Consider the following 230,686-nt stretch of genomic DNA (forward strand, 5'->3'; position numbering starts at 1 on the left):
GAAGCTAAGTTAATCATACGTTCTCGATGTAAGGTTTTTACTTCATCAATTGATTTTGCCGACTTAACTTGGTGAATATATCTAGATGATGATTCATCAACAATAAATTCTCCATATTTGTTTCTTTTGTGGAATGAATATAGATATAGATATCTTGCTTGGAAAGCAACTGCATAAATCAAGATCATTGCTAAAGCTAAGATGTAAGGCAATCAAGCCAAACCATTATATCCGAAGTCAATATCATAAGAAGCAATATCTCCCATAGCAGGTTTTGTATAAATAAAGTCTGTTGCGTTAACAAACCCACATTGTACAATGTTAATTACATATCTAAATGGGTGAAGATATAATAAATAGTTTAATCATTTAACATTTAAGATAACTTCAAACGGGAATCCTAAACCTAAAAAGTACATGGTTGTGAAATAAACCATCAATCCAGTCATTTGTGAGATTTTTTCATTTTTAATATAAATATAAATCACTGAAGCTACAACATATGAAGTAATTCAGCAAAGTACTAATCCACTTCAAACCATTCCTTGATTAGCATTTGGTAATAAGGCTCTTTGGTCTTGAAAGAAAATCATTGCAACTGCAAACATAATTGTACAAATTAAAGCAGTTGAGAAAATGTTGAAAACTAAACTAGTTAAAGTTTGAATTCATTGGGGAGCTGGTGAAAGCGTTAGTCTTTCAGTAAACCCTTCTTCTCTAAAGTTAGAAAAAGTTTTAACTTGAATATGACAGGCGTTACGAACTAATCCAACACAAACTCCAGACATCATTAGAAATGGATCACTTGATTTAAAAGCTAATCAACAAACCATTGTATATAAAGAAACTCCTAAACCTAAAAATAGGTTCATAACGTTTTGACTTCAAAAGGCGAATTGTAATTTAAATAAACCACAAAAGATATTTCAGTCGTTCTTTCATCCTTTATCAAACATTACTTATCGCCTCCTTTCGGAAGCTTTTTATTTTCTTTTTTTAATAATCTAGCTTTGTTCTCAGCCTGCATAATTTCTTCAATATCATAATTACTATTTGAGTTAATGTAATTAATAATTGCTTGAAGTTCTTCTGGTGTTTTTGCTTTTTTAATATTATTGATGTAGCGTAAGTGCATTTGCACTCCGTTATAGTTTTTATATTTTCTTAATCCATAGTTATAACGGTGGTTAATAACTAATAAAGTTAAGATTCCAAATAATAAACATCAACCTAAAGTAATTACAGTTGGTAATCATCAACCATTACCACCATATCCAAAACCATGCATTCCTAATCAAGAATCAGGTTTAACTCCACCACCAGCAGCAACAACATCCATCCCAATTGTCGGAAAGGCCATAGTATTTGCAGTTCCAACTCAAGCAGCTTGCATAATTGCTAAAGGATAACGGTGAGGTGCTATGTATAAGAAGATATTTAATCCTTTATAGTTCCCAACAACGTTTCAAGGAATTCCTAATCCTAATAAATACATCGGTCCAAAGTATGAAAATAATGAAATTACTAAAACTCAGTCTTTCTTCTTAATGAATGTTGATAAGAATAACGCCATCACATTTGATAAGAAAACATTTAAAACAAATCCAACAAAGAAAGGTCCTCATTGAACATAAGTTAAGATTTGACGTTGAGATTTAAAAATCATAGCAAAACCAAACAAGATTAAAGCTACTAAAATATTAATAAATCAGTTAAAAGTTAAAATTGAAACAATCACTAACGTTTTAGAAACTGGTGTATCTGCTAGCCTATTAAAGAATTTCTTTTGTTTTCAATCACCAATGGTTAAGTTTAAGTTATATTGAGAGTTACGAATAATACTAATCCCAATTGCTGAAGCTAAGATGAAGGGGTCGGTTGCAAACCCACCCTTTGCAGGTTTAAAAGCAATTCAACAAATCATAGTAATAGTTGTTAAAATAAATCCTAAAACTAAGTTAACTGGATCTGTAAAGTAGTTAATTGATTGAATCTTTCAAAGCTTAGCTAAGATTGTATAGCGACGCTTTACCTTATTCATTATTTTGACTCCTTCATTGATTTAGTAGTCATTGTATCTTCTAAAACAGTTTCTGGAGTTGCTTTACTAGTTCAACCAAAGTTAGTAGAGATTTTCTTGTTAAATAACGGAAAATCACTTTCTTTAACTGAGTTTTTATCTTTTAAAACAAGGTTATTATTTTTTTGTAAAACAGCAATTAAGTTTTTAGAATTGTTGGCATCTTCAATTTGAGCTCCAACGTTTTTTTTCAATTCTGCTCGTTCTTTTGGAGAAAGATTTCTCATTAAACGATTTGTAGCCAAACTGAAACTTCATTTGTTATTTGCTTCAGCCTTACGTTTTTCAAGACGAATAATTTTTAATTCTTCTTTAATATAACGTTCTTTTAATTCTTCTAAACGTTTCTTTTCTGCTTTTGGTAATTCGATTTCAACTTCATTACCATTAATGATAATTTTGTTGTTTTTTAAGCTATCTTTTAACTTAGTTGTTAAGAAGTTTAAAATACGTTCAAAAGCTACTTGAAGTTGTTCAAGGTGTTTAATTGGTGGAACAACTTTCTTTTCTTTTTTAATTAATTTAATGATTCTTTTGATTTCTTTAACAACTTTGTTGATAGCTTCTTTCATTGCATCAATCGCTTTTTTAGAAATATCAGAAGAAGCTAATTCATTAAATTGAGTTCCTAATTCATTTACATAGAAGATTCCGTTTTTAACATTTAAATCAAATTCAGCATCAATTTCACTTAAATTATTTGCAAAATATGAATCATAGACATTTTGTAAATCGTCTAATAATGATTTGTATCGGCGTAATAAAGGTCGAAAGAATGGATCAGTTTTCTTACGTTTTTCTTTATTAATTTCTTCATTTGATGCCATTTTATTAAATTCAAAAATTGAACCATATTCTTTTTTGATTTGTTTAACAGTTAAATCATCAGTAATGGTTCCTTTATGAAGATAAATAACTCTTGAAGCAATAACACTCATGATATATTCATCAGGATAAATTAAAACAATAGTATTATCATCTTTTAAATATTCTTTTAGTAAATCAATAATTTTTGATTTACGTTCATAATCTAATGCTGATGATAAATCATCAATGACTAATAATTCTGGTTTATGAATCATTGCTAAGAAAATAGCAAACAATTGTAAGTTAACAATTGAAAGTTTTGATAACGCTTTATTTCAAATATCATCAATACCAAAAACGTTGCGCAAACGAGCAACTCATTCTTGATCTTGAACATTATAAATATTGATTCATAGACTTGTAACATCACTGACTTTGAATCCGTTTGGTCAAGCTTGTTCTCTTGCTTGATATCCAATCGCATTAAAAATATTTTCTTCTTTGAAATAATAATCAATAATTCCAGAAGTTTGTTTAATAACGTTGGCAATTAGTCTCCCTAAAGTTGATTTACCAGAACCATTGGCTCCAAGTAAGGCGATACATTCACCTTTTCTGATTTGTAAATCAACTTTTCTAACTGCTCATGTTTGACGATTGAAGGTTTTAGAAACGTTGTCTAATTCAACAATAATATTAGGGTCTAGCTTATGAATTTTTTGTTCGACTTCTTGGTTTTCTTCGTCGATCATTGCTTCGATTTGATCCATTTTTTTCTCCTTAGTTTCCAACTATAAAATGTGATATTTCCCTTATAAATAAAAGTTCTTTTTACATACAACTTAATATTAAACTATTTCTTTTTCTTTGCATTATCTTCAACAGCCTTTTTAACAAAATCTAATGAAGTTTCAATATAATTTTCTTTATATTCAATTAAAGCTTTAGTATGGTGATAGCCATCATAAATTCTTAAATGATTTTGAACACTATGTTCAATGTTATTTTTTTCAGTTCACATTCTAAAGCTATCTAAATAATCAGTAACTTTATCATAACGATTGTGAATGTATAAAATTGGAAAACGCATATTATCTGCTTGAATTAATTTTGTGAAATCTAATCCACTTAAATCAACACCATACTCATTTTTATAAATCATTAACATTTGGCTTAAAACTTCATTGGCATATCCTTCAAAAAAGGAAGCTGAGTTATCAGCAATCATTCGTTCAAGAAGTTTTGGTACAGACATATAAGCTGAATCAGAAACTCCTCAAATAATGTTTGCTTGTTTAATTAATTCTGGTTCAGTTAACATAAAGTAGTTTAAGGTAAATCCACCCATACTAGTTCCAACTAAACCAATGTGATCAATTGTGTATGATTCCATTAATCATTTAATTGCAGCAATTAAATCTCATTTTTCTTTATATCCTCAAGTCACAACATCAATTCCACTTTGACCATGGTTTCTAAAGTCAAAAGTTAAAATGTTATAACCTAAAGCACGATAATGTCAGGTTAAATATAAAACATCAAAACGATTTGAGTTATACCCATGACAACCAACAATTCATTTGTTGGTTGGTTTATCGTTTAATCAAACACTTGCAGCAATTTTATTTTGATCAAGTGATGGGAAAGTAACATTTAAAGAAGGAGACTTATAGTCAACATCCATCTTTTTATTTGAGTTTCTAGTCACAGGAGAAAAGTCAAACATTTTAATTAAATTTAAACGAACGCTATCTCCATCTTTGTTAACATAAATCGGAGTTGAGAAGTGAGTATTTCACATGTTAACCATGATTTTTGCTAACGTACCAGGTTTTTGTTCTTGTTCTTTTACTTTTGGTTTTTTCATGAAAAGATGGGCCTTTCTAAATATATAAGTGTGCTTTTATCTTTATTATAACAATCAAAAAACTAATTAAAGTTCTTGTGCTTAAGAAAGATAAGAAAAAAGGAAATAAGATAAGCTCTCATTTCCTATTTGATTTCTAATTCAAAAACATTGTCTTCGATTTTAGTTAAATAACCTTCTTTTGCAAAGATTACTCCACTCATAAAGTTTAATGTTTTTGAACGATCGTCTTTAGGCATTTTAGTTAAGACAATAATAATTTTTTTATAATCCATTAATCCTTTGGCAGCTTGTTTGATATCTTCAAAACTTGTTGGAGTATATCTTGGAGTAATGGGAAGCTCTTTATCATCATCACCGATTGCCATTGTTATGTCAGCTGAAGAATCATTTAGAAGAAAAGTTCCGTCATCAACTTCTAAATTATTTTTACTTCTTTGGTTTTTGTTTTTGAAGATAGCCATCATTATTTATGTTTAACGAATGACGGAATATCGTTATCTTCATTATTGAAGGTGAAGTTAGTCATAGTTGCTTCTAAAACTTCTTCTTCAGTCAAATCACCAAAGCTAATGTCTTCTTCAGCTTCATCTTCTTCATCAAGATCATAATCTGATTCAACCATTTCAACTTCTTCGTCCATATCAGTTGCACTAGTTTGTTGTGGTTCATTGACAGTTTGTTGTGAAAAATCAAGTTCTTCATTTTCATTACTTTCAAGGTTTTCATCAAAACCTGTAGCAATAATTGTTACAACAATGTTATCTTTTAATTCATCGTTTGTAGCCATACCAAAGACAATGTTTAAATCTTCTCCAGCAGCTTCTTCAATTACATTAACTGCTGCATAAACATCATTTAAAGTAATTTTGCTTCCACCAGTTACATTAACAATTGCATCTTTTGCACCACGAATTGAAGTGTCTAATAATGAAGAGTTGATAGCTTTTTTAGCAGCTTCAACAGCTCCACCATCACCAGATCCAACTCCAATTCCAAATAAAGCTTTACCTTTATTTTTCATCACATTTTTAACGTCTGCAAAATCTAAATTGATTTGTGATGGAATTGCAATTAAATCAGTAATTGTTTGAACTCCTTGTCTTAAGATATTGTCAGCTTCTCTAAATGATTCTTTGGCTGGAATATTTCCAGTTAATTCTAATAAACGGTCATTTGAAACAATAATCATTGAATCCACATTTTTTTGTAATTCTTCAATTCCTTCGTTTGCAAAGTTAACACGTTTTTTACCTTCAAATCTAAATGGTTTAGTAACAATCCCGATTGTTAAAGCACCAAGTTCTCTAGCTATTTTAGCAATAACAGGTGCAGCACCAGTTCCAGTACCCCCACCCATTCCAGCAGCAATAAAGACTAATTCAGCTCCTTGTAAAGCTTCTTTAATTTCATCTTCTGCTTCAATTGCAGCTTTTTTACCAATTTCAGGATCTGCTCCTGCTCCTAATCCTTTGCAAGTAGCCTCTCCTAAAATTAATTTTTTATCAATTCCAGATGCATTTAAAACTTGCATATCTGTATTAGCAACGATAAATTCAACGTTTTTCATGTCATTTTCTAACATGCGGTTAACAGCATTGTTTCCTCCGCCACCAACTCCAATGACCTTAATCATTGCTCCATTGTTTACTCATTCTTTTGCCATTGTATATCAACTCCTTATTTATCTAACTCTCTGACAAAAACATTGTTTGTACTTCTAAAGTATGAAACTGTTTTTGCTGATTGTTCATTTTGATTTTCCATCATGACTAACATGTCTGGTTGGTTCATGATTTGTTTTTCTTTATCAACCATTTCAGAACGTAATTTCATTCCTGATTGATGTTTAATGTTATTAGCATAACCAATGATGTTTTTCATTTCTTGGTTATAAACTCCTAACACTTCTTCTTTTTTATTGTTTTTTAACATTTTCATGTTTTTATGTTTGAAATAGTTAGCAACGTTTTTAATATCACTAATCATTCCACATTGATATTGCATTGCAATATCATTAGTATTTAATCCCATTTGTAAAGAGACTGAAGTTTGAACATCTTTTAAAACTTCGTCTAATTTTGTAATTAACATTTTTAAAATTTGGTTTGCAGTAAATGTAGAGATGACTGCGTTTTTATTCTTGTTTCTCAATAAACAAGTGTTTTTATTGCCAAATCCTAATTTATTAAGATCTAGGTGGTTTTCAATAATATTTTTAATTTGTGATAAATCTTGTTTTGTGTTTAAATTTAATTCTTCAGTAATTCTTGAGTAAAGGTCATTTAACCCAACAGTAACATTTACTCTTCTTACGTTTCCAAAACCATCATAATATTTAACTCAAATATCATTTCATCCTCATTCATAAACGATTGAGGGTTTTAAATATAATGATTGAGTTAAAGCAGTGGGTAAATTAACCTTATTTAATCCAGAGATTTTAGCTACATCAATATTTAAATCATCAAAAACTTGTTTTAAGGGGTCAAATTTTTGTTTATTGATTTTTTGTCATTCTGATGAAAAACTAATTTCATTAGAAGTTAGTTTTTTAGCAGTAATTGGTGATTTGGTTCATTTACCATTGACCTTAACTGCACCACAGGTACAATCAATCGCCATTTCTTTATTTTCTTTACTGATGATTTCTTTTTGTTTATTTACGAATTTTGTTCATGTTTCTCTTACAAAGTCACTTGTAATGTAATATTCACCATATTCGTTAGCTTTGATTTCAACATCTAAAATGCGGTTTTCAAAACTAATAAATTCATTTGGGATAAGTAAACTTACTTTTTCTAAATGTTTTTGATATTGTGGGTAAATACTTTTGAACTTATTTGTAGCGTTTTGTAAAAAATCTTCTAAGTTTTTTAATTCTTCTTGTTTAAAAGATGAATCATAGTCAGCAAACTGTGAAAAGATTTTTTTACTATCAATAAATAATACTCGGTTAGCACCAACAAGTTGAATATCAACAACAGAATAGTTAACCATTCCATCACTTTTAATTTCAATAATTTGATCAATTTCTTGATAATTCTTGTTCATAACCATTACCCCTTTCTATAGGTTTTCTTTTATTTTTTTTCGATTACTCAAAGTTTTGAACTATGAGCTCTTCTATTTTGTTCAAGCTCATCTTTTGATGGCTTGATCGGTTTTTTGGAGATAAGTTTAAATTTTGTTCCGTCATCATCAACTTCAACGGGTAAGTTTTTTAAAACTTGTTGTTGTGGTGAAGTTGTTGCTTCTTTAACAATCTTTGAAACAATTTTTTCTTCTTGTGACTGGAAGGTTATAATACATATTCTTCCATGTGGTTTAATCACATCTAGTGCTTGTCTTAAAGACTTCTCTAAAGCATCCATTTCTCCATTCACATAAACTCTCAAAGCTTGGAATGTTTTCTTAGCTGGGTGTTTTGGAAGCTTTAATACTTTTTGTGGTAAAGCTTTTTTAATCACATCAACTAGTTGAAGGGTTGATTTAATTGGTCTTGATTTGACAATTTCTCTAGCAATTTGTTTAGAAAATTTTTCATCACCATATTGATAAATAATATTGGCAAGTTCTTTTTCATCATAAGTATTAACAACTTTCTCGGCTGTTAAATCTTGTGATTGATCCATTCTCATGTCCAGAGGACCATCGAATCGATAGCTGAACCCGCGATTATCTTCATCAAATTGGGGTGAAGAAACTCCTAAGTCATATAAGATTCCATCAACTTCAAAGATACCTTCAATTGCTAATAAAGCTTTTAAGTTATCAAAATTACCTTTAATAATTTTGAAGTTTGGTTTAATCTCACTTAAGCGTTTCTGGCTTTTTTCTATTGCTTCATCATCGCGATCGATACTGATTAAAAGACCTTTATCAGATAATCTTTTTAAGATTTCTGATGAATGGCCTCCGCGACCTAAAGTACAGTCAACATAGATTCCGTCAGGATTGATATTTAAATTATCAATGCTTTCTTGTAACAAAACTGATATATGTTCCATTATTTGTTACCTCCCAATTGGGAAGCAACTTCTTCAAATTTTGGTTCATTTTCAGCTTCATAATTATCGAATTTATCACGATCTCAAATTTCTAAGTGATCGATAACTCCAATAATGTAGACTTCTTTTGAAATTCCTGCATTCTTTAGTTGTTCAGCTGATAGTCTAATTCTTCCAGCATTATCAATCTCAACTTCTTCAGTGTTTGCAAAAATCTCACGAGTTACCATTCTGGCACCCGGATTAGTTTGTGAAAACTGTTGAATTTGATTTGTATATGCTGAAAAGGCTTCAGGGGTTCTAACTTCTAGACAACCCTCAAACCCTTTAGATACATAAACAACATTGCTAAGTTTGTTTCTTATTTTTGATGGAATAGTTAATCGAGACTTGTCATCGATTAAATGTGCATATTTTCCAATTAGTAGTTCCATGACAAATGCCCCCACTTTCTCCCACTCCCCAACATTATAACCACAAAAAGCACACTTTTCTATTTTTTGTCAACAAAATTTTTTTGTATTTTTTTGAAACAATCATTTTTTGAAACAATAGGAGAATAAAAAAAGAACGCTTCAGTTAGCGTTCTTTGATTATTGTAATTTGTAAAACTAAAAACTAGTTTTCAGTTTTAACTGCTTCTTTACCTTTGTAGAAACCACAATCTCTACATACGCGGTGTGGTTTAATCATTGCTCCGCAGTTTTCGCAAGAGATGATTGCACTACTTTTTAAAGCCATGTGACTTCTTCTTTTATTTTTAACAGATTTACTTGTTTTTCTGAATGGTACAGCCATAATTACACCTCCACTTTTCTCTAATAACTTTTAAAGTTAATTCTTGTTCTTATCGTCTTTGAACTTAAATTCTTTTAATTTGTCTCATCTAGGATCTGGTTGGTTATTCTTGTTAGCTTCATATTCTTCTTCTGACATCAAACTTCAACCAGAACCAGCCTTTGAGATTATATCATGATTATGTGTTAAGTTCATAGGAATATTTGCGTTAATTTGTTCAATAACTAAGGTATCGAAATCAACGTTTTCTCCATCAATAATGTTTACATCATCATTGTTTTTATTAACAAAACTATAAGCATCATCTCAAGGGATTTCTTCTTCATGAACGATTAGTTCACCATCACGAGCATCAATGGCATCTAAACTATAATTAATAGTTCCATGCACAATGATTTCATCTTCATTTTTATCATAAAATACTTCAGCATCATAACTAACAGTATTATATTTTTTAATTAATGGGGAATGAATTTCAAACCCATCAAATTTTGTTAATTCATTAGAAACTTCAAACGGTTCTTTTCCATGTTTACGGATTTCTTGTTTTAACATTCTTATCTCACTTTTACTTTCATTTCTTTAGCATTATTTAAGATCTTGTCTCATTGTCCATTAATTGTAGCATCATTTAACTGATTAGTTAAATTGTTGAAAGTAATAGAAATTGATAAAGCAATTTTATTTTCTTTTTTCATTTCTTCTGATTGATAAATATCAATTAATTTGTAATCAGTAATGTAATCAACACCATCTAATAATTCTTTAATTAATTCTTGATAAGCTAAATCAGTTGAAGTTTCTAAAGAAATATCTCTTGATGAAGCTTGGTATTTTGAAACTTCTTTAATTGTTAAAGTTTCATTAATCACACTAAATAAAGTTCCTAAATCGATTTCTCCAACAAAAGTTTTTCCTAATTTGTTTTTTTCTTCATATCTTGGATTTAAACAATAGATAAATCCAATTGTTTTAGCACCAATTTTAATTTTGGCATTTTGATATGGGTGAATTTCAGCAATTACTTTGTTTGTCGGGATTAGTTCATAACTAACTTTTGTTTGATCAACATTATATAAATCAAAGATATCTTCTAAGATTCCTTTTAAATAAAAGAAGTTAGCTTCTTGTCTATCTCTAAAGTCACTATTAAATTCTCCACTTAAAGCTCATGCTAAGTGAGTTTGACGTCCATCAGTTGTATAAACATCAGCAATTTCAAATAATTTTAAGTTTTTATTTCCTTTAGCTGAGTTTGATTGAATAATATCAATCATTGATTTTCCTAAACTCATTCGATAAACTTCATGAAGGTTTGATAATGGTGACATTAATTTAACTGGTTTTTTTAAGTTAAATAAGTTTCAATGTTTATTATCTTCTTCATTTACTAATGAATAAGTTTTAATATTCATCAATCCAGCCCCAATTAAATAGTTAGTAACTTTCTTTTGTAAGTCGGCATTTAAATCTTGTTCATGCTTCATTGCTTTAATTACAAGTGGTTTTGGAATGATTCTGTCATATCCATAAATTCTTGCAACTTCTTCTGCAACTTCTTTTTCACCAGTAATATCAATTCTGTTTGGATCACAAATGAAAGTCATATCATCACTACGACCTTTAATTTCAAATCCTTGTAAGTCTTCAAATAAGTCTTTGATTTCATCAATGTTAAATTCAGTTCCTAAAGTGTAATTTAGATATGAAACAGAAGTTTCAATTTCATTATGAACAATTACAGGCCCTAAAAGATATTCAAGTTTATGAGCACTACTAATTAAAGCATAGTCATCAAAGATATCCTTTAAAGTTTCATTAGCATCTTCAAATTTATTAGCATATAAAGGTTTGATATATCTTTGTAAAGCAACGTTTGAAGTATTTAAACGTTTTTGTTGGGTTCTCATAATAACTGGATTGAAGTTAAAATAAATTGCTAAAACTTGTTTTGTTTTATCAGTTACTCGATATTTATTTTCAACTTCTAAACCAATTACATCAATAATTGATTGACCATCTTTTAAAGCGACTAGTTCTTGATCATCAATTGTTGATGTTCCTAAACTAATATCTTTTGATTTTAATTTATCATAATCAATTAAAATAACTGGTTGAGCAATTTCAATTGCCATTACGTTTGCTAAGTCATATAAATAGTTTCCAGTTGATTTACAATTATTAAATTTTAATCATAAATCAGTTTCAACATTTAACTTATCTTCATAATTATCAATCATAAAGATTGAATATCCAGCAGTATTAACAGCTCCATCTAAACTTGGAGCAATTTTTAAATTAATATCTTCAATATTCTTTTTATCTTTAACTTTATTATCTAAACGATAAAAATCAGTTTGTGAATGGAAGTAGTTTCCTAATTCTTTTAATAATTGAACACTACTTAAAGCATCAGATCTATTTAAAGTTAAATCCATATCTCAAATATAATCATCAAAACCAATAGCATCAACACCTTTACCAATTAAAGCATCAAGGTTGTTGTATGATTCGATAATATAAATTCCGTTTTGTTCTTCTTCAGTTAAAACTGATGGTGAAACTCCAATTTCAGATAATGAACAAATCATTCCTTCAGATTTATATCCCAAAAGTTCTCTTTCATCCATTGTAATTCCAGCAGCAATTGTTGATCCAATTGGAGCCACAATTACATAAATACCTTCCTTTACATTTGGAGCACCACAAACAATTTGAACAAATTTCTTTTCTCCAAGTTGAACTTTATTAACAGTTAAATGAGAATCAGGAATTTTTTCAGATTCAACAACTTTTCCAATAACTAAACCTTTGTTTAATTTTGAATAATCTTTAGTTTCTTCAACTTCAAAACCTAATGAGTTTAAAGCAACAGAAATTTCATCGTTTGAAATTCCTGATAAATCCATGAATTTTTGAAGTCAGTTTCTAGTTAAAATCATTTCTTTCCCTCTTCCTATTTTCCATAGAACTTAAATTGTTCTAAGAATTGTACGTTGTTTTCATAAAAATCACGAATGTTTGCAATCCCAAATTTTAACATTGCAATTCTTTCAATCCCAATTCCGAAAGCTAATCCAGAAATAGATTTAGGATCGAATCCATTTTCTTCAAATACTTGATCGTTAATTAATCCAGCACCTAAAACTTCGATTCAACCGCTTTGTTTACATAAGTCACAACCTTCACCATCACATTTAAAGCAAGAAATATCTGCTTCAACACTTGGTTCAGTGAATGGGAAGTAACTTGGACGGAAACGAACTCTTGCTTTTTCATCAAATAATCTTTGACACATATATGTCAATAATCATTTAAGGTTGGCAAAAGTAATGTTATCTCCAACCGCAAACCCATCAATTTGCATAAATTGGTGTGAGTGAGTAGCATCATCGTCATCTCTTCGATAAACATTACCATAAGAAATACATGCTAAGTTATGACCATTATTTTTACTTAATTCAGTTAGTAAATGTGAAGTCATATTAGTTGAGTGTGTTCTTAAAACAGTATCTTCATCAATATAAAAAGTATCTTGCATATCACGAGCAGGGTGTCCTTTAGGCAAGTTTAATTTTTGGAAGTTGAATTCATCAGAATCAACTTCAGTTCCAGAAATCATTTGGAATCCTAATTCTTCAAAGATATTCGCAATTTCATCAATTACCAAGTTTAATGGGTGTAAAGTTCCAAATCCTAAACGTTCACCTGGTAAAGAAACATCAACTTGTTCTTTTTTTAGTTTTTCATTTAAGATTTCTTGTTGGAATTGTTCGTTTAATTCGTTGATTTGTGAATTAATTTCGCTACGAGCATCATTTGTTAATTGACCAATTTCTTTTTTTTCTTCTGGAGTTGCTTGTTTCATTCCTTTTAGGATTTCAACAAGTGGTGAGTTTTTACCAGCAAATTGGCGACGAACTTCTTCTAATTCGTTAGGTGTTTTAACTTTTTTGATTTCTTTGTTAAAACCATCCAAAATATGTTGGATTTTATCTTTCATAATATTCCCCTCTCGTGAATCTAGTCATTTATATATTTTACTATTTATTCTCAAAAATCAAAAGAAACTAAATCATGAAAACAAAAAAAGAAAGTCATTTTAGACTTTCTTATCTTATTCATGTTTATGTTTTAAATTTTTAACAAGATTAGTTTGTTCAATAATCTTTCCATCATAAGCATTTGCTAAAATACCATAAACTTGATCGTTTGGAATTGCTTTTGAGATTAACTTAATTGATTCTTTCATTTTTTTCATAATTGTTAAAACAAAATACTCATAGCGATAAGCTTCTCAATATAAAGGTTCTCAATCAACTAATTGTTTATGTAAAGGAAAATTACCAACTGTAGCAACAATTCAAGGAATAAATCCTTCATTGATATAATCTTTAAAGTTTTTATAAAAGTTATTTAAAAACTCAACATAGATGTTTTTGATTTTTTCTTCATTTTTGATTTCTAAAAGATAACGTTGTAAAGCATTTCTAGTATTTAAAGAAAGTTCACGAAGTTGATCAACCTTATCATCAATCATCAGAATTTCATTATGGTTTAATTGAAAATCCATATTTAAAGAAATTTGTGATTGAATGGTAGTTTTAGAAATTAAATTATCAAACCCTTCAAAGAATCAGCGAATGTGGAAGTTTTCTTCTGTTCCTGTATTCACCTTTGCAGTTTTATCTTTTTCGAACTCTTCTTCTCACTCTGTGAAAATACTCATTTATTAAATCTTCTTTCTATCCAAATGATGTCACTTGTGTTAGTGGCGTTTTGTTTACTTGATAATCAGCAATTGCTCAACCAATTACTAAGATTGAACCAATTACTAAGAAAGTAATGACTGGTGCTTTTCATGAGAAAGCCATGAAAATATAAATTTGTCATTGTGAAGCTACCAGTTCTAAGACTCCTCACCAAATCAATAATGACAATAAATAAGCAATTACAAATGAGATTAATGCTCCTGTAATATAACTTCCCATAACAATTCAGTTAATTTCACGTTTTGTATAACCTAATGAACGTAAAGTTAAGATAACTTGTGCTTGTTCTTCAACAACAATGTTCATAACCACAATTAAGATGATTAATAACAGAATTGCTTCAAGAATCATGAATAAAGTTAAGATGTTATTAACTCTACTTGTAGCATCGTTTACTCCAACTCTTAAAATGTTGTAAGGTGTTACTCCTGAATTCATTGAGATTGAAGCAACGTTAGGGTTTGTTAATAAACGTACGTTTGTATCAACATTTAAGTTAAATAATTTTTGAATATCAATCATTCCGTTAAAGATTGAACCAAAAACAGATGAATTTGGTGCGATTGATAAAGCAACGTTGTTTCCAACAAATTTTAATGAGTTGATTGAACCTGCTAAATCATTTAAATTAATATCACCTTCTAACATTGGAGATTGTGAAGTTAAGTTATTGAAGATTGGTTGACCATTATCAATTGTTTTATTAACTTCATCACTAAAGAATTTTTGACGATATTGATCATAATCAACATCAATTGGTCATCCACCTAAGAATTGGAAAGTAATGTTTTTATTAATTCCAATAACTTTAAGTTTTAAACGTTGTCTTTGTAAAGTATTAGTTGATGATTCTAAGATATCTCCAACTTCTAATTTTCTAGCTTTTGCTAAACCATAAGGAACGATTGCGTTAATAGTTTCAGGATCATCAAGTTCATTTCCTAATTCTCTGAAAGTATTTTCACTAACTCCGTTTAAATCATAAGCATGGAAGTAATCTCCATATTTAGTTGTTTGTGAATCAACTAATCTTACATAAGAACTAGCATCATCATTAGAATCTAATCCTAAAATTGGTAATTGATATTGTAAGAAATCTTTTTCTTGATTATAGAATAATTCATTAATTGTTAAAGTAGGGTTTTGATTAATATCAGGATTATTAACTCCTAACATCATTGCAGACATAATTAATGAAATTGTATCTTGAGAAAGTTTAGATAATGAAAGTCCACCGCTTTGAACACCACTATCATCTTTATCACCTTTTTTAGCTGCATCACCCATTAAAGCACTAGTATCAACTAATGGATTATTAGCAATTCCTCAATATTTAGAATTGTTTGGATCAAAGTCTTTAACAATTTTGTCATTTGCTTTTACATACTCAACAGCTTTATCGATATCTGTTGTTCTATATTTTGCAGTTTTATCTCATGAATTATTTTTAGTAATTGCTGGTTTAAAGTTTTTAGCTAAATAATCATGTACTTTTCCGTCAACATAGTTTTCAAATAATTCCATGGTAATGATTTTTGTAATATCACTCATGAATAAGTTATTTTTCAATCCATTAACATCACGATCTTGCATTCCAAAAACAGTATTTACAAAATTAGCTTCAATTTCAGCTTTAGCTTTATCTTTTGTTACCTTATCTTTTCCAAATAATGCATCATGAATTGGTAAACGACTGTTATGTTCTTTTGTATAAGCTTCTAGATCGTTTAATGTAAATTTATGATTATCTTTAACTTGTTGAACAGTTTGAGTATCTAAACCGTTTTCACCATTAATCATGAATGATAAAACTCAGTTAATGTAGTAGTCATCATAAATAACTTTTCCAAGTTGACGCATTTGAGCATTATTTACTGGTGTGCTTGATCATTTATCATAATAGCCATTTTTAATCATTACAGTATCTAAAGCTTTTTCTCTTGTAGCTTTATTACTAAATGAATTTGTAATTCCACCAATAATATAACTTACTCTGAATCTTGAATCAGATGTTTTTTTATCTTCATTTAAAACATCGCTCATTGATTGATCCCCACTTGAATAAGGGATATATTGGAAATCTTGTTCATGATATTTATCAATGTTTTTAAAGTCATATTTTGTTTCATCATAGTTGATATTTAAATCTTGTGGATTTGATCAATAGAAGTTATGGTCAACTTTACTATTAATAATTGAGAATCCTTGATCAACTGTTGAATACATAATTGCTTGAGCACCAAACATTAATGAGAATGTTAAAGAAGCAAAGGCAAATAAAACTTGAACAGTTATGAATTTACCCATACTTGTTCTTACAAATGATCTTTGTAAACGGTAGTTGAATCAAATATCTTTTTTATCCAATCAACGAATAAAGTGTGATGGTTTAAGAGTTTTTGAAACTTTATAACCATTTGAAAGTAATGATAATGTTGGTTCGTTTAAGTATTTTAAAGTTAATAAGTATGAAATTAATAAGAATAATAATGGAACAACAATAAAGATTACAACCATAAATGCTGCTCCAGCATAGATGTGAGCAAAACTAAACATTAAACCATTTACATAGTTTCCTGCTTGATATAGTTGTACTGGAATTGACACTAAATATCCTAAAGCAATACCAACAAAAATAGTTACTAAAGTTTTAACAGCAAAGATTCATGATAATTCTGAGTTTTTATATCCGAATGCTTTGAAAACCCCAAGTTGTTTTCTTGTTTCATTTAATTCTTTTTTAATACTGAAGTTAATAAAGATGAAAGCAAGAATTAAAACAACAACTCCTAAAACAACATAAATAATTACTTGAATCTTAATGTTGTTTAATGATTGATTGGTTTTTGAAGTTTTGAAAGTTGGGAAAATAGTTCTTGATAAATCATAAACACCAGTATTTTTGCTTTCACTAATTGTGAAGGCTTTTTCAATTGGAGTATTTGTTAATTCTTTAATACGGTAAGTTGTTGCATATGCTTTATTATTTTGCGTTGCATATCCTCAACGAGCATTTCTAATTGCATTAAAGAATGAATCATCAACATAACCAATTGCATAACCTGAAATTTCTTCTAGGTAAGGAATATATTTTTTACCTGGAACTAAGTCATCGTATTTTTGACCAGAACCAACAATTTTTGCTTTGATTCCGTTAGCAAAATAAGCGTCACTTGGTGCAGTATCAGGACTTAAAATAACGTTTGCTTCAGGAGTAGAAGGAATTTCAATAACATCACCAATATTAAGGTTGTTATGTTTCATATAGCCACTTGCTAAAACAATAGTTGGCATTTTTCCTTTTTCAATATCTTTAATAGTGAATGCTTCAGGACGATTACCAGATTCAATTTGGATTTGGTTTGCTTCGTTAGTTAACCCTGCATTCTTTAACTCTAAAGAAAAAGTTGGGAATAACGATTCAGTCGTTGTTTTTGAGAAATAATAATTTTGCTCTGTTGATAAAGCAAATTTTAAAGAATTTTGGTTTTGTTGGTTTACAGCATCAGGATTTGAAATATTATGTAAAACTTGATAGTTAATATATGTTTGGAAATTATATCCATATAAAGGGTCAGCTAAAATTTTATACATTTCTGGTGAATAGATTTGATAGCTTAAAATTGTAACTTCTTTATTAGCTGTTTTTCCATCAAAAGTATTTAGAGAATCATCCATTAATTTTGATAAAGAACTTGGGTCTTTAATTGAAAGAATATTAAAAGGCATTTGGTTATACGAAAAGAAGTTATACGCTTTTGTTATTGCTTTAACTTGAGCTTCTCCCTCAGTATACCCTTGATTTTTATATAACTCTTTATCAGTAACAATCATTTGTGTTAAGTTGTTTTTAATTAAAGATTTATTAGCACTAATTCCTTTTTGATCAGCATCAGTGATTTTAATAGTCATTCCACTTGGTGTTAAAGCACCAGCTGCAAATGCTTGCATAGCTGAAACTGAAGTATTAGCAACTTGGGCATGTCATTCTTTTGTGTTGGTATTACTTGGCTTATTAGCATTAATTGAAGCCATTGCTAATTCAGAAAAAATAGATTCAACCGGTTGTTGTCCAATTAATTGACTTGGGCGCCCTAGAATCTCTTTGTATTGTCCTGTTTTTGGATCTGTTGTTGTGAAAGGTTTATTTTCATACATATATTCATAAACAAAATCATCTGTATATAAATCGTTTGTACTAATTCTTTTATTATTTGCCTTGATATAAGTATCAAATTTATTATTATCCTTTGAAAAGTGTGAAAGTTTAGCACTAATCTGTAAAGGAGTTGCTAACATCCCAATTACAACTGCACACATCATTAGAATAAATAAGACTGTTCCAATGGTTTGGATTCAGTTCTTAACGAATGTTTTCATGTAGTTTTTAAAAATAACGCTCATTTTCGCACAATCCCCCACGTTTAAAAGTCTATATAACACATTAATTGTAAATGAAACACACTAATAAGTCACTTTAAAAACCAAATTTCTTGATATTTTTGGACAAAAAAAGAAGCAAGGAGACTTGCTTCTTACTAACCTGGCATCTCGCTACTTTCGCGCCTAAGCACTATCATCGCCGTAGCAGAGCTTAACTTCCGTGTTCGGCATGGGAACGGGTGTGACCTCTGCGCTATTAACGCCAGATTATATGTTGTTTTAAAGATTACTCTCTGAAAACTGAATACTTGATTTCGAATTTATTCTTCACGTTGATTTGTAAATTGTTTTGTCCATTTGATTTGCGTCTAATTTCTTTCGATCTATTAGTAATGGTTAGCTTAATACCTCACGGTACTTACACATCCATCCTATCAACCATGTGGTCTACATGGGATCTTAACCTGATAAATCAGGTGGGAAAATTCATCTCGAAGGGGGCTTCTCGCTTAGATGCCTTCAGCGATTATCCTGTCCACACTTAGCTACCCAGCTGTGCCGTTGGCACGACAACTGGAGCACCAGGGGTGTGTTCAACTCGGTCCTCTCGTACTAGAGTCAACTCTTCTCAATTTTCCGACGCCCACAACAGATAGGGACCAAACTGTCTCACGACGTTCTGAACCCAGCTCGCGTACCGCTTTAATGGGCGAACAGCCCAACCCTTGGAACCGACTTCAGCTCCAGGATGCGATGAGCCGACATCGAGGTGCCAAACCTCCCCGTCGATGTGAACTCTTGGGGGAGATCAGCCTGTTATCCCCGGGGTAACTTTTATCCGTTGAGCGACGGCCCTTCCACTCGGGACCGCCGGATCACTAAGTCCTGCTTTCGCATCTGTTCGACTTGTAAGTCTCGCAGTTAAGCATCCTTCTACCTTTGCGCTCTATGCATGATTTCCAACCATGCTGAGGATACCTTTGAGCGCCTCCGTTACATTTTAGGAGGCGACCGCCCCAGTCAAACTACCCACCAGACACTGTCCTTAACCCGGATAACGGGTCGAAGTTAGAAAGTCAATGCAACGAGGGTCGTATTCCAAGGGCGACTCCACACACTCTAGCGAGTGTGCTTCAAAGTCTCCGACCTATCCTCTACACGTTGCACCAAATTTCAATATCAAGTTATAGTAAAGCTCCACGGGGTCTTTCCGTCTAGTTGCGGGTAACCAGCATCTTCACTGGTACTAAAATTTCACCGAGTCTGTAGTTGAGACAGCGAAGGGATCATTACGCCTTTCGTGCGGGTCAGAATTTACCTGACAAGGAATTTCGCTACCTTAGGACCGTTATAGTTACGGCCGCCGTTCACCGGGGCTTCAATTCAATGCTTTGGCTCAAAGCCTGACATCTCCTTTTAACCTTCCGGCACTGGGCAGGCGTCACCCCCTATACTTCGTCTTATGACTTAGCAGAGAGCTGTGTTTTTGTTAAACAGTTGCCCCTCCCTCTTCACTGCGGCTCAGCGTAAGCTGAGCACCCCTTCTTGCGAACTTACGGGGTGATTTTGCAGAGTTCCTTAACTACAGTTTTCTCGCTTGCCTTAGGATTTTCTCCTTAACCACGTGTGTTCGTTCTAGGTACAGGTGATTAATTATTAAGTTAGAAGCTTTTCTTGGAAGCATAGAGTCATGTACTTCACTACTAGGCGAACCGTTCGCTCCCCATCACGCTTCAATGTTGAATATGTTGCGGATTTGCCTACAACACCACCTTTGCGCTTGGCCCAGGACAACCAACGCCTGGGATACACTATCTTTCTCCGTCACTCCATCACTAATTAACCAGTACAGGAATATCAACCTGTTGTCCATCGAATACGCCTCTCGGCCTCTCCTTAGGTCCTGACTAACCCTGGGTGGACGAACCTTGCCCAGGAAACCTTGGTTAAACGGCATGAAGGATTCTCACCTTCAAACGTTACTCATGCCGGCATAATCACTTCCAAACACTCCACCAGTCCTCACGGTCTGACTTCATTGCGTTTGGAACGCTCCCCTACCACTGTATATAAATATACAATCCGCAGTTTCGGTGTAATACTTAAGCCCCGGTACATTTTCGGCGCAAAATCACTCGACTAGTGAGCTGTTACGCACTCTTTAAATGATGGCTGCTTCTGAGCCAACATCCTAGCTGTCTGTGCAATTTCACATCCTTACACACTTAGTATTAACTTAGGGACCTTAACTGGCGATCTGGGCTGTTTCCCTCACGAGCATGGACCTTATCACCCATGTTCTGACTGCCGAGTATAACTTATGGCATTCGGAGTTTAATTTTAATCAGTACCGCTAGGTGCGGCCATCATAAATTCAGTGCTCTACCTCCACAAGTCTAACCTCGACGCTATCCTTAAAGATATATCGGGGAGAACTAGCTATCTCCGAGTTCGATTGGAATTTCACCTCTAGCCACAACTCATCCGCGGTCTTTTCAACGAACGTCGGTTCGGTCCTCCATTGGGTTTTACCCCAACTTCAACCTGGTCATGGCTAGATCACTCGGTTTCGTGTCTACAACTACATACTGAACGCCCTATTAAGGCTCGCTTTCACTACGGCTCCACTTTTAATCAGCTTAACCTTGCATGCAATTGTAACTCGCCGGCTCTTTCTACAAAAAGCACGATATCACCCATTAACGGGCTCTATCTTCTTGTAAGCATACGGTTTCAGGAACTATTTCACTCCCCTCTCGGGGTACTTTTCACCTTTCCCTCACGGTACTGGTTCACTATCGGTAAAATGGGAGTATTTAGGCTTATCGAGTGGTCTCGACAGATTCCGACAAAATTTCACGTGTTTCGTCGTACTCAGGATACTTCTTCGAGATTAACATATTTCGTGTACGGGGATATCACCCTCTGTGTCATAGTTTCCCAACTATTTCCACTATATGTTAATTTTGTAACTCTAAGAGAAGTCCTACAACCCCGGTCCGAAGACCGGTTTGGCCTGTTCCCCGTTCGCTCGCCGCTACTAGGAGAATCACTATTTGTTTTCTTTTCCTCTTGGTACTAAGATGTTTCAGTTCCCAAGGTTCCCGACGTTAAGCTATGTATTCACTTAACGACGACGAGAGATTAGTCTCGCCAGGTTTCCCTATTCGGACATCATCGGATCAAAGCTCACTTCCAGCTCCCCGATGCTTTTCGCAGGTAGTCGCGTCCTTCTTCGGCTCCATTTTCCAAGGCATTCACCGTATGCCCTTACTTTTATTAGAAGAAATCTAATGGCAATTTACAAATTTTAGTTTTTAATTTCTGATCTCATTGTCAATAATTAATAACTATTTTTATTAGAAAATTGTTTTAAATTATTTAAGTTTCAAATTAATGAAACTTAAAATTCAATTGCTATCAAAACTAAATAAATTAGTTTTGAATAACTGTAGTATTCAATTCAAAAAGAATTAAATACTTTGTTTTAGTTTGTATATCGAAAATAATAAATTAAATTCAATATACGTTTCTCATCAAATATTCAGTTTTCAAAGAACAATCTTTCAGCAGATTATTTTAATTTAATAAAATGATCGCTGAAAACTAAATAGAACGAATAGTCAAAGTTGTTTATCTCAACTTCAATAATATTAATCTCCATAGAAAGGAGGTGATCCATCCGCACGTTCCCGTACGGATACCTTGTTACGACTTCACCCCAATCGCCAGTCCTACCTTGGTAGGCGCCCTCCAAATGGTTAGGCAACCTACTTCTGGTATTACCAACTCTCGTGGTGTGACGGGCGGTGTGTACAAGACCCGAGAACGTATTCACCGCGGCATAGCTGATCCGCGATTACTAGTGATTCCGGCTTCATGAAGGCGAGTTGCAGCCTTCAATCCGAACTGAGACCGACTTTATGAGATTTGCTCCTCCTCACGGGATTGCAGCTCTTTGTATCGGCCATTGTAGCACGTGTGTAGCCCAGGACATAAGGGGCATGATGATTTGACGTCATCCCCACCTTCCTCTAGCTTACACTAGCAGTCTCATTAGAGTCCTCAACTTAATGTTAGTAACTAATGACAAGGGTTGCGTTCGTTGCGGGACTTAACCCAACACCTCACGGCACGAACTGACGACAACCATGCACCACCTGTCTCAATGTTAGCCTCCGGCATATCTCTATGCCATTGCACTGGATGTCAAGCCCTGGTAAGGTTCTTCGTGTTGCTTCGAATTAAACCACATGCTCCACCACTTGTGCGGGTCCCCGTCAATTCCTTTGAGTTTCACACTTGCGTGCATACTACTCAGGCGGAGTACTTAATGCGTTAGCTGCAGCACCGAACTTAAGTCCGACACTTAGTACTCAACGTTTACGGCGTGGACTACTAGGGTATCTAATCCTATTTGCTCCCCACGCTTTCGTGCCTCAGCGTCAATAATAACCTGGTGAGCCGCTTTCGCCACTGGTGTTCTTCCATATATCTACGCATTTCACCGCTACACATGGAATTCCACTCACCTCTGTTACATTCTAGTTGCATAGTTTTCAAGGCAAACCGGAGTTGAGCTCCGGTCTTTAACCTCAAACTTACACAACCGCCTACGCACCCTGTACGCCCAATAAATCCGGATAACGCTTGTCACCTATGTATTACCGCGGCTGCTGGCACATAGTTAGCCGTGACTTTCTGGTAAAGTACCGTCAAAACAAAAGCATTTCCTCTTCTGTCTATTCTTCCTTTACAACAGAGCTTTACAATCCGAAGACCTTCATCACTCACGCGGCATTGCTTCATCAGACTTTCGTCCATTGTGAAAAATTCCCTACTGCTGCCTCCCGTAGGAGTCTGGGCCGTATCTCAGTCCCAATGTGGCCGTTCAACCTCTCAGTTCGGCTACGTATCATTGTCTAGGTGGGCCATTACCCCGCCTACTAACTAATACGCCGCATCCTCATCTTTTAACGAACCAAACGGTTCTTTCCTCTTCTTCTCATGCGATAATGAAGATCTTATGCGGTATTATCCTTCGTTTCCAAAGGTTATTCCCCATTAAAAGGTAGATTAGATACGTGTTACTCACCCGTTCGCCACTGGAGTGCAAGCACTCCCGTTCGACTTGCATGTATTAGGCATGCCGCCAGCGTTTATCCTGAGCCAGGATCAAACTCTCATTTGAAACATTAGTTTATTAAAAACTAATAAAAATGATTTGATTCTGACTATTCTTTTTTATCTCAATTTAATTGTACGAGTTATTTTACAATAACTTCGAATCGTCTATTTCAACGATTCATTTAACAAGTAATTGGTTGTTCTATTTAGTTTTCAAAGATCATTTCCGATTGCTAGAAATTTCCCTCTTATTTCATAATTATTATTATAATTTTAAGTTTTAAAAAGTACGTTTCTCTCAACGACTTCTAGATAATAACCTTTTCAAAACAAGAAAGCAAGAGAAAATTTAAAAATGTTTAAACTTTTTTAAATTATTTTCTTAACCCTTTGTTTTAGCCTTTTTAAGACTAATTATCACTAGGAATAAATTGATTATAAACATGAGATTTTTTAAATTCAAGATGTAATTTTAAAAAGTTATTAAGTTTTATAAAGAAGAAAAAAACCTCAAGTTAAGAAGACCTTAACTTGAGGTTAATTTTAATTATTTAGTTAAAGGGTTTTTGTAGTTAATAACAATTCCTTTTAATCTTGTACATGATAATAAGGTTTCATGAATTCCTTGAACTCCAAACCCAGAATCTTTAATTCCCATGAATGGGAATGAGTCAGGACCACGTTGGGTTTTTCCATTAATGTTAGCAGTTCCAGTTTCTAATTGTTTAGCAACAGTGATTGCTAAATCAATATCTTGTGAAAAGACAGCTGCTTGTAAACCATAAACTGATTCATTAGCAATCTTAATTAATTCATTAATATCATCATTTCTGATAATTGGTAAAACTGGTCCAAATGGTTCTTCTCAAGCTAAATCAGATTTTAATGACACATGATCCATTAAAGTTGGCGCCATTAAATTGTTATCTCTCTTATTTCCGATGACCACAGTAGCACCATCTTTAATTGCTCCATCAATTAAAGATTGAACAAAGTCAGCAGCTTTTGGTGAAATCACTGGTGTAATATCTGCATTATCCATTGGTTTTCCCACTGTTAATTTTTCAATTCTTTCTTTTAATAAAGGAACTAGTTTATCAGCAATCGCATTAGTTGTTAAAACTCTTTTAATTGCAGTACATCTTTGTCCTGAATAAGAAAAAGCACCACTAATAATTTGATCAGAATAAAAATCAAGGTTTTTATCATCTAAAACAAGAACAGGATCTTTTCCTCCTAATTCTAAAATGACATCTTTTGTTGAAGCAATTTCTAAAATATGATGTCCAACATCAACACTTCCAGTGAAGGAAATAAAGTCTAATTCTTTGTTTTGGGTAATAATATCTCCAATTACAGAACCTCTTCCAGTTACAACATTAAAAATACCAGCAGGTAAACCAGCTTCAACTGCTAGTTTTCCTAACATACTTCCAGTCATACTTCCAGCAGTTGCTGGTTTAAATACAACAGTGTTTCCCATTACTAAGTCTGGTGCTATTTTTGACATTGCTAAGTTAATGGGGTAGTTAAATGGTGAAATAGCTAACCCAACTCCTTTTGGTAAACGTTCATAAATAGCATATTTATTTTGCACATCATAACCAGCACCAGTAAAGGCCATTGGTTCTAGTCTTTTAGCTTCTTCTAAAGTGTAAGTAATATATTCAACAGTTCTGTCAACTTCTGTTAAAGCATCCTTATAGTTTTTAGCAACTTCTATTGTCATAATTTTTGCTATTTCTTCACGGTTTTTAGCAATTAACTCATTTCATTTAGTTAAATAATTAATTCTTTGAATTAAAGTTAAGTCTCTTCATGCTGGAAAAGCAGCTCTAGCTGCTAAAAAAGCATTATCAATATCTTGTTCATCTAAAGCAGCAACAGTCCCACCTGTTTGTAAGGTTGTTGGGTCTAAAATATTTAAACGTTCTTTTCCTTCAATAAACTTGTTATTTATAACAGCATCAAATTTATACATTATAATTTCCTTCTTTCGTTTCTATTATTTATATTCTAATCCAAAAGCGCACTTACTAAAAGAGAGTTTGTAACTTATTTGAAAATAAAAAAGTACTGCTTATTTAGCAGTACTAATTTCATACATTACAATTGAACCAGCCACAGCTGCATTTAATGATTCAACGTTTTCTTCCATTGGAATTAAAACGTTAATATCAATTAATTCTGAAATTTCTGGTGAAATCCCAACAGATTCATTTCCAATAATCACAGCATATTTTTCATCATCTTTAAACTTAACTTTATTTAAGAATTTGGATTCTTCATGCATTTGGGTTCCAATAATAATATATCCTTGGTTTTTTAATTCTGAAATTGATTGAACAAGATATTCTTTAACTAAGTTAATTTGAAAGAAGTTTCCTTGAGTTGAACGAATAACTTTATCGTTATAGTAACTTACTGAATTTGGGTTACTAATGACAGTTTTAAAGTTAAATGAAGCAGCACTACGGATTAAAGTTCCAACGTTTCCAGGATCTTGAACACGGTCTAATAAAAGAATGTTGTTATCATAATCGATGTGTTGTGGAGTGATCTCACAAACGGCAAACACATTTTGACTATTAACAGTTGAAGCAATCTTTTTGGCCACATTATCTTTAATTAAAAAGATATTGTGATAACTTGAGATTGGTAAAGCCATTGCTAAATCATCATAAGCATCTTCAGTCATATAAATTGCATCAACAATTCCTTTTTTCATAGCTTCTGCTACTAAGTGAATTCCTTCAACAACAAACTTACGTTCTTTTTTACGATAACTAACATCGCTTAAAAGTTTAATAATTTCTTTAATTTTAGGATTAGTTACAGAACTAATCTCTTTTAATTTATCTTTCAATTCAATCTATCTCCTTATTTTTTATTAATTTTACCTAATTCTTCATTGATTTTATCAAAGACAGAACTTCTTAAATTACGTTCTGCTTTATCTAAAGTATCAGAATGTTTAATTAAACTTTTTGATACTTTAGAAATATCTTCTAATTGGGTGTCTAGTTTTTTCTTTAAAGCTGGTAGTTTAGAAACACTAAAGTCTTCTAAAGCTTCAAGTTTACGTTTACATTCATTAACAATTTGTTCAGTATCTTGGTTTAATGATTTTGCTAAAATATTTTCTTTTTCAGCTTCAATTTCAATCATTTTTCTCAAAATTTGCGCCACAAAGATAAAACTTTGGGGATCTGAAATATAAATACCATCTTTTCCATCAGCTTTCACAAAGGGCACATCATGGAATTTTTCATCAAATGAAGTTGCTACTAAGATTCCATATTTAGATTTCTTTTTCGCAGCATCAGTTTCTAATTTATTAATTCAAGTATCTTTTCATTCAGCATTTTTAACTTCATAAACAATTCTTCCAAGTTCATGATTGTTATTATCTTTAACAATTTGTAGATAATCAGCTTTTTCTCCATCACGATCTGTGATTTTTTCAATACTGTCATTAAATCCAAAGGCTTTTCTCAATTCGCCTTCAACTTCATGCTCAAAGTTTTCACCCTTTGTTTTTGAATGAATTAAACGATTTGCATTAATTGCTTGTTGCAACTCGTTGATTTGTTTATTATATTCTGCTTCTTGTTTTTGTAAAGCAAGGTTCTTTTTATCTTCAAAACTTAATTTTTCTTGTTCAAGTTTATTATTTAAATCAGCAATTTGTTGTTCTAGTTTTGCTTTTTGATTTTGATTATTAATTTCGTTAGTTTGGTTTAATTCTTTTTCTTTATTTTCTAAGTTAATTTTAGCCTTTTCTTGTTCTGATTTAAGTTCTAATTTTAACTTTTGAATGTCCATATTATTTAAAGCAAGTTTTTCTTGATATTGTTTATCAATTTCTGAAGCTTTAATTTTAACTTTATTATCAAGTTCAGCTTCTAAGCTTTTAATTTGGTTTAATAGTTCTTGATTCTTATCAAGTTCTACTTGTTTTTCTTTTACAAATTTTTGTTGTTCTTCTAAAATTGTAGCTTTTCTAATTTGTTCTTGTTTAGAAATTTCATCTTTTCTAATTTCAGCTTCTTTTGTTTTTAAAAGATCATCAACTCTAAGGTTTAAATATTTAGATAAAGCTTCTTGGTTGTGACCCATCAACTCTTCTAAAGTAAAGGTTTTGTGACAGTGTGGACACTGAAACTCAATTGTTCGTTCTTCTCTATTCATAAATAATAACTTCCCTCTTCTATAACTTATTTTATTACATTCATTAAAAAAATCCGGGGTATCCCGGAAATTATTAATTTTCTACAATAACATTTAAAGTGATTGATTTCTAGGAATTTTGCATAATCAATAATTAAATTCTTTTATAATTTTTCCTGAGGAATCTTTTCCTCTTTTTATTCATATTCTAAAACCATAATCATCATTTGACTTGTAACTAGGCCCACCAGTTTTATCAATTGCTTCGCTTATTGTATCATCCATTGAATAAACTCCATCTTTTTCTAAATTTGTTCAAGCAAGAACAGCATTACTAACAAAATAATCTTTGAATATTTTGTTTTGCTCTTCAGATAAGTTATTTATAATATTTTCTAATATTTTGTTAGATAACCTAAACACTGTGCTAGCATCTGAAATTGTTGACATTTTTGTATCTAACGGAAGATTTAAATTTGTGTTTTTATTTATATTCTTTGATATAAGATTATTTATTTCTGTATTCTCTGAAGAGATTGTTTGCTTTGAACAACTGGAAATAGGAGAAGTTAAAGCTGGTATAAAAGCGATGGCAAAAAAAATTGCTAATTTTTTTTTCATAAAAACAAACCCTCATGTTCTATTTAATTAAATATATTATATAAAATATGTTGAGAACATATGAGTTTAATTGCAATAATTCTAAAAAATTATTTTAATCGCACTCACATCCTCCTTCTCTCCTCTAGAAAAAATTAAATCGTTAATTTTTAAGGTGGTGTTACCATTTGCATCGATGAACTCTAGGGAATAGTTGCCTGGTAAAAATAGTCCTGATAGTTCTAGAAAATTCAGAGATTGGAAAGCAATTTTACTTTCAAAAGTTAGTATGTTCTCTTCTAACATACTATCAAAATCTTCTTTATTGAAAATCAAAGATTTCCCACTTCCTAAATAGTTAATAATATTTGTTCTAGTATAAAGTAAATATTTCGTAACATTTATATCAGAGGTCTTAAAATCTGAGTTTTTTAGACCTGGCAATTTAGATTCTTCAATAACTTCTTTTGGATTTTGCCAAATAAATGTATCATTATTACCAGTTAATATTAATTGTTTTGAATTTTTCATTTTATTAGGAGTTTTATTTTCTAAGTTAAAATACAATGATTTTAATTTGACATTAATATTTTTATATTTCCATAAACCACGTCCGGATTCTGTTTGATCAGATATATTTCCGTCGATGTCATAAACAGGTTTAGAAGTAAGCTCAAATCAATATGGCAATAAAAATCTTGCATCATCTTGTTTATTGTTACCAATTGAATTAGTTCCGAATATATACGGACTAAGCATTGTTCTAATTTTTTTATAATTTGAGTACTGTGTAGAATCGATTTTATTAGGATGAGCTTGTTCTCATGATTTTTCTAATCCATCAATATATTCTGAAATAGTTTTACCTTCGAATTCCTGCTTATAAAGAGCCATTTTGTTTAATTCTTTTGTTTGTTCGTTTGTATACCCAGCACCTTTGAAATTCATAGAATAGTTGTATGAAGCATTTAATACATCTTTTAGTAATTCAGTAAGGCTGGAAGGTTTTATAGAATTATCTAAAACGTATTGAATACTTAGATTTTTTTCAAATCATTCAAATCTATAGAAAGTGTTTGCATATAACAATTGATAGGGTAAGCTATATAAATTAGGTCTCTCGCGGCTACCTAATTCATCGCGATTATCACGATCGTTAACGATAGGTCAATTGTCTCTGTTTTCATACTTATCTTTCCCATATGTAACGCTAGACCCTTTTCAAGAACCTGTCTGTTTTCCTTTTTTTACATCATAAAAAATTTCAGGAAAATCAATTTTTATATATTCAACATTATTAGCACTGATAGTTTCTTTAGAAACAGCTTCTTCATCACTAAATTCAAGTAATTTTGATATTTCGAAAGATGAATGATTTGAATCGGAAATTCTTTTTGCTTCCTCGAGCGCAAATATTCTATCGCTCATTCAATAATTAATTACATCAATTTTTTTAGAATTAGATATGTTAATTGGATTTATTCAAAGAGGGAATAGTACATCCTGCGGTTCTAAACTTATGTAAGAACTTATACCTTTTTCCGAATTAACAGCTTTTAAAGAGCTAATCAAAAATGATTTAGGTGTTTTTATTTTAATTTTAGACAACATTGTTTTATTTAATTCTTTACCAATTTTAATAATTAAATTATTTGCATCTCTTGGTTTTCATTCGCTTAATAAAGTCGTCCCGATAGTTAATTCTCTAGAAAGATTTAAATTGTCTTCTCCAAATGTTTTTGAAGTAAAAGTTTGAATGATTTGACCAAAAGTTTCTATGTCTATATCAGTTTTAATTTCGAATTCTGAAACTAAATAAAGTTTATTAGGATTGTATTCAAAATCTTCTGTAGTTGTATAAAATTTATCATATTTACTAACAATAGCTAATTCTCCATCCATGTTACTTAGCGATTGTTTACTATTATAACTATATTGAGGATTCTCGATTAATTCTGCTTTTATTTTTTTAACATCATCAAGATCAATAATTCTTAAGTTTTCTGTGTATGGAGAATATGTGATAAGTTCCTTATTTGCATCAATATTTTTGAATATTGATTTGATTGGATAGATGTAAAGTTCTCTTTCCATGCCTGGTATCTTGTTATTTTCAATTTCATTGCCTATTTGGAAGAAATCAAAATCATCAAATTGCTGGTTATTCATCATACTCCTCCTCAAAGTGTTCATTTCTAACTTCACCTATTTTCCTTGATATTGAAAAACTGTATTCTACTTTTTTGTTCATTTTATTAATCTCACTTTCATAATGTTCGATTCTATTACTGTTTTCTTGCAATTCATTGTTTAATTTTTTTACAACTTCTCTTAAATCGTCTAATTCTTTTTGTGTATTTTTATCAACATACTTTGGTAACTCTGAATTAAACTGAGAATATGTCTTTTCTATGTAATTATTTCTTTCCAACTCAATATTTTCTTTTCTTAAATTAAGAAATTGCTTTTTTTGCTCTAAAGATTTTAGATTTTTAGAGATTATTTTGTTTTCGTTTTTCATGTACACTATTTCATTTTGCGTTCTCATAGCGACATCATAAGACTTTAATAAATTTGTCATTTTTTCTCCTTTTATATAAAAAATAATTTAAATTTTATTCTGCATAAAAAAACAATAATGTTTGTCTATCTGGATCAAGGTTTCATTTTGTAGATTCTAGTGCAAAATTAAATGTATTATCTGATCTATTTATAGTTAGTGTTGACATTAGAACATACCCTGCATTGTAAGTTTCTAGGATTGGAATTCTGTATCAAGCTAAATTTTCCGGGCCATAAGATAAATTAAATATATTAACGTATAAAATTATTTCGGCCATTAATTGTCCAGAAATACCAATAACTTTATCAGGAGATAATCATGAAGGCAGTTTAAATAAAACATTTGTGTTATCTTTTTTTTCACCAGAAATCTTAATTGCTTTAATTTTCAATTTCTCTAACATATTGTTTTGGTTTTCAATAGCACTATTTTGAGTTTGATTGATAGTTTTTTGATTCTCTACAATTTCTTCAACATATTTGACATCTGCTTTTTTATCAATGTCTGCTTTCATTTTTGGAATATCAGCAACTCTATTATTAATTTCGTTTGCAATTTTATTAGAAATTGTTTCATCATTATTAATAATATTTTTAGCAATTTGAGCCAAATCTAATTTTGATTCAATATATCCTAATGTTTCTTTTTTTCAATTTTCATCGTCAATTTTATTTTTAGCAATTTCATCGTCAATTAATTTTAAAACATTACGATTAGTCAAATCTAAAGATTCAACTAATGTTTTAACGTATTCTTTGTTTATTAATTCATTTGGATCAATAGTTTTAGATCATTCTTCAAAAACTTCATTTCAAGATTTAACTTTATATAATTTTTTTATATTTGTATGACTTAATCACGCCATGGCTGATGGTGGAAAAATATCAGTAATAGATCCATTATTGTTTTTAAAATAATTAGTTAGTGAATAATCCTTAGAATTGTTGGTAATAATTAAATCAACGTTTGAATTAATAGGAAGTCTTCCGAATAATATGGCTTCAAAAGTATCGAAGATTGCCAACATGATGTATCTTCTATTGATTTCAGAAGTCATTTCAAACGGAATTAAGTCAAAGTACCCATCAAAATGTAAATTAATTAAACTTTGGATTCTAATAGTTGCTGTTTCTCATAGTTCCTCAACACTATCGAATTGTTTCTCAAATTTTTTCGGTAGATTTGCTAATCGTTTCTTTCCAAAATTATTATTAGCAATAAAATCCTCTAATTTAAATCAAGGATAGTTGTAATTAGTTCTCATCATTTTTAATAACCTCTGTTCTGTTTTCTTTTAAATCTAAAATAATGTTCGGCTCATTTAAAACATCATTTCCAAGATTTTTATTTAGTTTAATAACCATTTGTTTGATATTTGTTTTAAATTGATTGATTGTATTATCGATATCAAACATCGAAACGTTTGTTTCTTCCTTACTGTCAGATTTATTTTTAATACCTGACAAATTAAAAATGTTTTTCATTTGTCAGTCATAATAATCCATAAAATTTTTAATTTGATTATTTGGCTGGTATAAAGCGTTTGTCGCTCTATAGTTTGGGTCTAAAGAACTAATACGATCGATTTTTAAATCAGTAAATTCTCTTAAACCGTGGTCTTCTGTTTCTTGGTTTGAATCCATGTCTGAAAAAATAGCTTCTTTTTTAACCATAGAATTTAATAATTGATCAGTTAAAATTTTTTGTACAAATTCTAAATGTCTGGCTAGATTTCTTTGATGAGAAAATTCATCTTCATCTAAATCATTGGTTCGTCACAAAACGAACGGAAGAGTTTCATAATTATCGTTTAAGCCAAATTTATCAATAAAGCGTTTTCTTTGCTCCTCATTCATTTTTTCTTCATTATTGTTATTTAACTTAATCAAGTTAAAAGTCAATTTTTCTTCATTAATAAACTCGATATACATCTCAGTTTCTTTTCCATCTTCTCAATAATTAAATAAATGGGTCTTTAAATAAATAATTTCGTTAGTTAAATAATTAAATTGAATTTCTTTAACTTCAGAAGATAAAAATTTAGTTTTGTTATTAATTGATAACAACAAAATTCCATATTTTTCATTGTTTACTAAAGATTGTTTTGAAACTTTATAAATAACCGATTTATTATTTTTTGCTTCTAGAACTTGATTAAAAGTTGAGTTATCCGTTGTTAGATTCTTTCAATCAAATTTATTCAAATTTGTTTTTATCAAAGCATTTAATAAGTCAAAACTTTCTTTAGTTTCAACTAGTTCATCAAATTCTTCATAAACCACAAATTTTTGATATCTGTTTGTTTCTTTCATGTTTTTTCCTCTCACTTTAATATGATTGTTGAAATTCTAACATTTCATCTTTCATCATTGGTTTCATATCACACTCCATTTATGCAAATAAAAAAGTAGCTTTTTAAGCTACTTCATCATTTAATTCTTTTTCTTCAATTTGTTGAGCAAAAGCACTAGCCCCTTTAGCATTTTTAGTAGTTGAACGAAAGATTTTTTTACTCTTTTCAAAATCTACTTTGGCTTTGTCAATTAATTGTTTTAATTCTTTGCTTTTTGCTTTGATTTCTTCTGGCGAATCATTTGTTTCAGATAATCCTAGCATGCGATCAATTAAAGAATTTCTATACTGTTTATATTTTTTTGATGCATCAATTGCAGGAACAGCTCATTTGAAAATTAATGCTGATAAGAATAACGCTGCAAAAGCAATGCTTAAAACAATCAAAACAATATATCCAGTTTTAAGATTTCTAATTGCTGGAATTGCTGTAAGAATAAAACTTAATGCAGTTCCTACTCCCATACCAGTTAAATATGGGATTGCTTTAGAAAAATATGTATAAAATTTACTATTTTTTAACATTGATAACCTCCTTGCTAGAATTATATTTTTATTCTTTGCTTTCTGGATTTATATCACAATCCATATAGCTAGTTTTGAAGGCTTTTTTGTTTTGTTTTTTAATTTTATGAATATCTATTTCTCGATTAATTAATCAAATGATTAAAATTACGACTGGTAAAATTTTAATAATTAAATTTACTATTTTACCAACTTTACCTGGAAGCTTTTTAGGAACAAAGTGTGCCACACTTCCTCCAGCTGCAGGAACAATAAAAGCCATTAAATGATCTGCTCATGAATATTGATTAGATGGAGCTAACCCAAGTTTCATTCATTCTAAAAATGATGGTAAAGATTCAGAAAATCACGGGACGAATCCCAATGTCATAGTTAAAACCGTTATTATCAAACCAGAAAGTTCGTTAATAGCTTTATTTTCTTTTAGCCTTATTTTGCCAATGGGATCTAAGAATTGTTGCTCATATCTTTCTAAATCATTTTTATAAACTTGTCTTGTTTTACTAAAAGGAATGAAACAATGTCATGTAGGCTTTGGTTTGGGAATCTTTTCTTTTTCTAAATCCATTATAAAATTCTCCCTTTTTCAAGCATTTCATTATATGTTGAAACATTTTGAAAACGATTATTATAATAGAAATATCCCTTAGAACCATTTCCAGATTTGCCTGAACCTGTTTTTTCCTTATCAATAGCTGTTGTTGTAAACATTAGTGAAGCACCAAAACCTAATATCTCATTTTTTGTATATTCCTTGACATCTGAAGCAGCATTTCTATAAAATTCGACACTTTTTACAGAAGTTGATAAACCTTTTAATTTTTTAATATGCATAAAAGTATTGTAAACGTTATTAATAAATTCTTTTACTATTGTTGGCATGAAGTTAGTTGCTGCATTAAAATAACTTGTTTTTGCATGATTTTGCATTTCCATATTATCACTATAATATTTATCAATTATTTTTCTATCAGTTGTTGCTTTAACTCAAGAATTAAATTGTTTTTCATCTCATTTATAAATTTGAGGTAAATATTTAGTATTTTGAAAATAAATAGCAACTACATAATCATCCATTACTTTTTTGAATTTATAAGCCATGATTCATTTAGAATCAACATCTATTAATAAATTATCTACATTTTCAGAAGCGGTTCTTAGAGTTGTCGCGAAATCAATGCCATTGATTTTGTTAATTTTATCTACAAGTGCTTTATTAGAATTATTACTATTTTTGGCTACTTGTTTTTCAATTAATTTAACAGTTTCATCTTTTAGACCAGAAACAATTTTTTTGATTTCTTTTTTAAGCCAATATGTAGGATTAATTACTTCAAAAAATTTATTTATATTTCTACCAAGTCTTGAGATCTTATTAAGCAATCGTTCTTGAATATACGCGGCTTGTTTCATTCCATATAAAGCTCAAACAACTTTTTCAGATTCATGTGGGCTTTTTAATGGAATATTTTTAAGTAATTTTGCAAATTTATCCTTATCTAGAAGAACCTTAGGTGTTCTCTCAAAAACATTAAGATTCTTTTCAGTACCTTTCACCAAATTATCTGCAATTTTATAATACTTACCTTCGACATGTGGAAATAATTCTGGTGAAACTTTTTTCAATAAAGCATTAAACTCTAACAAATCATTTACACCATTGGCTGTATATTTTGCACCATTTGCAATATTTCGGCTTGCTTGATTAATTCCTTTTGATGTTGAAGCATCTGATAAATATTTCATTAAAGTTGAATAAGATTCTTTTTTAGTTCCAAAGTTATATGTTTGTTTAGTTAATGAAGAAATAACATTTTTATTCTCCATTAAACGTGCAAGCTGGTCTAAAGATTTGATTTCTTTTTCAGCGATATTCATTTCTTTTAATAGACCGTTAACTTTAGCAGTTTTTAAAACTTTAGCTAATTTAGTTCCTTGTCCAATAGCTTTTCCAATACCTAAAAAAGGTAGAGCATTTAATAATGTACCACCTACGGTTACATTTCCTTCAATTGCATCAGCTATTTGCATTACACCAAACTCTATTGAAGCAGAAGTTAAAACTGCTACTGTAGTTACAGCTACTTGTGATGCTCCTAGAGCGATCATACCGGCCGAAGCCCAAGCTTGTCCTACAGCAGCTAATGCTCCTGCTAAAACAGAAATCCCAATTCATTTTAAAATTGTTAATCAAGTTGATGTTTTCTTCTTCTGAACTTGTATGTGTGTTAAATTAGTTAGTTTTAAGTTTGCATTACTTATTCTTTTTAATTCAATGTCAGTTGTTCCAACCATGTTTATTCTCCAGTCAAGTATTTTGTATTTTGTAAAAATCGGATGATAGATACTTGCTTTTAATTATATGAATATTAAAAAATATTATTTTTTAAATCACATTCCATTATTTATTGTTTGAATTGTGGGTCATTCCTACTTTCCCTTACATTAATCCCTAATTCTTTAGGGTATCTTGGAAATCTTACAATGGTATTAGTTGAACGCGAATTGAAGTCAAAATTATTTACTATTATTTCAGGATTACTTTCTAGTAATTTGTATGCCTCTCCTCTAGTTACTATATTTTTACCAAATTGGATGGTTATACTATCTGTATATCAAAACTCTCCTTCATCAAATAAGTCACAATGAACAACTGCTTTATGATATCCTGCTAACCATTCTATTGATTTAAGAACTAACAGCCTCGGCTTATTTTCAAGACAAATTGAGCAAAGAAAATCATGTGTCCCATAGGTTATTCATTTTCCGCAATATTTGCATTTATTCTTTTTAGATACTTTATTTTTCATTTAAAAAATCTCTTTCTACGAATAAAATTTGATTTATTCGCGGAACATTTTAGCATGTAAATAAAAAACTGTTTTTTGAAATCACAGTCCATAGCCAAAAAAATAAGGAACACGATAATAAATCGTGTTCCTTATTTTTATAATTAATAAACTTATTTTACAATCTTAGATTTTAGACAGTAATCAGAGATTTGCTAATTATTATTTTTACCTCATTTAAACTTTTATTTAATTTATCTAAATCAGAATATGAATTTGTTTTTTCATAATCAGAATGCCATTTTTTATTCCCCACAACTATAGAGAGACCATACACTCCGGTTTTACTCACCCTAATATGATCTATGTTACTTTGAATTGAGTCATCTCCATTAATCAATGAAGGAGAGCCTTGAATTCAAGTCAACTCATAAGTATTCTCGATTATTTCTTTTGTCTTGCCAGAATTATCAAAAGAAAAAAAGTCTTTCACATTATTTCATATGTATTCTTTATCAAAAAGATTTTTCATCTTATCATTTAAATTAAAATTAGCCATTAATTCACAATCATTGCTAAAATGCGAATTTCAATCATCAATTAAAACTTTATTATTAGATTCTTCTTGCTTTGCTACACTTTTTGAACAAGAAATTGTTGTCGTAGAAGCGACTGATGAAATCAAAACAGACATTATGGGTAAAATAATCTTTTTCATGTAATTTTCTCCAAACCTAAAAAATAATTCTTTACTACTATTTTATATAAAAATTTATTTTTTAATTATTATAATAAAATTTTTACTAATCCAATATTCTCTTGTTGTGGATTAAATAAATTAATATCATTTAATTCTATTTTTTTATTATTTTCATCAACTAAATGTATATCGTATTTTCCAGAGCCATACAAGGCAGTTAAAGTAATATCTTTTATCGAATTGTTATATTCACCTAAAGAAAACGAATATTTTTCTTTGATATTTTGATTTTTTTCAAAAAAGGCTTTATTTTTAATAATTTCTTCCGATGTGCCATAAACTTTTGTTCAATCAAATTTTGAATAAACCAAAAATTTCCCTACGTTTTCATCAGATGTCTTAAGATCACCATTACTTAAACTAGGTAATTTTGTTTCTGAAATTATATCGTTCATATTTTGTCATACAAAAGAATCGTTATTTGAATTTAATATTTTCTTTTCAGAAAGTGAAGGAAGCAAAGGCTTAAAATCTTTACTAAAATAATTAGATTTACATGAAACAATTATTTCGTCGTATTTCCAAATTCCGTCTCCTTTTTTTGATTCATTTATAATGTTGTTATCTTTATCCTTAAATTTAGGTTTGGAAATAATTTCAAAATAATAAGGCAATAGAAATTTATCATCAGAATTTTTATTACCACCAATTGAAAAGGTTCCATAAGTTTCAGAACTTAACATCGTTCTAATCTTTTTATAGTTATCATATTGTTTAGTTTGTACAAATTCCGGATTAGATTTTTCTCATGCGCTTTCTAATCCATCAATGTATTCTCTAATAGTTTTACCTTCAAATTCTTGCTTATATAAAGCCATGTAGTTAAGTTCTTTTGTTTCGTTGTTTTTGTAGCCTGCGCCTTTGAAATTATTGTTGTAATTAAAAGTGGCAGTCATGACATCTAGCAATAATTCATATAAAGATGAAGTATCTATACTGTTATTCGTGGTATATGAAATTCTCATATTTTTAGTAATTTTTACATCATAGCTATGGCCTATAATCCCACCATACAATGTTTCAGGATTAAATTTAAAATTTATCATTTTATTTAAAAGAGTGGGAATATATTTTGCAGCCTTCATCTCTGTTGTTATCCCTGCATCCTTATTTGATTCAAGAGCCATAGGACGTAAAACGAACGGAAATTGCTCATTATTTTTATATTCTATTTGATGCGAAATATGTTTGGTTCTAAATTCATCAGGTCCAAGTGCATCACCTTTTAAATAAAATCTATTTATAACAGTTATATCGTCAAATGTTATTATCAAAGACTCAATATCATTTTCTTCTTTTTTAGTTTTTATAGGGTTTTTGCTGGAATCATCAAATTTTAACAATTTTCCTATCTCATCCGAATTATCATATTTTCTTGATATTTTCATAACATCTGATATTGGCAAAATTCTATTTGAACATCAATAATTTAAAACTCTTAGTTTACCATTCCTTTGCAAATCAATAGGATTTAACCATAAAGGATAAAGAGATTCGAAAGAATTAATGCTTGCATTCCCATATTCTCCTAACGAGTTTGCTCCGAAACTATTCAAAGATTCAAGCAGAAAAGCGTTTGGCGTTGTCAAATCAATTTGTTTAACTTTAAAGCTTGAATATTGCTTTCCTACTTTAACTACCAAAGAATTAGCATCTTTAGGTTTTCATTCTTCTAAAGATGTTGTCGTAATTAATGGGTTAGAAAAAAGGTTGGTTAATTCAAAATTTGTTCTATCTATGTTATATGATTGTAGTAATTGACCAAAAGTTATGATGTCTTTATCTGTTTTAATTTCAAATTCACTTACAAGATAAAGTTTGTTAGGATCATAATTAATTTTTTCATCTAAAGAATAAGTTTTATCACATTTACTTACAATAACTAGTTCATTATCTAAAGAGGCAATAGATTGTTTAGAGTTATACCCAAATTGCGTACTTTCTATTAATTCTGCTGTAATTTTTTGACAATCATCTAACTCAATAATTTTGAGATTTACAACATTTGGAGAATAAGATAAGAGTTCTTTATTTTTATCATTTTCTTTGAATATTGATTTAAGTGGATAAATATATAACTCTCTTTCCATTCCTGGAATCTTTTGATTCTCAACATTATTATCAATTTGTAGAAAATCAAAATCTAAATTTTCCATATTATTTGACCCCTGTTTTCTTGGCACTTTTTTCTTGATCATCTTTATCTACAAAATTAAATCATGAATCCACCACTTTAGATGACGCTTCTTTAAAAACTTCTTCATCGCTTTCTAATAAATTAAATTTATTATTCTGTTTAGTTTCATAATCTATGTAAAAAATTGTAAGAGCACTATCTTTGGGATGCGCAGACATATCCAACCCATTTAAACTAAAAATCATTAAATCACCAGCTGGTGGACATGAAATTTTTACATCTTTAAAGAAAGATTTCTCTCCGAAACTAAAAGCAGAAATTGTTCATCATCAGGTACCATAATCGCTTCTTTTAAAATGTCTATTGAAAGCAGACAAAAGTAAGGTTTCGCTTGAGCATGCTAAACTACCAGTAAACCCAAGAACTTGGTCGATTCTAATTCCATAATTTTTTATTGGAAAGTTTACTGAATTTGAATTTGAATAATCTGAATATACATAAGCTGTTTTAATTTTTAACTCATCCATTTTTCTGTCTAAAATTGTAAGTTTTTCGTTAAAAGAAGTAGAATTTGATGATTGTTTATTTGAAAATATTTCAAAATCATTTTTATTTAACTTATTGTTCATTTCAGATTTAATCTTTGGAATATCAGAAACCTGGTTATTAATATCTTCAGCAAGTTTTTTTGAAATTGCAGTATCGTTATCAATAATATTTTTTGCAATTTTTTGTAAATCTAATTTTTCGTCTATATAAGTAAGAGTCTCTGTTCTTCAACTGATATTTTTGTCAGCTTGGTTATTAAACTCATCTTGAATAAGCTTCAAAACGTTGCGATTAGTCAAATCAAGCGAATCTATCAAGGTTTTGATATCTTTTAAATTAATTAACTTTTTATCGTCAATGTTTTTAGATCAAATATCAAATGCCTCATCTCAACTTTTAAATTTTTGAATTTGTCTTAGATTAGTTAAGTTTAAATACTTAATAGCTTCAGGGGGAAACATGTCTGAAACACTTCCAAAATTTTTCTTATAAGAATTTGAAATTGAATAATCTTTAGAATTATTAGAAAAGACAAGTTCTACGTTTGAATAAATTGGAAGTCTTCCATTAACAATAGATTCAAAGGTGTGGAAAAGGGCTAAAGTAATTCATTGTTGATATTGATCATTTAACATATCAAATGGAATCAATTCAAAGAAATTATTAAAGTAATGATTAATGTTTTCTTGAATTCGGATTGTGATAATTTCTCACATCTCTTCAACCGAATCAAAAAGTTCCTCTCATTTTTTTGGAACTTGGATTAATTTCTTTCTGTCAAAATTATTAAAAGTCAAATAATCCTCTAGTTTAAATCATGGTGTTGAATAGTTTGTTCTCATTTTTTTCTCCTTTAAAAATAATATTTCTCAAAAATTCTAGCATTCAGAAATTTAAAATGATTTGATATCACACTCCATAGAGACAATAAAAAAGCATCCACTCAAGGATGCTTAGCGATATAAATATTTAAGCTAATTTTCTCTCTAAATCATGTTTCTTTTGAACATGATGGAAATATCAATCATTTGTGTGATTACTTCATCAATTATATAAGTTACCAACTCCATAAGGTGATAAAACAATAGCAATTCCAGCAGGAATTCAAATGTATCACGGACTAGTTCATGGAGAAACTACATATGGAAATGGGGCGATTGAATTATCCTCTCAGTTTCAATCGCTTGGTGCATTTTCTGGTCTTTGGTTTAAATAATCTGATTTTGGTCCATAGTTATACAACATTGCTGCTCGGATGACCATGACTAAGATATATGTTCCAGTAAAAATAATTGTTAATCAACCATATTTTTTTGCATAAGCTTTACAACTAACGTTTTGTTCTTTGTCAACATAACAGAAGTAAAAGACAACCATTAAAATGGGTGTTATAAAGTGTTCTAAACTTGATTTTAAGATTTTATATCAAATGTCAAAACCAATAATCCCGTCAGGATTAGAAATTAAACTCACAGTATAAACGAAGAAAACAATTGAAGTCATACTTACTAAAAAAGTACGGTTGTTTTTCCCAAGAATTCATTTTGGCATTTTTTTAACAAATAAAGCAATAAAGCTAAGAATTCCAAAAGTTGCTACTAATAAAGTTGTTCAAACTGAAATATATATAAATTGATTAATGATTGATAAGTCGAAATAAGATGTGAATCAGCCTTGTCCTTTAGCATGATTATCTGGTTGAATAGTACTCATAAATAAATCTAATAAAACACAAAAGATTGAGACTAAACCAAATCATGAATAAAAGAAAATCTGTCATTTTCTCTTCATAATAATTGTTAATATTATTTCCTCTCTTATCAACTTTATTGTATAAAAAAACACACTTTAATGTGTGTTTTTTTGAAAAGAATTGTAATTTTATTTAGTTTTTTCAGCAGTTTTGTCAATTTTCTTTGCTTTATAGTCCACAGCTCAACGAATATTACAGTTACTAATTCAGTTTAATAAGTTTCCAAAAATATAAGGGGCTAAAACAATTCCAATACATGCAGGAATTCATAAGGCTGGTGATTTTGTTCAAGGATCAACTTGTTCATATGGGAAAATCGCAATCACATTATCTTTTCAAGTTCAGTTAGCAGCTTCTTCAGCTGTTAAACCTTCTGGTTTTTGGTTTAAATATCCAGAAGTTGGTCCGTATTTATAAAGCATTGCTGCTCTAATTACGATAAAGATAATATAAACACTGGTAAAGATAATTGAATATCATCCTCATTTTTCAGCATAACTTTTACAACTAATTGGAGTTTCATCAACATAAGTTAAATAGAAAACCAACATTAAGATTGGTGTTGCAAAGTGTTCTAAACTTGATTTTAAGATTTTATATCAAACATCCATTCCAACAATCCCTTTAGGATCTGCAATGAAAGCTACTAGATAAATACAAAAAACCATTGTTGTCATACTGGTAACAAAAGTACGATTAACTTTGTTTGAAACTCAATTTGGCATTTTTTTCACAAATAAAGCAATGAAGTTTAAAATCCCAAAAACAGCTACTAAAATTGCAGTTCAAACAGAAATATAAATTAATTGACTCACAACAGATAAATCAAAATAAGAAGTGAAATATCCTTGACCTTGTGGGGTATTAACTGGGTTTGTAGTTGATAGGAAAGTATCTAGTAAGATACAGAAAATTGGTACAATTGAAAATCATAAATAAAAGAAAATTTTTCATTTTCTATTCATTTAATAAGACTCCTTTGTAATTTTATTATAAAAGAAAAAAGACACTTTTTAGTGTCTTTATTTAAAATTATTATAATTTAAAGATTTAAATCTATTTAACTCCAGGTTTTCCTAAAAGTTTAAACATGTTGTGTTTGTAGATTTCAACTCCTGGTTGATCGAATGGATTAACTCCTAAAATGTATGCACTCATTGCAACCGCTCTTTCGAATCAGTATACTAAGTATCCAAACATTACATCATCCATACTATCAAAGTTTAAAACGATGTTTGGCATTTTACCATCGTGTCAGTGAGCATCTAAAACTCCTTTTTCAGCAGTTTGGTTAACTTCATGGAAAGTTTTACCTTTTAAGTAGTTTAATCCATCTAAGTTATCTGCGTCCATTGGAATTTCTAAATCCATTGTTGGTTTTTTAATATCAACAACAGTTTCAAACATCACTCCACGAGTTCCTTGTTGAACTCATTGTCCTAATGAGTGTAAATCTGTTGTATAAATCATTGATGAAGGTAATAATGATTTACCATCTTTTCCTTCTGATTCACCAAATAATTGTTTTCATCATTCTCCAACCATTTGCATTTGCATTTCATAACTTACAAAAGCTTCAGTTTTATAACCTTGTCTATATAGTAAGTTTCTTGCAACTGCATATTGGTAAGCTGGATTAGTTAAATCGTCAGCTTGTAAATCTTTCATGGCTTGTTGAGCACCTTTGAAAATGTTATCAGTGTTAACTCCAGCAACCATTAATGGGAAAATTCCAACCGGTGTAAGAACTGAAAAACGTCCTCCGATATCATCTGGAATTGTGAAAGTAGCATATCCTTTATTGTCAGCTAATTGTTTCAAAGCCCCTTTTGAACGGTCAGTAACAGCAACAATTAAGTCTTTTGCTTTTTCTTCTCCAACTTTTTTCACTAATTCTTGTTCGAACACACGGAAAGCAATTCCAGGTTCTGTTGTTGTTCCTGATTTAGAAACAACACAAATTCCGTAGTTTTTATCTTTTAAGAAATCAACTAATTGTGCTGTATATGTTGATGAAATAGTATTTCCAGCATAAATTAATTTAACTCCGTTTGTTGGGTGTAAACCACGAATCATGTCATCAGCAGCACGAGTTCCTAAATAAGAACCCCCAATCCCAATCACAACAAGATAATCAATTTTATCTTTTAATTCATTAGCTGTTTGTTGCATTTGTGCATATTCTTTTTTGTCATAAGATTCAGGTCAGTCTAATCAACCTAAAAAATCTGAACCAGCACCAGTTTTGTCAAAGATCATTTTGTGAATTCTTTTAACTTCTTCGTTTGGGAATTCTTTATCTAAAGCATTTAAACCAGTGTTTGATAAGTCAACTTTAATCATTTTAATAGTCCTCTTTTCTATTAATGATTTTATTATTAATTTCACATAAAGAAAACCAATTTTTCAAAATTGGTCTTAATAATATTAAAGACAAAGAAAAAAGTATCTCATAAAAGAAGATACTTAAGACAAAGACAATTTTTATAAATAATAAAATCAACGTTAATAAAATTAACGATTAATGTTTATTGAGGGGGTTTTTATTTATCAGTTGGTTTTAAATCAAGAAATAATAAATCAGTTTCAAGCATTGATTCATCTTTTTTAGCGACAAAGATTTCATCATCAGTGATGATTAAATCTAATCTCGCATCAAATTGTGAAGCATCAATTTTCTTTTCACTAAGTTGGTTCATTCTTGCTAATCCAACCTTATAACCAGAATAATCTCAACCATAAAAGTAACGATCATAATAGCCTTGACCAAAACCAATTCGGTTGAGGTTTTTATCAAAACATATTAAAGGGACAAAATAAGCTTGTAATGAATTTGGATCATTTAACTTCTTTGTTTTGCTAATTACTGGTTCATAGATTTTTAATCCATCATTGAGTTCTAAATCACTTTTTAAATTAGTGATTTTATAAAAATCCATTGTTTTATTTAAACTAACTTTTGGTAGATAAACTTCAACGTTGTTTTTTAAACATCAATTAATGATATTTCTGGTTTCAACCTCTTTACCTTTTGACATGTAAAGAGCGATTTTATCGAGATTGAAGTGTTGAATAAACTTCAAAACTTTTTGATCGATTCTATGTTGAGCACTGATGCGGTAGTCATCAGTGGTTCTAGCTCTTAAAGCAAGAAACTTCTCACGAAGTGTGGTTTTATTGCTTGGCATACTAAAATCAATCCATCTCTTTCTTTCTACAAAAAAATTATATCATTATAAGATTGTTTTATTATGAGAATATAAAGAAATCTTAACTATTTTTCAATATTTTCAGAATTAATGAACTCAATTACTCCATTTGCACCTAATTGAGCGCATTTTCAACGGTTTTTTTGCTTATGAACGTTTGAAAAAATGACTAAATCTTGAAGTTTTTCTTCATTGATATTTCCAGTTTGAATCATATCTTCATAAGTTGTTAATAAATCCATGGCTTCAGTGTAGTTTTTTCCTTTTAATAAGTTAATTAAAAGATCAAAACTACTAGTTGCAATCACACAAGCACTACCTTCAAATTTAATCTCATCAATCACATTATCATGACTTAAAATTTGGATGGTTAATTCATCAGCACAACTATCTGATTTCAAACGTTTTTGATATCCTTTTTGATTAGGATTAAAACCTTTGTTTTCTGGTTTTGTATAATGATCCATTAATAATTGACGGTCATGTTTCATATCTCTTGTCATTTTTTAAACATCCTTTCTTTTAATTATTATTTAAATAAATGATCTAAAAAATGATCACTATTTTTTAAAGCTTCAACTAAAGTATCAATTTCTTTAGTTGTATTATAAACAGCTAAACTAGCACGAATGGTTATTTTAGTTTTAATAACTTCATCAGTTAAACGAGCACAATGAGCACCACTTCTGACATCAATATCATAATCATTTGCTAAATAAGTTGCGATATCTTGTGGATTTAAACCTTTTGCATTAAATAAAATAATTGGTGAATCATTTTCTAAGTTATAGAAATCAAATTCTTTTTCTAATTCGTTAGTTAAAATGGCTCTTTTAGCATATTCTTTTAACCCAGTTTCATATTCATGAATTTTATCAATTCCTAAATCATTGATAAATTCAATTGCTTTAGCAAAAGCATAAATTCCAGATATGTTTGGGGTTCCTGCTTCTAATCTTGCTGGAATTGGTTCAGGTTCATAACTTAATTCTTTTAAATTAATAGAAGCACTCATTCCCCCACCATATTTAAAGGGAGTTAATTGTTCTAGATATTCTTCTTTTCCATATAAAACTCCGACTCCGAATGGTCCATACATTTTATGAGCTGAAAATGATAAGAAATCAACATCTCAGTTTTTGACATCAGTTTTAATATGACCAATGCTTTGTGCTGCATCAACAGCTACAATCACTTTCGGATTTTTCTTTCTAATTGCTTTAATAATAGCTTGTGAGTCATTTCAAGCACCAATGGTGTTTGAAACAGTTGAAAAAGTCACAACTTTGGTTTTTTTATTAATCATTTTCATAAGTTTATCAACATCAATTGATAAGTCATTATTTAAAGGGATTTCTTTAATAATTGCCTTTTTCTTTTTAGCAACAATAACTCATGGTAAAAGTTCAGAAGAGTGTTCAAGATTAGTGATTAAAATTTCATCATTTTCAGAAATTAAATCTTCAATCCCAAATGCAACCTGATTTAAACTTTCAGTAGCTCCACTAGTAAAGATAACTTCTTTTTCATTATCAGCATTAATAAATTCTTTAACTAGTTTTCTTGTTTTTAATAAAACTTCATTAGCTTCAAAAGCAGATTCATAATCAACAGAATGAGGATTTGCGGCAATATAAGTTAAATAATCACTTTCAGCTTTAATAACAGTTTCTGGTTTTAAGGTGGTAGCTCCATTATCAAAATAAATGGTTTTCTTGTTTTTATTTAAATAGGGAAACTGTTCTCTTATGTTTTTAATTTTAGGCATTATTTTAAAACCCTTCCTTTTAATAGTTATTATTATAAACCACATCTGGTGAAATTAGGGTTTGTTTCTTTTAGGAATGTTTCCATAATAAAGGCTATTTAAGGTATAATTTAAACACAATGAAATACACTTTTTTATTAAGAGAATAGAAATTGTTTTATTAAAAAAGTTTTAAAACAAATAATGAAAAATGAAATAAATTAAGGGAGATGTCTATAATGAAAAAACTGCTAAGTGTTTTAGCTGCTTTTACTTTGTCTGTGACACCAATCACTAGTGTTGTAGCTTGTGGGTCAAGTTCAAAAAAAGAAAAAGAAGATGAAATTGGTACTAATACCATTTTAAAAGGTGGATCTTTAGGTCAATTTACTTCTGAAGATTTCATCAAACGTGCACATGATGAAGATTTATTTGGTTCAAAGAATCAAGCTATTGAAAACTTTATGAAATATTTTGCGTTCCAAATGTTCAGCCAATTAATGGATAAATCATCAGATATTTATAAAACTATTAAAGATCAAGAAGGAAAAGGCTATGTAAATGACTTCTTCTTAAAAACAGTAGAAGATCAATGGAAGATTTCATATGGTAATGCAGAAACTGAATGAAACAGACAAGTTGAAACCGCTAAAAAAACTGGGAAAAAATGAGAAGAAGATTTTAGAAAAAATCTAGAAAAAGAATATAACCGTAAATTTAATAGTTACACCGATGCAAAAGATATTGTTATTAATAGCGTAATGATGAAAGCTACTGAAGGGGTTAATGTTGCAGATGCATTAAAAAATTCTATCAACAATATTCCAAACTCTAAGCCAACAAACTCTTTCCAAACAATTATTAGCAATTTTGGAACAGTTATTCTAAGTCAAAAAATAACAATTAATAATCAAACAATTAATCTTCCTGAAGCCTATGTTCCTGGAAATAATATCGAACCTATTGACCAATATAAAAATTTATTAAAAGCCTTGGATGGAATTTATGATTGAAACAATAATACTTTTTCAGCACTTTCAATTCCTATCATCAACTTAATCAATGCAACTGGAGGATTACATCCAACAGACGTTAAAGACAATAATATTGAGATAGATAACATCACTTGAGTAACAAGAGACAATTTTAAAGTTGAAGTTTTAGATAAAGCTGAAGAATTTGGAACTCAACTTGCTATGCGTATTGATTCAAATTTCGCAACCAACTACAACAATGGTAAAAAGACAAATTCTATTAGTTCAATCGGATTGAATGGTAAAAACATAAACTTTGCAAAATACACTTTAATGGATAGTTATGTATCAATGGCATCTGAAACAGCTCCTGCTCAATCAAATAACACAAGAGGCTTACTTTCAAATTCACAAAGATATTTTGCTAATAACTTTTTTGAAACTCAAAAACCTGTTGGTATTTCTGAAGTAGTTATCGCTCCTTTAACTGGAAATGGAAATCTTGCAAATAATATTAATAATGCTGGATATGTTGGAGCAGAAGGAAGTACTAATAATTTAGATACCGATTCTCTATATTCATTCATGTCAATGTTTGTTAATAAAGAGCAATGAGCTTCATTAAATGGAGCAACAACTAGTGGAGTTGATAATACCAAAATCCCACTTGAAAACACTTCAAACTATTCATGAGATTTACTAATGAATCAACAAGGTAATTTAAAAAACTTTACAACCGCATCACCTAATGGTGGATATGATTGAACTGAAAAATTTATTTCTTCTACTTCACTCAAACAACATGAAAAACTATTAACTATCAATTCAAGTTCTAGTGACTTTTCAGATGTGTTGAAATATTCAGTATATGACTTCATTGCAAATGGAGCTAATGAACAAGAATATAAAGCAAATCCTAATCCTGTTGCTAAAACAGTTGATGATGGCACAGTTGCAACTGATGCTAATAATAAATCAGGATCAGCTGTTTCAAATTTCATCAACTCTATAAATAGACGTGTCGGGTCAGATGCTACTAATGGAAAAAACGTTTATCAAGTATTGAATGCTAAACAAGGAATAATTGGATTCGTTGATACTGATGGTATTCATATTTTAAGAATCGAAGGATATGAAAAACTGAATTCTAGCGATTTATTAAAAGATCAAACTTCTATTACTGCAAATTGAGATGGTAAAAAAGCTGATGAGTTAAAAACAGATATCAATAATTATCAAGGAATCCAAGCCTTGAATGATAATATGTCTAAAAAAGAAAACGCTGGTAACTTAAACGCTTTAAAAGAAGCTACTTATGATTACAATGGAAAAAGAACCGACTCATTTGTTAACTACAATGATTTAAATACTTCTTTTGGAAATGAATATCTACGTTTCTTAGTAAATAGTTCAATTGTCTCTTCTATTGCAGGAACCAACACTACTCCTAAAGAAAAATATAATATCAATAGTGAAATTGAAAACTATATTAGCTCTAAAACACCTACTTCACTAAACCCTACCAATGATTGAATTGCTGTTTGAAACTACTTCAAAGAAGTTTTAGGTAAAACAAGCGATCAATTATTCACAATGTTATTTGGTGGACCTGAAGTCAACAAACTTTTGGGTATTGATAATTATTCTGATAAAACAGCTAACGCTATTAAAGCAAAATATAGAAATTATATCTTAGAAGGAATTAGTACTTTTAATCCTTGAAACACGTCAAATAATAACTTTTCTACTAGTTGAACAAATTGAGTAAAAACTAATAGTAGTGTTAGTTTAAATGACCCGAATAATAAATGAAAACCTTTAGCCACACTTGGAAACCAAACTTCAATCACTATTGCAACAAGCGATAAGTGATGAAAAGAAAAAGAAGCTGAAGTTAACAAACCAGATTCAAATAATGATAATACTCAAAATGGAGGACAACAATAATGAAAAAATTTCTTTCAATATTAGCTGCAGTTGGTTTAACTGCGACAACAGCCTCTAGTGTAGTAGCTTGTGGTTCTAGTTCTAAAAGTGATGAAAAACATAAAATGTATGACAAAATTAATTTCGCCGATAAAGATCAAGTTATCTTAAAATATGGTAATTCGGAATTAAGAGCTGAAGACTTACCGTTGTTAACCGATAGTACAAAACAAAAAGAAATTATTTTAGATTGAATTAATACCGGTTCAACTACTCGTTATACAAATGATGTTTTAAACAAAACAAAAGTTTCAAAACTTCAATTAGCTGACGGAAATATCACTAATAAATTAAATAATGGTAAATATGTAGGTTCAACAGATGACAAATCATTAGACCCGACAAATATCGACTCAACTAATAACTACTTTAATCAAGAAGTTAATGGTGTTGGAAATAACATAACTATTGAAAAACTTTATACTGATTACGTAGCTTCAATTAGTGGGACTAAAACTCCTTTAGATAATTCAAGCCCTTATGCTGATAAAATAAATCCTGATTCATTTAAGACAATTGAAGGTGAAAGAGAAGACGGTATGAGTAACCTTTCTATTTGATATAGTTCAAAAGAAGGCGATAAAACCGGTTATAAAAGATGAGCTGTAGCAAATGATTTCAAAAATAATCTTCATATCACAAAAGGCGATCCGGCTTATTTAAATTTATTTAGCAACGTAAACATCCCTACTGCTGATGAACTTACTGGTGGGAAAACAGAGTTCTTTGTTGTTAGAGGTGCTACAAATGACATTAAATCTAATGCAGATTTATTTAGCGAAGGTAAATTACCAAATGATGTCTTAAATGAAGGTGAAGCTTTAACTGGAAAAGAAGCTTTAAGCTTACGTTTCCAAAATTACATTGCAACAAGTCAACAAAATACTGAAAAAATTATGGCTATTCAATATCTAAAGGGAGATATGTATCGAGTTCGTTCAAATGGAGGAACTGATAAAGAATTAATTTCTCGTTTGGGAGACAATGCATTAGAAAAAGAAGGTGGAAAATCACTATTCTTCAATAAAGATTCATTGTTTGCAAAAGATATTCAATCATGAACATCAAATAACTATCAATCAAATTATAAAATGGTTTGATCATTTGCAGTTCCTAAAGAAAAAATTCCAGCTGTAAATACTTTATTAAATGGATATTGAATTAATTCAAATGGTGGTCAAAAAGATGGTAGTTATCTTTTAAATATAAATAATATTTCTGATGTTAATACTATTGCAGGAATTTTCGAAAACTTAGTTAAAACTGCAGGAGATAACCAAAGTGTTTCTGGAGTTGATTCAATCTTCAATAGAAGTGGTTATCAAGGAATCGTTAAAAAAGATGGAGAAACCAATGTAAAGTCAGTTTTAGGTGGTTCATTAAACATTGATGAACGTGCTAAAGCAGGCTTGGCCTCAGTTGATGGTCCCTCAGTCTTAATCAATAAAGATTCTATTAATACCACAGGAGCAAAAGACTTTACTTTTGAAAATAAAGATCTTGATGCAACAAAATATGCTGATGTAATTATTTCAGTTCCCCTATTTTTACAAGATTTATTCGCAACTGATACATACACACAAAATTCTCAAAATCCAGCACTAGTTGATGCAGGTGCTAATAATATTAGTAACTTAGCTTTAGATAAATGAGTTGAGTTAAAACCTCAAAATAAAGAAGCTGGTTGAACTGAAACGTCTGCTATAACAAGCGCTGGAGGATTTAAAAAAGTTGAATTCAATACTTTAGTAGCTGAACCAACTGAACCAACTATTACAACAGTAAATGGAGTTAATTATGTTTTTGTTCCAAAGGACAAAGGTGATACACCTCATGCATCAATCAATTTAACTTTAGACAACAAAACAGTTAACTTCACATGAGCAAAAGTTGATAACAAAAACTACTTAGGTGCTAATGGTATCTTTAGTGGAACTGAAGCAAGCTCTTTAAATGGACGAGATGTAAATTATAAACTTCACTTAGGTAGTGATAATAGTAATCCTGATGTTTTAGAAAATGAATGAAAAACAAACAGATCTCAAAACGTTAAAGAAATTACTCAATTGTCAGACGATAAAAAACAATTATTATTAGATTATTTATTATTCTTAACAGTTGATAATGATTCACAAGCTGTTGAAAACGCTAAAAATGGAATTTATCAACGTTACATCAATCCAAACGATATCTGATATCAACCAATTTATGACGCAATCATTAAATATATTAAGGTAAATAACGAAGATGAAAGCTCAGACTAGTCAAGACTGTATCTTTTGTAAAATCGTTAATAAAGAAATATCAGCACCTATCGTTTATGAAAATGAATATGTTCTAGCATTCTTAGATTTACAACCAAATAGTAATGGACATACTTTAGTAATTCCTAAAAAACACTTTAAAGATTTATCTGACACTGATGATAAATACCTTGAAGAAGTTGCTAAAGCTAAGAAAATCGTTGCAAATCATATTTTAGAAAGTGATTTAAAGCCAAAAGGAATTAATTATGTTTCTAATCAAGGCGAAGAAGCTTATCAAGCAGTCTTCCACTATCATGAACACATAATTCCTAAATATAAAAAATCAGAGGGTTATGTTTTAAGTAAAAACGTAATTGAATCAGGTCTAATCCCACAAGATGAAATCCTAGATATGATTAAAATTAAATAATAAAAATGGTATTGAGAGCTTAATCTCAATACCATTTTTTACATTTTTTTAGTCCAACTGTCTTAAATGGCGCTCTTATTGACAACTGAAATGTTATCTAGGGTAAGATAAGATTATGGTGATATTAGGGGGTAGTTATGAAAACTATATTGGCACTTGCAGCTGGAGCTTCAATTTTAGCAACACCAGCGGCGAATACAGCAACCATAGCGTTGTCGAACACAAATCAAAATCAAAGGAAAATAGAAAAAACAAAGGAAAAAGATATTAAATTCGGAAATTATCAATCTATTTATGATCCAAGAAGTAGGATTAATGATGGAACTAACTTTCATAGGGCCTGGGGAATGTATATAGATAAAAAGAAAGATGTTTATCCAAATACACCTTCCGAAAATGGGTTTGAAAATAAAATATGGAGTCAAAAAACTGCAAAGAATTCAAATTGATATGAAAATAATATTCTAGACTACCAAGGATGAGCTGGAAACAACAAAGAATATTGACTGAAACAAAACGAAAAGGTAACTTTAACAATGCAGTTGAAATATAATACATGAAATAGTAAATATGGATGAACTTTTGCCGGTGGAAAGCAATCACCCTATGTAGACAAAGAATTTATTTTTAATTTAGCAGGAAAAGATTACATTCATGATTTAGTATATTATACCGACGCAAGTCATTCTTCTAATGAAAGAGTTAAATTTGCAGTTAAAGAAGAGTGAACATATGATAAAAGCGTTGGATGGCATGTTACTTTTAACCTTAGTTATCAATCAATGATTCAATGAAAAAGTGGTTCGAATATTAGTCATGCAGCTATAATAGCAGGAAGAAACACATCATGAGAACTAAATGAGAAAGAAGATGTTGCCACAAAACTAGATACAGTAGTAACGCCTATTTCATTTACCACTGATAAGTATGGTCAATATACTATAAGTATCAACAATTTCTTATATGATATAGAAGAAAAGAAAAAACATTTAAATCCAAAATCAATAAACGTAGCGGTTGCTTTTAATATTATATTATTCAATAACCCGAATAATAATTATCAGGATGACTATCAAATATTCCAGAATTGAAATAATGGTGACATAATTAGAAAAATCAATGACATATTGAATGGGAAAGATGATGGAAAAAATACAAACATACTAATAAAATATACTAGTACAGGAATGTCTTTCACTTATGCTAACGATACACATTCATCTAGTTATTCTGGAGTTTACAGATATGCAAAAGAAGACAAAAAAGAATGATATGGTATTCTTAGAACAACGATACTAGGACGCAAATAATAAAAATGGTATTGAGATTAAGTTCTCAATACCATTTTTTAATTATTATTTTTCTTTAGTTTCTTTTGGTTTTTTGTAATGATTGTAGAAGAATTTTCCACCTTCAGATGGGATTCTTTGGGTTCATTCTCCAACCTCAACTTTGTTTAGATCATCATTAACTCTAAATAATCTTGCGTCTAACATGTCAAATGATGAAACAATAATTGCTTCAATAATGACTGGTTCAACTGGTGATCCATATTCATTTTTACCATGGCTTGCTAAAACCATGTGTTCTAATAATGTAACATCTTGATTAACACTTCCATCAGGATTATCTAAAATTCCTAATTCTTTTGCAGCTTGGTAAATAAAAGCATTCCCAATTGAAATATGTCCTAGTAATTTACCTTGTAAACTGTAATCTGTAGCTGTTTCATCATTCATTTCGATAACTTTACCGATGTCATGTAAAATCGCTCCACAGATGACTAATTCTCAGTCAATATCAGCAAAAGCATAGTTAGGCTTAATGCTAATACAGTTTCTAACTAATGTATAACTATGTCAGAATAAGCCATGTTGAACATTATGATGGATTGACATTGCTGCTGGATAATTTTTAAATTTTTCTTCATTTTCTTTTAATAATTTTAAAGTAATTTCACGATAAGTATCATTTTTAAAAGCAGAAATTAATTCAATTAGTTTTGGATATTCTTTATCAACATTTAATGGTGCTGAAATAAAGAAATCATCAAAGGTTAAGTTAAATTCAGCTAACCCTTCTGCATCTAAAATTTTATAATCACCAACTTTTAATTGTAATTGGTTACGATATTCATTAACATTTCCGCCTTTAACTAACATAATTTCATTTGGTTTGATGTTTTCAATATCGTTTTCATCAACTTGTCATTTACGTCCTTCAACGCGACCAGATTGGTCAACTAAGTTAATAATCATGTAATTTTGTCCGTTGCTCCCAGTTGATAAAATTACTTTTTCAATACGACCAATGATATTAATATCACGATCATTTGCTTCAAGATTTTTGATTGGTTTAATCATTTATTATCTTCACCCATTCTATTCATTTCTTATTTTACTTGGATTTTAGTTTCATTCCAAAAGAAAACCCTTATTAAATAAAATAAGGGTAATTTCTTATTGATGATTTGCTTTAAAGGCTTTTAATTCTTCAACTTTATCTAGTTTTTCTCATGGTAAATCTTTTTTACCAAAGTGACCATAAGTTGCAGTTTCTTTAAAAATTGGTTTTCTTAAATCTAAAGTTTTAATCATTCCATTCACTGAAAAATCAAAGTATTTTTCAATTGCTTCAAGAATAATTTCGTTATCAACTTTACCAGTTCCAAATGTTTCAACGCAAATTGAAACAGGTTTTGGAACCCCAATTGCATAACTAACTTGAATTTCTAAACGATCAGCATAATCTGCTGCAACTAAGTTTTTAGCAGCATATCTACTCATGTAAGCAGCTGATCTATCGACTTTAGAAGAGTCTTTCCCACTGAAAGCTCCTCCTCCATGTCTTGAAGTTCCTCCATAAGTATCAACAATAATCTTACGACCAGTTAATCCGGTGTCTCCTTCTGGACCACCAATCACAAATCTTCCGGTTGGATTGATTAATACTTTAAAGTCTTCATTTAAGTTAAAGTCTTTTGCGACTTTTTTCATAATTTTTTCATGAATGTAATTTTTAAATTCATCCATATTAACATCTGGATCATGTTGAATTGACATTAAAATAGTATCAATTCTTGGTTCCTGAGGGTTTGTGTAATCGATAGTAACTTGTGACTTCATATCGGGACGAGCGTGTTTAAATTCTCCTGATTTACGTAATTCACTAGCTGTTCTTACTAAATCATGAGCAATTGAAATTGGTAAAGGAATCATGGTTGGTGATTCATTTGTAGCATAACCAAACATAATTCCTTGGTCTCCAGCTCCAGTTTCACCATCTGATAAATCAACTCCAGCTGCAATATCAGCTGATTGATTTTCAACCTTAACAAGGATTTCGCAAGTATCTGCATCAATCCCATAATCGCGATTAGTATACCCAATTTCTCTTAAAACATCACGAGCAATATTTTCATATACTTCTGGTTTTAAGTCTAATTTTGAGTTAACTTGTCCTCCGATTAAAATGAAGTTTGTTGTTGTAAAGACTTCAACCGCTACTTTAGCGTTTTCGTCTCTTTCTAAAATATAGTCTAAAATACTATCTGAAATTTGATCACAAATTTTATCAGGATGACCTTCTGAAACAGACTCACTTGTAAATAAGTTTTTGTTCATTGTAATCTTCCCTTTGTTTATTTTTTTAAATCACACACAACTATAATCAAAGTTTTTGTTTTTTTAAGTTGTGTTTAAGGTTCTCGGCGATCATATTTGTGATTATTCCCAAAAAGTTTAAAGTGAAAATATCAAATAACTTCACCACATCAACTTTTAATAAATAAAGTTTGTAATCTCTGACTTTTCATAAGTTAGAAATTAACCACAATAATGATATTAATAGCATACCAAACAGTACTCAGATTTTCCACATCATCCTTGGTTGTTTTTCAAAAAAGTAAAACAGAAATACAATCACTACTAAAATGAAAACTGCATTAATAATTAAGATATTAATAAAGGTAGCATTTAACTTTCTATTAGTCTTTTTAAACTCGTTTGATTCTTCAATGTTTGCTCTTAAAGTAAAGAACATACTATAGATATAGAAAAACGGGTTAAAAGTTAAGATATCAATTAACCCTAACCAAACATCACTCATTTGGTTTGTTTCTAAATAATATTTCTTTCAAGCTAAAGAAAAAGCAGAAATGATAATCGTAATTAATCAAACTAAGTATAAATAACGGTATCTAAAAGCAATTCCAATATCAAAAGCATATGTAATCACAGATAAGGCCCCAACTGCAATTACTTCAAGAATAACCATTACAACTAATAAATCTAGTCATAAGTTTAAACGTTTATTAATTTTATAATCTTTATCTAATGATTGAGTAGTTTTGACAAATTCATCATCATAATCAGTCATTCAAGTCATATATAAACGGTTTTTAAAAGTATAAATTATTAAAGGAATTGATATAAAGAAAATAACTCCAAAAATTGACATCATAGCCATAGCTATTTTGTCACGAATATCACTATTTTCTAAGAAGCAATACTTGGTTTCTTTATAAGAATAAATAGAAATAAAGATAAAAGGCGAAAAGAGAACTGAAGCAATAATTGCTCCAACTCTAACTAAATAAAATCAAACTTTATTAGCTTTTTTATAAAAGTAAATATCGGTTAATAATAAACTATTAAAAGTATCTTTTGATCTTTGAACTTTTGCTTTAACTATTTTTAAACCATAATATCCGAAGATGTTTAAAGTTAATAAAGAAGTTCATTTTAAAAATTCATAGTTATGTAATAGCCTATCTTTTGGTGAGAATCCCAAGATTAATCAAACTGAAGATCAAAACCCTGCTATAAAAGCTACAACAGAAGAAATAATAATAAATTCATGAAATGGGTTAAGCGCCATTTCATAATCATGTCAATTATAGTGATTACCTAAGGTAATAATTAAATCGACATAAGCAATAAATGAGATTGCAAAAAAGATAATTCCAATTATAAAAAAGGCCTTCCCAAAATTCTTGTCCTCAAAGATGATGTGGACATAATTAACACGGTTAGAAGGTCTTGTTTGTTTTTGTTTTTTAGTTTGTTTTTTTGACATCCCTATCAACTCACTCTGTTATATCTTTAAATACCTTTTCATTATTTTGTAAAGCAAGGTTGTGCTTTAACTCAGGATAAAAAGTTATTTCCTTGTTACTTGCTATTTTATCAAAAAATTCGTTAATCTTTTGTTTTTGCTCAAAGGCATCTTTTGATGGTTGAATCATTAAAACAGGTTTAACAATTTTAAGTTCAGAAGTTAAGCTTTTTTTCAGAATGTGTTTCATTTGAAAATATTCTTTAGTAGTAACGTAAGCTGAGGTTTGAAATTCTTGATCTAATCGTAAGAATTCTTTTTTATCATTTGTATAGTCGTGAGCATCAAGAGGAATTGTAATTAAGTTATATGGAGAAAATAAACATCCTCTAGTTAAGGCTAAATTCATTCCAGTTGAGTTTTTTCATGGTTTAAAATTCATCATTGAATCAAGAATAATTCCATCAACTAAGTTTCCCTTTTTACGCATAAAAGTTAAAACTAAATTAGCTCCAAATCCAGCACCATAAAGATAAATTTCTTTATTTGGATACATTTCTTTTAAACAAGCAACAATTTCATTCATATCACTTAAAGTGGCAACTGCACTACGGTAACGAACCTCTGGTTTAATATTATTTCCATAATAGCGTTGGTCGAAAGTAACAAAGCTTGTTTGCTTTTGATTAGTTCTTAAATATTCACTTAAGTTTTCAAATTGTTTTCCAGTTAAAGAAAAGTCATGAATTCCAATCATAATCTTTTTAGCATCTGGTTTAACTTCACCATATCATTTAAGTTGATATCCATCGCCAGTAACAAAATGTTTCTTCTTAATTAATTCAGGTTTTTGTTCTTGTAAAGGAGTGAATTTTAAAGAGTTAAAAGATCTAATCTTTAATAAAATTGAGATTAATAAATAAGTTAGTAAAATACCTAGAATAACGATAACAACAATTAAAACGATGTTTCAAACAGTATTTACAACCATTAATTTTCTCCTTCAATTAGAGTAGTTTTAACAAATACTCTTTCAATGTTTTTTGTTTTGTTTGTTTTATCATCAAGTTCAATAATGACTCCACAAACTTGTTTTTCTTTTGAATCTCCAGGTTCAAAACGTGAAGGTAATCCAGTTTTTTCTTTATAAATTACTGCTTTTGGGTCTGCACCAATGATTGTATTAGTAGCTCCACACATTCCTAAATCACTAATATAAGCACTACCTTTTGGAAGAATTCTTTCATCAGCTGTTTGGACATGAGTATGAGTTCCAACTAAAGCATTAATTTTTCCATCATAATTTCAAGCAAAGGCTAATTTTTCAGCTGTTGCTTCAGCATGAAAATCAATTAATAAATAATCATAATCTAAATCTTGTTTTAAAAATTCATCCATTGCTTCATATGGTGAATCGGCTTTATCCATAAAACTTGTTCCAATTAAATTCACAATACAGAATTTCTTATTATTTTTTTTAACAATTACATACCCTTTTCCAGGTAAATAACTATACATGTTCATTGGTCTTAAAAGAGTTGGATTATCATCAATATAATCTAAAACTTCTTTGTTTTTAAAGATGTGATTTCCAGAAGTAATCACATCAACACCTCAACTTTTGATTTCATCAAAGCTATTTTTAGAAATAGATTTACCGTGAGTTGCATTTTCACCATTAACCACAACAAAATCAATATCATTATTTAAAACGATATTTTTAAGTTCTTGATGAACAATTTGTCTTCCTGGTTTGGCGTAAATATCACCAAGCATTAGTACTTTCACTATAAAATCTCCTCTATTTCTTTTATGATTTGTTTAACTTCTTCATTATTTGAAGCTTTATACTTTTCAACAATGTTTTGTAATTGTTCTTGTTTAGCTAAAACATGAAAACTAGTTTCATATTTTTCTAAGATATCAGTAGCTTTATGAATTGCATCATAAATTGCTGCTCTAGAAACATTATAATCGTCTGAAATTTCATTTAAAGATAAATCCTCATTAATATAAAGGTTTAAATATTCACGTTGTTTATCTGTTAATAAGCCACCATAAGTTTGTAATAACATTGAAACTTCTAATTTTTTATCAATTGGATTACTCATTTTCTGTATTATCCTCTTCCATAAATCCAGAAGTTAAACCATAAATATAATCATCAGCATTGAATTCAACTAAGTCATCAACTTGTTCTCCGATTCCAACTAGTTTAACTGGAATGTTTAGTTGGTCTTTAATTGATAAAGCAATTCCACCTTTTGAGGTTCCATCCATCTTAGTTAAGATAATACCAGAGATATTTGTAACTCCATCAAATTCCTGTGCTTGAATAACTCCGTTTTGACCAGTTGTAGCATCAATTACTAATAAGGTTTCATGAGGAGCTTTTTTATCAAAACGTTGCACAATAGAATTCATTTTTTCTAATTCTTTCATTAAGTTTTGTTTGTTTTGTAATCTTCCAGCTGTATCAATAATTAATAAGTCATAGTTTTCATCTTGTGCTTTTTTGATTGCATCAAAAACTACAGATGAAGGATCAGTTGTTTTACCTTTATATAAATCAACGTTTTCTAAACGATCAGCAATTCAATGTTCAAGTTGTTCAATTGCTCCAGCTCTGAAAGTATCAGCAGCGGCAATTAAAACTTTTTTACCTTGTGAAGCATAGAAGTTTGCCAACTTAGCAACACTTGTGGTTTTTCCAGAACCATTAACTCCAATAACCATAAAAATGTTTAAACGGCCATCTTGATAATCTAATGAGTAATCATCTTTTCTGCTATGATAAATATCATAGATTTCTTGCGTTAAAGCTTCTTTAACATCATCAAAACTAGCATTACTTTTTAGTTTCTTTTGTAAGTTACGTGAAATCTCTAAAACTAATTTCATTCCCATATCAGTTTTAATTAATGCTTCTTCTAATTCTTCATAGAATTCATCATTTGGTTGTTTATATTTTTTAGAAAGTTTTTTAATATCTTTTGAGAATGTTAAAGAAGATTTTAAAAGGGCTTTATTAGCTTTTTGCTGTTTTTCTCTTTCTTTATGAAGCTTTTTAACACGCTTTTCTTCTTGTTTAGAAAGTTTCTTTAATTCTTTTTCGCTTAATTTAGCTTCTTTTTTAACTGGTTTAGGAGCATCTTTAAAGTCTTTATCAACTTCTTTTTCTAGCTCATAAACATCAGTTTTAATTTCTTTTTTAACAACGTGTTCTGTTTTGTCTTCTTTTTTATTAACTTCATGTTGAATTTCGTTAACTGTTTTTTCAGTTTGATGTTCATCTTTTTTAACTTGTTTAGCAGAAGCAGAAATTACTTTTTCTTCATCTTTATGTTTTTTATTTTCTTCTCTTTTTTTCTTAAAATTATTTCAAAATCCCATAACTTTATTTCCTTTAACTATAATTGTTCTTTCTTATATTTTAACAATAATTAATCCCTATTTAAAAAAACAAAAACAACAAGCAAAAGTGCTTGTTGTAAATTATTTAATTTGAAATTATTTAACTGTGGTTTTAGTTTTAATTTCTACTTCAACTCCACCGTTTTTCTTAACGTCTTTTTTAGCTTCGTTGAATTCTTTTTTAGCTTCTTTTTCGTCTGCTTTGTCTTCTTTTTTAGCAGCTTTATCAGCAGCGTTTACGTCTTTTTTGATGTCTTTTTTAACTTCTTTTACATCTTTTTTAACTTCGTGTTCTGCTTCTCTGTCAGCTTTGTCTTCAGCACGGTCAACTTTTTTAGCTGCATTAGCTAACTCTCTTTGTTGATCTTTCACTTGGTTTTCAGCTTTCTTTTCAGCTCTTTTTTCTTTTCAGTTTGTTCAAAATCCCATGATAGGTACCTCGATCTATATAATTTATTTATTTATATTTTATCAATTTTTATAGTTAAAAGATAAAAAATCAACAATTAAATAACTTCAATTGTTGATTTTCTGATTTATTAATTACAATGATGATTAATTAGCTGTTTCATCATCGTCATCATCATCTTTTCCTTCATCAAATAATGAAGTATTATCGCCAAAACTTGCAGGAACTGATTCATTGAATTTTCCTGTTCTGATGAAATCAAGAATTTCTTGAATGCTAATGATGTGGTCTGCAGCACGTTCTAGTTTTTTCAACTGACGTAATGATGTATATAAAAGAATTGCCATTTCATCACTATCAGCATGACGAATTTCAGAAATAATTTCTCCACGAGTTTTAACAAACTCATCGTTTACTTCTTTTTCAAAAGCATCAACTTTATTATTTAAGTCTGTATCGTAATGATCGATTAAAGTTGAAATCATATCTAACATTTTTAAAATAATGCTAAAGTTACTTTGAATTGCCTTGGTATATTTAACATCAGGTTTGTAGTCAACTAAGAAATAACAAATGTTTTTTGCATAGTCTGCAATTCTTTCAATTTCTCTAGCAATTAAAACTGAACCAATTGCTAGTCTTAAGTCACCAGCAACCATGTTTTGCTTAGCAATTTTTCACAAAGCAGTTTTAGTTAAATTGTTTTGCATATCATTAATCTTATGGTCATCTGAAATTACTTTTTCTGCTAATTGATAGTCATTGTTTTTAACAGCTTCATTTGTTTCTTCGTATTGTTTTTTGGTAGCGTTGATCATATTTTGTAAGTCACGTTTGATAACTAAGATATCATGATCTAAAATTTTATTTACTGACATTTTAATAAACCTCCTTATCCACTAAATCTTCCAGAAATGTAGTCCTCTGTTCTTTGATCTTTTGGATTGGTGAACATTTTCTTAGTTTTAGAAAACTCAACTAATTCTCCTTTTAAGAAGAATCCAGTATAGTTACTAATTCTTGTAGCTTGAGCCATTGAGTGAGTAACCATAATAATGGTGTAGTCTTTTTTCAAACTTAAAACTAATTCTTCTACTTTTAAAGTAGCAATTGGGTCAAGTGCACTTGTTGGTTCATCCATTAAAAGAATTTTTGGGTGCATTGCGATTGCTCTAGCGATACATAGACGTTGTTGTTGACCACCACTTAATCCTAAAGCAGGACCATTTAGGTTATCTTTAACTTCTTCTCATAAAGCAGATTTTTCTAAAGCATCTTGAACAAGTTGTTTTAGAACATTTTTATCTTTTACACCTTGTGATTTCGGACCATAAGCGACATTTTCAAAAATTGAAGTTGGGAATGGGTTTGCCTTTTGGAAAACCATTCCAACATCAGTTCTTAATTCAGTAACATCATATCCAGGAGCATAAATATTTTTATCAAATACTTCAATTTCTCCTTGGCTTACACTTCCATCAACTAAATCATTCATTCTATTGATTGCTCTTAGTAAAGTAGATTTCCCACATCCAGAAGGACCAATGAAAGTTGTTATAGTGTTTTCTTTGATGTCCATGTTGATATCAAATAACGCTTGTTTCTTACCTTTATTATAAAAGAAATTGAAATCTTTTATTTTAACTACAGTGTCTTTCTTGGTATTTCCAGGGGTTTTTTCTTTGTTTTCCACATCCCCATTAGCAATTTCAGTAGCAATCTTAGTTAATTCGTTTGCTTTTTCATCTTTTTTCTTGTGAAAATCAGCAAAGAATTTCTTAGTTTTGCATTCTTTTTTCTTTTTGTCTTTGCTAGGACGTTTCTTTTTAGGAACTCTAGCTATCTTTTCTTTTTTTTCTTTATTAGTCTTCATAACTTCGACGTTCCTCTCTTTCTTCTATGATTTTAATAATCTTTTTACGTTTTTTATTTTCGTAGTGAACTTCTTTTAAATGTTTGTATGAAAGTTTATGTCTGATAATTTTACAATTGTTTTTAAATTTGTTTCATCCATCTTTGAATCATTTAGCATAGTCAAAGTGAATTAGATTTGATCATCAGTTCTTTAATTTTATATATCATTTCAATGAACCAGTTTCTTTTTTGTTTGTCATTTTTCCACTTAATCAGTTTAAGAAGAAAACAAGAATCATAGTTACAAGTGAGAATAAGAAAGCAATTGAAGTTGCTTCTCCTCCTCCACCTTCTGAGGCTAACATATAAATTTCAGTAGTTAAGGTTGCACCAGATGCTAAGAATCCTTCACTAGGCATTCTTAAAGCAGTTCCTAATGTTAAGTAAACTGGAGCAGTTTCACCAATAATTTTAGCCATTCCTAAAATTACTCCAGTTACTAATCCATTCATGGCGTTTGGAATAGTAATTTTAAATAAAACTTTAACTTTACTTAATCCTAATCCATAACCAGCTTCTTTAATATTATTTGGCACTAATGATAAGGCATCTTCAAAGTTTGAAGTTAACATTGGAATTACAACAATCGCCATTGTTAATGATGAAGCAAAGATTGACATTGGTAACTTGAACATAATAATAAAGACGCTTAATCCAAAAATCCCAAACACAATTGATGGAGTTGAAGCTAATAAGTTAATCATGAATCTAATTAATTTAGTAAAGAATGATTTTTTATTAGCATATTCAGTTAAGTAGATTGCAGTCCCTAAAGCTAAAGGAATAGCAAAGATTAAAGTTGAAATAATTAATAAGATTGTTGTGAATAAGGCTGCAAAGATTCCAGCTTGTCCTTTAACAGTTACAAAGGCTTCAATGTGTTTTAACCCCATTAATCCTTTGATAATTACAACTCCAAAAATTCAAGCAGCAAAAGCTAAAACAATAATTGTTGAAGTTCACATAAAGAATAAAGCAATTCCAGATTTAACTGATTTAGAAGTTTTGTTTGCAGCTGAAGCTTTAACAATAGTTTTTAATTCATAGTCATTGAAAGCTTTATTTTCGTTGTTAACATCAACATCAATTTGAGCTGATCTATGAGGATTAACTTTAACTTTTTTCTTGTTATGGAAGTATTTTCTAATGTTGTCTGTATTAGAAACCAATAAAACAACTAAGTTAATAATGATAACTAAGATAAATAAGATTAATCCAATTGCGAATAAAGCAGATTCATGCAATGAACCAGCATTTTCTAAGATTTCTAATCCGATTGTTCCAGCTAAAGTTTTAACTGATGAAAAGATAAATCCGTTGAATCCATCATGAGTATTTAATCCAGCAGCTGAGTTACCAGCAATTAGGATTACAGCCATTGTTTCACCAATCACACGAGCCATACCCATGATTACAGCAGAGACAATTTTTGGTGTACTACTTCTTCTAACAATTCCAAAAGTTGTTTCTTCTTTTGAAATCCCTAAACCTAATGATGCATAACGATAAGCATCAGGAACATTTTGTAAAGCATTATAAGTTAATGACAACATAGTTGGTAAAGCCATAAATGATAAAGTAAATGACGCAGTCATTAAGTTACCATTAGTCATAGCTCCCATTGCCATAAACATCGGACCAATTTGATCAATTGCAAATAGTCCTCAAACAACTGATGGAATACCAGCCATTAATTTAATAACACCCATTACAAATTTCTGGGTTTTTTTACCCATATATTCTGAAATAAATAACGCAGAAAATAAGGTTAATGGTACAGCAAATAATAAAGCTATAACCATCATTAATAAGGTTGAAGCAATAATTCCCCCAATTCCATAATAAGAACCAGTAGTGTTGTCAGCACTTCAAGAATTATCAGGTCCAGGTTGTCATCTATCTACAAAGATAAATTTAAAGAATCCTTCTTTGTTAAAAATCTTTCCAGATTTCACAGCTACGAAAACTAAAATAATTAATAATAACGCAACTACAATTAAAGTTAAAAGATAAACAATCCCTTTAACTCCTATCTCTGAAGGCGTACGCTTCGGACGAGAAGAATTAGTTTTAAAATCAGGTTCGTTTTTATCAGGTTTTACTTCTTTTGACTTTTTATGGAATAAACCTTTAGAAGTCGAATGAACTTTATTCACTTTCTAATCCTCCTTTTTAAGAATTAATTGTTATTTGTTTTATGCTTTTGGAGTTCACTTAACTCCATCAAGTTCGAATGTTGGAGTTAATCCTTCAATTCGATATTGTTTTAGTTGATCGTTTTCAACATGTGTAACTTCATTAGCAACTTGTGCTTCGGCCATTCAAGCTATGAAGTTAGCAATTTTTTCCATATATTTTTCACTTAAATTAGCTTTGAATAAACCAATGTAAGGTCTGTTTAATGGATATTCTTTAAAATCTGTCATTTCTTCAGGAACAAATTTATCGCCTTTTAAATTTTTAATTGTTACAGTGTGTAATTCATTTCCACTATCTTTAATTGCATCAAGATAGTTTAATGAAAGATATCCAAATGATGATGCTCTTGTCATTTCTTGATACATCATTCCGTTTGAGTTTAAAACACTTGAATATTTAGTTGATGATTTGTCTTCATATAAACCCATTTGTTTTTCAAAAGAGTTACGAGTTCCTGAACCGGGTTCACGAGAGAATGATTGGAATTCATTTCTCTTTTTATCTTTTTCAAGTTCATCAATTGCATTTTGTTGTGCTTGAGTTTTAGTTTGTCCACTTTGTTGAACTAATTTTTCAGCAACTTGGCTTCAACTATTAAATTTGTTGTTTGGTCTTGAATAAATAAATTTGACCAATTCTTGAGATTTTTCATCGGCTATACCTTTTTCATTAACAGTAATAGTGAACATATCTCCAAAAGTATCTTTAAATATTTTAGGTGCATTATAGGTTAGGATAATTGAGTCTGTTGCTATTTTGATTGTGTGTAATTTGTCGCCAAATTCTCTAGTTTCATTTAGATAATTTGTGATTTCTTGACCATTTGTTAAGTTTGGTGATGGTTTTTTAACTTCATCTGGTTTGATGTAATCAATTGAACCATCATTTGGAATTTCTTTTGAGATAAATCCCATTTTATAAGCGTTTGAATTAACGTTTTTAACTCCACCTTGTGAACCTGATGAAGAGTAGATAAAACTTTCTTTTGACTCTTTACGATACTGATTTGTTAATCGTTGCATCACAGGGTCAACAGAAGTCGAACCACCAATACTAATGGCATTCTTAGGTGTAATTGCTGTTCAAATTCACAATCCGCAGATTGCAGCAATTATACAACTAAGGACTATAGCTGCTTTTTTACTCATTTAATCTCCTATTTCTAACCTTTAAATTAGACAATATTGCCTTATTTTATTTTTAGATAATACAAAGTAATTATATAGACTATTATCTCAAAAGCAAAAGAAAAAATGTCCCTTAGAATTTAAAAAAGGACATTTATTTTTATTATTAATAATTAATCTTCTTCTGCCATTTTCTTTGCATCGACTAATTTAATTTTAACGATTTTTGTAACTCCAGTTTGTTCCATAGTTACACCATATAAAACATCACAGTTTTCCATAGTTCCTTCACGGTGAGTAACAATGATGAATTGAGTATCGTTGGTAAAGTCTTTTATATATTTTGCAAAACGTTCAACATTAGCAGGATCTAATGGAGCTTCTGCTTCATCTAAGATTACTAATGGTAATGGTTTTACTTTTAAAATTGAGAATAAAACACTTAAAGCAACAAGTGATTTTTCTCCCCCGCTTAATAAGTTAATATTATTAATTTTCTTACCTGGTGGGTGCACTTTAATGTCAATTCCAGTTTCTAACATATTATCTGGATCTGTATAAATTAATTCAGCAGTTCCTCCACCAAACAATTTAGCAAATGAATTAGGTAATGCTTCATTTACTTGATCAACAACACCTTTAAATTGTTTAATCATTTGTTCATCCATTTCAGCAATCACACTTTGTAATTTATCTGCTGCGTCTTGAACTTCACTACGAGTTTTTTCATAGTGATCGTAGTTTTCTTTTTCAGTTGCATAATCTTGAATAGCATCAAGATTAATGTTTCCTAAAGCTTCGATTTCTTGTTTTAAAGTAGCAATTCTTTCACGAATATCATTAATGTTTTCTTCGTTAATTTCAATTACTTCAAAATCTGGTGAAAGAACTGTTTCAATAGTTAATTGGTATTTTTCATTTAAACGTTCTTCCATTTGACGAATACGACTTTTTAATTCCATATCTTCATAATTCAAAGCAGAATTTTTTTCTTTTAAGTCATCAAGCTCTTTACGTTTAGCACCATTTATTTGACTTAATTCAGATTGACGAGAAGCGTATTTAGCACGGTCTGCATTCATTTCGTTAATGCGTGTTTGAATAGTTTCAAGTTTATTTTCTAAACCATTCATCTCACGAGAAATCTTGATTGATTCAAGTTCATTATCACCACGAGTTCCACCTTCTAAATCTTGGTTAGTTAAAAGACGATAAGCATCATTTAATTCAATCATTTGTTTAGTTAAGTTTCTTTCTTCACTAATTGAAGTTGCAACTTGACTATTCAATGAATCAACTAAACCTTTTTGTTTTTCACGACCAATTCGATAGTCATTTAAATCTTTAGTTAAGTTATCTTCTTTTTGTTCTAATTCATCAATCATATTTTGAACATTTGAAGTATCATTTTTTTCAATTGCAGAAAATAAGTTTTGATTTTGAGACTTACCAGCTTGAACAGCTCCTCTTGGTAAAATCTTTTCTCCATTTAAAGTTACAATTGGAAAACGATAATCAATTTTACGAGCCATGGTTGAAGCATTATCGTAGTTGTCACAAATGATAACTGAACCAAGCGCATAATCAACAGCTACTTGATAATCACTATTAGTTTCAGCAATTTCGTTTCCAAAACCAACAAATCCGTCACATTGTTCAATAATATTTCTATTAACTCCAGAAATTGTATTTGGAGAAAGTGCATTTAAAGGCAAGAAACTTACTCTTCCAATTGGATTATTATTTAAGAATTTAATTGCAGATTTAACAGCGTCATTTGTTTTTGTTACAACTGCATTTAATAACCCTCCACCAGCTGCAATTGAGATTGCTACTTGGTATTCTGGTTCAACGTGGATTAAGTTAATTAGTTTATCAATAATTCCTGGAATTTGTGTACTTTGAGCAACAACTGCATCAGCAGCGCTACGAGAATTACGACTGTTTTTTTGAATATTTTCTAACTTAATTTCAGCTCTCATGATTTGATCTTTAATAGTTTGAATTTGATCATGAGTTTGTTCGAATTTTTCATCATAATAATCATATTGTTCTTTAGCTTTATTAAGTTCTTGTTTAGAAGTTTCACTTTTAGCTCTTTCAGCTTCAAGTTTAATTTTTTGTTCTTGATATTCTTTTTTAATTTTTGTAGCTTTAGCATTATCAGCATCAAGATTACGATCTTTTTCAGCTTCTAATTTTTCAGCAGCAGCTTTGTTGTCTCTTAACTGATTAATACGTTTTCTTAATTGTTCTGCTTGAGTTGATAGGTCTTGAAATTCTTTTTCAAAATCAGCTGTGTTTTTGGCAATTGCTTGAAATTCACTATCAGAACTATTAACAGCGTTTGCTAATTCTTTAATTCTTCTATTAAATTCAGTAACATCAGCTGAGATTTCATCTAAACGTTGTTGATAAACAATTAAATCGTTATGAATAACTGTTGTTTCAATCTTAGATAGCTCTTTTGATTTTTCTTGATAAGTTAAAGCTTTTTCAGCTTGTTTTTTCAATTTTGGAATACGAATTTCAATTTGATGAACAATATCATTAACTCGATCAAGATTTTCTTGAGTCTTAATTAATTTAGTTAAGGCTTCTTGTTTTCTTTTTTTGTACTTAGCAACACCAGCAGCTTCATTGAATAATTCACGTCTAGCTTCTGGTTTTGCTTCTGCAAAGTTACTAATTGTTCCTTGAGAAATAATTGCTAATGATGATTTTGTTAAACCAGTTTCTAAAGCAATATCTTGAATTTCTTTTAGTTTTGCTTTTTCACCATTAATAAAAAATTCACTTTCTCTTTTTTTCTTATCAAAAGTTCTAGTGATTTCAACAATGTCATCATCAATTGTTGAGAAATTATTTCTAGCATTACTAAAAGTTAAAGTAACTTTAGCTTTTGTTAATGGTTGTTTGTTTGCACTCCCAGAAAAAACAATGTCATCCATTGATTTTCCACGAAGTGATTTATTACTTTGTTCTCCCAAAGCTCATCTAATTGCATCAGTGATATTTGATTTTCCAGATCCATTTGGACCAACAACCCCAATCATTTCACTTGTAAAATCTAACCTTGTTGGTTCTGCAAAAGATTTAAACCCATGGGCATATAGAGATTTTAAAAATAACATTTTAACTTAATGTCTCCTTTAATATAGTTTCATTTTAATACTTACTAACATTATAACAAACCCTTAGGGGTTCATTGGTATTGAAGCAAATAAAAACGGCTTATTTAAGCCGTTATTTTAATTATTTAACCCTTAATTTGTTTAAACAATTTTTAGCTGCTTCTTGTTCTGCATGTTGTTTTGAATAACCTTTACCTTCACCAAAAGTTTGGTTATCTAATTTGACATCGACAATATATTCGATGTTGTTGTTTTCAACTGATTTTTGAGATTTAACAACATATTGTAAATCGTTTCTATTTTCAGCTTGTAACAATTCTTGAAGTTCAGATTTATAGTCTCTGATTGAATCAAGATATTCTGGTTCAGAAATATATTTGATTAAAGTTTCTTTTAATCATTTTTTAATTACTTCATCAGGATTATTATCTTCATTATCTAAATAAATAGCTGCAGTAGTTGATTCAAACACATCAGCTAAGATTGATGGTTTTTCTCTACCTCCACTAGCTTCTTCACCGTTTCCTAAACGAATAAAACGGTTTAACCCAATTTGTTTTGTTACAGAAGCTAGTGTTTCTTCTCTAACAGCATTTGAACGTTCCTTAGTTAATTTACCTTCATCAATTTTTGGAAGATTCTTATAAAAGTATAATGACATATGTTTTTGTAAAATTGCATCTCCTAAAAATTCTAAACGTTGATAAGTATAAGGCTTTTTCTTTTCGTTTGCATATGAGTTATGAGTTAAGGCCTGATCGAATAAATTATGATTATTTACTTTAATTTTGAAATTGCTTTCAAAATATTTTGTAAAATCATCATTTGCTTTAGATTGATTATTTTTCGTTGCCATCAATAATATATCCTTTCATACCAATTGTTAATTTATCTAGAACTTGATTTTGAACAGCATCATATGTCATTCTCAAAGTTGCTCCAAATGATTGTAAATCACTAGAACCATGAGATTTAAAGACAATCCCATTAATCCCAATTAAAATAGCTCCAGCGTGATTTTTATAATTAAATTTTTTACCAATTGCTTTAAATGTTGGAATCATTTGTAAAACAGCTAATTTTCTTCATCAGTGTTTTTTAACTTGTGATTTTAATTCATGACCAACACTTCTAGCAACACCCTCAGCTGTTTTTAAAGCGATATTTCCAGTAAATCCGTCAGTTACCATAATATCAACAACTCCATTTAGAATTTCTCTTGGTTCGATGTTTCCATAGAAATTAATTGTTTTATCAGCTTCTAATAATTTATATGCTGATTTTTGTAATTCTTTTCCTTTTGAAGCTTCTTCTCCAATGTTCATTAATCCAACCATTGGTTTTTCAACCCCATTAACAGCAGTTGCATAAACACTTGCCATTTGACTAAATTGTAATAGTTCTTCAGCAGTGTTGTCTAAATTAGCTCCAGCATCAAGTAGTTGTAAAACTTTACCATCAACAGTTGATGGAATTGTTGGCATAAATGCTGAACGTTTAACTCCAGGAATATTTCCAATAATAGTTTGTGCACCAGCAATAAAAGCAGCACTAGAACCAGCAGTTAACATCGCATCAACTTTTTTATCTCTAACCATTTCTAAAGTACGGACAATTGAAGCATCTTTTTTACGTCTAATATCTAAAATTGATCCGTGAGAATCGATAACTTCGGTTGTTTTGAATATAGAAAAGCTATCTTTATTAACTTTTTTATATTTAGGTAAATGTTTATCAATTGCTTGATTAATTTCTTTTTCATCACCAACAAAAATTAATTCTAAATCTTGATGGGTTTCTAAGAATTTTAATCCAGCTTCAATAGCAACATCAGCGCCATTATCAGAACCCATTACATCGAATGCTATTTTAATCATAAAATCACTCTTTTCTAGTCTAATTATAACAATAAAAAAAGAATCGAAAGGTTTGTCCTTTCGATTCTTAGGGTTAGTATTATTCAATTCCGATAATGAATGAGTAAACTTTTTGTCCACCGTCAACAATTTCGTATTCAACACTGAAATTATCATCTAGGAATTTTTTAAGTTCGTCAATATCAGATTCTTTTGCATCTTCACCTGTAAAGATTGTTAAGATTTCAACATCCTTATTAATATGTTTTGCTAAATCCTTTGAGAAAACATCTTTAACTGAGTCTTCTGCTGCAACAATTTTATTATCAACAATAGCCATTTGTTGACCATTTTTAATAGTTACACCATCAGATAATGAATCTTTTGCTGCTTGAGCAATACTAAATGAAACAACATTTTTTAAAGCTTTAGTTACGTTTTTAGTGTTTGTAGCAACAGTTCCATCAGGATCAATTGATAAAGCAGCAGTTACTCCTTGCGGAATAGTTTTAGTTGGAATAACAACAATTTTTGATTGTTTTTCTTCTTCTGCTGCTTGATTAGCAGTCAAGATAACATTTGAGTTATTAGGCATTACATAAACTGTTTTAGCATCCACTTGAGCGATTGCTTCAATAAAATCAGTTGTTGAAGGATTCATTTTTCCTCCACCATCAATTGCAATATCAACACCAAGTTCTTTTTCAAAGTAATCTTTTTGCTCAGGAGATTGCACAACAGCGATGGTTGCTAAAGGGAGGGCTAATTTACGTTCTTGTTTAACATCAGAAGATTCTTTTCATCCTTTAACTTGACGATCAGCTTGTAAATTCATGTTTTCAATTTTTAAAGTTCTAAAATCTCCAAATTCTTGTAAGTAAGTTAAAACTTCTCCAGGATTTAAAGCATGAGTATGAACTTTTAAAATATCATCATCAATAACAACAACCATTGATTTATTATTGAATTTTTCCAGTTGGTCACGAATAGTTGAAACCTTTAAATTATTAATAAAAGGTTTAGCTAAATCAACAATAGCTTCAGTACAATAACCAAATTCAGGTTCTCCACCTAAATCCATTTCAAGGTTTCCACCATTATTTTCTTCAAGTTTAAGCTTTTGTTGAACTGGTCTTCCCTTTTGAACGTATTGATTCATACCTTCAAGGAATTTAACTAATCCATATCCTCCACTATCAACAACACCAACATCTTTTAATTGTTTTAATAAGTTCGGAGTGTTATCAAGTGATTTGTTAGCTTCTTTTACAACTTGAGTTCAGAATTTTTTAATATCTGTGTTGTCTGGAATTTTATTTGCACCTTCTGCAGTTTCGCGAATAACAGTTAAAATTGTTCCTTCAACTGGATTCATAACAGCAGTATAAGCAACATTTGAAGCTTCAGTGAATCCTTTTTTTCATTCTTGAACTGATAAGTCTTTTGCATCAGCCATTCCTTTTGAGAACCCTTTAACGATTTGAGAAAAAATTACTCCAGAGTTTCCTCTAGCTCCCATGATTAATCCTCTTGCAAATGCTGAAAGTTCTTCACCAATTGATTTAAAGTTTTCATTTTCAATGGCTTTATAACCATTTGTAGCAGTTAAGTTCATGTTAGTACCAGTATCTCCATCGGGAACTGGGAAAACATTTAACTTATCAATGTGTGGGTAATAATTATGTAAATTATTAACACCACTTAAGATCATTAATTTCAAATACTGCACTTTATTCATTTTTTCCACCCTGCTCAATTCTAATCATTTCTAAGTTCTTAAAAAATGATTGCTTTTATATATAATGAATTTCTCTTGGTAATTTTGTTAAACATCTTCAAACTTCTTTATTAACGTTTAAAATATCTCTTAGTTTAAAGTTTTTAAACCTTTAAACCCTAAAGACATTTTATTTATTAGTTAAAGTTTTGAAAGTCTAATAAAAAATAATTATTGATATTTTATCAGTAATCAAGACTTCGATTAGGCATTATGCCCCATCTTTTCTAATTCATTTTAACATATTTATAAACCAGAATGACTTATATAACCCTTAATAGTTGTTAAAAAGTTTCATTTTGAGAGTTTTTTCTAAAGATTATATCTATTGTGTCATTTATAACTATTATAAATAAAGTTTTATAACAAAGAATATTTTTGTTTATTTAGTTGCATATTTTTGTTATTTTCTTTAAAATAAGTTAGTATTTTGAAATGTTTATAGGTTTAAATTCTTTTAAAATATTTTAAAAAATGAGAGGTGAAATAAAATGGCAAGAAAAGACGATTTAACAGGTAAAGGTGCACTTTCTGGTAACAATAGATCTCACGCATTAAATGCTACTAAAAGAAAATGAAACGTAAACCTACAAAAAGTTAAAGTTGTGGATGAAAAAGGTAACGTTAAAACAATTAAAGTATCTGCTCGTACATTAAGAACACTTAAAAAAGCTGAAAAATTAGCTTAATAATAATGAAAATGACAAGAATTACTTCTTGTCATTTTTTTCTGTTTTATTTTCAAGCTTTTTAGTTTGTTCTTTTTTTAAAATGCTTTTAGCATCAATTACCATATCAACACGATCTTGTTTTAAAGCAATGATAATTTCTTCATTTGGTGTTTGATTTAGAATTTGATAAGTGTCTTTTTTAGCATCATAATCCTGAATAAATTCACTTATGTTTTTTAAAGCTAAGAAATCAGTTGTTTCTTTTGTTCTTAGTTGTGGTTGATTAACCATTTTGTTATATTCTTGAATTAAGTCATAAGTATTAGTTAACTCAGGATTATTTTTATAAATTAAATATAATAGATAAACTCCAAAACCACGAACAACTTTTCTTTCATATTCAACTTCATGATTCAATCTTGTGGTTTCAGATTTATCATTCATGATTATTTTTTTATTCTTTTGTTTTTGTTTATTTTCTAAATATTCAATTTCTTTTGGAGTATAAATAATATCTATATCGTAGTTTTCTTCTCGATTATTTAAATCAGAAGAAATTTCTTTTTTATAACGATTTTCTTTAACTTCTTTTTTTAAAGCTCTAGTTTTGTTTTCACTAAATCATTTTTTCATTGTTAAAAAAGCTGGGATATCTAAAATAATTAAGTTACCGACTTTGTTAATAATACCCATTTCTTTTGTATTCATAGATAAGCAAAATCAAACTAAATCAAAAATAGCAATAATAGAAATTATTCCGATATAGCCATAACTACTTTCACCAGTGGCTCAAGCAACTACCCCACCAATAACAGGGAAAAGAATAATTCAAATGATTTGAAAAATAAATGTAAGTACGCGCAAGTTTCCTCACTCCTTAGGTTTGATTATATATAATTTTCTTCACAATATGACTAGTTCATATATAATATTGAAGTATGCCCTCTTGGCGGAATAGGCAGACGCATCAGACTCAAAATCTGACGAGGAAACTCGTACCGGTTCGACCCCGGTAGAGGGCACCATTAATTAGATACACTTAAAAACGGGATTAACCCCGTTTTTTTATTTAAACTCATATATAATATTTGTGAAACAATGGTGATTATATGAATAAAAAATGAACCATCGAACGTAATAAAAATGGCTCACTTAAAGTCATAGAACAAACTGATGGACCTTACGAAACCAGAGAAGAAGCTGTTATTAAAGCTAAAGAATTAGCAAAAGACAGTAAAACTATCTTAAAAGTTTATAACGATGATGATACATTGTATGAAACTTCAAACTACACTAGTATTCTTTCTCCAACTGAATGAAGTCTAAAGTTGAAATCAGATTTTAAAATTGCTAAAGCAGAATATTTAATTTCTAAAAAACGTGAAAAAGATCTAAAAACAGCTATTAAAAAAGCACATGTTGTTAGAGATATTGATAAAGAACGTAAATTAAAAATTCGCTTAAACGAAACCATTTTGAAAAAGCGTCGAAATGAAATCAATTATCGTGAAGCTAGACAAAGGCTTCAAGAAGGTATGCGTACTCTACGCAGAGCCAAAAGAAAACAAGAAAAAAACAATATCGAAGTTATTTAAGAACTTTCTGATATTGTTTTTTTATTTTGTCATAACGACTATTAAAGGTTTTTCATTTTTTATTTTAGGATTTTTATAAGAAATGAAAGCATTTGAAATGCATCTTGTTGAAAAAACATCTAAATTGCCATCATATTCATATTTCAAATCACTTAATTGAATGTGATTATTATTTTCTAAACTAAAGAATGAAATATAAGTCATATCTTGATGATTATCAAAAATGATTTCATTTTCTCCTGGTTCAAATCTTTTTAATAATGAATCATCATTAAAGATTTCAACATTGTGATATTTATTTAAAATATCTAAAACTGAGAAATCCATATCATAACGTTTAGTTGGTTTTGAAACAAACTTAATACTTTCGGGTTTAATGATTTCATTAACATATTCAATTGCAGCAATTCCATCAAGTTCATCTTTATCAGATTTTAATTGAATGAATTTTTTTGCTTTTGATTTAATTAAATCCAATTCGCCATCTAAAACGTGATCAAAATCAGATATCGCCAAATCTATTTTAATGTTCTTATCAATTAAATCTAAACATCCTCTTTCAACTCCAACAATATAGAATTTGTCGCTGTTATAGTATGAATAATTTAAATCTGTTTTAGTAGTAACAATTAAAGCTATTTTATTTTTCATTAGTAAAGTCACTTACGATTTCTTTTTTAATATTAGCAGGAGCATTATAGAAATAACTTCCAGCTACAAACATATTAGCTCCTGCTAATTTGCAAACAGCTCCAGTTTGAGCATTAATTCCCCCATCAACTTCAATAATATATTCAAGATTATTATCTTTTTTATATCCATCTAAGAATTTAATTTTATCAACACATTCAGGCATAAAACTTTGACCACCAAATCCAGGTCTCACAGTCATGACTAATACTCCATCAACATGTGGTAAATAAGGAATTAGATCAACAACTTTTGTTTCTGGTGAAATTGCTAACATACAAGCCACTTCATTAATTTCACAATAAGTGATGAAATCCATAATACGTCTTTTCTTTTTTAAAGATTCAATATGCATAGTCATGGATTTTGGTTTGCATTCTAAATAAGGCTTAAAGTATTCGTCCATGCTTCCTTCAATATCAACCATAAAATGAATATCAACGTTTAATTTAGGAAAAGCTTTTTTGATGTCAGCTAATACTTTTGGACCAAAAGTTAAGTTCGGTACAAAGTGATTATCCATAACATCATAATGAATTCAATTGGTTCCAGCATTAATTGTGTCATCTAGTTCTTTTCTTAAATCAATAAAGTTTGCTCCCAAAATACTTGGCGCTAAAATGTATTTTTCCATGGCGTTTCTTCTTCCTTTTTAACTTCTTCAATCATTTTTACATAATCATCATATAAAAATTGGGGAATGTTTTTCTCTTTAACTTCTTCTTTTATTTTGCATTGTTTCTCATTTAAATGAACACAATCATTAAATTTGCATTCACCTTGGTATTTTTCAAAAGCTCTAAAAGCATAGCGGATTTGATCTAAACTAATCCCCTTCAAAGTGAAAGAAGAAAATCCAGGAGAATCAGCTAAATAAATATTGTCATTGATAACATAAAGAGTAACTTTTGTTGTTGTGTGCTTGCCACGGTTTAATGCTTGAGAAATCTCATTTGTTTTTTGTTGGTCTTCAAAAGAAAGGAAATTATTTAAAGTTGATGTTTTACCAGCACCAGTCTGTCCTGTGAATAAAGAGATTTTATTAACCATTATTTTTTCTAAACTATCTAAAATTTCTTTATTCGGTTTTTTGTTATCAATAACAAAAACTTGATAGTCCATTTTCTTATAGTCATCAATAATTTGTCATACACTATCATTCTTATCTGTTACTAAATCTGGTTTTGTAAATAATAAAATTGGTTCAATTTTATTTAACTCTAAAAATGCAATATATTTATCAATAATATATGTGTTTAAATTTGGTTCCTTTAAAGCTGAAACAATAAAAATTTGATCAATGTTCGCCATTTTTGGACGATGTATTTCATTTTTTCTAGGTTCAATTTTAGTAATATAGCCTTTATCATTCGCAATCACATCAAAAGTTACATAATCTCCAACCAAAGGGCTTTCTTTACTATTTCTTTTAATATTTCCTTTTGCTAAGCAATTTGCATATGTCTTATCGTTTTGATCATAAACCACACTTTCGTGACTATCGATGTTTACAATAATTCCTTTTTTAATATTTGTCATTTAGACCTCTCTTTTATACCAACAAGATTGTTAAAACAAATCCAACAATCAATAAGATTGTTATAACAGAAATTCCAACAATTCATTTTCAATTAAAAGTATTTAAAAATGTTTGAAAACGAGTTACATAGGTGTTTAAAAATTTCTTTGAGTTTCTTGGTCTAACATTATAATCTTCAAACATTTTAATGTTTTTATCATCATATAAACGTGATAAATCAATTTGCATTTGATCAACATTTTGATAACGTTTTGTATAATCTTTTGCCATTGCTTTTAAAATAATGTTTTCTAAACGTGGATTAATTTCAGGATTATAAACTGAAGGTTTAATTGTATCCATTCAAAGGTTTAAATCACGACTAGCGATTTGTTTTCCATTCTTAGAATTTGTTGTTGTTAAAACATTAAAATTTTCAAACGGAACAATTCCAGTTGAATAAGTATAAAGCATTACTCCAAGTGCGTAAATATCAATATAATAAGGCATATCTTTTGCATCAGTTTCATAATCTTTTGCATTCTTTTCAACAAATAATTCAGGTGCCATATATTTTGGTGTCCCACTGGCTTCTAGTTCAAAATTATCTTTTTCTAAAATTTGTGTAATCCCAAAATCAGCAATATAAGGGTCTCAAGCAGAATTCAGAAGAATGTTTTGTGGTTTGATATCTTTATGAATCATGTTTGAAAAATCATTGTAATGGATTCTTTTTAAACCTGATAAAACGCGTGAAAAGTAGTATTCAATTTCTCTTGTTGTAAAAATTGGATAGTCTTTTGATGAAGCAACCTTTGAAATTGTGTCGTTATCATAGTAATCAAGCACCATGTATGGATGTTCTTCGCCATCGATCATAGCAACTCCAAAGTTATCAATTGGTGTTACATAATTTTCAAAACTTAATGTTGATAGAATTTCAATTTCTTTTTTAAATCCAGCATTAACTTTATTTTTTAAAAGCTTTAAAGCTTTAGTGTGCTTATTTGTCTTGTCATAAACTTTATAAACAACACTTGATGCTCCTTTACCAACTTCTTCGATAACAACATATCTATTATCAATAACGCTATTCTTTTTAATAGCCATTCTATTCTTCACCAGTAATTTCTAAAAGGATTAATGAAAGGTTATCAGTAGAATGACCTTTTTGAGCAGTTTCGATTAAAGTATCTGCTTTTTCTTCTAAGGTTAAATCAGAACTTAAAATTCCGTTTAATTCTTTGTCTGATAAGTAATCATGTACTCCATCAGTAGTTAACAAGAATAATCCTTTAGTGTTTTTTTCTAAATCAACATCAACTCTAATTTTTTTAGTTGGTCCTAAAACACTAGTTAAAATTTTTCAATAATGGAATTCATTGAAATTAGGATCTTCTTCATGGTTTTTATTAATACGTTTTCTATCGGCTGGTTTAGTTGAATTTAATAAGTTTTGATCCACTGTTAATAATTTTGTTTTGTTTTTGTAGTTATGATAAATTCTTGAGTCACCAATATTAATTACATAGGCTTCATCAATATCAATCACTAAAAGTGCTGAAAGAGTTGTACCCATATCAAGGATTTCACCCTTCTGTTCAGCCATAGCAAGCATTGTGTTTTTGATTGCTAAAATAGATAAACGAATTCAGTTAATAACTTCTTTTTTATCCATTTCTGCAAAATCAGTCTTTTTAAAAAGTTTTACAAACTCTTCAGAAGCTACTTGAGCTGCCACATCCCCAAATGGATGTCCACCCATTCCGTCACAAAGTACAGCTATAAATTGTCCATACTCGTTGAAATCATAATTTACACGATCTTGGTTAGACGCCCTAAAGTTTCCTTTAGTCGATTCTTTAATTACATTTATTTTCACATTGAACCTCTTTTAATATTCTTTATTTTACCATTTTCTTTTTTCTCTTTTTCAATATGCTAATAGTTAACCACACAAAAGCTACTATCAAAATAGCAATTGGTAGGATTAATCATAATAATTTAAGGTTTTTGTTTTTCTTAACTTCATTAGTTTCAGTTTTATTTGAATTTTCGTCTTTATTTTCAACTTCTTTATTATCAGGTTCTTTATTATTGTCTTCAATTGGTTGTTCAGGTTCACTTGGTTTTTCAGGTTCATTTATTTCTTTTTTATATAAAGAAATAGCGATTTGATTAACAACTGATGAACTATTTGAACTAATAATTAACTTATTATCTTCAATATTTCATTTAACTTCATCATTAGTTAAATAGTTTTCTTTTAGTATTTCAGCGATTTTATTAGTTAATTCTTCATCTTTTTCATAACTAATTAATTCAGGAACTTTGATTTCGACTAAATCTATTTTCTTTCTTAAATTAATTGTTACAAATGGTTTATCAATGATCTTTTGATAATCTTTAACACTCTTATTATCTTCAATATAAGAGATTGGAATTATTAATTCTGTTGTTGAAGCAAACGGATTAATATATGGAGGTTTTCAACCTTTAATATTTTCATAATAAAGTTCAATAGGATTAGATTTAACAAAGTTTTCTTTTACAAATTTATCAACTTGTGAATAAATATCATTTCCACTTAATTGCTGGTTTTTTAAAGGGTTATATTCTATATTTAAATTAATGTGTTTTGAGTTTTTAAAATCCAAAACATTAATTGGTTTATAAACACTCATCTCGTTGATTTTACAATCTAAAGTAGAGTATGTTTCTTCGTTTTCTGGTACGTTTAAATCTAAAGTTTGGAAATAATCGAGACTATAAGGACCCATGATTCAAAATCTTGGCATGACAGATTCTTTATTTCAACTTAATTCATCGTAATTTCTTTTATTATGAACAGCTAAAGTTTTTTCAAACACAACTTTTGGTTCATATTTAAACCCTAACAATGTTGTTGTTTCACCAAAATCATTAATTTCATCATTGCATAATCTGCCTGTGTCAAATGAATAATGGGGTTTAAATTCTTTTTCAAACTTGACACTTTCACCATTAAATAAGTTAATTTCAAACTTAATATTCATTTTAAATTCAATTACTTTATTAGAAATTTCGTTAGTTAAAGAGCTTTCTTTTGGTAAATATTCTAAACGTTCTAACTTATCAAAGTTTAATAATTGTTTAGTGTTATCTCACATTTCACTTGAAGCTTTAATGGCTGTATCAAGTGTATTTAATCCACTTTCACCACCATTTCTTCAACTGTTTAAATGATATTGATATCCATCAGAATACTTCTTATTACCAATTGCATTCATTCCCTGAGCGATGTTAATTCTTTGTTCTCAATTAGCTAAGGAATATTTAAAGTTCCCTTCGCTTCCAATTTTGTAAATATCTTGTTGATAAGACTGACGCATAAAATCTGATTTATCAAATTTAATCTCTCAATCAACGTCTTTTGGTTGACTGATTGTTGCAAAAACACTTGGATTTGAAACAAGAAAAATGGTTGTTAATGTTGTAAATAATTTCATCATAAAAAAATACCTCCAATGAGGTATAAGAAGGAATTATTAATTTTGTCCCAAATAATTTTTAATTTCTCATAAATGATCAATTTTATGTTTTCCATATTTTTGAATTTCTTTGTTATATGGTTGTTTAATTACAAAAGAATTATCAAATCAACTTAACATGGTAATGTCATTATCATCATCACCAGCAGTAATGATTTGTTCTGGTTTTAAATGTTCAAGTTCTTGCATTATTTTAACTGCATCACCTTTTGAAGAATGTGGAGGATGAATTTCAACTAAATTACTATCATTATTATTAATAATTGTTAAATCTGGTGCAACTTTTTTAACATGTTTAATTAAATTATCTAAAGTTTGTCTATCTTCCATAATTTTAAAGCAAACTAAATCCATATCATATAAGTCATCAAAACTTTGATTAGTGATTCTTCTTTTTAAAGAACCATCTGGATATTTTGAAGGATTATCGGTAAATAAATACATTTCTTCATCTGGTGTTGCATAAATTAAAGTATGTAAATTTAAAGTTTTTAAATAATCAACAACTGGTTTTAATTCATCATGAGGGATTGTTTTTTTATAAAGTAATTTTCCATTATCATCACGAATCACAGCCCCAGCATTAGTAATATATAAAGAAGGTTTAATTCCCATTTCCCTAGCTTCTCTTAGTATCATTTCATAAGGACGTCCTGATGCAATTACAACATGATTATTATCGTTGATAAATTCTTTAACAAAAGCTAAATCTTTTGGATCTACTCCACCATCAGTTCCATTTCTTAAAGTGCCATCATAATCAGTGACTAATCATTTTTCCATTTTTAAATTATCCCTTCTTTTTTTAATTTACAAATAAAGAACCCATCAGAATCAATTTCATAACCAAATAATTGGGTTTGTGAAATAATTTCCATGTCTGGATGATCTTTTAAGAATTCTTGAATTCTTGCTTGGTTTTCACTTTCATTAATTGTACAAGTTGAATAAACCATTTCACCATTTGGTTTTAAAGATTGATAGGCAACTTCAATTAATTCTTTTTGGGTTTCATATAAAGTATTTATAGTATCATTGTTTGTTTGAAAGTTTAATTTTATTTCAGGTTTTCTTTTTAAAACTCCAAAACCAGAACAAGGTGCATCTAATAAGATGTAGTCATATTGTTCATCTTTAATTGCTAGATTTGCATTTCCGTTAACAAGTTCAACATTGGTTACACCAAGTCTTTTAATATTTTGCTCAATTAAACCAATTCTGTTTTTAGCAAGTTCAAAAGCTTTGATATAACCAGTATTATCCATAATTGCAGCAAGGTTAGTTAATTTACCACCAGGAGCACTACACATATCTAAAACACGAGAATCTTTACTTGGATTTAAGGTTTGACCAACTAAAATTGAAGCTTTATCTTGAATGGTAATTTTTCCATCGCGATATAAATCTGTAGCAATAATTGGTTTTTTAGAAATTAAACAATCTTTAATTTCTGGTTGTTTTTTTAAACCATATTCAGTTTTATATTCATTATATAAGTCATCAAAATCAGCTTTTAAGGTATTAACTCTTAAGTTAATTTCTGGTTTTTTAACTGAATCTTTAACAACTTTTTTAGCTTCAGTTTCACCATAGCCTTCTTTGATTAGCTTGTATAGCAAGAATGGAAAACCATATTCTAAACAATATTTCTTTTCTTCGTTTTTTTCGTTAACTTCATAGATTTCTGGAGTTTGACGAATGACATTTTTTAAAACGCCATTTACTAACCCACTAAATCTTGGGTTAACTTCTTTTGCTAAGTTAACAGCTTCATTCACAATTGCATATTGGGGAATGTTATCCATAAAATGTAATTGATAAAGTGCCATTCAAATAATAATTTGAATTTCATATGGTGTTTTTTTCTTATTAATTAGTTTATTAGTTGTATATTCTAAAAAGATTTTTCAAGTTACAACTCCATGAACTAAAACAAAAATTAAGTTCTTTTCTTTTTGATCTAAGTCTTTATTTTGCGCAACATCATTTAAAAGGATATTTGAAAAAGATCCTTTTAAAATAATTTTCTTTAAGATTTCAAAAGCAATTTGGCGAGAATTAGAATTTTTTTGATTCATCATTTTTAACTCCAAAAAAGTCAATATTTAAGATAGCTGTATTAACTAAAACTTGAACTTTTTTATAGTTTGTTAAATCAGAGAATTGACCATACTCTAAAATATAACGATAAATTTTTTCTCCTAAAACTTGAGTTAATGATGCTGGAATATCACCATTAGCAAAGGCTTTTTGATATTCTGGAGCTAATTTATCTAAGTTTTCTTTTAGGATTTCTACGAATAATCTATAGTCCTTATCAATAATTTCTCTAACGTCTTTAATTAATTTTTCATAGCCAGAAATTTCATGATAATCAGTTAATCTTTCTTTAATTAAAATGTCTTTAATTTTGGCTACAGAGTTATCAACAGTGTCGTTTACAACAACATATTGATAGTTATCTTTTAAAGGAATTTCCATCAATGATTTAGTTAAACGTTCTTTAATAATGTTGTCTGGTTCTGTCCCTCTTGACATAATACGTGATTGTAAATCATAAAAACTTGGTGGCATTAAGAAAATAGAAAGAACGTTTTTTTCTTTCTTAATTACTTGAGTAGCTCCTTCAACTTCAATTTCTAAAACAACGTTTTTACCATTATGAATTTGTTCAATCACAGGTTTTCTTGGTGTTCCATATGAATTACCAATAAAGTTTGCATGTTCAATTAATTCGTTTTTTTCAACTGCTTGTTCAAATTCTTCTGGAGAAGCAAAAAAGTAGTTAACTCCATTAACTTCTCCTGGTCTTGGTTTTCTTGTAGTCATTGAAACTGAATAAACTAAACGTAATTTTGGATCTTCAAATAAACGACTATTAATTGTTCCTTTTCCAACTCCACTTGGTCCTGAAATAACTACTATTTTTCCTTTTTTCTCTTGTTGGCTCATTATGCTTTTTCCTCTAATCTTAAAATGTAAATATATTTGTCTACTTTTGATTTAACATGTTTCTCTCTTAGTAAGGTTAAATCTTTAACTTGGGTTAAATCTAAAGGTTCTGGTGCTTCAACAACAATAATTCCTCATAGATTTAAAATGTTTAACTCATTGATAGTTTCAAAGAAGTTATAGTAATACTCAATGTGTGGAAAAGGTGGATCTAAATAAATTAAATCTACTTTTTCATTTCTGTTAGCTAAGTCATGTAACACATCTAAATAATCTTTTTGTGTTAATACATAATCTTCTTTAGGGATATTTTTTAAGTTTTCTTTAATAACTTCAATTGCTTCTGGATTTAAATCATTAATATATGCTTTTTTAATTCCTCTTGATAATCCTTCAATACTTAAAGCACCGCTTCCAGCAAATAAATCTAAACTAGTTTTATTTTCATAGATAAAGTAATTGTTTAACATATTAAACATATCTTCTTTTACTCTAGCTGTAGTTGGTCTTGTTTTCATTGAAGGCAGAGTTTTTAATTGTCTTCTTTTGTATTTTCCAGAAATAACATTCATCAGTATTTAAAGAACTCCTCTATCAATTAATTTATAGACTTAATTATAGCAATAATAATTTTTTCATTCTACAAAATCTTTAAACGGGTTTTGCTACGTTCTTAAAACCCCTATTTTAAGTGTTAATTACTATAACTATAAGTCATTTTCTTCTCTTTAATTTACAAAATGCTTTTCTAAAAACTATTTTTTGATTTTAAACAAGAATGTTAAAATCTATTTTAGAGAAAAAAGAAATGAGATTGATAAACTATGAAATTAGACTTAGAAAAGGATTTATTACAATCTGAAAAACCAACCAATAAATGATTAACTAAAGATACTAATAAAGAAGTTATTCGTAGTGTTTCACCAGATGTTACTGACGTTGATAACTTAACAGACGAAGAATTAAACACTATGGCTAAATTAATTGATTTTGTTCGTTATTCACAAGATGATTCTTTAAATAATAATGAAGAAGATTTATTAAGACCTGCTGTTGGTTTAGCAGCTCCTCAAGTTGGGGTTAATAAAAATATGTTCTTTGCTCGTTTTGAATGAGATAAAGAAAATCCAGAAGACTTTGAAGAAATTGCAGCTATTAACCCTAAAATCATTTCTCGTTCTAGTCAAATGATCGTGATTAATGATGGTGAAGGTTGTCTAAGTGTTGATGAAGATCGTGATGGATTAGTTCCAAGAAGTTATAAAATTGTTGTAACTTATTACGACTTCTTAAAGAAAAAACAAATTAAAGAAACTTTAAGAGGATATAAAGCAATTGTTTTCCAACATGAAACCGAACACAACCACGGAATGTTATATTATGATCACATAAATAAAAAAGATCCTCACCATACTGAAAAAGATTGGTTATACTTATAAAAATAGTATTTTTAGTTCGTCAATAATTTGGCGATTTTTTTAACGAAAGAAGATAGATTATGAATTTTGATTGAATGAATTTTAGAGGGATGAAAAAATATCTTAGAGGGCTTTTATCAAAGAGCATAGAAGAATGTGAGACAGAGAATAAGTACTGATTCATTCTAGAAAATGTGGCTCGCAAATTTCATGATAAATTTGATACAAATTTAATTGATATTTATTCATTGTGAAAAAGGATTTTAGAAGAAACTAAGGACAACATTAAGAGAGCGGAAGAAATGTATAAGGAAGCAGCGAAATCTGAAAAAGATGATGAATTATTTACATTAATAACAATTAAAAGCACATTTAATTCCTTAGTTTCCATAGAATTAGGCATGTTTTTAAAAAGAAATATCAACGGAGAAAAAATTATTGATTTCAATAAAGATTCAAAAATAATGGACTTTGACTTTTGAGAAAAGAACGTTTTAATGGGCAAGTTAGTAGATATCTTGGATGGTTTAAATATTATTTACCCATTGATGAGAATGAGAATTTCATCATTGATTTACGACGTTGAAGAAAATAAATTTCCAAGCCATTTTTCTAAGGAAGAATTAGAAGTAGAAAAAGCATGCAAAGCCTTTACTTTTAGAAGGGATTTATATGATGGTTATTTGAAAGATAATGTTGATAAAATCGGATTTTATGAATATTACCTATCAATCTCAAGAAATAAGGAGATACATTACCCATCAATTGTTTATTCCTTAATAGAAAGATCAGATATTGAAGAAATAAAAAGAGATATCTTAGATGATCAAAATTACCAAAGCAAATTAGATAGGTCTGAGTGAAACTATAGCATGAAATTTTATATTATATTAGCGTCTCTTTATATATGAATCGTATATGAAGAACTGATTAAGATGGATTTGAATGTTCTTTGACAAATTTATGGAAATAAAATTGAAATGATTGATGATAAAGTAAAAAATATAAAAACAAAAACGACTAATTTGTAGTCGTTTTTCATTATTTTAAATAGTCTAAATAAGTTAAAGCACCAATGTGTTCAACAGCATCTTTTCCAAAATCATTTGCACCCATCACAATTTTAGATATCATTTCTTTATTTAAATCTTCTGGTTTAACTTGGTTATATAAATGAATTAAACGAGAAGCAAAAGCATCTCCAGCTCCAGTTGTATCTGCTAATTGTTTTGCTGGTGTAACTGGAACAATTCAACTTTCATTTTTATATAAAGCAATTGTGTTTTCACATCCACAAGTAATTGCAACTAAACTTGTTGGTTCAACTAAGTCTTTTAGTTTTTCAACAGCTTTATCTAACTCTAATTCTTTTGTAATTAATAAAAGTTCGTTGTCTGAAATTTTAACAACACTAGCTGTTTTTAAATATTCTTTTACATAGTAAATATAGTCTTGAATATCTAAACCAAGCCATAAAGCTGGTCTAAAGTTAGGATCAAAAGAATAAGGAATGTTATTTTTTAAACAATAATCTTTTAAAGTTAAATAAGATTCTTTTAATTCTCCTGGTAAAAATCCAGTAGCACTTCCAAAGTGAATAAAATCAAAATTAAAGTCATCAAAATTAAAATCTTTGATTTGATAATAAGCATCACTACCTCTAGTAAAAACAAAGGTTCTTTCTTTGTGATCATCTAAAGTAACTTCAGCTAATGTTGTTGGAACATTAGTTTCTTCAACAAAGTTTGTTTTTACTTGATATTTATTTAAACCTTCTTTGATTTTGTTTCCTCTATTATCAGTTGAAATTGCACCTAAGAAATAAGCGCTATTATCTTGCCTTGATAATGAACAAGCTACATTAAAACTAGCTCCACCAATTTGTTCATTTTCATTATATTTATCAATTAATGCTTCACCAATTATTCCAATATTTTTCATTGTTAAAAAATATCCTTTCTTTTTTTAAAACGTTAATTTCATTATCTCATTTCATTAAAAATATTTTCTATTCTTTTTGTGAAATTGCTTATATATGGACTAGATAGAGAAATTAAGGTAAAATGAAATCAATATAAGTCTTTTTAAAAAACATTTTTAATAATCATTTCGCGTTAATTAATAAACGCAATTCATTCATACTTTTTTAATAAAAACAATGAATTTAAATAATATATTTGAAACTAATCAAATCTTTTTAGAAAACCGAAAAAGGACTTTAAAACAAACCGAAAAATTAATATTTTTTAATAAATAAAAAAAGGAGAAAAAGAAATATGCAAAAAGTAAACGAAAATATTACTGACGAAAATATTGTTTCTGATAAACCAAGTGCACCAAAAAAACCATTAACTAAAAGAGTTAATGATAAAAAAGTAAATAACAAAGCTAAAGAACATCATGAAAATTATCATGATGAAGAACAAGCTGATTTCACCCCCTACAAATTCCATCAAAAAGAAGTTGTTCGTAAATATGATGGTGGAAAAATCCCAACTAAAGTTTTTGCTTTAGGAGGATTAGAAGAAATCGGGAAAAATACTTATGCCATTGAATATGGTGATGAAATCATTTTAATTGATGCTGGGGTTAAGTTTCCTGATGCTTCAATGTTAGGAGTTAATGCTGTTATTCCAGATTACTCATACTTAGTTGAAAATCAAAAGAAAATTAAAGCTTTATTCATTACTCACGGCCACGAAGACCACATTGGAGGAATTCAATACTTATTAAAACAAGTTAAAGTTCCTGTAATTTATGCACCAGAATTAGCTGCTGCTTTAATCCGTGACCGTTTAAAAGAATACAAACTAACTGACGCTACTGTTGTTAAAGAATATACAGCTGATAGCCACTGAAAATCAAAGAACTTTGATGTTAGCTTTGTTGCTTTAAACCACTCTATTCCAGATGCATTTGGAATTTTAGTAAAAACTCCAAACGGAAATATCTTCTCAACTGGAGATTATAAATTCGACTGATCACCTCTTGGACACTTCTCTGAACTAGATAAACTAGCAGAAATTGGAAATGAAGGAGTCGAATTATTAATGGCTGACTCTACTAATGCTGAAGTTGATGGATATACTCCAGGAGAACGTGGAATTATTGAAAACATTGATAAATTATTCTTAAAAGCAAAAGGAAGAATTTTTATTACTACTTTTGCTTCAAACGTTCACCGTATTCAAGAAATTGTTGAACTTGCAAAAAAATACAACCGAAAAATTGTTATTTTAGGAAGATCAATTGAACGTATTATTAAAATTATCCGTAAAATGGGACACTTAAAAATTTCAGAAAAAAGTTTTATTAAACCTCAAGATATGAAAAAATATCCTGATAATGAATTATTAGTAATCTCAACTGGTTCACAAGGTGAACCAATGGCAGCTTTATCAAGAATTGCTACTGGAAAACACCAAAGTGTAACTATTAAACCAGGTGACACAGTAATCTTTTCTTCATCAGCAATTCCTGGAAACAGAGCTGATGTTGAAAGATTAGTTAATAACTTAACAAGAATTGGTGCTAATGTAATTGAAAATAGTCCTTCAAACCGTATCCATACTTCAGGACACGCTTCACAAGAAGAACAAAAATTATTATTCAACTTATTAAAACCAAACTACTTCATGCCAATGCATGGTGAATACAGAATGTTAAAAAAACATGTGGAAACTGCTGAATCTGTTAACTTGAAAAAAGGACATGGATTTGTTGTTGCCAATGGGGATCAAATTGAATTATTAAACGGTAAAGCTCAAGTTGGAAAAAGAATTGATGCTGATGCGATTTATGTTGATGGAAAAGATATGACTGGTCAAGCATCAAATGTTATCCGTGAACGTGATATCTTGTCAAAAGATGGATTAATGGCTGTTATTGTTTCAATTGATTCACAAAACAATAAATTATTATCACAACCAAGAATTATTTCTCGTGGTAGTTTCTATGTTAAAGACTCTGGAGCCATTATTGGTGAATCAATCGGAATTGTTACAAACGCTGTTGTTGAAGTTTTAAAATCAGACAAACCAACCTTTGGAGCAATTAAAAAAGCGATTAAACAATCACTTTCACCTTACATCTTTAAAGTAAAAAGACGTAACCCATTAATTATTCCTGTTATCTTAAACAAAAAATAATTATTAAATGACCTAATATTTTATAGGTCATTTTTTTATTTCAAAAAACACTCAAAAGTTACTAATCTACTCTTTCAATCTGATTGGTGGCGCGTATAATCAATTGAAAAGAGAAAAGGAGAAATAAATTAATGAATTATACATTAGCCCCAGGAACAAGAATTTGAATCCTATTTGCTCAAATTTTTGGGACTACTTTCGCTGTTGTTGGATTATTAACTTACTGTGCTTACTTACAGGATATCCGAGAAAGCATGAAATCTTTAAGTGAGAGTGGTCAATATGCAGCAACAGCATTTATTCTATCTGTTTTAGTTTACTTTACATGAAAATCAATTTGATCATGTGTTGTAATCTGTAAAGCGGCTATGAATATGGATGATGCCACTTTAAGTGCAAATAAATGAATTATTTCATCATTAAGCTTAACTGTTGGAGGATTATTTACCCCCTACTTAATGACATTATTCCCAAACAACAATGTTGTTTCAACAATTAGACCAAAAGTTTACTTATCAAAAGTATTTGGAATGTTTATGATTGTTGGAGCTCCACTAGCAATGATTTGCTACAGTATTGCTATGAAAGGTTACTTCACAAGTGATGCTTCAAGTTATACAGCAGCAATTTATGCTTTAGGAGGAATCTTTACTGTTTGAGGAATTGCAAACGTTGCAACTTTCTATGGTTCAACAAAAAGTGTTGATTATTTATCAAATGGTTGAATGCAATTCTTAGCTAACGCAACTTTAGTTATCGTTACTTTAGAATTAATTGTTGTATTATTTGAATCAATTTTCGAATTAGTTTACGCAATTGGAGAAATCTTCTACCAAGGAAGACAAAACTTCTTCTGAGTTTTATTAAACATCTTAAATGTTGTAATCTACGCATTATATGTAGCTTTAGTATGACATGTTACTTGAAACACAATGACAGGTATCTGACAAGATCAAGTTGACTTCACAACTTACAAAGCAGCAGAAAATTACCAAAAAAATCATCCAGTTCCAGCAATGTAATTGATGGTTATATTTCTTAGAAACTTGAACTTTTATAAGTTCAAGTTTTTATTTTCTAACTAAACAAATTAGTGTTTTTAATTAGTTAATAAACCTATATAATAAGTACAAGATATATAAAAAAGGAGATATAAAATTATGAATAGCCCATTATCAGCAGGGACAAGATTTTGAATCATTTTTGCTCAAGTCTTTGGAACTGTTTTCATGGTTGTTGGATTAATTTCATACTGTGCTTATTTAGAGGACTTCAAGAACTACTTGACTGGTCCAAATGGTGCAGATGTAGTTAACAGTCCAGCTGCCATCGCTGAAGCTTCATTCATTTGTGCAATTTTAGTTTACTTTACTTGAAAATCTATTTGATCTGCAGTTGTTATTATTAGAGCTGTAAACAAAATGGATGATTTAACTTTAAGTGCTAACAAATGAATGATTTCAGCTGTCAGCTTAAGTGCTGGAGGATTATTTACTCCATACTTAATGACTTTATTCCCAAACATTAACATTAAATCTACTATCAAACCAAAAGTTTGATTACCAAGAGTTTTTGGAATCTTTATGTTAGTGGGAGCACCACTAGCAATGTTAACTTACGGGTTAATGAACAAAGGTAACTTTGGGGGAACTGGAACTGAAGGTTACACAATTGCTTTATTTGTAATTGCAGGTTTCTTAACTGTTTTAGGAGTTGCAAACGTTGCAACTTTCTATAGCAAAAACGCTAATATGAAATATGATGAAAGTGGATGAATGCATTTCTTAGCAAATACTACTTTAGTAATCATTACTTTAGAATTAGTTGTTGTTATGATTTCAGCAGTTCTTGAATTAGTAGCCGCTGTCTTCCAATTAATCTCAAGAAGTGGAAACAACTTCTTCTATATCTTATTAAACTTATTAAATGTTGTAATTTACGCATTATATGTAGGATTAGTATGATGAGTTACTTGAGAAACAATGACAGGAATTTGAAAAGATCAAGTTGACTTCACTACTTTCAAAGCGGCTGATGATTATCAACAAAATCACGCAAATCCAGCTATGTAAAAAATAAAATCTTGGATGTAAAAATCCAAGATTTTTTATATTAACATTCTAATTGAATATGGGATATAGCTCATCGCGTTCATATAATTTTTTAGTTGTAATCCTAAATTCTTATCTAAAGTTTCTTCAGCTAGCTCTTCAATTCTTTCACCAAATTTTTGCGTAACATTAATTCATCAAAAATATCCTAACAACATAATAACTCAACCAATAATACATAAAGCTTCAACACTGATTCAAGCACCCATTGGCACTCTTCCATTCACATCAACTTTTGGAACAAAGGTTAAAATCATAATTACTAAAAAGATAGCATAAGGAATTAGGCTTAAAATACTCAAACCGATATATTGAAGGCGGAAGAATGGAGCTCTTCTTCTTTTTTCATCAGCAAAAATAATTGCTTGGATTGCATTCATATTTACTAATAAGTTTTCTTTATCCCAAGCTTTTGGAATAATGAATTCATCTTTTTTCTTATGATAAGAATAAAAAGTTGGTAAGAAATACCCTTTTTTAGTCTTTACTTTAGAATTTAATAACTCTTTTCCTCTTAACTCATTAAATGTTTCTTCTCCACGAACACTAGTTTCACTAAAGTGGCCTTTAATTTGGAAAAACAGTTTTCCAAAGATTTGAAATAATAAAATTATTCCTAAAAAAACCATGAAGATAATAACAATGGCAGCCGTTTGGCTTCCTAATCTTTCAATCATACTTATAATTCTCCTTTTTATTTAATAAGAGTTATTGGTAAATCATATGCTTCATAATAATTATCAAGATATAATGGTTTTCCTACCATTAATTGTTTTTGATAAGAGTCTAATCTATAGAAGTATTCATAGACTACTAATTCACGGTTACTATAATCTTGTCCATTAACATAATAGGTTGTTTTATTGCTAGATAAAGAAAGTAAGAAAGAGCTTTTATCAAAAGGAGCAATCATAACTTCTTCATCAAAACTAGCAATTAAATTTAACTTCTTATCTTGTTTGTTAAAATAAAAGACTTCATTATCATCACTTAACATAATGTAATTTTTTTCTGTAAAAGTAATTTTTTTTAAATTTGGGACGATAAACTTTGGCATTTTATCGTTAAGTTCCTCATTAAAAAGCTTAACTTCTTTAGTTTTAAAGTCTTTTAATAGAAGTTGATTTTCAAAAGTACCAACAACAATTTTGTTTTCAAAAATGTGTTCTTCTTTCAAAGTTCAATTTTCATCATAAACATTTACATAAGAACCACTTTTAATATTTTTAATTAGAGAAACATAAAATAGTCCGTCGTTTTTAACAACCATTGCTACATATTCACTAAAATAATCCAATCCTTCAATTGAGCTCTTACTAGCTTCTAAGAAAGAAGATTCTAAAGGATTAGGATGAGAAAGAAAATCAGTGTTTAAAAGGCCTCTTTTGGTAATATTTACCAAAATATCTTTAACATTTATCTTCCCAAGAAGTTTAGCTGGTTGATCTAAATCAAATTTAGAATCTGTTAAGTACATTTCTTCATCAATAATTCAAAAATTAGTAATTCAATCAGTACCTTCAACTTGTCGTTGAACTAATTTAGGTTCTGGTTTTCTTGCTAATGTTTTTTTTCTTTTAAAAAGCATATTTATAACCTCATTACTTTAATTATAAAGGTTAATAAAAAGAAGGTTAACAATTGTTAACCTTCTTGTAATTATGTGTTTAAACTAAATAATTTATTATTTGTTTTCGATAGCTTCAATACCTGGTAATGGTTTACCTTCCATGTATTCTAATGATGCTCCTCCACCAGTAGAAATTCATGAGAATTTATCTGCTAATCCTAATTTTTTAGCTGCTGCTGCTGAGTCTCCTCCACCGATTAAAGTGAACGCTCCAGGTAAGTTAGCGATTGCTTCTCCAACTTCTAGAGTACCTTTTTCGAAGTTAGTAAATTCAGTAACTCCCATAGGTCCGTTTCAAACAACTGTTTTAGCTCCAGCTAATTCATTTTTAAATAATTCAATAGTTTTTGGTCCGATGTCTAATCCCATCATGTCATCTGGCATATCTTTTGATGTGTCTGAGAATGTTGGGGTAACATCTGCAAATTCAGGAGCGTTTGCTGAATCAACTGGTAAGATGATTTTTCCTTTACCAATTTCTAAATATCTTTTTGCGTCATCAATTTTGTCTTCTTCTAATAAAGAACGTCCAACTTTGTGACCTTGAGCTGCGAAGAATGTATAAGCCATTCCCCCACCAATTAAGATTTTGTCAACTTTGTTTAATAAGTTGTCAATAACTCCGATTTTATCAGAAACTTTTGCTCCACCTAAAATAGCGATGAAGGGGTGTTCTGGATTATCGATTCCTTTTGCTAAATTTGTTAATTCAGCTTCAATTAAGAATCCTACTGCAGAATCATCGATGTGAGTTGCAATTCCAACATTTGAGGCGTGAGCACGGTGTGCTGTACCAAATGCGTCGTTAATGAATAAGTCACCTAATGATGCTCAGTATCTTCCTAATTCAGGATCGTTTTTAGATTCACGTTTAACTAAAACTCCGTCAACAACGTCTTCGAATCTAGTGTTTTCAACTAATAAGATTTCTCCTGGTTTTAAAGCATTAATTGCTGCCTCTAATTCAGGTCCTTCAGTTTCAGGAACGAAAATAACTTTTTGTCCCATTAATTCTTCTAATCTTTTTGCAACCGGTTTTAAGCTTTTAGTTTTTTTGTCTTCTTCGGTTTTAATTCTACCTAAGTGTGAGAACAAAATAACTTTAGCATCGTTTTGCACAAGATATTTAATTGTTGGTAATGCCGCAGTGATACGGTTGTCATCAATAATGTCTCCTGCATCATCTAAAGGCACGTTGAAGTCAACACGAACTAGAGCTTTTTTGTCTTTAACATCAAGATCTTTGATTGTTTTTTTCTTGTTGTAATCCATATTTTAATTACCTCTTTCAAATATTTTTAATACATTTTTATTTTAACTCTTTTAACAGATTTTAGGGAGATGATTTAACCCTTTTAAGATTAAAAGTAAATAAAAAAGATAGCTTGAAAGCTATCTTTTTTTATATTATTTTTAAGAAATAATTGGACTATTTCATTAATGATAAAACGTATAATGCAGTTCTTACGAATTGTGAAGTATATGAACTTTCGTTATCGTATCATGCAACTACTTTAACCATTTGTTTTCCATCATTTTCTAAGATTTTAGTTAATGTAGAATCGAAGATTGAACCGTGTGATTCACCAATGATGTCAGTTGAAGTAATTTGTTCAACGTTGTAAGCTAATGCTTGAGCTAAAGCAGCATCTTTTGAGATTGCTTCTTTAACAGCGTTGTTGATTTGATCAACAGTTAATCCTTGTTGTTTAAATGTAACAGTTAAGTCAGTAACTGATCCAGTAATAACTGGAACACGTAATGCGTATCCGTCCATTTTTCCGTTTAATTCTGGTAATGCTTTACCAACTGCGATTGCAGCTCCTGTTGATGTAGGAACGATGTTTCATGGTGCAGCACGTCCACGACGTAAGTCTGAGTGTGGTAAGTCTAATAATCTTTGATCGTTAGTTACAGCGTGAACTGTAGTCATTAATCCTTGTTCAATTCCAAAAGCTTTGTTTAAAACGTTTGCTAATGGTGTTAAACAGTTAGTTGTACATGATGCAGCTGAGATAATGTCATCTTCAGGTGTAATGTCTGTTTGGTTAACTCCGTAAACGATAGTTTTTAAATCTCCTTTAGCAGGTGCTGAGATTAAAACTTTTTTTGCTCCAGCTTCTAAGTGAGCTTTTGCTTTTTCACGGTCAGTGTAGAAACCAGTTGATTCAACAACTAAGTCTACTCCTAATTTACCTCATGGTAAGTTTGCAGCGTCTCTTTCTGCGAAAACAGGAATTGTTTTACCGTCAACGATAATTGCTCCTTCTTTAAAAGAAATTTTTCCAGCTTCGAATAATCCGTGTGCTGAATCGTGTTCTAGTAAGTAAGCTAAAGTTTTAGGATCTGTTAAGTCGTTGATTCCAACGATTTCAACATTAGCTTCATTTCATAATTTTCTGAAAGCTAAACGTCCGATTCTTCCGAATCCGTTAATTGCAACTTTTTTTGCCATATTGTGTTTCCTTCTTTCATTGTTTGGTTACATTGATATTATATGCTAAGAAAAATATTTTCTCAAAGGTTTTGAGTAAATATTACTCACTATTTGTAATATCAATTGTTTTACTTAATTCGGTGGTTATCTCCACTCAATTTTAATTCTTTTGAAAGTGTATTTATTCTTTCAAAAAAGCGTTCATTTTTAATAAAGTTATCTTGTTTAGAACCGCTAAAATTCTTACCAATTTGGGTTAAATAACTTTTCTTTAAAGCATCAATTGAAAAGTTTGATGTAAAGAATGTTGGCTTATGATGATCCATACGATAATTTAAAATCGAAAAAAGAATATCATCTCTTAATCAAGCACTAGCAGGTTCTCCACCAATATCATCTAAAAAGAGAATGTCTGCTTTTTGTAAATTATTCATTAAATCACGATATTCACTATTTGTAGTTCCAAAAGTTCCTTTAATTTGGTTCATTAAATTAGAAACAGAAATAAAAGCAACGGTTTTGTTGTGGTTTTTCACAGCATCAATCGCTAAGAATTGAAATAAAGTAGTTTTTCCAATTCCTAAATTTCCTTCTAAATAAATCCCAAAGTTTTGGTCTTTATTATCAATCATATTCATATAAAAAGTAATGATTTTTCTTTTCATTTCATACTCTTCACATGATTTGACTTTTTGTTCGATTATTTTTCATTTTTTTGGTGAATCATAATCATTTAATAAAAAGAACTTTAAGTTCTGTTCGTTATCTTTGTACAAACCATTCTTAAAGTTCAAAGGATTAAAATCACAAACTAAGAATTTTGATTGAAACTTAGCTTTTTCTTCTAAATAAAGTGTGTGTTCACAAGGAACTACTTTTTGATAGAAGCGATTGTTGTCATACTCAAGTGATTCTTTATATCCTTTTAATTTTTGTTGACATGAAGTGATATCTTCAAGTTTTTCATTACAATCCATATGGTTTTGAATGAAATGATAGATTTCACGATCATATAATTTGACAGTTTCAGATGGAATATCGTTTTCAAAAATTAAATTATCAACAATAGCTTGGTTTTTTAATTTATCGATTTCCATTATCTAAAACTCCCTTTGTTTTTAAATTAATAAATTATCTAATTGAACATCAAGATCATCAATTCTTCTTTGATTTTTATGTTCAGATTTATTATCTAATCAATCATAACTTAGTTGTTTGGTTGAATCTTCATTTAAATTGTCTAATTCCATCATTTCTGATGATAAATCGAAATCAGAATCGGCATATTTAGCTGAATTTTTAAGATAATCCATAGCTTCTTTAGTTTTATTAATTCCTTTTTTGTTTAAGCTCTTAGCAATTTTGCACAAGTAGCTTCCAACAATTTTTTTATCATTTTTATAATATGAGAATTCTAATAAACAGTTAACTAAACCATTTGGTAAATCATATTTTCTTTGTAACTTATCAATTACTTGACGAACTCAATATTGAGGTTCTTCTTCCAATAAAGCAGTTGCAAAATCATATGGATCCATAGATTCCATTTCATAAATTTTTTGTTCCTGTGGAGATTTTTCCACTCTTTGTTTTGAAATTACTAGTTGTTTAAATAAGACATTGAAATAACTTTCAGAAATCTCATGAGATTTATTATCATATGATTTTTGTAAAACCATCACTAATTCATCTTCAGTAATTCCTTCTTCAAGATTATTTAAAATTAAAGAAACAATTGGTTTAGTTAAAGCAGTTGGATTCATTCCTTTAATTGACATTAACATGTGTAAATTACTTAAATTAACATTATGTAATTGGTGGTTCATATCGAACTGAGGAACATTATTTTCAACTTTAAAGTTGGTAATTGTTTCTTCATTATTTCTTTTAATCTTACTAAAATCAGTTGGGAACGCTTCAGCAAATGTTACGCTCATATCTTCTTCTAGTTCAGGATTAATCATTGTTTCTTGTGGTGTGTCAAAGCCAAGATGGAATTTCAAAACATCAAAGCTATCATCATCTAATTTATTTCTAAGAATTCCTGCGTATAAATAGTTATCAAAAAACTCTTTTGGTGAAAGTGGTTTTTTGACATAAATTTTAATTAAATCAGAATTCTTTGTCTTTGTTCTTTTTAGAAGGTTCATACCTTCTAGGTTTCGAATATAACATTCAACCTTATCATCGCGTTCACCTAAAATAACTGATAAACGTGATTGGTCGAAAGTGATATTACTCAATTTAGCCATAATTTTGGCTTCTTCACAAATTGTGAAATAAGCAGCACAAGCACTTGACCCGATAATCGGTTGGTAGAGATTTATCAATGCTTGTCTGTCAATATCACAAAGTGAAGAATCGGCTATTACCTTGTACTTATATCCCATATAAGTTTCACCTCGTAAATTAATATTATTCTTTTTTCAAACTCATTTGTTTGTTTTTCTTATATTCGTTTGAGAAAATAAAAACTCGAAAATCTTTCTCCTATTACCAAGAGAACCAATTCAAGTTTTCCACATATTCACAATTGAATTATTTTATTTTTTGGCAAACAGGACAATAATAAGTCCCTCTTCCACCAACAACTGTTTTCACAATTTTCGCACCACATCTTGGGCATTCCTTACCATTTTTACCATGAACTTTTAATAGGCGTTGATATTCTCCAACATGCTTATCACCAAAGGCAAATGAGTGAATTGTTGTTCCTCCATGAGCAATCGAATCGTTTAAAATTTCACGACTTTTTTCAAGAATTTTTTTATCATCAGCTAAAGTTAAACGATTTGCTGGTTCTTCTGGATTGATTTCACTAGCTCATAAAACTTCGTTCACATAAATGTTTCCTAGACCTAATAAAACAGTTTGATCCAATAAAACAGTTTTAATTGCTCTTGTTGTTTTAGAAGTCTTTGAATATAGATATTCAGGAGTAGCTTCTTTATCGAAAGGTTCAGGTCCTAATTTAGCAATTGAAGGAAGATTTTTTCATTCACCTTTTTTAACAAGTTGCAAAGTTCCAAATCTTCTTGAATCATAATATCTTAAGATATTAGCATCATCTTTTAATCAGAACTGAGCTTCAAGTAAAGATTCACCATAAGTAAAGGTTTCTGGGTTTTCACAAATCCATTTCCCTTCCATTCTTAAATGAGAAATCATTTCAAAATCAGTTAAATGGAAAATAATATATTTTCCATAAGGTTGAACTGATTCAATGATTTGACCTGGCAAGTTATTTTGTAGTTCTAGAATGGTTGTATCAACTAATAAACGTTTGTAAAAGATATTAACTTTATCAATTGTTTTACCTTGTACATTTTCATTTAAATATCTCACAACCATTCTAACTTCTGGTAGTTCTGGCATTATAAAATTCTCCCTTTTTTAATTAATTTATTTCAATTGATATCAATTATTTCCACTTGATTTAGATTCTTCAAGTTTAACTTTGATCTCATCAGTTCCTTCAAAGGTTTTACTTAAATCTTTGAAAGCTTTGTCCATTTGTTCTTCAATAATCTTAGTTGCTATTTCAATTTCTTCATTTTTAATTGAAAAAATGATTTCATCGTGGATTTGAGAAGACATAAATGATTTTAAGTTTTGTTTCTTAAATTCATTATAAATGTTTATCATAGCAATTTTTAAAATATCTGCAGCTGTTCCTTGAATAGGCATATTAATAGCAGCACGTTCTCCAAATTCACGTTGGAAGCGAACTTTAGATTTTAATTCTGGAATATATCTTCTTCTTCTAGACATAGTTTCAACATAACCATTTTCTTCGGCGAATGCTAAAGTCTTATCTTTAAAAGTTTTAATTCCTGGAAATGTTTCATAATATCTGGTAATTAAATCTTGAGCTTTTCCAACACCAATATTCAAATCTTTTGACAGTCCATAAGCACTTAGACCATAAATAATTCCAAAGTTGAAAACTTTAGCAGTTCTTCTCATGTCTGGTGTTACATCTTTGGGATCAACTCCAAAAATTCTTGCAGCAGAATTAGCATGAATATCTCCTTCATGACTAAAGATTTCTAACATATGTTTTTCATCTGCCATTTGGGCTAAAACTCTTAATTCAATTTGAGAATAGTCATAGCTATAGAAGGTATAACCTTCATCGACGATAAAGATTTTTCTAACTTCTTTTTGATCATCGTCTCTTGTCGAAATATTTTGTAGGTTTGGTTCAACACTACTTAATCTCCCGGTTGCAGTCAAGTTTTGTTTAAAGATTGTATAAACACGATTATCTGGATGAATGTATTTTTCAAATCCAGCTAAATAAGTTGAATATAGTTTCATTCATTTTCTGTATTCTAAAATTAAACTAACAACTGCATGTTCTGCTTGAATCGCTTCTAAAACTTCACGGTTTGTACTTCCTTTAAAGTTATTTGGGAGTTTTAAATCATCATATAAAAGTTCTTTAACTTGTTTTGGGCTTGCTAAATTAAAGTTTTCAGGAAGTTTATCTCCTAACATATTTTTAACATCAGTTTCAATACTACTAATTTTTGCTTCAGCACTTCTTGTTTGTAAAGCAAGTTCGTCACGATCAATTAGAACCCCTTTATCTTCCATATCTTTTAAAACAAAAGTTAATGGATAATCAATTTTATTTAATAATAGAACTTGATTATTTAACTCTAAGGTCTTCATAATACTTGGTTTTACTTTTCCGAGATAAACTGCTTTTTTAATAACGAAATCTGCTTTTTTATTTAAATCGATATCAGCAGTTTTCTTAACACCTTTACCATAGAATAAATCATCTTCATCAATACTTAAAGTATCTGATACAAGCTTTAAGTGCTTTGCAAAAGTTGAATCAACAGTTGGATTTAAGATGTAGCAAGCACTCATCATGTCATAAACGAATGACTTTGGATTTGGTTCATAGCCAGAATTTTCTAATAAGGCCAGAGTTCTTTTAATATCATAAGTATTTTTCTTAGCATCTGATTTTAAGAAATCATTAAACTTAGAATCAAAGTTGATATTTTCTCCTTCTGATAAAGAGAAAATATCTAGTTGTTTTGTATCAATAAAGTTAATGAAATAATTTCCTTTTTCATTACTAATTCCAATCCCAATTACACTACCATCATGATAATTAAATTCTAATGATTCAACAAAGATGTTGTTTTCAACACCAGCATATTCTTCTTTTCATTCTTCAATAATTTCATAATTAATATTTTCTTCTTGATTAATTCTTTCAGCTGAATTTTGAAATCTTCTAACTAATGATTTCATTTCATATTTTTCTAAGAAGTCAGTTAAAGGTTCAATTGTAATGTTTAATTGGTGAACCTTAAAGTTTGGAATATAAACTGAAGTTTCAATTGTAGCAATATCTTTACATAGATAAGCATCGTCTTTACCATTAATTAATTTTTCTTTTAGTTTTCCTTTAATAGCATCAATATGACTATAGATACCATCTAAAGTTTGATACTCACAAATTAATTTAGTAGCCCCTTTTTCTCCAACTCCTTGAACACCTTTCAAGTTATCAGAGCTATCTCCCATTAATCCTTTTAAGTCAGGAACTTGTTTTGGTAAACATTCTCATTTTTCAAATAAAGCTTTTTCATCAATCACGTTCATATCACTAGTTCCTGAACGTGGACTTAAAACAAAAGTACGGTCATTAATCAATTGATACATATCTTTATCAGAAGATAAAATATTAATTTCCATATCAGGATTTTCGTCATAAATTTTCTTAGCCATAGACCCAATTAAATCATCGGCTTCATAGTCATCCATTTCAAAATAATCAATATTAGCAGATTTTAGAAATTCTCTGGCTATAGGAAATTGTTCAACTAATTCTGGTGGAGTTTTTTGTCTTCCACCTTTATAGTCTTCTAGTTTATCATGTCTAAAAGTGTGTTTTCCTTTATCAAAAGCAACTTTAACATCATAATAATCTTCTTTAACTATTAATGAAGTTAACATGTTTGCAAATGAATAAACTGCATTGGTTGGAATCCCTGTTGTAGTTCTTAAAATTGACCCGCTATAGGCACTTCCATAATATGCTCTAAAAATTAATGAGTTCCCATCAACTAATAAAACTTTCTTTTGTTCTTTATTTTCCATAATTTAACTTCCCTTTTATTCTCTTATTTTACATAATTCACAATTTCTTCAACAACTGCACTATCTTCCCCATTGTAGTTTTGAATTCTAATTCTTGCTAAAACCATTGCTCCAGGATTTAATGAACCATTTAATTTTTCATAGGTATCTGCAAACATTGTGGCTTTAATTGTAGCAGTATCATCACTCAATGTTAAGAAAGCCATTAAATTTCCGTTCTTGTCTTTTTTAGTTCTAATTGCATCAACTAATAAAATTGCTAATCCTCTTTTTGAAGAAGTAATAATTTTATTTAAACTAAAGACATTTTTATTGCTATATTCTTTTCTCTTAATTGAGAAAGGATTGTTTAATAAATAGAATCCTAAATAATCGTATTCTTTTAAGTATAACTCTTGATCTGAAATTTCTTTACTTGATTCTAAAACTGGAATGGTAAGTGGATCAATTTCTCTTTTCCCTTTATTTTGATCTGCAAAAATTAATAACGAATCAATATTTTGCACAATCAATCTTCTATCAATTTGATAAGTATCAAAAGCTCCAGTTCAAGCTAAAGCTTCAAAGATTTGACGATTCATTCCGTTAATTACTAAATTAGAAATTAAAACATAGAAATCATCAAAAACTGCTTTGTCATTAACTCAAAGATTTCTTAATTTCTTTAAAAATTCAGGACCAATTCCAGAAATGATTGTTAATGGTGCAAAAATCATTTTATTATAAGCAACATATTTATTATTTACATTCTTAATGTTTGGACCTTTGAAATCAATTCCATAAGCATTGATTTCTTTAATATAAGTTGATGTCTTAGCTGCATTTCCTAAACTAGCATTAAATAATGATGTATAAAATTGTTCTGGATAATAAGTTTTTAATCAAGCTAATCAATAAGAAATATATGAATAAGCAATTGAGTGTGACTTATTAAATCCATAGGCAGCAAAGTTATCAATTCAGTGTCAAATTTCATTTGCTTTAGCTTCTGAATAACCATTAGCTATAGCCCCTTTCATGAAATCGATTTTAGCTGATTTCATGTATTCATGATTCTTTTTACTCATAGCTCGACGAACAATATCAGCTCGTCCCAAACTAAATCCTCCAACTTTTCGAAGAACTTGAATTACCTGTTCTTGATAAAGAATAATTCCATAAGTTGGTGCTAAGATGTCAATTAAACTTGGATCGATTACATATCGTTCTGGTTTTGTTCTTGATTTTCTTCTTTTTAAATATTCAGGAATCATTTCTTTTGGACCTGGTCTAAAAATAGCTGAAGTAGTTGAAATATCTTCAATATTTTTCGGGTTCATTTTCATAACTAAATTAGTCATACCAGGAGATTCTAATTGAAAGATTCCAGTAGTTTTTCCTAAACTTAATTGTTCATAAACGTTTTGATCAGTTAAATCTAACTTATCAAAGTTAATGTCCTTTTTTTCAGTTCTAAAAATATTTGAACGAATTTCTTGTAAAGTTGTTAAGTTTCTTAAACCTAATAAGTCCATTTTAATTAACCCTAATCGTTCAAGATAATTCATATCAAATTGAGTTTGCATAATTCCGTTATAACCAACTCTAATTGGTACAATGTCTCTTAAATCAACATCTGAAATTACAATTCCGGCGGCATGAGTTCCTGTTTGTCTAGGTAAACCAATTAATTTAAAAGCCATCTCAAAAATTTCTTTATTGTCATTGTAATAGCTTGTTAAAGCTCTTGAATTTTTAATAGCTCCTTTTAAATCATCTTGATATTGCATTGGAATTAACTTAGTTATTTTATTTGCGAAATCAACTGGAAGATTATAAGTTCTAATCACATCTCTTAAGGCAGATTTTGCTCCAATTGATTGGTAAGTTACAATTGTTGCTACATGATAAACACCATATTTTTCAAACAGATATTCAATCACTTCTTCACGACGATTATCTTGAAAATCAATATCAATATCTGGCATTGTTTTTCTTTCTGGATTTAAGAATCTTTCAAACAATAAATTATATTTTAAAGGATCAACTGTTGTAATTCTTAATAAGAAAGAAACCAATGAACCAGCAGCACTCCCTCTTCCAGGGCCAACCATAATGTCATTGTCTTTTGCATATCTAACATAGTCACGAACAATTAAAAAGTAGTTTACAAACCCCATTTGTTCAATGATATTTAGTTCATAGTCTAACCTTTTCTTATAATCATCTTTTTTGTTATTGGGAATGTGATAAATATTAAAATAAGAATTTAATGAATCATCAGTAAGTTGTCTTAAAAACTGTCTTTGAGGAATATTGTTTGGTGTTTTATATTCCATCAAATGCATTCCTGTATCTTCAAATAAATCAAAGTTAACCATATTGGCAATTTTATTTAGATTATCATTACTAATTTTTGCATATTGGTAAAGTTCTTCTTCTGAAGGATAATGAGCATCAACTACAGTTGTAACTTCATTAATATAAGCATTATCTTTAATTGCTAATAAAGTGTTGTAGGCTTTTTTATCAACAATGTCAAAATAAGCAATCTTGTTTGTGTAAACAACATTGCTAAAGTTTTTATATTGTTCTTGGGTTTTAAAATTAATTCCATAATAAAGATTTTCTTTATTAATATCTTTAAACAAAGCATCAACTAAATTAGCATCATGATTTTCTTCAAAAGAAATTACATAAGCTAAATCATCAGTAAAATAGTTTCTAGCAAAATTAAGAATTTCTAATTCATTTAATTCTTTTGTTTGAATTTCAGAAGAAATATAACATAGGTTTTTATATCCATTTCTGTTTTTAGCATAAAAATTTAAAGTGATTTTTTGGTTTTGGTGAAATTCTAAAGTTAAACCAATGACTGGTTTAATATTTTTTTTGCTAAATTTATCATAAAATTCAGCAGCCCCATACATTGAATTTAAATCAGCATAAAAAGAAAAAGGGAAGGAATTTTTTAAGGCAAAATCTAAATAATCATCAATGGTGATTAAAGATTCTTGAAAGTTATAAGCTGAACGAAGATTTGCTTGTGGTTTATAACTCATATTATTCACTTCCCTTTTGTTAATTTAATTACTCTGTTGCTTGTTCTGGATTTTGTTCTTCTTTTTCAATTTCTTTTGATCAATTTGTGTCTTCAACAAATTCACCTTCATGAAAAACAAATTTTTTAACTTCGTTTTCAACAGTTCAATCTAAGATTGGTTCTCACATGATTGCTTCTTCTTGTTCTTCAGCAATTCATGGACGTGGTTTTGTCACAGGATTTTCTGGAACAAACATTGAACAAACATCATCAAATGGAAGAATTGAAATATCATAAGTATTAATTCGTTTTGAAATTTTAATAATGTCTTCTTTATCGTTTGTTAAAACAGGTCTTAAGATTGGTAATTTTGAAGTTTCATTAATCACTGACATTGATTCAATGGTTTGTGAAGCAACTTGTCCTAAACTTTCACCAGTAATTAAAGCTTGTTGATGATCACGTTTTGCAATTCTATTTGCAATTCTCATAAACATTCTTCTCATTATAGTAATTTTATAAGTTTGATTTGGAATATGGTTCAATTCTTGTAACATTTTTCCAAAATCAACAACATATAAATTAAATGTTTGGTAATTATATTTAGCAACTTGTTTTGCTAAAGCAAAAACTTTATTTAAAGCTTCTGGTGAAGTATGAGGTGGAGTCATAAAGTGAACAAAATCAACACTCATTCCTCTTTTCATAGTTAAGAAGCTGGCAACTGGAGAATCAATTCCTCCAGATAATAAACTTAATCCTCTTCCAGAAACTCCCACAGGAAGTCCTTTTAAGGCTTTAATACGTGAATGGAAAATATCAACATGATCTTTTTTAACAACAACTTCGATTTTTAAATCTGGGTTGTGAACATCAACTTTTAAATCAGTGTTTTGTAAAACAACTGGTGCTAGTTTTTGTTTCATTTCAGTTGAAGTCATTGGATAAGCTTTATCTTTTCTCTTAACTTCAAGTTTAAAAGTTTTAGCTTCTTTTGCTGATTCTATAGCCATTGCTAAGACTTTTTTAGTAATTTCTTCAAAGTCTCATGAAGTAGTTTCAACAACTGATAAAGAATAAATTCCAAATACAGTTTGTAAGTCAGCTAATAAACGGTCTAAATAATCATCTTCAACTTTAATCATGCAAGAATTATTATCTTTAATTAATTCAACCTTATCGTTATATGGTTTCATTCTAAATTTAATATTTTGAATTAATTTAGTAATAAACTGACGACGGTTTCCCCCTTTTAAAGTTAATTCTCCATAACGTACTAATACATTTTTCATTTATTTTTCTCCCTTAAATAAATAAATTACTTCTCTCAATGAATTTATTTACTATTTTTTCATAATCTTTTTGGTCAAATCAATTAATCATTTGAACCAAAACAGCTGCAATTTCATCAGATTCTTCACGACTTTCCACATATGGAATGATAGCAGAAGCAATTCTGTACAATTGATATTTATATTTTATCTCAGAACTCAATTTATTAACATTTACATAACATTCAGATAAATTTGAAGCTAGTTGTTTTCTTTTTGAAGTGATTGCCATATCAGCTTTATAGTCATCAAGATTGCTATATTCAGATCTTGAAATTAGCTCTTCATAATTTTTTAAATCTGAAAGATAAGCTTTTTTATCTTCTTCTTTTAATCAATCGCCATTTTCGATTAAATTTAAATCTTTTCTCAATAATGATTTAATGGCAAAATCAGCATCAATATATTTACGATAGTCATCTTCCATGCCAGCACTTTTTGGTTTTGTTAATTGTAAATATTTTAAATTATCATAAACTGATGCTAAATTATCTTTAACATCTTCTTTCAATTTTGAATAATTTAAAACTGAAAGATAATTTGAAACCTCGCTATCAACATTTTCTAAAGGTATTAAAAAGTTCTTTTTAAAGTTTGGAATTTCTTTGTTGATGTTAATGTTATCTTTTTTTAAATTATCTAGAATTAAACGAATTTCTTTTGTTAAATTTTTAAAATAATCTAATCGATTCTTCATAAATGATTTAATTTTTTCTTCATAAACTAAAGTGCTCTTATAGTTAATGATTGTTTGAATCATTTTATCAGTAGCTTCTTTAGCATCTTTAATTTCGTAGTTATTTAAAGCAGTTGTAGCTTGTTGTTCATAGTCTGTAGCTCTACGTTTTAATTCACTTAGCCTTGTATCATTTTCATCAGTTTCAAAACTTTTTAACTCGCTATAGATACGGTTTAAACTTTCTTGAAATTGTAGTTTTAAATAATGATTTACAATTGGATATTGTGAAACCATCTCGTTTAGTTCATTTAAACTTCTAGTCATTAATTTTAACGTTTCAGTAGCTTTTTGATAAGAACCATTTTTAATTTGGTCTTCAAAGGTGCTTAAATCAATGAACAGAGAACTAATTCTATCATCAAAATAGATTTGATCTAAAGTTAAAGCACTCCCGTTGGTATTTTGTAAATCATAATAGTTATTTTCTAAAAGATTAATTTGTTCATGTAAACTAATCGCAATATCTCTTAAAGAATATTCAATATTAAAGAAAATATTAATTTGGTTAGCCAAAGCATCTAGTTCATTTTTTAAATATTCTAAATCTTTTTTAATTTCTCTAACTTTTTTAATATTTTCATGATTAATTTTAAAGATTTTTCTATCTTCAACATATTCATCAAAATCAACAACAAGTTGTGAAGTTTTATTTAATAAAATATCAAGATATTTCCCAAAAGCAGCATGTAATTCAGTTTCTAATAAGTTTTGGTTTGCTTTATTAACAGTTTCTAAACGATTTAACATTTTTGCAATTGGATGACGATAAACTTCTTCAATTAATTGATCTATTTGTGAAATTTGTTTTACGTGATGTCTGTAAATAAAGAATACAATTGTACTAATAATAATTCCTAAAACAAATAAAGAAAATAATACTAAACAAGCTATGTGTCCTGGGGTTAAATTATGAATTAAATTGTGAGAACTGGCTAAAAACATTAAAATCCTTGCTTTCTGAGATTGTTATTAAAATTATATCAAAATAAAACTACCAATAATTTAACCCCAAGGTTGAAAACTGAATTATCTTCTCACATTTGATAACACTTATAGTGTATATTCTTAGTAAGGTGATTTTATAAGAAATAAATGCCCAGAAAGAAAGGAATAAAATATGACCGAAAAAAATTATTTTGTTCGTTACATTAAAGATTGACGAACATGATACAAACTATTTTTCATGCTATTATGTGCAACTTGTTTAATTTTTTCATTAGTTGATGGAATTGTTAATATTTCAGGTTATGAAACAAAGTTAGATAATGGTGAAATGATAAAAACTTGAGCTATTCAAACTCAAGATGCTAATGGAAATTGAATAACTCATTACGATTATTCTGGAAATGTTGTTCAATACTTTTCATTTTTCACTAACCAGTCAAACATCCTAGTGTTAGCTTGATGAATCATTGCTTTATTTTTCCCTTGAAAAGAAGGAAAAAAAGGTTTGGTTGGCACAAGAATGACTCTTTACACTATTACTTATATTTCAGTAACAATGTTAATTTATTGCGGAATGATTCTTCCACAAAAAATCTCTAGTGGTGGAGGATACACTGGTGGTGAATGATTTGCTTCAATTGGCTTACATGTTGTAGGACCATTAGCAATTATCATTTATGCTTTATTCTTTATGAATAAATACGTTTTCCATTCTACAAAAAACGAATGATTAAAAAAGAAAAGTTGACAAATTATTGACTACCCTGCTATTTATGGAATTTATATTTTAATTCGTGGACAACTTAGATATAGCTCTGGACATACAGATCCTCAATCATATCCATACTTCTTCTTCTGAATTCATAGTGATGTGTGAGGACTACCTGGAGGAGCTTGATGTGTAATTGCAATTATTATCATCTTCTTATTATTAATTGGATTATCAACTCTATATGCCTTTGTTTTTAACAAGTTTAGAAATGAATTACGTAGTTATCAATCAGATGAACTTTCACGTGGTTATTTAGCTTTGAAAGCTGAAAAGAAGGTTGCAAAAGAATTAAAAATTAAATAAGAACTTAAACTAACTAAAAGAATCTATTTCTTAGGTAAAACTTTTAGTTGGTTTTTCTTTATTGTTTTTTAAACAAATGTTATAATTTTCAAAGTTATTGACTTAATCCTGCGGATAAATATGGTTTATGACATGTCTTACACTTTTTATTAATCGTAACTTTTAGCAGTAAAAGCGAATCGTAAGACTTTCTAAGCTAGGATTTATCAAAGATTTTTTTAATAACGAATTTAGAAAAAATATTTTTAGGGAGATTGAATTATGTCAAGATATACAGGTTCAACATTCAAAAAGTCTCGTAGATATGGTTTCTCAATTCTTGAAAATGGGAAAGAATTCTCAAAAGGTAAAAAAAGAACAACTGCTCCAGGGCAACATGGTGCAAAAAGAACTAAATTAAGTGGTTATGGAACACAATTACAAGAAAAACAAAAAGTTAAATTCATGTATGGTGTTTCTGAACGTCAATTCAGAAACACATTCGCTCGTGCCAAAAAAATCCGTGAAGGAATTTTAGGAACTAACTTCTTAGTATTATTAGAATCAAGATTAGACAATGTAGTTTTCCGTCTTGGATTCGCTATGACTAGAAAAGGTGCTCGTCAATTAGTAAACCACGGACACGTTTTAGTTAATGGTAAAAAAATCGATATTCCATCATACCAAGTAAAACCTGGTGATGTTATCGAAATCAAAGAATCAATGAAGAAAAATGACAAAATCTTAGAAGCATTACAAAATAATGAAACTACTGTAGAATTTGTTAAAGTTGATAAGGCTAACCTTAAAGGTGAATTTGTTCGTTTACCAGAAAGACAAGAATTAAACCAAGAAATCAATGAAGCGCTTGTCGTTGAATGATACAACCGTTTAATTAAATAAGAAATTAAACAAGTTTAAAATTCAAATACTCAGATCATTTGGTCTGAGTATTTTTTTATACAAAAAAAAACAACCAATTAAGGTTGCTTAACATTATTTAAATTCAGCTCCAAAGAACTTTCTTTTACCACGTTTGATAATTACATGTTTATTATCTAAAGCAAAAGCTTTAGTAATTGCTAAGTTTTCATCTTTTAAAACTTCATCGTTAATAGTGATTGCTCCAGCATTTAAGAATTCTCTTGCTTCACGTTTTGAGCTAGCAGCTTTTGAAGCTACTAAAACATCGATTAATGTTTCATTTTCAGTGATTTCTCCGTTTGGAATCGCTTTAAAAGCAACTTCAATTTCTTTATCGCTTAAGTCTTTTAAACTTCCTTGGAAAAATCCATTTGTAATATTTAATGCTTGTTGTAGTCCATCTTTTCCATGAACAAAAGCAGTCATTTCTTCAGCTAGTTTATGTTGCATAATTCGAGCTTTTGGATCACCTATAGCTTGTTTTTGTAAAATATTAATTTCATCTTCAGTTAAGAAAGTGAAGAATTTTAACATTCTATAAGCATCTTCATCATCTTGATTAAATCAGAATTGGTAGAATTCATAAACACTAGTTTTATTAGCATCTAATCAAACAGCACCAGATTCAGTTTTACCAAATTTCTTGCCATCTTTTTTAGTTAATAAATTAATTGTTAAACCAGCAGCTTTGGTTTTATCTCTTCCAACTTTTGAACCAATTAAATCTGTTCCAGAAGTAATGTTTCCTCATTGATCAGAACCACCAACTTGAATATGACAATTTTTATTTACATAAAGTTGGTAAAAATCATATCCTTGTAAGATTGTGTACATAAATTCAGTTACACTTAATCCAGTTTCAATTCTTGTAGCAATAGATTCTTTTGCTAATAAATATCCTAAAGTATATTCTTTACCAACATCTCTTAAGAAATCTAATAAAGATAATTTTCCTAATCATTCGTAGTTGTTAGCAAAATCCACACCAGGAATAATTCCTTTTAATTGTTTGGTGATTGCATCACTATTTTCTTTAACTTGTTCATTTGTTTGTAAGACACGTTCTTGTGATTTAAATGAAGGATCACCAATCATTCCAGTTCCCCCACCAATTAAAGCAATTGGGTTAAAACCAAAATCTTGAAAACGTTTTAATAAAGTAATTGGAATTAAATGTCCAACGTGAAGAGAATCAGCAGTTGGGTCAAATCCGCAATAAACTCCTGAATGTTCTTTTTCAGCTTCTAAAATACGTTCTTCAGAAGTGATTTGTTTAGTTAATCCTCTTCATTTAAGTTCTTCAATAATATTTTTAGACATTCTTTCTCTCCTATCATTTTAATAATTTTAAATTTTTATTTTCAAATTCGTGACGTCCGAATTTAGCTTGAGGTTTGCCATTTAAAGCAACATCATCACCTGTAAAGTTGATATTAACTTTTACTAAAGCTTCACCAATTCCATAAGTATTAACAGGAACTTTATTTTCTTCAAATTCTCTAATTCTATCAGCATTAAATCCTGAAGAAACAATAATTTGAACATGGTTAAATCCTTCGGCATCTAAAGCATTTCTAACTTCTCTAACTAAGTATTCATTAACACCATAAAGGTTAGCATCAGTTGGATATTTAGCTTTGTTTTTTTCTAAAGTTTTATCAATTAAATTTCCAGCTGTATCTAAACGAACGGCAAATAATTTGTCTTTAAAGTGTCTAGCAACAATTAAAGCATCAGTTACACAATCATTGTTATAGTCAACTAAAGCTACCAATGGTTGGTTTGGGAAAGTTTCTGCAAAAGCTTTTGTAGCTTCCAATAAATTACCATCAAAGATTTGAATTAAGGCATGAGGCATAGTTCCACTAGGTTGAGCTACAGTTTTATCATTGATAAATTCTAAAGCAGATTCAGAAACAAATCGTCTAAATCCTCCAATATAAGAAGCATAGCCATCATATGGTTGGTTTATATATAAATCGGCACGATCATTCATGTTTAAAGCTCTTGAAGCTGGAACTACATCGATAATTCTTTTACTGTTAGTAGCTATAGAAGAATTTCTAGCTAAGATTCCATCAATCATACCTTCTAAAAATCCAAAGTCTTGATAGTGACCTGTGATTTTTAAAACTGCTTCTAAGGGTTGAACAATTGTTCCATCAGGAAGATATTCAATCTTTAATTCTTTATAGTTTGGAGAAGCATATTTAATTAGAGCTATAGCTTGATTAATTCCACATAGAATTGTATTTTCTTTACGTTGGAAAAATTGCATAGTCACAATTTCATTAGGTCTATACTTTTCTACAATCTTAGTTGTCTTTTTAAAATAATCAGCTAAGTAATATCCTTGTTTTACTTTTTCATCAAAATGGTAATTATTCATTATCTATAAATTAAAGTTCTGTAAAGAAATCATTTCCGATTTTATCGGCAAATGATTCTGGTAAAACAATAATTCCCTCCTTGCTAAATCTTTTATCATCAATATCTAATTCTTTTTGACTACAAATCATTCCGTTTGAATCAAAACCTCTTAGTTTGCTTGGTACAATTTGCATTCCGTTAGGCATTCATGCATAAGGTAAAGCCACAACTACAAGTTGGTCATTTGCAATGTTTTTAGCTCCACAAACAATTTGTGTAGTTGCGTTACCTAAATCAACTTCACATTTGTGTAAATGAGTTCCTTCAATATCAACGCATTCTAAAACTTTGGCTACAACAAATTGGGTTTGTTGTTCAAAAACAAAATAGTTTTTTAATCTATTTTTTAAATAATCTAAAGCATCAGGATTAAATGAATTAAATGCTTTATGTAAAGTGATATCTTTTGAAACATTAAAGACATTTACACCAGTAATTTCTTTTGTTTTTTCATCACGTAAAATTGTGACTCCATCTTTGAAATCGACTAGATAGTCATCAATTGTTTTTTTAGAAATAATCAAGCTATCGAATAGATCATTATAGTAAACTCCGTACATGTTTTTATCTCCCTTGAAAATTATTAATCGTTAAAAATAGGCCTAGACTATAACCAAAGGTTATAATCGCAAGCCTTTATTGTATACATTATACCAAATATTATATAATCTAAGTAACACAACTATGGAGGTTGAATATATGAATATTGCAATTTTAACTGACTCATCTTATGATGGAAAACTAACCGATTATAAAGACCTATATATGGTCCCTCTACTAATCAACACAGAAGATGGACAAGAGTTTCAAGATGATGAAAACTTTGATAAAGATAAGTTTTATGAACTTTTAGAAACTCAAGTTTTAAAAACTGCACAAACCCCTCCTGGAATTATGCTTCCTATGTGAGACAAATTATTAGAAAAATATGATCAAATAATTTGTGCTTTTATCTCAAAAGGATTAAGCGGACAATTCAATACTTATAGAATGATTTCTGAAACAGAATCTAAGTATAAAGGTAAGGTATTCGTAACTGACACTAATGGTGTAAGTATTGTTCAACAACATATTGTTGGTGACATAGCAAAATGAATTTCTCAAAACAAAACTGGTTTTGAGATTATAGAACTTGTAAAACAAGATTCAGAAGATTTTAAGACTTTTATTATCCCAAAAACTCTAGACACCTTAAAACGTGGGGGAAGAATTACTCCTGCGGCTGCTAGTTTGGCTAAGATTTTAAAAATTGTTCCTGTTCTTAGTTATGATGGAACAATTGATAAAGCATTCACTACCAGAACCTTTAAAAAAGCCATTGTCGAATCTGTAAAGGAATTAAAAAAATCAGTTAAAGGTCTTAAGAAAGTCGATTTAACTCACTCACGTGCTGAAGAAGAAACTATTGATTTAGTAAAATCTATTATTGAAAAAGAAGGTCTAGAAATTGGTCTAGATGCAGAATTAACAAATGTTATTTCTGCACATACTGGTCCTAGTACTTTTGCTATTGTAGCTTGAAAGGAATAATCTAAATGGAAAACAAAAAAATTGGTATCTTAGTTGATACTGCCGGAGGAAATGATCCTAGCGTTTATGAAAACACAAACGTTGATTTAATTCCCCTACACATCGTTTTTGAAGATGGAACCGATGTAAAAGATACTGAAGCTAACTTAAAAACCACAAATTTCTATCAAAGAGTAAGTGATGGTGAAAATGTAAAAACTTCACAAGCCTCTCCAGGAGAACTTGCTGAAAAATATGATGAAATGTTGAACAAATATGACCATATTATTCATTTACCAATTCCTCAAAATCTTTCATCAATGTATCAAACATCATTAATGATGGCAAACGATGGTGACTATGATGAAAAAATTACAGTTGTTGAACATTCAATGGCTGCAAACGGAATTAAAGAATGTGCTTTAGCAATTAATAAAAAATTACAAGCTGAAGAATTTAAATCAATTGATGAAGTTTTAGCCTTCATTAAAGATTATGAAAAAAATATGTACCTTGGAATTATCCCAGGTGATCTTAAAAAACTTGCTAAGGGTGGAAGAGCTTTAAACGTTTTAAACGCCATGTTAAGTTTATTTAAAACTAAAGTTTTAATTAAATGAGAAGCTAAACCCAAAAAACAAGCAATGGCTAGAACAATTGGTGCTTTAGTTAAACCTGTTATTGAAACTACTAAAAAAGATTATAAAAATCCAAGTGATTATAAATTTATCTTTGTTTCAACTCCTTTAACAGATGAAAAAATTAAAGATAACGCCAAAGAAGCTTTAGATGCAGCAAAAATTAAATATACAGAAGAACTAATCCCACCTCTTTACACAGCCCATGCTGGAGTAAACACAATTGGATTTGTAACTGTAAAAATTTATAAGTAGGATATAAAAATGCGATTCAAAATTAATTGAATCGCATTTCTTTTTCTTATTGGCAGAGGTGAAAGGAATCGAACCCTCAACGCTTGGTTTTGGAGACCAACGTTCTACCATTGAACTACACCTCTATATATAAAAATAGTATCGCAATTATTTGAGATAAACGCGATACTATTTTATTTTCTTAATGGCAGGGGTAGCAAGACTCGAACTCGCGACACTCGGTTTTGAAGACCGATGTTCTACCAACTGAACTATACCCCTATTTGGTTTGTTAACAACTTTAAAATTATACATAAAGTATATGATTTTTTCCAACCCAAAAAAGAAAAAAAGAAGCAATTTTCCTAAAATAATTTAGGCTTTTGCTCCTTTGCGTTCTTGTTTATGTTCTTTTAATAAACAACTTTGACAAGTTCCATGACATTCAATTTTGAAATGATCCATTTTAAATCCAATTGAATCTCCTAATTTTTCTAAATCTTTGAAACTTTTTTCTTCAATTTCATCTGATCTAATATGATAAACACGATCACATTTTATACAAGAAAAGTGAATGGTGTTTCTTTCAACAATTTCATAACATATTTGTTTTCCATTAAAAGTATTAGCTGAAACGATGTGTTCTGCTAATAACAAGTCTAAAGTGTTATAGACACTAGCAGTGTTTACATTATCTAATTCATCTTTTAAGCTTTTAACAATTTCTGAAGTAGTAGCATGTTCATTCATTAATAACATTTCAATGATTGATTCACGTACCTTAGTAATTTTGATTCCTTTATCTTTTAAAACTTGAATTATAGAATCATAAGCAGCTTGTTGCTCTTCTGTTAAATGACGTTTCATCAAATTAACCTTTTAATTTAATGATTAACTTGTCTAAATCACCAATTGTTTTAATGTTTTCTAATTCTTCATCAGGAACCATAATGTTAAATTTATCTTCTAATTTAACAACCATATCCATTAAGTCTAGTGAATCTAAACCAACTTCTTTAAGGTTTGTGTTAGAGGTTAAATTACCTTTAACCCCTTGCTTTTTAAGTTCTTTAATAATTTGATCTGTATAGTCCATAAAATGCCTCCTGTAAGATTATCACTTACATTATACTATACTTTCATTTTAGTTGGTTATCGCCACTATCCTCAATAGTTACGGTAACTTTCTTAGCATTAATTGGAAAATCTACATACAAACTGATTTCTCAATCTAATAATTCCTTGTATGATGACTTCAGTCGATATAAGAAGTTATATTGAAATTTAGTTAAGTTGAAACTATAGTTACCATTTTCATAGTTAAGCATTTGTTGAGTTTCTCTTTTATCAAATTTAATCTGACTATAGTGATTTTTATTTTCTTCACCAAAAGATTCATAATCAATTTTTTGATTATTAGATTTACTAAATTCATAAACTAAATAACCACCAACCCCAATTGAAGTCGTTATAAAAAGAAAGGAAAGAATCTTTGCAATTAGTTTAGTCTTTTTCATAACCAAGATTCTTTAATCGTTGTTGAAATTCTTCAAATGATAATTTTTCAGTTTTAATCGGTAAATCATTTCTTTTTAAAGTTATTATCTTTTCAATTAGCTCTTCAGAGAATTGATATTCTAAACTTGGTTCGCTATTCACGATATCTAGGCGTAATTCGTGTTTTTTACCACCAAGAAGGAGATTTAAAGCAATCTGTTGGTTTTTAATCGAATTTGTAAAAACAACCTGATTTTGGCCCTTTTTAACAATTTTATTAGTATTTAAATCATAGTCAAAACCGGTTTTAAAATTAATAGACCCATCTTTATTAAGGTTTAAGTCAAAATCAGAGAAATTATAATAATCTTTTATCTTATCTCCATCAATTTTGGCGTTCATTAAAACAACATCATCGTTAATAATGTTGTTTTTTAAGTCTCATAAAATATTTTTTAAATAAGAGATGTTTTCTAAAAAGATTGGATTACTAGAACTTGTTCCAACATTAACAGAACCAAGTTTTTCATTTAATTGATATCTAGTTTTTATGTTTTCAAAACTAAAGGTGTAATTCTTTTTTAATAATGAATAATATTGGTGTTTATTTCCGTTATAGGAATCACGATTTAGATAACAACCAACTTGATCTAATTCAAAATTCTTGTTGTTTTGCTTATTTAAATTAGGATTAAAGCTAATCATTCCCCTATTTTCGCCAATTTGTTGATGATTTGAAATTCCAAATGTTTCTTTTGCCTGATAATCTAATGAAAATAGAAAGTTATTTTCTTCATCATCAATTAGTTCACTTGGAATTTTAAATTCTAAAAAGTCTTTCTCTGTTAAATCAATTCGGCGATTATTTTGATCATATTTTAAAGTTAAATTATCAATCAAAGCTCGACCTTCATTTTTACTAGAGTAAGGGATTTTAATGTTTTGATTAGTTTTCTTATCTCGTTTATAAAGTTCAAACCTAAAATTCTTTAAATTAATTAATCTTGGAAGTTTATCTCATTGAATTTGATTGTGATTTGCAATCATTTCAAACCAAACAATCATTTTATAAGTTTCTTTTTTATCAGTTTTGTTCGGTTTGTTAATAAAAAGAAAATTTGGTGCTACTAAAACGCCTAAACTAGAAGCATCAAAGTTTTTAACTTTAATCTCAGAATCATGACTTTCATTATTTATTAATTGTTGTTGATACACTTTAATCATTCCCTTCTCATATAGGTATAAGAAGAAAATAAAAAAACTTCCCGAAAATTATTTCAGAAAGTTTATCTTTTTCAATATAATGGGGCGTCTGAGGGGAATCGAACCCCCGTATGTCGGAACCACAACCCGATGCGTTAACCACTTCGCCACAAACGCCAATATAAAATTCTAATGTTGAAAACTCAACATTAGAATTGTACCTTGTTAACTATTTGAAAGTCAATTATTTCATAGTTAAAAAACAAAAATTTTATTAGAAAGTTTCTTGTTCTAAAGTTTCTAAGATTGGTTTGATTTCTTTTTTGCTTTCTAAGAAAGCGCCAGCACTATATTCAGTTCCTCATCCACCATATCTTGCTGCAAATAAGTTAACTGGTCTAGTTTTACTACAAATATGAGCACGAATTTTTTTATCAGGATATTCAATAAACATAGCTGTAAATTCAGTTGTTGAGAAAGTTAATAATAATCACATAAAGGTAGCTGCTCTATTTGGTTCAACTTGGTATTTTTCTAACTTATGATAAGGAATATAAACATAAGTTAAGTTATCTTTAGTTCTAATGTGATTTACTAAATATTTTTTAACATCATTTTCATTTTGAGTTGAATAAGTACGTCTTGAAACAATTTCATTAACATCTGGTGAAAGTTCAATTAGTTTAGCTAGAATTAAGAAAGTCTTTTTATTAAATTTCGCACTTCAAAAATCTTGCATTGATTCTAAAGCTCCAATTAATAAGTTTTGGGCTGCTAATGGAGTGACTAATCATTTTAAATCAAAGGCAATATCAGCAATTAATTCAGAAGTTGAAGAAATACTTTGATCATTGATATCAATTGCTCCATATTGTTCTTTTTCTGGGTGGTTATCAATTTTAACAAGTTCTTTAACATGTTCTCAACCATTTCCATCAATTCATTCTGTTGTTGGACAGTCAACAACAATCCCTAAAGCTTGTGGTAAGACTGAAGGATCAAAGTTATCCATTCTTCCCATTGGGTTTAAAAACTCACTGTTTGTTCCAGAAGCATAAACTTTTTTATCAGGAAAATTAGTTTTTAAGATTTCTCTTAACCCTAATTGTGAACCATAAGCGTTTCCATCCGGATTATCACGGCGAAAAATCACGATGTATTCGTATTCTTTAATTTTGTTTGCTAATGCTTGGTATTGTTTATTCATAATGATTTTTCTCCTTGTATTCATCAATTTCTTTTAATAATGATGAACTTGTGTTTTGATTTTGTTGTTCTGTAAAAAAATAAATAAGTTCGATGTTTGGATCAATTGCGTTATTATATTTAGCTAGTTCAACTTCATATTCAAAGTCTTGTTTATTTCTAAACCCTCTTAAGATGTAGTTGAAGTTATTTTGTTTAGCAAAATTAATTGTTAATAAGTTTTCATTGATTAAAACTTTAACTCTTTTCTCATTGCGATAATAGTTTTCAATCATTTGTTTTCTTCTCTCAACTGTATGTTTATAGTTTTTATCAGGGTTACGACTAACTACAATATCAACTTCATCAAAGATTTTTAACGCCTTTTTAACCAAAGAAGCATGTCCTTTATGAAAAGGATCAAAGCTTCCTGGAAACATGATTTTCTTCATTTTTTTAATTACACCTAACTTTTCTTATATTTTACCTTACTATTGAAATCAAGTCATTCAAAATAAAAGAACCCTTTATTTTTCAAGGGTTCTTGATTAAATTATCATTTTCAGTTTTTACGTTTTTCTTCATCGATAATTCCGATGTAAGGTAAGTTTCTAAGTCTTTCTTGGTAATCTAAACCAAAACCAACAATGAATTCTTCTCCCATAGTAAAGCAATGTCAATCAGCTTCAATTCCAGACACGCGGTTTTTGTTTCTCTTATCAATTAAAGTAACAATTTTAACTGATTTTGCTCCACGTGACATTAAATAAGCTTTGATGTATTTCAAAGTCAATCCACTATCAATAACATCTTCAACAATTAAAATATCTTTTCCTTTAACAGTTGTATTAACATCTAAAACGATTTTTGGATCTCCTGATGTTTTAGTAGTTCCTCGATAAGATGAAACAACCATAAAATCAGTTTCACATTCATAATCAAAATGTTTTAAAAATGAAGCATAGAAAGGAACACATCCTTTTAATAATCCTAAAATTAAAACAGTGTTTTCTCAAATATCGTTTTGAGCTTTGTAATAATCACTAACTTGTGTAGCTACTTTTTTAGTAGCTTCTTCAATCTGCTCATTTGTGAATAATATTTCTTTTACTAACGGGTGTTTTTTCATAATTCTCTCCTTTTATTTAACTGAGTTTAGATATTGTTCTAAAATCAGTTGTGCTGCTAATGAATCTTTTTTTTGTTTTTGTTTGTCTCTTCTAACTCCAGCTTCAATCATGATGCTTCTAGCCATTTTTGTGGTTCTTCTCTCATCCACTCGAATAATGTCTTTTTCATCATATTTATCTTGGCTTAATAAGAAACCTTCAACAAAGAAATCAACCATTTCTGCTCTCTCACCAATTGAGCCATCCATGTTCTTTGGATAACCAATGATAATTTTTTCTGGGTTTTGGTTTTTTAAATAATCGTTAAACTTATCAATTCCTTCATCAAAATTTCACTCTTCAAATCTGATGGTTGGTCCTGGGTTTGCGATTAAACCTTCACTGGTAGCTAAACCAATGGTTTTACTACCTAAATCTATACCTATGTATTTGCTCATAATAATTATTATTGTAGCACGGAAAAAAATAATAAAAAACAACTCCGAAGAGTTGTAATTTAATATTATTTTAATTAATCGGTGACTAATTATTTGTTTCATTGTAAGTTGTAGAAAGTTTTTGCTCCTAAGTATACAGCGTTTGATCCTAATTCGTCTTCGATTTCTAATAAACGGTTGTATTTAGCAATTCTGTCTGAACGTGACATTGAACCAGTTTTGATTTGTCCTGCGTTAAATGCAACTGATAAATCAGCAATTGTAGTATCTTCAGTTTCTCCTGAACGGTGTGAAACTACAGCAGTTCAGTTATTTTTTTGAGTCATTTGGATAGCTTCAATTGTTTCTGATAAAGTACCAATTTGGTTTAATTTAATTAATACAGAGTTAGTTGCATCTAAGTGAATTCCTTCACGGATGAATTTAGGGTTTGTAGTGTATAAATCATCCCCAACGTTTTGTACATTTTTACCAATTTCTTGGTTGAATTTTACAAATCCATCTCAGTCAGTTTCAGCAAATGCATCTTCGATTGAAACGATTGGGTAATTGTTTACTAATTTTTCGTAGAATGTATTTAATTCTTCTGAAGTCATTGAGAATTCAGTTCCTAAGATTTTTTCTAATTTTTTGAAGTGGTATTTTTTATCATCGAAGTATAATTCTGAAGCAGCAGCATCCATAGCAAACATGAATCCTTCTTTACCTAATTTGTAACCTGCTTTTTGAACAGCTTCTTCTAATAAATCTAAAGCAACTTCAACTGGCATTTTAGCTTTGAAAGCTGCTGCAGTTTCTTCTTTATAAGCTCATTTGAAGTTTGGTGCAAATCCACCTTCATCTCCAACAGCAGTAATGTCACCTTTAGCTTTTAAAAGTGATTTTAACATGTGGAATGTTTCTGATGATCATCTTACAGCTTCGCTGAATGTAGGTGCTCCTACAGGCATGATCATGAATTCTTGGAAGTCAACAGCTGAGTCAGCGTGTTCTCCTCCGTTAATAACGTTTAACATAGGTACAGGTAATTGGTGTGCTCCTGGTCCTCCTAAGTAAGCGTATAATGGCATTTCCATTTCGTCAGCAGCAGCTTTAGCAGCAGCTAAAGAAACTCCTAACATAGCGTTAGCTCCTAAGTTTTTTTTGAATTCAGTACCATCTAAATCAATCATTGCTTGGTCGATTGATAATTGGTCTCTAACTTCCATACCAATTACTAATGGTGCAATTTTATCATTTACATTGGCAACAGCTTTGGTAACACCTTTACCATCGTATGCTTTACCACCATCACGTAATTCTAATGCTTCGTTAGCACCTGTTGATGCTCCTGAAGGAACTTTAGCGATTCCGTGTCCACCAAATTCAGTTCAAAGTTCAACTTCAACTGTTGGAGTTCCACGAGAGTCTAAAATTTGACGTCCTAAAACTTTAACGATTTTTGACATATCTTTTTCCTCTTTTCCTTATATACATTGATATTATAAACCATAAACTTTTTAAATAAATTAACTAATTACATTTCATTAAACATTAATTTGAAATAAGTTTTTTACCATTTTTTTAATAATAAAATTGAAATTCTTTAAATGTTGAAGATAACACGGAAAAGCGGTTGCTTTTTTTTTTTTTTTGCGAGACTTAGTATGAACTTTTTAAATAAAAAAGTTAGCCGAAAGACTTAATTAAAAAACGAAGGGAAATGGATTATTTATTTAGGGAAAATAATCCAAGAAAATAAAAATGAAAAAATTATTATCTATTTTAGGAGCAGTTGGGTTAACTGCTACTGCATCAAGTGCTGTTGTTGCTTGTGGTTCAACAAATGATAAAACACAAATCGATGACACCTCAACAAATGAAAACAAAATTAAAGAATTAACTCAGAAATTAGAAGAAGCTAACAAGCAATTAGCTCAAGCAAAAGAAGACTTAAATGAGGCAAATGGTAATGTTAAAGATTTAACAAATAAACTAGTAACTGCTAGTCAAGCAATGGATGAAGCAACTGTTAAATTTAAAGAGTTAGAAAACCAAGCTAAAATTAATGACATATTGTATGCTGCTGCTTGCGAAGCGTTAGTAAATACTCAAAAAGAATTAGAAGAAGCTAAAGAAAATAACGAAACTTTAACTTCAAACTTAGCAGAAAAACAAGCAGCTTTTGATGCTGCAAATAAAAAAGTTAAGCAATTAGAAAACGACAAAACAATTAACGATGCTTACTTAAGCATTGCAGAAGAAGCTTTATATAATACTCAAAAAGAATTAGAAAATACTCAAGATCAACTTACTGAAGCTAACAGAGCTAAAGCACAAGCTGAAAGAAACTTAAATGATAAAAACAATGAAAACATGAGAGCTCAAAACGAAATTGCTAAATTAAAAAACACATCAAGTTTTGATGGAACAAAAATGGCTCAAGATGTTTTCAAAGATCAATCTAAAGATGTTCTTGTTTATATGTTTGGTTTAAAAGATCCAATCAATTTAAACAATTTAACTAATGTATCGATTAAAGCAAAAGATGAAAACCAAAAAGTTGTAAAAATTGAAGGAACTAAATTAACAGGAACTGAAAACATCGGTTCAACTACTTTAATAATTAGTGCTGATGGAATTAACAACCGTGAATTCATTGTAACTAACAAAGGCGATGTTAAAGTTTTAACATTAACTGGTAATGAAAAAATGACTAAAGTTAATGAAAAAGAATATACAGTTAACTTAACTGCACCAACTAGTGAAAAAGGAACTGGAAAAGTAACTTTTGATACAACTGAAATTACTCTTTCAGGAGATTACCCTATTAATCTAGGGTTAGATAAAATTGTTGGGAATTCAAGTGTTTGTGAAATTTCTTTAAAAGATGACAAAACAATTTCTATTAAAGGAAAATCTATTGGAGTTTACACATTTACAATTAATAACCCCGGATACAACACTGTTGAAATTACAGTAAACGTTGGACAATAATAATTTAATATATCAATATAAGAAAAATCCTACTCTAGTAAATCTAGAATAGGATTTTTATTTTATATTAAGTTTTGTAACTAGAAGGAATGCAAGATTGCATTATTGTTGTAGTTAAAGAAAACTGAATTTGAATAAGGTATTACTTTAATAATATCTCCTGGTCATAAATAATCACTAGTATGAGCAGTAAAATCAGATTTTAAGAATTGAATTCAATAATCAACTCCAATTTTGGCGTTTTGTAATTGAATGTATTCATCTGAATTAGAGTAATTAGTTATGTAATTAATAATTCCGTTTTGTACATCACTAATAGGAGTTCCAACTCTTAAAACATCAGCCAATGCTTGTTGAGTTACGATTCTACTTATGTCAGTTGTTAAATTATAATCAATATCAACATAATCACTTACTAAAGCAATTCCATTAGCAGAAGTTCTATCATTGCATAAACCTTGTAATTTAATTTTATATCCAGTAGTTAATTGACTTGAGAATGATCCCTGTCTACCAGTACCAGAATTAGTTACAACTTGGTTTTGAGTTCCATCTGGATTTGCACTTTGAGTATATTTATTTCCATATCAGTCAGTAATAATTACTTGATAATCAAATCCTTGTGTAATTGGTGAATATCAAGACTTATCATAGTTTCAATAATTTTTGTATCGTCTAATTTGACTTGAAGAACCGTTACTAAACATTCCTTGGCTAGGGACATTATTCATGTTTTTAGCGGCAATATTTTGATTTCCTAAACGATAAGCTAAATGCGTTTCTTTAGGTTCGTTACTTGGGCTATTTCTATTCAAAGCACCATTAATTTGTCAGTTTATTTTTTCAAAGGCACCAAATTGGTTATAGTCTTTAGGATTTCCTGAACCAATAACGTCTCCCAACCCTGGTGCTTGGTTGTAGTCTCCAAAAATATCTTCATAGTCATATAAAGCTGGTCTTACAATTACGTCTACATTGCTTGTTTCAGAAATTTTGTTTTGACCAGCAATAGATCAAACTCCTAATCTAAAGTTTACTTTTTGAGTTGACGGCCAATACGGAGTTATTGCTGCGTGATAATAATTTGAACTAATTTGTGGATTCGCTAAAATTGCACTTACTCCATCTGGATTAGTATAATTTGTCCCAGGATAAGTATAATTTTTATTATCGCCAAAAAGAGTTCTATTTAATCAAATACTACTAATGTTATATTTTTTGGCTTTAGCATCATAATTTATATATTGCTTATAATCGTTGAAGTCCAATACAGATTGAGTTTCAGCGTAAATTAATCCTGCGATTGCTTTGTAATGTTTTCTTTGTCCAGGAATTTGTTCATTTGGATCATAATCAGATGTCACTCTAATTGTAGCTGTTCCTGTAAAAGTTTTATCATTTGGAGTTAATTTAATTCATTGTTCATAAGGGTTTTGAGTACCTCTTCCTTCTGGATCTGAGACTACATTTCAGTTAACATGATTTCAGCCATCTTGGCTAATTCCTACAGGATTAACATGAACTAAATCTTTTCAAATTGTTCATTTATTTCCACCTTCACCGTTAATATCGTCTTTAGAAGTTCCATCCAGCGTATATAATGATCAAATTCATTTATTATAAATAATTGAATTTAAATCATTTGTTGGTGTAGGTTTTAATTTATTAATATCAACAACAGTCACAACAAATGTTGCAGAGGCATTTGCTAAAGTTACAGTAACTTTTGTTGTTCCTTCTTTAATTCCCGCTACAACAATACTTGTTCCAGAAACTTGGGCTATAGCTATAGTCGGGTCGTCTGCCACAATTGTTGGTTTATGACCAATTGGTAAACTAGCTGGTGAATTAATTGAAAGAGTTCCTAAAACTCCATCATTTTTAACTTCTAAAGTATTTTGACTTAAGGTTAAGTTAGAAACCACAGGAACAACATTAACTGTTAGAGTGGTTGTTTTTCCTAATAAAGTAACAGTTACATTAGTAGTTCCTTCTTTTAATCCAGCTACATAAATTGTTGAACCATCAACGTTTGCTATAGCTGTATTCATATCATCAACTTTAATTACAGCATTATTTCCGTTTGGAATTGGTGTTGTAATTTTTGCAGTTGATGTTGTTCCAACTGGTAAAGTTAGTGAAGTTTTATCTAAAGTTAAACTATCAATTGTTGGTCTACTATCTTTTACAGTAACTGTAAAAGTAGTTGATTTATCCAAAACTCAAATTGTAAATTTAGCAGTTCCAACTTTTAATCCAACTATAGTAATTTGGTTATTGTTATCTTGACTAATAGTTGCTAAGGCAATTGATGAATCATCAACTTCAATTGAAGGTTTTACTTCCTTTGGAATTGAAGATGTAATTGTATTTGTAATACTTGAATTAATTTCTAAAGTTTCTGATGAATCCTTAACATTAACACTTTCAACTTTTGGTCTATTATCTTCAATAGTTACACTAATTTGTGCTGTTTTATCTAATGCCTTAACTGTAATAATTGTTGTACCAACTCCAGTTGCAGCAATTGTAATTGTTTTATCTGAAATTTCTGCAATTGCTACTTGCGCATTTTGGGAACCAACCATTAGTTCAACTCCGTTAGGGATTTCTGAATTAACAGTGATTATGTCATGTTCTCCTCACTCTAAATTAGATACATTTTTAGATAAGGTAATATCATCAACTTTTGGTGTGTTATCAACAACTGTAACAGTAATTACTTTTGTTTGATTAGCAACAATAATAGTGATTTGAGTTGTTCCAAGTTTTGGAGTTGAACCAACAATAATTCCATCATTTGTATTATTTGGCGAAGCAAAAGCAATACTATCATCAGCTGAACTTACTTTAACGAATTGTCCTGGTGGGACTTTGCTTGTAATTTTAATTCTTTTTAAATCACTTTGTGCCATTTGAATTGAATTAGCACAATCTAATTTAATAGGTTGAGCATCAGGTACATCAGTTTTAACTGTTACATCAATTGCAACTGATTTATTTCCTATTGTTAAATTAACAACTGTTGTTCCAATTTTATTTCCAACATAAGTAATTTTATTTCCAGAAACTTGAGCTAGAGAAACATTTGGATCTTCTGAATCAATTTGTGGGACTAAATCATTATTATTTTCAGCTACAAATGAAAATGTATCTGAAATAGTTTGTCCTTTAATGACTTCTACTTTTTGATTAGTAGTAATGCTTGTAACATTTGGTGCACTCGAAAGAACATCAACATTAATATCACAACTAACTCCTTCAACACTAACAGTAATCTTAGTTGACCCAACTTTTAAAGCAGCAATTGTAATAGTATTACCACTAACTGTAGCCATAGCTATACTTGGGTTTGCTGAAGAAATTTGTGCTGGTGAATAATCAGAAGTATCACTATCTGTAATTGGTAAATCACTTGGATTAGTGATTGTAATTACTTTAGTTTCTCCTTCTTTAATCTGTGGGTTTTTATCGCTTACTTCAACTGCAGTTGGAGTCTTTTTATTAGGTGCAACCATAACTTCTAAAGTTGTTGATTTGTCTAATACTCACACAGTTAAGGTTGTTTTACCAGCACTTAACGGAGCTATTTTAATAACGTATTTTGATTTATTATCAACATCTATAGAACCAATAGCAATATTTGGGTTTGAAGATTCGATTGACGGACGAACACCAACAGGGACATTAGAAGTAATACCTACCATGCCGGTTTCGTTAGTCTTAATTGAAATTGAAGATTGACTTAAAGTAACTTTATCAACCTTAGGTCTATTGTCTTGTACATTAACTTCAATTATTGTTTGCTTTTCTCCACAAATAACACTTATTTTTGTGCTTCCTTGCATTAATGCTGCAACAGTTATTAAATTACCTGTTATTTCAGCAATAGCAATTGTTTGATTAGCTGAAGAAACTTTGATTTCTTTTCCTTCAACGCTAGGATCTTTAATAGTTACATAACCAGTTTGAGTTATTTGTAAATCTAATCTGGTTTTATCAGTGATAATTTTTTGATCACCAGGATTCGGATGATTACCACTAATGTGTCCATATGCTGTTTGTGAACCACAAGCAACAACCGATGTTGCTGATGTAGCTACTAATCCTACCGATGCTAAGATTGATAAGAACTTTTTCACGTTTTCACCTCTTTTGTTACTTTGATTGTAAACTTTTATGTTTCATTTTAAAACTAATTTATTATGAAACTTTATAACTAAATAAAAATCAGAAGATTGGTTCTGATTTTTATTAAAGATTTTTATAGTTCTTTATTGGGTAATATTAATGTTTACTTTACCTAATTGAGAACCAATTTTAATATAAAGATCCCCGTTTCCTTGGTGCTTAGGTGTGATAATAATATCTCCATCATTTTTATCATATTTAGCATCATAACAGTTAGAATCTACTATAAAATTTGGAGCTGAACTTAAAACAACTTCTCTATTTGAAGGAAAATCACTTAAGATTTTGATTCTTGTTTCGTTTCCTTTTTTATTCTCTAAGTTAACTTGGTTATTATCAACCAAGATGTTTGGTACAGGTGCTGTTAATTTATCGGATGGAACAATTACACCTTCACCGTTTATTAAAATTTTGTGCATTTCTCTTCACTAACCTCTCTTAATGGATTCTTCCCGGAATTCGATAGGTTAATTTATTTCAGTAATTTGTTAATTTGATTATAGATAAAAAGAAAAATAAATAAACCAAAATTAAGGTATAAAAAAATCAACCTTTATTACTGGTTGATTAAATATTATGTATTTTAAGCTAATCTTAAAGTTCTTCGATTGCTTTCTTTTGATCGTTTCTGTGACGTTTACGGTCATTGATTGTTAATCATTTTTTACGTAATCTGATATCATCAGGTGTTACTTCAACTAATTCATCTCATTCGATAAATTCTAAAGCTTCTTCTAATGTCATTTTCTTTCATGGTGAAAGTTTTGTTGATTCATCAGTTCCACTTGAACGAGTATTAGTTAATTTTTTACCTGTAGTTGGGTTAACATCTAAGTCATTACTTCTTGAGTGTTGTCCAACAATCATTCCTTCATAAACTTCAGTTTGAGGACCAACAAATAGAGTTCCTCTTGGTTCTAAACCACTTAAAGCGTAAGCTACAGTAACTCCGTTAGCCATAGAAATCATAACTCCGTTTTGACGAGATTCGATTGCACCTTTGTATGGTTCAAATCCGTTTGATGATTGCACTAAGATTCCTTCTCCGTGGGTATCATTTGTAAATTCAGATCTAAATCCAATTAAAGCACGTAATGGCACATTGTAAGTTACTTTATCACGAACTCCATCAGAATCCATATCTAACATCATTCCTTTACGTAGGTTTAATTTGTTGATTACAGTTCCTGAGTATTCAGTTGGAACGTTAATAATAACTTTTTCCATTGGTTCCATAATTTCTCCAGTTTGTGGATTTTTATGGAAGATAACTTCTGGTGAAGAAATTCCTAATTCGAATCCTTCACGACGCATTTGTTCAATTAAAACAGAAAGGTGTAATTCTCCACGTCCTAAAACTTTGAATCCTTCAACATCTGAATTAACTAAAGGTTCAACTCTTAAACCAACGTTAACTTCTAATTCTTTTTCTAGACGTTCTTTGATGTTACGTGAAGTTACGAATTTACCAACACGACCAGCAAAAGGTGAAGTATTAACTAAGAAGTTCATACTCATTGTTGGTTCTTCAATTTTAATTGGGTCCATTGCTTTAACATTGTTTAACTCTCCAACAGTATCCCCAATTGAAATTTCTGGTAATCCAGCAATAACAACGATATCTCCAGCACTAGCTTCTTCCACTTCAACACGGTTTAATCCTTGGTAAACAAAGACTTTAGTAATTTTTCCGTTGTATTGAGTACCATCATTTCTAATAACTGAAACACTTTGTCCAGCTTTAGCTTTACCTTCAAATAATCTTCCGATTCCTAATCTTCCGATGAAAGGATCATATGCTAATGATGAAACTTGCATTCTTGTTGGGTTAGCTGATAAATCAGTGTCATAACTTCCAACTTGAGTAACGATTGTTTCTAATAATGGTGATAAGTCTTTTGAAGGTGTTGTCATATCATATTGAGCAATTCCTTCTTTTGCAATTCCATATAATACTGGGAAGTTCATTTGTGATTCGTCAGCATCTAATTCCATGAATAATTCTAAAACTTCATCAACAACTTCTTCAGCACGTTGGTCTTTTTTATCGATTTTGTTAATCATTAAAATTGGGTGTAATCCCAATTCTAAAGCTTTTTGAGTAACGAAACGTGTTTGAGGCATTGGTCCTTCACTTGAGTCAACTAAAAGAATAACAGTATCAACAGTTTTCATAATACGTTCAACTTCTGATGAGAAGTCAGCGTGGCCTGGTGTATCAACGATGTTAATTTTGATTCCTTTATACTCAATTGCACAGTTCTTAGAATAAATTGTGATTCCACGTTCTTTTTCTTGATCATTACTATCCATAACTTGTGCATCAATTTCTTGGTTATCTCTAAAGACACCAGCTTGGTTTAATAAACCATCTACTAAAGTAGATTTACCAGCATCAACGTGAGCAATAACCGCAATATTAATAATTTTTTTTGCGTCCATTTTATTTCTTCTTTCTATTTAAACGGTTAAATTTTTCAGTAAATAACTAATTAATTCTACCATAGTTTAAAATTTATAAAAATAGAAAAAATCGCTCAATGTTTAACGTTTTTATAAAAGTCCTAAAATTGTGTAAACATAAGGAAAAAACTGGAAAAAATCCCGAATTATTTTAAATTTCTTTTTCATTTTTTCTCTATTAAAACAAGAGAAAAAAGATACTTTATTCGATAGAATGTTAATGGCTTTTTTATCCACTATATAAAATTAGCTAATGAATGCCATTCAAATAACTTAACTAGAAATGGCTTTCATTTGATAAAAGCAAAGGAGGTAGAACTCCGATGACAAATGAAAGTTTAAAAGTATTAACTATATGTCTTTGCTTTGTAACAATAATTATTGTTGTTATTTTGCTTTCAAAATAGTTAGTCTTTAACTAAAGATAAATGCGCGGAATAGTGGTCTGCGTATTTTTTAAAATAAAAAAGTACCCTTTTAAAATCAAGGGTACTTTTGATAGTTGTTTCTTTCGAAACAAGCCATTCAAATAACTTACTTATATTTTACTTCTCTTTTGCTAAAATTCAATAAGAATTAAATTAAAAAAGAATCCTATAAAGGATTCTTTGTGTGTGTTTATGTTTCTTTCGAAACATGATCTACACGCCTACCTATTAATATTTTATAATTAATTCTCTTTTTTACAATATCTTTTAAAAAATAAAAACATCCAATTAAGGATGTCCTTATGTAAGCATTTCTTTCCAAACACAATCTATATGTATACCTATTAATATTTTACTATTTTTTATTATTTTCAAAAGCTTTATCTAAACTTAAAAGGATTTTAAATTCATTAACCATTTCTTGACGATTGTCTGTAATGTATTTAATTTCTTGAAGTTGTTGATTCATGACTTTTGGTTGTTGTAATTCTAAGTAATATTCTTTTAATAATAAAAGATTGTAAGCAACTAATTCTGATGTAAATAATCAGAAGAATAAGAAGTTAGCTTGAGTAATTTCATCTTCGTCTCAATCGAAGATTTCACCTTCAATTTGGTCTAAAAAGACATTAGTGTAATCGAAGAAATCATATAAGTCTTCATAAAATTTAGCTAAGTCCTTTTCTTGATTCATTTCAACAACAATAGTTTTTAAATGTTCTAAAAAGAAGTGCATACTATCTGGAATACTTAAAACTTTTAAACTATCTGTCATTTGAGCAACATGATCTTTTGCAACCTTGGTAATCGCTGCAAATTCAGCAAAATCAATGTCTTTATCTGGGTAACGATAAACTAGTTTTTGATAAATATCATCTTTTTCAATGCTCATTAAAGCATCTAAAGTATCATTTAAGATATTAAAGAAAACAAACAAACGCATTAAAGCGATTTGTTGAATAGTTACTCTATCATCTTCTTCTGAAGTGATTTCAGGAACAACAAAAGCTAAAGGAAAGTTATCAGATAATTCATCAGTTTTCATTCTTAATTCATCAATGCTTCTGTTTTTAATTCACATTTCTTTAAGTTCATTAATTTGTTCAATTACATCATAATCTTCAGCATTTTCAATGATAAAGAATTCTTCATCAACAACTTTATTAAGATTTTCTAAATACTTAGTTTTTTTACTCATCTAAAAAGAACTCCTTTAATTTATGTGTTAATTTTAACATTCAAAACCCTATTAGATTTATTTTTATATTAAGATATAGGTTAAGTAAACAAATTATAAAAAGGAGTTATTAGAAAAATGAAAAAATATGGAATATACAATGCTGGACCTTTATTCACTGAAGGTGAATGAAACCAAAGAAAATTAGAAGGACAACAACTTCGCGATACTTTAGATATGGATTTAATCGATATCTGAAATCCAGTTGATTATGACTTTAACGATGCTGATGCTGGTCGTACCAACAAAGGAATTTTTGATTATGACTACTCTACTATTCAAAAATCACAATTCGCAATCTTTGATTTAAATAATGGAGATCCAGGAACATTAGTTGAGTTTGGAATTTATGTTGAAAAAGCTTTAAACAATCCAAACATCTTCTTAATTGTCAAAGAATCAGACTTCCGTGCTTTAATTCCACAAAACATTGGAGAATATCCAAGTTATGGAGCAAATGGTTTTGTGACTGGAGTTTTATACAACGATCAATTATTATGAGGAAATAAAATCCCTCAAGTTTATTTAGTTGGTAATTCAAAAGAAGCTGCTAACGTTGTTAAAAACATTATGGATGTTTTAGAAAATGATAAAACAATCGATAAAAAAGCATTCCACAAAGAAAATAGTGAAATGCTTTATAAATTTGGTCAAACTGCTGAATTCAAAGGTTTATAAAATTAAATATTTATATTAAATACCTCAGTTATCTAATGCTGAGGTATTTTCTTTATAATCAGGTTTATATTTATAAACCTGATTTCAAAATTGTTTTGAATGATTTGGGTTTTCTAAGTGAGAAAGTTCATGAACAATCACACTATCAATCACTTCAACTGGAAAATGAATTAAACGGATATTAAAGATTAATTTCTTTTCTTTAGGATAACAAGCTCCTCATTTACCAACAACATTTTTAATTGATAAATTATCAAATTCAACATTCATTTTTTCAGCTCACATCTTAGCTCTGCTTAAAAATCAATTATGATAATACTTACTTAAAAAAGTATAAAGTTTTTTTAATTGTAAATTAGAATCATAATAATTCTTCATTTCAAAGCCTTGTTTTGTAGCTTTAGTATTGATATTTGCATCAACTATGTTGACTCTAACTTTTTCATCAAAGATTTTGATTCAAGGTTTTGTTGTAGTCAGATCGTATTTATTATTACGAGCAAACTTTTCTTTAAGTTTATTTATCTTGCTATAGTTCTGACGAATCATAGCTTCAATTTCTGCTATCTTTACTTTACTTGGAGCAGAAACATGGATTTCTCCGTTACGTACACGCATCACAATATTTTTTTGATTATCGTTTAACTTTAAAAAGTACTCAACTTTTTCACCACTAACGCTGACATGTAGTTTTTGAACTTGATTCATTTTAATCGTCTAGTTTTAAAACCGCTACGAAAGCATCTTGTGGAACTTCGACTCTTCCAATTTGTTTCATACGTTTTTTACCTTCTTTTTGTTTTTCAAGTAATTTTTTCTTACGTGAAATATCAGCTGCATGTAATTTTCAAGTAACGTCTTTTCGATACGCTTTAATTGTTTCTCTGGCAATTACCTTATTTCCGATTGAAGCTTGAACCGGAATTTCAAAGTTTTGACGCGGAATAATTTCTTTTAATTTCTTAGTTAATTCTCTCCCACGTTCATAAGCAAATTGATTGTTAACAATCATTGATAAAGCATCAACCATTTCTCCATTTAAAAGAATGTCCATTTTTACTAATTTAGATTCTTGATATCCAATTGGTTCATATTCAAATGAAGCATAACCATGAGAAATAGATTTTAATTTATTAAAGAAATCAAAAATGATTTCTGCTAATGGCATATCATAAACTAATTCCATTCTTGTATCATCAACATAAACTAAATCACGATAAACTCCTAATTTAGATTGCATTAAATTCATTAAATCTCCAACATATTCACCTGGTGTTGTAACTTTAATATTTACATAAGGTTCTTCAATCATTTTAATCTTTTGTGGATCTGGTAATAATGATGGGTTATCAATTTCAATTACATCACCATTAGTTAAAGTTACTCTATAAATAACTGATGGAGTTGTTGCAATTAGGTTTAAGTTATATTCACGTTCTAAACGTTCTTGGATAACTTCCATATGTAATAATCCTAAGAAACCAACTCTAAATCCAAATCCTAAAGCTTGTGAACTTTCTGGTTCATAAACTAAAGCAGAATCTGATAATTCAATTTTTTCTAAAGCTTCTTTAAAGTCTTCATATCTTGCATTATCAACTGGATAAATTCCAGAATAAACCATTGGTTTTAATTTTTTATAACCAGGTAAAGGTTCAGTTGCAGGGTTTTTAGCTAAAGTAATAGTATCTCCAACATGAACGTCTTTAATAGTTTTAATTGAAGCAGAAATTCATCCAACTTCTCCGGCTTCTAACATATCTTTTTTTAAGATTTTTGGAGTTTTAACTCCAACTTCAGTAACTTCATATTCAGCCCCATTAGACATCATTTTAATTTTGTCACCAACTTTGATTGTTCCTTGTCTTAAACGAACAGACATCACAACTCCAAGGTATTGATCATAATAACTATCAAAAATTAAAGCTCTTAATGGTTCTTTGTCATTTGCATCCATTGGGTATGGAATTTTAGCAACAATGGCTTCAAGAACATCTTCAACATTTAATCCAGTCTTAGCACTAATTTCTGGTGCATCGGTTGTATCTAAACCAATAATATTTTCAATTTGTTCTTTTGTTCTTTCAACATCAGCACTTGGTAAATCTACTTTATTAATTACTGGAATAATTTCTAAGTCATTATCCAATGCTAAATAAACGTTAGCTAAGGTTTGTGCTTCAACTCCTTGAGTTGCATCCACAACTAAAATAGCTCCTTCACAAGCAGCTAAACTTCTTGAAACTTCATATTGGAAGTCCACATGTCCTGGTGTATCAATTAAGTTGAAAACATATTCTTGTCCATCTTTTGCTTTGTATTTTAATTGTACTGAGTTTAATTTAATGGTAATTCCACGTTCACGTTCAATATCCATTGAGTCTAATAACTGTTCTTGCATCTCTCTTGTAGCAACTGTATCAGTCATTTCTAAAATACGGTCTGCTAAAGTTGATTTCCCATGGTCGATATGAGCGATAATACTAAAGTTTCTAATTTTCTTTTTATCCATAAACAACCCTCCTTATTATTTCTATTTTTTATTGTTAACTATTTTTTTATAAAAAGTATTTATCTCTTTGAATTATACTAAATCTTATTCTTTTAACAAAAGAAAAAATCACTGATGTGATTTTATCGTTTTATATTACGGTCCATGAAACTTAGAATATCTTGTTCAACTTGTCTATGTTCTGGTTCAAACAAGATTTCATGTCTTAAATTTGGATAAAGAATCATTTCAACATTGTATCCAAGTTTTTCATAATGTTCTGAAACTTTTTCGACACCTTTACCATAAAAACCAACTGGATCATCTAATCCAGAAATAATTAAGATTGGTAAAGACTTTCTAGTCAATTCGATGTTTCTTTTCTTTTGAATTGTTAATAATCCATCAAACATATCTTTAAATCCAGAATTTGTAAAAACAAATCCTGATTTTGGATCATTTTGAAATTCTTCTTGAATTTCTTGGTTTCTAGTTTGTCATTCACTACCAGTTAAATTCTTTTTATCTTTAGCAAATTTATTATTAAATTTGGAATAAGAAAGTTTGTGAATTAATTTTCCAGGTTTTTTACCACGACCAATTAAACAATTAAATTCAGCAACGATTTCACCTAAAATTAATTCAGATTTTGGATAATCTGTAGTCCCACTTAAGATTAAGCCATCAATGGTATTTGAGAATTTTATAGCATAGTTTCTTGCTATAAAACTTCCCATAGAATGTCCTAACATAAAGATTGGTAATTCATTATAATAACGATTAATGTAATTGTTAATAACCAATTCATCATCAACAATTTTCTTTCAACCATGATGTTTTGCAAAATAACCTAATGGTTCATTATTGTCATCAGCAGTTTTACCATGACCTCTATGATCATCTCCAATAACAATGAAACCTTTTTTGTTCATGTCTTGTGCAAAACCATCATAACGACCCATATGCTCGGCACTACCATGTACTAATTGAATTACTCCAACAGGTTTTTCAACATCATCTCATAAATAACAACTTAAGATTTTGTTACCAGTTGTGCTTAATTTGAATTCTTTCATTAATTCTTCACTAACCTTTCTTGGTAATCTTTACTAGCTTCACCAGCTAGTTTATCAACTAACTCATTTCCAGCTTCACCACTATGTCCTTTAACTCAAACAAAACGTAATTCAACTTTTTTAGAAATCTTATTTGTGAAATCTTTATATTTTTTAGTAAGTTCTTTGTTTGCTTTTCATTCACCTGTTGCTCAAGCTGAAATACCTTGATAATCATGATGAATTTCTAGTTTTTTGATATTGTGGTTATAAGCATATTCCATAACTTTAGCAGCCCCATCAATTTCTCCAGCTACGTTTCTTAAATCAGCACGTTCACTATCAAATTTTCTTTGGCTCATTTCTAGAATCCCATTTTCTAGAAATATTGCTGCTCCATATGAATAAGAATGATCATCACTTCTATAACTTCCATCAGTATAAGCTATAGTTCAATTTGAATTATCATTTTCATTTAAGTTTCCAACAAAAGCTCACGCTTCTTGTTCGGTTGGAAATGCTTTAAAGACAGGATTTTTATAACCTTCAATTTGTTTATTCATTTCCGGTCATGTTTTATAAACACCAGGTTTCTTCCCTTTTTTGACTGCGTAATATTTTTCAGCCATTAATATGCTCTTCCAAAGTAAGCTTTAATCGTTGTTTTCATTCCACAATTAAAGCAAGGTTCTTCACTATGATCATATTCAAATGGAATACAACGTGAATTTGTTGAAGTACGTTTTTTAACTTCTTCTTCACACTCAACTCTTCCACAGAAAGGAACTAAGTATAAACCTGGTTTTGTGTTAATTCCTTTTTCGTATTCATCAATAGTTTTAGCTTCAAAAGTATGAGTAGCTAAATTATTTTTAGCGCGAGTAAATAATCTTTCATCATAATTTGTGATCTCTTTAGTTACAAAATCAACAACTTCATCAAGCTTAACTTGAGTTTTTTCTTGATTATCACGAGCAGAAATTGTTACAACTCCGTTTTGTAAATCACGAGGTCCAACTTCAATACGTAACGGAATCCCTTTAATTTCTGCTTCAGAAATTTTGAATCCAAATGATTTATCAGAATCATCAATTTTTACTCTGAAAGTATCCATTAAATCTTGTTTTAGTTTTTTAGAAACTTCAACAATTTGTTCATCATCGTTTTTAATTTGAATAATTTGAACTTGAGTTGGAGCAACTTTACTTGGTAAAACTAATCCTTGATCATCTGAGTGAGTCATGATTAAAGCCCCAATTAATCTAGTTGTTACTCCTCAACTAGTTCCGTATGGATGTTCAACTCCACTTTCTTTGTTTTGGAAGTTAATATCATAAACTTTAGAGAAGTTATCTCCTAAATAATGAGAAGTTCCAGATTGTAAAGCTTGTCCATCATACATTAATGATTCAATAGTATAAGTTTCTTTAGCACCATTAAAACGTTCTTTTTCAGTTTTAATTCCAGGCACAACAGGTAATAGTAAGTATTCGTTTGCAAATTTTGTATAAACATCTAACATGGTTCTTGCAAATTCTTGTGCTTCTTGTGGAGTTGAATGCATTGTATGTCCTTCTTGTCATAAGAACTCAGAAGTTCTTAAGAAAGGACGAGTGTTTTTTTCTCATCTCATAACATTAACTCATTGGTTATTTTTAATTGGTAAGTCACGATATGATTGAATATTATTTTTAAAGTATTGTGAAAATAAAACTTCACTAGTGGGGCGAATGTATAAATCTTCATCTAATTGTTTATCTCCAACTTTAGTAACAGTTAATACTTCTGGAGCAAAACCTTCAATATGGTCTTTTTCTTTTTGAAATAAAGAAGCTGGAATTAATAATGGTAGATAAACATTTTCTACATCTAATTTCTTAAATTCTTTATCTAAGTTTTGCATAATTAATTCTCAAATTCCAAAACCATATGGTTTGAAAATCATAGTTCCTTTAACTGGTCCATATTCAATTAAGTTTGCTTGAGTAACGACATCTGTATATCATTTTGAAAAGTCATCGTCTCTTGAAGTCATTCTATTTAATTTATTATTAGCCATTGTCTTTCTCCTTAGTTTCTTCTCTCGGTTGAGTGATTGTAATTGTGTCTTCTCTCTTTTTGGGACTTCTTCTTTTTAAACGCTTTATTTCAGCATTATTCCCATAATAGACATCAATATCAAGATCTGCCATTTTAACCATTTGTTCAATATTTTTTAACGGTTTTTCACGTCTAATCATAATTCAAGCAATTGATTCTGCTGGAATTGTTTCATGAACACTTACTAACTTTAATGAAGAATCATAAACTCAATCATTAACAGTTTGTTCTGCTAATTTTAAAGGATCAATTCCAATTACACAAAGGTTTTCTAACTTAACATGCGCATCTGTTGCTCATTTTCAAAAATAAGCTCTTGAAGAATTATCTAATTCTAAATCAACTGATTCATCATGTTGCAGATAAGATCAAACATAATAAGTTTCATCCTTACTTAAATTGATGTTTTTTAATTGTGTAATTCCATTTTCAATAATGTTTAAAATGTTGCGATAGTCAGTATAAAAAAGAAAAAACGAAACATCTTTTTTTTGTGCTAGTTTTAATATTTTTTTCTTTTCACTTTTGTTCATTAAGAACAACGAATTGAAAAAGTCTTCGTAGACCAAAGAGTTTGGGTTTCTTTTTTTCTTTTTCATACGACCAATCCTTTCTATAATTATAATAGAAATAAAAGTCCGGACAAAAGAAGTCGGGTTTAAAAATAAAAAATGATTGTATTCCTACAATCATTTAACACTTTCCTTTATAAAATGGCGGGTTGAGAGAGATTCGAACTCTCGCGCCGGAAACCCGACCTAACACCTTAGCAGGGTGCCCTCTTCGGCCTCTTGAGTATCAACCCATAAAAAGTACTTTATCATTATACACAAATTGTATTTATAAAGTAACATTTATTTAACCTAAGACTTAGATAAAGTTCTTTAAATAAGTTGGTTTTAAAAGTTCTGGATTTTCAATTAATTCAAATTTTGGTTTTAAAGCTAAATAATTAGCACTAAAGTCTAAATCTTGATAATCTTTAACAACTTGATAACTACTTCAAGCTTCATTATTTAAATATTCTTTATCTAAATCTTCAATTGAAATTAGTTGTTCTTGAACTTGAGGTTCAGCATTATCATAAATACCTAAATAATATTTCTTCCCTCTTGCATCAAGCAAAGAGATTTTTTTATTCATTCCAGCTTGATATAGTAAAGAATTAATTACATAAACATTATATTTAACATTTAAGGTTTTTAAAGTTTTAACCATTGTTAAACCAACACGTTCTCCAGTATAACTACCAGGTCCTGTTGTGACATAAAGATTAGTAATATCATGAATAGTTAAGTTATTCTTTTTTAACATTTCTTGTAAGTTAGGAATAAAAACATCAGAAACTTTTTTAGTATCTTTTAAAACAAATTGATCAATGATTTTATTATCTTTTTCTAAGATTAAAATTAAGTTTCAATTTGAAGTATCAATAAATAAATTCATTTCTTAATCTCTGCTTTCTATTGTTACTAAACGAGTAGTATCTCCTGTTTTTGTAATATTAATTTTATAATTTTTGTAATTATCATAATCAAAATCAACATTGTCATATCATTCAATAATATTAAAATCTTGTTCTGGAGTTTCTAAGTATAGATATAAGTCATCGTTTTTTGTTAAACGATAAGCATCCATATGATTAATATTTAACGATCCATTATCATATTGGTTCATGATAACAAAGGTTGGTGAAGTTACACTTTCTTCAACACCAAGTTCTTTTAATAAAGATTTAGTTAAAGTGGTTTTCCCAGCTCCTAAATATCCACTCATTAAAAAGAACACTCCGGGTTTTGCTAACTTCACTAATTCTTTTGCTAATTTTTTTGTATCTTCTAAACTAGCTAGTTCTACTTCTTTACGCATTTTTATCAGCCTTTGGTTTTTTAGTTGCTGGTTTTGTAGCTGGTTTAGTTGTTTTTTCTTTGATTGTTTTTGGCTTAACAACTCTTGGTTTAGCAGTAGTTTGGACTTCACCATGAGCTAAAACATCAGGATTCATTTTTAAATTAAATAAGTTCCCAACTTTTTTAAAGTAGTCTGCTTTGATTGGTAAAGGTTTTCCTTCTTCAAACATTAAAGCAGTTTGTCCAGCACGGTCAAATGCCATTGCTAATCCTAAAAGAACATCTCAGTTTTTAGCAGCTAAATAAGAACCTTGATGTTTAATCATTAAAACATCATATTTCTTAAAGCTGTTCTCACAAGCATCTCAAAGTTCTTCTGAAGGATCTAACATATCATCAACTAACCCGATTCCAGCTGGTGTAAATCTTGCTAAATCTGGATATCCATTTCACATTGTATATGCAAATTCAGTTTCTGTTTGATCATGTAAATTATAAGTATATTCTTGTGAGTAAGAAGTTGAAACATAAGCAGTAGCTCTATGTAAAGGATCTCTTGATAAAGCTGCATTATGAATTGCTAAGTGTTGTTCTAATCTTCTTGTTGGTTTTGTTCCGTATAAACCTCACATTAATTGGTAAGCTTTACCATCTGGAGTAATTTTAATAATTCCACAGAACTTGTGAGTTTTCGAACCAACTAAAGCAATTTGTCTTGTTGGAATTCCATCTGCCGTTACTAAAATGTAACGGTTTTTTAAGTTTGGATATTCATGTTTTAATGGATAAACTCTTGGATTATATTCATCTAAAAAATAAGATTCTAAACTTGCTTCATCAATAATTAAGGTTTGACTTGAATTATCTCCAGGAATTCAATTAGCTCCAGCAAATGTTGTTGCCACATCTGCTAAATATCTAATTAAACTTGCCTTACTAATACCACTATTTAATTTCATTAACTTTCTCCTTTAATAAATAACTATAAAGATTTTAACATTAAGAATTAACATTTAATATCAATCACCTTATAGACATAAAAAAACTAGATTTCAAGAATCTAGTTTTTTGATTATAGTCATACTTTGAATATTTTTTTGTAGATAACCTTGACGAGTTGTGCCAAGAGCATGTACGCAACAAGGATTGCAAAGATTACTCCAACAAATGATGCTGCTGGTGGTTCCATTGCTAATGCGTTTGCAATTGGTTTTGTATATCCAATTAAGAATCCTAATCCAATTACAAGTACAGTTGTAAGATTCAATGGTCAAGTTGCTCTTGATTGAATGAACGGAATTTTTTCAGTTCTTAATACTTGAACAACAATTGCTTGAGTCATTAATCCTTCCATGAATCATCCGGCGTTGAAAGTTCTTACAGCATCACAACTTGTTTCTGGTGTTGCAAGTGTGATTCCTGCTGAAGCTCTTCAATCATTGTAGTCTCCAATTAATCCATAGCCATATCCTAAAATAGCAAAAGTTGCTACGTCGAAGATCGAGCTGACCGGACCGTTAACTAACGCGAACGGCACAATTTCCTTGGCTCGCCATTTCTGCGGCGTCTTAATAAATGATTCATCAACATCATCTTCTGCAATTGCAAATTGTGACATATCATAAATTAAGTTTTGGAATAAGATTTGAACTGGTTGCATTGGTAAGAATGGTAATCAAGCACTGGCGATAATCATTGATAAAGTATTACCAAAGTTTGATGCAGTTGTAATCTTGATATATTTCAAGATGTTCCCAAAGATTGTTCTCCCTTGTACAATTCCTTTTTCTAAAACCAATAATGATTTTTCTAAAAGAATAATATCAGAAGCATCCTTAGCAATATCAGTAGCATTGGCAACTGAAATCGCAACGTCACTTTGTCTTAAAACAGGAGCATCGTTAATTCCGTCTCCCATGTATCCAACAGTGTGTCCGTTTTCTTTTAAGACTTGTAAAATCTTAACTTTTTGAAGTGGATTTAACTTAACAAAGATATTGTTTTCTTCAACAATTCTTTTTAGTTCATATTCACTGGCACTTTCAATAACATCTCCAGTAACTAAACCTTTAATGTCTAAGTTAACCATCTTACATACCGCGCGAGTAACTTGTTCGTTATCTCCAGTTAAGATTTTCATATCTACTCCATATTTCTTAAGTAGTTTAATCATCTTAGCAGTTGATGGTTTTGGTGTATCTTGGAAAGTTGCAAATCCAACGAAAATTAAATCTTTTTCATCAGCAGGAGTAAAGTTCTTTTTCTTGTCGTCAACAGGTTTAACTGCAACTCCTAAAACACGTTTTCCTTGATTATTCATAGCTTCATAATAAGCAGAAATTTGTTTTTCCACGGTCTTAGTTTTATTAACAACTTTTCCTTGGTAATAAACTTTATTACATGATTCTAAAACTTCTTCCATACTTCCCTTAGTAACCATCATTGTTCCTTCACCTTTAATGTCAGCAACAATTGTTAATTTACGACGGTTAAAGTCAAAAGGAATTTCATCAACTTTTTTAATTTCGTTGTGAGTATTAAAGTTGTAATTATGTGATTTTACATAATCAATAACAGCAACATCCATTGGACTCTTTAATCCAGTTTGGAAATAAGAATTTATGTATAGATATTTTAATAATTTTTCATCTGATTTTTTATCAACCGTTTGATAATCAATCAAATCAATTTTGTCGTTAGTTAGAGTTCCAGTTTTATCTGTAGCTAGAATATCAATAGCTCCCAATGCTTGAATCGCATCAAGTTCTTTAACAACAACTTTTTGTTTAGCCATTTTTGTAGCACCATTTGCTAAGTTTGTAGTAACAATTAATGGCAACATTTCTGGTGTTAATCCTACGGCTACGGCTACGGCGAAGAACACAGCTTTTAATCAAGCGTGTGAATCTCCAGTTCTAGCGTATCCGACTCCACCGTTAATAAGATAAACAATGGGAACCATAATTAGCATAAAGACAATTAAAACTCTAGTTACAGATTTAACTCCTTTTTGGAAGCCACCTTCTGGACGTTTGTCTGAAATTGCTTTACTAATTGCAGCAAAGTAAGTATTTGTTCCTGTAGCTACAACTAGAGCTATAGCACTACCAGAAACTACACTAGTACCTGTGTAACAAATATTTTGTAAATCTAAAATATTGTTTTCTGCAGGTGAGGTTGCATGTTTTTCAACTGGTAAAGATTCACCAGTTAAAGAAGATTGGTTAATAAATAAGTCAGTTGACATAACGATTCTGACATCAGCTGGAACCATGTCTCCACTTGATAAATAAATTAAATCCCCTGGTACTAGGTCTTTAACATCCATTTCTTCTCCAAGTTTTACTAATGCTAATTGATCATTTTTATCAACAGTAGAAAAATCTTGTTTATCATCATTCTTACGACGAATGATATTAGTTGTACTCTCAACAATCGAAGAAATCTTTTTTGTTGAATAGTAAGTTCTTATAGTTTGAATATAAGAGATAGTTCCTGAAATAATTACCATTAGTAAAACTAAAATGGCTCCAATTAAATCAAATTTATCTCCTAATCCATCAAAAGCAAATGAATCACTAAAATAAGAAAAGAAGTTATAGATTGAAATTAAAATTAAGATGATATTAAATGGTCCAAAATAATTTTTTACAAATTCTCTTCATCAGTGGAAGTGTTGTTTGTCAATTTCGTTTTTACCGTACTTTTCTTCACGTTCTTCGTATTGTTCGTTTGTTAAACCAAACTCATTTAGATCAAAATGTTCTAATAATTGAGTTTGATCCATTTGCGAAATATTTTTTAGTTCAGCTTCATTACTAAAACGTGTTTTTCCACTACCCTTTTTTGTCTTGGGTGTTTTAGCGGGAGTTCGCTTTTCTGTTCTTTTTTGTTTGAACATTGGTTTTGCTCCTTTCGATTTTATTAATAATTAAAATCGAAATAGTGCAATAAGTTATTTTATTAACTTTAGTTGTCTATAAAGTCTAAAAGATTATTTTATTTGGAAATAAGATAACTTATGACACTATTTGATTTCTGATGATTGTGACTCGAATCAGGTGTATCACTTGATAGTAAAATTCCTTCAGTCATAAATTATCATCCCTTTCCATTTTTTAACTACTTAATATTTTATCATTATTAGATATTTAATAGTTTGTAAATTAAATTCTTTATTATATTGCTAAATCATTTATTTAAAAGATTGCATTGTTTAACTACATTTTTATATAACTTCAACACATTTAGAGTTGTATCTATGAGAAAATATTAAAAATCTAAACACTAATAAGTTTCTAGAAACTTATTTTAATTTATAAAGAAAGGATTATTAAATGTTAGAAATAAAAAATATAAAGAAAGGCTTCAAAAATCAAGAAGTTTTAAAAGGCATAAACACAGATTTTAAAGAGGGAAATGTTTATGGTTTGCTTGGTAACAATGGAGTTGGAAAAACCACCCTATTAAAAATCATCTTTAATGAACTTGATGCTGATGGTGGAGAAATTGTTTACAACAATATTGCTCAAAAAGATATCAACTACAAAGATTGATATTACTTTACAGAAACAAATGACTTACCATTAGATGTTTCAACTTATCAATTTTTAAAGACTAATTCTCTTTTAATGGGTTTATCCGATGAAGAATTCAAAAAGAGATTAAATGATGCTCAAGAAATTATTCCAATTAACTTTAAGTTAAAACAAAAGATGAAAAAGCTTTCTTCAGGACAAAAGAAAATGGTTTGTTGTCTTTCGGTTTTAATCGCAAAACCAAAAGTTGTTTTCCTAGATGAACCAACTGCTAATGTCGATCAAGAAAATAAAGAAATTATTAAAGATTTAATTAAAGCATTAAAAAGTGAAGACAGAATCATTGTTATTATTACTCACTTAATTGAAGAAATTGAAGATGTCTTAACTAATGTTGTCATTATTGATGATGGAGTTGTTAAAATCGATCAACCATTGAAAAAGAAAAGTGCTTCAGTTATCTTTGATGAAAATATAGAACAAAGAGATAAAACAAATGAAAATGAAATTTTAGGAGACTACTTAAATGAATAAAGTTAACAAGAATCAAACGCTGGAATTAACAAAAACAAGGTTTGAAGAACTTCGTTTTAAAAAGAAATACTTCATTCTATACGGAATTATTGGAGGATTAATTTTACTTTTCAGTGTTGGAATTGGCGTAATTTCTCTAGTAAATGACTTCATGGCGCAATTACAGATGTATGATCAAATCTTAATGATTGCTTCTGCTCTATCAATTGGTATTTATACGGTAGTAATCAGTGTCTGATTATTTAGAGGAGAAAAAGATAATAACATTATTAAAAATGAACAACACTATGGTTATAAATCACGTGCTATCTTTTTATCAAGGTTAATTGAATTAATAACTTGAATTGCTTTAATATTATTAACTGTCATAATTTTTAACCTAATTATTACTGCAAGTTTTAATGGCTTTAATGGCGTAATGTTATATCAATACTTAATCAGCGCTTTAGGTTGATATGCAATTACAGCAGTAATGGGTGCTGGTTTAACAGTATTGTTTGCAACTTTTGCAAATGTACTTTGGACTTCATTAGTAGGTACTCTATTAATCGTTTTAACTTTAATATTACCTATGGCTGGTGGGTTTGGAAGTTTTGACGCTGGAAAAAATGCTTATGACAAAAAAAGTAACTTACCAGATTCTTATAATTCAATACTTTTAGTAAATAGAATAAGTAATATCGCTACTGCCGATAAAGAAACTAAAATTTTAGAACAATGAGAAGACTTTGCAGGTAAAACAAATCAAGGTTGAGGACCAGATAATGGAAATTGGACAAACTATACATTCGGTTGAAACGAAAAAGATTGAGACCAAACAAAATTTGAAAAAGAATATAAGTTATACTCAGAATTCGACAACTTGTTTAAAAACAATAAAAATGATTTTGCAGATATTCATTATTCGGATATTAGTGGTTTTGCTGGGTATAAATCATATGCAAATGAACCTCTTAATAAACTACTTACAAAGCTTTTAAAATATGACTTAAAAGATTACAAACCATTAGTCCAAGCTTTAAAAGACAATTACACTCCAGATGATTATTCTGGTATTGAATTGTTAATTCCTAGTTATAAAAGCGGATATGGAGACGATGATACAAATTGAGAACAAAAAGCAGAAGATAGTGGAGCAAACAGTGCTGCACAAGTTATGTTTTATCAATTTCTTGTTACTGGACTAAATGAATCAGCAAGTTATATCAACCGTTGAAATTACGAAATTAAAGATCCATTTGATTTCCAAAATATTGCTAAAAAGATAGCAAAGAAAGCTATTTATAACCCATTAACTCAATTTAACTTAATGTTCTTTGGAGTTGATTGTAAACACGGTATTAAAACTAACTACGCAAACCAAAACTCTTATATTTATATGAGTTTAGCAATGTATAAATTAGATAAAACACCTAATCCAACTGACAAAGATCACTATACTGGTTGATATGATATTCAACCAAAAAGAGTTGTCAAAGTTGAAGGTTTATACGTAGGATATTTTGTTTTAAACGCTTTACTAATTTTCGCTTCATACTGAATCTTTAGAAAACAAATTAAAAAATAAAATTAAATAACAAAAAAAGGAATCGCAAGATTCCTTTTTCATTTACTCATTTATTATTTTTCTGAGTTTGGGTTTGGTTTTAAGAATTCTTTGATAAGACTTGGTTGAGTCATTTCTTTTGGTTTTTGAATTCCCATTAATTCAAGAATAGTTGGAGCTACATCAGCGATTGCTGGATCTTCACTTTCAGGAATTAATTCAACGTTTTTATCAGTAATGATAATTGGTACTAAATCACTTGTGTGTTTTTTGTTTGGTTGACCTTTTGAGTCTAACATTACTTCAGCATTCCCGTGGTCTGCTGTAATAACCATAATTCCGTTGTGTTTAGTTACAAAGTCATTGTAGATACGTTCTAATTGTTTGTCTAAGCATTTAACAGCTTCAACAGTCGCTTTTAAATCACCAGTATGTCCAACCATGTCACAGTTTGCAAAGTTTAAAACAATTAAATCAAATTCGTTTTTATTAATTTCTTCTAATAATTTGTCTGTGATTTTTGGTGCTGACATTTCAGGAGCTAAGTTATAAGTTGCTACGTTTGGTGAAGCAATTAAATCAATGCTTGCACCAGGTAAAGTAATTTCATTAGGTTTAGCTAAACCGTTTTTGAAATAATCATTTCCTCCATCAAAGAAGAAAGTAACGTGAGCAATTTTTTCAGTTTCAGCTATACGTAATTGTTTGTATCCTGCTTGACTAACAACTTGTCCTAAAGTTTCAGTTAATGGGTGTGGTGGATATGCGATGTGTTTTGAACCAACAGTGTCAGCATATTTCATCATTGATACGAAGTAAATATCGTTTCCGATAAATTCTTGGTTTTTAAATGATGGATCTTGTCATGCTGCATATGAGTGGTTTGTCATGATTGATGCCATTTGAATAGCGCGGTCAGGACGGAAGTTAGTAAAGATGATTGAATCACCTTTACTTAATCCAGGTGTAACGTTTTTGTTATATGCTGGAATTAACATTTCATCATCATTTCCAGCAGCATATTGTTCATTAATATATGCAATTGGATCTGTGAATGATGGTGAATCTTTACGATCAACGATTGCATCATAAGCTTTAGCCATACGGTCTCAACGTTTATCACGATCCATTGCGTAGTAACGTCCACTTAATGAAGCGATTTGTCCAACTCCGCCGTTTTCTTTAATTACATTTAATAAAGTATTAATGTAACCTTCTGCACATCTAGGAGCAGTATCTCTACCATCAGTAATTAAATCAAATTTAATATCTTTTACTCCATATTTAACTGCAGCTTTATAAATTCCAATCATATGGTTCATGTGAGCATGAACTCCACCATCTGAGAATAATCCCATTAAGTGTAATGATGTGTTGTTGTCTTTGGCATTTTTGAAAGCAGCAACGATTTCTGGATTAGTTCCTAATGAACCATCTTTAGCAGCGTTGTCTAATTTCATTAATGATTCAGGGTTAATTCTCCCTGCCCCTAAGTGGATGTGTCCAACTTCTGAGTTTCCCATTTGACCATCAGGCAATCCAACTCATTTTCCTGAGGCATGAGCTTGAACTCATGGGTATTCTTTTTCTAATTCTTTTACAAAAGTCATATTAGCGTCAGTAACAGCGTTACCTTCTGATGCAGGGGCAATTCCTCATCCATCAAGAATAGCTAATAAAATTGGTTGTTTCACTTTCATGAAAAATCCTTCTTCCTATTTTTCGTTCAAAATATATTTATCAATTGCTTCAGCAACTCCACCTTCAACATTAGTTTTATTAATGTGAATTTGAGCAACTTTTTTAACAGCATCAACAGAGTTTTCCAATGAAACCCCTCATTTTACATACTCGATCATTGGTAAATCGTTCATTCCATCCCCAATGGCCATTGTTTGTTCATGAGGAACTTTAAATTCCTCTGCAAGATATTTCACAGCAAAGGCTTTATTAATTCCTTTAGCATTGATTTCTAAAACATGTTCTTTTGCAGATAATGCATGTTCTAATCCTAATTTTTGAACCTCTTTAATGTATTCTTCAGAAACATTAAAAGCTAATAGTTTAAAGAAACTATAATTGAAGTTATCTTCAACGTCATCGAATAAGATATATTCTCCGTCAAAGAATCCAGATTCAAATACTCATCCTTCAGTATGATTTGTATCACGCGATTGGACAACAGTATTTAAATCATCAACATACCCTCAAACTTCAACATCAGGGTATTTGTTTTTAGCAAGGTCAAATAATGTTTTTGCATCAGTTGAACTAATTGGTGATGATTTTAAGATTTTTTTATCATTAAAGTCATAAATACAAGCTCCATTGCATGCAGCAATTAAAGCATTTTTATAGTTCAAACCGTTTTCAACTAGTTTATTTTGTTTTGCTAAAGCAGGACGACCAGTCACAATTACAACGTCAACTCCTTTTTCTAAGGCTTGTTGAATTGGTTTAACATTGGCTGGAACGATTTCACCACCCTTATAATAAGTGGTTCCATCCATATCTAAAGCTAATAGTTTAATTTTCATAGTCGTTTCTTTCTTATTATTTATTATTTGTTAAAGTTGATTAATTCGATGTAATCTTCTGCTACCATTGATGCTCCACCAACTAGTGCTCCATCAATATCTTTTTGTTTCATTAAGTCTTTTACGTTAGCAGGTTTTACTGATCCACCATATTGAATAACGATATCTTTAGCAACAGTTTTGTTGTAAATTTTTCCTAAAGTATCACGAATCATTGCACAAACATCTTGAGCAATTTCAGGAGTTGCGGTTTTACCAGTTCCGATAGCTCAGATTGGTTCATAAGCAACAATAGCTTTTCTAGCTTGTTCTGCTGGGATATCTTTGAATGCTTTTTTAATTTGGTTAGCTACAAAAGTATTAGTTTTTCCAGCTTCATAAGTTTCTAAAGTTTCTCCACAACAAATTACAGTAATCATGTCTGCGTTTAATAAAGCTTTTGCTTTTAAGTTAACTGTTTCATCAGTTTCTCCAAACATTTGTCTTCTTTCTGAGTGACCAATGATTGCTCCTTTTACTCCAATTTCTTGTAGCATTGGGATTGAGATTTCTCCAGTGTAAGCACCAGATTCAGCTCAACAAACGTTTTCAGCAATAATATCAATGTTTTTTGCTTTTTTAACAGCAGTTTCTAATGCAGTATAAGGTACAGCTAATCCTGCTCTTACTCCTTCATTTTTGCTTTTTTTGTCAACAGCTTTTAAGAAAGCTTTAACATCGGCATTAGTACCGTTCATTTTTCAGTTTCCGTAAATAAATTTATCTTTCATAATAATGATTTTCCTCCGTTTTTAATCGTTCTAATTATAACATTTTTAAAATTAACATTTGTTTTCAAAAATGATTCATAAGTTATAACAATTAGTTAATTAATTTTGCTGCATCGTGATCGATAATCACAGTGAAATCAGGGTGATTTTTTAATGCAGTTACTGGTCATTCTTCATTTGGTCCGTCTTGAACTAAATGATAGATTGCTTCAGCTTTAGCTTCTCCTGTAGCAATTAAAATGATTTTTTTAGCTTTTAAAATTGAACCAATTCCCATTGAAACAGCTTTTGTAGGAACTTCTGATGGTGATGAGAAGAATCTAGCGTTTGCTTTAATAGTTGCTGGTGCTAATTCAACTTCATGAGTTAATTCAGTAAATGATGAACCAGGTTCATTAAACCCAATGTGACCATTAACTCCTAAACCTAATAATTGCACATCAATTCCACCAGCTTTAGCAATTAAAGCATCATATGCTTGAGGATCTTTTAATCCTTCTGGTGTAACGCTTGGGAAGTTTGTGTTTGTTTTGTGAATATCAATATGGTCAAATAATTCTTTGTCCATAAATTCACGATATGAATGTCCTGAATTTAGTTTTAAACCAATGTATTCATCTAAGTTAAAAGTAGTTACATTTTTAAATGAAATCACTTTTTCATGGTTTAAATCTCTTAAGTGTTCATAGGTTGGTAATGGTGTTGAACCAGTTGCTAATCCTAAAACAGCATTATCGTGTTTTTTAATTTCGTCTGCGATGATTTGAGCGGTTTTATGACCAACAGCTCCAGCATCATTTAATTTAATAATTTCCATAGTATTTTCTTCTTTCTAAAAACTATTTTTATTCACTCTTATTTTATCTTGTTAGTGAAAAGAAAGAAAATAAAAACAAAAAAAGAAGCACTAAAAGTGCTTCTGTAAATATCTTTTTCGTAATGGTGGTTGTGGACGGAATTGAACCGCCGACACGCAGAGCTTCAATCTGCTGCTCTACCGACTGAGCTACACAACCATAAAATAAAAATGGCGACCCCAACGAGACTCGAACTCGTGATCTCCTCCGTGACAGGGAGGCGCGATAACCAACTTCGCTATGGGGCCACTTTGGTTGCGGGGGCTGGACTTGAACCAACGACCTTCGGGTTATGAGCCCGACGAGCTACCAACTGCTCCACCCCGCGATAATATAAATAATAATAATGGCGGAAGATGAGGGATTCGAACCCCCGCTCGGCTTTCACCGACTCCCGGTTTTCAAGACCGGTCCCTTCAGCCAGACTTGGGTAATCTTCCGTTATAAAGAATGTTCCACAAGGTCCATTTCATTGCTATAAATGGTGGACCTTATTGGACTTGAACCAATGACCGTCCGGTTATGAGCCGGATGCTCTAACCAACTGAGCTAAAGGTCCTTGAATAAATGGTAGCGGGAAAGAGATTTGAACTCTTGACCTCACGGGTATGAACCGTGCGCTCTAACCAACTGAGCTATCCCGCCAAAAAAAATATAAAAATGGTGGACCCGATCGGGATCGAACCGACGACCCCCTGCGTGCAAGGCAGGTGCTCTCCCAGCTGAGCTACGGGCCCATTATTTAAATGGTCGGGAAGACAGGATTCGAACCTGCGACCCTTCGGTCCCAAACCGAATGCTCTACCAAGCTGAGCCACTTCCCGATATAAATAATAGGTGTCATTAGTGATAAGTTATTACATTAACAACACCACTGATTTCAATAATGGTGCGCCTAGAGGGACTCGAACCCCCAACCTTTTGATCCGTAGTCAAACGATCTATCCAATTGATCTATAGGCGCATATTTGTTTTTATCAGTGCGTATTTCTAACGGTTTAAACTCGTTTTCCCTAACGACTTTTAGATTATAGCAAACAACTAGAAAATAAAGCAAGTATATTTTTACTATTTTTCCAAAAAAATTAAAAAAAGATAACTTTATGCTCAAAAGATAAAAAAATAGCTTTTTTCAAAGCTATTTTTGCTTGTTTTTTCTAAGTTGGAGGTACTGACCGGATTCGAACCGGTGATCAGGGTGTTGCAGACCCATGCCTTAGGCCACTTGGCTACAGTACCATAAATGTCTTGTTTAAAGACACGACCTTAATATTATAAGAATAAATATTAATTTAAACAAGTAAAATGACATGACTTTCAAAATAAAAACTTAGTATTTTAAAACTAAGCTTAATTTAATTATTATTTATAGATTTTTTTGTTTTTAAAATCAATAGTTAAAGGTTTATTTAACTCAACAATTAACATTGGTTTACAATGAGAAAAATCAACATCATAAACAATCGGAATTTTCTTATCATCCATTAATTCTAATAAGATATCAATTGGTTTTTTATTTGAATTTTGATCATTAAATTGTTCATGTTTTCCTAAGATAATTGCAGATACTTTATCAAAGGCTTTATTTAATTTTAAGAAATTAAAGTTCTTTTCAACAGTTTCAGCATCTTTACAACTATCTTCGATTAATAAAATATCACCAGATTTAATTTCTAATCCATATTCACTATTTCAAGTTCCTAAGATTGTATTTAAGTTTCCACCAATAACTCTACCAGTAATTGTTTCTTTAGAGTTTATAAAGAATCATTCATTTTTATGAAAGTTCTTTTCGGATTCATATTCTTCTCAATTCTTTCTATCGTCAGTTCATTTAACTGGTGTTTGATATTCGTAATTCGGCTTATTAATAGCATTGATAAAAGAATCATAAGTTATTTCACGACAATAGTCTTCAAAATCACCAAATGATGGAATTAAAGCAGGTCCATAAAAGACTCTAACGTTTGGTGATTTTCTAATAACAGCAGTTAATAAAGCAGTTGAATCAGAGTAACCACAAACGATTTTTGTTTTCTGATTTAAACTATCAAAATCAATATAAGGTAAAACAGAACTTGTATTTGAACCACCAACACTAGCCATTAAAACGTCAACATTTTGATTAACTAAATCATTAATCTCGTTTCCCCTTTCAATTGATGTTCCAGTTCTATAGCTATCTTCTTTTCTTAAAAGTTTTCCTTCTATAACTTCATTTCCTTTTAGAGTTAAAAACTCAATTGCACGATTAGTTCTTTTTGGATATCTTTTTCCTAAAGGTGTTGATGATGAATAAATTCCAATTTTCATAAATAACTTATCTCCAAATCTTTTTTTGATTTTAGCATTTTAGCTTTTATTAAAGTTTATGAACTATAAAAAAACAAGAATTTTACAATTCTTGTTAATTAATTATTTAGAGTTAATACTTGTTAATAATTTATTATATAAATCTACTAAGTAGGCATCTAACTCATTATTGTTTTGGAATGATAATGGTTCATCATATACTTTTGTGTATTCTGGGTCTGTTACGATTGGTTTGTAAAGTTCTGCATAATCTTTAAATTCGTTTTCTTCACCATCAATTTCAGGTTGTGTTGAAATTGCCTTTAAAGCACTGTCAACTGGTGAAGCTAACCCAACATACATTGAGTTATCAGTTGCATTTTGTTCATTGTACATAAAGTTAATGAACTCATAAGCAGCATCACGGTGAGTTTCTTTAATTCCTTTTGAAACAACCATACTATCTGAATAAACGTTAGTACGTTGTTCAACTTCACCAATACCTTCTAATGGAGATAGGACTTTGTCTTTAACTCTTCCATAGGCATAAGTTTTTTTCAAGTTTGATGGACGGTTAGTTTCGGCATACAAAGCATCACCACTATACATCATAGCAACATCAAATTGACCAGTTTGAGCAGTAGTAATTAAACTATCTCCTTCAACCATATCAATGTTTTTATTTTTAATTAACCCAGTTAAATAATCATAAGCATGGTTTACTTCATCTTTGTTAACTAAGTTATTTTTCCCATAAAGAATTTGTGAAGCAATCATAAAGATATTTTTAGGATCGTTATTTAGTTTAACTTTTAAACCAGCATCAGCAGCTTCTTGTAAAAGTTGTCAATTAATTTTTCCACTTAACATTCCTTCTTGGCCTTCTTCTTCACTAATTGTAATGTTTTTACTTTTTAAGAAGTTAACAACCGCCTGGTTGTTAGTGTTAAAGACTAAGACAACATCTCCTCAGAAATAAGGAACTGCATAGTCTAAAATTGTTTGTTCAGTTTTTCCACCATCAGTATCGTTATTAACGTTAACTTTTGATTGAGCCATTAAATCAATTAAAGCTTGATTGATAGTTGCTTTATCTTTATCAGTTTCAGCTGCTAATGAAACTTGGTTTTTAGCAGCAGTTGCAACTGGAGCATTAATATTTAGTTTAGATCAATCAATTTCTTCAATTCTATTTTCGTTTGCTAATCTTTGAACCATGTAATCTGATGGAACCATTAAGTCATATTTAAATGAATATAACTTAGTATATAAAGTTTCATTAGCATCATAAGTTTGATAGTTAACTTTATAACCAGTTTCTTTTTCAAACTTATTAATTAGTTCAGGATCAATATATTCTCCTCAGTTAGCTACAGTTAAATCGTAGATATTATTTTTAACATAAGCTACAGTTAATCCAGAAAATGCTGCTATAGCTACTAGAGCTACAGAAATAATTTTTCAAGATTTTTGGAATCAGTTTTTTGATTTTGGTGCAATATCATCACTATCTGGAGCAAATAATTTATTATGCTTATTAGTTACTTTAACTTGTAATTTATCAATCTTATTTTCTTCACTCACAATGTTTTGTTGTAAACGGTGTAAATAAGTTTCTAAATAAGTTTCTCTTTGCGCAGAAATGATTTGTGTAGTAGTTTGAGTTTTGGCTCTTTTTAAGCGTTTATCATAACTACTTGTGATTGGTGTTCAAACATAAACTTGAGGAGTTAAAGCATCAAGTTTTGCTTGTAGTTCAGAAATTTTATTGTTTCTTAAATCACGTGTAGCACGTAATTTTTCTGTAGTCATACGAAGTTTGTAGTGGTTCTTGCCTTCTTCAACTTCGATTTTTCATTCTTTTAAAATCTTAATTTTTTTCTTATATCAAGTGATATCTTTTTTAGATAAGTTTCCAGCTTCTAATTCAACATTGTATTCAGTTTCTCAACGATCAATTTGACGTTGAATTTTTTTAGCTTGTTTAGCAGCTTTTTCATCTCGGTTTTCGATTCATTCGATTTCAGATTCTAAGTCTGCTTTTTTATCATTTAATTTATCTAGTTGTAAAGAAATCTTAGCAACACGTTTAGCATCGTTTGCCTTTTTTTGCATTTCTTCTGTTTTTTTAGCAATAGATTTTTCACAACGTTCTAAACGAGAGTAGTAACGTTTTTCGTTTCTAATTTCGTTTCTAATTTTGTATTGTTTTCATTCTAATCTTGAAATTTTTTTATCATAATTCTTAATTGAATAAATTTTAATTAAGAACTTTAATCAGAAGTATTTGACTCATAAACTTAATCTATGAGTCTTTTTAACAACCATTTGGGTGTTTAAAGCAATGTAATCTTCATTTAGTTTTTTGTAATACTTATCAAAGGTTTTAGCTTTGTAATATCCTCCACGTAATGCTTCTTCAGTTTCTTTTTTCTTAATCTTAATAACTTGAATTGCGTTTCAAATAATAATAACCAAAAGAATTGCTGCTACTAATAAAGTACCAAAAGCATAAATAAATGGTTTTACTTTTTTTGCAGTATAAATAAAAGTCGAAACGTTAGTTTGTGGTCCCCCAGTGAAATAAGAAATGATAAAGTCATCAAAACTCATTGCAAAAGCAATTGCTCCAGCAGTAATAAAGGCTGGTTTTAAAATTGGCAGAATAACTTTAAATAAAATTTGGTGCGGTTTACTTCCTAAATCTTGAGCTGCTTCAAGAGTTGATTTATCAATCTTTCTCATTCTTGGCATAATTGTGATTAAAACATAAGGAACATTAAAGGAAATATGAGCAAAAATCAAAGTTCCAATTCCAAAGTTTACACCAGATAATAAGAAAATAATCATTAATGAAACTGCAGTTACAACATCAGCATTAATTAACGGAATGTTTGCAATTCCTAGTCATGATTTTTGCGTAATTTTTTTACATCTTGATAAACCAATTGCAGCAGCTCCTCCAATTACAAGAGAAACTGCAGTTGAAATTACCGCTACAAAAAGTGAAGTAATAATTGATCTGACAAATGGTGAGTTGTGTACAAAATCATCATATGCTTTTCCACTAAATCCTTCAAAAACATTAACTGTATCTCCAGAGTTAAATGAAAATACAATCATGATAATGATTGGGATATAAATGAAAAGCATTATGATTGCGAAGTACGAGCTTTTTCAGAATTTCTTCATGATTTTTTACCTCCCTTCCCGTTTTTCTCAAACTTATTAGAGATAGCCTTAATAATTAACATTAATAAGAAAACCATAATAGTTAAGACAACAGCAATAGCGCTTCCATAACCGAAGTTTGCTCCTTTAAAGAAATAAGATTCGATAATAGAAGAAATTAAAGTAATCTTTCCAGCTCCAAGGTAGTGAACAACAATCAATGAAGTTGCAGCTTGAACAATTACTAATGAAAATCCAGTTAAAATCCCTGGCATTGTTTCACGTAAAGTGATTGTAAAAAAGGTTTTAGTACGACTGCAGCCTAAATCCATGGCAGCTTCTTCTAAATCAATATTACGAGAAATTACAGAATCATAGATCGGTGTAATTGCAAATGGTAAAAACATGTAAACCATCCCAACAATTACAGCAATTGGGGTTCCTAAAAAAGTTGGACTTAACAAGTAGAAAAATGATTGTAGTCCTAAAACTTTTAATAACATTGAGATTCAAATTGGTAAAGTCACTAAAACTCAAACATTTTTAGCCAAGATTTTTGAGCGCATTTGCCCCATCATATATGCAATTGGATATCCAACAATAACACATAGTAAAGAAGCTATTAAAGCATAAGCAATTGATAATCCAAGTGCAATCATAATCCCACGATCAGTAAACATTTTAATATAGTTTTCAAAAGTTGATTTAAATTGGATTGCATCTCCAGTTGGTTGAATAAATGAGTAGATGATTACAGCAATTAAAGGGAGAATCACCAAAAAGACCATAACTAACACGAATGGTGCTAATCAAGGTCAAACGCGATCATGAAACATTTTAAAAATTTTACTATCAGTGATAGTTTCGTTCATGTCTTTAATTCTGTTTTTACGTTTTAAACGATTCTTACGTTTTTTTTCTGAAGTAGAAATTTCTTTTTGTAGCTCTTCTTGTTCTTGAGCATCTACCTGTACGATTTCTTCTGGTTCAGGTGTAGTATTATTATTTCTTTTCAATTGTGTTAACACCTCTTATCTAAGTATTAATCATCAACTTCTTTTCACATTACATGGATAGCTTCTTCATTTCATTTGATAGAAACTTTCTCATCTGGTTCATGATAATCGGTTGTATGAATGATTCATTGTCTACCTTTTGTAGTTTCAAAAATAAGTTCTCAGTGAACTCCCATGAAAGTAGCAGACGTGATTTTTCCGTTGAAAAATCCATTATTTGGTTTACGGACTTGAACATCTTCTGGTCTGATTACAATATCAATGTTGTATTCGTTTTCACCAAAGTTGGTGTCCATACATTTAAATTCTTTACCATCAAATTTTACTAAGTGGTCTCTGACAAATTCCCCATCTTCAATAACATTTGAAGTACCAACAAATTTTGATACTCAAATATTTTCAGGTTCATTATAAATTTCTTCTGGAGTTCCAATTTGTTGAATGATTCCTTGATTCATAACAACAATACGATCGCTCATAGTTAAGGCTTCTTCTTGATCATGAGATACCATGATAAAAGTAATTCCAACTTCTTTTTGTAGACGTTTTAATTCATCACGCATAACTTTACGTAATTGAACATCTAAAGCTGCCATTGGTTCATCTAAAAGAAGAATTTTAGGTTTCATAACTAACGCTCTTGCCATAGCAACACGTTGTCTTTGTCCCCCTGATAATTCGTTTGGTTTTTTATCTTCATGGCCTTCTAAACCAACAAGTTTCACCATTTTACCAACTTCTCTGTCGATAATTTCACGTTTCATTTTTTTATTTTCTAAACCAAACGCAATATTTTCTCAAACTGTTCGATTTGGAAATAAGGCATAAGATTGAAAAACAGTATTAATTTGACGTTTGTTAATTTTAATTGGGGCTAAATTCTTCCCTTCAAAAAGAATTTCACCAGAGTTAGCTTTTTCAAACCCTCCGATGATTCTAATTGTCGTTGATTTTCCGCACCCTGATGGTCCTAGTAAAGTGATAAATTCACCTTCATGTACGTTAAAACTAATTCCTTTTAAAACAACTTTTCCATCATAGTCTTTTGTCATATTACGAATTTCTAAAATATTGTTTGTTTCCATTGAATTTATCCCCTTTCTAAAAAGCAAAAAACATTGAGTTTATTTTACTACATTCGAGAAAAAAATACATAAAAAAGTTGTTTTTTCAAACTCTCTTTTTTATGTATTTTTTGCGCTATTTTAAGACGTTATTCTTAACTCAAACTGCAACTCCATCTTCTTTTACAGATTGAGTTACTTGGTTAGCGTGAGCCTTAATTTCATTTGGTGCTTGACCCATTGCAACACCAGTCCCTGCTCATTCTAAAGCATCGATGTCATTCGATCCATCTCCAAAATAAATAACATCAGTTTGTTCAACATTAAATAGTTTTGCTGCATGCGCAATTCCAACCGCTTTATTAATTCCTGTCATATTAATCTCTAAATTATGTTTTGGTTTTTGAACATAACTTCAACCAAAAATTGCTAAATTTAAAGGTTTAATTTCTTGTTCAAATTTTTGATAATTTTTATAAGTTCCATGACAAATAACTTTCATAGTTTGATAAGTTAAATTACTACAATCTTTTTTAACTTTAATAGTTTTTGCACGAGTTCTTCCATGCATAAAAATTGATAAATAATTAAACTTTCTAGTCACATAAGTATAGTCAGGATCATCAGTATAAGCTACAAAACTAATATGATTTCTCATTGCAGCTTCATATAGTGGGATTGCTTTGTCTTTTGGAATTGGTTTTTTTCATAATTGCTTAATTGTTCAATCAGGATTGAAATAAAAAACATCAGCACCATTTAAACCAATAACTGGTGTTTTACCATCGTTTAATTCTAATTCTTTTGCTACTTTTAAAATTCCTCTAGAACCTCTCCCAGTTGCTAAGGTAACAATATTTCCTTGTTTTTTTGCTTCTAACAAAGTTGAAACAACTTCTTTAGACATTTTTTGATGATGAACTAAGGTTCCATCAATATCAAAAACTAACATTTTCTTCATAAATTTTATAAACCTCTTTTTTGTATTTAAATTAATTTTCACATAAAAAAGACCCATTGAATAACAATGGGTCTTAAATATTTGTATTATTTTTGATTTATTATTTAATGAAAGCTTCTAATTGTTGTTTTGGTTGTAAACCAATTGCTTTATTAGTTTGTTTTCCATCTTTGAACATAATTAAAGTTGGAATTGACATAACTTGGTATTCTTTTGCTAAGTCAGGTACATTGTCAACATTAACTTCTAGTACTTTTAAATCTGGATTTTCTTCTGCTACTTGTTCAATAATTGGAGCAAGCATTTTACATGGTCCACATCAGTCAGCATAAAAGTCAACTAATACTTTTCCTTCTTTAATTTCTTTGTTGAATTGATCAACATTATCAATTTTAATAATTGCCATAATAAATTCCTCCTTAAGGATTATTTTTGTCTTAAAATGTGGTGTTCAACGTAATCACTAACACCATCATCAGTATTAGATTTAGTCATATCATCAGCCACATCTTTTAAGGCAAAAGCTGCGTTTTCAACCGCAACCCCAACGTCAACAGCGTCGAACATTGGTAGGTCATTCATTCCATCACCAAAAGCATATGTTTTAGTAACTTCAGGTTCCACTTGTAAGTATTCTAACACTTTCTTAACCGCGTATCCCTTAGAAACATTTTTTGGTGATACTTCGATTACACGATTTGAATACTTATGTGCATCAGCGTTAAATTCTTTTAATTTTGCTGATAAGTCTTTATAAAAATCATCAGCTTCTTTATCAGTTGTATCTTTTGGCAAGATGATTGTCAAATGGTTAATTTTTTCGTTGATTTGTGATAAATCATCAACAACAACATAATCATTACCCATCATTTGTGCTCAATAAATTGAGTTATTTCCTCGTCTTGTTACATAAGTTGTATCATCTGAAAAATAGTGAGATTTCAAACCATCATTTTTAGTATTTTCAAATACTCATTTAACAAGTTCTGGTTTTAAAGATTCATTTACGATTCAAACATCATTTTTAAAATCATAAACTTGACCACCATTATTACCACCAACAATACCACCAAGTTTGTCTAAACCTAGACGTTTACCTTGACGAATTACATCAGCAGTAGATCTAGCAGTAATCGGAATTAACATCATTCCGTTATCATAAACCTTTTTTACTGTCTCTCTTGTTTTAGGAGAAAAGAATCCATCATCTTGTAATAATGTTGAATCTAAATCCGAAAACATTAAAGCTTCTTTTTTATATTTCATAGTTATTTCATCCTCTTTTTATTGCTTAGATTATATCTTAATTCAATAAACATTAATTAAGTAACTCTGATATCTTTATTATATCCCATTTTTTACTTATACTTACAAAAAGTTAGTTAGTTTAAGAATAAAAAAGAAGCAAGGAGACTTGCTTCTTATTAACCTGGCATCTCGCTACTTTCGCGCCTAAGCACTATCATCGCCGTAGCAGAGCTTAACTTCCGTGTTCGGCATGGGAACGGGTGTGACCTCTGCGCTATTAACGCCAGATTATATGTTGTTTTAAAGATTATTCTCTGAAAACTGAATACTTGATTTCGAATTTATTCTTCACGTTGATTTGTAAATTGTTTTGTCCATTTGATTTGCGTCTAATTTCTTTCGATCTATTAGTAATGGTTAGCTTAATACCTCACGGTACTTACACATCCATCCTATCAACCATGTGGTCTACATGGGATCTTAACCTGATAAATCAGGTGGGAAAATTCATCTCGAAGGGGGCTTCTCGCTTAGATGCCTTCAGCGATTATCCTGTCCACACTTAGCTACCCAGCTGTGCCGTTGGCACGACAACTGGAGCACCAGGGGTGTGTTCAACTCGGTCCTCTCGTACTAGAGTCAACTCTTCTCAATTTTCCGACGCCCACAACAGATAGGGACCAAACTGTCTCACGACGTTCTGAACCCAGCTCGCGTACCGCTTTAATGGGCGAACAGCCCAACCCTTGGAACCGACTTCAGCTCCAGGATGCGATGAGCCGACATCGAGGTGCCAAACCTCCCCGTCGATGTGAACTCTTGGGGGAGATCAGCCTGTTATCCCCGGGGTAACTTTTATCCGTTGAGCGACGGCCCTTCCACTCGGGACCGCCGGATCACTAAGTCCTGCTTTCGCATCTGTTCGACTTGTAAGTCTCGCAGTTAAGCATCCTTCTACCTTTGCGCTCTATGCATGATTTCCAACCATGCTGAGGATACCTTTGAGCGCCTCCGTTACATTTTAGGAGGCGACCGCCCCAGTCAAACTACCCACCAGACACTGTCCTTAACCCGGATAACGGGTCGAAGTTAGAAAGTCAATGCAACGAGGGTCGTATTCCAAGGGCGACTCCACACACTCTAGCGAGTGTGCTTCAAAGTCTCCGACCTATCCTCTACACGTTGCACCAAATTTCAATATCAAGTTATAGTAAAGCTCCACGGGGTCTTTCCGTCTAGTTGCGGGTAACCAGCATCTTCACTGGTACTAAAATTTCACCGAGTCTGTAGTTGAGACAGCGAAGGGATCATTACGCCTTTCGTGCGGGTCAGAATTTACCTGACAAGGAATTTCGCTACCTTAGGACCGTTATAGTTACGGCCGCCGTTCACCGGGGCTTCAATTCAATGCTTTGGCTCAAAGCCTGACATCTCCTTTTAACCTTCCGGCACTGGGCAGGCGTCACCCCCTATACTTCGTCTTATGACTTAGCAGAGAGCTGTGTTTTTGTTAAACAGTTGCCCCTCCCTCTTCACTGCGGCTCAGCGTAAGCTGAGCACCCCTTCTTGCGAACTTACGGGGTGATTTTGCAGAGTTCCTTAACTACAGTTTTCTCGCTTGCCTTAGGATTTTCTCCTTAACCACGTGTGTTCGTTCTAGGTACAGGTGATTAATTATTAAGTTAGAAGCTTTTCTTGGAAGCATAGAGTCATGTACTTCACTACTAGGCGAACCGTTCGCTCCCCATCACGCTTCAATGTTGAATATGTTGCGGATTTGCCTACAACACCACCTTTGCGCTTGGCCCAGGACAACCAACGCCTGGGATACACTATCTTTCTCCGTCACTCCATCACTAATTAACCAGTACAGGAATATCAACCTGTTGTCCATCGAATACGCCTCTCGGCCTCTCCTTAGGTCCTGACTAACCCTGGGTGGACGAACCTTGCCCAGGAAACCTTGGTTAAACGGCATGAAGGATTCTCACCTTCAAACGTTACTCATGCCGGCATAATCACTTCCAAACACTCCACCAGTCCTCACGGTCTGACTTCATTGCGTTTGGAACGCTCCCCTACCACTGTATATAAATATACAATCCGCAGTTTCGGTGTAATACTTAAGCCCCGGTACATTTTCGGCGCAAAATCACTCGACTAGTGAGCTGTTACGCACTCTTTAAATGATGGCTGCTTCTGAGCCAACATCCTAGCTGTCTGTGCAATTTCACATCCTTACACACTTAGTATTAACTTAGGGACCTTAACTGGCGATCTGGGCTGTTTCCCTCACGAGCATGGACCTTATCACCCATGTTCTGACTGCCGAGTATAACTTATGGCATTCGGAGTTTAATTTTAATCAGTACCGCTAGGTGCGGCCATCATAAATTCAGTGCTCTACCTCCACAAGTCTAACCTCGACGCTATCCTTAAAGATATATCGGGGAGAACTAGCTATCTCCGAGTTCGATTGGAATTTCACCTCTAGCCACAACTCATCCGCGGTCTTTTCAACGAACGTCGGTTCGGTCCTCCATTGGGTTTTACCCCAACTTCAACCTGGTCATGGCTAGATCACTCGGTTTCGTGTCTACAACTACATACTGAACGCCCTATTAAGGCTCGCTTTCACTACGGCTCCACTTTTAATCAGCTTAACCTTGCATGCAATTGTAACTCGCCGGCTCTTTCTACAAAAAGCACGATATCACCCATTAACGGGCTCTATCTTCTTGTAAGCATACGGTTTCAGGAACTATTTCACTCCCCTCTCGGGGTACTTTTCACCTTTCCCTCACGGTACTGGTTCACTATCGGTAAAATGGGAGTATTTAGGCTTATCGAGTGGTCTCGACAGATTCCGACAAAATTTCACGTGTTTCGTCGTACTCAGGATACTTCTTCGAGATTAACATATTTCGTGTACGGGGATATCACCCTCTGTGTCATAGTTTCCCAACTATTTCCACTATATGTTAATTTTGTAACTCTAAGAGAAGTCCTACAACCCCGGTCCGAAGACCGGTTTGGCCTGTTCCCCGTTCGCTCGCCGCTACTAGGAGAATCACTATTTGTTTTCTTTTCCTCTTGGTACTAAGATGTTTCAGTTCCCAAGGTTCCCGACGTTAAGCTATGTATTCACTTAACGACGACGAGAGATTAGTCTCGCCAGGTTTCCCTATTCGGACATCATCGGATCAAAGCTCACTTCCAGCTCCCCGATGCTTTTCGCAGGTAGTCACGTCCTTCTTCGGCTCCATTTTCCAAGGCATTCACCGTATGCCCTTACTTTTATTAGAAGAAATCTAATGGCAATTTACAAATTTTAGTTTTTAATTTCTGATCTCATTGTCAATAATTAATAACTATTTTTATTAGAAAATTGTTTTAAATTATTTAAGTTTCAAATTAATGAAACTTAAAATTCAATTGCTATCAAAACTAAATAAATTAGTTTTGAATAACTGTAGTATTCAATTCAAAAAGAATTAAATACTTTGTTTTAGTTTGTATATCGAAAATAATAAATTAAATTCAATATACGTTTCTCATCAAATATTCAGTTTTCAAAGAACAATCTTTCAGCAGATTATTTTAATTTAATAAAATGATCGCTGAAAACTAAATAGAACGAATAGTCAAAGTTGTTTATCTCAACTTCAATAATATTAATCTCCATAGAAAGGAGGTGATCCATCCGCACGTTCCCGTACGGATACCTTGTTACGACTTCACCCCAATCGCCAGTCCTACCTTGGTAGGCGCCCTCCAAATGGTTAGGCAACCTACTTCTGGTATTACCAACTCTCGTGGTGTGACGGGCGGTGTGTACAAGACCCGAGAACGTATTCACCGCGGCATAGCTGATCCGCGATTACTAGTGATTCCGGCTTCATGAAGGCGAGTTGCAGCCTTCAATCCGAACTGAGACCGACTTTATGAGATTTGCTCCTCCTCACGGGATTGCAGCTCTTTGTATCGGCCATTGTAGCACGTGTGTAGCCCAGGACATAAGGGGCATGATGATTTGACGTCATCCCCACCTTCCTCTAGCTTACACTAGCAGTCTCATTAGAGTCCTCAACTTAATGTTAGTAACTAATGACAAGGGTTGCGTTCGTTGCGGGACTTAACCCAACACCTCACGGCACGAACTGACGACAACCATGCACCACCTGTCTCAATGTTAGCCTCCGGCATATCTCTATGCCATTGCACTGGATGTCAAGCCCTGGTAAGGTTCTTCGTGTTGCTTCGAATTAAACCACATGCTCCACCACTTGTGCGGGTCCCCGTCAATTCCTTTGAGTTTCACACTTGCGTGCATACTACTCAGGCGGAGTACTTAATGCGTTAGCTGCAGCACCGAACTTAAGTCCGACACTTAGTACTCAACGTTTACGGCGTGGACTACTAGGGTATCTAATCCTATTTGCTCCCCACGCTTTCGTGCCTCAGCGTCAATAATAACCTGGTGAGCCGCTTTCGCCACTGGTGTTCTTCCATATATCTACGCATTTCACCGCTACACATGGAATTCCACTCACCTCTGTTACATTCTAGTTGCATAGTTTTCAAGGCAAACCGGAGTTGAGCTCCGGTCTTTAACCTCAAACTTACACAACCGCCTACGCACCCTGTACGCCCAATAAATCCGGATAACGCTTGTCACCTATGTATTACCGCGGCTGCTGGCACATAGTTAGCCGTGACTTTCTGGTAAAGTACCGTCAAAACAAAAGCATTTCCTCTTCTGTCTATTCTTCCTTTACAACAGAGCTTTACAATCCGAAGACCTTCATCACTCACGCGGCATTGCTTCATCAGACTTTCGTCCATTGTGAAAAATTCCCTACTGCTGCCTCCCGTAGGAGTCTGGGCCGTATCTCAGTCCCAATGTGGCCGTTCAACCTCTCAGTTCGGCTACGTATCATTGTCTAGGTGGGCCATTACCCCGCCTACTAACTAATACGCCGCATCCTCATCTTTTAACGAACCAAACGGTTCTTTCCTCTTCTTCTCATGCGATAATGAAGATCTTATGCGGTATTATCCTTCGTTTCCAAAGGTTATCCCCCATTAAAAGGTAGATTAGATACGTGTTACTCACCCGTTCGCCACTGGAGTGCAAGCACTCCCGTTCGACTTGCATGTATTAGGCATGCCGCCAGCGTTTATCCTGAGCCAGGATCAAACTCTCATTTGAAACATTAGTTTGTTAAAAACTAATAAAAATGATTTGATTCTGACTATTCTTTTTTATCTCAATTTAATTGTACGAGTTATTTTACAATAACTTCAAACCGCTAATTTATGCGGTTTATTTAACAAGTAATTGGTTGTTCTATTTAGTTTTCAAAGATCATTTCTGTGTACTTTTTTCGAAAAGCACAAATATTATTATACACACATCTATAAACCGATGCAAGTACTTTTTTAAAATTTGTTTATTTCTATCAAGAACACAATATTGATAATACCCTACCAAAAACTCATATGCAAGACTTTTTTTAAAGTTTTGCTAATAAATTTTAAAAACTTTTTCTAACATGTTTTTGCATGTATTTTAAGCTAATTTATTGCTAAATTAGGGGATTAAAAAAGAGAAACCTTATATATTAAAGCTTCTCTTTTACCTGGCATCTCGCTACTTTCGCGCCTAAGCACTATCATCGCCGTAGCAGAGCTTAACTTCCGTGTTCGGCATGGGAACGGGTGTGACCTCTGCGCTATTAACGCCAGATTATATGTTGTTTTAAAGATTATTCTCTGAAAACTGAATACTTGATTTCGAATTTATTCTTCACGTTGATTTGTAAATTGTTTTGTCCATTTGATTTGCGTCTAATTTCTTTCGATCTATTAGTAATGGTTAGCTTAATACCTCACGGTACTTACACATCCATCCTATCAACCATGTGGTCTACATGGGATCTTAACCTGATAAATCAGGTGGGAAAATTCATCTCGAAGGGGGCTTCTCGCTTAGATGCCTTCAGCGATTATCCTGTCCACACTTAGCTACCCAGCTGTGCCGTTGGCACGACAACTGGAGCACCAGGGGTGTGTTCAACTCGGTCCTCTCGTACTAGAGTCAACTCTTCTCAATTTTCCGACGCCCACAACAGATAGGGACCAAACTGTCTCACGACGTTCTGAACCCAGCTCGCGTACCGCTTTAATGGGCGAACAGCCCAACCCTTGGAACCGACTTCAGCTCCAGGATGCGATGAGCCGACATCGAGGTGCCAAACCTCCCCGTCGATGTGAACTCTTGGGGGAGATCAGCCTGTTATCCCCGGGGTAACTTTTATCCGTTGAGCGACGGCCCTTCCACTCGGGACCGCCGGATCACTAAGTCCTGCTTTCGCATCTGTTCGACTTGTAAGTCTCGCAGTTAAGCATCCTTCTACCTTTGCGCTCTATGCATGATTTCCAACCATGCTGAGGATACCTTTGAGCGCCTCCGTTACATTTTAGGAGGCGACCGCCCCAGTCAAACTACCCACCAGACACTGTCCTTAACCCGGATAACGGGTCGAAGTTAGAAAGTCAATGCAACGAGGGTCGTATTCCAAGGGCGACTCCACACACTCTAGCGAGTGTGCTTCAAAGTCTCCGACCTATCCTCTACACGTTGCACCAAATTTCAATATCAAGTTATAGTAAAGCTCCACGGGGTCTTTCCGTCTAGTTGCGGGTAACCAGCATCTTCACTGGTACTAAAATTTCACCGAGTCTGTAGTTGAGACAGCGAAGGGATCATTACGCCTTTCGTGCGGGTCAGAATTTACCTGACAAGGAATTTCGCTACCTTAGGACCGTTATAGTTACGGCCGCCGTTCACCGGGGCTTCAATTCAATGCTTTGGCTCAAAGCCTGACATCTCCTTTTAACCTTCCGGCACTGGGCAGGCGTCACCCCCTATACTTCGTCTTATGACTTAGCAGAGAGCTGTGTTTTTGTTAAACAGTTGCCCCTCCCTCTTCACTGCGGCTCAGCGTAAGCTGAGCACCCCTTCTTGCGAACTTACGGGGTGATTTTGCAGAGTTCCTTAACTACAGTTTTCTCGCTTGCCTTAGGATTTTCTCCTTAACCACGTGTGTTCGTTCTAGGTACAGGTGATTAATTATTAAGTTAGAAGCTTTTCTTGGAAGCATAGAGTCATGTACTTCACTACTAGGCGAACCGTTCGCTCCCCATCACGCTTCAATGTTGAATATGTTGCGGATTTGCCTACAACACCACCTTTGCGCTTGGCCCAGGACAACCAACGCCTGGGATACACTATCTTTCTCCGTCACTCCATCACTAATTAACCAGTACAGGAATATCAACCTGTTGTCCATCGAATACGCCTCTCGGCCTCTCCTTAGGTCCTGACTAACCCTGGGTGGACGAACCTTGCCCAGGAAACCTTGGTTAAACGGCATGAAGGATTCTCACCTTCAAACGTTACTCATGCCGGCATAATCACTTCCAAACACTCCACCAGTCCTCACGGTCTGACTTCATTGCGTTTGGAACGCTCCCCTACCACTGTATATAAATATACAATCCGCAGTTTCGGTGTAATACTTAAGCCCCGGTACATTTTCGGCGCAAAATCACTCGACTAGTGAGCTGTTACGCACTCTTTAAATGATGGCTGCTTCTGAGCCAACATCCTAGCTGTCTGTGCAATTTCACATCCTTACACACTTAGTATTAACTTAGGGACCTTAACTGGCGATCTGGGCTGTTTCCCTCACGAGCATGGACCTTATCACCCATGTTCTGACTGCCGAGTATAACTTATGGCATTCGGAGTTTAATTTTAATCAGTACCGCTAGGTGCGGCCATCATAAATTCAGTGCTCTACCTCCACAAGTCTAACCTCGACGCTATCCTTAAAGATATATCGGGGAGAACTAGCTATCTCCGAGTTCGATTGGAATTTCACCTCTAGCCACAACTCATCCGCGGTCTTTTCAACGAACGTCGGTTCGGTCCTCCATTGGGTTTTACCCCAACTTCAACCTGGTCATGGCTAGATCACTCGGTTTCGTGTCTACAACTACATACTGAACGCCCTATTAAGGCTCGCTTTCACTACGGCTCCACTTTTAATCAGCTTAACCTTGCATGCAATTGTAACTCGCCGGCTCTTTCTACAAAAAGCACGATATCACCCATTAACGGGCTCTATCTTCTTGTAAGCATACGGTTTCAGGAACTATTTCACTCCCCTCTCGGGGTACTTTTCACCTTTCCCTCACGGTACTGGTTCACTATCGGTAAAATGGGAGTATTTAGGCTTATCGAGTGGTCTCGACAGATTCCGACAAAATTTCACGTGTTTCGTCGTACTCAGGATACTTCTTCGAGATTAACATATTTCGTGTACGGGGATATCACCCTCTGTGTCATAGTTTCCCAACTATTTCCACTATATGTTAATTTTGTAACTCTAAGAGAAGTCCTACAACCCCGGTCCGAAGACCGGTTTGGCCTGTTCCCCGTTCGCTCGCCGCTACTAGGAGAATCACTATTTGTTTTCTTTTCCTCTTGGTACTAAGATGTTTCAGTTCCCAAGGTTCCCGACGTTAAGCTATGTATTCACTTAACGACGACGAGAGATTAGTCTCGCCAGGTTTCCCTATTCGGACATCATCGGATCAAAGCTCACTTCCAGCTCCCCGATGCTTTTCGCAGGTAGTCACGTCCTTCTTCGGCTCCATTTTCCAAGGCATTCACCGTATGCCCTTACTTTTATTAGAAGAAATCTAATGGCAATTTACAAATTTTAGTTTTTAATTTCTGATCTCATTGTCAATAATTAATAACTATTTTTATTAGAAAATTGTTTTAAATTATTTAAGTTTCAAATTAATGAAACTTAAAATTCAATTGCTATCAAAACTAAATAAATTAGTTTTGAATAACTGTAGTATTCAATTCAAAATGAATTAAATACTTTGTTTTAGTTTGTATATCGAAAATAATAAATTAAATTCAATATACGTTTCTCATCAAATATTCAGTTTTCAAAGAACAATCTTTCAGCAGATTATTTTAATTTAATAAAATGATCGCTGAAAACTAAATAGAACGAATAGTCAAAGTTGTTTATCTCAACTTCAATAATATTAATCTCCATAGAAAGGAGGTGATCCATCCGCACGTTCCCGTACGGATACCTTGTTACGACTTCACCCCAATCGCCAGTCCTACCTTGGTAGGCGCCCTCCAAATGGTTAGGCAACCTACTTCTGGTATTACCAACTCTCGTGGTGTGACGGGCGGTGTGTACAAGACCCGAGAACGTATTCACCGCGGCATAGCTGATCCGCGATTACTAGTGATTCCGGCTTCATGAAGGCGAGTTGCAGCCTTCAATCCGAACTGAGACCGACTTTATGAGATTTGCTCCTCCTCACGGGATTGCAGCTCTTTGTATCGGCCATTGTAGCACGTGTGTAGCCCAGGACATAAGGGGCATGATGATTTGACGTCATCCCCACCTTCCTCTAGCTTACACTAGCAGTCTCATTAGAGTCCTCAACTTAATGTTAGTAACTAATGACAAGGGTTGCGTTCGTTGCGGGACTTAACCCAACACCTCACGGCACGAACTGACGACAACCATGCACCACCTGTCTCAATGTTAGCCTCCGGCATATCTCTATGCCATTGCACTGGATGTCAAGCCCTGGTAAGGTTCTTCGTGTTGCTTCGAATTAAACCACATGCTCCACCACTTGTGCGGGTCCCCGTCAATTCCTTTGAGTTTCACACTTGCGTGCATACTACTCAGGCGGAGTACTTAATGCGTTAGCTGCAGCACCGAACTTAAGTCCGACACTTAGTACTCAACGTTTACGGCGTGGACTACTAGGGTATCTAATCCTATTTGCTCCCCACGCTTTCGTGCCTCAGCGTCAATAATAACCTGGTGAGCCGCTTTCGCCACTGGTGTTCTTCCATATATCTACGCATTTCACCGCTACACATGGAATTCCACTCACCTCTGTTACATTCTAGTTGCATAGTTTTCAAGGCAAACCGGAGTTGAGCTCCGGTCTTTAACCTCAAACTTACACAACCGCCTACGCACCCTGTACGCCCAATAAATCCGGATAACGCTTGTCACCTATGTATTACCGCGGCTGCTGGCACATAGTTAGCCGTGACTTTCTGGTAAAGTACCGTCAAAACAAAAGCATTTCCTCTTCTGTCTATTCTTCCTTTACAACAGAGCTTTACAATCCGAAGACCTTCATCACTCACGCGGCATTGCTTCATCAGACTTTCGTCCATTGTGAAAAATTCCCTACTGCTGCCTCCCGTAGGAGTCTGGGCCGTATCTCAGTCCCAATGTGGCCGTTCAACCTCTCAGTTCGGCTACGTATCATTGTCTAGGTGGGCCATTACCCCGCCTACTAACTAATACGCCGCATCCTCATCTTTTAACGAACCAAACGGTTCTTTCCTCTTCTTCTCATGCGATAATGAAGATCTTATGCGGTATTATCCTTCGTTTCCAAAGGTTATCCCCCATTAAAAGGTAGATTAGATACGTGTTACTCACCCGTTCGCCACTGGAGTGCAAGCACTCCCGTTCGACTTGCATGTATTAGGCATGCCGCCAGCGTTTATCCTGAGCCAGGATCAAACTCTCATTTGAAACATTAGTTTGTTAAAAACTAATAAAAATGATTTGATTCTGACTATTCTTTTTTATCTCAATTTAATTGTACGAGTTATTTTACAATAACTTCGAATCGTCTATTTCAACGATTCATTTAACAAGTAATTGGTTGTTCTATTTAGTTTTCAAAGATCATTTCTCTCTTGTTATTTCTCAAACAACAGAACTTAATACTATCAAAATATTTTTAATAATACAAGTGTTTTTCTTGATTTCCCTTAAGTTAAATCGCGAATACAAAACTAATGTTACACTAGTCATTTTCACAAAGCAATAGCTTTTTTTAACTTTTTTGAAATCTTTTTCCTTTGGCGATTTAGAAAATAAAAACTAGCAATTTTAATCATAAATTTGCTAGCTTCATTTACATAAATGGTGCGGGATGGGGGACTCGAACCCCCACGTACAAAGACGCTAGATCCTAAGTCTAGTGCGTCTGCCAATTCCGCCAATCCCGCGAATGGTGACTCGCCGGGGATTCGAACCCCGGACCCACTGGTTAAAAGCCAGTTGCTCTACCTGCTGAGCTAGCGAGTCAAGTTGTAAATATGTGTTAGTTTATTTCAAAAATAAGCATTCCTATAATAACATAAGTAATTTTCTACCTTCAAGTCTTTTTCAAAACTTTTTGAAAAAATTTTTTAAGTTGTAACTCTTATCTATTAAAGGTTGTAAGAACTTATCAAATTAATCGATAAGCGACTCTTAAAAAAATAAAATCATACCTAATATAGCGGTATGAGTTCTTGATCTGTTTATTTCTTAATGGTGCTGTCTAAAGGAATCGAACCTTCGACCTACTGATTACAAGTCAGTTGCTCTGCCTGCTGAGCTAAGACAGCGATAAATAATAATGGTGGAGTATGACGGGCTCGAACCGCCGACCGCCTGCTTGTAAGGCAGGAGCTCTCCCAACTGAGCTAATACTCCAAAAATGAAAATAATAATATAATAATGGTAGCCTGTACGGGGTTCGAACCCGTGTGTCCACGGATGAAAACCGTGTGTGTTAACCGCTTCACCAACAGGCCATTTTAAAAATGGCGGCTTTTACAGGACTCGAACCTGTGACAAATCGGTTAACAGCCGATTGCTCTACCAACTGAGCTAAAAAGCCAATAATTGTTAAATATTGCTATTTCCTTATCAAGACAATTAGAATTATAACCAATGGATTATTACTTGTCTATATTTTTTAAAACTTTTTTCAAAAAAATTTAAACTTTTTTCAAAAACCGCTAAAAATAGCCATTATTTGCAATTATTTTTGTGATTTAAATATAGTTTTAGGGTGTTTTCTAACAAACAAGCAATGGTCATTGGACCAACTCCACCTGGAACTGGAGTAATAAAACTTGCTTTTTTCTTCACATTTTCAAAATCAACATCACCATATAGTTTATGAGTGATTGGATCTTTGATGGTTCCAATATCAATTACAACAGCTCCATTTTTAACCATATCTTCTGTAATTAGTCATTTTCTTCCTGTAGCTGAGATTAAAATATCAGCTTTAATAGTATGTTCTTTTAAGTTTTTAGTTTCACGATTACAAAAATCAACACTTGCATGACGATTTAAAAGCATTAAACCTAATGGTTTTCCGACAATATTTGAAGTTCCAACCATACAAACATTTTTACCAACAACATCAATTTTGTAATAATCTAATAATTCAACAACTCCTAAAGGAGTGCATGAATAAATTGTTGGTAAGTTTTGTAATAATTTTCCTTGGTTAATATAATGAAAACCATCAACATCTTTGTCTGGTGAAATCATTTGAATAAAATCTTCTTCATTTAAATGGCTAGGTAATGGAAGTTGTAATAAAATTCCATCAACTTCACTATCATTATTTAAATCAGTTAAAACTTTTGTTAATTCCTTTGCAGAACAAGTTGCACTTAAATTAATGGTTTCACCAATAATTCCAACCATTTCACAAGCTTTTTTCTTGTTTCTCACATAAAGTTCACTACTAGGATCATTTCCAACCAAAACCACACTAAGTTTTGGTCTTCTCGCGTTTTTATCCTTCATTAACTCTTCAACTTGTGATTTTATCTGACTTTTTTTCAAATCACTTAGTTTTTTACCATCCATTAAAGTCATTAAAATCACCTTCTTTTTATTATTTTTTCTTTATATATTAAAGAAATTATCCAATGACAACTTCTTCTTCTAAATATCCGTATTGTTCTTCAGCACTAGTGTTTTTATTAAAGACTAGTAAAGTATTTGAAATTCCAAATTGTCCGATGAACATCATAACAATTATAACAAGTTTAGTTAAAACTCCGAATTCAAAAGTTTGTGAGGCAGTAAATGGATTTAATCCAACAGTCCCATAAGCTGAAGTTACTAACATGAATAATTCAACAATTGCAGCATCCCCATTATAAGAAATTGATAATACTTTATGAGAATCTGCATAACAAATAATAATTGCAATTGCGACAATTAATGCTGATAGGAAGAACACTCCAAATGCTCTTTTAACAGTTTTATCTGGAATAGTCTTTTTAAAGGCTGTTGTTTTGCTTCTTCCGTGAACAATCGCATTAATGGCTAAAATAATCACAGCTAAAGTTGTTGTTCTAATCCCTCCAGCAGTTGATGATGGAGCTGAACCAATAAACATTAAGATTCCCATAACTGTTTTTGAACCAGCGTTAAAGTCATTAATATTAATGGTTGAAAAACCAGCATTACGAGTTGAAGTAGTATTAAAGATAATGTTCATAATAGCTTCACCAACTGGTTTTTCACCAGTCATTTTAATACTGGTTGGATCAACTACCCCAACTTCATTAGTAGTTGCTGTGTAGTTATTAAAGATTAATGACCCATCACGATCAGCAAATTCAATTCCAAAAACTGCTAATGGTCCTGCAATAAATAAAGTTCCATAAACAATGAAGTTTAATTTAGTAAATAAAGAAAATGGAACAAACTCACCTTTTCTTTTGGCTTTAATCTTTTTCTTTAAGTCGTGATAAGTTGGATATCCTAATCCCCCAACTACTCACTCAACTAGGAAAGTAATTTGAATTAAATAACTAACATTTCCAGATGTATTGTAAGGTTGTAGACTGTTTGGAGAAACAATATCAAATCCAGCGTTGTTAATTGCACTAGTTGAGTGAAAAACTGCAAATCATAAGGCTTTTGGAAAACTATGATATGAACTAATTGCTTCAAGATTTTCTTTTTTTCCATTTAAAACATAATCAGAAGTTTGCGCTGGATCTGTAAAGTAAAACGCAAAGAATAAAATTGCCATTGCAAGGATTTGAACTGAAGTTAATCAAACAAACCCATCACGAATCATTCCAACAGCTGAATATAAATCTGAACTTCCGCGTTCAGATTGAGCTAATTGTGCATCACTGACTGAAATTCTTTTATTTAAAGCTAGATATAAAACAACTTTAAAAGTTAAAATTCCAACTCCACCCATTTCAATTAAGAAAAGAATAATTAGTTGACCTCAAAATGAATAATCAGCACTTGGATTAACTGTATCAATTCCAGTATCTGAAAAGGCTGATGAAGTTGTAAATAAAGAAGTTAAGAAATCTCATTTAATTCCTTCTTTAATAACAACACCTGGAATTGCTAATAAAATCATCCCAGCAATAATCACACAAATATAAATTAAAAAGATTCTCCCACTCACTTTTGAAAGTGGTCATCAGTTCTTTAATTTATTTAAAGCACTAGTTTTTTTAGTTTGTTTTTCTAAGTTCTTTTTAGTTTGTTTTTTAGTTTTTTTCGCACTAAAATGGTTTCTCATTTTATCAAAAAGAGAAACCTTTGGTTCATTATTATTAACTGAATGATCAAGTGAATCAAAGTCTTTTTTTAAAGTTGATTCTTTGCTTAACTTCGCATTTTCGCTTTCAGTTGCTTTGGTTATTTCTTCAGATTCTAGTTCGCTAAAACTTTCTTCATCGTGATGATTATTGTTTTCTGACAAGAAAAACCCTCCTTAGAAAATCATGAAAGACATTTTTATGATTATACAATAGTAAAAGTTATATATGTATAATCATAGGTAGAATGTCGAGGTTTTAAAAATGCCTAAAAGAAAAAATTTTGCCGTTTTAGGAGCTAGTAACTTTAGCTTAGCGGTTATTAAAACTTTGGTTGATAAGCGTCAAAAAGTAACTGTTTTTGATAACAATCCAGAACAATTAGACTTAACATTATCAGATTATGATAATGTCGATAAGATTATTTTAGATGCGACTAACAAATCTGCTTTAGAAAAAAATGCCATTAAAACTTTTGATGGGATTGTTGTCGGGTTTGGAAGTAGTATGGAAACTTCATTAATTGCTGTTTTAAACTTATTAGATTTAGGATGTGACAACATCATAGCAAGAGCTAGAGATGAAAAACATCGAAGAATCTTAAAAGCAATTGGTTTAGCTGATAATCAAATCAGTACTCCAGATGAAATTGCTGGAAACACTGTTGGTAGTCGTTTAGTTTATGATATTGATGTTAATATTGATATTCAATCATCATCAGATGATTACTTCTCAACAGTTGTCACAGTTAAAAATCCAGATGTCTTTAATAAAACTTTAGATGAATTAAATTTAATTAATAATAAAGACTTTAATATTATTCAAATCAGACGTGCTGGAAAAGTTTTCTTACCAGATGAAAACACAATCCTTAAAGAAGGCGATGTTGTAACTCTATTTGCAGCTTCAAATGTTATTAACGAAATTGTTAATAAACTTCAAGGACCAGAAAAAGACCACATCGAAGAACCACAACCAAGTCAAAACTAAAAATGAACTCTTAAAATATAAGAGTTCATTTTTTATTATTTGGTTTTAATTTTTTTAACAATAATACTCATTGCTAAGTCTGGATTGACGTTTCCTTGAGTATCTTTCATTAATTGTCCCATTAAAGCTTTTGTAACTCGTTCTGGACGCTCATCATATTGTTCAATTAATTTTTCATTCTTTTCAAAAATTGGTGTTAATAATTCATCAATTTTTTTAGGATCGTTAATTAATTTTAAGTTTAAACGTTCCACAATTTCTTTTGGTGTTTCTTTATCAGATTCCATAATAATTGGTAAAACAGTTTTGGCGTGTTTAGTTGAAATAGTTCCATCATCAATTAAGTTAACCATTTGTGCAAGGTTTGCTGGTGTTAATGCAATTTGATTAATTGTTTTATTTTCTTTATTTAATTCTGACATTACTTCATCAGTTAAATAGTTAGCAACTTTAACTGCATCTTTTGTTAACTTAATAGTTTGTTCAAAGAAGTTAGTTAAATCTAATGATGAAAGAAGAACATTAATAATATCTTTTGCTAAACCAAGTTCAGCATATCTAACACGTTTTTTGTCAGCTAATTCAGGAGAATTCGCAATTACTTCATAAACTCATTTTTCATCAAGTTGAATTGGTGCGATATTTGGGTCTGTGAAATAACGATAATCTAAAGCATCAGATTTTGAACGCATAGAAACTGTTTCTTGTTTTGTTTCATCAAATCTTCTAGTTTCTTGTTCAACTTCTTTTCCTTGAACCATTAAAGCTTCTTGACGTTTGATTTCAAACTCAACAGCTTTTCTCACGTTAGCTAATGAGTTTAAGTTTTTAACTTCAACTTTGTTTGAGAATTTTTGTGTTCCATAAGGACGAAGAGAAACGTTAACATCACAACGTAATGAACCTTCGTTCATTTTAACGTCACTAACTCCTAAGAATAATAATGTTTCACGTAATTTTTCAACGTATTTAACAGCTTCTTCAGCACTTCTTAAAACTGGTTTAGTAACAATTTCTACTAATCCAATTCCACTACGGTTGTAGTCAATTGATGTAGTTACATCACCATGTTTTTGTTGAGCAGTATCTTCTTCAATATGTAATCTCTCAATTTCAACAATTTTTTTAGTTCCATCATCAAGTTGGATTTCTAAAGTTCCTTCACTTCCGATTGGGAAAAATTGTTGGGTGATTTGATATCCTTTTGCTAAATCTGGATAAAAATAATTTTTACGATCAAATCTTAATAAAGTATCAATCTTCATATTTAAAGCATTAACTGCAAGGATTGCTAAACGCACTCCTTCTTTGTTAACTTGTGGTAAAGCTCCAGGATAACCTAAATCAGTTTCACTAACCATTGTGTTTGGAGTTTGTCCGAAACTAACTGGAGCTGGTGCAAACATTTTTGATTTTGTTTTTAATTCAACGTGGTTTTCAATTCCAATAATTACTTCAAAGTTATTCATTATTTAAAAATCTCTCTTTCCATTCCGTCCATTAAGTTTTCAAGATATTTAGCCCCTTGTAAAACTTTTAAATCAGCAAATGGTTTTGCATTTAAGTTTAAACCAACTGGCATTTTTTCAGCAGTTACAAACGGAATTGTAATTGATGGCATTCCAGAAAAGTTTCCTAAAGTTAAGATATCGTCAATGTATTCAGTTTCTTTATTTTTGTTTTGATCAATTTCTTCTGATTCAACAATTAAAGGTGCAATTGTTTGTGATGGTGGTGTGATTAAGAAATCAACTTGTTTGTAAGCTTTTTCTAATTCATCACAAATTAAACGACGAACTTTTTTAGCTTTATGTAAGTAGATGTTTTGGTTTTCTTTTTGTAAGTTTAAAGAACCAATAATGAAACGTCTTTTTACAACTGGACCAAATTTATTGGTTCTAGTATCTTTCATAATATCTTCTCAAGTTTCTCCATCAACTCTGTCACCAAAATCAACACCAGTTAAATTAGCATTTGATGAAACAGCTTCTGAGAAAGAAATCATCATATAAACTGATGAAAGTGCGTTTAATAAGTCACTTCTAAATTCAATTGGAACGACTTTAACCCCATCTTTTTCCATCATTTTGTAAAGTTCATTATATTTTTCACGTAATTCTTTTGGTAGATGGTCATGAACATCTTTGATATATCCAAAAGTTTGGTTCTTATCAAAGTTATTAATATTTTTATAGAAATCTTTTTCAGCGATTTCAACTGATGTGAAGTCTCTGAAATCTTTTTTAATTAAAGCATCAGCTACAATTGCAGCATCATCAACTGTTCTTGTTAAAACTCCACCATGATCTAAACTTGGTGAATATGGGAACATTCCATAGCGAGAAATTGCTCCATAGGTAGGTTTATATCCTACAATCCCAACAAATGATGCTGGTTTTCTAATTGAATCTCCAGTATCTGTACCAAGTGCAAAAGGAACCATTCCTTTGGCTACAGCAAAAGCACTGCCAGAACTTGAACCTCCAACTAAACGTTCATGATCAAGTGGGTTATGTAATAACCCATAGCCAGAACTTAATCCAGTTCCACCCATTCCAAGCTCATCCATATTTGATTTACCACTCATGATAGCTCCGCTTTCATCTAATAAATCAATTACATTAGCATTATATAAAGGAACAAATCCTTCTAATATTTTTGAACCAGCTGTAGTTTGTAAGTTTTTTGTAGCAAAGTTATCTTTTGCAAAGTAAGGAATTCCCATTAATAAATCTTCTGGATTAATTCCTTTAGCATCAATTAATTCTGCTTGGTATAGCATGTCTTTTTTATCATGTGAAATTAAAACATGGTCGTGCTTTGTTAATTCAATTTCTACTAATAATTCTTCAACTAATTTTTTAGCTGTAGTTTTATGATTTACTAACTCATCATGTAATTCTAAAATTGTTTTATTTTTGATGCTCATCTTATTTCACCACCTTAACGATTGTTACATAGTCACCATCAATAGTTGGTGCATTTTCTAATACTTTGTCATGATCTAAAGTGTGGAAATCATCATCTTCTCTTAAGTAAGTGTGAGCCATATCAAATGGATAATATTTAGCTTCAACTCCATCAGTATTAATAGTTAATACTTTTAAGAATTTTTCTCTGATTGATTGTTCTGTTTGTTGAATATCATCGATATCACCTTGGCTTAAATTAATCATGATGTCGTCTGCTAGTTTTTGAATATATTCGTCACTTAGCATTTTTTTCTTTGAATCAAATACAAAATCAAAGTTTAAAGTGGTTTTCCCAGTTTTTTTATTAAAAATTAAAGAATGTTCTTCTTTGCTTACTTCATATTTACTTAAGTTATTTTTAACGAATTGCTCAAAAGCATATTCAGTTGTAAATGATTGATGGATAACTTCATTACCGTCTTTTAAAGATACGGTGATAACATCTCATTTATTTGATTTTAAAATATCTTGAATATTTGTCATCTTTGTTTTCTCCCTTAAATTAAATTATCAAACTCTTGTTCTGATAGGATTTTTACTCCTAGTTTTTGACCTTTTTCTAACTTACTTCCAGCTTTTTCCCCAGCTAAAATATAGTCTGTATTTTTAGAAACACTTGAACTAACATGTCCATTTCTTTGTTCAATGATTTCTTCATAATAACTTCTAGGTCTTGAAAGAGTTCCTGTGATAACAAAGGTTTTGTTATCAAAATTTTCGTTTTGAATTTCAGTTTCACCAATATATTCGAAGTTTACATTATGGCTTTTTAGCCCTTCAATTACATTAATGTTTTTTTCAACTCTAAATCAATCGTACAATGATTCAGCTAAAACTTCACCTATTCCATCAACACTATTAAATTCATGAATACTTGTTTTCATTAAATTATCAATGTTTTTGAATCTTTTAGCAAGGATTAAGGCAGTTTTTGAACCAATATGTCTAATCCCTAAACCAAATAAAGTTTTTTCTAATGAGTTTCTCTTAGAATTTTCAATTGATGTTAATAGATTGTCAATTTTCTTTTGGCCAAACTTATCTAATTGTAATAATTCTTCTTGTTTGTTTTTTAAATCATAAATACCAACAACATCATTTAGAATCTTATGATCATATAATTCAACAACTATTTTTTCACCTAAACCAACAATGTTAGTAGCACCACGTGAAGCATAATGTTCAATGCTTCTTTTAATCTGAGCAGGACAATCAATATTAATACAATATTGATCAACTTCACCAGTGTTTCTTTCTAGTTTAGAATGACAAACTGGACAGTTTGTCAATGGCACATATTTTGGTAAAGTATAATATTTTTCATCTTTAATAACAGAAATAACTTCTGGAATAATATCTCCAGCTTTTTTAACTTTCACCATCGCTCCAACTCTTAAATCTAATGCTTTAATAAATTCAGCATTATTTAAAGTAGCAGCACTAACATTTGTTCCAGCTAATTTAACTGTTGTTAATTTAGCATTATAAGTAATTTTTCCAGTTCTTCCAACAGAACCATAAATATCTAATAGTTCAGTTTCTTTAACTTCTGCTGGGAATTTATAAGCTATAGCTCATTTAGGAACTTTAGCGGTATGACCTATCTTATCATACATGTCAAAGTCATTGTATTTTAAGACAATTCCATCAATGTCATAGCCCAATTTGCTTCTTTGTTCACTATATTCAGCAATGTAATCTTTAATATCATCAATTGAGTGACATAATCTTCCATCAGGATTAACATTAAATCCTAAATCAGTTAAATGTTGAATTGCTTTTGCTTGAGTATCAACGTTTTTATCATTACCTAAATAATAATAAATAAAAGTACTTAGTTTTCTTTCAGCCACAATTTTAGAATCTAATTGTCTTAGAGTTCCTGCTGCTGCGTTTCTTGGGTTAGCAAATGGCTCTTCACCATTTAATAAACGTTTATCATTAATTTTTTTAAATTCTTCTAAAGGCATGTAAACTTCTCCACGAACTTCAACATGACCTTTTTCTTTAATAGTTAAAGGAACTGTTTTAATCATTTTGACGTTTTCAGTTACATTTTCTCCAACTTTACCATCGCCTCTGGTGGCTCCAGTTACAAGTTTTCCATCTTCATATATTAAAGCAATCGATAAACCATCAATTTTTAATTCAGCATAATATTCATTGTCAAAAGTTCCTGTAACTTTTTCAACTTGAGAATTAAATTTCATAAATTCTTCAAAAGAGAAGATGTCGCCAAGAGACATCATTGGTTTTTTATGATTATATTTTTCAAAACCTTCTAAAATTCTTCCCCCAACATTTTGTGAAGGAGAATCTTCTGAAATTAGTTCAGGATATTCCTGTTCTAATTCTAATAAACGATTCATTGATTTATCATATTCACTATCATCAACACTTGGTTGATCTTCTACGTAATATTCTCTTCCTCAACGGTTTAAATCATCTTTTAAACGATTATATTCATCAACAATTTTTTTATCCATTAACTAACACCTCGTATCTTTAATTATACTTGTTTAAAGTTTTTGCAGGACCAAAAAAGAAGCTTAACTCCTTTTTGGAATTAAGCTTCAATTTCATCATTTAGTTCTTCATCTGGATAGTCAACTTCAGTAACGCTTGAACCTTGTTCACGTTTCAATTTGTAAACCTTTGGTTTAAAGACTTCACTTACACTTTCAACTTGAGAAACATTAAATTCTTGTTGTTGTGATGGTGAAATTGCGTTGTTAAATTCAACTTCAGTTTTTGGAACATCATCTGGATTAATATTTGCATCTCGTAATCTCTTATAGCGGGAATCTGATTTAGATTTAGCTACAATTTGTTTTACAATCGGAAGCATTAATATCAATGAGACTGCAACTTTAGGTCTTAAACTTAATGAAGTCACAATAACTAAACCAAGGTCTATAGCAAAGATAATTAAAATCATCGCAAACAATGGACCAATTTTTTCCATTTTATCAATTGGATAAATTTTTTGGACTGCAAAGTAATTGCCTAGAATTCCTATAGCCACAGGAATTACTAAAGCTAGTAAGTTTACAAGCACGTGTGAGAAATCAGAATTATAAGTTCCTCGGTTTCAGTTTTGCGCTCATAGATATCCATAACATATAGCCATAAAACTTAGTTTAGTGCTATAGAAGGCAATTAATGTATTAATGATAAAGTTATCTCCCTTTTGTGGGATTGAGAATATTAGAGATAGGCCTATAGCAAATGCTAAATAAAGTCCAGCTATAATATCAGTCATCTTAGCAACTTGATCTACTCTTTCTTTAGCTTCAACTAAAGTATATTGTCCTTGGATTAAAAGGATAAATGAAGTTGAACCAGCATAAAGAATTGAGAATAATGGTTTTTTAAACATGAAATCATAAACATTTCATAACGCCTGACCATTCAAAGCAGTAGTTCCGGCGCCTTGATTTGTAGCCATTATTACATTACCATTTCCATCAACTGGATATAGCGCCATTAAATCTCCAGACACTGCTGAACCATATAGTGCATTAACAATATATGGACTTAGAATTGACATTAATATAAAAGTAAATCCTGCTACAGAGTACATATAAAGTTCATATTTAGAATATGATTCTCAATATAATCTTCCTTCCTTGGCTACAATAGACACAAAGTATTCACGGAAGGAAGTTATGAAGTTAGCCATGATTTGTCTTGTGTTAACTCCAATAATTAAGTATAGAGATAGCATAGATGAAGTACGTAGCCCATATCCTCCAAGTACTAACATTACTAAAACAATGTCAGTGTTGAAAAGAATAGTTCTTCCAATTGTTGTAGATAACATTTTTGCAGATGTTCTTTTTAATTGGAAGCTGTCAAAGTCAGGATAGAATTTTAATCAATCATAATTTCTTTTTACATAAATCATAATTAATAATCCACGTAAAGGACCATAGGCTATCAAGATTAAGAATGGATAAAGCGGGTCTATAGGTCCCCCATTAGCTTTAGTTAAATTTAATAAATAGAATAAAGTTCCATAAATAACTAAATCTGTAAATAGAATAATTAATCGTCTAGACCCATTTTGTTGGTCTGCTTGTATGACGTTTTCATAAGCTCCAAAACAACCAGCCGTAATAATATTTTTAATTCCAAAACATAAGAATATTAAAACTAATTGGTAAAAAGGAGCTACAGATGTTGTTTGCACATTATTAGAATCTGTAAAAGGTTTTAAAGCTACATCTCATTGAATTGATTCAGCATTTTTTAATAAAGTTGGTGAAACAACAATTTCTAATGGATATAAAACAGCTAATAAGGCGATAACAATAGTGTTGGAAATCATTCCAGCACGGTAACGTTTTTTAGCTGTTGAAAATATTTCGTTTGTAGTAATAAAGTCATTATTTTGTAATGGCTTAATCATTAAAACAACTGTTGAGACACCCAAAGCTCCTTCTGTAGATCCACCTAAAGTAGATAAAGCAGCAGAAACACGGATGAACCCATTGAATTCAGTTCCATAAGCATTCAAGACTCAGTAAATCATCATGAATTGAATTATGGCATTAATTAAAGAAATAGATACACCAATCAGAGTACCAGTAAAGTTTTGGCGGTTCGCCTTTTTAGTTTGCTTTACTTCTGGTGTTTCAGAATGTTGAGCCTGACTACTGTTACTCATGGTGTCCTTCTTTCTAAACTATTTAAAATCTTTACTTATTTCTATAATTGTCTCATTTAAATACTGTAATGGAGCATTAAGGTTGTGGAAAATTATTTTATAAGCCTTCAAGAAGATCATTTTTTCGTTATTAATTTTCATTCCACCATAACGGAAGTCATTAATAATTGGGAAATTAAAGTATGAAACAGAGGCACGAATTTGGTGTTTTCTTCCAGTTTTTAAAGTTGCTTCAACTAAAGAAAAATCTTTGTTTTCACTTAAAACTTTAAAATCAGTTTCACATTCCTTCGCTCTTCTATCGTTCTTATGATTTGTATAGATAGATAATTGTTCATCTTGATCATAGTAGATAAATCCCTTAGCAACTAAGTCTTTTGGGAACCCTACTCTAGTTCTTAAAACGTATTTTTTATCAATTTTTGTTTTAATTGCATCAAGTAATTCATCTAAACTAGGTTTGTTTTTAGCATAGATAACTAACCCTTGAGTTAGTTTGTCTAAACGGTGAACATGTGAAACCACAAAAGATTGGCTATCTTCTGGGTTATATTCTTTTTTATCAATTAGATAACTTTTAACCATGTTATCTAAACTAATATTAAATTCAGAATGCATTTCAATGTTTGCTGGTTTATTAGCAACTAAAATGTTTTCATCTTCATAAACTACATCTAATAAGTCGTAATTTACTTTTTCGAATTTATCTCTCATTACTGGATCGTTGTTATCATAAACAACAACTTCGTCTCCAGCTTTTAAAACGATCTTTTGATCACTAATTCTTTTTCCATTTAATTTAATATCTTTTTTTCTGAATCATTTGTAGATTACAGATAAAGGTGTAGTTGAATACATCTTTTTTAAAAATTTAAAGACTGATTGATTTGCATCATTGTCTTTTACTATGTATGTTTTCATATTATTCTTTCTCTCCTTAGAATTTTTGCGTAAAAATAACAATAATTGTCACTAAGTTATAGCCCGCATGTGTTAATCAGTTGTAAGTTACATTTCCTCTAGCACTTAAAAAGACACTACTAAGGATAAATCCAGCTAAAACATAATTTAAAATATGTTCTACATCTCCTGATTGAGTATGTAGCATCCCGAAAAATAAAGCTGTTGTAAATAAACCTAAAGTTTTATTTCCAACTCCAGCAAATCAAGCATTTCTACTTGCAAGTTCTTCTGTAATTGGGGCAATTAAAACTGTTAGTACAAATAATGATATCGCATAAAAGACACGATAAGTCATTGAATGTGATTCTGATAATCCATCTTCTAAACTAGATTGGTTATTTGAGGCTTCTGATAATGATAATGGTGTATTTTTAAAGATTGCTCCATAAGCTACTGCTACTAAAGCATAAAAGATAGCTACAGTAATAACTGTTGTGATTAAAAGCATTAATCAGTTTTCTTTAAAAGTTTGTTTTACTCTTTCTTTTAATCCAGATGTTTTAACAAAAGCTAAAATAATCACAATTATTTCTGATGCAATTTGAGTTCAAATTGATAAAAACGGCAGAACATCAGAATCACTTTTCATTCCTGCAAGTGATGCAATCATCACAACAACAAATGAAACAACATTTGGAATTAAAATAAAGCAATAAAGAATAAATGAACCAGATTTTAAAAATAGTTCTTTATCTCGATTTCAAAAAATCATAAATCCAACCACAGCTGAAATTAAAGTAATTGCTAAATAAATTAATTGAATATAGTTATTATCAATAACTGGATTATCAGTACTCATTCCAAGAGCAAATCTAAAAATGAATAGAAAAACAAAAGGAATGAATAATGCAGTTGTTAAGAAAATCATTCCATCGGTTTTTCAATCATAAAGATTAAAAAAGAACGGATCATCTTCATTTACTTTTCTTTTTGGTAATTGAAAATGATTTCAAAAGTTTGCTCATTTAGAAGTTTTTTCTTTTGTTTCAACCATTATTTCCCTATTTTTCCTTTTCTTATGCATATAGTATTAATTCTACTTTAAAAACAAAAAGTGTCTAACCAAATAGACACTTTTCTAACTTGTTATTATTTTTGATTAAGATATTTAGTAACTAAATCTAAAACATCGTTTTGAGTTTCTAAACTTAAAGCTTTTTGAGCTAAGTTAAAAGTCTTAATATTGTTATATTTATCACTTAATTTTTTAACATCATTAAGTCTATTTACATCAATAGCAAAGTTATTGATTCCTAATCCCATTAAAACTATTAAGATTTCATCGTTTTCTAAAGCTTTTCCATCAATAATCAATTTTGCATTTTGATCATCAGTTTTTAAATAAACATCTTGAATAAAGTTTAAAACAACTGGACTTAAAGGTTGAAATAGATGTTGTAAATCTTGATTATCTTTATTTATTCCTAATAAATATTGAGTTAATTCATCAATATTTAAAACGATTTCTTTAACTTCTTTTGCAATAGTTTTAATTCCATAAGCTAAAGCAGGAATGGCGAGTTCAATTGAAACTTCAACATCTTTAATTAAAGTTCCTTCTTCTTTCATAGTTTCTTTCATTTGGTCAACTTTATTTTTTAAAACAAAGAATTCTTCATTTGATGAAACGAAAGGTAAAAGAATAGTAATAATTTTTGAGCTTTGTTTTGAAGCAATTAAGATTGCTTTAATTTGATCTTCAAAAATTGATTGATCAACATAAGAAACCCTAATTCCTTTATGTGCTAATTCATCGATTTTAACTTCTTTTGTTAATCACATTGGAATTGAATCTTGAGTAGCATTTAATAAACGAAAACTAATTTCACGAGTTTTATTATCAGTAATTAATTTTTCATAAACTTTAATTTGTTCGTTTACTGAAGGTCTTTTAGTCATGAATAATTCATTTGTATCAACAATTAAGTTATTTTGATATTTTTTTGCTTTTGTAACATCTTCAACAAAAACATCTAAATTAATTTTTTTCATCATAAATTTAGGTTCTTTTGTTTTTATATTATTTCCTGAAACTTTTAATTTATCACTTAAAAATTTTGTGGCATCTTTTTCATTCATTGCAGTAACAATATCGCCAGTTTTTGGGTTTAAACCAACTTTTTCTCCATATAAAAATTGGTTAAATTTATTTCCATTGCCTTCTAAAGAAATAATGGTTACATCTTGAAATAAGACTGATAAAACATCATTATTTTTTGGATGTTCTTTTGTAATAATTCCTAAAGTGTTGCTACTATTTAAAATTTCAATTGTATATAAGTCTAAAGTATCGATTAAATAAATGCCTTCTAATGTTTCAGTTTTTGGTACAGAACCAAGTTCACGATATAAAAGTAATTCAATTAAAGAAATTAATTCAGCTTGGTTTTTGATTTTTTCATCATTTACATCTTTAAACATTCCTCTAAACTTTTCAGAAGTTTTTTGAATTGCAGTTGAAGCTGAAATTTTATTTTTCTTAATTGCTTTTTTAATGTCGTTTGAATAAGTAGGATCTTCAACTAACATTAATGCGTCATGATATTCACCATTCCCAGTTTCATTAATACGATTTCATAGAGTGTTTTTTACATTATCAATTGCTTGAATGAATTTATCAATTTCTGTTTTATCACATGATTCAGTTTCTTCAATAATTATTGGTTTTCTGAATAAAAGTTTCCCATAAACATTATTTTCACCTTGGATTGTTTTTCCTTGGATTTTTTCCATATAACATATCTCCTTTTAAAATTGTCGCTATTTAAAACTATTGTATCATTCCAAAACACCGTTTTAACTAGCCCAATAAAAAATGCTCCCCTCAAGAGAGCATTTGATTATCTTATTTTTATTCACTAAAAAGTCTAATCAAAATTAAGCAGCAATTAACCCTGATTCTTGCATTACTTTTTTAATTCCATCGCAAGCTTCGTTTGCGTCTGGACCATCAGCTTCAATAGTAACTTCATCACCTGATTTAACAGCCATTGCCATTACGTTCATGATTGATTTTAAGTTTCCTTGTTTTCCATTTGCAAAAATTTTGATGTCTGATTTGTATTTTGAAGCTTCTTTAGCTAATTGTGAAGTTGGTCTTGCGTGTAAACCTACTTTATCAATAATAGTTGCAGTAAATTTTTGTTGTGCCATATTATAAATCTCCATTTCTTTAAAGTGTTTTTCCTACTTATATTTTAACCCATTATAGTTAAAAATCTAACATTGAAAATGTTTTTAGAAACTATTGTGATTTTTTAATTGCAGATGATGATGAAGGAATAACTCTAACACCATAACTTGGATTGTTAAAAGCAATTTGAATTTGGTCTCCTTCAACAAGTTTTACAACTACACCTGACCCAAACATTATATGTTCCACAATGTCACCTTTTTGATATCCTTCAGAGCTTGTTGTAGCTCTATTAGGTTCTTCACTTTTTCTGGGTTTTACAAACTCACTATTCAATGAAGTTCCTATAGACTTTTCAAGATTATAGAATTTTGGATCTAATTCTTTTAAGAATTTTGAAGCCCCTAAATTTTGATTAGCAATAAATGAAAATTCACCTTGAACGTATGTTAAATATAATAGTTCTTCAGCTCTAGTCATTCCGACATAAAGAGCTCTACGTTCTTCTTCTAATTGATTTTCGTCTAATGCAGAACGTTTTGATGGGAAAATGCCAGTACTTAATCCTGAAACGAAAACAACCTTATTTTCTAAACCTTTTGAAGCGTGAACTGTTAATAAAGTTACTTTATTAACGACTTCTTCATCAACATCTCCGCCTAATGATTCTTCTTGTAAGAAAGCCATTAGTTTATTTTCTTCATCATAGAATTCAGGGTCAAAATTATCATCAAATCTTTTTAGTTGGTCATAAAAAGCTTCAATGTATTCTTGATCTTCTTCATTTTTAGAAAGCAGCTTAATTCTCTCTTCAAAACCAGATTCTTTTAATAAATATTTAAGAATATTTACTGGCGCGTCATTATTATTAAATTTTTGTTTACCTTTTTGAAGAATTTCACCAAGTGGTCTTAAATATTTACTAATTTTTTCTGCATCATCCATATGGTCAGTTAATAATGTAAACATTGACATGCCATTAGCATTTGCATAATTTAATGTTTTCTCTATAGTCACATCTCCAACTTTTGGAGTGTTTTTTAAAATTCTTTCTACAGAAATATTATCTTCCAAAGCTATAGCTCTTAAGAAAGCTGTAGCATCTTTAATTACTTTACGATCGCGGAATCTAATTCCACCAATTAATTGATACGGAATATGTCTACTTTCTAAAGCATGTTCAAATTCTCTTGATCAAGCATTCATTCTATATAAAATAAAGAAATCACTATAGTCGTATTTACCTGTTTTTACTAATTTTTGAATTTCTTTGGCTACATATTCAGCTTCACCCTGTTGCGTAATTGATTCATGAACTATAACTTTTTCTCCATTAACATCAGTTTCTAGTTCTTTTTTTTGTCTATTGGTATTGTGACTAATAAAATCGTTGGAAATATCAAGGATTTGTTTTGTTGAACGATAATTTCTATCAAGAACAATGGTTTTCGCTTCTTTATAGGTACGTTCAAAGTTAAGAATAATATCAACCTTGGCACCACGTCATGTATAAATCGTTTGGTCGGGGTCTCCAACAACTGTTAGGTTTTTAGTTTTTGATGTTAACATTTGAATCAATTCGAATTGAAGTTGGTTTGTATCTTGAAATTCATCAACCATTACATACTCAAATTTTGAAGCTCATTTGTCTCTAATTTGTTGATTAGACTCAAATAAGTCATAAGTTTTTAATTGTAAATCATTGAAGTCAACATAATTATTTTCATCAAGGTATTTTTGATATTCTCTATAAACTAATGCATAGTCTTTTTCTTCTGGTCTAACCGAATATTCAATTGCTTTGTCAGGGGTTAAAAAATTGTTCTTTCAATTTTCTATAGAAGTTAAGGCTTTTTTCTCAGCTTTTGAATAGCCTTTTTTATCTATGCCATTATCTTTCATAATTTTTCTGACTATAGTTTTTTGATCAGCAGTATCAATAATAGAAAAATTCTTTTGTAGTCCTATAGCTGTACCATCTTCTCTTAGAACTCTATAGCAAAAGGAATGAAATGTAGAAATAAAAGGGTTAATTCTTCTATCGTTACCTAGCATTCCTTCTACACGATTTCTCATTTCAGCAGCAGCTTTATTTGTAAAAGTTAAGGCTATAATCTTGTAGCTGGGAACTTTTAACTCTTCAACTAAATAGGCTATTTTTGTAGTGATAACTTTTGTTTTACCTGAACCAGCTCCAGCTATGATTCTTAAAGGGCCATCATTATATACAACTGCACTTAATTGCTTTGCGTTTAACGAATCAAGTTGTTTTTGTAATTCATTCATTTTAATCTCCTCAATCATCATTGTCTTTGTCATTATGATGTTCTATTTCTTCGATTTTTGTTTTAGAAGTTATCTTTTTAGAATCGGTAGGTTTTACATCTAAGTCATCTAAGTTAATAGTTTTTTCATAGTCAACTTTTTCTTTTGTTTTAACTTCAGTTACCAATCCATTGTCAAAATTACCTGGCATATCAGTTAAAGCAACGTGATGGTCTCCTCTGTCAAGGACTTCTTTTTTAGTAACTTTTGTTTTAACAGTTCCAACAGGATTTTTATAAACATCAAATAACTTAAATTTTATATCTAAACCCGATTGATGGTTCGGTTGAACCTTTATTGAAACACATAGGAAAACAAATCATAAGAAGTAAAATACATAACCTAATTGATAAATAATCATAGCTCCGACATTAACAGAACCTTTAGCGTTTCTATCAGCATCTGTAGATGGTGCTGATTCTTTCATTACGACTATAGCTACAATAAAGAAAATTAAGGCTACAGCTCAAGGAATCAATAAAAAATAAGATTCTCTGGCTATAAGCATATATCATTTTGGTTTATGATTTCCTGCTATACCATCTTGTCTCTTAAGCCTAATTCCAAACATTAATTTTCCTAATGTATTACCATTGCAACACATTGGAATAACCATAAAATAAATAATTATAGCTACTAAACCGACACTTAAATTTATAACAGTTGGCAATCATTCTTGTGATTCATAAACATATTGTCCAGTGATCCCAGAAGCTACAAATCCGGGAATAGCAGATAAGATTATATCAACACATCTGCATCAAAAGATTCTTCAAACGTTTGCTAAAGCATATGTTTCATCTTTATTCTGTTCTTTATTAACATTTGTTGAAACGCTATTATCTATTTTATTAATTTCGTTCTTCATATTAACTTCTCTCATAACTTCTTTTAGAGATAAAAAATATCTCTAAAATATATTCTTTAAATTAATTTTACACTATTCAGATTTTTAAATCTTACACCTTTATTAACTAGAAAATGGAAAATAAAAATAGGCTTTAGCCTATTTAATTATTATTAGAATAATAAGTTTTTTGGTGTTCTTGGGTAAGGAATAACATCTCTAATGTTTGTCATACCAGTAATGTACATAATTAAACGTTCAAATCCAAGTCCAAATCCAGCAGATTTATAATATCCATATTGACGTAATTGAATGTATCAATCAAGTTCTGTTGGATCAATTCCCATTTGTTCACAACGTTTCATTAGTTTATCAAAACTTCCTTCACGTTCTGATCCACCTACTAGTTCTCCAATTCCAGGAACCAATAAGTCAACTGCAGCAACAGTTTTTTCATCAGGATTTAATTTCATATAGAAAGCTTTAATATCTTTAGGATAATTTGTTACAAATGTTGGAGCTTTATTAATTACTTCACATAAGTAGCGTTCATGTTCTGTTCCTAAATCCAAACCAAAGTGAATATCATTGTTTTCAAAGTTAACTTCTTTGTTATCAACTGCTTTTTTAAGCATTTCAATTACTTGTTCATAAGTATTAACGACATATTTTTCAGTTGAAAGTTTTTCCAGCTTTTGAACTAGACCTTTTTCAACATTTTCATCTAAAAATTCTAATTCTTCTTTGGCATTTTCTAATACATCTTTGAAAATGTATTTTAACATTGCTTCAATTAATTCAATATTATCTTCTAAAGTATTAAAAGCAACTTCTGGTTCAATCATTCAAAATTCACTTGCGTGTCTAGAAGTAAATGATTGTTCAGCTCTGAAAGTAGGACCGAATGTATAAACTTTTTTAAATGCTTGAGCAAAAGCTTCTGCATTTAATTGTCCAGAAACAGTTAATGAAGCCTTTTTATTAAAGAAGTCAGTTGTTAATGGATTATTTTTAGAATCATAAGTAATAACTCCAAATTCTTCTCCAGCACCTTCAGCATCGTTTGATGTAATAATTGGTGTATTAACATAAACAAAGTTTTGTGATTGGAAGAATTTGTGAATAGCAAAGGCTGCTATACTTCTGATTTTAAATACTGCATTAAAAGTTTTAGTTCTAGCTCTTAATTGAGCAATTTCACGTAAGTATTCTAATGAGTGTTCTTTTTTTTGTAGCGGGTATGCTTCAATTGCTTCATCTAAACATTCAATACTTGTAGCTTGAATTTCAAATGGTTGAGGACGGTCAGGTGTTAAATGAATTGTTCCTTGAATTTCAACAATTGACCCAACTCTAATTTTTGATGCTTCTTCATAATTTTTTAAATCATCTTTATAGACAATTTGCGCATCATTCATTGTAGTTCCATCATTCACTACCAAGAATGAAACTTTTTTACCAGCACGATTTGAACGTACTCTTCCTAAAAAAGTAACTTTATCTCCCTCTTGTGGTTTAATATATAACTCTCTAATATCCATAATTTATTTCTCCTTAAGATTGGTGTACAAATGTAATTAACTCGTTTGATTCTTCACCAGATTTAGCAATATCTTCATCTGTTAATTGCATTGATTTAATCACTTCTTCAGTTAGTTTATCATCGCCTATGATTACGTTTTCAAAATCGATGATTTCTCTCATATTTTTTTTGAAGTGATCTTTGAAAATAAGACGTGATTGTGAAAAATCATAAATCACGATTTTATCTTTATTTTCTGATTGTTTAAAAAACTCTCTATCAATAATTAATTCATATGAGTCTTTTGCAGGTACCAACGTATTAATTGATGAGTTGGTATAGAAAAATGGTACATACTTCAAAGTATTCTTCTTCTGATTTAATTTTACAAGTAAATTGTTTTCTTTTAAATCAACATGCTCTTCTTTTTTAGCAGCTTTCATGATTTTATGAACTCTTTTTGCTGTTTGTTTAACAAATGGTGTTTCATAAATGTATCGTCATTTTCTTCGTTGGTTAATAATTAAACTTTCAACTGAGTGATAAGTTGATTCACAAACTGAAAATTTAACATTGCTACTAATAAACAAATCATTATTTTCAATAAATAAATTATTAATAGTGTAAGCTCCTAAACCAACACCCATTAAACCAATGTAGTCAGGATGTTTATTTTCGACTAATCATTCTAACGCTGATTTAGTGTCAATTGTTTCAAGTTGCCCTAAAGTAATTGGTTGTTCTTCTTTGTTGTCCCCATGATTTCTGAAGTCAAATGAAAGAATGTTGTAACCTAATTCAATAAATGGTTTTGCGAAGAATAAAGCTCAATATTTATTTTGACCAAAATCATGAGTAGATATAATTCATTTATTTGATGTTTTATTTGAAATGTATTGTAGTCCATTCAAAGTGATTCCATCATTTGAATAAAATCTAAACGGAATAATATTATTGGTTTGCGAAATAACCATGTCTGGTTGTTTAAAGAAATCAATCATCAAACGATTCATTTTCGGAATTGATGTATTTTTAAATTTATCGTTATATCGCATAGGAATACTATTATCGACATAAAGTTTATTTATGAAGTCTTCTAAAGTTTTAGATTTAATAAATGGATTTTTAGAATTATCAATTCTATCATCAATTATCTTTTCTTCTTTTCTTTTAGAATCAGTTACTCCTGGTTCATTTAAGCTTTGATCTAATTTGTCTGCTTTTTTATTAGACTTTTTGTCTTTGTATTCTGTTTTTTGTTTAGCCATGATTATGAACCCTTTCTATTTTTTGAAAGTATTTTTTTAATACCCGTGTTCATCTTTTGTATTAACGAAATGATAAATTAACAAGTCATTAAAATATAAGAAAGGTATGTTTTTGGAAAGATAAGTAGCATTCTTTTTCTTTGGGTCGCCATAAGTTGTAATCAATGTATGAATTGAATCTGAAAGTCTTGATATAGGTGTAGCAGCTATACGAGCAGAAATTAGAATAATGTTTGCACCTTTATCTTTAATTGTAGCCATGATTTTTTGAAGTTTTTCACCATTACTTACCATACTATAAAAAATAAATAAATCTCCATTTCTTGCATGATCAGCACGATTTTGAATTGTTTGCGAGTCATTGTTAACTAAATAAACATCAGCGTTTTGTCCTACGAGAAAACTTTCTAATTCTTCAGCCGGATTCATCAATTCATTTTCTCAATAACTAATAAAAATTCGTCGTGATTTTCTAATAAGAGTAAGTGTCTTATTAATATTTTTTTTGTCAATTACAGAATGATTTTGACGAATTAATTGAATCAAATCTTCAGCTACTAACTCATCATTATTAGCAATATCCATTTTTGCGTTTTCTGCATCAGTTGTAAGTGCTAGTATAAAATCTCTATACCCATGAATTCCAATTTTTTGAAGTAAGCCATAGATGGCACTATACCCAGTTCCAGCTTCTTGAGCCAGACGTTCGATTTTCATTTCGTTACTTACAATTGCTTGCAAATTATCACGAATATATTTAACTATCTGTTTCTCACGATGTGTCAGTTTTTTTTCGTCAATCATTGCGAGTTTTCCAAAAAATGATTTCATTTACAAGCTTCCTTATACTATTTTTAATTATCTTAATTTTACCTTATTTTATTCTTATTTTGGAACATTTCCTTTTCGTAACAAAGTTTTGCGATCATTGCTCCATTATCAGTACAATAGCTCATTTCAGGTATTATTGTATTTTTTATATTATGATCTTTTCCGAGTTCTAAAATAGTTTTACGCATTAATGAATTAGCACTAACTCCTCCTGCTACAGTTAAAGTTTTTGGTCTATATTGTTCTATAGCTCTATTTAATTTAATTTTTATTATTTCTATAGCACTCTTTTGGAATGAAGCAGCTAAATCATTCTTATTTATTTCTTCACCTTTTTGTTCGGCATTATGGATTAAATTTATAGTAGCTGTTTTCAATCCTGAATAAGAAAAGTCATAGCTGTCATCGTTTTTAGCTAATGGTAATTTATATCTTTCTGGATTTCCTGTTTGAGCCAGTTTATCAATCAACGGTCCTCCAGGATACTCTAATCCCATTACTCTAGCGACTTTGTCATAGCATTCACCAATTGCGTCGTCTTCAGTTGCACCAATTATTTTGAAGTCCATTGGAGAATTTACTATTTCAATTTGTGTATGCCCCCCACTTACTACCATAGCAAGAACAGGATATTCGAAATTATGGTCTATAGCAGCACCATATATATGTCCTTCAATATGATCAAGTGGCACTAAAGGTTTATTGATATACATAGCTATAGTTTCAGCCACAACTTTTCCAATTATTAATGAACCAATCAAACCAGGTTTTGCCGTATAGGCAACCATATCAATATCCTCAATATTAATTTTTGATTGTTCTAGTGCTTCTCTAAGAACTCATCCACTATTTTGTAAGTGTAATCTAGCAGCAAGTTCTGGAACGACTCCCCCATATTCTTTATGTTGGTCAATTTGTGAAGAAATAACATTACATAATAATTTACCATCATCCATTATGGCTATAGCAAATTCATCGCAGCTAGACTCTATAGCAAGTATTTTCATAATTTTCTCCTCCTACGCAAAGAAACCATGCCTGAGCACGGTTTCTAGATTTCTTTTTCATTAAATTCTAGTTCTTTTAAAAGTTTATCAAAATCTTTTGATGCGCCCTTCATATATTTAGCAAGAATTTCTTGTCTTTTTTTAGCATACTTCACTTGAATTTCATCCATTTTTTTAACGTGCGGATTATTTACAAAGTCCATTTGTACTTTATTTCTGTTTTCAGCATATTGTTTAGAATATTCATCAACCTTTTTTTCATCTTCTGGAGATAAAGGCAATTTTAGAGATTTAGCAAATTTTTCTCTTTCGTCATTTAACTTTTTAAGTTCTTTGCTAGTTTCTTCTAATTCTTTAGATAATTCTTTGTCAGTATATTTATAAAATGATTGTGCTGTTTTACCAATTTTTTCTCAATTTTCATTAATCTTATTAATTCTTTTGGTAATTGTATTTAAAATTTCTTTATTTGCAGCATTTGATTTCCCTGGTTTGTAATAAATTTGGAACATTTCGTTTCCAGGTCTATAAACTAGAGAATATTTTTCTTCTAAGTCACTTAACATGTCTTGTCAAAATAGAGCTTCAATTTCACTATTATCAGTTGCCTTTAATAAAGCTTCATAGTTTTGCTCTTTTGTTTGTTTTAAATTAGTAGACCCTTTGGGTAAAGGTCTAATTGCAGCATTGCTTTTCATGTTTTCACCATTTCTCTATTGTACTTTTATTATACCAAACAGGCTTTTTAGAAACTATTAATAATATATAATAAACTTATTCGTGAGAAATATTAAGGGAGAAAACGTATGGATTTTAATATATTTAAAAAAGATCTTCGTAAAACCAACATAATTACAGCAATAATTTCATTATTTCTACTACTTGTAGGGATAATAATTGTCTTAAGTTTGAAAGATATCGATACAAAAACAGTAAAAATTCCTATCACTATATTAATAGTTTTGAATTATGTTTTTGTTGCAATGGTCATTTGATTGTTGAATAAAACAAAATATTACGTTTCAGGAGTTTATCTGTTTATTACTTATAAATTCCAAGAAGGAAATGAAATTATTAGAAGAAGTAGATTCGAAGTAAATTGGAAAGCTCATCTATGACTTTTATTTATAGCTATAGTCCTATTTTTTATAGAAATCACTGCTACAATGAGTGCCTATGATAATAATTGAGTTGAAACTGCAAAACATAATTGATGAATAGTTTTAATCTTATTTGCTACAAATATAGCTATAGCTGAATTTAGTTTCTACTTTAATGTTCATCTATTTAATAACGACTATGAAATTATGAAACAATTATCTAAATAAATAAAAAATCCTGCTATAAACAGGATTTTTTTGTACTTAATTATTTTTTAGTTTTTGGTTTTAATAAGTGTTCTGCAGTTAAGAATTCACCAATGAAGTTGTTTTCAACTTTTTTAGATAAAATCTTAGCTAATTGTTTATCCATAAATGGTAAGTCCATTTCTGAAATATCTTTTTGATCTGTTAATCAGTAAGCAGCTTTTGCCAATGTTCTTAAATCGAAGGCTGAAGCAAATACTTCAGGTACTCCTCTATCAACTTGGAATAATTGGTAAACAGCACTCATAGCAGTTCTTACAGAGTATTCAGTAGTAAATACTGTATCTCTTTCAATTTCTGCAAAGTTTCCGATACATGCTAAGTTAGTATATCCTTCTGGAATGAAGTATGGTCTATCTCCTAAAGCACGTGGTTGGAAGTATGAAGTGATGTATGGCATGTAAACTGGTACAGTGATCATGTGGTTTGTTGATAAATCTTCAATTTTATCTTCAGGAACCCCCATGTGTCATAATCATTCTTGAGCGATTTCTTTTCCAGTACAGTCTTCTACAGGTTTTTTAATGTAGTTTCCTTCAATACCAGATAATAATGCGTAGAATCATACAACGTATGTTCCATCTTCTTGTTTAATGAAGTGTGGTTGACGGTTCATTGTGTAGCTTAATTCTCAGTTAGAGTCGATTGCTGTAACAATTCCTCCAGTAACTGGTTGGTGTGGCTTTGGCACACGTTTAGAAATTTTTTCCATATATGGAATAACTTCGTCATCAGTTAAAGTCATTGTTGCTGAGATAAATCATGAGTTTTCTTTGATTGTGTCATAGAATTTTTCTGGTTTACCAAATGCTTTATCTTGTTCAGCTAATGATTTTCATAAGTTTCAGCTTCCACCTAAAGCTTTAGTTTTAGGCGCTGGTGTATTTTGATCTCCATAAGTTGAAGATTCAGTAATACTTCCGTTTGTAACAAATACTAAATCGTCTTTAGTTAAGTTAATTGTTTCTTTTTTACCTGCACGAGTTAATTCAATTTTACTTGCAGTTTTATCTTTGCTTTTTGAATCAACGATAATATCATCAACTCTAGTTTCATATTCAAATGAAACATTGTTTGCTTTCAAGTAATTTACTAAAGGTAAAACTAATGATTCATATTGGTTATAGTTTGTGAATTTTAATGCAGTGAAATCTGCTAATCCATCAACGTGGTGGATAAAACGCATTAAGTAACGTCTCATTTCCATTGCTGATGCTCAATCTTCAAAGGCAAACATTGTTTGTCAGTATCATCAGAAGTTTGACGCAAAGAATTCTTCTGAGAAAACGTCGTTAATTGCGACATCTTGTAAATCTTTTTCATCAGTAAGAACTAATTTAACGATTTCTTGGATTGATTTCATTGATAAAACATATTTACCATCATCAGCTTTTCTTTGTCCTCTATTTTCAATTAAACGACAGTGTGATGAGTTTGGGTATTGTTTGTTTAATCAGTAGAATTCATCTAAAACTGAATATTCTTTATTTTCAATTGAAGGAATTGAACGGAATAAATCTCATAAACATTCGAAGTGGTTTTCCATTTCTCTTCCACCACGAACTACTCATCCACGGTGTTCCATGTAACGTCCATCTAGTGAACCTCCTGAAAGTGGTAATTCTTCAAAAATATGAATTTTTTCTCCAGGGAATTTAGCATCACGGATCATGAATGCTGCAGCAGCTAATGATGCTAAACCTGAACCAACTAAATAAACGTCTTTAATTTCGTCAGTACGCGCTGGTTTTTTTGGGTTAGCAAAAGCCTCGTAATTTCCATTACTGTTGTACATATATATTAACCTCCTAAGTTATTTTATATTGTTCATATTATCTCATTTAAATATAAAAAAATACACCCTAAAAGTGTATCTTTCAAGGTGTGTATTTTATTTTTATTAACGTTTGGCTTTATCAAACGGTTCACCATCAGCGGCAGGCGCGTGAGACCACTTAGAGAAAATAACCATAACTACAATAGTTAAGATATATGGCAACATTTTGAAAGCAGCAGCGTTAGCTTTCAAACTTTCGTTTGTTGTTAAAGTTCCTAATTGGTTTCCTAATGTGTAAAGGAAGGCAAAAGCAATTGATCCAATTGTGATGTAGATTATATTTCATTGTCCAAAGATTAAGATTGCTAATCCTAAGAATCCTAATCCGAAAGTGGTTCCTCCAAAGATTCACCCACCAACAATGGTACAAATCATAATTCCACCAGCTAATCCGGCTAAGAATCCTGATAATAAAACAGCGATGTAACGGTATTTTACAACTGAAATTCCAGCAGCATCAACAGCATTTGGGTTTTCTCCAACCATCTTATATCTCATTCCAAATTTTGTGAATGTAAAGAAGATGAATAATAGGATTGTAATTGCTAACACAACTATTAATCAAACTGGTAAAACATGTTTGCTATCAACATACATTGGTTTAAAGTTTGTTGGAATATCAGTAGCATTTGGTCCAAAGAATCCTGAAGTTGCAAAGAACATTGCAATTCCAGCGGCTAAGATATTTAAAGCTGTTCCAGAAATAACCTGGTTGGATTTCAACGTAATTGAAGCAAATCCATGCAGCAAGGCAAAGATAGCCCCAACAACTCCCCCGACAATTACAATTCAAATTTGTGAGAGGTTGTGACCTCCATTTTTATTAATAACAGATCCAAGAATTGCAGTAACAAGAGCACCAATGCTCATCATTCCTTCAATTCCGATGTTAACTACTCCTGCTCGTTCAGAAACATATCCTGAAAGAGCTGCTAGTAAGAGAATCCCACAAAGGGCTAAGGCATAGTCAAAGAATGATAACATGATTATTGGCCCTCTCTTTCTAGCAATAGATTAGTTCTAGTTTTAGCTTCTACTTGAGCTATGAAATTGTTTAAGTGAGTTTCATATTCTCTTTCACAATCATCTAATAGCATTCTGCGAGTTGTAGAATCTAGTGCTTTATTTTTACTAATAGATTTACGTTTTTCTTTATAAGTTTTACTAAATGAGCCAATGTTTTCGTTGTAAACTTTTTTAACTTGTTTAGTATCAACTTTAATTTCTTTATTGGTTGCAACGTTTTGATAAGCAATTGAACTTTCTTGAATTCAATATAGTTCTTTTGCTAATCATTTGTATAATTTAGTCTTTTCAAAAACAATATGTCTTGTATCAAATACGTTGTAGTATTCTTGGTTATTAGCATTTTCAATGTTGTATAACATTAAGTCATATTCTTCTCTTATTTTAGAAATCATAGCTAAGCTATAAACACCTTTTTTAATAGTGTTTTTCTTAACTTGTTTGTAATCTTTAACAAATTGTTGAAGTTGAGCATATTGTTGTTTTGCTTCACTTGCATTAATTTGTTTTCTTTTGTTTTTAGCATCAAGATTAATTGCTTTTAAAGCTTCTTTATAACGAATATTAATTTGTTTATTTTTTTGTTTATATTCAATATTAATATTTTTAATTTCAGCTTTAATTTCTGGGTTGTTACGTTTATGTTTATAAGCTTCAGATTTTTGTTTAATAATATTTTTTTGATCAATTTTATAAACTTTGTAACGTTCTTTTAAAATAGCAACTTTGTTCTTTTTCTTAGCTTTTAATTCTGCTACTTGAAGTTTAATTTCTTCGTGAGATAAATCTCTATTTCTAGAAATGGTTTTTTTATCTAATTTGTAATCAGCATTTAGAGATTCGATTTTATTTTGGGTTTTAATTTTATATTTTTTAATTTCACCTTTTAATTCGGTATTTGAGTTAAATCAATCATAGTAACCTGTAATATCTCCACAAGTTCCTTCTTTTCAAGCTTTAGTTTCACGATAAGCTGAATCTCTAACCTTTTTAACTTTAGTTTTTTGAATTCTTTTATCGTGTAATTTTGTTTCTTTAGCTTTTTTAATTGTGTCTTTTTCATTAACTAAGTCAGATTTTGCTTGGCTTAATTTTGTTAATGAGTCACTATCACTGCGTTGTAGTAATAAGTGCTGACGACGATTAATTCCGCTCATTGCTGAATTTAATCTATCAACATAGTTATCATGTTTAATTATTTTGATTTGTTGAGAGATTTTTTTATGAGTTTCTTTAAGATTATTTCTATATTCTTTAATGTACTCATGTTGTTGTTTTTTAAGTGCTTTAATTTGTTTTTTAATTAAGTACTTTTGTTCTTTATCTTGAGTTTGTTTTCTATCAGCTTTTAAAACTTTAATTTCACTTTTTGTAAGTTCTTTATAATTTTCAATGTCTGGAATTTTTCTTCAAGACATCATTTCTTTACTAATGGTACTTCGTTCACTTCTTAAGTCTTTAATTTCATCTCTTGTAGCTTTTGAACTTGCTAAAGCAATCTTAGTTTTTAATCTTAAGATTGGGTAGTAGTTCATAAACACAGTTGAAATCGCAGCGAAGTAAACGATAATTCCAAATACTAAACTAGAAGTTTGGTTTGGCATGTTGAATAATGAAGCTGCACTTGATCCACCAGATTGTAAGATTCCTCATAAGAATGATGTGAAGAAAATTCCAATTGGATTATTAAAGGCAACTAAGGCAATTGCGATTGCGTCATATCCAGTTGAAGGTAAGTTATCAATTGAAAACGCAATGTTAGGGTTTAAAGTTAACACGTTTACAAATGATGCAACTCCAGCTAAAGCTCCAGAAATAACCATAGCTTCAGTCATTTTTGCTTTAACGTTAAATCCAGCATATTTAGAAGCATTTGGTGAAGAACCAACTGCTTTTAATTTATAACCAAAAACTGTTTTTGATAAAAGTATGGCTACAAGAATTAAACACACTACAGCAATAATTAATGGTATAGCTATACTACTTCCATTTATTGCTAACTGATCGGCTGGCATTGAGGCACTAGTATTAATTCCATCTCCAGCTAATTTTTGATATTTAGTGAATAAGAATTTTAATAGGTATCAAACTGTTCAGTTTAACATAATTGTTGTAACAACTTCGTGGATATTGAATAAAGCTTTTAAAGCTCCAGCAATTCCAGCAAGTATGGCTCCTGAGAACACACAAATTAAGAAGATAACAATAATGTGTCCTGCATTCATTGTGTGTCCTTGTCCAACTACTCCTAATTTGTAGTAGATAATTGAGACTCCGGCACCAATTAACATTTGACCAGAAACCCCAATATTGAACATTCCTGATTTAAATCCAATTCCAACCGCTAATCCAGCAATGATATAAACGGCGATTCATTGGAAAGTTTGCTCGATAAACAAGCTTGAGAAAGAAACTTTAAACAGTTCTCTTAAATAAACAAAAGGGTTTACGTTTTGAACTGCAATAATGATTCCAGCCAAGATTAATCCAAGAATAATTGCGAACAATGATCCTTTAACATATTTAGCTTTTTGTTTAGTTTCATAGGAAAGGACTACATCTTTTGTACGTTTTCCTAATTTTCAATTATTGATAAAAAATTTATTCATACATTAGTCCTCCTGTCCTGCTCCACCCATTAGAGCTCCGATTTCTTCTCGTTTTGCAGTTGCTGCTGGTAAAACTTTTACAATTTTTCCATCATTGATAACTGCGATATTGTCAGCTAAACTCATAACTTCTCCAAGTTCATAAGAAACTAGCAATACAGCTTTATTCTTATTTTTTTCTTCAAGAATTTGCGAGTGAATATATTCTATAGCTCCAATATCTAATCCTCTTGTAGGTTGTACGACTACAAGTAGGTCATGAGGACGTGTAATTTCACGACCCACAACAAATTTTTGTTGGTTACCACCAGATAATCCGCTCGAAACAGCCATACCGTTTCTAGCTCCACGAACATCGTATTGTTTTATAATTTGACGTCCGTATTTATCAATTTCATTTTTGTTTGAAAACCCAGCTCTTGCAAAAGGTTTGTCTCCGACACTTTGTAAAACAATGTTATCTAAAACATTAAAGTCCATAATCATTCCGTATTTATGACGGTCTTCTGGAATATGACTCATTCCCATTTCATAACGTTTTTTAATTGGAGCGTTAGTAATGTTTATTCCGTTAAATACAACTGCACCAGTGGTTGGTTTTGTTAAACCAGTGATTGCTTCAATTAATTCTTTTTGTCCGTTTCCTTCAACTCCAGCTACGGCTAGAATTTCACCTTCATGTACTTGTAGGCTTAAGTTTTCAACGGCATTAATTCTTTTATCAGATTCTTTTTTAGCAGTTAAGTTAATTACATTTAAAACAACTTTATCTGAATAATCATGGTTTTTGTTTTTTACTTCAACAAGTTTACGACCAACCATGGCTTCACCAAGTTCATTTCCTTTTAGTTCAGAAACTTTAAAGTCCTTAACGTTTTTACCAAGTCTAATAACTGTTGCTTCATCAGCAACTTTTTTAATTTCATCAAGTTTATGCGTAATAAAGATAATAGTTTTTCCTTTTGCTTTAAGATTTTCCATAATCTCTAATAAGTTATCAATTTCTTTTGGTGTTAACACCGCGGTTGGTTCATCAAAAACGATGATATCTGCATCACGATATAAAATTTTAATAATTTCTACACGTTGTTGCATCCCAACAGAAATGTCTTCAATTTTCGCATTTAAGTCAACATATAAACCATATTGATCCATGATTTTTGTAATCTTACGTTTAATTTTTGCAGCGTTTGTGAACATTCCCATAGTTGTATCTTCAACACCTAAGGCAATATTTTCTCAAACTTTCATCACATCAACTAACTTAAAGTGTTGGTGCACCATTCCAATTCCGTATTGATTAGCCTTAATTGGGTCTGTAATAATTACAGGATCTCCATTAATTTTAATTTCACCAGAAGTCGGCTGGTACATACCAAATAAAATACTCATCAATGTTGATTTACCAGCACCATTTTCTCCAACTAGAGCATGGATATGATTCTTTTTAACTTTTAAAGTTAAATCATCATTTGCCACAATCGCTCCGTTGTTAAAAGTTTTGGTAATATTTAACATTTCAACAGCATACTTGTCATTGTCCATATTTATTTTCCACCTATACTTTCTTTATCATTTACTAAGTTAAATTTCCCGTCTTGAGAAGCTTTAACTATGTCTTGGGCTAATTTCACAATTTTAGCTCCATCCATGTAATCACCTACATTGGTTCCTGTACTTGCGTAGAAGTTATTAACCATTTCGATTAATTTATCATCGCCAGTTACTTTAGCATTTCCGTCCCCGTTAAATAAATGTAATTTATTTTTAGTAATTTTATTATTCCCTTTTGTCTGCGCAATAGATCAATTTAAGTAAGGGTCTGGTTTTGTTCCATCTCAAACTTCTTTTCTATCAACAAGTTCTTCACCTTCTGCAGTTTTTAAAGAAGAAGCATGAAGTAAAGCTTGGTCAGAAGCATCTTGAATATTTTTAATTGCGCTTGTTACAAATCTATCTTTAGCGTTTTCGTTTGTATAAACACCCGCTTGGTCTACATCAACACCAACTAAGTAAGGTTGTTTGAATCCTACAGAATTAATTCTTGAAGAACCAATAACATCTTCAATTTGACTTCCTGCAACTGGGAAAATGATATCAGCAGGTTTTAAAGATTTATTTCCATTAATTAAACCTGGAGCAATTCCAGATCTTGTAGCTTGTCCTAGTTCAAAGCCACCAGTATAGAAACTCGGATTTTGATCAGTAATTTTTACATCTTTGATTTCTCCTGAAGTTACATTTGCAAGCTTAATTTTTGCCCTTGTTTCTTCTTTTGTAGAATTTTTAACATTTCTAGCTGATACATTTTCTGGGCTATAGTATTCATTAAATACTGCTATACCTAGCATCATCCCTCATAAATAGTTGTCTACAGCGTATTTCCCTGTTACCCCACCAAACATTCCGATTGTGATTTCTTTTTGGTCAGGTGATATTGTAGCTCCATAAAGATTCCCTTTGCCATCTTTTTGTGTAGCTCAATATGCTGCATCAAATCCAGCTTGCATCCCTGCAATTTGTGAATTAAAAAGAACTGAAATTACATTTTTGTAAGGTCCTTCTGTTTTTTTAACTTCTGGGTCTGGAGCACTTCCGTCTATCATCACGATAGTCTTATCTTCAAATAATTTAACTGCTTTATCTAACGGAGCCATGTGTACGAATCCAGCTAGAAGTAAAGCATCTGCTTTTTTAAGCTTTGCCAATCTATAGCTTGAAGATAAAGAAGTAATTGATGAGTCTTGCGGAACAATATAATTATCTTTTGGGTCTACATGAAACATTGAATCAACATCGTTGTTATTATAAGCACTATCATAGTACTTCATCATTCCCTCGTATGTAGCTTGATCAAATGAATGGTCAGTGATTTGTCCCCCATCAGTAATGGTAACAACTCTTTGTCCTTCAAATCCAGGTGCATATTTAGGTGCTACACAAGAAACAACATTAGAACCAACTGTAGCAGTTAAACCTATGCTTCCTAAAATAGTTAGAAACTTTTTCATCTATTCCCTCCTTGAAACCCAAATTTTTCCCAAAAAAAAGGAGAACTAAAAAAAGTTCTCCCAAGTTATAAAACTCTCAGATTGTTCTGCGAAGTGATTTTTGCATATCTCTTAGCAGAGTTGCAACCCAATCGTCCTATACTCCCTCGTATACCTTGGGATTATCAAGAATTATTTTCACAAATAAAACTTGTAGGTTTCTTAACTTATTATTTTTTCATTAGTATAATCTTATCAACTTCTTATTAGATTGGAAGCATTTTTTAAGATTTTTAAAAAATATCTTTGAAAGAAAGAATATTAAGTTTTGTAAACGTATTTTTATTTAGAAATATCTTGTACATTAAAGATAAATCTTTCTACACCAAATTTGTTAATTAAGTCATCTGCAAACTTCATGATTGTTTTACCATTCATGTAATTTTGAACAGCACCTAAAGCTTCGTATTTATCTACTACATCGTTCATCATATAAGTTTGTTTAGCTTTAGGATCGTTTTCTTTTACAGGCTTATCGCCTCATGGATCATTAGGGTCGTCTTGACCATCATATAATTTAAATTTATGTTCTTTAACTTTATAGTCATTTTCTCATTCATCATTTGAGTTTTTAGAATCAACCATTCCAGTTGATCAGTTATAAAACTGTCTTGGCATAGTTCCATCTCAGCAATCTTCAAGATTTCTTGAGATAAGTTCATTATTAACTTCATCTTTTATTGAATAAGAATGTTTCAATGCTTGTTCAGTTGCAGAAGTAATATTTTTAATCGCTCCTGTTACAAATCTATCTCTATGGTTCGCATAAAGTTTTGATTGGTTAACATCAACTCCAATTACATAAGGTCTAGCTGCCCCATCTGCTTTTGGTGAATAGTTTAAGACATCTTCTATTTGCGGTCCAGCGACAGGAAAGACAATGTCTGATTTTTGATTATCAATTAAGTTAGGAGTAATCCCTTTTTTGATTGAGTCGTTTAACCCGAATGACCCAACTCATCAATTGGCAGCCATCCCTGGTGTATAAACTAAATTTTCTAGTTTTTTATCATGAGAATTTGCAACTAAAATTTCTGAACGTTTTTGTAAATTATAAACACTTTCAGTTTTATCAGAAGCATAAAGTTGATTGAATAAAGCAATCCCTAATAAAGCTCCTCATAAATAACTATCTAAACTATATTTATCTTGAGCTCCACCAAACATTCCGATTGTAATGTGACCATCATTATTTATATCACCAATCATTTTGTTGTCTTTGTCTTTTGTTGTTGCTCAATAAGCAGCATCGAATGCTGCTTGCATTCCTGCAAATTGAGAATTAAATTGGATTGAAATAACGTGATTAAAGTTTGGGTTTGAATAATCAACTGAAGAATCAATTAAAGTAATTGACTCGCCTTCATTAAAGATTTTTACAGCTTGACTCATTGTTGAAGCATGAGTAAATCCAGGTAAAACTAAAGCATTAGCTTTTTTAAGTTTTGCTAAACGATATCCAGATACAAGTGAAGTGTTTGTTCCATCTTGTGGTTGAACATAATTGTGTTTTGCAGAAAGGTTATATTCTTCTTTTAAATAGTCACTCATTCCATCATAAGCAGCTTCATTAAAAGCATGATCATTGATGTTTCCAGAATCAGTTACCATTACAACTCGTTGCCCATCAACTCCAGAAGCGTATTGAGGAGCTATACATGAAACAACACTAGTAGAAGAAATACCAACTATACCAATAGAACCTAGAATAGTTAATAACTTTTTCATTCTCTCAAACACTCCTTACCAGATTATTTATATTGGGTAAGGTTGAGAGATTTAAATAAAAGACTGTATCTTAAGAAAAGAAATTATTATAAATATTTTAATGATTTCTTTTCTTATAGTCTCCAGTTAGGTGGAGGTAGAAACAGTATCCCTTTTTGATACCCTATATAAGATTTTTATAATTTTAATTTTAGCATAGAGCATCTGATTTTAATATCTATATTAAAGCGAAAATTCGCCATTTTGTTTCTATCTATCAATATATTTATCATTGTAGAATAGATTTTTTTGTAATTTGTCTGTGCTTAAGTCTGTTTCTTTTAGTGGCGGAACGTCTGCTCCAGCCACAGCTGGTGTTTCCATTCCTTTATCTGTTCCGAATTTTCAGATAATGTCTCTAGCGAATTTAGTGATTACATCACCGTTCATATAATCTTGTGAAATTGGTCCAACTTCATTTGCAAAAAATTCATTAACATAATTAATTAAAGTTGGTTCATCTTTAGGAACTTCAACCGCCCCTTCTTTATCTGCATCGGGTCCATTTTCACCAGGAGAAATTATCATTTTATGACGTTTTAATTTATTATCATTATTTCATTCTCCTAGTTGATTTTTAGAATCTAATAAATCGATTGACCAGTTATAGAAAGCGTTTGGAGAAGTTCCATCTCAATTTATAGGGTTTGGTTCTCCAGCCGCCTTATTTGCTTTTGCTAATGAAGAAGAACGTTTTAGAGCCTCAACTGTAGCACTGTGAACATTCTTTGTTGCACTAGTAATAAATCTATCTTTGTAGTTTGCATAAGCTTTTGATTGATCAACATCGACTCCAATCACATAAGGTTTAGCAGCTCCTTTTACTTTCGGTTCATAACCTAAGACGTCTTCAATTTGAGGTCCTGCAACTGGGAAAATAATGTCACATTTTTCATTATCAATTAAAGCAGGAGTGATTCCTTTTTTAATTGAGTCATTTAATCCAAATGAATTTGTTCATCAGTCTGGATCATAAGTAACGTTTTCTAGTTTTTGATCTTTAGCTTTGGCAATTCTAATTCCATTATCATCGGTTCTTCTTTCACCAAAAGCTTGTAATTTATCTAGTTGGTTAAACAATGAAACACCAAGCAACATCCCTCACATATAGTTATCAACACCATATTTGTTTGTTGCCCCAGCAAATGTTCCAATTGTTATATGACCATCACCATTAGCATCACCAATCATTTTTTTGGTTTTCTCATCTTTTGTAGTTGCTCAATAAGCAGCATCAAATCCCGCTTGTAGCCCTGCAATTTGTGAGTTAAAAAGAACAGAAATAACATTTTTATAATCTCCAGTAGTACTAATTTCAGGAGCAACTCCATCAATTAAAACTATCGTTTTGTCTTTAAATATTTGTGCTGCAGCAGGCATGGCAACCATGTGAGTAAATCCTGGTAAGACAACTGCATCAGCTTTTTTATAATGACTAAGTTTGTATCCAGAAACTATTGAAGTATATGAAGAATCTTGTGCTTCAACATAATTTCTAGAAGTGTTCATATCATACATTTCTTCACCGAAGTTTTTAATCCCCAAACGGGCATCTTCATTGAATGAATGATCATCAACTTTCCCTCCAGCAGATGAAAGCATAACTTTCCCACCTTCAGGTCCAACTGCATATTGCGGGGCAATACATGACACAACGCTAGTAGTAGATATTCCAGCAATTGCAATTCCTCCAAGAATTGGAAGAAATTTTTTCATAATTATAATTCACCTCTTTTTTACTTTATTTGTTTATAAAAAGATAAAAAATCTAAGGTTTTAGCGACAAATTAGGTAAATAAAAAGAGAACCTTTCACCACTGAAAGAATTTCTCCTCTTAAACATAACAACATGATATCGCTTATGTCTCATAGTCCCTAATTAGGATTAGGGGTGGAGTCAGTAGCCCATTATGCTACCCTATATAAGATTTTTATTAACTTTTATAATTATGAATATACACTCATAAAATTTAAAAATCATAGAGAAATTTAAATTCATTGATTAATTTCGAAAGCAGAAATTTCAACTTTTTTCTTTAAAACGTTTTGCACACTGACTCTCGTTGAGATATCCACATTTTTAAAAAATAAAATTTTCCAAAAATAAAAAATTCAATGGAAATTTACTCCATTGAATTAAAATTACTTATTATTTTTAAGAACAATCTTATTAATATTTTTACCAAGATTATGAAATTTTTTTTCATATTCAGTGGCCACATTATCTTTTAATTGGTCTTCATCTTTATATAAATCAGTTGTTTTGTAAAGAACTTCTCAATTAGGTCTTTCTTCTAATTCTTCGACAGTAAAAGCAAATAATCCGTCATTATCGGTTTTCATTTCAATAATTCCGTTTTGTTTTAAAATTTGTGAATAGTTATCTAAAAAATCGCGGTAAGTCAAACGTTTCTTATAATGTTTGGCTTTAGGTCAAGGGTCTGAAAAATTCAAGAAAATGATATCAAATGAATTAGGCTCAAACATATCTGTTAATTTTTCAGCGTAATGATTTAAGAATTTAATATTAATAATATCTTTTTTCATTTCTTCATATTCATTAACAGTTTTCTTTAAAGCAACACCAACAACAGTTGATTCTTTTTCCATTGCAATGAAATTTGTATCAGGATGTTTTAAAGCTTGACCAATTACAAAGTCACCTTTTCCACAACCAATTTCTAAAGCAAATTTATTGTTTTTATTATCAAAAACTTTTTCTGGTTTAATTTTTTCTCCCTCATGAACTTCAACCATATATTGTTTGTGATCGTTAATATATTCTTCAGTTCAGGCTTTATTTCTTAAACGCATATTTTATCTCCCTACTAGTAAAAAGCTAATCCGATTCCGAAAAATACGGCTATAGCTATAATATCAATAATTCCACTAATTAATGGTGAAGAAACCATAGCTGGATCTTTTTTCATTTTTTTAGCAGCTATAGGAAGCATAGTTCCTAAAATACCACTTAAAATAATAACAATTACTAATGAAACACTACTTGTTGCTATAGAGTATCATAAGTTTTCTGATGATACTTCATGGAATTCTGCAGCATAGAAAATAACTAATCTCACTAAGTTTATTACTACAACAAAGGCTGCAAGAATTACTGAAGTTAATAATTCCTTATTAACTAAATGCTTCATTTCTTTTTTATCACTTTCTTCAAGTGATAACCCCCGAATTACATTACTTGTAGATTGATTAATTGTTAATCCACAAACACTAGCAATTACAATAACCATCGGTGATAGTAAAAATACAGCTGCAAATTCTTTTGTAGTTCTATCAGCTAATAAAGTTCCTAATCCATAAGCGTTATAGAAAACCACTAATAGGATTTGAGCGATTGTAGCTAGTAATAATGAAATTACTACTCATAATGAACGTGATAAAACCATTTTTCAAACACTAATTTTGAATGGGTCATCATCGTTAAATGGAGTAATTCCAGCAAATTTTTGAATATCTTCTGTTGTTTCACGATCGATAACGTCAACTACATCATCAATTGTAATAACTCCAGCCATTTTATTATCTTCACCAATTACTGGTAAAACGTTAATGTCATAACGTTTAAACATATTGGCAACTTCTTCTTGGTCAGTATCAATTGGCGCATAAACAATTGAAGTATCCATAATATCTTGAAGTTTTTTAGCATCATCGTTAAATAATAATTCTTTTAATTTAACTTCACCAACCAATGTTTCAAATTGGTCAATAATAAACAAATTATCAACGCTTTCTAATTGGTTATGAACTTCTTTAACTTTTTGAATTGCTTCACCAACACTTAAATCTTTTTGAAGTTTTAAGAAGTTAACACTCATCATTCCTCCAGCAGTTTCTTCTTCATGCTGAAGGATATTATTAAGTTCTTTACGTTTTTCTTTTGTGGTTACGTTTAAAATTTTCTTAACTGTTGTTTTTGGTAGTTCATCAATTAAATCTACTAAGTCATCACTATACATATTATTAATAAGTGATTCTAGATTTGCATTATTTAAATTATCAATGATATATTCTTGAGTTTCATGGTCTAAATAAGGAAATAATTTCTGTCTATTTTCTTGGTTAAAAGCATTAAACACTTTTAATTTTTTTTCATTTTTTAAACCGTCGATTGTTTCAGCAATATCAGCTTCTTGATAACCATCAAGAAGACAGTTGATTGCTTTTTGATTATTTGATTTTAAGACTTTCTTAATCTCGAGATCAATTTCTGTTTGTTCTTTCATTTCTGTTTTCCTTTGTAAATATAAATAATTTTATCAAAATAAAAAGGTGGTACCAAAAATGGTTCACCCTTAACTTTTTTTCTTGGCGCTTTTCAGCATAATGGTGGAGATGGCGGGAATCGAACCCGCGTCCACAGTATCTCAGTCTATAACTTCTACAAGTTTAGTTAGTTTCCTAACATACGATTAATAAATTGAAACCAACGAAGGATTTAAGAATCGTTTGTAATTAAATTTCAAAACTATTTATTACAATCATAGTTTCTAGTAGATTTGGGTAAAATCTAGAACATTAAAATCTACTTAAATGTTTTAGATCGAATTACTTAAAACTTTGTAGTTTTATTTTATATTAAGCAGCTAATTGTGCACCAGCGAATTGATTGTTCATCATGAAAGCTGGCATTGCGAATTCTTCGTTTTTTTCGTTTTTGTTTGCATTTTGTCAAACCTAGTAGTATTAAGGTTTACCAGACCACTGCAATCATAGACTAAGTATGCCATGTCGAACCCATGACATCCCCATTTTAGATAAAAAAAGTGTAGGCAGTATTAACGAATTAATAAAAATGCCTACAACATTATTTTAGTATTATTTTTAGAATATGCAATAGTTATTCACTAGTTTAATAAACTATTAATAACTTCTTTTTGATTATCATCAGATAAAGTTAAAGTAAGCATTTTTGGGCTTCCTCCACCTTTTAAATCAAATTTATTATAAATGTCTTCATTATCTGCAATTGACTTTAAATCTAAGGCTTTATCATTTGAAACAATGATTAAGTTTTTTAAAGCTTCATTATAAATGGCAAATAGATTAGTTTGATAGTCTCTACTCATTTTCATGGCAGATGAAACAACAATCTTATCAGTGATTCTTTCATCATTAAATGACATTAAAGTTACTGTTTTATTATTATTTGAAATTGTTTCTTCATTAAAATCAAAAGCTTCAAATTCTTTAGCTAAACGTTTTTGTTCTTCTTTAGCTAAGGTATTTAATGTTTTAGTAACATCATTGAATACTTGGTTTAGTTTTTGAACTGATAAGTAATTTCAGTTTTCTTCTTTTTCAAAATCAGCTAAGTTTGGAGTTTTAATATAATCTGGTTTTAAGTTTTTAATCTTACCTTCCAGAGTTTCAATTTCTCTTACTTTTGCAATAATCTTTTCATCAAAATAGTTTTTAGCAAAAGCATAGTTAGTTGTTAAGTCCAAAGAAACACGTTTTTTGTTTCTATCATAATTTAAATAATAAACTTTAGTAATTTCATTAGTTGAAGTAATGTGAGTTCCACTACATGGTTCTAAACCAACTCCAGGGAATTCAACCATTCTTACATTTTCGCCTTTATCAACTTTAGTAAAGTCTAATAAATAGTTTTTATCTTTAGCTTCTTGTTCTGAGATTTCATAAATCTTAGTTTTAATATCTTTTGTAAAAACATCAGCATTCATTTTATTAACAACATCCATCACAAATTGTTCTGTAACTCTTCAGTCTGGTTCAAATTGAATTTGGTATTTTTCATCATTTAATTTTGAACCAACTTCTGGTAAATCTTCATTTAACATTGTGTGTAATGTTGATCAAGTAATATGTAAAGCAGAGTGGTTTTGTGATGCTTGTTCACGTTTTGTATCATTTACTAATAAGTGAACTTTATCTCCAATATTTAAAACGTTATTTTCTGCATTTACTTCATGAATATAAATTCCATCAACAATATCTTTTCTTAAATCAACAATTGGTAGTTTTGAATTATCTTTTTTAACTACACAACCATTATCTGATTCTTGTCCTCCACCTAAAGCAAAGAATGGTGTTGTATCAAAAATAACAAATCCTAAATCATCTTTTAGTTCATCAATTTTATTCCCATCTCTATCGAGTAACATTACAACAGTAGCATCACTTTCTAATGTATCAAAACCAACAAATTTGGTTGGTTCTAAATCACTTAATTCTAGTTCAGTGTCATTTAATCCTTCAATCATGTTTCTAATTCTCCTTATTTTTCATTGTCTAAATTATAGCATTGATTAAAAGCAAAGAAAAAGAGCTACCATAGCGGTAGCTCTTGAATTATCTTAATAAAATTTCTTAGCATTTCTTTCTTGATCACGTTTTTTAATAGTTTCACGTTTATCATGAAGTTTCTTACCTTTACCAAGAATGATTTCCATTTTAACATGGTCATCTTTTCAATAAAGTTTATAAGGAACTAATGTTAGTTGTTCTAAAGTAACCCTCTTTAACATACGATTAATTTCTTGTTTGTGTAACAATAATTTTCTTGTTCTAGTCGGGTCTAGAGATTTAGGAGTGTAATTAGCATAGTCATATTTTTTAATGTTCATATTAATTACAAAAGCTTCACCTTTACGAATAATAATGAATGCTTCATTAATCGAAACATCACCAGCTCTAATTGATTTTATTTCTGGACCTGTCAAAGAAATTCCAGCTTCATAAGTATCAATTATTTCGTAATTAAAACGAGCTTTTTTATTAACTGTAATATCTTTTACGCCCATGCTTTAATCTCCTTTAATGATTATTGAACAAATTGAAAATCAATTTTTCTTGTTTGTGGATCTGACTTAATTAACTTAACTTTAACTTTGTCTCCCATGCGATAAATTTTATTTTGTGGTGTTGTTAAGGTTTGTGCTTTTTCGTCGAAATAAGTTCCATCAGGGAATTCTGAAATGTGAACTAAACCTTCAACCATGTTTTCTAATTGAACAAAAGTTCCAAATTTTAAAGCAGTAACAATTACTCCATCAAAAATTTGTCCAACTTTATCTTGCATGTATTCAACCATACATACTTTAATAACTTCACGTTCAGTATCAACTGAGTTTTGTTCGGTGTCATTAATAATTGTTGATGCTTTTTCAACAAAAGCAGCATTACGTTCTAGTTTTCATTCTGCTGTATCTTTTTCAACTAAGTATTGTTTTAAGTAACGGTGAACGATTAAGTCACTATAACGACGAATTGGTGAAGTAAAGTGAGTATAACATTTTGAAGCTAATCCAAAGTGTCCAATATTTTCTAAACCATATTTAGCTTTATCCATGTATCTTAATAAACTTAAGTTCATTAATTCAACTTCAATTGGGTCTTTAATTTGTTTTTCAATTTCCATTAAAGTTTTATTAATATAAACGGGATCTTCTTTTTGTGCTGGTGTTAGTTTTGGATCAATTCCAAAACGAGTTAATGTTGAGTATCATTCTAATAATTTTTCTTCATCAGGTTTCCCGTGGTTACGATAAATGAATGGTAATTCTTTATCATAAATTGTTTGAGCTACAGCTTCATTTGCTGCAACCATGAAGTTTTCAATTAATTTTTCTGATTCTCCAGTTGCACGTGAAGAAATTTTAACAACGTTAGCATCTTTATCTAAAATAATTTTTGGTTCACGAATATCAAATTGAATTGCACCTCTTTTATCAGATTGAGCATCTAATAATTTGTGTAATTCTCTAGCTACAGTTAACATATCTGCAACTTGTTTATCTTCATTAATTTCTCCAGTTTTAAAGAATTTGTTTACTTGGTCATAATTTAATCTAGCTTTTGAAATCATTACTGTTTCAAAAACATGTTTATTTAACATAACTCCGTTTTTATCAAATTCCATTTCACAAGCCATTGCGAATTTCTTTTCATTTGGGTTTAATGAACAAACTCCATTTGAAAGAACTTCAGGAAGCATTGGGATAACAACGTTTACTAAGTAAGTTGAGTTCCCTCTCATTAATGCTTCATTATCTAATGGTGATTTTGGTTGAACGTAATGTGCAACATCAGCAATTGCAACAGTTAATTTGTAATTTCCATTGTCCATTTTTTCAACACAGATTGAGTCATCTAAGTCTTTAGAATCAACTCCATCGATTGTAACCATCATTCTGTTTTCGATACTTGTTTTTTCACGACGTTTTAATTCTTCAGGTTGTTCATCTGGTTTTTTAGCAACTACTTTTGCTTCTTCTAAAGTTGATTTATTAAAATCAATCTTAATGTTAAATTCTTCAGCAATTGCAATAATTCTATCAGCAGCTTTTAAAGCATTACCGATAATTCTTGAGATACGAACGAATAACTTACGTCCTTCTCCTCTTAAAATTTTCGCTTTAACAATCATGTTTTCTTTTAAGTCAAAATCTCTTTTGTTAACCATTACAACTCTAAATGAGCTAAATGATTGATCTGTTGGAATAAAGTCTAAGAATCTTCCATCTTTTGATTTTCTGATTTCTCCAACTAAATATTCCTTAGTACGTTGTGATACTACATCAACAACCGCTCTATAACGAGGTTCTTGTTTATCTGCATCTTCTTGTTTGTTCTTATTATCTTTTTTAACAAACGAATCTTTTTCCACGTGATAAACAACAATGTCGTCATTTAACGCATTGTTTAAACTTACAGGTGGTACGAAGTAATCTTCCATTTCTTCATCGTTTAAATTTGAGACAAATCCAAATCCCTTTGTATGTAATTTTAATTGTCCTTTGTAATATGGATTTTGATCAATTAAATAAACATCCATATCAGGTGTTATTGCAATGACGTTTTCTTCATCCATATCTTTTAATTTAGTTAATAATTCATCAGGTTTTACGCTTAATGATTTACTAATTTCTTTTATGTTTAATTTTTTATTTTTTTGGTCCTTTAAAAGGTTAATAATTTTTGTTTCCATTCTTCTGCTCTCCAGTGTATTCTAATTTTTCTCTTCTTCATATAAAAAGTAAAAAAACACTATTTTAAAATAGTGTTGGTTAAAATGCATATAACAAGGGTAATTACAAAGAAAGCTATTCCTAAAGATAACATTCAAATAGAAAATACCTTATCGGCACCACGTTCTTTTGAATTAGTAAATAGTTCTTCATTTCCACCATTTAAGGCACTTAAACCAGTTTGTGATTTTTTATTTTGTAATAGACCAACAATAATCATTGCAACAGAAATAACCATCATAACGATTTCAAACGCTAAGATAATTCTATTTGCAGTTGCATTAGCACTATTGTCAGTTGTTGCCATTAACAAATTCATCTAAAAATAACTTCCTTTCTTTAAATATATTATTAATGATACTATATTTTTCACTCTTTATAAATCACCTTATTTAACAAAAAGTCAAATAAAAAACCAGTTATTAAACTGGTTAAGTCTTTATTAAAGATTAATTATTATTTTTTGAATAATTCAATTAATTCTACGTTTAAACCATCAGCAATTTTTTGAACTGCTTTTAATGAAATGTTTCTTGTACCTCTTTCGGTATCAGAGATATAGTTTCGGTGTAATCCAGATCTAAAACTCAATTCTTCTTGAGTAATATTTTCTTTTGCACGTAACTCTTTCATGTTTTTACCTAGAACAGCAACAACATCATATTTGTTTAAGTCTTTAGCCATAAGATTTACCTCTCTTCTTTGTTAGTTATATTGTCTCACATTAAAAATATAAAAACTCACTTTTTCGTGTTCATTTTTAAATTTATTTCTTTTGATTTTCATCGATTAAATTTGAATATAGTTTATCTATATTTTTAAACAAGTTGGCAATTCCTGATTTAGTTATTTCATACCCTTTTTTGCTCATTTCATCTTGAAGCTCAGCATATGATAAATCAGGTTTTTTTAGTCTAATGTTTGCTAAGACGTTCGCTTTCTCGCTTAACTGTCCCATTTTACGCTGTTTTTTAATGTATTCAATCTTTTTAATTTGTTCTTCCCCAGTTTTGATGATTTTTGATTGGTTAGAAATATCAATATTAGAGATTCTGTTAATGTTATTAACCATATCTCTTGATATTCTTTCATTTTCAAACTGCATAACACATCTTGAAGCATCAATAAATTTCAAGAAGTCAGAAACTAAAATAGACTTCTTAACATAATCGATGTAACGGTTTTCACTTCTTTTTAAAACTTTAAATGGAAAACCGTATTTTTTAATAACTTGTTTAAAGTAAAGCGCATCTGCTTCCTCTTTAAATTGTAGCTCTAAATGATAATTTGTTGTAGTGGGGGAATTAACAGAACCTATAGCTACAAACATTCCAGCTACATAAGCTCTAAAGTTGGTAGAACTATTTAAATATTCTTCTTTAACTTCAACTTTACTTTTAAAGTTATCATCTATAATTCCTAAATCCAAAAGAAATTCTTTAACCTTACCAATTAAAGTAATGTTAAAGATTTTATTTTTCTTTAAGGTCTGTGTTTGAAAAATAGAGACTTCTGTTTCACCGGTATAGTGGTGTTTCACAAATGAAAGAAGTGATCTTGCAATTCTATTACTAATAGTTGTTAAACGAAGTCTTAAGATTCCGTTTGAGAAAATCATTTCTCCATTGTATTTAATAAAACCAGCTAAGAAAGCTTTTTCTTGTTCAAAATCAAAAGAGTGAGAAACAACTTCTTCTTTTACTTCTAAAGCAAATGACATGTTCCACACTCTTTTCTTATTTTTCTTTATTTTGTTGTTCTTGCATTTTTTTTAATTTTTCAGCAGCCTTTTGCTCTTTAGCAATTTTTTTGGCTTCAATCTTAACTTCTTTATCTGCAAGTTTATCATTATCTTTTCGAAGTTTTTTAACATCGTGAATTACTTTATCTTCTCCATGTTCAATTTCTTCTGTTTGATTATGATTTCTAATTTTAGCGTTTAATTTTTTAATTCAATAGAATCATTGTTTATCAATTTTTGGAGCTTGGAAGTATGGTTTTTCATACAATCTTCCAGGTTGTCTAAAGAATCAAGGAATTAAATTTTGAGTAACAATCATAATTGCTAATCCGATTAGTCCAGTTAATCCAATTAAAACTAATGACAATGTTTTTTCATACATGATGAATAAGTGATCATATGGTCTTTGCATTTCTAAGAAGAATCTTACAAGGTTTCATACAAAGAAATATGCTCCAGCTTCAGCACCAGTTTTTGTGACTCAGTAGTTTTCTGGGTTGTTAGCTTTAGTTAAGGCTCTACCATCTAAATAACGTTTCTTAGTTAAACTTTTGACATTTAAAGCATTATTTTTTAACGAAATTTCAAAACTATCTCGATATTTATCTGAATCATTCTTGTAGAAAGCATCATTTCAAATTACGAAGTAACTTTGATTTCTTTCTGGGTATTTTTCACGTTTTTTAGCAGTGAATGATGAAGGAACAAAGAAGTTAAAGAATGTTTGTTTTCAACTAAATTGGTATTTTCCTGGTTCAACTTTTCAAGGTTTTTTACCGATTCATTTACCAATGTTAGGTATTACAAAAGTAATTAATCCTCAACCAATTAATAATGAAATAGATTCAATAAAGAAGATTGGAGACATTTGGTAAATTCCACCATTAACCATATCGATACCATTAATGGTTTCAACACCAGATTTCCCAGAATACATTCATTGCGTATTAACTTGAATATAATTTGGTAATCAATGAAGAGGGTTTTTACCTTCCATATGAGCTACTCCATCAATCATTTGTCCAACTTTAGCGACAGGAGCTCCCATTACCTCATGGTTAAAGAAGTTTCCTCAACGACCTATAGCTTGTCCTAAAAGGATGTTTGGAATAATTGCATCCATATAAACTCAAAGAGAAGTTTTATTGTAGTGGCCAATAATACCAAAGACTATTAGTCCAGTTAAAACTCCGGCATAAACTCCTCCATGGATTGCCATTCCACCTTTTCAGAAAGCGAACAATCCTCAAAAGCCTACACCTTCAGCATTTATTCCTGGACCTTCAGCATTTAATTTACCAAAGAATGAGGCTCCAAATAAAGAAATAGGAACAATAAAAATAACCCCTCAAGCAAGTTGAGTTAATGGCAATCCTTTTCTTCAGAATTTAAAAGCACTATAACCAATGGCTAAAATCATACCAATTGTCATAGTAAAGGCATAGACGTGGAATCAACCATTTGCGCCATAATTATCTGTTATAGTTCAAAAACCATTAAAAGGCTCTGTGTAATTATCGCCTTGCGTTCAGTCAATGATCACTTTCTATTTCCTCCAAACGTGTAATTTTAAATAAATTATACCTTACTTTTAAGTGTGATTTTTGAACTAAGAAAAAACCGCTTCGAAAAACGGTTTTAATTTCATAATTATTTAAATTATTATCCTAGTTTTTGAACGAATTCAACAGCCATTTGGCCAGCCATTGCTCCATCACCAGCAGCAATTGCAATTTGTCTTAGAGGAACTTCTCTGACATCACCTGCTGCAAATAAACCAGGAACTTTAGTTGACATATCATCTTTAACTTCAATGTAACCTTCAGCATCTTTAATATCATTATCTTCAACGAATTGAGTAATTGGTTTAGCACCAATGTATGGGAATAAAGCAGTAACTGGTAAATCTTTTTCTTCACCAGTTTTGGTATTTTTAATTCTAATACCTTCAACTTTATCTTCACCATAAACTTCTTCAACCACAGTGTTCATAATAAATTGAACTCCTGGTTTGTCTTTTAACAATTCAACTTGTTTATCATCAGCTTTAAAGTGATCTTTACGAACGATAACGTATAAGGTTTTAACAAATTTAGTTAAGTAAGTTCCTTCTGTTACAGCAGAATATCCTCCACCAACAACAGCAACGGCTTCTCCTTTATGGAAAGCACCATCACAAACAGCACAGTAACTTACACCTTTTCCATAAAGACGATCTTCACCAGGAATACCTAATTTATTTTCTAAAGTACCAGTAGCAATAATAACTGCTTTAGCTTCAACAACTTTTCCTGAAGTTGAGTGTAATTCAAAAGTTCCATCATCTTTTTTAGTAAAGTGTGTAATTCCATCATATTCAAATTTAGAACCTTGTTTAGTGGCTTGGTTATACATTTTCATTGATAAATCAGGACCTAGGATTTCTTCAAAACCAGGGTAATTTTCAATTTCCGCGGTTTTGATCATTTTTCCTCCTGGAGCTTCTTTTTCAAAAATAATTGTATCTAAACCAGCTCTTGCAGCATAGACAGCAGCAGTAAGACCAGCGGGCCCTCCGCCAATAATAACTACGTCGTACATTTGTTTTTCATTAGTAAGATTTTTCATATAATCAACCAACCTCTCTTCATTTATAGGGGGATAGGAATTGAGCAATTCCTATAATAGCAATTCCCATTAGCAAGATTATAGCAAGAACTATAAAATCTGCAATAGGATAGTTTTGAACGAACAATTCTTCAGGTCTTCTGTGTGTTTCTAAAATAATACGAATTAACATATATCCAAAAACATAACCACCAGTTAAGACACCACATCTAAGAATTCAATAATTATTTGGGTTATTAATTTCTTCTAGTTTTCTAGCGTCTGGGTTTGGTTTGAAGTGTCGTCAGAATCCACCAAGTTCTTGATGCAATTCTTTTCGTTGTTCTTTGTAATTTTTTGTCATTAAAACTAATTCATTATCATAATCTTTTTTAACTAAAGCATATTTGTCTGTACCTTTAGCAAGATTATTAAATTTGCTTTGGTATTTAGTTTTAATTCTTTTTTTAGAATTCTTTTCTTGAGTTTTCATGAAATCTAATTTTTCATAAATTTCTCTTTCTCTTTCAATATTCTTTTCTTGTTTTTCCATTAATAGATCAACTTGATGTTCATCAGCTTCATATCAATAGTAAGCTTTGTTTCATGCCATATAGAAAGACATCTTGATTTCTCTTTCTTCCCCGTTAGCATTTTTGATCATAACTTTTTTATACTTAATCGGTTTTTGAGCTGTAGTCATAGACACTTGTGATTCTGGTAATGATTTATATTTATTATTAAATCAACCAGGATATGCACTTGGATTAATATCTCAAGGATATTTGTTTTTCCCTTGGATTCATCTTGAAAGATTTGCGACTATGAAAGTTAAGATAAACCACAAGAAGCAGTTTGCCATACTTTCATATAGAAATAACGGTTCACGATATTGAATTGGTGAAGCTAAAGCTGTAGCAAGAGCTTCTACATTAGAAACTTTTATGTCAGATGACATATTAATGGCATTAATCCAGGCATCTGTTGAAGCATTTATTGGCATATTTTTTGCCAAGTTTTGAATATTATCCCACATACTACTTGATACATTAACTTGTGCTAATTCAGGTGGGAAATAAAATAATCTATTTCTAATTGAATCAGCCATTCATCCTAATGATTGATAGGAAACAATATGTCCCATAATTTCATGGTTATACATGTTTCCTCAACGACCTATAGCTTGTCCTAATAAAACGTTAGGTAAAATACAATCTGCATAAACCCATACTGATATCATGGTCACTTTAGAACGCTTGTAGAACCAAACAAAACCTGCTGCAGTTCCTAAGGCTAAAGCACCAAATAAACTCATACCAGGTTCTCAGAAAAAGAACACGTGATATCAAATCATTCCTGGTATGAATGCTTTACCGAAAATAGTTCCCCCTAAGATTCCTAAAGGAACGACTATGACTATAGCTCATTCCAATTCTCGTAGCGGGATATTTTTCATTTTCATCTTGACTATAGATGCAATAATTACAGCTATAATCCCAATAAACATAAAAATGGGGTAAGCAGGTACTACTCCCCCAAAACTTCTCGAAGCAGATGGATCGCCAAATTGTCCGACCCATTGTCCGAAGTTACTAGCAAACCCATTTCCTGTTAGAAAATTAGTTGCCACTTTCTTCTTCCTGTTCTTGAGTAATACGTTTATCCATTAGTTCAACTATGTTTTCAGCATTTCCAGATTTAACAAGTTTTAATTGTGAAACTGCGGCTTCAACGATTGTAGAGACATTTCGACCTGATGAAACAGGAATTCTAATATAAGGAACTTTTACACCTAAGATATCTGTTTTATCATAAGTGCTATCTAAACGTTCACTTGTATCTTCTTTTGAACCATCTCATTGGAATAAATCAACAACTAAATCAATTGTTGTGATATCCATAATTGATTGATATCCATTGGTTTTAGCCATGTCCATAATTCCAATTCCTCTAACTTCAATTAAGTTTTGTAGAACTGGAGATGATTTTCCATAAAGAATTGATGATTTATTAGTAATGATAATTCTATCATCACCAACAAATAAATGGTTTGATTTAACTAACTCAATTACCATTTCAGATTTACCAATTCCAGATTTACCTGTAATTAGTACTCCTTGTCCATAAATATTAACAAGTGATCCATGAACTTCTTGTGTTGGAGCAAAGAAGTTATCAAAGTAATCTAGAATTTTTTGTGTAAATTCGCTAGTTGATGAAACATTAACTTGCATTAATGGAAAATCGTGTTTTTTAGCAACTTTGGTAATAGTATCAACATCACCATATTTTTGCGTAATGATAATTCCAGGAATTCCTTCTTGCATTAATGCATCATATTTTGCACTTCTAGTTTCTTCATTGAATTGTGAAATATATGCTGATTCTTTTGATGAAAGTAAAACAATTCTTCTTGAGTTATTACTTCCAGGAATAAAAAATCCAGTTAATTCCAATCCTGCTCTATTTAATCCATAAACATTAACAGTATTAGTAGTTAATCTATCGTTTCCAGAAAGAACTTTCATGTCGAATTCATCGACTATTTTTTTAAGGGTTAATTTTGATGCCATATTTAAGCCCTCCTTTAGTTATCTTAATTATAATTGAAAACAACTTAAAACTTATTAATGCAACAAGCTTCTTTTATAATGGTCAAAATTTTTGCATAAAAAAACCTCAGTTGGGCTGAGGGTTTACTATAATTTGATATTAAAACTTAGTTTAAGTTTTAAACTTCGTTCGTCTTATTCGTTGTTGATTCCTCTTCAACAATTTCAATAAAAAGAACCGGTTCATCGCATCCACTTTTTATTTTATACTTTTCTTTTAAAGTTTTCTTAGGTTTGAAATTTATTTTTCCGTTTTTTAAACATCAAACGTAATTATTTTTATTAGAACTCTTACTTAAGAGCAGGTAAAGAATATCAAAGGAAATGAAAGTTAAGGGAATATATATCAATAATTCGATTGGTAAGCGAATTAATTTACCAATTCCAATTAAAGCACCAATGCTTTTATTGTTATATAACCCAGCAACACTAATTGGAGAAATAACAAAACTATAAAGTATAAAAACAAAAATAAACATTCCAATTGTTTTTAAAGTTCAAAGTTTATTAGTTTTAAAGATGAATACCATTCCACCAAAGAAACCAAATAAGGCTTTTGCTAAGGCAAATCCAAAATGATAAGCCCCACCACTATTTATTAAAGTTCCAACAGTGTCACTTAAAAGCCCTGAAATCATTCCTGTAAAAGGACCAAATATCATTCCAATTACAAAAATTAAGAAATTACCCAATGCCAATCTAATAGTTCCTCCAAAAATAAAGAAACTATATCCTAAGGCATTAGTTAAAACTACGCTCAAGGCAATTAGTAATGCCATCAGGGCAATATTTCTTGTTTTAAATGTTTTCTTTAAAGTTTTTCTCTCAATTAAATAAGATCCAATTAAGAACACTATAAAAACTACAATAAATAAAACTGTACTTATAATATATAAGTTTTGGTTTATAGTTTCATATACAGTCGTAATCTCCCCCAATTTCCCTATTTTTTAAAAGTCTCCATATATCATTGTTTAACTAAAGGTATAAAGTACAAACTTCCGCAAACAATAATATCTTTCTTGCTATTAATCATTTTAGTTAAAAAAGATTTTCAGTCAATGACTTTGGTTCCTATATTAATGTCATTTACATCTCATGATTTAAAATGATCAAAATTTGTAATGTATAGATTAGGATATTTGCTTTTAATTTCTTCAAGACTAGTTAGATAATCTTTGTTATAACTAGAACCAACAAGAATAATTGGGTCTATAGCTGGAAAATTTCTTTCTATAGACATAATTAATTGTTCTATACCATTAGGGTTGTGTGCTCCATCTATAAGAAATAATGGTTTATCATTAAGGATTTCAAATCTTCCAGCTATATTACTTTTATTTAAATAACTATAGTCATATATTTTATATTTATTTTCTAAAAAGAATTTGACTAATCCTTTGTTTCCTTCTTGGTACAAGACATTATCTTTAAATCTTGGAGCATAAAGAACTTCTATATTTTTTCCAGCTACAATGTTTTCAATTTCTTTTTTATATTTTAAATTATCATCGCTAACATATAATTGTGTTCCTGGCTTAGCCATAAGAACTTTATTAGACAATATCTCTTCTATTGTATTTCCTAGAATTTCAGTATGATCAAAATCAACAGCAGTTAATAATGTTGCTATTTGATTTGTAAAGTTATAGGTAGCATCCTTAATCCCGCCTATTCCAGCTTCAATTACAGCTACATTAACTTTATTATCATTAAAATAAAGTGTGGCTATAAGTGTTCAAATTTCAAAGAACGTTAAATTATATTTTTTAATTAATCCAGCTATGGATTTTAAATATTTTTTAAGGTCATCATCGCTTATATAGTCATTGTTTATAGCTATACGTTCATTTTGAAAAACAAAAGCAGGCGAAGTAAAAACGCCTACTTTTTTGTATATAGTCATTAAACCTAGACTTGTATAGCGAGAAACCGAACCTTTTCCATTTGTCCCAACTATGTTTATAGCTGGAATATTTTTTTCTGGATTCCCTAATTCTTTTAAAGCATCGTTTAAATGATACTCATTAGAGAATCTTTTGTTAATTGGAATAAATTTTTCTTCTACACTAATCATATTATTTTAAATATCGTCTCAAGTATTGTCCTGTATAACTTATTGGAGATTGAGCTACTTGTTCAGGAGTACCGGTTGCAATAACTTGACCTCCTCCAGCTCCACCTTCTGGACCCATATCAATAATGTAATCTACAGTTTTGATAAAGTCTAAATTATGTTCAATAGCAACTACTGTGTTTCCCATATCAACTAATTGATCAAGGACTTTTAATAATCTCTTAATATCATCGATATGTAATCCAGTTGTTGGCTCATCTAATAAGAACATAGTTTTACCAGTTGCCTTTTTCAATAAGTAAGTTGATAGCTTAATACGTTGAGATTCTCCTCCTGATAAAGTTGTTGCTGATTGACCTAAACGAATATATCCTAAACCAACATCTTCCATTGTTTGTAATTTTTCTTTAATTGATGGAATTGGAGCAAAGAATTCTAAAGCTTCTTCGACAGTCATGTCTAAAACATCAGCAATTGTTTTACCCTTATATTTTACTTGTAAAGTTTCTTCATTGTAACGTTCACCTTTACATACTTCACACATTACTTCTACACTTGGCATAAATTGCATTGAAATAGTAATGATTCCATCACCTTGACAGTTTTCACAACGTCCTCCAGGAACGTTGAAACTAAATCTTCCTTTTTTATAACCTCTGATTTTTGCTTCAGGTAAGTTAGTGAAGATATCACGAATATCATCGAATACTCCAGTATAAGTTGCTGGGTTTGATCTTGGTGTTCTACCAATTGGTTCTTGAGAAATATAAACAACTTTATCAATGTTGTCTAAGCCTTTGATTTTGTCGTATTTACCAGGAATAACAACTGTTTTAGATAAGTTTGCTCTAATTCCGTTGTATAAAACATCTTCTAATAAAGTTGATTTACCAGAACCAGAAACACCAGTAATAGCTACAAATTTTCCTAAAGGTATTTTTACATCAATGTCTTTTAAGTTATTTTCTTTAGCACCAATGATTTCGATAACTTTTCCGTTACCACCTCTACGTTTTTTAGGTACTGGAATTCTAATTTCACCGTTTAAGTATTTAGCAGTTAAGGTGTTGTTGGCTTTGAGCATTTGATCATAAGTTCCACTAAAGACAACTTCTCCACCTTTTTCACCAGCTCCAGGACCAATATCAACAATTCAGTCAGCAGCTCTCATAGTGTCATCATCGTGTTCTACAACAATTAAGGTATTTCCTAAATCTCTTAATTCTTTTAAAGTATTTAATAATTTGTCATTATCTCTTTGGTGTAACCCAATTGAAGGTTCATCAAGAACGTATAAAATACCAGTTAATTGAGAACCAATTTGTTTTGCCAAACGAATTCTTTGAGCTTCTCCTCCTGATAAAGTTGTAGCAGTTCTTGCTAAGTCTAGATAATCTAAACCAACTTCATCTAAGAAGCTTGTTCTTGAAATAATTTCTTTTAATACTAAGTTAGCAATTTTTTCTTGTGTCGGAGTTAACTTAACATTTAACATAAAGTTTAGTTCATCACGAACAGACATCTTAGTATAATCTCAAATTGATTTGCCATTAATTTTTACTGATAATGCTACATTGTTTAAACGTGCACCATTACAAGTTTTACATAGTTTATCAACCATGAATTTAGCATATTTCTTTCTTGATTCGTCACTATCGGTTTCAAAGTAACGTCTTTGGATTAAAGCTTCAACTCCTTCAATAAAGTCGTTGTATTCAACTTTTCTCCCATTTGCAGAAACTAATTTATATTCAATAGGTTCTTCACTACCTCATAAAATAATATGCATTTGTTTCTTAGTTAAAGTATAGATTGGTTGATCTAAATCGATGTAGTAATAGTCACATAAAGTTCTAAAACGTTGTCATTCTAAATTATCAGTTCCAACCATATTTTTAAAGTAAAGAATTCCACCTTGGTTAATTGATAATTGCTTATCAGGAATTAATAAATCTTCATCAGGTTCCATTCTAATTCCTAAGCCATCACATGATTCACATGCTCCAAAAGGAGCATTGAATGAAAATAATCTTGGTTCTAATTCTGGAATTGTAAATCCACATTCTTTGCATGAATATGAAGTTGAATAAAGTTGATCTGGCTTTGCGTCATCTTTTGGATAAGAAATTTTAATTAATCCAGCAGAATATTTTAATCCTGTTTCAATAGCACTATAAATACGTGAGCGCATTTCTTCATCGTCATGATAAACCAAACGGTCTACAACAATATCGATGTCGTGTTTTTTATTCTTTTCTAGCTCAATGTTTTCATCTAATGTATGCATTGTTCCATCTACGATAACACGAATAAATCCTTCTTTTTGTAACTTAGCAAATAAATCTACAAAAGTACCTTTCTTTTGTCTTTCAATTGGAGAAAGAATGTAAATTTGTTCATCAGGTTTAACACCCTTAATAATGTTATCTACAATTTCTGTAACAGTTGATGCTTTAATTTGACCATGTCCATTTACACAATAAGGAATACCAATTCTCGCATATAGTAAACGTAAGTAATCATAGATTTCTGTAACAGTTCCTACTGTAGAACGTGGGTTATGAGATGTAGTTTTTTGGTCTATAGCTATAGCTGGACTTAGTCCTTCTATAGAATCTACATCAGGTTTTTCGTTTCCACCTAAAAATTGACGTGCATAGGCATTTAATGATTCTAAGTAACGTCTTCTACCTTCGGCATAAATAGTACCAAAAGCTAAAGAAGATTTACCAGAACCTGATAAACCAGTGAAAACAACTAGTTTGTCTTTTGGGATTTCTAGATTAATATTTTTTAAGTTATTTTCTCTAGCACCCTTTATAATAATTGAATTTTCCATATTTTATCCTCTACACTTCTATTAATCTTTTTGACCTTCAAGATCAATAATAGTATCACGTAAGTCTGCTGCTTTTTCGAAGTCTAAATCTTTAGCAGCTTGTAACATTTCTTTACGTAAGTCTGCTAATAATTTATCAATAGCAGCGCGTTTTTTGTCTTTATCTTTTGTTTTATTAACTTTATCAAGTTCCTTTTTAGCTCCTGGAGTTAAAACTGAATCTTGAACTTTTTTGAACACTGTTTTTGGTGTAATGTTGTGTTCTTTATTGTAAACTTCTTGAACTTCACGACGACGTGAAGTTTCTTCCATTGCTTCTTTCATAGCGGGAGAAATTGTATCTGCATAGAAGATAACTTCCCCATGAGCATTTCTAGCTGCACGACCTGCTGTTTGAACTAAGCTTCGTGTATTACGTAAGAATCCTTGTTTATCAGCATCTAATACTGCTACAAGTGAAACTTCAGGAATATCTAATCCTTCTCTTAAAAGGTTAACCCCAACAACTGCATCATAAACACCCTTACGTAAGTCGTTAATAATTTCACTACGTTCAAATGTTTTTAATTCAGAGTGTAAGTAAGCTACTTTAATTCCTTTTTCTTGTAAGTAAGCTGTTAAGTCTTCGCTCATTCTAATAGTTAAAGTAGTAATTAAAGTTCTTTCGCCTTTTTCTTTACGAGTTCTAATTTCTTCAATTAAGTCATCAATTTGACCATCAGTTTTTCTAACATCAATAATTGGATCTAATAAACCAGTTGGACGAATAACTTGTTGAACAACTTTATGATCAGTTAAGTCTAATTCGTAATCTCCTGGTGTTGCTGAAGTATAAACAACTTGTTTCATTTTGCTTCTAAATTCATCAAAACTTAAAGGTCTATTATCAATTGCTGAAGGTAATCTAAATCCATAATCGATTAAAGTTGTTTTACGAGAACGGTCTGTATTATACATCCCTCTAATTTGAGGAATCATCATGTGTGATTCATCGATAATTGTTAAGAAATCATCTCCAAAATAATCAATTAATGCATAAGGCATTTGTCCTGGTTTTCTGAAGTCTAAGTGAGATGAGTAGTTTTCAATCCCACTACAGTAACCAAATTCAGTTAATGATTCCATATCATAGTTAGTACGTTGTTCTAATCTTTGTGCTTCAAGCATTAATCCTTTATCTCTAAAGTATTTTAGTCTTTCTGCAAGTTCAGCACGAATATTTGCAACTGCTAAACCTAATTTATCTTCTGGTGTTACATATGCTTGAGCTGGATAAATTGTAATTGTTCTAGTTTGTCCAGTAACAGAACCAGTTGTTGCATCTAAAACATCAATTGATTCAATTTCATCACCAAATAATGAAACTCTAAACATAATGTTTGCTTGTCATCCAGGAACAATTTTAATGACGTCACCCTTAGCACTAAAAGTACCTGGTGCCATTTCAATATCATTTCTTGTATATCCTGTTTTAACTAAATAAGTTAAGATTTCTTTTCTTGAAATCTTTTGTCCTACATTTAATTCAAAGAATGATTTTGAATATTCAGCAGGGTTTTGAATAGCATAAATTGAAGCTACACTGGCTACAACAATTGTGTCATTTCTTGTCATTAAAGCATTCATAGCACTAAGTCTCATCATGTCTAATTCCATGTTTTGACGAGCATCTTTATCGATATATAAATCTTTTGATGGTACATATGCTTCTGGTTGATAGAAATCGAAGTTTGATACGAAGTATTCTACCCTATTGTTTGGGAAGAATTCTTTTAGTTCGTAGTAAAGTTGCATAGCTAAAGTCTTGTTGTGGGCTAAGACTAAAGTGGGTTTATTTTGATTGGCAATAAGATTTGCCATTGTGAAAGTTTTCCCAGTTCCAGTTGCCCCTAAAAGAACTTGATCTTTTTTACCTTCATTTAACCCTTCAGTTAATTCTTTAATTGCTTGTGGTTGATCCCCAGATGGTTCAAAGGGAGCGTGCAATTCGAATTTTCTTGGTTCTCTTTTAATTTCCATGAAGTTCTCCTGTTTTCTTGTGGTATGCAAAAACACAGGGAGTGTCCTCCCTGGATTTTACTATTTATTATATTAACTTCATTGTACCACTAAAAAGGGCCTTTTTACCCGATTTTAGCGCGACCTTTGCTTACTTTTTGACCTGATCCTTTGTCTTCATTTTTAGCTTGATTTGCTTTAATGTTTTCAATTTGATCTGCTATTGATAATAGGACTTGTCTTGCAACTTCTAATTGGAACATTTCGTTAGGTGTTCTATTTTCTGCAAGTTCTTTATATTTATCTTCAACTTGTTGTTTTGTGAATTCTTGTTCTTCAAAACCGAAACTTTTAATAATGTTATTAACATCTTCTTCAGTTAAATTAATTTCTTTTGGTGGTTGAGGTTGAATTCCACGTTTTTGTAATTCAATTACTAATCCTTGTAAGATATCTTCTTGAACTTTTAAACGTTTTAATTTATCAGTATCTTT

General features: G+C 30.5%; 175 protein-coding genes, 21 tRNA genes, 9 rRNA genes, 1 other RNA gene and 2 riboswitches (2 of these 208 only partly in view). Of the genes, 22 read left to right on the forward strand and 184 right to left on the reverse strand.

What is annotated here, in order from left to right:
- The 39 genes from CP520_RS01780 to CP520_RS01970 all read right to left on the reverse strand — a co-directional run.
- Positions 1-956: the 5' portion of an ABC-2 transporter permease gene (locus CP520_RS01780; RefSeq protein WP_096862768.1), read on the reverse strand. The gene continues 109 nt to the left of window position 1, outside the view; 956 of the gene's 1,065 nt are visible here — the first part of the coding sequence; it begins with the start codon at positions 954-956; the stop codon falls past the left edge of the window.
- The gene (locus CP520_RS01785) at positions 956-2,041 is read right to left on the reverse strand and encodes a hypothetical protein (RefSeq protein ID WP_096862769.1); all 1,086 of its coding nucleotides are present in this window, start codon (positions 2,039-2,041) and stop codon (positions 956-958) included. The genes CP520_RS01780 and CP520_RS01785 overlap by 1 nt, the downstream gene beginning before the upstream one ends.
- Positions 2,041-3,657 carry an ATP-binding cassette domain-containing protein gene (locus tag CP520_RS01790; RefSeq protein WP_096862770.1) on the reverse strand — a complete coding sequence of 539 codons (1,617 nt, stop codon included), beginning with the start codon at positions 3,655-3,657 and terminating at the stop codon, positions 2,041-2,043. The genes CP520_RS01785 and CP520_RS01790 overlap by 1 nt, the downstream gene beginning before the upstream one ends.
- Positions 3,658-3,740: 83 nt before the next feature.
- Positions 3,741-4,754 carry an alpha/beta hydrolase family protein gene (locus CP520_RS01795; RefSeq protein ID WP_096862771.1) on the reverse strand — a complete coding sequence of 338 codons (1,014 nt, stop codon included), beginning with the start codon at positions 4,752-4,754 and terminating at the stop codon, positions 3,741-3,743.
- A 125-nt stretch (positions 4,755-4,879) separates the two neighbouring features.
- The gene (locus CP520_RS01800) at positions 4,880-5,221 is read right to left on the reverse strand and encodes a cell division protein SepF (protein ID WP_096862772.1); all 342 of its coding nucleotides are present in this window, start codon (positions 5,219-5,221) and stop codon (positions 4,880-4,882) included.
- The gene (gene ftsZ / locus CP520_RS01805) at positions 5,221-6,420 is read right to left on the reverse strand and encodes a cell division protein FtsZ (protein ID WP_096862773.1); all 1,200 of its coding nucleotides are present in this window, start codon (positions 6,418-6,420) and stop codon (positions 5,221-5,223) included. The genes CP520_RS01800 and ftsZ overlap by 1 nt, the downstream gene beginning before the upstream one ends.
- A gap of 14 nt (positions 6,421-6,434) precedes the next feature.
- Positions 6,435-7,808, reverse strand: a complete 1,374-nt coding sequence (locus CP520_RS01810) for a hypothetical protein (RefSeq protein ID WP_096862774.1) — start codon at positions 7,806-7,808, stop codon at positions 6,435-6,437.
- Positions 7,809-7,837: 29 nt separating this feature from the next.
- The gene (rsmH, locus tag CP520_RS01815) at positions 7,838-8,764 is read right to left on the reverse strand and encodes a 16S rRNA (cytosine(1402)-N(4))-methyltransferase RsmH (RefSeq protein ID WP_211276341.1); all 927 of its coding nucleotides are present in this window, start codon (positions 8,762-8,764) and stop codon (positions 7,838-7,840) included.
- Positions 8,764-9,198, reverse strand: a complete 435-nt coding sequence (gene mraZ, locus CP520_RS01820; protein WP_096862776.1) for a division/cell wall cluster transcriptional repressor MraZ — start codon at positions 9,196-9,198, stop codon at positions 8,764-8,766. Before mraZ ends, rsmH begins: the two co-directional genes overlap by 1 nt.
- Positions 9,199-9,382: 184 nt before the next feature.
- The gene (gene rpmF, locus CP520_RS01825) at positions 9,383-9,562 is read right to left on the reverse strand and encodes a 50S ribosomal protein L32 (RefSeq protein ID WP_096862777.1); all 180 of its coding nucleotides are present in this window, start codon (positions 9,560-9,562) and stop codon (positions 9,383-9,385) included.
- A gap of 36 nt (positions 9,563-9,598) precedes the next feature.
- On the reverse strand, positions 9,599-10,117 hold the full coding sequence (locus tag CP520_RS01830; protein WP_096862778.1) for a YceD family protein: 519 nt from the start codon (positions 10,115-10,117) through the stop codon (positions 9,599-9,601).
- Between the two features lie 2 nt (positions 10,118-10,119).
- The gene (gene pheT, locus CP520_RS01835) at positions 10,120-12,504 is read right to left on the reverse strand and encodes a phenylalanine--tRNA ligase subunit beta (RefSeq protein WP_096862779.1); all 2,385 of its coding nucleotides are present in this window, start codon (positions 12,502-12,504) and stop codon (positions 10,120-10,122) included.
- A 14-nt stretch (positions 12,505-12,518) separates the two neighbouring features.
- Positions 12,519-13,565 (reverse strand): phenylalanine--tRNA ligase subunit alpha, encoded by a 1,047-nt coding sequence (gene pheS, locus CP520_RS01840; protein ID WP_096862780.1) that lies wholly within the window; start codon positions 13,563-13,565, stop codon positions 12,519-12,521.
- Between the two features lie 114 nt (positions 13,566-13,679).
- A complete protein-coding gene (locus tag CP520_RS01845) occupies positions 13,680-14,291 on the reverse strand; it encodes a hypothetical protein (RefSeq protein ID WP_096862781.1) in 612 nt (203 codons plus the stop codon).
- 16 nt (positions 14,292-14,307) lie between these two features.
- The gene (locus CP520_RS01850; protein ID WP_096862782.1) at positions 14,308-18,738 is read right to left on the reverse strand and encodes an ABC transporter permease; all 4,431 of its coding nucleotides are present in this window, start codon (positions 18,736-18,738) and stop codon (positions 14,308-14,310) included.
- Positions 18,739-18,875: 137 nt separating this feature from the next.
- Positions 18,876-18,984: ribosomal RNA gene (gene rrf / locus CP520_RS01855) — 5S ribosomal RNA — on the reverse strand.
- Between the two features lie 98 nt (positions 18,985-19,082).
- Positions 19,083-22,001: ribosomal RNA gene (locus CP520_RS01860) — 23S ribosomal RNA — on the reverse strand.
- A gap of 382 nt (positions 22,002-22,383) precedes the next feature.
- Positions 22,384-23,908: ribosomal RNA gene (locus CP520_RS01865) — 16S ribosomal RNA — on the reverse strand.
- Together the 16S, 23S and 5S rRNA genes form the textbook arrangement of a ribosomal RNA operon.
- A gap of 483 nt (positions 23,909-24,391) precedes the next feature.
- The gene (locus tag CP520_RS01870) at positions 24,392-25,825 is read right to left on the reverse strand and encodes an NADP-dependent glyceraldehyde-3-phosphate dehydrogenase (protein ID WP_096862783.1); all 1,434 of its coding nucleotides are present in this window, start codon (positions 25,823-25,825) and stop codon (positions 24,392-24,394) included.
- A 99-nt stretch (positions 25,826-25,924) separates the two neighbouring features.
- Positions 25,925-26,710, reverse strand: a complete 786-nt coding sequence (locus CP520_RS01875) for a TrmH family RNA methyltransferase (RefSeq protein WP_245832592.1) — start codon at positions 26,708-26,710, stop codon at positions 25,925-25,927.
- Positions 26,711-26,724: 14 nt separating this feature from the next.
- Positions 26,725-28,035, reverse strand: coding sequence for a DUF2130 domain-containing protein (locus CP520_RS01880; RefSeq protein ID WP_096862784.1), 1,311 nt, complete (start codon positions 28,033-28,035; stop codon positions 26,725-26,727).
- A gap of 93 nt (positions 28,036-28,128) precedes the next feature.
- Positions 28,129-28,635 carry a hypothetical protein gene (locus tag CP520_RS01885; RefSeq protein ID WP_096862785.1) on the reverse strand — a complete coding sequence of 169 codons (507 nt, stop codon included), beginning with the start codon at positions 28,633-28,635 and terminating at the stop codon, positions 28,129-28,131.
- A gap of 81 nt (positions 28,636-28,716) precedes the next feature.
- A complete protein-coding gene (locus CP520_RS01890) occupies positions 28,717-30,783 on the reverse strand; it encodes a hypothetical protein (protein ID WP_096862786.1) in 2,067 nt (688 codons plus the stop codon).
- The gene (locus CP520_RS01895; RefSeq protein ID WP_096862787.1) at positions 30,776-31,195 is read right to left on the reverse strand and encodes a hypothetical protein; all 420 of its coding nucleotides are present in this window, start codon (positions 31,193-31,195) and stop codon (positions 30,776-30,778) included. The genes CP520_RS01890 and CP520_RS01895 overlap by 8 nt, the downstream gene beginning before the upstream one ends.
- Before the next feature lie 34 nt (positions 31,196-31,229).
- Positions 31,230-32,444, reverse strand: coding sequence for a hypothetical protein (locus CP520_RS01900; RefSeq protein ID WP_096862788.1), 1,215 nt, complete (start codon positions 32,442-32,444; stop codon positions 31,230-31,232).
- Positions 32,431-33,489 (reverse strand): hypothetical protein, encoded by a 1,059-nt coding sequence (locus tag CP520_RS01905; RefSeq protein ID WP_096862789.1) that lies wholly within the window; start codon positions 33,487-33,489, stop codon positions 32,431-32,433. Before CP520_RS01905 ends, CP520_RS01900 begins: the two co-directional genes overlap by 14 nt.
- Positions 33,490-33,592: 103 nt before the next feature.
- Positions 33,593-34,054 carry a hypothetical protein gene (locus CP520_RS01910; protein WP_096862790.1) on the reverse strand — a complete coding sequence of 154 codons (462 nt, stop codon included), beginning with the start codon at positions 34,052-34,054 and terminating at the stop codon, positions 33,593-33,595.
- A gap of 28 nt (positions 34,055-34,082) precedes the next feature.
- On the reverse strand, positions 34,083-34,622 hold the full coding sequence (locus CP520_RS01915; protein WP_096862791.1) for a hypothetical protein: 540 nt from the start codon (positions 34,620-34,622) through the stop codon (positions 34,083-34,085).
- A complete protein-coding gene (locus CP520_RS01920) occupies positions 34,622-36,349 on the reverse strand; it encodes a hypothetical protein (RefSeq protein ID WP_096862792.1) in 1,728 nt (575 codons plus the stop codon). Before CP520_RS01920 ends, CP520_RS01915 begins: the two co-directional genes overlap by 1 nt.
- 110 nt (positions 36,350-36,459) lie before the next feature.
- A complete protein-coding gene (locus tag CP520_RS01925) occupies positions 36,460-36,864 on the reverse strand; it encodes a hypothetical protein (protein WP_096862793.1) in 405 nt (134 codons plus the stop codon).
- 172 nt (positions 36,865-37,036) lie between these two features.
- On the reverse strand, positions 37,037-37,561 hold the full coding sequence (locus CP520_RS01930) for a hypothetical protein (RefSeq protein ID WP_096862794.1): 525 nt from the start codon (positions 37,559-37,561) through the stop codon (positions 37,037-37,039).
- 68 nt (positions 37,562-37,629) lie between these two features.
- A complete protein-coding gene (locus CP520_RS01935) occupies positions 37,630-39,759 on the reverse strand; it encodes a hypothetical protein (RefSeq protein ID WP_096862795.1) in 2,130 nt (709 codons plus the stop codon).
- A gap of 1 nt (position 39,760) precedes the next feature.
- A complete protein-coding gene (locus tag CP520_RS01940) occupies positions 39,761-41,131 on the reverse strand; it encodes a hypothetical protein (RefSeq protein WP_096862796.1) in 1,371 nt (456 codons plus the stop codon).
- 127 nt (positions 41,132-41,258) lie between these two features.
- On the reverse strand, positions 41,259-42,080 hold the full coding sequence (locus tag CP520_RS01945) for an Asp23/Gls24 family envelope stress response protein (protein ID WP_096862797.1): 822 nt from the start codon (positions 42,078-42,080) through the stop codon (positions 41,259-41,261).
- Between the two features lie 90 nt (positions 42,081-42,170).
- The gene (locus tag CP520_RS01950; protein ID WP_096862798.1) at positions 42,171-43,007 is read right to left on the reverse strand and encodes a hypothetical protein; all 837 of its coding nucleotides are present in this window, start codon (positions 43,005-43,007) and stop codon (positions 42,171-42,173) included.
- 91 nt (positions 43,008-43,098) lie between these two features.
- On the reverse strand, positions 43,099-44,385 hold the full coding sequence (locus tag CP520_RS01955) for a glucose-6-phosphate isomerase (protein ID WP_096862799.1): 1,287 nt from the start codon (positions 44,383-44,385) through the stop codon (positions 43,099-43,101).
- 200 nt (positions 44,386-44,585) lie between these two features.
- Complete coding sequence (locus CP520_RS01960) at positions 44,586-45,230, reverse strand: 5-formyltetrahydrofolate cyclo-ligase (RefSeq protein ID WP_096862800.1); 645 nt, start codon at positions 45,228-45,230, stop codon at positions 44,586-44,588.
- 86 nt (positions 45,231-45,316) lie between these two features.
- Positions 45,317-45,754 carry a Fe-S cluster assembly sulfur transfer protein SufU gene (gene sufU, locus CP520_RS01965; protein WP_096862801.1) on the reverse strand — a complete coding sequence of 146 codons (438 nt, stop codon included), beginning with the start codon at positions 45,752-45,754 and terminating at the stop codon, positions 45,317-45,319.
- A 26-nt stretch (positions 45,755-45,780) separates the two neighbouring features.
- Positions 45,781-47,022 carry an aminotransferase class V-fold PLP-dependent enzyme gene (locus CP520_RS01970; RefSeq protein ID WP_373423243.1) on the reverse strand — a complete coding sequence of 414 codons (1,242 nt, stop codon included), beginning with the start codon at positions 47,020-47,022 and terminating at the stop codon, positions 45,781-45,783.
- A 215-nt stretch (positions 47,023-47,237) separates the two neighbouring features.
- On the opposite strand from CP520_RS01970, the gene CP520_RS01975 reads away from it, so the two are divergent.
- The 4 genes from CP520_RS01975 (at position 47,238) to CP520_RS01990 (ending at position 53,944) form a co-directional block, all read left to right on the forward strand.
- The gene (locus CP520_RS01975) at positions 47,238-49,919 is read left to right on the forward strand and encodes a lipoprotein (protein ID WP_096862803.1); all 2,682 of its coding nucleotides are present in this window, start codon (positions 47,238-47,240) and stop codon (positions 49,917-49,919) included.
- Positions 49,919-52,222: a lipoprotein gene (locus tag CP520_RS01980; RefSeq protein WP_096862804.1), complete on the forward strand. Its 2,304-nt coding sequence runs from the start codon at positions 49,919-49,921 to the stop codon at positions 52,220-52,222. Before CP520_RS01975 ends, CP520_RS01980 begins: the two co-directional genes overlap by 1 nt.
- Positions 52,206-52,634: an HIT family protein gene (locus CP520_RS01985; RefSeq protein ID WP_096862805.1), complete on the forward strand. Its 429-nt coding sequence runs from the start codon at positions 52,206-52,208 to the stop codon at positions 52,632-52,634. The genes CP520_RS01980 and CP520_RS01985 overlap by 17 nt, the downstream gene beginning before the upstream one ends.
- Before the next feature lie 137 nt (positions 52,635-52,771).
- Positions 52,772-53,944: a hypothetical protein gene (locus CP520_RS01990; RefSeq protein ID WP_096862806.1), complete on the forward strand. Its 1,173-nt coding sequence runs from the start codon at positions 52,772-52,774 to the stop codon at positions 53,942-53,944.
- 45 nt (positions 53,945-53,989) lie between these two features.
- On the opposite strand, the gene CP520_RS01995 is transcribed toward CP520_RS01990, so the two are convergent.
- The 16 genes from CP520_RS01995 to CP520_RS02070 form a co-directional block, all read right to left on the reverse strand.
- Positions 53,990-54,997, reverse strand: a complete 1,008-nt coding sequence (locus tag CP520_RS01995; protein ID WP_096862807.1) for a 3'-5' exoribonuclease YhaM family protein — start codon at positions 54,995-54,997, stop codon at positions 53,990-53,992.
- A gap of 96 nt (positions 54,998-55,093) precedes the next feature.
- The gene (metK, locus tag CP520_RS02000; RefSeq protein ID WP_096862808.1) at positions 55,094-56,257 is read right to left on the reverse strand and encodes a methionine adenosyltransferase; all 1,164 of its coding nucleotides are present in this window, start codon (positions 56,255-56,257) and stop codon (positions 55,094-55,096) included.
- 40 nt (positions 56,258-56,297) lie between these two features.
- Positions 56,298-57,710, reverse strand: a complete 1,413-nt coding sequence (locus CP520_RS02005) for a hypothetical protein (protein ID WP_096862809.1) — start codon at positions 57,708-57,710, stop codon at positions 56,298-56,300.
- Positions 57,691-58,680, reverse strand: coding sequence for an alpha/beta hydrolase (locus CP520_RS02010; protein WP_096862810.1), 990 nt, complete (start codon positions 58,678-58,680; stop codon positions 57,691-57,693). Before CP520_RS02010 ends, CP520_RS02005 begins: the two co-directional genes overlap by 20 nt.
- On the reverse strand, positions 58,680-59,477 hold the full coding sequence (locus CP520_RS02015; protein ID WP_096862811.1) for a TIGR00282 family metallophosphoesterase: 798 nt from the start codon (positions 59,475-59,477) through the stop codon (positions 58,680-58,682). The genes CP520_RS02010 and CP520_RS02015 overlap by 1 nt, the downstream gene beginning before the upstream one ends.
- Positions 59,477-59,800, reverse strand: coding sequence for a YlxM family DNA-binding protein (gene ylxM / locus CP520_RS02020; RefSeq protein WP_096862812.1), 324 nt, complete (start codon positions 59,798-59,800; stop codon positions 59,477-59,479). The genes CP520_RS02015 and ylxM overlap by 1 nt, the downstream gene beginning before the upstream one ends.
- Positions 59,793-61,082 carry a signal recognition particle-docking protein FtsY gene (gene ftsY, locus CP520_RS02025; RefSeq protein WP_096862813.1) on the reverse strand — a complete coding sequence of 430 codons (1,290 nt, stop codon included), beginning with the start codon at positions 61,080-61,082 and terminating at the stop codon, positions 59,793-59,795. Before ftsY ends, ylxM begins: the two co-directional genes overlap by 8 nt.
- Before the next feature lie 117 nt (positions 61,083-61,199).
- A complete protein-coding gene (locus CP520_RS03705) occupies positions 61,200-61,532 on the reverse strand; it encodes a hypothetical protein (RefSeq protein ID WP_157755775.1) in 333 nt (110 codons plus the stop codon).
- Between the two features lie 126 nt (positions 61,533-61,658).
- On the reverse strand, positions 61,659-62,390 hold the full coding sequence (gene phoU, locus CP520_RS02035) for a phosphate signaling complex protein PhoU (RefSeq protein ID WP_096862814.1): 732 nt from the start codon (positions 62,388-62,390) through the stop codon (positions 61,659-61,661).
- A gap of 14 nt (positions 62,391-62,404) precedes the next feature.
- Positions 62,405-63,385: a phosphate ABC transporter ATP-binding protein PstB gene (gene pstB, locus CP520_RS02040; protein ID WP_096862815.1), complete on the reverse strand. Its 981-nt coding sequence runs from the start codon at positions 63,383-63,385 to the stop codon at positions 62,405-62,407.
- Positions 63,375-65,582: a phosphate ABC transporter permease PstA gene (gene pstA / locus CP520_RS02045; protein ID WP_211276328.1), complete on the reverse strand. Its 2,208-nt coding sequence runs from the start codon at positions 65,580-65,582 to the stop codon at positions 63,375-63,377. The genes pstB and pstA overlap by 11 nt, the downstream gene beginning before the upstream one ends.
- A gap of 39 nt (positions 65,583-65,621) precedes the next feature.
- On the reverse strand, positions 65,622-66,773 hold the full coding sequence (ptsS, locus tag CP520_RS02050; RefSeq protein ID WP_096862816.1) for a phosphate ABC transporter substrate-binding protein: 1,152 nt from the start codon (positions 66,771-66,773) through the stop codon (positions 65,622-65,624).
- Positions 66,774-66,925: 152 nt separating this feature from the next.
- A complete protein-coding gene (locus CP520_RS02055) occupies positions 66,926-69,886 on the reverse strand; it encodes an AAA family ATPase (protein WP_096862817.1) in 2,961 nt (986 codons plus the stop codon).
- A 121-nt stretch (positions 69,887-70,007) separates the two neighbouring features.
- Entirely contained in the window at positions 70,008-70,742 is a 735-nt protein-coding gene (gene rnc / locus CP520_RS02060) for a ribonuclease III (RefSeq protein ID WP_096862818.1), read from the reverse strand.
- On the reverse strand, positions 70,726-71,763 hold the full coding sequence (gene plsX, locus CP520_RS02065; RefSeq protein ID WP_096862819.1) for a phosphate acyltransferase PlsX: 1,038 nt from the start codon (positions 71,761-71,763) through the stop codon (positions 70,726-70,728). The genes rnc and plsX overlap by 17 nt, the downstream gene beginning before the upstream one ends.
- A gap of 79 nt (positions 71,764-71,842) precedes the next feature.
- Complete coding sequence (locus CP520_RS02070; RefSeq protein ID WP_096862820.1) at positions 71,843-73,480, reverse strand: DAK2 domain-containing protein; 1,638 nt, start codon at positions 73,478-73,480, stop codon at positions 71,843-71,845.
- A 530-nt stretch (positions 73,481-74,010) separates the two neighbouring features.
- Between CP520_RS02070 and rpmB the strand changes: the two genes are divergently transcribed.
- Positions 74,011-74,208, forward strand: coding sequence for a 50S ribosomal protein L28 (gene rpmB, locus CP520_RS02075; protein WP_096862821.1), 198 nt, complete (start codon positions 74,011-74,013; stop codon positions 74,206-74,208).
- Positions 74,209-74,229: 21 nt separating this feature from the next.
- Here the strand turns inward: rpmB and CP520_RS02080 are convergent, their stop codons facing one another.
- On the reverse strand, positions 74,230-75,054 hold the full coding sequence (locus CP520_RS02080; protein ID WP_096862822.1) for a hypothetical protein: 825 nt from the start codon (positions 75,052-75,054) through the stop codon (positions 74,230-74,232).
- A 76-nt stretch (positions 75,055-75,130) separates the two neighbouring features.
- Here CP520_RS02080 and CP520_RS02085 point away from each other — a divergent pair.
- Together CP520_RS02085 and CP520_RS02090 are read left to right on the forward strand one after the other, a co-directional pair.
- Positions 75,131-75,215: transfer RNA gene (locus CP520_RS02085), tRNA-Leu, on the forward strand.
- An 84-nt stretch (positions 75,216-75,299) separates the two neighbouring features.
- A complete protein-coding gene (locus CP520_RS02090) occupies positions 75,300-75,785 on the forward strand; it encodes a hypothetical protein (protein ID WP_096862823.1) in 486 nt (161 codons plus the stop codon).
- 21 nt (positions 75,786-75,806) lie between these two features.
- Here the strand turns inward: CP520_RS02090 and CP520_RS02095 are convergent, their stop codons facing one another.
- Genes CP520_RS02095 through rsmD form a run of 10 tightly spaced genes read right to left on the reverse strand, consistent with a single transcriptional unit; the run spans position 75,807 to position 85,048 of the window.
- Complete coding sequence (locus CP520_RS02095; protein ID WP_096862824.1) at positions 75,807-76,436, reverse strand: motility associated factor glycosyltransferase family protein; 630 nt, start codon at positions 76,434-76,436, stop codon at positions 75,807-75,809.
- Positions 76,426-77,109: a ribulose-phosphate 3-epimerase gene (locus CP520_RS02100; protein WP_096862825.1), complete on the reverse strand. Its 684-nt coding sequence runs from the start codon at positions 77,107-77,109 to the stop codon at positions 76,426-76,428. The genes CP520_RS02095 and CP520_RS02100 overlap by 11 nt, the downstream gene beginning before the upstream one ends.
- Positions 77,091-78,014: a ribosome small subunit-dependent GTPase A gene (rsgA, locus tag CP520_RS02105; protein WP_096862826.1), complete on the reverse strand. Its 924-nt coding sequence runs from the start codon at positions 78,012-78,014 to the stop codon at positions 77,091-77,093. The genes CP520_RS02100 and rsgA overlap by 19 nt, the downstream gene beginning before the upstream one ends.
- A gap of 13 nt (positions 78,015-78,027) precedes the next feature.
- Positions 78,028-79,104 (reverse strand): serine/threonine protein kinase, encoded by a 1,077-nt coding sequence (locus CP520_RS02110; RefSeq protein WP_096862827.1) that lies wholly within the window; start codon positions 79,102-79,104, stop codon positions 78,028-78,030.
- Position 79,105: 1 nt separating this feature from the next.
- Positions 79,106-79,876, reverse strand: coding sequence for a PP2C family protein-serine/threonine phosphatase (locus CP520_RS02115; protein WP_096862828.1), 771 nt, complete (start codon positions 79,874-79,876; stop codon positions 79,106-79,108).
- A gap of 22 nt (positions 79,877-79,898) precedes the next feature.
- On the reverse strand, positions 79,899-81,485 hold the full coding sequence (locus CP520_RS02120) for a hypothetical protein (protein ID WP_096862829.1): 1,587 nt from the start codon (positions 81,483-81,485) through the stop codon (positions 79,899-79,901).
- A 36-nt stretch (positions 81,486-81,521) separates the two neighbouring features.
- Positions 81,522-82,307: an HAD-IIB family hydrolase gene (locus CP520_RS02125; RefSeq protein ID WP_096862830.1), complete on the reverse strand. Its 786-nt coding sequence runs from the start codon at positions 82,305-82,307 to the stop codon at positions 81,522-81,524.
- Between the two features lie 2 nt (positions 82,308-82,309).
- Complete coding sequence (gene rsmB / locus CP520_RS02130; RefSeq protein WP_096862831.1) at positions 82,310-83,605, reverse strand: 16S rRNA (cytosine(967)-C(5))-methyltransferase RsmB; 1,296 nt, start codon at positions 83,603-83,605, stop codon at positions 82,310-82,312.
- Positions 83,583-84,476, reverse strand: a complete 894-nt coding sequence (gene gmk, locus CP520_RS02135; protein ID WP_096862832.1) for a guanylate kinase — start codon at positions 84,474-84,476, stop codon at positions 83,583-83,585. The genes rsmB and gmk overlap by 23 nt, the downstream gene beginning before the upstream one ends.
- Positions 84,476-85,048: a 16S rRNA (guanine(966)-N(2))-methyltransferase RsmD gene (gene rsmD / locus CP520_RS02140; protein ID WP_096862833.1), complete on the reverse strand. Its 573-nt coding sequence runs from the start codon at positions 85,046-85,048 to the stop codon at positions 84,476-84,478. Before rsmD ends, gmk begins: the two co-directional genes overlap by 1 nt.
- 252 nt (positions 85,049-85,300) lie before the next feature.
- Here rsmD and def point away from each other — a divergent pair, with 252 nt between their 5' ends.
- Positions 85,301-85,915: a peptide deformylase gene (gene def / locus CP520_RS02145; protein ID WP_245832596.1), complete on the forward strand. Its 615-nt coding sequence runs from the start codon at positions 85,301-85,303 to the stop codon at positions 85,913-85,915.
- A gap of 59 nt (positions 85,916-85,974) precedes the next feature.
- Entirely contained in the window at positions 85,975-86,925 is a 951-nt protein-coding gene (locus CP520_RS02150) for a hypothetical protein (RefSeq protein WP_096862834.1), read from the forward strand.
- Positions 86,926-86,935: 10 nt separating this feature from the next.
- Here the strand turns inward: CP520_RS02150 and CP520_RS02155 are convergent, their stop codons facing one another.
- Positions 86,936-87,835 carry a carbohydrate kinase family protein gene (locus tag CP520_RS02155; protein ID WP_096862835.1) on the reverse strand — a complete coding sequence of 300 codons (900 nt, stop codon included), beginning with the start codon at positions 87,833-87,835 and terminating at the stop codon, positions 86,936-86,938.
- Between the two features lie 335 nt (positions 87,836-88,170).
- On the opposite strand from CP520_RS02155, the gene CP520_RS02160 reads away from it, so the two are divergent.
- From CP520_RS02160 to CP520_RS02170, 3 genes are all read left to right on the forward strand, one after another.
- Complete coding sequence (locus CP520_RS02160) at positions 88,171-90,042, forward strand: ribonuclease J (protein WP_096862836.1); 1,872 nt, start codon at positions 88,171-88,173, stop codon at positions 90,040-90,042.
- A gap of 131 nt (positions 90,043-90,173) precedes the next feature.
- Positions 90,174-91,064, forward strand: coding sequence for a hypothetical protein (locus CP520_RS02165; protein WP_096862837.1), 891 nt, complete (start codon positions 90,174-90,176; stop codon positions 91,062-91,064).
- Between the two features lie 138 nt (positions 91,065-91,202).
- Positions 91,203-92,114: a hypothetical protein gene (locus CP520_RS02170; protein WP_096862838.1), complete on the forward strand. Its 912-nt coding sequence runs from the start codon at positions 91,203-91,205 to the stop codon at positions 92,112-92,114.
- A 35-nt stretch (positions 92,115-92,149) separates the two neighbouring features.
- Here the strand turns inward: CP520_RS02170 and CP520_RS02175 are convergent, their stop codons facing one another.
- From CP520_RS02175 to CP520_RS02225, 11 genes are all read right to left on the reverse strand, one after another.
- Positions 92,150-92,830 (reverse strand): hypothetical protein, encoded by a 681-nt coding sequence (locus CP520_RS02175; protein WP_096862839.1) that lies wholly within the window; start codon positions 92,828-92,830, stop codon positions 92,150-92,152.
- A 17-nt stretch (positions 92,831-92,847) separates the two neighbouring features.
- Positions 92,848-93,741, reverse strand: a complete 894-nt coding sequence (locus tag CP520_RS02180) for a hypothetical protein (protein WP_096862840.1) — start codon at positions 93,739-93,741, stop codon at positions 92,848-92,850.
- Positions 93,742-93,837: 96 nt separating this feature from the next.
- A complete protein-coding gene (locus tag CP520_RS02185; protein ID WP_096862841.1) occupies positions 93,838-95,055 on the reverse strand; it encodes a phosphoglycerate kinase in 1,218 nt (405 codons plus the stop codon).
- A gap of 157 nt (positions 95,056-95,212) precedes the next feature.
- Positions 95,213-96,238, reverse strand: coding sequence for a type I glyceraldehyde-3-phosphate dehydrogenase (gene gap / locus CP520_RS02190; protein WP_096862842.1), 1,026 nt, complete (start codon positions 96,236-96,238; stop codon positions 95,213-95,215).
- 110 nt (positions 96,239-96,348) lie between these two features.
- Positions 96,349-97,317 carry an ATP-binding protein gene (locus tag CP520_RS02195; protein ID WP_096862843.1) on the reverse strand — a complete coding sequence of 323 codons (969 nt, stop codon included), beginning with the start codon at positions 97,315-97,317 and terminating at the stop codon, positions 96,349-96,351.
- 21 nt (positions 97,318-97,338) lie between these two features.
- Positions 97,339-98,610 (reverse strand): DnaD domain protein, encoded by a 1,272-nt coding sequence (locus CP520_RS02200; protein WP_157755776.1) that lies wholly within the window; start codon positions 98,608-98,610, stop codon positions 97,339-97,341.
- Positions 98,611-98,758: 148 nt separating this feature from the next.
- Positions 98,759-99,595, reverse strand: coding sequence for a DNA-formamidopyrimidine glycosylase (mutM, locus tag CP520_RS02205; protein WP_096862845.1), 837 nt, complete (start codon positions 99,593-99,595; stop codon positions 98,759-98,761).
- A gap of 27 nt (positions 99,596-99,622) precedes the next feature.
- On the reverse strand, positions 99,623-102,346 hold the full coding sequence (gene polA, locus CP520_RS02210; protein ID WP_096862846.1) for a DNA polymerase I: 2,724 nt from the start codon (positions 102,344-102,346) through the stop codon (positions 99,623-99,625).
- A gap of 23 nt (positions 102,347-102,369) precedes the next feature.
- Positions 102,370-105,387 (reverse strand): DNA polymerase III subunit alpha, encoded by a 3,018-nt coding sequence (gene dnaE / locus CP520_RS02215; protein ID WP_096862847.1) that lies wholly within the window; start codon positions 105,385-105,387, stop codon positions 102,370-102,372.
- A gap of 28 nt (positions 105,388-105,415) precedes the next feature.
- Positions 105,416-106,660: a tRNA uracil 4-sulfurtransferase ThiI gene (thiI, locus tag CP520_RS02220; protein WP_096862848.1), complete on the reverse strand. Its 1,245-nt coding sequence runs from the start codon at positions 106,658-106,660 to the stop codon at positions 105,416-105,418.
- A 13-nt stretch (positions 106,661-106,673) separates the two neighbouring features.
- Entirely contained in the window at positions 106,674-108,380 is a 1,707-nt protein-coding gene (locus tag CP520_RS02225; RefSeq protein WP_096862849.1) for a septation ring formation regulator EzrA, read from the reverse strand.
- A 175-nt stretch (positions 108,381-108,555) separates the two neighbouring features.
- Here CP520_RS02225 and CP520_RS02230 point away from each other — a divergent pair, with 175 nt between their 5' ends.
- Positions 108,556-109,458, forward strand: a complete 903-nt coding sequence (locus CP520_RS02230; RefSeq protein ID WP_096862850.1) for a Pr6Pr family membrane protein — start codon at positions 108,556-108,558, stop codon at positions 109,456-109,458.
- Positions 109,459-109,719: 261 nt separating this feature from the next.
- A complete protein-coding gene (gene rpsD / locus CP520_RS02235; protein ID WP_096862851.1) occupies positions 109,720-110,340 on the forward strand; it encodes a 30S ribosomal protein S4 in 621 nt (206 codons plus the stop codon).
- 93 nt (positions 110,341-110,433) lie between these two features.
- Here the strand turns inward: rpsD and tyrS are convergent, their stop codons facing one another.
- Genes tyrS through ytpR form a run of 3 tightly spaced genes read right to left on the reverse strand, consistent with a single transcriptional unit; the run spans position 110,434 to position 113,351 of the window.
- On the reverse strand, positions 110,434-111,681 hold the full coding sequence (gene tyrS / locus CP520_RS02240) for a tyrosine--tRNA ligase (protein WP_096862852.1): 1,248 nt from the start codon (positions 111,679-111,681) through the stop codon (positions 110,434-110,436).
- A gap of 10 nt (positions 111,682-111,691) precedes the next feature.
- Positions 111,692-112,750 carry a nicotinate phosphoribosyltransferase gene (locus CP520_RS02245; protein ID WP_096862853.1) on the reverse strand — a complete coding sequence of 353 codons (1,059 nt, stop codon included), beginning with the start codon at positions 112,748-112,750 and terminating at the stop codon, positions 111,692-111,694.
- A 10-nt stretch (positions 112,751-112,760) separates the two neighbouring features.
- Positions 112,761-113,351, reverse strand: coding sequence for a YtpR family tRNA-binding protein (ytpR, locus tag CP520_RS02250; protein ID WP_096862854.1), 591 nt, complete (start codon positions 113,349-113,351; stop codon positions 112,761-112,763).
- 139 nt (positions 113,352-113,490) lie between these two features.
- Here ytpR and CP520_RS02255 point away from each other — a divergent pair, with 139 nt between their 5' ends.
- On the forward strand, positions 113,491-114,321 hold the full coding sequence (locus CP520_RS02255; RefSeq protein ID WP_096862855.1) for a DegV family protein: 831 nt from the start codon (positions 113,491-113,493) through the stop codon (positions 114,319-114,321).
- Between the two features lie 5 nt (positions 114,322-114,326).
- On the forward strand, positions 114,327-115,193 hold the full coding sequence (locus tag CP520_RS02260; protein ID WP_096862856.1) for a DegV family protein: 867 nt from the start codon (positions 114,327-114,329) through the stop codon (positions 115,191-115,193).
- Between the two features lie 50 nt (positions 115,194-115,243).
- Here the strand turns inward: CP520_RS02260 and CP520_RS02265 are convergent.
- From CP520_RS02265 to eno, 12 genes are all read right to left on the reverse strand, one after another.
- Positions 115,244-115,318: transfer RNA gene (locus CP520_RS02265), tRNA-Trp, on the reverse strand.
- A 60-nt stretch (positions 115,319-115,378) separates the two neighbouring features.
- Positions 115,379-115,454, reverse strand: a tRNA-Trp gene (locus CP520_RS02270).
- A 93-nt stretch (positions 115,455-115,547) separates the two neighbouring features.
- Complete coding sequence (locus CP520_RS02275) at positions 115,548-116,039, reverse strand: Fur family transcriptional regulator (RefSeq protein ID WP_096862857.1); 492 nt, start codon at positions 116,037-116,039, stop codon at positions 115,548-115,550.
- 4 nt (positions 116,040-116,043) lie between these two features.
- Positions 116,044-116,268 carry an acyl carrier protein gene (locus CP520_RS02280; protein ID WP_096862858.1) on the reverse strand — a complete coding sequence of 75 codons (225 nt, stop codon included), beginning with the start codon at positions 116,266-116,268 and terminating at the stop codon, positions 116,044-116,046.
- Positions 116,269-116,293: 25 nt separating this feature from the next.
- Complete coding sequence (locus CP520_RS02285) at positions 116,294-116,689, reverse strand: hypothetical protein (RefSeq protein ID WP_096862859.1); 396 nt, start codon at positions 116,687-116,689, stop codon at positions 116,294-116,296.
- Positions 116,676-117,893 (reverse strand): hypothetical protein, encoded by a 1,218-nt coding sequence (locus CP520_RS02290; RefSeq protein WP_157755777.1) that lies wholly within the window; start codon positions 117,891-117,893, stop codon positions 116,676-116,678. The genes CP520_RS02285 and CP520_RS02290 overlap by 14 nt, the downstream gene beginning before the upstream one ends.
- Before the next feature lie 80 nt (positions 117,894-117,973).
- A tRNA-His gene (locus CP520_RS02295) sits at positions 117,974-118,049 on the reverse strand.
- Positions 118,050-118,146: 97 nt separating this feature from the next.
- Complete coding sequence (locus tag CP520_RS02300) at positions 118,147-119,079, reverse strand: DHH family phosphoesterase (RefSeq protein WP_096862861.1); 933 nt, start codon at positions 119,077-119,079, stop codon at positions 118,147-118,149.
- Entirely contained in the window at positions 119,072-119,509 is a 438-nt protein-coding gene (gene coaD, locus CP520_RS02305) for a pantetheine-phosphate adenylyltransferase (protein WP_096862862.1), read from the reverse strand. Before coaD ends, CP520_RS02300 begins: the two co-directional genes overlap by 8 nt.
- 101 nt (positions 119,510-119,610) lie before the next feature.
- Complete coding sequence (gene hpt, locus CP520_RS02310) at positions 119,611-120,189, reverse strand: hypoxanthine phosphoribosyltransferase (RefSeq protein ID WP_096862863.1); 579 nt, start codon at positions 120,187-120,189, stop codon at positions 119,611-119,613.
- Positions 120,190-120,198: 9 nt separating this feature from the next.
- Complete coding sequence (ruvX, locus tag CP520_RS02315; RefSeq protein ID WP_373423244.1) at positions 120,199-120,627, reverse strand: Holliday junction resolvase RuvX; 429 nt, start codon at positions 120,625-120,627, stop codon at positions 120,199-120,201.
- Positions 120,628-120,713: 86 nt separating this feature from the next.
- Complete coding sequence (gene eno, locus CP520_RS02320; protein WP_096862865.1) at positions 120,714-122,072, reverse strand: phosphopyruvate hydratase; 1,359 nt, start codon at positions 122,070-122,072, stop codon at positions 120,714-120,716.
- A gap of 295 nt (positions 122,073-122,367) precedes the next feature.
- Between eno and CP520_RS02325 the strand changes: the two genes are divergently transcribed.
- A complete protein-coding gene (locus tag CP520_RS02325; protein ID WP_096862866.1) occupies positions 122,368-123,600 on the forward strand; it encodes a lipoprotein in 1,233 nt (410 codons plus the stop codon).
- An 80-nt stretch (positions 123,601-123,680) separates the two neighbouring features.
- On the opposite strand, the gene CP520_RS02330 is transcribed toward CP520_RS02325, so the two are convergent.
- The 4 genes from CP520_RS02330 to CP520_RS02345 all read right to left on the reverse strand — a co-directional run bounded on the left by CP520_RS02330 (position 123,681) and on the right by CP520_RS02345 (position 131,880).
- Entirely contained in the window at positions 123,681-127,742 is a 4,062-nt protein-coding gene (locus CP520_RS02330; RefSeq protein WP_096862867.1) for a lipoprotein, read from the reverse strand.
- A 132-nt stretch (positions 127,743-127,874) separates the two neighbouring features.
- A complete protein-coding gene (locus CP520_RS02335) occupies positions 127,875-128,210 on the reverse strand; it encodes a hypothetical protein (protein ID WP_096862868.1) in 336 nt (111 codons plus the stop codon).
- A gap of 175 nt (positions 128,211-128,385) precedes the next feature.
- Entirely contained in the window at positions 128,386-130,233 is a 1,848-nt protein-coding gene (gene typA, locus CP520_RS02340) for a translational GTPase TypA (RefSeq protein WP_096862869.1), read from the reverse strand.
- Between the two features lie 804 nt (positions 130,234-131,037).
- Positions 131,038-131,880: a hypothetical protein gene (locus tag CP520_RS02345; RefSeq protein ID WP_096862870.1), complete on the reverse strand. Its 843-nt coding sequence runs from the start codon at positions 131,878-131,880 to the stop codon at positions 131,038-131,040.
- 117 nt (positions 131,881-131,997) lie between these two features.
- Between CP520_RS02345 and CP520_RS02350 the strand changes: the two genes are divergently transcribed.
- A complete protein-coding gene (locus CP520_RS02350; RefSeq protein WP_096862871.1) occupies positions 131,998-132,597 on the forward strand; it encodes a nucleoside 2-deoxyribosyltransferase in 600 nt (199 codons plus the stop codon).
- A gap of 15 nt (positions 132,598-132,612) precedes the next feature.
- Here CP520_RS02350 and CP520_RS02355 read toward each other — a convergent pair whose 3' ends face one another.
- The 11 genes from CP520_RS02355 to mgtA all read right to left on the reverse strand — a co-directional run bounded on the left by CP520_RS02355 (position 132,613) and on the right by mgtA (position 143,994).
- The gene (locus CP520_RS02355; protein WP_096862872.1) at positions 132,613-133,305 is read right to left on the reverse strand and encodes a M48 family metallopeptidase; all 693 of its coding nucleotides are present in this window, start codon (positions 133,303-133,305) and stop codon (positions 132,613-132,615) included.
- 1 nt (position 133,306) lies between these two features.
- Positions 133,307-135,109, reverse strand: coding sequence for a translation elongation factor 4 (gene lepA / locus CP520_RS02360; RefSeq protein ID WP_096862873.1), 1,803 nt, complete (start codon positions 135,107-135,109; stop codon positions 133,307-133,309).
- A gap of 122 nt (positions 135,110-135,231) precedes the next feature.
- Positions 135,232-136,164, reverse strand: a complete 933-nt coding sequence (locus CP520_RS02365) for an alpha/beta fold hydrolase (protein ID WP_096862874.1) — start codon at positions 136,162-136,164, stop codon at positions 135,232-135,234.
- The gene (locus CP520_RS02370; protein WP_096862875.1) at positions 136,164-136,772 is read right to left on the reverse strand and encodes a ribonuclease H1 domain-containing protein; all 609 of its coding nucleotides are present in this window, start codon (positions 136,770-136,772) and stop codon (positions 136,164-136,166) included. The genes CP520_RS02365 and CP520_RS02370 overlap by 1 nt, the downstream gene beginning before the upstream one ends.
- On the reverse strand, positions 136,772-138,202 hold the full coding sequence (gene proS, locus CP520_RS02375) for a proline--tRNA ligase (RefSeq protein WP_096862876.1): 1,431 nt from the start codon (positions 138,200-138,202) through the stop codon (positions 136,772-136,774). The genes CP520_RS02370 and proS overlap by 1 nt, the downstream gene beginning before the upstream one ends.
- Positions 138,195-138,842: a hypothetical protein gene (locus CP520_RS02380; protein ID WP_096862877.1), complete on the reverse strand. Its 648-nt coding sequence runs from the start codon at positions 138,840-138,842 to the stop codon at positions 138,195-138,197. The genes proS and CP520_RS02380 overlap by 8 nt, the downstream gene beginning before the upstream one ends.
- 115 nt (positions 138,843-138,957) lie before the next feature.
- Positions 138,958-139,048: transfer RNA gene (locus tag CP520_RS02385), tRNA-Ser, on the reverse strand.
- Between the two features lie 65 nt (positions 139,049-139,113).
- Entirely contained in the window at positions 139,114-139,689 is a 576-nt protein-coding gene (gene tsaB, locus CP520_RS02390; RefSeq protein WP_096862878.1) for a tRNA (adenosine(37)-N6)-threonylcarbamoyltransferase complex dimerization subunit type 1 TsaB, read from the reverse strand.
- Positions 139,690-139,692: 3 nt separating this feature from the next.
- On the reverse strand, positions 139,693-140,112 hold the full coding sequence (tsaE, locus tag CP520_RS02395) for a tRNA (adenosine(37)-N6)-threonylcarbamoyltransferase complex ATPase subunit type 1 TsaE (RefSeq protein WP_157755778.1): 420 nt from the start codon (positions 140,110-140,112) through the stop codon (positions 139,693-139,695).
- Complete coding sequence (locus CP520_RS03710; RefSeq protein ID WP_157755779.1) at positions 140,105-141,052, reverse strand: class II aldolase/adducin head domain-containing protein; 948 nt, start codon at positions 141,050-141,052, stop codon at positions 140,105-140,107. The genes tsaE and CP520_RS03710 overlap by 8 nt, the downstream gene beginning before the upstream one ends.
- A 113-nt stretch (positions 141,053-141,165) precedes the next feature.
- The gene (mgtA, locus tag CP520_RS02400; protein WP_096862880.1) at positions 141,166-143,994 is read right to left on the reverse strand and encodes a magnesium-translocating P-type ATPase; all 2,829 of its coding nucleotides are present in this window, start codon (positions 143,992-143,994) and stop codon (positions 141,166-141,168) included.
- 436 nt (positions 143,995-144,430) lie between these two features.
- On the opposite strand from mgtA, the gene CP520_RS02405 reads away from it, so the two are divergent.
- The gene (locus CP520_RS02405; protein ID WP_096862881.1) at positions 144,431-145,165 is read left to right on the forward strand and encodes an ATP-binding cassette domain-containing protein; all 735 of its coding nucleotides are present in this window, start codon (positions 144,431-144,433) and stop codon (positions 145,163-145,165) included.
- Positions 145,158-146,732: an ABC-2 transporter permease gene (locus CP520_RS02410; protein ID WP_096862882.1), complete on the forward strand. Its 1,575-nt coding sequence runs from the start codon at positions 145,158-145,160 to the stop codon at positions 146,730-146,732. Before CP520_RS02405 ends, CP520_RS02410 begins: the two co-directional genes overlap by 8 nt.
- A 53-nt stretch (positions 146,733-146,785) precedes the next feature.
- Here CP520_RS02410 and gpmI read toward each other — a convergent pair whose 3' ends face one another.
- From gpmI to CP520_RS02585, 35 genes are all read right to left on the reverse strand, one after another.
- Positions 146,786-148,411, reverse strand: coding sequence for a 2,3-bisphosphoglycerate-independent phosphoglycerate mutase (gene gpmI, locus CP520_RS02415; protein ID WP_096862883.1), 1,626 nt, complete (start codon positions 148,409-148,411; stop codon positions 146,786-146,788).
- 15 nt (positions 148,412-148,426) lie between these two features.
- Entirely contained in the window at positions 148,427-149,248 is an 822-nt protein-coding gene (locus CP520_RS02420; RefSeq protein ID WP_096862884.1) for a Cof-type HAD-IIB family hydrolase, read from the reverse strand.
- A gap of 23 nt (positions 149,249-149,271) precedes the next feature.
- Positions 149,272-150,018: a triose-phosphate isomerase gene (gene tpiA, locus CP520_RS02425; RefSeq protein WP_096862885.1), complete on the reverse strand. Its 747-nt coding sequence runs from the start codon at positions 150,016-150,018 to the stop codon at positions 149,272-149,274.
- Positions 150,019-150,109: 91 nt separating this feature from the next.
- A complete protein-coding gene (gene nagB / locus CP520_RS02430) occupies positions 150,110-150,835 on the reverse strand; it encodes a glucosamine-6-phosphate deaminase (RefSeq protein ID WP_096862886.1) in 726 nt (241 codons plus the stop codon).
- A 123-nt stretch (positions 150,836-150,958) separates the two neighbouring features.
- Positions 150,959-151,034 (reverse strand) — tRNA-Phe (locus tag CP520_RS02435).
- Positions 151,035-151,046: 12 nt separating this feature from the next.
- Positions 151,047-151,123: transfer RNA gene (locus CP520_RS02440), tRNA-Asp, on the reverse strand.
- 4 nt (positions 151,124-151,127) lie between these two features.
- Positions 151,128-151,203, reverse strand: a tRNA-Met gene (locus CP520_RS02445).
- 19 nt (positions 151,204-151,222) lie between these two features.
- Positions 151,223-151,315, reverse strand: a tRNA-Ser gene (locus CP520_RS02450).
- 42 nt (positions 151,316-151,357) lie between these two features.
- Positions 151,358-151,434 (reverse strand) — tRNA-Ile (locus tag CP520_RS02455).
- A 9-nt stretch (positions 151,435-151,443) separates the two neighbouring features.
- Positions 151,444-151,520, reverse strand: a tRNA-Met gene (locus tag CP520_RS02460).
- A 16-nt stretch (positions 151,521-151,536) separates the two neighbouring features.
- A tRNA-Ala gene (locus tag CP520_RS02465) sits at positions 151,537-151,612 on the reverse strand.
- Positions 151,613-151,622: 10 nt separating this feature from the next.
- A tRNA-Pro gene (locus CP520_RS02470) sits at positions 151,623-151,699 on the reverse strand.
- Positions 151,700-151,762: 63 nt separating this feature from the next.
- Positions 151,763-151,839: transfer RNA gene (locus tag CP520_RS02475), tRNA-Arg, on the reverse strand.
- A gap of 199 nt (positions 151,840-152,038) precedes the next feature.
- A tRNA-Cys gene (locus tag CP520_RS02480) sits at positions 152,039-152,114 on the reverse strand.
- 123 nt (positions 152,115-152,237) lie between these two features.
- Positions 152,238-153,188 (reverse strand): S66 family peptidase, encoded by a 951-nt coding sequence (locus tag CP520_RS02485; protein WP_096862887.1) that lies wholly within the window; start codon positions 153,186-153,188, stop codon positions 152,238-152,240.
- Between the two features lie 102 nt (positions 153,189-153,290).
- On the reverse strand, positions 153,291-156,359 hold the full coding sequence (potCD, locus tag CP520_RS02490; protein WP_096862888.1) for a spermidine/putrescine ABC transporter permease/substrate-binding protein: 3,069 nt from the start codon (positions 156,357-156,359) through the stop codon (positions 153,291-153,293).
- Complete coding sequence (gene potB, locus CP520_RS02495) at positions 156,320-157,354, reverse strand: spermidine/putrescine ABC transporter permease (RefSeq protein WP_245832600.1); 1,035 nt, start codon at positions 157,352-157,354, stop codon at positions 156,320-156,322. The genes potCD and potB overlap by 40 nt, the downstream gene beginning before the upstream one ends.
- A gap of 26 nt (positions 157,355-157,380) precedes the next feature.
- Positions 157,381-158,439 carry a spermidine/putrescine ABC transporter ATP-binding protein gene (potA, locus tag CP520_RS02500; RefSeq protein WP_096862889.1) on the reverse strand — a complete coding sequence of 353 codons (1,059 nt, stop codon included), beginning with the start codon at positions 158,437-158,439 and terminating at the stop codon, positions 157,381-157,383.
- A gap of 115 nt (positions 158,440-158,554) precedes the next feature.
- Positions 158,555-159,379 (reverse strand): Cof-type HAD-IIB family hydrolase, encoded by an 825-nt coding sequence (locus CP520_RS02505; RefSeq protein ID WP_169835705.1) that lies wholly within the window; start codon positions 159,377-159,379, stop codon positions 158,555-158,557.
- 100 nt (positions 159,380-159,479) lie between these two features.
- Positions 159,480-159,785, reverse strand: a complete 306-nt coding sequence (trxA, locus tag CP520_RS02510) for a thioredoxin (RefSeq protein WP_096862891.1) — start codon at positions 159,783-159,785, stop codon at positions 159,480-159,482.
- Between the two features lie 20 nt (positions 159,786-159,805).
- Positions 159,806-160,645 (reverse strand): Cof-type HAD-IIB family hydrolase, encoded by an 840-nt coding sequence (locus tag CP520_RS02515; RefSeq protein WP_096862892.1) that lies wholly within the window; start codon positions 160,643-160,645, stop codon positions 159,806-159,808.
- Positions 160,646-160,806: 161 nt separating this feature from the next.
- Positions 160,807-160,915: ribosomal RNA gene (gene rrf / locus CP520_RS02520) — 5S ribosomal RNA — on the reverse strand.
- Between the two features lie 98 nt (positions 160,916-161,013).
- Positions 161,014-163,932: ribosomal RNA gene (locus CP520_RS02525) — 23S ribosomal RNA — on the reverse strand.
- 382 nt (positions 163,933-164,314) lie between these two features.
- Positions 164,315-165,839 (reverse strand): 16S ribosomal RNA (locus CP520_RS02530).
- Positions 165,840-166,267: 428 nt separating this feature from the next.
- Positions 166,268-166,376, reverse strand: a 5S ribosomal RNA gene (rrf, locus tag CP520_RS02535).
- A 98-nt stretch (positions 166,377-166,474) separates the two neighbouring features.
- A 23S ribosomal RNA gene (locus tag CP520_RS02540) occupies positions 166,475-169,393 on the reverse strand.
- A 382-nt stretch (positions 169,394-169,775) separates the two neighbouring features.
- Positions 169,776-171,300: ribosomal RNA gene (locus CP520_RS02545) — 16S ribosomal RNA — on the reverse strand.
- Between the two features lie 397 nt (positions 171,301-171,697).
- Positions 171,698-171,782, reverse strand: a tRNA-Leu gene (locus tag CP520_RS02550).
- A gap of 3 nt (positions 171,783-171,785) precedes the next feature.
- Positions 171,786-171,861 (reverse strand) — tRNA-Lys (locus CP520_RS02555).
- Between the two features lie 229 nt (positions 171,862-172,090).
- Positions 172,091-172,166 (reverse strand) — tRNA-Thr (locus CP520_RS02560).
- Between the two features lie 12 nt (positions 172,167-172,178).
- Positions 172,179-172,254 (reverse strand) — tRNA-Val (locus CP520_RS02565).
- Between the two features lie 25 nt (positions 172,255-172,279).
- Positions 172,280-172,355, reverse strand: a tRNA-Glu gene (locus tag CP520_RS02570).
- A gap of 10 nt (positions 172,356-172,365) precedes the next feature.
- A tRNA-Asn gene (locus CP520_RS02575) sits at positions 172,366-172,441 on the reverse strand.
- Positions 172,442-172,575: 134 nt separating this feature from the next.
- Entirely contained in the window at positions 172,576-173,439 is an 864-nt protein-coding gene (locus CP520_RS02580) for a bifunctional 5,10-methylenetetrahydrofolate dehydrogenase/5,10-methenyltetrahydrofolate cyclohydrolase (RefSeq protein ID WP_096862893.1), read from the reverse strand.
- Between the two features lie 46 nt (positions 173,440-173,485).
- On the reverse strand, positions 173,486-175,306 hold the full coding sequence (locus tag CP520_RS02585) for a TrkH family potassium uptake protein (protein WP_096862894.1): 1,821 nt from the start codon (positions 175,304-175,306) through the stop codon (positions 173,486-173,488).
- A 100-nt stretch (positions 175,307-175,406) separates the two neighbouring features.
- Between CP520_RS02585 and CP520_RS02590 the strand changes: the two genes are divergently transcribed.
- Positions 175,407-176,132, forward strand: coding sequence for a potassium channel family protein (locus tag CP520_RS02590; protein ID WP_096862895.1), 726 nt, complete (start codon positions 175,407-175,409; stop codon positions 176,130-176,132).
- 35 nt (positions 176,133-176,167) lie between these two features.
- On the opposite strand, the gene gatB is transcribed toward CP520_RS02590, so the two are convergent.
- The 16 genes from gatB to CP520_RS02670 all read right to left on the reverse strand — a co-directional run bounded on the left by gatB (position 176,168) and on the right by CP520_RS02670 (position 196,367).
- Complete coding sequence (gatB, locus tag CP520_RS02595) at positions 176,168-177,601, reverse strand: Asp-tRNA(Asn)/Glu-tRNA(Gln) amidotransferase subunit GatB (protein ID WP_096862896.1); 1,434 nt, start codon at positions 177,599-177,601, stop codon at positions 176,168-176,170.
- Positions 177,601-179,061 carry an amidase family protein gene (locus CP520_RS02600; protein ID WP_096862897.1) on the reverse strand — a complete coding sequence of 487 codons (1,461 nt, stop codon included), beginning with the start codon at positions 179,059-179,061 and terminating at the stop codon, positions 177,601-177,603. The genes gatB and CP520_RS02600 overlap by 1 nt, the downstream gene beginning before the upstream one ends.
- A 1-nt stretch (position 179,062) precedes the next feature.
- Positions 179,063-179,587, reverse strand: a complete 525-nt coding sequence (locus CP520_RS02605; RefSeq protein ID WP_096862898.1) for a hypothetical protein — start codon at positions 179,585-179,587, stop codon at positions 179,063-179,065.
- Positions 179,588-179,601: 14 nt separating this feature from the next.
- Positions 179,602-181,593: an NAD-dependent DNA ligase LigA gene (ligA, locus tag CP520_RS02610; protein WP_373423241.1), complete on the reverse strand. Its 1,992-nt coding sequence runs from the start codon at positions 181,591-181,593 to the stop codon at positions 179,602-179,604.
- A 77-nt stretch (positions 181,594-181,670) separates the two neighbouring features.
- A complete protein-coding gene (locus CP520_RS02615) occupies positions 181,671-183,773 on the reverse strand; it encodes a hypothetical protein (protein WP_096862900.1) in 2,103 nt (700 codons plus the stop codon).
- An 18-nt stretch (positions 183,774-183,791) separates the two neighbouring features.
- Positions 183,792-184,694 carry a pseudouridine synthase gene (locus tag CP520_RS02620; protein ID WP_096862901.1) on the reverse strand — a complete coding sequence of 301 codons (903 nt, stop codon included), beginning with the start codon at positions 184,692-184,694 and terminating at the stop codon, positions 183,792-183,794.
- 16 nt (positions 184,695-184,710) lie between these two features.
- Positions 184,711-185,730 (reverse strand): CPBP family intramembrane glutamic endopeptidase, encoded by a 1,020-nt coding sequence (locus CP520_RS02625; protein ID WP_096862902.1) that lies wholly within the window; start codon positions 185,728-185,730, stop codon positions 184,711-184,713.
- 95 nt (positions 185,731-185,825) lie between these two features.
- Positions 185,826-187,469, reverse strand: a complete 1,644-nt coding sequence (locus tag CP520_RS02630; protein WP_096862903.1) for a putative PEP-binding protein — start codon at positions 187,467-187,469, stop codon at positions 185,826-185,828.
- A 144-nt stretch (positions 187,470-187,613) separates the two neighbouring features.
- A complete protein-coding gene (locus CP520_RS02635) occupies positions 187,614-187,889 on the reverse strand; it encodes an HPr family phosphocarrier protein (protein ID WP_096862904.1) in 276 nt (91 codons plus the stop codon).
- 91 nt (positions 187,890-187,980) lie between these two features.
- Positions 187,981-190,188, reverse strand: coding sequence for an ATP-dependent helicase (locus CP520_RS02640; RefSeq protein ID WP_211276329.1), 2,208 nt, complete (start codon positions 190,186-190,188; stop codon positions 187,981-187,983).
- Entirely contained in the window at positions 190,157-191,062 is a 906-nt protein-coding gene (locus CP520_RS02645) for an RDD family protein (RefSeq protein ID WP_157755780.1), read from the reverse strand. Before CP520_RS02645 ends, CP520_RS02640 begins: the two co-directional genes overlap by 32 nt.
- Positions 191,063-191,214: 152 nt before the next feature.
- A complete protein-coding gene (gene asnS / locus CP520_RS02650; protein ID WP_096862907.1) occupies positions 191,215-192,582 on the reverse strand; it encodes an asparagine--tRNA ligase in 1,368 nt (455 codons plus the stop codon).
- Between the two features lie 13 nt (positions 192,583-192,595).
- The gene (locus CP520_RS02655; protein ID WP_096862908.1) at positions 192,596-193,831 is read right to left on the reverse strand and encodes an alpha/beta hydrolase; all 1,236 of its coding nucleotides are present in this window, start codon (positions 193,829-193,831) and stop codon (positions 192,596-192,598) included.
- Positions 193,832-193,867: 36 nt separating this feature from the next.
- Complete coding sequence (locus CP520_RS02660) at positions 193,868-194,662, reverse strand: MurR/RpiR family transcriptional regulator (protein WP_096862909.1); 795 nt, start codon at positions 194,660-194,662, stop codon at positions 193,868-193,870.
- Positions 194,663-194,700: 38 nt separating this feature from the next.
- On the reverse strand, positions 194,701-195,669 hold the full coding sequence (tsaD, locus tag CP520_RS02665) for a tRNA (adenosine(37)-N6)-threonylcarbamoyltransferase complex transferase subunit TsaD (RefSeq protein ID WP_096862910.1): 969 nt from the start codon (positions 195,667-195,669) through the stop codon (positions 194,701-194,703).
- A gap of 44 nt (positions 195,670-195,713) precedes the next feature.
- On the reverse strand, positions 195,714-196,367 hold the full coding sequence (locus CP520_RS02670) for a hypothetical protein (protein ID WP_096862911.1): 654 nt from the start codon (positions 196,365-196,367) through the stop codon (positions 195,714-195,716).
- A gap of 108 nt (positions 196,368-196,475) precedes the next feature.
- Here CP520_RS02670 and CP520_RS02675 point away from each other — a divergent pair, with 108 nt between their 5' ends.
- On the forward strand, positions 196,476-196,997 hold the full coding sequence (locus CP520_RS02675) for a hypothetical protein (RefSeq protein WP_096862912.1): 522 nt from the start codon (positions 196,476-196,478) through the stop codon (positions 196,995-196,997).
- Positions 196,998-197,037: 40 nt separating this feature from the next.
- On the opposite strand, the gene CP520_RS02680 is transcribed toward CP520_RS02675, so the two are convergent.
- The 25 genes from CP520_RS02680 to secA form a co-directional block, all read right to left on the reverse strand.
- Complete coding sequence (locus tag CP520_RS02680; protein ID WP_096862913.1) at positions 197,038-198,831, reverse strand: oleate hydratase; 1,794 nt, start codon at positions 198,829-198,831, stop codon at positions 197,038-197,040.
- 105 nt (positions 198,832-198,936) lie between these two features.
- Positions 198,937-199,857 carry an ABC transporter permease gene (locus tag CP520_RS02685; RefSeq protein WP_096862914.1) on the reverse strand — a complete coding sequence of 307 codons (921 nt, stop codon included), beginning with the start codon at positions 199,855-199,857 and terminating at the stop codon, positions 198,937-198,939.
- Between the two features lie 2 nt (positions 199,858-199,859).
- Positions 199,860-202,508 (reverse strand): ABC transporter permease subunit, encoded by a 2,649-nt coding sequence (locus tag CP520_RS02690; protein WP_096862915.1) that lies wholly within the window; start codon positions 202,506-202,508, stop codon positions 199,860-199,862.
- Between the two features lie 3 nt (positions 202,509-202,511).
- Positions 202,512-204,053 carry an ABC transporter ATP-binding protein gene (locus CP520_RS02695; RefSeq protein WP_096862916.1) on the reverse strand — a complete coding sequence of 514 codons (1,542 nt, stop codon included), beginning with the start codon at positions 204,051-204,053 and terminating at the stop codon, positions 202,512-202,514.
- Between the two features lie 2 nt (positions 204,054-204,055).
- Positions 204,056-205,519 (reverse strand): lipoprotein, encoded by a 1,464-nt coding sequence (locus CP520_RS02700; RefSeq protein ID WP_096862917.1) that lies wholly within the window; start codon positions 205,517-205,519, stop codon positions 204,056-204,058.
- A gap of 321 nt (positions 205,520-205,840) precedes the next feature.
- Positions 205,841-207,286 carry a lipoprotein gene (locus tag CP520_RS02705; protein WP_096862918.1) on the reverse strand — a complete coding sequence of 482 codons (1,446 nt, stop codon included), beginning with the start codon at positions 207,284-207,286 and terminating at the stop codon, positions 205,841-205,843.
- Between the two features lie 111 nt (positions 207,287-207,397).
- Positions 207,398-207,459, reverse strand: a riboswitch (nucleoside riboswitch).
- Positions 207,460-207,535: 76 nt separating this feature from the next.
- Positions 207,536-209,041 (reverse strand): BMP family ABC transporter substrate-binding protein, encoded by a 1,506-nt coding sequence (locus CP520_RS02710; protein ID WP_096862919.1) that lies wholly within the window; start codon positions 209,039-209,041, stop codon positions 207,536-207,538.
- Positions 209,042-209,189: 148 nt separating this feature from the next.
- Positions 209,190-209,253: riboswitch (nucleoside riboswitch) on the reverse strand.
- A gap of 214 nt (positions 209,254-209,467) precedes the next feature.
- Entirely contained in the window at positions 209,468-210,139 is a 672-nt protein-coding gene (trmB, locus tag CP520_RS02715; protein WP_096862920.1) for a tRNA (guanosine(46)-N7)-methyltransferase TrmB, read from the reverse strand.
- A 14-nt stretch (positions 210,140-210,153) separates the two neighbouring features.
- Positions 210,154-211,572 (reverse strand): magnesium transporter, encoded by a 1,419-nt coding sequence (mgtE, locus tag CP520_RS02720; RefSeq protein WP_096862921.1) that lies wholly within the window; start codon positions 211,570-211,572, stop codon positions 210,154-210,156.
- 101 nt (positions 211,573-211,673) lie between these two features.
- Positions 211,674-212,096, reverse strand: a transfer-messenger RNA (tmRNA) gene (gene ssrA / locus CP520_RS02725).
- 97 nt (positions 212,097-212,193) lie between these two features.
- The gene (locus CP520_RS02735; RefSeq protein WP_096862922.1) at positions 212,194-213,573 is read right to left on the reverse strand and encodes an alanine--tRNA ligase-related protein; all 1,380 of its coding nucleotides are present in this window, start codon (positions 213,571-213,573) and stop codon (positions 212,194-212,196) included.
- 93 nt (positions 213,574-213,666) lie between these two features.
- Positions 213,667-214,113, reverse strand: a complete 447-nt coding sequence (gene smpB / locus CP520_RS02740; RefSeq protein ID WP_096862923.1) for an SsrA-binding protein SmpB — start codon at positions 214,111-214,113, stop codon at positions 213,667-213,669.
- A gap of 20 nt (positions 214,114-214,133) precedes the next feature.
- A complete protein-coding gene (gene rnr, locus CP520_RS02745) occupies positions 214,134-216,299 on the reverse strand; it encodes a ribonuclease R (protein WP_096862924.1) in 2,166 nt (721 codons plus the stop codon).
- A gap of 59 nt (positions 216,300-216,358) precedes the next feature.
- Positions 216,359-216,646: a preprotein translocase subunit SecG gene (secG, locus tag CP520_RS02750; protein ID WP_096863130.1), complete on the reverse strand. Its 288-nt coding sequence runs from the start codon at positions 216,644-216,646 to the stop codon at positions 216,359-216,361.
- Between the two features lie 149 nt (positions 216,647-216,795).
- Positions 216,796-217,023 carry a helix-turn-helix domain-containing protein gene (locus CP520_RS02755; protein WP_169835706.1) on the reverse strand — a complete coding sequence of 76 codons (228 nt, stop codon included), beginning with the start codon at positions 217,021-217,023 and terminating at the stop codon, positions 216,796-216,798.
- A gap of 82 nt (positions 217,024-217,105) precedes the next feature.
- Positions 217,106-218,059 (reverse strand): DNA-binding protein WhiA, encoded by a 954-nt coding sequence (whiA, locus tag CP520_RS02760; protein WP_096862925.1) that lies wholly within the window; start codon positions 218,057-218,059, stop codon positions 217,106-217,108.
- A gap of 16 nt (positions 218,060-218,075) precedes the next feature.
- Entirely contained in the window at positions 218,076-219,623 is a 1,548-nt protein-coding gene (locus CP520_RS02765) for a prolipoprotein diacylglyceryl transferase family protein (RefSeq protein ID WP_096862926.1), read from the reverse strand.
- 119 nt (positions 219,624-219,742) lie between these two features.
- Positions 219,743-220,687: a thioredoxin-disulfide reductase gene (trxB, locus tag CP520_RS02770; RefSeq protein WP_096862927.1), complete on the reverse strand. Its 945-nt coding sequence runs from the start codon at positions 220,685-220,687 to the stop codon at positions 219,743-219,745.
- Positions 220,671-222,296 carry a prolipoprotein diacylglyceryl transferase family protein gene (locus tag CP520_RS02775; RefSeq protein ID WP_211276331.1) on the reverse strand — a complete coding sequence of 542 codons (1,626 nt, stop codon included), beginning with the start codon at positions 222,294-222,296 and terminating at the stop codon, positions 220,671-220,673. Before CP520_RS02775 ends, trxB begins: the two co-directional genes overlap by 17 nt.
- Positions 222,286-223,239 (reverse strand): HPr(Ser) kinase/phosphatase, encoded by a 954-nt coding sequence (hprK, locus tag CP520_RS02780; RefSeq protein ID WP_096862928.1) that lies wholly within the window; start codon positions 223,237-223,239, stop codon positions 222,286-222,288. Before hprK ends, CP520_RS02775 begins: the two co-directional genes overlap by 11 nt.
- A 158-nt stretch (positions 223,240-223,397) precedes the next feature.
- On the reverse strand, positions 223,398-224,132 hold the full coding sequence (locus CP520_RS02785) for a folate family ECF transporter S component (RefSeq protein WP_279306709.1): 735 nt from the start codon (positions 224,130-224,132) through the stop codon (positions 223,398-223,400).
- A gap of 89 nt (positions 224,133-224,221) precedes the next feature.
- A complete protein-coding gene (locus CP520_RS02790; RefSeq protein WP_096862930.1) occupies positions 224,222-225,355 on the reverse strand; it encodes a bifunctional folylpolyglutamate synthase/dihydrofolate synthase in 1,134 nt (377 codons plus the stop codon).
- 1 nt (position 225,356) lies between these two features.
- Positions 225,357-228,194, reverse strand: a complete 2,838-nt coding sequence (gene uvrA / locus CP520_RS02795) for an excinuclease ABC subunit UvrA (protein WP_096862931.1) — start codon at positions 228,192-228,194, stop codon at positions 225,357-225,359.
- A gap of 21 nt (positions 228,195-228,215) precedes the next feature.
- Positions 228,216-230,213, reverse strand: coding sequence for an excinuclease ABC subunit UvrB (uvrB, locus tag CP520_RS02800; protein ID WP_096862932.1), 1,998 nt, complete (start codon positions 230,211-230,213; stop codon positions 228,216-228,218).
- Between the two features lie 104 nt (positions 230,214-230,317).
- Positions 230,318-230,686, reverse strand: the end of a protein-coding gene (gene secA / locus CP520_RS02805) for a preprotein translocase subunit SecA (protein ID WP_096862933.1). It continues 2,469 nt past the right edge of the window; 369 of the gene's 2,838 nt are visible here — the last part of the coding sequence; the start codon falls outside the window, past its right edge; it ends in the stop codon at positions 230,318-230,320.

This window comes from Mesoplasma lactucae ATCC 49193 (assembly GCF_002441935.1).
GTDB lineage: Bacteria > Bacillota_I > Bacilli_A > Mycoplasmatales > Mycoplasmataceae > Edwardiiplasma > Edwardiiplasma lactucae.